This is a genomic window from Massilia sp. HP4, from assembly GCF_005222695.1.
Taxonomy (GTDB): Bacteria; Pseudomonadota; Gammaproteobacteria; order Burkholderiales; family Burkholderiaceae_D; genus Telluria.
The window spans coordinates 1-226,835 of record NZ_STGG01000048.1; the positions used below are offsets into that span (position 1 = coordinate 1).

Genomic DNA, 226,835 nt, shown 5'->3' on the forward strand with positions numbered 1-226,835 from the left:
AACCATCACCGCGTCGGCGGCGCAGCCGCCAACCCTACTAGTGAACACCTCTTGCATACTGCGTGAAGTGTTCCGCGCTCAGTGCGCACTGGTAAAGAAACCCCTGGTAGATATGGCAGCCGGCATCCGACAAGAACTGCCGCTGCCCCATGGTCTCCACCCCTTCGGCAATCACCTGCAGTCCCAGGCTGTCGCCCAGCGCGATGATCGAGCGCACGATCGAGGCGTCGTTGTGGTCGGTCAGCACGTCGCGCATGAAGGAGTGGTCGATCTTGAGCTGGTCGAGCGGCAGCTTGCGCAGGGTGGCCAGCGACGAGTAGCCGGTGCCGAAATCGTCCAGCGAGAAGCTCAGCCCGCGCCGCTTGAGCGTGGTCATGGTGTGTGCGGTCTGGGTGAAATCGGTGATCACCAGGCTTTCGGTCAGTTCCAGTTTCAGGCCCGATGGCTGCACCCCGCTGTGCTCGAAGATCGCCTGCAGCATGGACACGAAATCGGCTTCGATGAACTGGCGCGCGCTGACGTTGACCGACAGCGTCAGGCCGGCCATCTCGGGCATGCGCTGCCAGCGCGCCAGCTCGGCGCAGGCAGTGCGCAACACCCAGCTGCCGATGTCGATGATGATCCCGCTCTCTTCAGCGACGGCGATGAACTCGGCCGGGTACAGCACGCGTCCATTGGGCAGGCGCCAGCGCAGCAGGGCCTCGGCGCCGATCACGCGGCCCGAGCGGTCGAGCTGGGGCTGGTAGTGCAGCACGAATTCGTCATGCTGCAAGGCGCGCCGCAGGCCGCCTTCGAGTTCGGCGCGCGCCGACCACGCGGCCTGCACCGCCGGATCGTGGAAGCGGAAGGTGTTGCGGCCCGCGGCCTTGGCCTGGTACATCGCGGCATCGGCCTGGCGCAGGGCCGACTCGACCGTGTCGTGGGTGCCGCACAGGGTGACCACGCCGATGCTGACCGATACCGAGTAATTGAGCTCGCCCAGCTGGAACGGCGCGGCCAGCGCCGCGACCACCTTGGCGGCCACGGTCTCGGCCTGGCTCGCGGCCAGTTCGCGACTGTCCTCGACCGGCTGGATCAGCACCACGAATTCGTCGCCGCCCAGGCGCGCCACCATGTCGGCCTCGCGCACGCAGTGTTCGAGGCGGCGCGCCACCGCCTGCAGCAGTTCGTCGCCGGTCGCATGGCCCCAGCTGTCGTTGAGGAACTTGAAGTTATCGAGGTCGCAGAACATCAACGCCCCGAACTTGCGCGTGCGCGCGCTGCCGAGCAAGGCGCGGCGCAGGTGGTCGAGCAGGTTGGCGCGGTTCGGCAACTCGGTCAGGTGGTCGAAGTAGGCAAGGCGGAAGATCCTCGATTCGTTCAGCTTGCGTTCGCTGATATCGGTGCCGATCACCAGGATCTTCTGGCAGGCGCCCAGCGTATTGTCTGGCCCCAGCAGCGTCCAGCTGGTGTCGGTTTCCACGGTCGAGCCGTCGCGCCGCACGTGGGATAGTTCGCCCGACCATTCACTGTTCTGGAGCGTATGCCGGAAGGCCTCTTCGTAGAGGGCAGGCTTGTCGCATAACAGGTCGCAGAACCGCCTGCCGAGCGCTTCCGGCGCGCTCCAGCCGTATAGCCGCTCGGCCCCTTGGTTCCAGTAGGTGATGGTGGAGTACATGTCCATTGCGATAATGGCGTCTCGCGCGCGTTGCAGGAATGAGGCCTGTTCGAGCATCTTGAGGTCGGCCAGCTTGAGGCGCGTGAAATCGGACAGGAAGCCTTCGAGCATGCCTGGCCGCCCGTTCGTCAGGTTGAGCGCGCCCTGCTCGCAGACCCAGCGAATTTCGCCGCCCGCAGTGCGTATCCGGTAGGTCATCTGGTAGGCGCGGCCCTGGGCCAGCGCCAGCGCGACCGCACTGTCCACCGACGCGCGGTCTTCGGGCAGGATGATGGAGCCGAAGGCCATGCCGGGCCGCGCGGTGAAGGCCGCCGCCGAATAGCCAGTCAGCTTCTCGACGCCCTCGCTGATGAACTCGATCGTCCAGTCGCGGTCGTTATGGCAGCGGTAGACGGCGCCCGGCAGATTGCGAAGCAGCAACGTCAGTGACAAGGGCCCGGCCTGGCCGGGCAGGGATGGATCCAGCATGGGCTGCATCGCACTCATCTGTTCTCACTCTCTTGAAGCGGGAGGCCAATACGATCGGCATGCGTTGTGCATCGATGGTAGCGTAATTACAGGTGCGCACAAGGTGGCGCGACGCTTGGTAGCGCTAAAGATTGTCAGATGAGAACGCCATACCACGGACTGTGACATGGATGAAAGTCTCTTTCACAGTTGTAATTCATGGTGCATGGAATGGTTGTCCTATTTTCTTTTTAACAACCTGCGTGCTAGACTGCCCAGCCTTTTCCCGAGCAAGGCCAAGTCCGTGAACCAGCGCCGATTTTCCCTGTTCTTCTCCGTCCTCCTGGTTGCCGGCGCAGCGCATGCGTCAAGCGAGCGCGACGGCTTGCGCGCACTGCGCATCGACGCCGCCGACGCACCCGCCATCGACGGCGTGCTCGACGAGGGGGCATGGCAGCGCGCCCCGCTGTACGACGACTTCCACAAGCACCAGCCGCGCGATGGCCAGCCGGCCGCCGGCGGCCTGCGCACCAGCGTGCAGCTGGTGGTCGACGACGGCGCGCTGGTATTCGGCATCCGTGCCTGGGACCCGGCGCCCGAGCGGCGCCGCGGCCTGCTGGCGCGGCGCGACAAGGTGGCCATGGAACAGGATTTCATCGGCATCTGGATCGACCCCGCCGGCCACGGCCGCTCGGCCCAGTTCGTGCGCATCAATACCCTGGGCGTGGTCAGCGACGGCATCCACCGCGCCGACGACGACACCTCCGACCTGGGCCCGGACTTCCCGGTCGAGACCGCCGTCAAGATCCTGCCCGACGGCTACAGCATGGAAGTGCGCTGGCCGCTGTCGAACCTGCGCTTCCCGTACGCGGACGGCCGCAACTGGCGCGTGATGGTCGAGCGCAGCGTGCCGCATGCGGACGGCGCCCTGCTGGTGACGGCGCCGTTCCGGATCGATGCATTGAGCCACCTGAGCTTCCTGCAGGAGATCGCCGGCATGGACGCCACCGTGGAAACGGTGCGCGACCGCCGCTTCGTCGAGCTGCGCCCCGAACTGACGGTGCGCGGCGCACGCGCCACGAGTCCGGGACAGCGCCTGCGCGGCAGCCAGGCCGAGCTGGGCCTGGAGATCAACGCCCGCCCGCGCGCCGACTGGGTGTTCAACGCCACCATCAATCCCGATTTCTCGCAGGTCGAGATCGACGAGCCGCTGTCGCAGGGCGCCAGCAACGTCGCGCTCAGCCTGCCCGAGAAGCGCGGCTTCTTCCTGGAAAGCGCCGACGTGCTGGGCCTGCCGCTGCCGGCCTTCTATTCGCGCACCATCAACGATCCGGAATACGGCCTGCGCGCGACCTGGCGCGGCGCGCACATTGACGCCACCGCGATGAGCCTGCGCGACGAACCGAGCGGCTTGGTGCTGCGCGGCCGGCCGTATGAAACGCTCGAGTATGCGCAGACCCGGCGCACCGTCGCCAGCATGGCGCGGGCGCGCTGGCACCAAGAGGGCCTGCTGCTGGGCGCGTTTGCCTCGCAGCGCGACTACCACCGCTTCGGGACCAACGACGTGCTGGGCGTCGATGCGCAATGGCGCGGCGCGACCGATGGCGGCGTCCAGCACCAGCTGTCGGGCGTGGCGATGGCCTCGCGCACCACGGCCGGCTTCGCCGAGGACGGCGTGCCCGCCAGGGTGGGTGGCGAGTCGGGCGGCTACCTGTGGGGCAAGTACCTGCACAAGAGCGCGCGCTGGTGGCACGAGGCCGAGGTGGAAGCGATCGCGCCCGGTTTCGTCAACGACAATGGCTTCGTGCCGCAGGCCGGCATTGCCCGCCTCACGGGATCGATGAACCGCATCCTGGGGCCGCAAGCGCTGGGTTCACTGGAATTGTACGAATTCGAGACCTATCTGATCGTGCACGAGATGCGCACGCTGGCCGACAGCGCGAACCGCCAGCGCGGCGGCGAGACCGTCGAGAGAAAGCTGCGTCCCGGCGTGTGGATGGCGGCGCCGCTGCAGACCGGCGTGTGGGTCGAGCTGGGCTTCGACCGCCAGCGCGCCGGGCCGGGCGGGCGCCTGCACGATACGCGGGTGGTCAACTTCGGCGTCGAAACCACGCCGGCGCCGTGGATCTCGAAGATCGCATTCGAGGCGGCGCTCGGGCGCCAGCTCGACGTCGATGCCGATCGGGTGGGGCCGGGCGGGAACGTGATCCTGGACTTGGGGCTGCGCTTTCCCCTCGGTTCGCCTTACACGCGCGGCTGGTCGCTGGAACTGGACCATCATGTGAACCGGGCCTGGGTGCAGGGCACCCTGGGCCAGCCGGCGTTTTCGGACACCGCCTGGCGCTGGCTGGCGATGCTGCATTTCAGCTCGCGCGATTCGCTGCGCCTGCTGGCCCAGAACACCTGGGCCGCGCGGCGCGACGATGGCGTGACCCAGCTCGAGGCATGGAACGACCGCCAGATCCACCGTTCGCTGCTGTATCGCTACCAGTGGCGAGTGGGCCGGACGGTGTCGTTCGGGGTGGTCGACGACAAGCTGCCGCTGGCCGACGAGCGGAGCCGGTCGCTGACCTTCAAGCTGCAGTGGGAAGTGTAGGCGCTGCAAGGCGGCTTCGCCAGGAGGCAGCGAACAGCGCGACGACTACCTGCACAATCGCGCAGCTTTCGCAAGTAACACTTGTTTGCATAAAGGCTTACTTTAATGATATTCATCGGATAGACTGCATTTTCACTCTTGAGTCTTCAAAAAGATGAATACTGGCAAGCCACTCGCTCTTGCAGCCAACCAGACGCCCGCACGAGCGGTACCCAGCGGTCTGGCTTTCCCCGTAGTGGGGATCGGGGCGTCGGCCGGCGGTTTGCCGGCCTTGCTGCGTCTGTTCGGCGCGATGCCGGCCCAGCACGGCATGGCCTTCGTCGTCATCCTGCACCTGGCGCCAGAGCACGACAGCGCCGCGGGCGCCATCCTGCAGCGGGTGACGCAGATGCCCGTGCACCAGGTAAGCGAGCGGCAACCTATCCAGCCCGGCCAAGTCTACGTGATCGCGCCGAACCAGCAATTGTCGATGGACGATGGCCACCTCGATGTCACAGCGCTCGAGCGGCCGCGCGGCAAGCACACCGCGATCGATCTCTTCTTCCGCACGCTGGCCGAGGCGCACGAGCGCTGCGCCGTGGCCGTCGTCTTGTCCGGCACCGGCTCGGACGGTGCGGTCGGCCTGGGGCGGGTGAAGGAGCTAGGCGGTGTCACGCTGGCGCAGGATCCGGCCGATTGCGACCATGAGGGCATGCCGGTTGCCGCCATCGCCACCGGCGTCGTCGATTTCGTGCTTCCTGCCCATGAGATGGCAGCGAAACTGGTCGACCTGTGGAAGACTTCGCGCGACATGCAACTCCCCCTGGTTGCCGTCGAATCCGAACAGGAACCCGTCCGGGGAGCTGCGATCGGCGATAGCGCCAACGGCCGCGACGAGGAAGCCCTGCAGCGCGTCATCACGATGCTGTGCGCCGATACCGGTCACGACTTTCGCCATTACAAGCGCGCCACGGTGTTGCGCCGCATCGAGCGGCGCCTGCTGGTCAAGGGCGTGACCACGCTGTCCGACTACGCCGAACTGCTCGAACGGGAACCGATCGAATTCCAGCTGCTGCTGAAAGACCTCCTGATCAGCGTGACGGCGTTCTTCCGCGACCGGGAGGCGTTCGAGGTGCTGGAGCGGACGGTCGTCCCCGACCTGTTCCGCAACAAGCCGTCGGGCCAGCAGATCCGCGTCTGGGTTGCCGCATGCGCCACCGGCCAGGAGGCGTATTCGATTGCCATGATGCTGGCCGAACACGCGGCGACCTTGCCCAAGCCGGCGGAACTCCAGGTCTTCGCCTCGGATATCGACGAGCATGCGATCTCGGTCGCCCGCGCTGGCACTTATCCCACCGCAATTGCCATGGATGTGCCAGCGATCAAGCTCCGCCAGTTCTTCACGAAAGAAGAAGGGCGCTACTGCATCCGCAAGTCGGTGCGCGACCGCATCCTGTTCGCATCCCACAATCTGTTGCGCGACCCGCCGTTCTCGCGGCTGGACATGATCTCGTGCCGTAACGTGCTGATCTACCTGAACCGCGAAGCACAGTTGCGGGTGCTGGAAAAGTTCCACGCGGCCCTGAATCCGGATGGCTTCCTGTTCCTCGGCTCGTCGGAATCGGCGGATGCGGCGTCGGAGTATTTCGTACCGTTCGACAAGAAAAACCGGATCTATCGCGCCCGCACCCTGTCCCGCACGGCGCGCTACCTGCCCACGCTGGCAAGTCCTGTGCCGCACCGCACTCCAGAACCGCTGCTGGCCGGCGTGGCGCCGCGTCCCCAGTTTTCCTTCGGCGAGGTGCACCAGCGCGCGCTGTCGAAATTCGCGCCGCCGAGCCTGATCGTCGACCGCGATTCGGACATCGTGCACATGTCCGATACCGCCGGCCGCTTCCTGCGCCATATCGGTGGCGAACCGTCGCGCAATGTGATGGCGCTGGTGCTGCCCGAGCTGCGGCTCGAATTGCGCATGGCCCTGTACCAGGCGCTCCAGAGCGGCAACAGTGTCGAAGCGCACCGGGTCATGATCAAGCGCGAGAGCGCGACCTTCTTCGTCAACATGATCGTCCGGCCATTTACCGACGAGGTCGCCAATACCGGTTTCGTCCTGATCCTGTTCGAGGAAATCGAAAGGACGATGAACCCCCAGCCGGGCGAGAGCGTCGTCGAGCCGAAGGACCTGGTGCTGAACCAGCTCGAAGCCGAGCTGCAGCGCAGCAAGCACAAATTGCAAGAGACGATCGAGCATGCCGAGGTCTCCAACGAGGAGCATCGCGCCTCCAACGAGGAGCTGCAGGCCATCAACGAAGAGCTGCGCTCGGCGACCGAGGAACTCGAAACCAGCAAGGAAGAACTGCAGTCGGTGAACGAGGAACTGGTCACCGTCAACTACGAGCTGAAAGTGAAGGTCGAAGAAACCGGCAAGGCGAACGACGACCTGAACAACCTGATCGCGTCCACCGACATCGCCACGATCTTCGTCGACCGGGCGGTGTGCATCAAGCGCTTCACGCCGCGGGCGGCCGACATCTTCTCGATCATCGCGACCGATATCGGCCGCTCGCTGCTCGATATCACGCACCGGCTCGAGTACGGCCAGCTGGCCGACGACGTGGCCAGCACCTTCGATACCCTGCACCCCGTCGAGCGCGAGTTGCGCAGCAACGATGGCCGCTACTACCTGATGCGCCTGCTGCCCTATCGCACGACGGAAGACAAGATCGAAGGCGCCGTGATGACCTTTATCGACATCAGCCGCCGGCGCGAGGCCGAAGCCAAGGCCCGCATCGGCGAGGAGTGGATGCGGCTGGTGGCCGACAGCTCCGACGATTACGCGATCATCACCACCGACAGGCAAGGCCTGGTCACGGCCTGGAACAAGGGGGCCGAACGCAACTTCGGCTATTCCGAACAGGACATGCTGGGCGCCAGCCTGGACCGCCTGTACCTGCCCGAAGACCGCGTGGCGGGCGTGCCCGACAGCGAGCGCCGCGGCGTGCGCGCCAACGGCCGCGCCGAGGACGAGCGCTGGTACCTGCGCAAGGACGGCAGCCGCTTCTTCTGCGCCGGGGTCACCACGATACTGCACAAGGGCGACTTCGAAGGCTATGCCAAGATCATGCGCGACCAGACCTCGCGCGTCCACCACGACGAACAGCGCGAAGTGGCGCTGTCGCGCGAGCAGACCGGCCGTTCGCATGCCGAGTCGGCAAATGCACTGAAGGACCAATTCCTGGCCGTGATGTCGCATGAACTGCGGCACCCGCTCAACATCATCTATATCAATGCCGAGCTGCTGGGGCGCCTGCCGGCGGTGCGCGAGTCGGCGCCGGCGCTGCGCTCGGCCGCCATCATCCGCGAATCGGTGACGGCCCAGGCCAAGATCATCGAAGACCTGATGGACGTTTCGCGCGTCGCCACCGGCAAGCTGACGCTCGCGATCCAGGAGGTCGACCTGGCGACCGTCGCGGGCAAGCTGGTCGATGCGATGCGCACCGACCCGGCGGTCGACAACCTGCAGCTCGAATTCGTCCCCTACACCCAACCGGTGATGGTGGCGGTCGACCCGGTGCGGATCGAGCAGGTGATCCTCAACCTGCTGAGCAATGCCGTCAAGTTCACCCCGGCCGGCGGCACGGTGCGTGTCGTCCTGGGCGTCGAGCACGACCAGGCGCGCCTGGAAGTGAGCGACACCGGGGCCGGCATTTCCGAAGAAGCCCTGCCGCGCGTGTTCGACATGTTCGGACAGGGGACGGCGACGGTGGTGCGCAACAAGACGGGCCTGGGGATCGGCCTGGCACTGGTGCGCCAGATTACCGAGCTGCATGGCGGCAAGGTCGAAGTCCGTTCGCCCGGCATCGGCCAGGGCAGCACGTTTACCTTGTGCCTGCCCCTGTCGCAGACGGCGCAGGCTGTCGGCGAGGACGCCAGCGGTGCTGGCCTGCCGAGCATCGCCGGTCGCCGGCTGTTGCTGGTCGACGATTCGGAGGACACCGCCTCGGTATTCCAGATGCTGCTGGAACTCGAGGGCGCCGAGGTCCGGGTAGCGTCGACCGCCCGGCAGGGCCTGGACCTGCTCGGACAAGGGACATTCGACGCCGTCATTTCAGACATTTCCATGCCGGATATGGACGGGTACGAGTTCATCGCGGCGATTCGGAAGATGCCGGGCCTGGAGCGCTTGCCCGTGATCGCGGCAAGCGGGCTGGGCCAGGAGCAGGGGGGCAAGCGCGCCATCGATGCGGGCTTCTCGGCCTGGCTGACCAAGCCGGTGTCGGTCGAGGTGTTGTGCGAAACCGTATCTGCGCTGAGCGAAGCCAGGAGCGAGTGATCTGCAGCTTGAACTATATGTGCGCCTGTGCGCCAGCGCACCGACTTCAGCCTGAACACGGATCATTGTCGGGAGATGAAAACGCCCCCGATTCCCGCCCGCGATATCGTTGTCATCGGCACTTCCACCGGAGGGGTGGAAGCGCTGCGCCTTTTGGTCGCCGGCCTGCCGTCGGGCTTTACGCCCGCCGTGCTGGTCGTAATGCACATCGGCACGCATGAGAGCATCCTGCCCTCGCTGCTGGCGCGCACCTCGGTGCTGCCGGTGCGACAAGCCCGCCATGGCGACCTGGTGGAGGCAGGCCGGATCCTGGTGGCGCCGCCAGATTTCCACCTGACCATGGTCCGCTCGGGCGCCCAATGCAAGGTGGTGCTGGCCAGGACGGCCAGGGAAAACCACACCCGGCCGGCGATCGATCCCTTGTTCCGCGCCGCCGCTGCGGCCTTCGGCGCGCGCGCCACCGGCGTGATCCTGACCGGGGCGCTGGACGACGGAACGGCCGGCCTGGCGGCCATCAAGGCCTGTGGCGGCACTGCCGTGGTGCAGGATCCCGCCGAAGCGATGGTGCCCGACATGCCTGCCAGCGCCATCGATCACGTCGACGTCGACCATGTGCTCAAGCTCGAAGAGATCCCGCAGGCCTTGCTGCGGCTGGCCGAGGCGAATGCGCAGGGGGGAGCGGCGCCCGGCACTGCACCTGACATACCGCAGTGGGTGGAACTGGAGAACAGATTCGGCATGGAGGGAGTGGAAATGCACCGTCTGGAAGAGCTCGCTCAGCCTTCGACTTTTACCTGTCCCGACTGTCATGGAACCCTGTGGGAGCTGAAGGACCAGCAGCCGCGGCGCTTCCGCTGCCATACCGGTCACGCCTATACCGAGCGCAATCTCGTCGCGCTGCAGGGCGACCTGGTCGAGGACTCGATCTGGAGTGCAATGCGCGCGCTCCAGGAAAAAGAAATGCTGCTGCGCCGGATGTCGGACGACGCCTTGCGCAACAAGCAGATCGCGGCCTCGCTCGACTACAGCGCCCAGGCCAGGCAGGCCCAGCGCTGTGCCGAGGTGCTACGCGGCCTGATCGTGTCGAAAGCCGATGAAAGCGCCTGATACGCAGGGCGAGCGGTCGACCCGGGCTGCGCGTGGCGGCGCCACGCGCGCGCTGGTGATATGCTTCATCCCATGACCACCGATTCCGATATTGAACTGTCCGGCGCCTTCCAGGCCAGGGACGCACAGGGCCGTACCCTCGACGTCAAGAACATCACGATCTTCGACGAGGGCTACGGAATCATCGACGTATATGTGAAATTCGCGGCCAAGCTCGAACCGGGCGCCTACAAGGACACGGTGCTGGTGCGCCAGATCATCGACCGCCTGCGCGCGGTCGGCTACCAGGGGCCCGATTTCAGCCACAGCGACCCCGGCCTGCAAGAAAGCCGCCTGATCGTGCTCGAAGCGCCCGAGGAATTCGCGGCCTTCGCCAAGAGCCGTGGCTGGAAGAACCTGGCCGAAGACTTCGACGAATAAGCGGCACCATACAATGGGGCCGGGATCGACAGCGATCCCGGCCCCATTCACATCGGCGCGGCGCTCAGGCTCATGCGCCCAGGCGCAGCTGCAGTCCCGTCGCGGTGTAGGTCGGCGTCACCGTGAAGCCTTCGACGGTGATGGTGTCGAACTTGCCTTTCAGGCTGCCCGCCGTGATCACCGTCAGCGTTGCGCCGGCGACCGGCTTGTAGCCGTCGTGGAACTTGATGCGCAAGGTGCCGCCGCCGATGGTCACCGCGCCGGCGACGCTCAGGTGGCCGTGGGTGACGGCGCCGACGCGCATTTCCAGCGTGGCGTCCTTGAGCTGGGTGTACTGCCTGGCCAGGGCCAGGGTGCCGGCCGTGTTGTTGACCACCGTGGCGCCGCCGGCGACGTAGACGTCGCCGGTGCCGAAGGCAACCATCGACAGGGCTTCCAGCGTGCCGCCTTCGAGCTGGATGCCACCGCTGAAGTTGCTGCGGCCGCCGAGTTTCAGGGTCCCCGAGCCTTGCTTGACCAGCTTGCCGCTGCCCGAGATGTCGTTGCGCCAGCGGTCGATGGCGTGGAAGCCACCTTTGCTGGCATCCATGTTCACGACCACATTGCCGGTGAAGGCGCCGTAGCCGTCGGCGGCGGCAAACAGATTAAGGCGGCCCCAGCCTTCAGGATCGTCCAACACCGGATAGCCGGATGCGATCGCGGTGGTCTTGAGCACGACCCGGCGCTGCGCGTCGCTCAGGTAGGGCAGGCGGGTCTCCAGCATGACTTCGGCGCCTTTCGGCACCACCGCCGGCGCGGTGGCCGGGCCGATCTGCGGCAGGCCGTAGGTCATGCGGCGCAGGTAGTTGGCCTTGCTGGTCGCATAGTCGGCGAAGCGGTCGTTGGCCGGCGTGCCCGAAACGGCATAGGCCGCAAAGGTGCCGGCGTTGGTATCGGTCAGCTTCATCAGCGTTGCCTGTGCCTGGTCGCGGGCGGCGGCGCGGGTGGTGGCGCCGGCGGCGATCAGGTTGGCGGCGGCGATCGCTTGTGCCTGCACGCGGCCGCTGATGACGTCCAGCGGCGAGTGCATGCCGGCGAAGATGCGGCTCTCGCCCAGCTCGAGGCCACGGCCGACCAGTTCCTGGAAGCGCTCCGGCACCACATAGGCCATGGCGACCGCGTTGCGGGTCGCTTCCGCCGAGTGGCCGCTGGTAAAGCCGCCGTCGGTGCCAGGCGTGGTGCTCTTGGCCGGTTCCAGTTGCGGCACCACCTGGACCGCGCTGCTCCAGCGGTATGGGCGCGCGTATTTGTAGAAGCGCTTGGCCGGTTCGGTCGAGCCGTTGGCGCCCATCGCATTGACCAGGTCGATCACCTTGCCGAATTCGGGGTTGGCGGCGCCGCCGACGCCGTTGTTGTTGCCGCCGTCTTCATATTTGACGGTGACGGCGTCCTGCGGCATGTCATTGATGGTGGTGGTCTGGCGCGAAGCGGCACGCCACGCGGCGGTCAATGGCCCCATGCCGCTGGCGGTGCTGTAGCCCTTGCCGCGGCGGTCGTCCAGGTAGGCCAGCAGCGTCTGCTCGGGCGTGCGGCCGGCGGTGGCCCTGACCACGTAGTCGATGTTCGCGTTGTGGACTTGCGCGTTGACGACCGTGCCGCCTGGCGTGCCATCGTTCGGCAAGCCGGTCCAGCTGGAGGCGACGACGGCGGGGAAGCTTTCAACGGCAGGGGCGGTCTGGCCGGCGTCGACGATGTCGGTGAGCGGCTTCCAGATGTCGAGCATGCCTCCCAGCACACGCACGCCGGCGTTCGTCGCCAGGGTGGCGTAGCGCGCGTCGCCGCGCTGGTTGGTGGCGACGGTGTCGACGAAGGCCGTGACGGCCGGGACCGGCGCCGTATCGGCCGCGCCCTGTTCGGCAGGCGCCGGTGGCATCACGACGACGATGTCGGCATCGTCGTGATGGCCGGAGCCGCCGCAAGCGCTCAGGGCAAGGACGGCGCCGATGGCGATGGCAAGCGGAAGACGGCGCAACGGACTGGCGTGATGCATGTGAACCCTTCAATGAATTGTGAGACGCAAAAATTGAAGGGATGATATGAATAGGCCGTGACGTCTTCATGACGTGCCATGTCATTACAGGGAGATGGACGATGTTCGGTGCGGTTCGGGACTTGATGCAGCCGCCTGCGGGCATGGCCTTCGATTTCAGCCAGCCCGCCGGGGAACCGGCGCTGGCGCCGCATGACGGGATCGCGTGGCGGGTATTCGCCAACCCGGTGTCGCTGTTCGTGGGCGGGGTCACGGCGGTGCTGCTCGAACTGGCCGAACCGTCGGTGCGCTCGGGCGTATGGGACCACAGCAGCTTCCAGCGCGATCCGGGCACGCGCCTGCGCCGCACCGGTGCGGCGGCGATGATGACGGTGTACGGACCGCGCTCGCAGGCCGAGAAAATGATCGCGCACGTGGTGCGCATGCATGGGCGGGTCAAGGGCAGCACGCCCGACGGCGTGGCCTATCATGCCAACGATCCGCGCCTGCTCGACTGGGTGCAGGCGACCGCCTCGTTCGGGTTCACCGAGGCCTATCACCGTTACGTCCGCTCCTTGAGCGCGGTCGACAAGGATCGAGCCTTTGCCGAAGCCGAACCGGCCGCGCGCCTGTATGGCGCGACCGGCGCCCCGCGCTCATGGAAGGAATGGGAAGCGATGCTGGCGGACACTGCGCCCGGACTGGAGGGCTCGACCATCCTCGCGGACTTCATGCGGATCATGGCCGGGGCGCCCATCGTGCCGGCGCCATTGCGGCCCTTGCAGCGCCTGCTGGTGCGCGCCGCCGTCGAGATCACGCCCGAGCCGGTGCGCTCCCTGCCGCAGCTGCGCGGACGCGGCCTGCGCGTCGGCGAAGCGGCGCTGGTGCGTGCGCTGGCGCGCGGCGCCATGCTGGTACCGCTGGGCGATACGCCGCAGTCCCAGGCCGCGCGGCGTGTCGCCCGTTGATCAGAACGCGGCGATGCCGGTCTGGGCGCGGCCCAGGATCAGGGCGTGGATGTCGTGCGTGCCCTCATAGGTGTTGACCACCTCGAGGTTGACCATGTGGCGGATGATGCCGAACTCGTCCGAGATGCCGTTACCGCCCAGCATGTCGCGCGCGACGCGGGCGATGTCGAGCGACTTGCCGCAGGAGTTGCGCTTCATGATCGAGGTGATCTCGACCGCCGCCGTGCCTTCGTCCTTCATGCGTCCCAGGCGCAGGCACCCTTGCAGGCCGAGGGTGATCTCGGTCTGCATGTCGGCCAGCTTCTTTTGCACCAGCTGGTTCGCCGCCAGGGGTTTACCGAACTGGGTGCGGTCCATGGTGTACTGGCGCGCCGTATGCCAGCAGTCTTCGGCGGCGCCCAGCGCGCCCCAGGCGATGCCGTAGCGCGCCGAGTTCAGGCAGGTGAACGGGCCCTTCAGGCCGCGTACCTCGGGGAAGGCGTTTTCTTCGGGGCAGAACACATTGTCCATGACGATTTCGCCGGTCACCGAGGCGCGCAGGCCAAACTTGCCGTGGATCGCCGGGGCGGACAGGCCCTTCCAGCCTTTTTCGAGCACGAAGCCGCGGATCGCGCCTTCATCGTCCTTGGCCCAGACCACGAACACATCGGCCACCGGAGAATTGGTGATCCACATCTTGCTGCCGGTTAGCTGATAGCCGCCATCGACCTTGCGTGCGCGGGTTACCATCGAGGCCGGGTCGGAGCCGTGGTTCGGCTCGGTCAGGCCGAAGCAGCCGATCCATTCGCCGGTGGCCAGCTTGGGCAGGTATTTCTGGCGCGTGGCTTCATTGCCGAATTCATGGATCGGCACCATCACCAGCGAGGATTGCACGCTCATCATCGAGCGGTAGCCGGAGTCGACGCGCTCGACTTCACGCGCGATCAGGCCGTAGGCGACGTAGTTCAGGCCCGGGCCGCCGTATTGCTCGGGAATGGTCGGGCCCAGGAGGCCCAGGTCGCCCATTTCGCGAAAGATCGAGACGTCCATCGACTCGTGGCGGAAGGCCTCGAGGACGCGCGGCTGCAGCTTGTCCTGGCAATAGGCGGCGGCCGCATCGCGCACCATGCGCTCGTCGTCAGTCAGCTGGCTGTTCAGCAGCAGCGGGTCATCCCAGTGGAAGGAGGCTCGGGCCGCGAAAGGCTTTTTGGACGAGTCGGTACGGGTCATGGCAAATCCTGTCTCAGTTCTAGTTCGGTCGGCGCCGCGGGGCGGCATGCCTGGACATTATAGAAACGTACCGTACTCGTATCTTTTGAAACTGCGACAGGAATTTCTATTTTTGGCCAGCCGTGCTGCCGAATTTGCCGCCGTGGAAGATCAGGGCGGGCTGCGGATGGACCTGACATTGCTCGACCTCGCCGACGAAGATGACGTGGTCGCCTTCCGGGTAGCGGCTGCGGTTGTGGCATTCGAACCACGCCGACACGCCTTTCAGGATCGGCAGGCCGGTGCGCGACAATTCGTAGTCGACGTCCGCCCACGGGTTCTCGGTGCGGCGCGAGAAGCGCAGCGCCAGTTCTTCCTGGCCGGCCGACAAGACATTGATGACGTAGTGCGAGTTGCCGCTGAAGATGGGCAGGCTGTTGGCGCCGGCGCCCAGGCTCCACAAGACCAGCGGTGGATCGAGCGAGACCGAGTTGAAGGAGCTGGCGGTGAGGCCGCGGAAACTGCCGTCGGCAAGGCGCGTGGTAATGACGGTCACGCCGGTCGCGAATTGCGACAAGGCGTGGCGAAAATGCGTTGTGTCGAAGCCGCGCGTCGTGGCGCGGGCGGAAAGTGTATTCATGCGGTTCCTGAGCGTTGGCGCTCATTATGCCATCGTCGGGCGCGTCCCTGCCGCAACGGGCCGTGACCGGGACGACTATCCTGGGAGTTCAATGCAGAAAGGGACGCTTTGCGCTACATTAAACGATATCCCATCATACAAATGCCAAGGTGAACTATGAGTGAGCAAAAAGCAACCGAAGTGGCCATCCTGGGCGGCGGATGCTTCTGGTGCCTCGAGGCCGTGTATCTCGAGGCGCGTGGCATCACCCGTGTGGAATCGGGCTATATGGGCGGCCAGGTCGACAATCCGAGTTACGAGGCGGTGTGCAGCGGCACGACCGGCCACGCCGAGGTGGTGCGGCTCGAATTCGATCCCGCCGTGATCGCCTACCGCGACATCCTCGAGATCTTCTTCACCATCCACGACCCGACCACCCTGAACCGCCAGGGCAACGACGTCGGCACCCAGTATCGCTCGGTGATCTTCACCACCTCGCCCGGGCAGGCCGAGTTCGCGCACAAGGTGATCGGCGAGATGGGCCTGGTGTGGGATGCGCCGATCGTCACCGAAGTGCTGCCGCAGGAAACCTGGTACAAGGCCGAGGACTACCACCAGAATTACTTTGCCCAGCATCCGCTGCAGGGTTATTGCGCCTTCGTGGTGGCGCCGAAGGTGGCCAAGTTTCGCAAGACCTTCACGGATCGGCTGAAGGGGTAACCCAATGCCGGTATGCCGCATCACGCATACATATATTTCCTCGACCACGGCAACTGCCCCACATCGCTCCCCGCCTTGCCGCACACGATCTGGTACAGGCTGATCCGGTCGTGCGCAAAGGCATAGGCGCAGCCGGCCAGGTACACATGCCAGATGCGAAAGCGCCTGGGGTCCGTCAGGGTGCGGATATGGGCCGCATTGTTCTCGAAATTGTCGGTCCAGAGCGCGCAGGTGTGGGCATAGTGGCGGCGCAGGTTTTCCACGTCGCGCACTTCGAGGCCGCCTTGTTGCATGGCCCGTACCACGGTCGCCAGGTGCGCCAGTTCTCCCTGCGGGAACACATATTCGTCGATGAACTGGCCGCCGCCGTAGGGCGTCGCGCCATTGTCGGCGTCGGTCGTGGTGATCCCGTGGTTCATCGCCACGCCGCCCGGCGCCAGCAGGCGCGCCACCTGGGTAAAATACGCCGTCAGGTGCTGCACGCCGACGTGCTCGAACATGCCGACGCTGGTGATGCGCTCGAAGCGGCCGTCGACGTCGCGATAGTCTTGCAGCCGGATCTCGATCCGGTCTTGCAGCCCGGCTTTTTTTACGCGTTCACGCGCCAGTGCGGCCTGGTTGTCGGACAGCGTGATGCCCACGCAGCGCGCGCCGAACTTCTCGGCCGCGCGCAGCACCAGCGCCCCCCAGCCGCAGCCGATGTCGAGCAGGGTCTGGCCGGGACGCAGGTCGATCTTGCGCAGGATATGGTCGATCTTCTGCGTCTGCGCAGTGGCCAGGTCTTCGTCGCCGCGTTCGAAATAAGCGCAGGAATACACCATGCCGGGATCGAGCCAGGCGGCATAGAATGCGTTGGAGACGTCGTAGTGGTAGCGGATCGCGTCACGGTCGGTTTCGCGCGTGTGATTGGTGCGCGAGCGCAGCGCATCGGCCAGGCGGTTGCGCTTGTTGCCGGCGCCGTCGGTCGCGCCGGACGCCGCCAGCGCATTGCCGACCGCGATGATGTCGGCCGCGCGGCCCATCACCTCGATCGCACCTTCGACATAGGCGCGGCCCAGGCTGTACAGGGAAGGGGAGCGCAGGTAGCGCAGCGCGGCAGGGCCGGGGAGGCGGATCGTGACCCGGGGCGGGTCTGGGGACAGGTCGATGCGTTCCCCGTTCCACAGTTCCACACGCAATGGCACTGATAACTTCGACGGCAGCAATTTGCCGCGCAGGCCCGACTGCCAGGCCGACAGCTTGATCTGATCGAACACGGTCCACCCCTTATCAAGGTGCAACCGGCCGCGGCTCGAAGCCTGAAGCGCCGCTTACGGTTGCAAACGCTGGCGCTGCCAGCTGCCGTCTTCCTGCCGCTCGTAGACGATGCGGTCGTGGAAGCGCGAGCGCCGGCCTTGCCAGAATTCGATGCGATCGGGGATCAGGCGATAGCCGCCCCAGTTGTCGGGACGCGCCGGATCCTCGCCGGCCCCCTGCGCCACGACGTCATAGTTTTCTTCGAGCTGCGCGCGGCTGGCAATCGGGCTGCTCTGCTGCGAGGCGATCGCCGACAGCCGGCTCTTGAGAGGGCGGCTGCGGAAATAACGGTCGCTCTCGTCCGGCGCGGCACGCTCCACACGTCCTTCGATGCGCACCTGACGTTCGAGTTCGCTCCAGAAGAACAGCAATGCGGCATGGCTGTTATCGCGCAAATCCGACCCCTTCTTGCTGTCGTAATTCGTGTACCAGGTAAAGCCGCGCGGATCGAATTGCTTGACCAGCACGATGCGCGAGCTTGGCCGGCCGTCGGCGGCGACAGTCGACAGCGACATCGCATTGGGCTCGTTGACCTCGGCCTTCAGGGCCTGCTCGAACCAGGCCGTGAACTGGTCGATCGGATCATCGAGTACGTCGGCCTCGTCCAGGCTGGCCTGGCCATAGTCCTTGCGCAGGTCGGCCACCGCCTGGCCCAGCGCCGGCGACAGCGGAGCCGTCGGTACGGCGATGCCGCGCCGCAGTTGCATGGCCTGGCCCAGGCGCGCCATCTGTTCCGCCGAGAACAGGCGCATCGCCATCGGCGCCATCGTGCCTTCCTCGCGCTCCATATGTGAGGTGTAGCTGGCCACGAAGCGGCGCACCTGGCTTTCGGACAGGGCCGAATCCGTGCCTTCGGCAACAGCGGTCAGCTGCTCGTGCAGATCTTGCCAGAGAGCATCCATATCCTTGTGGTCTTGCAGGATGGTCGGCGCCAGCGCCCGCAGGGTGGCGGCGTCCTCGCCCTGGGCGGTGGCATACAGCATCGGAATCAGGTCCTGTTCTTCGTCGTCATGGTGCAGGTGGGCCGCCTTGTCGAAGTAGCGCAGCACCGCAGTCGCTGCCTGGCGCGCCTGCTCGTCGGCGCCGTGCTGCGGCAGGTGCGCGATCAGTTTTTCCAGGGTCGCGAGCTGCTTGCGGATGCGGCCGTGGCAATGTTTCAGCACGGCGATCGGCTGGTCGAAGTCGGGAGCGGTGTCGGGCAGGAGGGAGTTCATGGCGTTCTCGTGTCGTGTTAGCGACGCGCAAAAATATTTGATTATCCAAGAGTTATTTTAGTGCAGATGCGAAAGGCCTGTCCGCTACAATATCGGGATGAACCAGATCAACTCTCAGCTCTTTTCGGCAACTTTGGAAGAAGAAGTCGACTTTGCACGCCGTTTTGGCGGCATCGCCCGCTTGTACGGCGAGCGTGCGCTGGAACGTTTCCGTGCGGCGCACGTCTGCGTGATCGGCGTCGGCGGCGTCGGCTCATGGGTGGTCGAGGCGCTGGCGCGCAGCGCCATCGGCCACCTGACCCTGATCGACCTCGACAATGTGGCAGAGTCGAACATCAACCGCCAGATCCAGGCGCTGTCGTCGACCGTCGGCATGGCCAAGATCGAGGCATTGAAACAACGTATCGCCCAGATCAATCCCTTCTGCCAGGTCACACTGGTCGAGGATTTTATCGATGTCGAGAATATCCCGGCAATGATCGCGGATAAGAATTTCGACTACGTCGTCGACGCCATCGACAGCGTGAAGCCGAAGGCGGCCCTGATCGCCTGGTGCAGCGCCAACAAGATGCCGCTGGTGGTGGTGGGCGGCGCGGGCGGGCAGATCGATCCGACCAAGGTCGAGATCCGCGACCTGGCCCGTACCGAGCAAGAGCCGCTGCTCAAGAAAGTGCGCAAGATCCTGCGCGCGCAATACGGTTTTTCGCGCGGCGAGAAGCAGAAATACCACATCGACGCCGTATTCTCGATGGAGCCGCTGCGTTATCCCGATGCGGGCGATGCCTGCGCGGTCGATCCGAACAGCATCACGGGCCTGAATTGCGCCGGCTTCGGCTCCAGCATGGTCGTCACCGCCACCTTCGGCATGGTCACGGCCGGCCAGGTGCTGCGCCGCCTGGCCGAAGCCGCGAATGCCGAAGCGGCCGCCGAGGCAAGCAGCGCCCCGGCCGGGCAAACTGTGCAAGCCGAAGCGGCCTTGTTATCATAAGATGGTCGCAACTCCGGTTGCCCATTTTGGAAGAGCACACATGATTCGTCGATCCGCATTCATTGCCCTGCTGTTGGCCGCCGCGAGCGTCCAGGCGCAGGAAGGCGCGCAGGATTCCAGCAAGCCGACCACCCAGCCGCCGCCGGACGTACAGCAGTCGGGCACGCCGCCAGTCGCGCCGCCTGAGAACCAGGTCCCGGCGCCGGTGGCCGAAGCCCCTGCGCCCCAGGTCGAGATCGTGGACCGCGTGGTCGGCCAGGGCAAGGAAGCTTCCATCGGCAACCATGTCGTGGTCAACTACACCGGCTGGTTCCACAAGCCGCTGGCCAAGCAGCAGCGCGGCCGCAAGTTCGACTCGTCGCTCGACGCCGGCCGCGAGCCGATCGATTTCCAGCTCGGCGCGGGCCGCGTCATCAAGGGCTGGGAGCAGGGCGTGGCCGGCATGAAGGTCGGCGGCAAGCGCACCCTGATCATCCCAAGCGCGCTGGCCTACGGCAAGCGCGGCGCACCGGGCGGCGCGATTCCTCCGGATTCCGACCTGATCTTCGACGTGGAACTGCTGGACGTCAAATAACGCTGTTTGTTCGACAACGGGAGGCGGCATGAGAATCGCGAACGATGTCACTGAACTGATCGGCAATACCCCGCTGGTGCGCATCCGCAAGCTGGCGCGGGGCAGCGGCGCCGACCTGGTCGGCAAGCTGGAATTCCACAACCCGGCGCACAGCGTCAAGGACCGCATCGGCCTGGCCATGATCGAGGCCGCCGAGGCGGCCGGTCTCATCACGCTTGACACCACCATCGTCGAGCCCACCAGCGGCAATACCGGCATCGCGCTGGCGATGGTGTGCGCGGCGCGCGGCTACCGGTGCAAGCTGGTGATGCCCGAAACCATGAGCAGCGAGCGGCGCATGCTGTTGCGCGCCTATGGCGCCGAGCTGGTGCTCACGCCCGGCAGCGAAGGCATGGTCGGCGCGATCCGGCGCGCCGAAGAGATCGTGGCGAACGATCCGCGCGCCTTCATGCCGCAGCAATTCAACAATCCGGCCAACCCCGAGGTGCACCGCCGCACCACGGCCGAGGAGATCTGGCGCGACACCGACGGCAAGATCGACATCCTGGTCGCGGGCGTGGGCACCGGCGGCACCATCACCGGCGTCAGCGACGTCATCCGGCCGCGGCGGCCGGGATTGCAAGTCATCGCGGTCGAGCCCGAAGCCTCGCCCATGCTGTCGAAGGGAACCAAGGGGCCGCACCCGATCCAGGGCATCGGCGCCGGCTTCGTGCCGCAGGTGCTCGACACCTCGTCCTACGACGAAGTGATCTGCGTGAAGAACGAGGATGCCTTCGAGACGGCGCGCGCCGCCGCCCGCGAAGAAGGGCTGCTGGTCGGCATTTCATCTGGCGCGGCGCTGTGGGCCGCGATCCAGGTGGCGCGCCGGCCGGAGAATGCGGGCAAGCTGATCGTCACCATCATTCCGTCGTTCGGCGAACGCTATCTCAGCACGGCCTTGTACGCCAACCTGGCCGGCTAATTCGTTTCAATGCGCATGGCCCTGCAGCGTGCAGTGGTGATGGATCGTTCCCTGTTCCACCTGCAGCGTGCAATGGTGGATCGCATGCTCCTTGCGCAGCGTGCGCTCGATCGCGTCGAGCGTCGCATCTCCGGGGTAACCGCCCGGGATCACCAGGTGGGCGGTCAGCGCGGTCTCGGTCGTGCTCATGGCCCAGATGTGCAGGTCATGGACTTCGGTCACGCCCGGCTGGCGGGCCAGGAAGGCCTGCACCTTGCCCGCGTCCACATTGGGCGGCACGGCCGCCATCGACAGCTGCACCGATTCGCGCAGCAGCGACCAGGTGCCGATCACGATCACCACCACGATCACCAGGCTCACCACCGGATCGATCCAGGTCCAGCCCGAGAACATGATCGCCAGGCCTGAAATGACCACTCCCAGCGACAGCGCGGCGTCGGCCGCCATGTGCAGGTAGGCGCCGCGGATATTCAGGTCGCCCTTGCTGCCGGCCAGGAACAACCAGGCCGAGAAGCCGTTGATGACGACGCCGATGGCGGCCACGATCGACACCGTGGCGCCGGCCACCGGGGCCGGCTCGGCGATGCGCTGCACCGCTTCCCAGGCGATGGCGCCGCAGGCCACCATCAGCAGCAGGCCATTGCCCAGCGCCGCCAGGATCGACGAGCCACGCAAGCCATAGGTGTAGCGGCCCTTGGGCGCGCGCTTGGCCAGCAGGGCGGCGCCCCAGGCCAGCATCAGGCCCAGCACGTCGGACAGGTTGTGGCCGGCGTCGGCCATCAGTGCGGTGGAATGCGCGATGAAGCCGTAGGTGAACTCGACGATGACGAAGGCCAGGTTCAGGCCGATCGCCAGCGCGAACGCGCGGCCATGGCCGTCGGGCGAGGGCAGGTGATGGTGGTGGTGGCCGAAGCCATGTGAGTGGCCGTGATCGTGGTGGCCGTGATCGTGGTGGTCGTGACCGTGGTGATCATGGTCGTGCGCGTGCTGGTGATCGTGTGCGTGGCTCATGCGTCCATTCCGTTGGCGGGTTCCGCGATGTGTTCGAACATGGTGGAGAGCAGGCTGCTGATGTGGGCGTCGGCAGCCGAATAGAAAACTTGCTTGCCCTGGCGCTCGGCCTTGACGATGCGGGCCGCGCGCAGCAGGCGCAGGTGATGGCTGACCAGGGAACTGGACAGCGCCAGGCCGGCCGCGATCTCGCCCACCGCCGTCGGCTGGGCCAGGCAGGCCAGCACGATGCGCAGCCGGGTCGGGTCGCCCAGCAAGTGGAACAGGTCGGCCAGCTGGCCGATGGCTTCCTCGGGCGGCGGGGCGATGGGCTGGGCCGCTGGATGGGCGTGGGCGTGGTCGATGGTCGAATTCACTGGCAAGGCTCGAAACTAACATATGAATAAGTGTTCACATGTTAGGTGAAAATCCCGCGTTGGGCAAGGTGATCGTGTCGAACACGGTATTTCTGGCAACCGTCCTAGAATGGCCTCCATCAACCAGGAACCCATGCCAATGAAAGACTTGCCGCCACCCATGACCACGACCGCCCGCGCCTGCCAGGTGGTGCGCATGCGCGCCGACGTCCTCACCCGGGTCGAGGACATGGTGGCCGACGAAACGCCGGTGGCGCTGGTCTACAACGGCATCTCGCATGCGGTGATGATGGCCACGCCGGCCGGGCTCGAAGAATTCGCGCTCGGCTTTTCGCTCAGCGAAGGCATCATCGCCCGCGCCGCCGACTGCCATGGCATCGAGGTGGAAGAGAGTGAGGAAGGCATCGCCGTGCATCTCGAGATCGCCGGCGCGGCCTTCATGGCGCTCAAGGAGCGCCGGCGCAGCATGGCCGGCCGCACCGGCTGCGGGCTATGCGGCGTGGACAGCCTGCGCCAGGTGCGCCGCAGCCTGCCGGCCCTGGTGCCGGCGCGCGGCCTGCATGCCGACGGCGTACGCCGCGCGCTGGCCGCTATCGGCGCCAGGCAGCACCTGACCCATCTGACCGGCGCCGCCCATGCCGCGGCCTGGTGCGGGATGGACGGACAGTTGCGCCTGGTGCGCGAGGACATTGGCCGCCACAATGCGCTGGACAAGGCGATCGGCGCGATGGCGCAAGCCCAGGTCCAGCCTGCCGAAGGATTCCTGCTGATCACGAGCCGGGTCAGTTTCGAGATGGCGCAGAAGGCGATCATGGCCGGCGTGCCAGCGCTGGTCGGCATGTCGGCGCCGACGACCGCGGCGATCGCCCTGGCCGAACAGGCCGGCATGACCTTGCTGGCCTTCGCGCGCGGCCGGGATTTCGTGTGCTATGCCCATCCCGCGGCGATGGACATGACCGACCAGGCCGAGCGCCTGGCCTGTCCGGTCGCCTAAGGTTTCTTGCTTTTGGTCGGCGGCTGCAACTGGCCGTCGTCGTCGCGCAGCTCCGGCTGGCCCAGGCCGAGCTTTTGCAGCTGCGGCAGGATCTTGCGCCGCTCGCCGACAGCGACCACGATCATCTTGTCCGGATCGAGATAGCGCCGCGCCACGTCCTGCACGTCTTGTACGCCAACTTCGGCCAGCCGGCGCGCCAGCTGGTCGTAGTAGTCCGGCGCCAGGCCGTAAACGAATAATTCGGTCAGGCTGGCGCCGATGTCGGCATTGGTCTCGAACTGGCCGGGCAGCGACAGCAATTGGGCGTTGCGCGCAGCCGTGAGTTCTGCGTCCGACAAGGGCTGCTCGCGCATGGCCGCGATCTCGCGCAGGATCTCGCGCACCGATTCGCCGGTGGCGTCCTGCTGCACGCTGGCCTCGACCGAGAACGGCGCCGGGGCGCGGTCGTAGTCGAAGTGCGAGTAGATGCCGTAGGTATAACCCCTGGTCTCGCGCAGGTTGTTATTGAGCCGGCTCGAGAACATGCCGCCCAATGCGCCGTTCATCACTTGCAGGGCGGGGAAATCGGGTGTATCGCGGCTCGGCCCCATGCAGGCCACTTGCAGCGCCGTCTGGGACGCGTCCGGCTGGTCGACGATGACCAGGCGCGCCTGTGTCGGGCGCGCCTCGCCCGGCGCCAGCGCGGGCGCATCGAACGCCGGCCAGGCGCCGAACTGCGCCTGGGCCAGCGCTTCCAGCTCGGCGCGCGTGATGTCGCCGGTGACCACCAGCGCCGCATTGGACGGCACGTAATGGCGTTGCCAGAAGCCGGCGATGTCCTCGCGCGTGGTGGCGCGGATCGCCGGCTCCAGGCCCAGCTGGCCGTAGGCCTTCGGATGCGCGCTGCCGAACAGGGCGCCGGCCGCCGCCAGCGCCGCCACCGTTTCCGGATCGTCGCGCTGCTGGGTCAGGGAGCCCAGGCGGTCCGCCCGCTGGCGCTCGATCTCGGCGGCCGGGAAGGAAGGGTGCTGGACGATGTCGGCCACCACCTCCAGCGCGCGGGCAAAGGTCGAACGCAGGGAGAGCAGCGAGACGGTCGAGACGTCGTCGCTGCTGCCGGTGTCCATGAAGGCGCCCAGCTGCGCGATCTCGTCCGCGATCTGCGGCGCGCTGCGTGTGGCGGTGCCTTCTTCCAGCATCTGGGCGGTGAAGCCGGCAAGACCTGGCAGGCTGGCCGGATTCGCCGCGCCGCCGCTCTTGATCACGAGCTGGCTCGAGACCAGCGGCAGGGCCGGATTGTGGTGGTGGATCACGGTCAGGCCGTTGGCGAGCTTGAAGGTTTCCCCGCGCGGCAGCACTACCTTCGGCGTGGGGCCGGCCACGGGCGGCGTCGCGCGCCACGGTTCGGCCTCGTTGAGCGCAATGTGTGTGTTCGGCGCCGGCGCAGGCTTGGACGGCTTGGGCGCGCGCGGATCGTCGACCTTCGGCTTGCCGGGAACGCCGGTCACCACGGCGCGTGCCTCCGGCTTGAGCCAGGCCTGCACGGCGCGCTGCACGGCGGCCGCGTCGATGCGGCGCAGGCGCGCCAGGTCTTGCGCCAGGTAGCCGGGGTCGCCCGTGTACAGGTTGTAGTGGTTGAGCTGCTCGGCCAGGCCGTCGCCGCCCAGTTTCTCGAGCGACGCCAGCAGGGCGGTCTCGAGGCTGTTGCGGGCGCGTTCGACTTCGCGCTCGGTCGGGCCGTCCTGGCGCAGCCGTTCCAGCTCGGCGTCGATCGCCGCTTCCAGTTCCTGCGGCGTGTGGCCGGCGCGCGCGGTGACGTCGACCACGAAGGTCGAGCTCAAGGCCAGCGAGGTCTGGGTGCTCGATACGTCCTGCGCGATCTGGCGTTCGTACACCAGCGATTTGTACAGGCGGCTCGATTTGCCGCCGCCGAGGATGGTGGCGGCCACCGCCAGCTCGGCGTCGCCCGGCTGGTAGGCGGCCGGCGTCAGCCAGCCCATGAACACGCGCGGCAGCTCGACCCGGTCGCGCACCACGACCCGGCGCTCGGCCGTGATCGGCGGCGTCACGACCTGGGGCCGCACTACATCGGGCCCGCGCCGAAGCTTGCCGAAATAGCGCGTGACCAGCTCGCGCGTCTTGGCCTTGTCGATGTCGCCGGCGATCACCAGGCTGGCATTGTTGGGGCCATAGTAATCGGTGAAGAAGGTGCGTACGTCTTCCAGCCGCGCGCCCTGGATGTCGGCGTGCGAGCCGATGATCGAGGCCGCGTACGGATGGCCCTTGGGGAACAGCGTCTGCAGCAGCGCTTCCTCGACGATGCCATACGGCTCGCCCTCGACCGTCTGGCGCCGTTCGTTGCGCACCACGTCCTGCTGGTTGGTCAGCGCCTGCTGGTCGAGCACGTCCAGCAGGTAGCCCATGCGGTCGGCATGTACCCACAGCGCCAGTTCAAGCTGGTTGCCGGGCACCGTGTCGTAGTAGCTGGTGCTGTCGAAGCCGGTGCCGCCATTGCTGTCGGTCGCGCCCGCGCCTTCGAGCAGGCGGTCGGCCTCGCCGCGCGGGATGTGGCGGGTGGCGGCGAACATCATGTGCTCGAACAGGTGGGCGAAGCCGGTCAGGCCCGGGGCCTCGTTGGCCGGGCCCACGTGGTACCACAGGTTGACGGCCACGATCGGCAGGCGCTTGTCCTCGACCAGGATCAGCTGCAGGCCGTTGGGTAGCACGGTTTTTTCAAAGGCGATCGACGGGACTGGCGCCGATGCGGGCGCGGGGGGCTGGTCCTGGGCCTGGCCGGGCGCCGGCGCCGTAGCGGGAGCAGCGGCCAGCATCAGGGGGACCATCAGGGTGGGGATGTTCAACTATTCTGCTCCGTAATTCAATGACAAGCGCCTGGGCGGCTTGCGTACACCCCGCTATTATCGTGGATACGGAGGAAAGCCGCCCGCTGGCGGGCGGCATGGTGGCTTTTATTCCACGAAGCGCAGGATGCCGCGCAGCGCGTGGGCGATCGACTGCTCGCGCACGGCCTGGCGGTCGCCCTGGAAGACCAGGCGCTCGGTATGCACATGGTCGCCGCGCGCCCAGCCGAAGCACACGGTGCCGATCGGCTTGCCGGGAACGGCGCCGGTCGGGCCGGCGATGCCGGTGGTCGAGACGCCGATATCGGCATTGCTGTTGGCCACGGCGCCCGAGGCCATGGCCGCCGCCACTTCTTCGCTGACCGCGCCAAATTGGGCGATCACGGCGTCGGGCACGTCCAGCATCTCGTTCTTGGCGGTGTTCGAATTGGTCACGAAGCCGCAGTCGAACCAGTCGCCCGAGCCGGGGATTTCGGTGAGCGTGTACGCGATGCCGCCGCCGGTGCAGGATTCGGCGGTGGCCAGCATCAGGTTTTTTGGCCCGAGAGTGTCGCTGACCTTCTGGGCAAGTTCGGTAAGTTCGTTCGTCACGTGGGTCTCCTTTGCAAGCCGCCGGCCGCGGCGGATGCCGCGTCGGGAAAACCGGCCGGGCTTGTCCGCGTACGACCCATTCTAGCGCGCCATGTGGCCGCACGACATGCCAGCGTTTCAAAAATTGCTACCCAAACAGCAGGGGAACGTTTACAGTGCCTGCCGCGTTGTCGTCCTTGCATGATCCCCGCTGGCGACCTGAAAATGTTCCGTGCGACACACTTTGCAAGCGTGCTGCTATGCTGGGATGCCCGATTTCTTGTTTTTGTCAGAATTTTTACATGCCGCGCATGCATGAGCGGTCCGTGGAGGAAGCATGAGCCGCCAGCGCTCTATCCGCAAGAAGCTGGTGGCGGTGGTGATGACGACGACGTTCGTCGCGCTGCTGGTCTCGATCGCCATCGTGATCGCGTATGACCTGCGCAGCTACCACCGCGCCCTGGTGAACGACCTCTCGACCCAGGCCGAACTGGTCGGCCACATGACGTCCGCCGCCCTGAGCTTCGACGACCCGCGCCTGGCCAACGAGAACCTGGCGCTGCTGCGCACCAGCCCCCTGGTGCGCGCCGCTGCCATCTACGACGCAAAAGGGGTGCTGTTCGCGTCCTACGCCGCCGCCGGCGAACCGCGGCCCGGCCCTGCCCACCAGCTTCCCGAGCGCCTGGACCCAGCCAGCCTGTCGCGCGACAGCGGCGACGACAACGACCTGGTGGTGCGCCAGCCCATCGTCGAGAACGGCGACACGGTCGGCACCGTCGTGCTGCGCGCCGAGAACCGCCTGCTGGCGCGCACCATCGACTATCTCGCGATCGCCGCCGGGGTGACCCTGCTGGCGATGGCGATCGCCTACCTGATGATGTGGCGCCTGGGACGCGGCATCACGGAACCGATCACGGCGATCAGCGAAATCGCGCGCGAGGTGGTGGCCACGCGCGACTACTCGCGCCGCGCGCCGCGCATCGGCGACGACGAGGCGGCCGAGCTGGCCGATTCGTTCAATGCCATGCTGACCGAGATCGAGGGCCGCACCCGTGAGCTCGAGGATTCGCACAGCACGACCTTGCGCGAGGCGCAGCAGCGTTCGCGCGCGCAGCAGGAAGTGATGCGCCTGAACGAACAGCTCGAGCAGCGTGTCGATGAACGTACCCTGCAGCTGGCGCTGGCCAACGCCGAACTGGCCAACGCCAACGAAGAGGCCAAGAGCGCCAACCAGGCCAAGTCGGCCTTCTTGTCCTCGATGAGCCACGAGCTGCGCACGCCACTGAACGCGATCCTCGGCTTCGCCCAGATTTTGACGTCCGACACGCTGCCCTCGACCCTGGAGCAGAAGAAGGAATTCGCCAACCACATCCTCAAGTCGGGCCGCCACCTGCTCACGCTGATCAACGAGATCCTCGACCTGGCCAAGGTAGAATCGGGCACCGTGTCGCTGTCGATGGAACCGGTGGCGCTGGCCGACATCCTGCTCGAGGTGCGCACCATGATCGAGCCGATCGCCGCCACCCGCAAGGTGCGCGCCCTGTTCCCGCTGGTGGACGGGGCGGTGGTGATGGCCGACCGCACGCGCCTGAAGCAGGTGCTGCTCAACCTGCTGTCGAACGCCGTCAAGTACAACCGCGAAGAGGGCGCGGTGGTCGTCACCTGCGAGCAGCCGGCAGAGGGGCGCCTGCGACTGTCGGTGCAGGACACCGGCCACGGGCTGAATCCGGAGCAGGTGGCCAGCCTGTTCCAGCCCTTCAACCGCCTGGGCCAGGAAGCCGGCGCCCAGGAAGGCACCGGCATCGGCCTGGTGGTGACCAAGCGCCTGGTGGAACTGATGGGAGGCCAGATCGGCGTGACCAGCAGCCCCGGCGTGGGCAGCGTGTTCTGGATCGAGCTGGCCAGCACCGCTCCGCTGGCGTCGGCGCTGCCCGAGCGCGCTCCCGATGCCGAGAGCGTCCCGGCGGCCGTGCCCGAGGAAGGCGAGCCGCACCTGGTGCTGTATGTCGAGGACAATCCCGCCAACCTGCGCCTGGTCGAAGAGATCGTGGCCTTCCGGCGCGACCTGCGCCTGCTGTCGGCCCCCGACGGCCACCTTGGCCTGCAGCTGGCCAAGGCGCACCGCCCCGAGGTCATCCTGATGGACCTGAACCTGCCCGGCATGAGCGGCATCGAGGTGCTGCGCCAGTTGCGCGCCGATCCCGAGACGACCTGGATTCCGGTGATCGCGCTGACGGCCAACGCCATGCCGCGCGATATCGAGCGCGGCATGGCGGCGGGCTTCCACCGCTATCTCACCAAGCCGATCGAGATCGACAAATTCACTGAAGCGATTAACAGTACGTTGAGTACGTTGAGTACGTTGAGTACGCTGGCCCAGCAGCCCGGGAAGGGCGCGCCGGCGGAAAGGAAGGACCGATGATTTCCCTGTCCGACATCCGGCGCGCGCGCATCCTCGTCGTCGACGACGAGCCGGTGAACGTGCAGCTGCTCGAATACCTCCTCAAGACCACCGGCTACGAGAACGTCAGCTCCACCAACGATCCGCGCCAGGTGGTGGCGCTGCACCTCAAGCACCGCTTCGACCTGATCATCCTCGACCTGCACATGCCGGGCATGAATGGCTTTGACGTGATGGAGGCCTTGAAGCCGCTGGAAAGCGATTCGTGGCTGCCGGTGCTGGTGGTGACGGCCGAACCGGATAAAAAACTGGCGGCGCTCGAGGCGGGCGCGCGCGACTTCATCGGCAAGCCCATCGACACGGTCGAGGTGATGACCCGCATCCGCAACCTGCTCGAGGTGCGCCTGCTGCACCGCGAGTCGCGCGACCACGGCACCGAGCTCGAACGCCAGGTGCGCGAACGCACCGCCGAACTGGCGCGTTTTCGCGGCGCGATGGACGCCACGCCGGATGCCCTGTTCCTGATCGACACCGCCAGCATGGCGATGGTCGACGTCTCGGAGGGGGCCTGCCGCATGCTGGGCTTCTCGCGCGACGCGCTGCTGCGCATCGACCCGGTGGCGCTGGGCCTGGCCACGCGCACCCAGCTCGAGCGCCTGCTGGGCGGCGGCGGCGCCCACGACGGCGACTCCGAGGCCGACATCGTCCAGACCGACTTGCTGCGCGCCGGCGGCGAAGGCTCGGTGGCGGTCGAGATCAGCTGGAAGCTGCACGAGCAGGACCCGGCGCATAGCGGCCAGCGCATGCTGATCGCGGTCGCGCGCGACATCAGCGAACGCCTCCAGGCCGAGGAAACGCTGCGCCATGCGGCCAGCTACGACGCCCTGACCGGCCTGCCCAACCGCAGCCTGTTCTTCGACAACCTGCGCGACACGATCGAGCTGGCCCAGGACAAGAACTGGCGGGTGGCGGTGCTGTGCATCACGCTCGACCGCTTCAAGGTGATCAACGACACCCTCGGCACGCGCGGCGGCGACGAGCTGCTGCGCCAGTTCAGCACGCGCCTGGTGCGCTGCGTGAAGGTGCGCGACGCGGTCGGGCGCCTGGGCGGCGACGAGTTCGCGCTGATCCTGACCATGCCGCGCGAGCAGCAGGACGCGGTCAACATGGCGAACGACGTGCGCGATTCCCTGCGACTGCCGTTCGACCTGCACGGCCAGCAGGCGGCGCTGACGGCCAGCATCGGCATCGCGATGTACCCGGACGACACGGTCGAGCCGGGCGCGCTGGTCAAGTATGCCGACACCGCCATGGTGCGCGCCAAGGAGGCCGGCCGCGACGGCTACCGCTTCTTCACTGCCGGCATGAATGTGCAGGTGCTGGCGCGCCTGGACCTGGAACTGGCGCTGCGCGGGGCGCTCGAAGATTCGCAGTTCGTGCTGCACTACCAGCCCAAGATGGAACTGAACACCGGCCGCATCGCCGGCACCGAGGCGCTGCTGCGCTGGCACCGGCCCGGCTTCGGCCTGGTGTATCCGGCCGAATTCGTGCCGATCATGGAAGAAACCGGCCTGGTGGTGCGGGTCGGCGACTGGATCATCGACGAGGCCTGCCGCCAGATCGCGGCCTGGAATGCGGCCGAGGTGCGCGACGTGCGGGTGGCGGTGAACGTGTCGAGCCGCCAGTTCGTCGAGGGCGACCTCGAGGGGGTGGTCAAGGATGCGCTGGCGCGCCACGGCGTCGAGCCGGGTCTGCTCGAGCTGGAGCTGACCGAGAGCGCGCTGATGCAGAACGCCGAGCACACCACCGAAGTGCTCACGCGCCTGAAGGCGCTGGGGATCCGGATCTCGATCGACGATTTCGGCACCGGCTACTCGAGCCTGGCCTACCTCAAGCGCTTCCCGATCGACAAGCTCAAGATCGATATCGCCTTCGTGCGCGACATCGTCAACAACCCGGACGACGCCGCCATCGCGCTGGCCATCATCAGCATGGCGCACAGCCTGCACATGCAGGTGATCGCCGAAGGCGTCGAGACGCGCGCCCAGATGGCCTACCTGCGCCGCCACCGCTGCGACCAGATCCAGGGCTTTTATTTCTCGCGCGCGCTGCCGGCCGACCAGCTGGCCGAGATGGTGGTGTCCAATCGCGCCAAGCCAGAAGAAAAACAGGCCGCCGACGACAAGGTGCAGACCCTGCTCATCGTCGACGACGACCCGAACGTGCTGACCGCGCTGCACCGATTGTTCAGGCGCGACGGCTACCGCGTGCTGACGGCATCCTCGCCGGCCGAGGGCTTCGAGCTGCTGGCGCTGTATCGGGTGCACGTGATCCTGTGCGACCAGCGCATGCCGGTGATGAGCGGGACCGAATTCCTCAGCAAGGTCAAGGAGATGTATCCCGAGACCATCCGCATCATCCTGTCGGGCTATACCGGCGTGGACTCGGTGCTCGATTCGATCAACCGCGGCGCGATCTACCGCTTCTACACCAAGCCGTGGGACGACCAGCAGCTGCGCGACAATGTCCGACTCGCGTTCCGGCATTACTGGATGACGTATGGGCCGTATGACGATCGCAAGGCGCCGCGTGAAGAGGATGCGCAGGGGGAGGCGGCGTAGTGTCTTGAATAGAAGATGCGCCGTCGCACATGCGCGCAGGGCTCCAGCCAGATCGGACTAGCGATTCCAGGCGCGCCACTCCCTGCTGCCGAGCACCTCGCTCGAACGATTCTTTAGCATCCACAAGAAATTGTTTGCGTTGTCGAACTCGCCGGTCAGACAGCCGGCGGTAAATTGATGGCAGTTGTCCAAGATGACACTGTATTTTCGCGACTGACCGATCATGGACACGGCGCGGCGTCCCACCTCTTCATCGCCGACCGCATGGCCGTTGCGCGACGAAACGTAAATGGTCATGGCCATGTTCCAGCCATTCAGGCGACACAAGAATTCTTCCGGGGTGACCGCCTCGATGCGCCCGCTCCCGTCCAGGTGAACGATACGGCCGGGACCGACATAGATGCCCGAGTGCTCGACATTGTTATTCAGCAGCCCGCAATATACGACGCTGCCAGGACAGGGCGTCACCGTGTCGCGAACGACGTTGTCGACGAAAGACTCGGCAAGCTCGCCGGCGACGCCATACAGACCGAAGGGATTAAAGATGCTGATCATGGTTAGGATATTTTCCGCGTGGAAACTACATCCTAACCAGTTCTTATCGCAATTGTAAAGAATCGTGCGCATACCCAGCGGACGTCCAATCCGGCGCAAGCTCCCGATGGGCTACCGTTGCATGGCTCGGTATCAACACCAGCTCGGCAAACCGCTCCCCAATGCGCCGATGGCTCGCGTCATCCAGATGCAATTCATCGCGCAGCGCCAGCCGCGCGCTGTCGGCCAAGCCAAACAGCCGCCGCCCATCCAGATAATGCAGATCGGGATCGACCGCCGCCCGCTCGCGCACGATCGCTTCCAGCTCCTGCCGTATGACACCCAGCGTCAGCTTGCCCTGCGCAATCTCGTTCACGTCGCCGGCGGCCCGGTACAGCACGCGGCCCGCAGCGAGGGCATCGGTCTCGAACTTGGTCGGCCCCGGCACGTCTTCGTGGATCGGAGAGCAGAGCGGCGAAACGACGAACAGCGGCGTGGCCGGATGGCCGTCGCGGATCGTGTCGAGGAAGCCATGCACGGCCGGGCCGAAGGCGCGCAGGCGCATCAGGTCGGTGTTGACGAGGTCGATGCCGATCTTGAGGCTGATCAGGTCGGCGTCCTGGGCGCGGATGGTGCGGGCCAGGAAAGGGTCGAGCAGGGCGTTGCCGCTCAGGCCCAGGTTGAGCAGGTCGACCCCGCCGCGCAGGGCGGCGACGGCGGGCCATGTGCCGGTGGGATGGGCGGCGTTGGCGCCCTGGCTGATCGCGCCGCCGTGATGCAGCCACCGGCGTTTTTTTGACATGATCAGCGGCGCCACCGGTGCCGGCGAGCGCAGGGCCACGAGCTCGATCGCCTGGTCGTGCGGCAGCCAGATCTCGACCGTCTTGCGTGCGCCGGACAGGTCGCCGAAGCGCAGCACCTGCATCTGCGCGCCGACCGGCGTGCTCATGCCGGACACGACGTCGCTCTTCAGCGGCCGCGCGCTGCGCACGCTGGCCTGGCGCGCCAGGCGGCCGTCGACCAGCAGGTCGTAGACGCCATCCGGGCCGACCGCGGGCCAGGGCGCGCGAACCACGAGATCAAGCCAGCGCGAGGCGGTCTGGAAAGCCAGCCGCACGCCCGCGCCTTGCGCTGCGGCCAGGGCCAGCCGCGGATCGCGCGAGCGGGCCCGGGCCCAGGCCGGCAGCCGGTGCGGCAGGAGGCCGGCCCGGGTCTGCTCGATCTCGACCGCGCCGTGGATGAAGCGCGCATCGAGCGGCGTGACCAGTGGATGCGATGCCAGCGCCATGCGCTAGCCGGCCCTGAGGCGGCGCGGGCGGAACTGCAGCAGCAGCGCCGACACCAGGAAGTAGAAGGCGCCGAAACCCGCGTAGCCGGCGACCGTGGCGATCGTGGGTTCGGCCGGCATGCGCGCCTGGCCGATGAACACGGCGCCGGCCAGCGCCGATTGCGCGCCGCTCAAGACCATCGCCCACTGGGCGCCATACGACTTCCAGCGGCGCACGGCGGTGCCCAGCTGCAGGAGTCCCGACAGGATGGCCCAGGCGCCGAACACCGCCAGCACGCGGTGCATGTCGGGTAGCGAGACGGCCAGCGCCAGCGCGACCGCCAGGCTCGCGACGACGTTCAGGAACTGGGTGCGGTTGGCCGCCAGCCCGCCGCTGCGGCGGCCGTCGACCACGTTGGCCAGGGCATCCCAGGCGGGGTAGGCGACCAGCAGCACCGCGCTGGCCACGGGCGAACCCTGGGCGACCGTCAGCACCGCCACTACCCAGCAGATCGAAAAGACCGCGCGCACGAAGTAGTAGCGCTTGAGCCAGCCCTCATTGGCGGCGTGATTGGTCGGTAAAGTGTGTTTGTTCATGATGTCCTCCGTCGGTTGATTAGATGCCGGCATACCACTCGTAGCCGCGGTCTTCCCAGAAGCCGCCATTGCCGCCCCACAGGTCGCTGAAGCTCTCCACCAGCTCGATCCGCATCAGGTACTTGGCCTGCTTGTAGCCCAGCTGGCGCTCGACGCGCAGCCGCAGCGGCGCGCCATGGCCGACGCCCAGGTCGGCGCCGTTCATGCCATATGCGAGGATCGTCTGCGGGTGGAAGGCGTCGACCATGTCGATACTTTCGTAGTAGCGGCCGCTGCCGTCGAGCGTCTGTTCCAGCTCGTCGGCGCAGTGGAATACCGCGTAGCGCGCGGATGGCATGACCCCGACCGCGCCAAGCAAGAATCCGAGCGGCACCCCGGTCCACTTGCCGATGGCGCTCCAGCCTTCCACGCAATCGTGGCGCGTGATCTGGGTGCGCGACGGCAGGAGCTTCAACTGGGCCAGCGAGAACGACTGCGGCCGCGCGACCAGGCCGTCGATCTGCAGCCGCCAGTCGGCGAAGCCGTTATCGAGCAGGGCGGTGTAGGTGTCGCTGTCGGGCATGCTGGTGCCGTTGACACGAAAGCGCGGCGAGATGTCGGCCTCGGTATATTCGCGCGCCAGGGCGGTACGGCCCTGGAGGTTGCGCTGCGACGCCATCGTCAGGCCTTCGGCCAGGCGCAGTATTTCGCCAGAGCTGGCGCCGGCGCCGGTCGACGGCCCGCCCAGGTCGCAGCCGGCCAGGGCCAGGGCGCCGGCGCCTGCCAGGAAGCGGCGCCGGCCGGCTTGGAAATCAGTCATGGGAGCCTCCTTGTTGTATCGCATACCGTCCCGACACCATCGAACGCAGGTTGTTCCACGGGCCGGACAGCAGCACCATGGCCAGGTGGACGACGACGAACAGGACCAGCAGCGCGGCGCTGATGAAGTGCAGGGTGCGCGCCGACTGTCGCCCGCCGAACAGGTCGAGCAGCCAGGGGGCGACGGCATTCATCCCCGGCGACATCGTCAGTCCGGTCAGCACCATCAGCGGCAGCAGCAGGCCGATGACGGCGAGGTAGCTGAGTTTTTGCAGCGCGTTGTAATGGCGGGCGCGCTCGTCGTGGGCGAAACGCAGGCGGGCATGCTCGACCACTTCGTGCCAGAGATGGCGCGGGGCCAGCTCGCGGCGGCGCGGCAGCAGGTGGCGCCTGATATGCCCGCTCAGCAGGCCATAGGCCAGGTAGGCCGCGCCGTTGAAGACGAAGCACCAGGCGAAGAACAGGTGCCAGCGCCGGCCGGCGGCCAGGTCTTGCGCCGAGGGCAAGGTGAGCCAGGCGGGGAAGGCGCCAAGCTCGAGCACGGCCTGCATGCTGTCGGCTCCGGCATGGCCCCAGTACAGCTGCGGCCATGCGTTAAAGATCTGCATGCCGCTGGCCGCCAGTACGCAGAAGAAGACGGCGTTGAGCCAGTGGGTGAGCCGCGTGACGACGGCGTGACGCTGGAACATGACGACGCGCGGCGCCGCCTTCGTTTCCTGGACTGCCTGGGGGATGTGCATGGGGACCTCCGTTTGCCTACTAACCGCTTACATCGGCGGCACGATGCCGTTATTGCCGACCACGACCTGCTGCGTCACCAGCTTGCCCTTGGCATCCCTCATCGCCGGGATGAAGACGACCGCGTTTGGCTTGAGGTCGTCGGCGGTGGCGGCGCCGAGCGTCACGATCGGGGTGCCTTCGGGGATGGCGATCTTCTTTTCCTTGCCGTGATAGGTCACGGTGACCGTATGGCCGTCGACGCCCTGGACCGCATTGGCCACGGTCGCATTGGTCATATTGCTCTTCGGCTTGAGGTCCCAGGCGTAGCTGCCTTCGCCGAGGCCCTTCATCGCGGGCGGGAACACCAGCACTTCGAGCGCGCCGTCGCCGCCATCGGCCTTCGGCAGGGAAGCGATGCCGACGAAGCTGCCCGGCTTGATATCGCCCATACTGGCGCGGGCAACGCCGGCCACCTTGTAGCCCTCGGCCAGGGCGACGGTCACGGTATTGCCTTCGCGGCTCTTCACCTGCAGGGTATTGGCGGAAAAACTGACGATCTTGCCACGCACATTGACGCGATCCTGGGCATTGCCGGCCGCCATGGCCGGGTTGGAAACGACGGCGCCCACGGCGAGCGTCGAGGCGACGGCCAGCATGGGAATGAAACGGCGGATAGTAATATTGTTCATAAGCATACCTACTAGTTGGTAGAGTTGTGGCGCAAAAAAATGCCGGTCCACGGCGCGCCTGGTATCGCGGGACCGGGTTCGATCCGGGCGTCCTCGGCGAGGACGCCCGGCTTGATTCATCATGCCGGCACGGCGAGACGCTCCAGCTGGGTCGTCGTGATGGCGCCGAACACCTTCGCATCGCCATAGGCGCGCGCCGACAGCATCGCGCCGTGCACCGTGGCCATGAAGACTTCGGCTTCGACCGCGGGCGATTGCGTCAGCCGGATCGTGCCCTGCTGTACACCCTGCTCGAGGAGCGATGCCATCCAGCCCGACAGGAAGCGGAAGTAGGAACGCACCTCGACCGCCACCTCGGCCGGCAGGATCGGCAGTTCGCCGGCCAGCAGGGCGCACACGCAGAACGGCGCGCTCAGGTCGGCGATGCACTTTTCCCAGTACGCGATATAGGCGCGTAACAGTCCCAGCGGTTCGGGGATTGCCTGCTGCAGGTGGGCAACGCCGTTGGCCGTGGCCGCGCGGTGCTGCACCACGATGGTCTTGACCAGGTCGACCTTGTTCGGAAAGTGATGGTGGATGCTGGCTTTGCGGATGCCGACCACGTCGGCGATGTCCGCATAGCTGAAGCCGTTGTAGCCACCGGCCACGATCAGGGCGCGGGCGCAGGTCAGGATATCTTCCGAGGTGTTGGACAGTTTCTTCATGCAGCCATCCTACCTGTTGGTAGGTGAACTCGTCAAGCGCTCATTTCCTGTCGGCGCGCTCGCCCGTTCAGCCGTCGGTCGAGCAGGTCACGGTTTCCCATGCGTCGATGTCGGCCAGCCGCTGGGCGAGGGCGGTGCGCACCAGGCCCAGTGCATCGCTGCCGAGCAACAGGTGGGCGGGCGGCTTGTCGCTCTCGACCAGGCGCAGGATGGCCTGCGCCGCGCGCGCCGGGTCGCCGGGCTGCCTGCCGTTCTTTTCCAGGCGCGCCTGGCGCACCGGTGCGAAGCTGGCGTCGTAGTCGTCGATCGCGCGCGGGCTGCGCACCATCGAGCGGCCAGCCCAGTCGGTGCGGAAGGATCCCGGCGCGACGGCGGTGACCGCGATGCCGAACGGGGCCAGTTCCTGGCTCAGGGTGTCCGAGATGCCCTCCAGGGCGAACTTGCTGCCGCAGTAATAGGCGATGCCCGGCATGGTGATGGTGCCGCCCATCGAAGTGATGTTGACGATATGGCCCCGGCGGCGCCGGCGCATGGCCAGCAGCACGGCCTTGATCATGGCCACCGCGCCGAACACATTGACCTCGAACTGGTCGCGCATCTCTTGCAGCGGCGATTCTTCCAGCACGCCCTCATGACCATAGCCGGCGTTATTGACCAGCACGTCGATCGGGCCCAGTGTGCGTTCGACCCGGGCCACGACTGCGTCGATGGCGGCGGTATCGGTCACGTCCAGCAGCTGTGGATGTGCGCGCGCCGCATCGAGGGCCGCGAAGTCGGCGGCCTGCCCTGCGCTGCGCACCGTGCCGGCCACCTGGTGTCCCGCATCGACGGCCGCCTGGGCCAGCGCCCGGCCGAAACCGCTGCTGACGCCGGTGATGAAGAATAGCTTGCTCATGGTTCCTCCTTGTTTGCGATGACTGGCATGATATTCTCCGAACTTGCACCCTTGATGCCTGAAATAGCAGATTTCTAGCCCAATCCTATGAGTGATCGTGAACAAACCGTCGCCCTGCTGCAGTCGCTGTGCGCGCTGGAGGGCTATAACCTGACGCCGTTGCCGGATGTACGGCTGCTGCGCTCCGACCGCCCGCTGGCGCGCACGCCGGTGCTGTACGACCCGGGCATCGTGATCGTCTGCCAGGGCAGCAAGCAGGGTTATTTCGGCGGCGAGGTGTATCGCTACGACGCCCAGCACTACTTGGCGGTGGCGGTGCCGGTGCCGTTCACGATGGAGACCCAGGCCAGCGCGGCCGAGCCGCTGCTGGCCATCTACCTGCACCTGGATTTCGAACTGGCGGCCGACGTGCTGCTCCAGATCCAGCAGCATGGCAGGCTGGCAGAGGCGGGTGCGCAAAGCATGGTCTCGACGCCGGTCGATGCGGCTTTTGCGGCGACCGTGCTGCGCCTGGTGCAGGCGCTGGCCGACCCCTTGGCGGCGGCGGTGCTGGGCCGCGGATTGTTGCGCGAGCTGTATTACCGCGTGCTGACCGGGGAGCAGGGCGGCGCCATGCGCGCTGCGTTGGCGCAGCAGGGCCGCTTCGGCAAGATCTTCAAGACCCTGCGCCGCATCCACGCGGCCTACCGCGAGCCGCTGACGGTGGAACAGCTGGCGCTGGACGCCGCCATGAGCGTGCCCACCTACCACCACCATTTCAAGGCGGTGACCGGCACCACGCCGATCCAGTATCTAAAATCGACCCGGCTGCACCAGGCGCGCCTGCTCATGGTGCGCAACGAGCGCAGCGCGGCGGTCGCGGCGTCGGAAGTGGGTTATGAGAGCGCCTCGCAGTTCGGACGCGAGTTCAAGCGCCTGTTTGGCCTGACCCCGGCGCAGGAAGCCAGGCGCATGCGCGCCAGCTTCGCCCTGCCGCCGCAGGCCAATCCGGTATTCGTGTCGTCGCATTGAGACTGCCTACGTTCCGCTGAAGTGGTCCCAGCCTGTCAGCCCCAGGTCGAGCGGCGCGCCGTGCGCGTCGACCAGGCGCAGGCCGGGCGCGGCCTCGATCGTGCCGACCCGGGTGACCGGTGTCGCGGCCTGCACCGCGGCCGCCAGCACTGCATCGCGTTGCCCCTCTGGCACCGTGAAGCACAGTTCGTAGTCGTCGCCGCCGGCCGTCGTGAAGCGGCGCCGCAGGTCGCGGCCTTGCCGCGCCAGCACCGGGCCGGCCGGCAGTGCGTCGACGTCGAGCGTGGCGCCGACGCTTGATGCCGCCAGGATGTGCCCGAGGTCGCCGATCAAACCATCCGAGATGTCGAGCGCCGCATGGGCGCATGGGGCCGCGGCCAGCGCCAGGCCCAGCGCCACGCGCGGCGTGGGCATGTGCAGCCTCGATGCGGCCTGCGCCTGCAGTGACGGGAAGAGCTCGACCTCTTTCCAATAGCCGGCCAGCGCCAGGCGCGCATCGCCCAGCGTGCCCGAGATCCAGATATCGTCGCCGGGGCGGGCCGCCGAGCGCCGGAGCGCGTGGCCGGGCGCAAGTTCACCGAACACGGTGATGCAGATATTGAGCGGGCCCTTGGTCGTGTCGCCGCCGATCAGTTCGCACTCATGCGCGTCGGCCAGCGCGAACAGGCCTTGCGAGAATCCTTCGAGCCACGCCGGGTCGGCCTGCGGCAGCGCCAGCGACAAGGTAAAAGCCACGGGCCGGGCGCCCATCGCGGCCAGGTCCGAGAGATTCACGGCCAGCGCCTTGTGGCCCAGCATGACAGGATCGGCGCCGGCGAAGAAATGCCGGTCTTCGACCAGCATGTCGGTCGAGATCGCGAGCTGGCGGTTGGGTGCGGGCGTGAGCAGTGCGCAGTCGTCGCCAATGCCGAGCGTGGCGCGTCCCTGGCGGTCGCGCTTGAAGTAGCGTTTGATGAGGTCGAATTCGGAAAGCATGGCGGCGATTGTACATGGGCGAGAAATGCTGCAACCGCACATAGAAATGGCAGGTCGAATGGTAAAAATACGTAGCCATTGACAACATGCTGTCTGATAGAATCGAAAGCCCCGATTTGTTCCAGGAAGGCTGCCCAGCATGGATTCGTCATCTGACAAAAAAGAAGAATTACGTCAGCAACTGCGTCAAGCAGCGCTCGAGTATCACCAGTTTCCCCGTCCCGGCAAGATCAGCGTGGCGCCGACCAAGGGCCTGCTGAACCAGCGCGACCTCGCGCTGGCCTATTCGCCGGGCGTGGCCGCGCCATGCGAAGAGATCGTCAAGGACCCGGCCAATGCCTACAAGTACACCGCGCGCGGCAACCTGGTCGCCGTGATTTCCAACGGCACCGCCGTGCTGGGCCTGGGCAATATCGGCCCGCTGGCGTCGAAGCCGGTCATGGAAGGCAAGGGCGTGCTGTTCAAGAAGTTCGCCGCGATCGACGTGTTCGACATCGAGATCAACGAGACCGACCCCGATAAACTGGTCGACATCATCGCCGCGCTCGAACCGACCTTCGGCGGCGTGAACCTCGAAGACATCAAGGCGCCCGAGTGCTTCGACATCGAGCGCCGGCTGCGCGAGCGCATGAAGATCCCGGTCTTCCACGACGACCAGCACGGCACCGCGATCATCGTCGGCGCCGCCATCCTGAACGGCCTGAAGGTCGTCAACAAGAATCTCAAGGAATGCAAGCTGGTGGTCTCGGGCGCCGGCGCGGCCGCGCTGGCCTGCCTCGACCTGATCGTCGACCTGGGCTTCCCGATCGAGAACATCTTCGTCACCGACCTGGCCGGCGTGGTCTATAAAGGCCGCGTCGAATTGATGGACCCGGATAAGGAACGCTTCGCGCAAGACACGCCGCACCGTTCGCTGGCTGACGTCATTCCCGGCGCCGACATCTTCCTGGGCCTGTCCGCCGGCGGCGTGCTCAAGCAGGACATGGTCGCCCAGATGGCCCCGAGCCCGCTGATCCTGGCGCTGGCCAACCCGAACCCCGAGATCCTGCCCGAAGACGCGAAAGCGGTGCGCGGCGACGCCATCATCGCCACCGGCCGTTCGGACTACCCGAACCAGGTCAACAACGTCCTGTGCTTCCCGTATATGTTCCGCGGCGCGCTGGACTGCGGCGCGACCACCATCACGCGCGAAATGGAAATCGCCGTGGTGCATGCTATCGCCGACCTGGCCCACGCCGAGCAGTCGGACATCGTGGCCTCGGCCTACGGCATCTCGAACCTGTCCTTCGGTCCGGAATACCTGATCCCGATGCCGTTCGATCCGCGCCTGTTGACGCATATCGCGCCGGCCGTGGCCAAGGCCGCGATGGACGGCGGCGTCGCCACCCGTCCGATCGAAGACCTGGAAGCCTACGCCGAGACCCTGCAGCAGTTCGTGTACCGCAGCGGCACCTTCATGAAGCCGCTGTTCACCGTGGCCAAGGCGGCGCCGAATGAACTGAAACGCATCGTCTACGCCGAGGGCGAGGACGAGCGCGTGCTGCGCGCGGTGCAGGTGGTGGTCGACGAAAAGCTGGCGCGCCCGATCCTGGTCGGCCGTCCGGCGGTGCTGGAGCAGCGCATCGAGAAATTCGGCCTGCGCCTCAAGCTGGGCGTGCACTTCGACGTGATCAATCCCGACTTCGACGAGCGCTATCGCGACTACTGGACCACCTATCACCAGATGGTGATGCGCAAGGGCGTGACCCCGGACCTGGCCAAGCTGGCCATGCGCCGCCGCCACACCCTGATCGGCGCCATGATGATCCACAAGGGCGAAGCCGACGGCATGATTTGCGGCACCTACGGCACCACCCAGATGCACCTGGACTTCATCGACCAGGTGCTGGGCAAGCGCCCCGGCGCCAATGTGTACGCGGCGATGAACTTCATCATCACGCCGGAACGCCAGCTGGCGATGGTCGACACGCATGTGAACGAGAACCCGAACGCCGAGCAGCTGGCCGAGATCACGATCATGGCGGCCGAGGAGATGGAACGCTTCGGCATCGTGCCGCGCGCGGCCCTGCTGTCGCACTCGAACTTTGGCAGCGCCAATTCGGAATCGGCGCAAAAGATGCGCGCCGCCCTGGCCCTGGTGCAGCAGCAGAAGCCCGAGCTGGAAATCGACGGCGAGATGCACGGCGACGCCGCGCTCGACGTCAAGATGCGCGCCAAGATCATGCCGGAATCGACCCTGAAGGGCGAAGCCAACCTGCTGGTGCTGCCGAATATCGACGCCGCCAATATCTCGTACAACCTGGTCAAGACGGCGGCCGGCAACGGCATCGCCATCGGCCCGGTCCTGCTCGGCTGCGCGCGCGCCGTCCATATCCTGACCCCTTCGGCCACGGTGCGCAGGATCGTCAATATGACAGCCCTGGCCGTGGTGGATGCAGTTTCCCAGCGGTAAGTTTTGAACGGCTGAGTTTGCCACGCCTGGCCTGGCGCTCTTGCGCGAGGTCAGGCGTTTTTGTATCCACCTGTCGCTGTTTGTCATCCTGCAAAGACACTGGTAACAAACCGTAAGCGACCGGCGCGGCGCGTCATTTTCGGGTCATAATGTTCAGATAAGTGTTGCCCTAATTGCACTGATTTCTGTCGCGCAATCCGGCAAACCAACCTCCTCTGTTACAATCCTTGCTTGGCCGGGCTCGTCAGCTACCGCGTGGCGCCCGCAAGACCACCTTCTTATCCATCCAAGAACATGCAAAACAAACGAGCCCTCATCACCGGTATCACCGGCCAGGATGGCGCCTATTTGGCCCAGTTGCTCCTGGAAAAAGGCTATCACGTCACCGGCACCTACCGTCGTTCGAGCTCGGTCAATTTCTGGCGCATCGATGAACTCGGCATCACCTCGCACCCGAACCTGTCGCTGGTCGAATACGACCTGACCGACCTGGCTTCGAGCCTGCGCCTGATCGAATCGGCGCAGCCGAGCGAGGTATACAACCTGGCGGCCCAGAGCTTCGTCGGCGTGTCCTTCGACCAGCCGGTGACCACCGCCTCGATTACCGGCCTGGGGGCCGTCAACCTGCTCGAAGCCATCCGCATCGTCAACCCCAGGATTCGCTTCTACCAGGCGTCGACGTCCGAAATGTTCGGCAAGGTGCAGGCCATCCCGCAGAAAGAAGATACCCCGTTCTATCCGCGCAGCCCGTATGGCGTGGCCAAGCTGTACGCGCATTGGATGACCATCAATTACCGCGAATCGTATGACATCTTCGGTTCCTCGGGCATCCTGTTCAACCACGAGTCGCCACTGCGCGGCCGCGAGTTCGTGACGCGCAAGATCACCGATTCGGTGGCCAAGATCGTGCAGGGCAAGCTGGAGCTGCTCGAGCTGGGCAATATGGACGCCAAGCGCGACTGGGGCTTCGCCAAGGAATATGTCGAAGGCATGTGGCGCATGCTGCAGGCCGACAAGCCCGACACCTATGTGCTGGCGACCAACCGCACCGAGACCGTGCGCGATTTCGTCACCATGGCCTTCAAGGCCGCCGACGTCACGCTCGACTGGAGCGGCAGCGGCGAGCAAGAGGTTGCCCATTGCAGCAAGAGCGGCAAGCAGCTGGTGGGCGTGTCGCCCAAATTCTACCGTCCGGCCGAAGTCGAGCTGCTGATCGGCGACCCAGAGAAAGCCAGGCGCGAGCTGGGCTGGGAACCGAAGACCACGCTCGAAGAGCTGTGCCAGATGATGGTCGACGCCGACCTGCGCCGCAACGAACAGGGTTTCTCGTTCTGATATGACGCGCCTGGCCACGGATGACGTTTCCGCTCTCGCGCCTCGGGCGACGGAACGCGAAGGGGAGGGCCGCCGCGCCCTGATCACGGGCCTGCGCGGCTTCACCGGCCATTACCTGGCGCAAGAGCTTACGGCCGCAGGCTACCGTGTGTTCGGCACCGCGATGCCGGGCGACGAGCTCGGACCAGATATGTTCGCGGTCGACCTGTGCGACCGCGACGCGGTGGCCGCCATGGTCGCCGAAGCCAGGCCCGATGTCGTGGCCCACCTGGCCGGCATCGCCTTCGTGGGCCATGCCAACGTCGAGGCGATCTACCGCGTCAACGTGGTCGGCACCCGCAACCTGCTCGAAGCGCTGAGCGCGGGGTCGCATCGTCCGACCAGCGTGCTGTTGGCCTCGTCGGCCAATATCTATGGCAACGCCAATGTGCCCGTCATCGACGAAAGCGTGCCGCCGGCCCCGGCCAACGACTATGCGGTCAGCAAGCTGGCGATGGAATACATGGCGCGCCTGTGGATGGACAAGCTGCCGATCACGATCGCGCGGCCATTCAACTATACGGGCGTGGGCCAGGCAGAGAATTTCTTGCTGCCCAAGATCGTCAATCACTTCCGCCGCAACGAGAAACGCATCGAGCTGGGCAACCTCGCCATCGCCCGCGATTTCTCGGACGTGCGCATGGTGGCGCGCAGCTATCGCCGCCTGCTGGCGGCGGCGCCTGCGGGCGAAGCCTTCAATGTCTGCTCCGGGACCCCGCACTCGTTATCGAGCGTGATCGAGACGATGGGCGAGATCGCCGGCTATCGTATCGACGTGCAAGTCAACCCCGCCTTCGTGCGCGCCAACGACGTGCTGCAGCTGACCGGCAGCAATCGCAAGCTGGCCGCCGCGATCGGAGAATTGGCGCCGACCCCGCTGCATGAGACGCTGGATTGGATGTACAGGGCGTGAAACCCGCAGTCATCAAGGTCGGGCTGGGGACCACCATGGTCGAGCCTGGCCTGACGGGCGGCCGGCTGGACGGCATCGGTGTCTATACCCGGGCCTTGATGCAGCACCTGCCGGCCACCGGCTGCAAGGTGGCGCCGTATTCCTGGCCGCGTCCGCGCCAGGGCCAGGCCGGCATCTCGATCGGCCAGGCTTTTCCCACATCGTTCGAAGCCGCGAGCCTGGTAGAGCTGGTGACGCCGGGTGCGCACCGGGTCCACATGCCGCTGGATATCTTCCACGCGACTGATTATCGCGTGGTGCGCATGGATTGTCCGGTGGTGGCAACCCTGCACGACGCGCTGCCGATCAAGCACCCCGAATGGTGCAACCCGCGCCTGCGCAAGCTGAAGAACTGGCTACAGGTCAAGGCGGCGCGCAAGGCCGACCACGTGATCGCGGTGTCCCGGTTCGCGGTCGCGGAACTGGTCGAATGCTTCGGCATCGACGAGCGGCGCATCTCGGTCGTTCCCAATGGTGTCGACGAAGCGTGGCTGGCGGCGCCCGATCCACAAGCGGTCAGCGGTACCCTGGCGGCCTACGGCCTGCAGCCGGGTTATTTCCTTTTTGTTGGGACGCTGCAACCGCGCAAGAACCTCGAGCGCGTGCTCGAGGCCTACCTGGCGCTGCCTGCGCCGCTGCGCGCCGAGCGCGGCCTGGTCGTCGTCGGCGCTCCCGGCGCCCGCAGCGACAGCCTGGCGGCGGCGCTCAGGGCGGCGCGGGCCGCGGGCGAGAACGTGGCCTGGCTCGATCGCCTGACCGACGATGCGCAATTGCGCCACCTGTATGCCGGCGCCGGCGTGTTCGTCTTTCCATCCCTGTATGAAGGCTATGGCATTCCGGTACTGGAAGCCTTTGCCTCGAACGTGCCGGTGGTGACGTCGACGGTGACCTCGCTGCCCGAGGTGGCGGGCGAGGCGGCCTTGCTGGTCGACCCGCTGTCGCGTGGCGCCATCGGTGACGCCATGCGCATCCTGGCCACCGACCCTGTTGCGCGCGCGCGCTGTATCGGCGCCGGACGCGCCCGCGCCGAACAACTGACATGGCAAAACACCGCACGCCTGACGGCAGAGGTGTACCGTGCCGTCCTTTCGCAGTAAGCTGAGCTGATTATGCGTGTCCTTCATTTCTACAAGACCTACCACCCCGATTCCGTGGGCGGGGTCGAACAGGTGATCCGCCAGATGTGCGTGGGCACCGGCCGCCTCGGCGTGACCAATACCGTGCTGTCGCTGTCGCGCCACGACAACCTGGTCCCGTTCGAGTTCGAAGGCCATATGGTGCACCGCGTGCCGCTCAATGCCGAAATCGCCTCCAACGCCATCTCGGTGCAGTCGATCGGCGCGCTGGCGCGCCTGGCGAAGCAGGCCGATGTCGTGCACTACCACTTCCCGTGGCCGTTCATGGACCTGGCCCACTTCATGGCCCGGGTCGACAAGCCGACGGTGGTCACTTACCACTCCGACATCGTGCGCCAGCGCCACCTGCTGCGCCTGTACCAGCCGCTCAAGCACCGCTTCCTGAGAAGCGTCGATGCGATCGTCGCGACCTCGCCCAACTACCTGGGCTCGTCGACCGTGCTGGCGCGCTATCCTGCGAAGACCACGGTCATTCCCTTCGGCCTGGATCGCGACACCTATCCCCAGCCCGACCCGGCCCGCCTGGCGCACTGGCGCGAGCGGGTGGGCCCCAAATTCTTCCTGTTCGTGGGCGTGCTGCGCTACTACAAGGGCCTGCACATTCTGCTCGAGGCCGCGAAAGGCACCGACTATCCGATCGTGATCGTCGGCGCCGGCCCCATCGAGCAAGAGCTCAAGGAGCAGGCTGCGCGCCTGGGCCTGTCGAACGTGATGTTCGTCGGCGCGATCGATGAACCCGACAAGGTCGCGCTGCTGACCCTGAGCTATGCCGTCGCCTTCCCGTCGCACCTGCGCTCGGAAGCCTTCGGCATCTCGCTGCTCGAGGGCGCGATGTACGGCAAGCCCATGATCTCGAGCGAGATCGGCACCGGCACCACCTATATCAACGTCGATGGCGACACCGGCCTGGTGGTGCCGCCGTCCGACGCCACGGCGCTGCGCGCCGCGATGCGCACCTTGTGGGAAAACCCGGACATGGCGCGCGCCATGGGCCGGCGCGCTGAGCAGCGCTATGAAGAGTTGTTCACGTCCGAGAAGATGGCGGCCAATTACACGGCGCTGTACCACGAGCTGGTGGCAAGGCGCGCCGTCAAACCAAGCGACGCGGTCGCGGAAGATAAGGATGCCGAGGCCGTAGGGTCGGCGGCTCCGCCGCCGACGCGGTGATCGTTAACCACAAGATCATCCGGCGCGAAAATGGAGCCGCCAACCATCACCGCGTCGGCGGCATAGCCGCCAACCCTACGATCATCGAGAGGCCGGTCAGGCCGTCTCGGCCCAGCGCAGCCTGATCTCGCGAATCGCCGGCATCTGGTCGGCGAACAGGTCCACCAATTGCGGATCGAAGTGGCGGCCCTTCTGCTCGCGCAGGAAATTCACCGCATCTTCCTCGGTCCAGGCTTTCTTGTAGGGCCGCACCGAGGTCAGCGCGTCGAACACGTCGGCGATCGCCACGATCCTGCCCACCAGCGGAATATCCTCGCCGGCCAGCCCGTGCGGGTAGCCGCTGCCATCGTATTTCTCGTGATGGGTCAGTGCGATCTGGCGCGCCAGCGCCAGCATGCCGCCATCGTGCTCGCCGATGATCTCGGCGCCGATCGTCACGTGGCCCTGCATGATCTTCCATTCGTCCGGATCGAGCGGCCCCGGTTTTTGCAGGATGCGGTCGGGGATGCCGATCTTGCCGACGTCGTGCATCGGCGCCGCATGCAGCAGGTCGTCGGCTTCGATCTCGGTCATGCCGGCGGCGATGCCGAGGATGCGCGAGAAGTGGCTCATGCGGATCACGTGCAGGCCGGTCTCGTTGTCCTTGTACTCGGCCGCCAGGCCCAGGCGCTGCACGATCTCCAGGCGGCTGGCGCGCAGCTCTTCCATGCGCACCAGCGACAGGTGGGTGCGCACCCGGGCGCGCACCACGGGCGGGCTGACCGGCTTGGTGATGTAGTCGACCGCGCCGGCCTCGAAGCCTTCGACTTCGTCGGCGGTCTCGGTCAGGGCGGTGACGAAGATCACCGGCACCGAGGCGGTGGCGGGATGCGCCTTGAGGGCGGCGCACACTTCGTAGCCCGACATCCCGGGCATCATCACGTCCAGCAGCACCAGGTCGGGCTGCTCCTGGCGCGCCAGTTCGAGCGCGCGCGCGCCGTCCTTGGCAAACAGCAGGCGATAGTGGTCCTGCAGGATCTGGCGCAGCAACTGCAGGTTGCTGGCTTCGTCGTCGACCGCGAGGATCAGCGGGCGGGTATTCGGTTGGCTCATGCTGCGGATTGGCTGGAAGCGTCGTCAAGTGCCCCATCACCCAAGAGCTCCATGACGGTCTCCAGGTGCCCGAGGGCGAGGTCGAAGTCGAAGTCGGCGATCGCCGACTGGACCTGGGTCACGCGGGTGGCGGCCGGATGCGCCGCCAGCGCCGCGGCCAGGCTGGCCATGGCGCCGTCGTTCAGGGCGCCGCGCCGCAGCGCCTCGAGCAGCACGCCGCCGGCGCGCTGCGCGCGCGCCAGGTCGACCCGGTTGCCCGGGGCCGCCGGCGCCGGCGTCGCGGCCACCGCGCGCAGCGCGGCGAGCGCCGCATCCAGCGCATTGTTGGCGACCACCAGCGTGTTGGCGACCTGGCGCGCGTCGGTCGGCACCGTATTGGTGGCTTGCTCGAGCGCGGCCAGCGCGTCGGCCAGCAGCTCGAGGCCGATATTGGCGGCCGCGCCGCGCACCTTGTGCGCCAGCATGCGCAGCTTCAGGTGCTCGCCGCCGGCCGCGTGCAGGCGCAGCGCCTGGCCCAGGTCGGCGTACTGGCGGCCGAAGTGCTCGAGCGCCTCGGCATAGGCGTCTTCGCGGTTGCTCCAGCGGTGCAGGCCGGCGCGCCGGTTCAGCACCTCGCGCGGGGCAGTGCCGGCGCCGGAAGTGTCCGGCGCGCTGCCGGGCAGGCCGAGTACGCGCGCGATCTCGTGCGACAGCGCGAACCAGTCGACCGGCTTGCTGGCGAAACCGTCCATGCCGGCGTCGACGCTGGCCTTGCGGTGTTCCTGCAGCACGCTGGCGGTCATCGCGATCACCGGCAGGCGCTGGCGGCCGCTCGCCGCCTCTTGATCGCGAATGGCGCGGGTGGCGGCCAGGCCGTCCATGGTCGGCATCTGGAAGTCCATCAGGGCCAGGTCGTATTCGCCGCTGGCGGCCAGTTCGACCACCGCCGCACCGTCGCGCACCGCGGTCATGGTGTGGCCGCGGCGGGTCATCAACAGCTGCATCAGTTCCAGGTTCTGCGGCACGTCGTCGGCCACCAGCACCCGCAGCGGCGGCAGCACGGCGGCGCTGCGCACGCGCGGCGCCTGGCTCGCGAAGCGCGCCAGCACCAGCGGCGCCCGCACGTGGAAGGTGGTGCCGCGTCCGAGCTCACTCTCGGCCCAGATCCGCCCGCCCATCAGCTCGACCAGCTGCTTGCTGATCGTGGTGCCCAGGCCCGTGCCGCCGAAGCGGCGCGTCATCGAGGCGTCGGCCTGGGTGAAGGGATCGAAGATGGCGGCCAGGCGTTCGGGCGCGATGCCGATCCCGGTATCGACCACCGCGATGCACAGCTGGTCGCCCTCGGCGCCGACCTTGAGCGTCACGCTGCCGCTGGCGGTGAACTTGATCGCATTGTCGAGCAGGTTGGTCAGCACCTGGCGCATGCGCAACTCGTCGCCGCGCAGGCCCGTCGGCAGCGCCGGGTCGTACTGGATGTCCAGGTGAAGGCCCTTGGCGCGCGCGTTCGCGGCCAGGGTCGAGGACAGTTCGTCGATCAGCGACAGCAGGTTGTAGTCGTTCTGTTCCAGCTCGACCGCGCCTTTTTCGAGCTTGGCGGTGTCGAGGATCTCGTTGAGCAGGCGCAGCAGGGCGCGGCCGGCGCTGCGGATGGTGTCGAGGTGGCGCCGCTGTTCCACGTTCAGTTCGCCGTCCAGCAGCACGTCGGTGAAGCCGAGGATCGAATTCATCGGGGTGCGGATCTCGTGGCTCATATTGGCCACGAAGGTCGCGCGCGCCGCTGCCGCCTGCTCGGCGGCCTCCTTGGCGTCGCGCAGTGCCTGTTCCATCACGCGGCGTTCGGTGATGTCGAGGATGACCCCGTCGAGCCACTGGATGTCGCCCGCGTCGTTGCGCGCCGCCGTGCCGTTTTCCCACAGCCAGCGCACGCTGCCGTCGGCATGCAACAGGCGGTATTCGATCAGGAACGGCCGGTCTTCGCGCAAGGCGAGGCCGATCTCCTTGGCGACCCGGACCCGGTCCTCGGCGTGGATCAGGGCGCCGAATACGCGGCGCGGAGGCGCGCCCACGAAGTCGGTCGCCGGGTAGCCGGTCACGCGCTCGACGGCATCGCTGATGAAAATCATGGGCCAGTCATTGCCCAGCATGCTGCGATAGCCGATGCCGGGAATATTGCCGATCAGGGAACGGAACTGCTGTTCGCTGGTCTGCAGTGCCTGCTCCATGGCGCGCCGCTCGCTGATGTCGGTCACGAAGCAGACGAACAGGTCTTGCTCGCCCATCTGGGCGTGGCCGAGGGCGCCGCGTACCGGCACCTGGCTGCCATCCTTGCGCACACCAAAGGTTTCCATGCTGGCGTTGACGCCTTCCAGGCTCCCCCTGGCCAGCACGTGCAGCAGGCCACGCTCGGCCTGGTGATCCTTTTCATTGAGCAGCAGGGAGATATTCCGGCCGACGATCTCGTCGCGGCGCCATCCGAAGATGCGTTCGGCCGAGGCATTGAATTCGGTGACGGTGCCGTCGCGTCCGACCGTGATGACGCCATCGACCGTCGTCGTGAGCAGGGCGCGCATCCAGGCTTCGCTGCGCGCCAGGTCGAGGTACATCGCGCGGTAGCGCAGCAGGCCGTTGGCGGCGACCACGCCCAGCGACAGCGCGACCGTGATAACCGTGATCGACAGCGCCAGGAAGTCGCTGTTCGATCCGGACAGGCCCATCGGATCGGCTTCGCCGGCGAAGCGCGCGGCCGCCATGCCGGTGTAGTGCATGCCGGCGATCGCGCAGCCCATCACCACTGCCGCCACCAGCAGGCGGCGCGCATCGGTCATCGACTCGAAGCGCGACAGGCCGTGGCGCACGCCCAGCGCCAGTGTAGCGAGCACCACCGCGACCACGATCGACAGCGCGAACATGGCCGGGTCGTAGTAGAGGTCGAGGCGCATGCGCATGCCGGCCATGCCGGCATAGTGCATGGCGCCGATCCCGGCGCCGACCAGCACCCCGCCCACCAGCAGGTGGGGCAGGCGCAGCGCTGGGCGCGAGATCAGGTTCAGCGCGACCCACGACGCGCCGATGCTGGGCAGGGCCGACAGCAGCGTGGTCCAGTGGTCGTAGTGAACCGGCGTGCACAGGTTGAAGGCGAGCATGCCGATGAAGTGCATCGACCACACGCCGGCGCCCAGCGCCAGGCTGCCGGTGCCGAGCACGATGGCGCGGTGCGCTGCATTCGTGCTGGCGCGGCCCGTGATCTGCAAGCCCATCCAGGATGAAAAGATCGCCACCAGCACCGACAGCACGACCAGGCGTGGTTCGTACACGCCATAGGTCAGCATCGAAGGGTCGGTCGGGGCGCTAAAGAGCTGCAACATGAGTTCGGGGGGCCAGTCAGACAGCGAAACAATTGGTGAGAAATGACTGCGAAGTATGGCATTTTCCCAGATGGAAATGTTGTTGGCGACCGGAATTGTCAGATGATTGGCGAGGTTTTGTAGCGCGGGAGCGACCATTTCAGTGCATTCGTTGTTCGGAAATCATGCCCGCTGGTATGCTGGACCCACTGGGGACGCCGCCAGCCGCGTCCGCCACGGCCACAAGAGGAGGTCGCATGTCGATATGGCAAGCCTGCGTTGCCGCTGTCATCCTGGCCGCCTGTCCGGGCGCGGCGCGCAGTGCGCCACAGCCGCGCCTTTACCTCACTACTGAAACCTCGGCGCCGTCCAGCATGCTTGTAAATGGCCGCGTGGTCGGCATCGCCACGGACAAGCTCAGGAGTGCGCTGGCGCGTACCGGCGTGGCCTACGAGATCGCGTTGCTGCCCTGGAAGCGCGCCTATACGGCCGCCCTGCAGCGACCCGACACCTGCGTGTACTCCACCACCCGCACGCCAGAACGCGAAGCGTTGTTCAAGTGGATCGGGCCGCTCGATGCGGCGCAATGGGTGCTGATGGGGCGCGCCGACCGCAAGCTGGCGCTGACCAGCCTGGAACAGGCGCGCGGCCTGCGCATCGGCACCTATCACGGCGATGCGCGCGACGCCTACCTGCGCGGCCGCGGCTTCGTCACCGACGCCGCCCCGAACGACTTCCTGAATGCCCAGAAACTACTGCAGGGCCGGATCGACCTGTGGGCCGCCAGTTGGCGCCGGGGCAGCACCGTGCTGCAGCAGCATGGGTGGGACAAGCACATCGTGCCGGTGCTGGCCTTCCACCAGATCGAGGTCTACCTGGCCTGCAACCGGTCGGTGCCGGACACGCTGGTTGCACGCCTGAACGCCGAACTCGGCGCGATGGCGCGCGACGGCACGGCGCAGCGGATCGAACGTGCCTATGACTGAGAAGGCGGGGCCGGCGGCAGCGGGGTCTCGAAGCTTTCCGGCGGCAGGCCCTGGCACCAGCGCCGCCACATCAGCCGCAGCGCATGCTCGACGCCATCGGCGACCCGGACCATGGTGTCCGACTGGGGCAGCATGAAGTATCCGCGCAGCCCGGCGCGGATGGCGGCCAGCGCCTGCAGGTCGGCGCAGATGGCCGTGCCCCTGCCAACGAAATCCCCGGCATCGCTGGCGATGAAGTGCGCCAGCCCGCTGTGCTCGAGGAAGCTGGCGCTCTGCCGTCCCGGCACCGTGCCGCCGGCCAGGGTCAGGGTCGGCACGCCCATCCAGCCGGCGTGCATGGTCGTGGTGCCGCCCGAGTAGGGGAAGGTGTCGAGCGCCAGGTCGACCTGGTTGTGCAGCGTGAGGTACTCGACCATGCCGGCGCGGCCATGAAAGTCGAGGCGCTGCGGGGCAATGCCTTCTTCTTCCAGCCACGACAGCAACTGACCGCGGCCATCGCCCGCGGGCATCCCGGCCACCAGCAGTCGCGCATCGGGCACGGCGCGCAGCAGCGCCGCCCAGGCTCCGACGACCTGGCGATTGATCTTGCTGAGCCGGTTGAAGCTGCCGAAGGTGATGTGGCCGTTTTCCAGGGCCGGCAGCGGCACGACGTCGGGCGCGTGGGCATGGGGCACGAACGGTACCGACAACGGCAATTGCACCAGTTTTTCCGTGAACAGGTGGTCGAACCGCCCGTGCGGCAGGAACTTGCGGTCGGCCAGCACATAATCCATCGCCGACACGCCGGTCGTGCCGGGATAGCCCATCCACGACACCTGCAGCGGCGCCATCCTGCGCGCGAAGGCGGGCAGGCGGTTGAAGGAGGTATGGCCGGAAAGGTCGAACAGGATGTCGATGCCGTCGGCGCGCACCAGCTGTTCCAGCCCCGCATCGTCGAGCATGGACACGCCGCGCCAATGGTCGAGGTGGCCGCGCAGGCGCTCGCTGGTGGCGTCGTTCAGGGTATGGGTGTAGTAGGCGTACAGCTCCACGCCAGGACGCCCGGCGAAGTGCTCGAAGACCGGCTCGATGAACGTCGCCACCGCATGGTTGCGCAGGTCGCCAGAGACGAAGCCGACGCGCAGGCGGCGCTCGGGATCGGGCGTGTTGTCAAAAGGGGCGGGCGGTGCGACGTTGCGCGCGACCTGCCGGCCGTAGTGCAGATGTTCGGCGAACAGTTCTTCTGGCGTGATCCCGCTCACCTCGCTCAGGCAGAACAGCAGGTTGCTGTGGGCGTCGGTATTGTCGGGACTACGTTCCAGCAAGGCGCGATAGGCGGCCACGGCCTCGGTGAGCCGGCTCTGGGTTTGCAGGACCAAGGCGTAGGTGATGCTGGACCGTTCATGGTGCGGCGCGATCGCCAGCGCCGCACAGACGCTGGCTTGCGCCTCAAGCAGCCGGCCCAGCTCCGCCAGGGTGATGGCCAGGTGGTTATGGGCGTCCGCGTTGTCCGGCTGTTGGTCGATCGCCCGCCGCAGGGTGATTTCCGCTTCATCCAGCCGGTTGGCGCGCATCAGCAGCAGGCCCAGGTTGCTGAGCGCCTCGCCGTCGTCAGGGTCGAACCGGGCCGCCATCGCCATGCCGTGCAGGGCCTGTTCCGCCGCCCCACGCCGGTGCGCCACGCCGCCCATCAGCTTCCAGCCGAACGGATGCTGGGGAAAGCGCTCGACGAGCGACCGCGCGGCCGCCTCCGCTTCATCGAGCCGGCCTTGCGCGAACAGCGTGGCGGCGGCGTCGATCTCGGCGGCATCGGGCGCGCTGGCGCCCGCGAGCAGTCGTTCGATGTCGTCGAGCGCCGGGTCTTGCAGGCCATTGGACCGGCCCAATGCGAGCAGTTCGGCTGCGGCGGAGAACTGGCGTGCCTCGACCAGCGCCGCAAGGTAGTCGAGCCAGTGGGCCGCGGTCGCCGGGTCGCCCTCGAGGGCGGCGGCGTAATGCGGGATCGCCGCGGCCAGGTCGCCGGTCTGGCGCGTCAGCGCCGCCAGCGCATGGTGGGCGCCGGCATGGCCAGGCTGGAGTTCGAATACCGCCCGGTAGAGGGCGAGCGCCTGGTCCAGGTTGCCGGCTGCGGTCTCGTGGCGGGCGGCTTGCATGGCCTGGTCGACGATCTGGCGGATTTCGTCGGTGGGGGGGGAGGTGGTCATGGCGCTACATTAGGGCATGGCGCCGGGGAGGGTCAAGGATGTTGCAAGCAGGGGGAAAGAAGCGGAAGCGCGGAAAGCAAAAAGCCCGCGGTTCCTGTAAGGATGCGGGCTTCGCGCTGGGTACGACAATTTGATGCGGGTGGTGCCTCCGGCCGGAATCGAACCGGCACGCCTTACGGCGCTTGATTTTGAGTCAAGTGCGTCTACCAATTCCGCCACAGAGGCCCAATAGCAGGCGCGCATCTTAGCACATGGTGCATACAACTGACCAGTGCGAACAAGAAATTGACATCGCCGGGGGGGAATGGGCCAGTATGGCCGTCCGCCAGCCCTGCCTGTCCGCTCAGCGCGCAATCCGATGCTGCAACAGCCTTAAGCTCCCCACCGGCCCGACAATCTCCAGCACATGCTCACGCACCGCGACATTGATCGCGCCCTCTTGCCGCCTTAACCACGGCCGTGGGCGGAAGTAGCGGATGCTGGTGCTGTCGACAGCAAGGCGCCGGTAGCCCAGCGTGCCGAGCGTTTCGTCGAGCGTGCTGATCATGTAGTGGGCGTCGAAGCGGGTGCGCATCTCGAAGCGGCCCGGGCCGAGCATGAAGACCGGCAGCAGGCCGCCCACGATGGCCGGCAGCACCACATAGGGCAGCGGCGCGTCGGGGTCGATCAGGTGCAGCACCAGCACCAGCAGCGGCAGGCCGCCCAGCAAGGTCAGCGCCCAGGGCAGCGACTGGCGCCAGGTATCGGTGCGGCGCAGGAAGCCGGGGCGCTCCCGGATGCGCACGATCTCTGAAAACGTCACACTCTTCATGGTGATCTCTCCCTCACAGCATCTTGTGCAACGGTCGGGCACCAATAAATTGAACTGGCGCAACATCCATTCAACCCGGGTTTTGATCCTCATCGACTAAATCATTGTGACGAGCGGCTCCGGGCTGGTGCTTGACTCTACGCAAACACGCATCCTTTACGAACAGGTTCTCATATTGGCAACACTTGCCGCGCACAGGTGAATATCGTTGCTCGCGAAACGCATAAAAAACAAGCCGCACGAGCGTGCGGCTTGCCGGAAGTGGATGCTCACTTGTTCCTGCGGAACAGCCTGAAGCGCTCGTCGCGGTCCGAGGCGCGCCGGCCTTCCCACAGCGGGACCGTGTTGCGCACGCCCCATTTGCGCAGCAGCGCGCGGTCGTTGCGGTTGCGCAGGCTGTCCTGCAGCAGCACATACTCGCACTTGCCGCCGGCCAGGCTGACGAAGGGCAGGCGGCCATAGAAGGCCAGCGAAGCGCGCTGGGCCGGGCCGACATTGGTGTCGATGCAGTCGATGTCGGCCGGCAGGCGCGCCGCGATCTGCTGGGCCACGCCGGCGTAGCTCTTGCCGTAGTTCAGGTCGGGCAGGAACAGCGTCATCAACAGCACCCACAGCAGGATCAGGCCGCCGGACGACAGCACCACGGCGCGCCACAGCACCGATGGCTGGCGCGACAGGCGCCAGTGCACCAGCATCACCCAGCCGACGCTGGCGGCGGCGGCTACGGTGAAGGTGACGATGCCGATCTCGGGCGTGAAGCCGGGCACCAGCTTGAGCGCGTTCTTGGCCAGCTGGGCCGGCCAGCCGGTCAGCTTGGCGATCCAGAACAACCAGATGGTGGCGCCCAGCATGGTCAGCACCATCACCGAGAACCAGTCGATGGCGTTGATCGCGCCGCGCTTCATGGTCGGCAGGCCGAAGGCGGCCATCAGGGCCAGCGGCGGCAGCATCTTGAGGAAGTCGCTGTTCTCGGGCACCGGGTCGCACAGCAGTTGCAGCACCAGGGCCAGGAAGAAGAACACCGGCAGCACGATGTGCAGCATCTGCTGCTGGCGGCGCCAGGCCCAGATCGCCCACAGGGCGAACGGCCAGGCCGGCCAGAAGAACCAGATGCCGATCCGGAAGAAGGTCTTGACCGCGATCCAGCCCGGCAGGCCGAACTGCTCGCCGTTCCAGGCCAGCCAGTCGGCAACCGGCGACAGGCCATAGGGTTGCACGGCGATGGCGGGCAGGATCCACACCAGGGTCAGCCCGAAGCCGACGCCGGCCGCAACCGCCAGGTCGCGCAGCGCCTGGCCTGCCGGCATGTCCAGGTAGCGGGTGCAGGCGAACAGGGCCAGGATCAGCACCAGCGGCGGCAAGAAGCCTTGCGTCAGCGTCAGGGCGCCCAGGGCCAGGCCGACCAGCACCGCGTTGCGGATGCTGGTGTGCTCCACGTAGCGCACGGCGCGGTACAGGAAGTAGGCGAGCAGCGCGCCCTGCAGGGTCGCGGCCAGGGTCAGGTGGCTTTGCAGCAGCAGGCCCAGGCTGCCGAGGTAGATCAGGACGGCGGTGTCGCCCAGCGTGCGGCCGTAGTCGTTGGGCTCGGGCTGGCCGCCGAAGGCCAGGCGCAGCGGCTGCGCCTCGGCCCGTCGGCCGAGGTGGAAGGCGGTGTACCACAGCGACATCGTGCCCAGCACGAAGATGGCGATGGTCGAGACGCGCGCGGCCAGCACGTCGCCCAGGATCCAGCCGAACAGCTTGATGCAGATGGCGCCCAGCCAGAAGGCCAGGGGGCCTTCGTCGACGCTGGCCAGGCCGGCGATGTTCGGGTACAGCCAGTCATCCAGGCCGCCGTGCGCCATGGTCCACATGATGCCGAAGCTGCCGGCGTCTTCCTTCCACAGGTCGCGGCCGATGATGCCCGGCAGGATGTACAGCATGCCCAGCGCGAGCAGGGCCCAGCGGGGCAGCGCCAGGGTGGCGGCGGCGGGAAGACGGACTGGTTTCATCGGCAAATCTGATGGATAAAATAACTGCGTAGTATAGCTGCGAAAAAAAAAGAAGCCGCGGAGGCGGCTTCTTTCGCGAAGCCCGTGGGCTTCGAAGATTCTACTGCGGCAATTAGCCGTTGGCGACCGAGGTCTTCGAGCCGACTGCGCCGAACTTTTGGCGGAACTTCTCGACGCGACCGGCGGTGTCGACGATCTTGTGCTTGCCGGTGAAGAACGGGTGCGACTCAGCCGACACCTCGATCTTGACCAGTGGGTAATCTTTACCTTCGTGGTTGATCGTTTCGCGGGTGTTGATGGTCGAACGGGTGATGAATTTGAAGTCGCACGACAGGTCGTGGAAGACGACTTCGCGGTAATCTGGATGGGTATCGGTCTTCATGGTTCTGCTTTCTATTGAGTTGGTAGCCAAACAGCACTTCGTCGGTCAGACAGCTTCTTGACCCGATTGCCGATCACTTGCCAGGGATGGACTGAACCGGAGATTATAAAGCGGTTTTCGGCGTCAGGCAATGCCAAACAAAAAGGCCAAACAAAAAGGCAGCCCGAAGGCTGCCTTTGCGTGCGTCAAGCGTTGCGTGGCGTATCAGCCGCCGCGGCGCATCATGTCGAAGAACTCGACATTGTTCTTGGTCGCGCGCATCTTGTCGAGGATGAACTCCATCGCCTCGATCTCGTCCATCGAGTACAGCAGCTTGCGCAGGATCCAGATTTTCTGCAGCTGGTCGGGCTTGATCAGCAGTTCTTCGCGGCGGGTGCCCGATTTGTTCAGGTTGATCGCCGGATAGACGCGTTTTTCGGCCAGGCGGCGCTCCAGGTGCACCTCCATATTGCCGGTACCCTTGAATTCTTCGTAGATCACGTCGTCCATGCGCGAGCCGGTCTCGATCAGCGCGGTCGCGACGATGGTCAGCGAGCCGCCTTCCTCGACGTTGCGGGCGGCGCCGAAGAAACGCTTCGGACGCTGCAGCGCATTGGCGTCGACACCGCCGGTCAGCACCTTGCCCGAGGCCGGGATCACGGTGTTGTAGGCGCGCGCCAGGCGGGTGATCGAGTCCAGCAGGATGACCACGTCCTTCTTCATCTCGACCAGGCGCTTGGCTTTCTCGAGCACCATCTCGGCGACCTGTACGTGGCGGGTGGCCGGTTCGTCGAAGGTCGAGGCGACGACTTCGCCGCGCACCGAACGCTGCATCTCGGTCACTTCTTCAGGACGTTCGTCGATCAGCAGGACGATCAGGGTCACGTCCGGGTGGTTCGCCGTGATTGCGTGCGCGATGTGCTGCAGCATGACCGACTTGCCCGACTTTGGCGACGCCACCAGCAGGCCGCGCTGGCCCTTGCCGATCGGCGAGATCAGGTCGACGATGCGGCCGGTGATGTTCTCGGCGCCGTTCATGTCGCGCTCCAGGCGCAGCGGCTCGTTCGGGTGCAGCGGCGTCAGGTTTTCGAACAGGATGCGGTGCTTTGAAGCCTCTGGCGATTCGCCGTTGACCTTGTCGACCTTGACCAGCGCGAAATAGCGCTCGCCATCCTTTGGCGTACGCACTTCGCCTTCGATCGAGTCACCCGTATGCAAGTTGAAACGACGGATCTGCGACGGCGAGATATAGATGTCGTCGGTCGAAGCCATATAGCTCGCGTCCGGCGAGCGCAGGAAACCGAAACCGTCCGGCAGCACTTCGAGGGCGCCGTCGCCGAAGATCTGTTCGCCCTGTTTCGCGCGCTTCTTCAGGATCGCGAACATCAGTTCCTGTTTGCGCAGGCGGGCTGCGTTGTCGATGTCGAGGCCGATTGCCATTTCCAGCAGCGCGGAAACGTGCATCGCCTTCAGTTCAGATAAATGCATTATGTGGGTGACCCGTGACGGGTGAATGTGGTAGGGGAGGGGACTGCGTGGGTTAATGGAGGCGGGAGGGTGGCTCCCGGCCAATCTAGGTAAAGCGTGGCGATGACGCGGGCGCGTCGTCGCCGCTATCTTATATCAGATATTGCTGTCGATGAAAGCGGTCAGCTGGCCTTTTGCCAGTGCGCCGACTTTCTGGGCTGCGACCTGGCCGTTCTTGAACAGGATCAGGGTCGGGATGCCGCGGATACCGAACTGGGCCGGCACGGCCTGGTTCGCGTCGACGTCCATCTTGGCGATCGTGATCTTGCCGGCGTATTCCTTGGCCACTTCTTCCAGGATCGGGGCAATCATCTTGCAAGGGCCGCACCACTCGGCCCAGAAATCGACCAGCACCGGCTGCTCGGATTTGAGCACGTCGGCTTCGAAGGATGCATCGCTGATGTGTTTGATGTTTTCGCTCATGGTTTCCTCAATGTGAGGTAAGAATCGTTATTAACGCCTTGAGACAAGTCATGCGGAACGTCTCGACCGGCTACCGTGTTTACTTACTTGCCAAATATTGCAGCTACACAATGGTGGAGGCACTGTGTGCGAATTTCAATATTGGAAGAACGGCTAGAGGGTGTCAGGCGGGGAATGAGGCGAATAATACCCCATTTTTTAAAAAGTGTTCGGCGGTTTGTACAAAATCTCAACATTCCAGCGCCTGGCGCAATTGCTCTGGCGCGAGCGGCTTGCGGAAGGAACCCGCCACCCGCAATCCGAGGGCGCGCACCAGTTCTTCGGCCGCTTCGCGCACCTCGTCTTCGAGGGCCGACAGCAGGATTACCTTGCCGGTGTAGCCGTGGCTCGCCGCGGCCTGCAGGAACTCGATGCCATCCATCTCGGGCAGCACCAGGTCGCAGATCATCACGTCGGGCATCGCCTCGCCGAGCCGGGCCAGGGCCTGGCGCGCATCGAGTTCCAGGACGATCTCGCAAGGCCCGCAGGACGCCAGCATCTCGCGCATCACCTCGAGCAAGAGTTGGTCGTCGTCGAGCACCAGCACGCGCAGTAGCGCAAAACGGGGTGCGGCGGCATCGGGCGGCATATGCGTGATTATCCGGAACGGGTAAGGGCGGGGCGAGGGCCATTATGGCGAATAACCGGCACGACGGGTTGTCCGATTCCGTATTTATTTATCAGACACTGCCCGTGAAGCGCGCCAGGTGGCCCGGATGCCACATCGTGGCCACCGACGCCACCCGGCCGGCCGAGGTGGTGCGCCGGTGCAGTACCAGGCACGGGGCGCCGGGTTCGATCGCCAGCAGGCGTGCCTCTTCCATTGGCGCCGGCTGGGCCTCTATCGTATAGAAGGCGCCCTGCAGCGGCGCGACTGCCATCAGGTGCTCGTTGGGCGTGATGCGCGCGAAATCCTGTTCCAGGTAGGCTGGCGCGCAGCCCGGGTTGACCCAGCGGTCCTCGAGCTGGACCGGCACCTCGTTCTCGAAGTGGACGATCAGCGAATGGAACAAGGGCACGCCCGGCTCGAGCCCGAACTCGGCCGCCAGCGCGTCGTCGGCGGCCCTGGCCTGCAGCGCCAGCACGCGGCTGGCGTGCAGCTTGCCGCGCGCGCGGATCTCGTCGGCGATATTGCGGATCTCGACCAGGGTGGCCTGGTACTTTTGCGGGGCGACAAAGGTGCCCGAGCCCTGGCGCCGCACCAGCACCTGCTCGGCGGTGAGTTCGCGTACGGCGCGGTTGACGGTCATGCGCGACACGCCGAACTGGCGCACCAGCGCCTGCTCGGACGGCACCAGCTCGCCCTCTTTCCAGCGGCCGGAGGCGATCTCGCTCACCAGGTAATCCTTGATCTGCTGGAAAATGGGCGACTTTTCCTGCATGCTGTCTTGCGCGGTCTGTGCTTCCAAACTCAATCTCCGAATGCCTGGCCTCTGGGGCCACGCCCGATTCTAGCATCGGGGATTCGAAAGCAAGACCCGGAGTGCGGCCTGGCGGCGGCAGCTTCAGGATGTCGCTATTGCTGAAGGAGGACATCATCATGACAACAACGGATTGGGACGACATCGACAATATGCGCTGGGACGCCGTACAGCGGCGCGATGCCGGCGCCGATGGCAGTTTTTATTATTCGGTGCGCACCACCGGCGTCTACTGCCGGCCCTCGTGCCCGTCGCGCGGCGCCAAGCGCGCCAACGTCGCTTTCCACGCCAGCAGCCAGGAAGCCGAGGCGGCGGGCTTCCGGCCCTGCCTGCGCTGCGCGCCGCACCTGCCGCCGCTGGCCGAACGCCAGCGCGAGGCGGTGGCGCGCGCCTGCCGCCTGATCGAGGAGTCGGATGAGGAGCCCGACCTCGATACCCTGGCCCAGGCCGCCGGCATGAGCCGCTTCCACTTCCACCGCGTGTTCAAGGCCCGCACCGGGATCACGCCCAAGGCCTACGCGGCGGCCAGGCGCGGCGCCCGGGTGCGCCAGGAACTGGAAGGAGGCGCCTCGGTCACCGAAGCGCTGTACGGCGCCGGCTACGGCTCCAGCGGCCGCTTCTATGCGGCGTCGAACCAGGTGCTGGGCATGCAGCCGTCGAACTACCGCGCCGGCGGCCACGGCGAAACGATCCGCTTCGCCGTGGCCGAATGCTCGCTGGGCGCCATCCTGGTCGCGGCCACCGAACGCGGCATCTGCGCGATCCTGATCGGCGACCAGCCGGAACCACTGGTGGACGACCTGCAGGCGCGTTTCCCCAGGGCCGAGCTGCGCGGCGCGGAAGAAGGCTTCGAGCGCACGGTGGCGCTGGTGATCGGCCTGGTCGAGGAACCGCGCATCGGCCCCGACCTGGATCTGCCGCTCGACGTGCGCGGCACCGCCTTCCAGCAGCGCGTGTGGCAGGCGCTGCGCGCGATTCCGTCGGGCCAGACTGTCACCTACGCCGAATTGGCCGAACTGGTCGGCCTGGCTGGTGGGGCGCGCGCCGTGGCCGGGGCCTGCGCCGCCAATCCGGTGGCGGTCGCGATTCCCTGCCACCGCGTGGTGCGCACCGGCGGCGCGCTGTCCGGCTACCGCTGGGGCATCGAGCGCAAGCGTGCGCTGCTCGAGCGCGAGGCGGAGCAGTCATGATCGATTGGGATGACGTCGCTGCCCAGCTCGACGATGCCGGCTGCGCCGTGATTCCGGGCCTGCTCGATGCGCGCCATTGTGCGCGTTTCATTGCCGCCTACGACGAGCCGCAGCGCTTTCGCAGCCGGGTGGTAATGGAGCGCCACGGCTTCGGCCGCGGCGAATACCAGTATTTCGGGTATCCGCTGCCCGAACCGCTGGCCGAACTGCGCACCAGCCTGTATCCGCCGCTGGCGCGCATCGCCAACCGCTGGCAGGCGGCGCTCGGGCTGGAGCTCCGCTTTCCGGCGGAGCACGCGGATTTTCTCGCCACTTGCCACGCGGCCGGCCAGCTGCGCCCGACCCCGCTGCTGCTGCGCTACCGCGCCGGCGACTACAACTGCCTGCACCAGGACCTGTATGGCGAGCAGGTGTTCCCGCTGCAGGTGGCGGTGCTGCTGTCGCAGCCCGGCGAAGACTTTGATGGCGGCCAATTCGTGCTCACCGAACAGCGCCCGCGCATGCAGTCGCGCGCCGAAGTGGTGGGTCTCGAGCAGGGCGATGCCGTCGTGTTTGCGGTTAACCAGCGGCCGGTGCAGGGCACGCGCGGCGTGTACCGGGTGGCGATGCGGCATGGCGTCAGCCGGGTGCGGAGCGGCCTGCGCCATACCCTGGGGATCATCTTCCACGACGCCACCTGAAGGGCGCTCGGCCTCTCATGCAGTACACTCTTCGAACCGTGCCCACGAGGCGCGGACAACTCATTATCGGAGAGAAGAAAAAGCATGCGCGCGCGCCCCTTATCCCTGCACTGCTCCCTGTTCGTCCTGGCTGCCCTGGGCAGCCTGCCGGCCCACGCCGACACCCTGGTCGACAACGCCAACGGCTATACCCTGAACGGGAAGGGTGAGCTGGTCCAGTTCACCACGATCGCCTTCGACGACAAGGGCCGCATCATCGCGCTCGGCGCCAGTGCCGACGTCGCTGCGAAGGCGCCGAACGCGAAGCGCATCGATATGCAGGGACGCACCCTGCTGCCGGGCCTGATAGACGCCCACGGCCACGTGTTCGGCCTGGGCCAGCAACTGACCCAGCTCGACCTGTTCCACAGCACCTCGCTCGACGGCGCCCTGAAGTCGATCGGCGACTACGCGCGCGCCAATGCCGATCATGCATGGATCCGCGGCCGCGGCTGGAACCAGGAGAACTGGAAGCTGGGGCGCTTCCCGACGGCGCAGGAACTCGACGGCGTTATCAAGGACCGCCCGGTATGGCTGGAACGGGTCGACGGCCACGCCGGCTGGACCAATAGCCGCGGGCTGGCGCTGGCCGGCATCACGAAATCGACGCCAGACCCGGTCGGCGGCAAGATCGTGCGCGACGCCAATGGCGACGCGACCGGCGTGCTGGTCGACACCGCCCAGGAATTGCTGACCCGCGTGCTGCCGCAGCAGACCGAGGCCGAAGGGCGCCTGATGCTCGACCGTGCCCTCGGTGAACTGGCGCGCGTGGGCCTGACCAGCGTGCACGACGCCGGCGTCGACGTGGCCCAGGACCGCCTGTACCGCGCCTATGCCGATCAGGGCAAGCTGACCACCCGCGTGTACGGCATGATCGCCGGCACCGACAAGGACTTCGACCAGCTGGCAGCGAACGGCCCCGTGAGCAATTACGGCAACGGCATGTATGCGCTGCGCGCCGTCAAGCTGTACTCGGACGGCGCCCTGGGCAGCCGCGGCGCCGCCCTGATCAAGCCGTACAGCGACGAATCGCACTCGCACGGCCTGCTGTTCCATAAAACCGCGCAGATGGATGCGATGATGGCCAAGGCCATGCGCCGCGGCTACCAGGTCAACGTCCACGCGATCGGCGACGCCGGCAACAAGCAGATCCTCGACATCTACCAGAAGGAGTTGAAGGCGACGAACAGCGCGGCCCAGCGCCACCGCATCGAACACGCCCAGGTGGTGCTGCCTGCCGACATCCCGCGCTTCAAGACGCTGGACATCATCCCGTCGATGCAGCCGACCCATGCCACGTCCGACAAGAACATGGCCGAGACCCGCATCGGGCCGGATCGCATCAAGGGCGCCTATGCCTGGCGCAGCTTCCTGCACCAGGGTTCGCGCATCGCCTGCGGTTCGGACTTCCCGGTCGAGTCGCCGAACCCGTTCTTCGGCATCCACGCCGCCGTCACGCGCCAGGATGCGCAAGGGCAGCCGGTGGCCGGCTGGTATCCGAACCAGGCGATGTCGCTCAAGGAGGCCTTCCGCTGCTTCACCCTGGACGCGGCCTGGGCCGGGCATCAGGAAAAAGACCTCGGTTCGCTGGAGCCGGGCAAGCAGGCCGACTTCATCGTGATCGACCAGGACCTGTTCCGCATGCCGACCTACGACATCCACAAGACCGGCGTGCTGGAGACCTGGGTGGCCGGCCGCCAGGTCTTCAAAAAATGAATTGACGAGGTTGTATAGACAACCTAGACTTCAGAGCAGCTTTACGGCGCGCGCCGCTGGCGTGCGCCGTGTCACCGACCGAAGGAGCCGCCATGACCACCGATTCGCCCCGCCTCGACGATCCACGCTACGACCCCTCGCGCATCATCCAGGCCCCGCGCGGCAGCCAGCTCAGCTGCAAGAGCTGGCTGACCGAAGCCGCCTACCGCATGATCCAGAACAATCTCGACGCCGAGGTCGCCGAAAACCCGCAGCGCCTGGTGGTCTATGGCGGCATCGGCCGCGCCGCCCGCAACTGGGAATGCTACGACCAGATCCTGGCCTCGCTGCGCACCCTGGAAGACGACCAGACCCTGCTGATCCAGTCCGGCAAGCCGGTCGGCGTGTTCCAGACCCACCCGGATGCGCCGCGCGTGCTGCTGGCGAACTCGAACCTGGTGCCGAAGTGGGCCGACTGGGAACACTTCAACGAACTCGATCGCAAGGGCCTGTTCATGTACGGCCAGATGACGGCCGGCAGCTGGATCTATATCGGCACCCAGGGCATCGTGCAGGGCACCTATGAAACCTTCGCCGAGGCGGGGCGCCAGCACTTCGGCGGTGACATGGCGGGCCGCTGGGTGCTGACGGCGGGCCTGGGCGGCATGGGTGGCGCCCAGCCGCTGGCCGCCACCTTCGCCGGCGCGGTGTCGCTCACCGTCGAATGCCAGCAGAGCAGCATCGACTTCCGCCTGCGCACCCGCTACCTCGACAAGCAGGCGCGCGACATCGACGACGCCCTGGCCATGATCCGCCAGCACAAGGATGCGCGCGAAGCCGTCTCGATCGGCCTGCTCGGCAATGCGGCCGAGGTGCTGCCCGAACTCGTGCGCCGCGCGCAAGAGGGTGGCCTGGTGCCCGACCTGGTCACCGACCAGACCTCGGCCCATGACCTGATCAACGGCTACCTGCCGATCGGCTGGACGGTCGAAGAGTGGAAGGCGGCGCAGCAAGACCCGAGCCAGCATGCGCGCCTGAAGAAAGACGCTGCGCAGGCCTGCGCGATCCACGTGCGCGCCATCCTCGACTTCAAGGCCATGGGTTCGTATGCCGTCGACTATGGCAACAATATCCGCCAGGTAGCCAAGGACGAGGGCGTGCAGGATGCCTTCGACTTCCCGGGCTTCGTGCCGGCCTATATCCGGCCGCAGTTCTGCGAGGGCCGCGGCCCGTTCCGCTGGGTGGCGCTGTCGGGCGATCCGGAAGATATCTACAAGACCGACGCCAAGATCAAGGAACTGTTCCCGCACGACGCGCGGGTGCACCGCTGGCTCGACATGGCGCGCGACCGGATCGCCTTCCAGGGCCTGCCGGCGCGCATCTGCTGGCTCGGCCTGGGCGAGCGCCACCTGGCCGGCCTGGCGTTCAACGAGATGGTGCGCACGGGCGAGCTGAAGGCGCCGGTGGTGATCGGCCGCGATCACCTCGACACCGGCTCGGTGGCGAGCCCCAACCGCGAGACCGAGGCCATGCGCGACGGCACCGATGCGGTCTCCGACTGGCCGCTGCTGAACGCCCTCTTGAACACGGCCGGCGGCGCCACCTGGGTCTCGCTGCACCATGGCGGCGGCGTGGGCATGGGTTACTCGCAGCATTCCGGCGTGGTGATCGTGGCCGACGGCACCGAAGCCGCAGCCAAGCGCCTGGCGCGGGTGCTGGTGAACGACAGCGCCTCGGGCGTGATGCGCCACGCCGACGCCGGCTATGACAGCGCCATCGATTGCGCCAGGCGCAATGGCCTGAATCTCCCAATGATCAAGTAAAGAATCTTGCAACCATGAACGATACCAAGAACTTCACCCTGCAACCGGGCCAGATGACGCTCGTCGACCTGCGCGCGGTATGGGCCGAGCGCCAGCCATTGAGCCTGGCCGCCGATGCCTGGGACGCGATCGCGGCGTCCTGCGCCACGGTCGACGCCATCGTCGCCAAGGGCGACCCGGCGTATGGCATCAACACCGGCTTCGGCATCCTGGCCAAGGCCCATATTCCCAACGACCAGCTGGCCACCCTGCAGCGCAACCTGATCCTGTCGCATGCGGTCGGTACCGGCGAACTGCTGTCGGATACGATCGTGCGCCTGATCCTCTTGACCAAGATCGGCAGCCTGGCGCGCGGTTATTCGGGCGTGCGTCCGGTGATCGTCGAGACCTTGATCGCGCTGTACAACGCCAACATCATGCCGGCGATTCCTTGCCAGGGCTCGGTCGGCGCCTCGGGCGACCTGGCGCCGCTGGCCCATATGACGCTGGCGATGCTGGGCGTGGGGCCGGTGCGCCACAACGGCGCGCTGGTCGATGCCGGCGACGCCTTGCGCGCGGCCGGCATCGAACCGGTGACATTGGCGGCGAAAGAAGGCCTGGCCCTGATCAACGGCACGCAGGTCTCGACCGCGCTGGCGCTGCACGGCCTGTTCATGGCCGAACGCCTGCTCGAAGCCGCGATGGTCACCGGCGCGCTGTCGGTGGATGCGGCGCGCGGCAGCGACGCGCCGTTCGATCCACGCATCCACGCGGTGCGCGGCCAGCCGGGCCAGATCGCGGCGGCCCGGATCTACCGCGAACTGGTGGCCGGCAGCGCGATCCGCGCTTCGCACCTGGTGGGCGACGAGCGCGTGCAAGACCCGTACAGCCTGCGCTGCCAGCCGCAGGTGATGGGCGCGGTGATGGACCTGATCGCGAATGCCGGCCGCACCCTGCTGATCGAGGCGAATGCCGTGACCGACAATCCGCTTCTGTTTATTGGGGAAAATGCGGGCGGCGAAATCATCTCTGGCGGCAACTTCCACGCCGAGCCGGTAGCCTTCGCGGCCGATACGCTGGCGCTGGCGATCGCCGAGATCGGAGCGCTGGCCGAGCGCCGCATCGCGCTGCTGATCGACGCCAACCTGTCCGGCCTGCCGGCCTTCCTGGTGCGCGAACCGGGCCTCAATTCGGGCTTCATGATCGCCCACGTGACCGCCGCCGCGCTGGCGTCCGAGAACAAGTCGCTGGCCCATCCGGCCAGCGTCGACAGCCTGCCGACGTCGGCCAACCAGGAAGACCACGTGAGCATGGCGACCTTCGCTGCGCGCCGTCTCGACCAGATGGCGCACAATACGGCGGTCATTGTCGGGATCGAACTGCTGGCGGCCAGCCAGGGGATCGAGTTCCACCGCCCGCTGCAAAGTTCCGAGACCCTGGAATCGGTGCATGCGCAGTTGCGCCAGCAGGTCGCTCCCTACGATGCCGACCGCTTCTTCGCGCCCGATATCGAGGCCGCGCGCAAGCTGGTGGTCGACGGCGCGCTGTCGGCGTCGTGCAAGGAGTTGTTCACCGTGCTGCACCCGTAAATAGTTACTACAGGAGTCGCGATGGAGTTCCGGTTCAAGGCAGGCAGGCTTCCCATGCTGGTATCGATGCCGCATGCGGGCACTGACATTCCCGACGAGGTGGCGGACACGCTGGCGCCGTGCGCGCAGGCGCGCGCCGACACCGACTGGCACTTGCCGGAACTGTACGGCTTCCTGGAAGAGATGGGTATCTCGACCATCTCGGCGCGCTGGTCGCGCTACCTGATCGACCTGAATCGCCCGCCCGAGGACACCAACCTGTACCCGGGCCTGGACACGACCGGCCTGTGCCCGCTCGACACCTTCGGGCGCGAGCGTCTGTACCACGAGGGCATGGAGCCCGACGGGGCCGAGGTGCAGCGACGCCTGGAGCGCTACTGGCGGCCCTACCACGAACAGCTGCAGTCCGAGCTCGGGCGCCTGAAGGCCGAACATGGCCGCGTGGTGCTGTGGGAAGCGCATTCGATCGCCTCGATCGTACCGCGCTTCTTCGAGGGCAAGCTGCCTGACCTGAACTTCGGCACCGCCGAAGGCAAGTCCTGCGCACCGGGCCTGGAGCAGGCCATCCTCGGCGTGGCGCGTGCCCAGCAGCGCTATTCCATCGCCCTGAATGGCCGCTTCAAGGGCGGCCACATCACGCGCCACTACGGCCAGCCGTCGAACGGCGTGCACGCGATCCAGCTCGAGAAATGCCAGTGCCTGTACATGAACGAGGCGCCGCCGTTCGACTATCGCCCCGACGTTGCGGCCGGCCTGCAACCGCTGCTGCTCGACATGATAGGCGCCGCGGTGGAGTGGGTGCGCGCATGAGCGCCCTGTTTGCCTGCCACGCATTGCTGGCGCAGGGCTGGCAGCGCGATGTGCTGCTCGAATGGGACGCGCACGGCGACCTGACCCGGGTGTCGCCCGGCGCGCCGGCTTCGCCCGACGCAAGGCGCGCCGAATACGTCTTGCCCGGCATGGTCAACCTGCACTCGCATGCCTTCCAGCGTGCGCTCGGCGGACTGACCGAGCGCGCCGGCGACGGGCCGGACAGCTTCTGGACCTGGCGCGACCTGATGTACCGCTTCGCCGCCCGCATCACCCCCGAACAGATCGAGGCCATCGCGGCCCAGCTGTTCGCCGAATGCCTGCGCCACGGGTATACCTCGCTGTGCGAGTTCCACTACCTGCAGCGCGATGTCGACGGCGCCAGCTATGCGCGGCCGGCCGAGACGGCCGCGCGCGTGGCGGCGGCGGGGCAGGTGGCCGGCATGGGCTTGACCCTGCTGCCGGTGCTGTACAGCCACGCCGGTTTCGGCGAACAGCCGCTGGCGCCGGCGCAGGCGCGCTTTCGCACGAACGTGGACGACGTGCTCGGCATCGTCGAGGCCCTGGCGCCGCTGCGCAGCGGCCAGCTGGAGGTCGGCGCCGCCCCGCACTCGCTGCGCGCGGCCACGATCGATCAGATCAGGGCGCTGGCCAGCGGCCTGCCGCAGGGACGTCCGCTGCACATCCACATCGCCGAGCAGCAGGGCGAGGTGGCGCAGTGCCTGGCGCATGCGGGGCGGCGGCCGGTCGAGTACCTGATGGACCACGTCGCGCTCGATGCGCGCTGGTGCCTGGTGCATGCCACCCATGTGAACGAGACCGAAGTGGCGGCGCTGGCCAGGAGCGGCGCCGTGGCCGGCCTGTGCCCGACCACCGAGGCCAACCTGGGCGACGGCCTGTTCCCGCTGGCGCCCTTCATCGAAGCGGGCGGGCGCTTCGGCATCGGCAGCGACAGCCATGTGTCGCAAAGCCCGGTCGAGGAATTGCGCTGGCTCGAATACGGCCAGCGCCTGCTGCACCAGAAGCGCAATGTGGCGCACACGCGCCAGCAGCGCCAGGTCGGCGACTATCTGTGGCAGGCGGCGCTGGCAGGCGGCGCCGATGCGAGCGGCCGCCGCGTCGGCCGGCTCGAGGCCGGCAAGCGCGCCGATCTGCTGGTGCTCGACAACGATCATCCGAACCTGGATGGCGTGAATGAGGCCGAAGTGCTCGGACGTGTTGTATTCTGTGGCAACGACAACCTGGTGCGCGACGTGCTGTGCGGTGGCCGCTGGGTCGTGGAAAACGGGCGCCACGTGGCGCAGGAGGCGATTGCCGGGCGTTACCGCCAGGCGATCAGGGATTTGCGCGCAGAGACCCAATAGGTGGCGAAATGACTGTCTTGATTCCGTTTGCAGGTTTGTCCCCGGTGCCGTGGAAGAACGGCGGCGGCAGCACGATCGAGATCGCGATCGGCCCGAATGACGCCAACTTCGACGATTTCGACTGGCGCGTCAGCATGGCGACCATCGCCGAGGACGGCGCCTTTTCGCAGTTCCCGGGCGTGGACCGCACCTTGGCGCTGGTCGACGGTCATGGCATGACCTTGCAGATCGATGGCGAGCCGGCCCTGATCAGCCAGGCCGAGCCGGTGGTCGCCTTCGACGGCAGCTCCGAGGTGCAGGCCCGGCTCAACCGCGGGCCGACGCTCGATTTCAACGTCATGTCGCGCAGCGAGCGCTGCTGGCACCAGTTCGGCCGGCGGCGCCTGAGCGGCGACTCGACCTTCGTCGCGCGCGCCGAAGTCACCGTGCTGTTCCTGGCCGAGGGCGACAGCCTGCAACTGGCCAGCGACGACGAGCGCGTCGGCCTGGTGCGCTACGACGCCGTGATCCTCGACCAGGGCACCGTGTGGTCGCTCGAAGCGGGGCAGGCCACGATCTACATCGTCGACGTCCACTATTACTCGGAAGACGATGACGACGAAATGTATGACTGACCTGCTGTTTACCAACGTCCACCTGGCGACGATGGAAGACGGCTACGGCGAGTTGGCCGATGCCGCGCTGGCGGTGAAGGATGGCCGCATCGCCTGGATCGGCGCCCGCGCCGACGCGCCGCCAGCGAAGCAGGTGCACGACTGCGGCGGCGCCTGGATGACGCCGGGCCTGGTCGACTGCCACACCCACGTGGTCCACGCCGGCAACCGCAGCAACGAATGGGAAGCGCGCCTGAACGGCGCCACCTACGAAGACATCGCGCGCCAGGGCGGCGGCATCATGTCGACGGTGCGCGCGACCAGGCAGGCCAGTGTCGATGCCCTCGTGGAGGCGAGCCTGCCGCGCGTGCGCGCGCTGCTGGCCGAGGGCGTGACCACGCTCGAGATCAAGTCGGGCTATGGCCTCGAACGCGGGGCCGAGGAGCGCATGCTGCGCGCCGCGCGCCGCATCGGCGAGCTGCTGCCGGTGCGGGTGGCGACCACCTTCCTCGGCGCGCACGCGCTGCCGCCCGAATTCGCCGGCCGCCAGGACGATTACGTGACCGAGGTTTGCGACCGCATGCTGCCGGCGCTGGCCGGGCTGGGCCTGGTCGACGCGGTGGATGCCTTCTGCGAACGGATCGGTTTTACCGGTGCCCAGACCGAGCGCGTATTCGAGGCGGCGCGCAAGCTCGACCTGCCGCTCAAGCTGCACGCCGAACAATTGTCTGACCAGGGCGGGGCGGAACTCGTGGCGCGCTATGAGGGCCTGTCGGCCGACCACCTGGAACACCTGAGTCCACAAGGCATCGCCGCGATGGCGCGCGCGGGCACCGTGGCCGTGCTGCTGCCCGGGGCCTATTACTTTTTACGTGAGACGGTCATGCCGCCGATCGCCGCCTTGCGCGAAGCCGGCGTGCCGATGGCGGTGGCCACCGACTGCAATCCCGGCACCTCGCCCATGACGTCGCTGCTGCTGGCGATAAATATGGCCTGCACCCTGTGGCGCCTGACGCCGCAAGAAGCCCTGCTTGGCGCGACCGCCTATGGCGCGCTGGCCCTGGGCCTGCAGGCCGAGATCGGCACGCTGACGGTCGGCAAGCGCGCCGACCTGGCCTTGTGGAAGATCGCGCGGCCCGCCGACCTGGCGTATGCGATCGGTTTCAATCCCTGCCAGGCCGTGGTCAATGGCGGCGTGTTGCGCTCACCGCATCTTCCTGGCTGATCAAACGACGCTTGTCTTTCGGGCGCAACACCCTTCAGGCGCATTGGGTAGGTGCTTGATCGCCCTCAAGCCAGGCTTTCGCTCCTGGCCGATGATGGAAAAAACGCGCACACATCGAGACAAGTAATTACAGCGGTAAGCAAATGTAAGGCTTAATGGATCCATAAGAATGGCCGACTATAGTCATTCATGTGATTCCCATCTCCCCTCCCCATTTGCCAAAATGGGTTTGCCCACGACGCTAACGCCTCGTGGGCTTTTCTTTTGTCTGACGCTTTTCTTCGTCCTCTTAGCCGCGCTGCGCCAGCGATGCCAGGCTGTCGCCGGTAACGCGGCAAATGCGCCAATCCGGCATCACATCGGCGCCCATGGCCTTATAGAACTGGATTGCCGGCTCGTTCCAGTCGAGCACAGACCATTCGAAACGCCCGCAACCGCGTTCGACCGCCAGCTGCGCCAGGCGTTGCAGCATCTGCGTGCCATAGCCCTTGCCGCGGTGCGACTGCTTCACGTACAGGTCTTCGAGGTACAAACCCTTCTTGGTGAGGAAGGTCGAGAAATTGTGGAAGAACAGGGCGAAGGTGACGACTTCGCCGTTTTCCTCGCCGACGATCGCCTCGCAAGATGGCAGCGCGCCGAACAGGCCTTCGTGCAGCAGGGCTTCGGTGGCGACCACCATGTGTTCGAGTTTCTCGAACACGGCCAGCTCCACGATCATGGCGTGGATGTGGGCGATGTCTTGCGGCTGGGCAGGGCGGATGGAGAAGGCGGTATTAACACTCATGGCGATTCGATGGCATTGTTCAGGTTAGCGGATTGCACGCTCTTGACGGCAGGCGCGCGCACGGCCCAGGCGACGCTGGCCAGGCACAGCACCATGCCCAGGAATTCGAGCAGGCCGGGACGGTAGTCTTCAAGCAGGACCGACAGCAGCACCGACAGCACCGGCGTGACCACGCCGATGTAGACGGCCTTGTTGGCGCCGATGCGGCCGATCAGGGTGAAGTAGGCGAAGAAGGCGATGACCGAGCCGAAGATCGACAGGTAGAACAGGCCGGCCCAATAGCTGGCGCTGTCCGGGAGAATGACTGCATCGCCATTGGCGAGCGACCACACTGCTACCATCGAGGCGCCCCACAGCATCGACCAGGCCATCGTCAGGGGCAGATTGGAACATTGTTCCTTGACCTTGTTGACCACGATGCTGCCGGCGGAAGCGGCCATCGTCGCTGCCAGCGCGAGTACCACGCCAGACAGGAAGTGGCCGTCACCGCCGCCTTGCAGTTCTTTCCAGGCATCGCCGATCGAGTGCCAGAACAGCAGGGCCACGCCGACGGTGGCGACTGCCCCGCAGGCCCAGGTACGGCCACTGATCGCCGTGCCAAAGAAGATGCGGCTCCAGATCGGGGTCCAGAACACCATCAACGCGAACATCACCGCCACCAGGCCGGAGACGATGTGCTGCTCCGATTCATAGGTGCAGATATACGAGATGCCGAAGGTCAGCGCCCCTTGCAGCGCCATCCAGCGATGGGTGCGCCATGGCAGCACCAGGCTGTCGCGGCGCACGAGGCAGATGACGAACAGGGCCGCTGCAGCGAGGAAGAACCGGTAGGCCACCGAGACGGCGGGAGCGGCGTGTCCCAGCTGTAACGTGATGGCCCAGAAGGTCGAGCCCCAAATCAATGAGGCGATGATGAAGAGGACGGGAGAGGACATCGCGGGAGTATAGTTCGCCCGCATCATTCTTGCCGGCATCTTTTAAGACGGCGGAAGGCGATGATGTATCAAAAGCGCAACACCACCATTACCTCGTCAATAGGCCAGCCGCATTCGACGATACAAGAAGCTCAGCACGAACAACGGCCCGATCAACAAGAACCTCAGATCATCGAAAAACGACGGCTTCTTGCCCTCGATATGGTGCCCGATGAACTGCCCGATCCAGGCCAGCACGAACACCCCGATCGAGGTCACCAGCACGGTGCCATCGGGCAGCATGTTCAGCAGCCCCAGCATCACGGCCGCCATCGCCGCCATCCCCAGGGCGAAGGGCCTGGACAGCTTGACGTAATAGACCAGCGCCGCAGCCACGACCAGCAGGGCAACGACCGGATGGACCGCCCACAGGATGCCCAGCAGGCTGAACACGATGGCCGGGATGCAGACGAAATGGATCAGTTCATTGACGGGATTGCGGTGGCTCTCGGCATAGCGGGCCAGCAAGACATCGATATCGCGCGGCGTAGAGGAAAATTCCATGGCGGGCGTCTCCGGTTGTTGTAGCGGTAATTTTACGCCCGCTCAGTCTCCCTGTCCCATCTGGCGCACCCCCGACGGCAGCGCCGGCGCCGGCGCCGCGGTATCGGCCGGTTGCAGGCGCAAATTGGGATGGTTGGCGAACAATTCCGAGATCCATTCGACAAACACCCGCACCTTGGCCGACAGGTGGCGGTTGTGCGGATACACGACGTGCACCGGCAGCGGATCGCAGCGCCATTCGGAGAGCAGGCGCACCATCTTGCCGGTGGCCAGGTACTCGTTGAGCAGGTAGTCGGTCATATTGATCACGCCCAGGCCCGACAATCCCGCCTGAACATAGGCGCTCGAATCGTTCAGGGCGATGACGCCGGGCAGGGTCATTTCGATCCGTTCGCCATCGCGGCTATAGTCCCAGTTGATGATCTTGCCATTCCTGGCCGAGAAATAATTGACGCAGCGGTGGCGCTCCAGGTCGCGCGGGTGCATCGGCATGCCATAGCGTTCCACATAGGCGGGTGCGGCGGCGGTCACGAAGTTGATCACGCCGACACGGCGCGCGATCAGGTTGGTGTCCAATAGTTCTCCACCGCGCACGGCGCAATCGACGCCTTCCTCGATCAGGTCGACCGGACGGTCGGTGGTGCCAAGCTCGAGCGTGATGTCCGGATAGCGCTCGAAGAAGTCGGGCAGGGCGGGAATCAGGATCTCGGACGTCAAACCGGTCGGTGTATCGACCCGCAGGCGCCCGCTGGGGCTGAAACGGTGGCGCGACAGCGATTCTTCGGCATCGCGCACATCCGACAGGATGCGCACGCAGCGCTCATAATAGGCGGCGCCATCGGACGTCACCGACACATGGCGCGTCGTGCGATGCAATAGCTTGGAGGCAAGCGAGGATTCCAGCGACTGGATCAGCGTCGATACCGTTGCCTTGGGCAATTGCAGGGTTTCGGCGGCACGCGTAAAGCTGCCGGCGTCGACCACCTGCACGAAAACTTCCATGGCCTGGAGCTTGTTCATCTCTCGTCAGAATAAAAAATAAGAGGATTGTTCAGCAATCCGAACAATCAATTCGGTATTGCCATCTTTATCTGATTGTAGATGAAGACTATTATGTGTGCATCGCAACAAAGTATTTATCAAGAGAAGACGGAGCAGGACCATGAGCCATCGGAACATTCAGAACGGAATTTTTACCACGGTAGCAGTCGCCCTGAGCGGTGTCGCACTGGCGGGCCTGCTCTGCACCGATGCCTATTCGCGCGCCGCCGGCGCCGAAGCACGTGGCTTCCACGCCCTGTCCCTTGAGATGCAGATGAGCTGCGCCGGCGACTGCGCCGAAGTCGACGAGCGCATCGTCCAGCTCCAGAAACAAGAGGCGGCCCGATGAGCGCCGTGCTCGAAGCCGTCGACCGCACCCTGAACGTGCGCGAACTCGAGGTCGGCGGCGCCACCGGCCCGCTGGCCGCACGGCTGTATGCCGCCGGCCCGGCCGCCAAGCGCGACATGCTGGTGGTGTATTTCCATGGCGGCGGTTTCGATAGCGGCGACCTGGACGAGTGCGACGACTTCCTGCGCAGCCTGGCCGAATGCGACCACCTGCCGCTGGTGCTGGCCACCACCTATACGCTGGCGACCGTGAGCCCGTTCCCGGCCGCGGTCGAGGATGCCCACGCGGTGCTGCAGTGGGCCAAGAAGAACAAGACCAAGCTGGGCTGGAATGGCAAGCAGTTGGTAACAGCCGGCATCGAAGCCGGCGCCAACCTGGCGGCGGTGTGCGCGCTGATGTCGCGCGACCGCGGCGGCCCGGCCCTGGCCGGCCAGATCCTGGTGATGCCGATGCTCGACCCGGCGCTGTCCACCGGTTCGATGCGCCAAATGACTTATTGCGCCGATCGCGAGAAGGCGGCCACCGTATGCGCGGCCGCCTACCGCGGCTACCTGCCGCACGCGGCCGACCGCTCGCATCCGTATGCGGCGCCGCTGCACTCGAGCCGCCTCAAGAACCTCGCGCCGGCGCTGATCCTGTCGGCCGAAGACGATCCATTACGCGACGAGGCTGAACAATACGGCGCCAAACTGATCAACGCCGGCATTTGCACCACCGTGCGCCGCATGGCCGCACCCGACCTGCAGGATCCGAACGGGCGCAACGAGTGCGCCTGCAAGGTGCAGGCAATGCTTGAAATTTCCAGCTTCCTCGCGCGGCTGGAAGGGCGCGGGGGCGCCTGACCGCTCAGCACCAGTCACCTGAAGCCTGGCCGAGCCAGCCGGGCAAATCATCGCATCGCAAGACACCGTGCCAAAGGCACTGGTGGGGGAACCGTTGTAACTGCGTATTACGCATCTAAAGCGGGTAAGCAAGAGTAAATCTGAAAAGGAGGGTCGCCATGAATCACAACGAGCAGGCACGGGGCCGGCGGTTGCAAGCAGCGCGCGACTGTCCACGGGCCTGAGCCCGGCGCCGCCGGCATGAACTGACCGGCCGCGCTTCATCCATTTCCTGAAATTTTTTCCGCGCCAAGGCGTGGAAGGGGCTTCTTTTCGCCAGCGTTTCGCTCGACACGACAAGTCGGCGACGCCGGACGGGGTTTTATTGTCTTTTCAATCGTCGTGAATAAGAAAGGTTAATCATGAATAACCATCCAGAACTGGGCAAAACAAAAGGTCTGTTGCAGGGCAAGCTGCGCGTGATCGTCGCCGCGCTGGCGCTCGCCGGCGTGGTCGGCGCCGGTGTGACCGGCTGCGCCGACGCCAACAGCAACGATGCACCGGCAGCGCCCGCCGCGCCGCCGGTCTCGGCCGCCGTGGTGCTGCAAAAACCCGTCCTCGAGACCCAGGAATTCTCGGGTCGCCTGGAAGCGATCGATGTGGTCGAGATCCGTTCGCGGGTGTCGGGCTACATCACCGCCGTCAATTTCAAGCCGGGCGCCGAAGTCAAACGGGGCGAAGTTCTCTTTGTGATCGACCCGCGTCCCTACCAGGCCGAATCCGATCGTACCCAGGCCGCCGCCGCCGCCGCCCGTGCCCGCGCCGACCTGGCGCGCCTGGAACTGCAGCGCGCCGAGCGCCTGCTGGCCGATAAAGCCATCGCCCAGCGCGAGTTCGACGAACGCGACGCCAGCCAGAAGGAACTCGACGCCAGTGCCCGCGCCGCCACCGCCGAGCACGAGGCCGCGCGCCTGAACCTGGCCTATACCCGCGTCACCGCCCCGATCGACGGCCGCGTGTCGAAAGCCGAGATCACCCTCGGCAACCTGGTCGACGCCAGCGCCGTGCTGACCTCGGTCGTGTCGCTGGACCGCATCTACGCCAGCTTCGACGGCGACGAAAGCACCTATCTGCGCGTGAGCCGCCGCACCCACGCCGGCCAGCCGGTCGACGTGAAGGTCGGCCTGGCCGGCGAGGAAGGCTTCCCGCACAGCGGCAAGCTGGAATTCGTCGACAACCAGCTCGACAGCCGCAGCGGCAGCGTGCGCATGCGCGCCACCCTGGCCAACGCCGACCGCCAGCTGGCGCCGGGCCTGTTCGCCCGCGTCCAGATCGCCGGCGGCGCGCCGAGCCAGCAGATCCTGATCCAGGACCGCGCCATCAACACCGACCAGGACCGCAAATTCGTCTATGTGGTCGATAAAGAAGGCAAGGCCGAGTACCGTGCCGTCAAGCTTGGACCGCTGGACGACGGCCTGCGCGTGGTGCGCGACGGCCTGAAACCAGGCGAGAAGATCGTCGTCAACGGCCTGCAGCGCGTGCGTCCCGGTGCGCCGATCGCCGCGCAGATCGTGCCGATGGTGGCGCCTGCAGCGCCCGCAGCACCTGCCCCAGCGGCCAAGGATGCCACCGTGGCGCTGGCCGACGTCAAGGAGTAATCGAACATGAACTTTTCCAGATTCTTTGTCGACAAGCCGATCTTCGCGGCGGTGCTGTCGGTGATCATCTTCGTCGGCGGCCTGATTTCGATCTTCCAGCTGCCGATCTCCGAGTACCCTGAGGTGGTGCCGCCATCGGTGGTGGTGCGCGCCCAGTATCCGGGCGCGAACCCGAAAGTGATCGCCGAAACCGTGGCCACGCCACTGGAAGAACAGATCAACGGTGTCGAGGACATGCTGTACATGTCCTCGCAAAACACCTCGGACGGCGCGCTGATGCTGACCGTGACCTTCAAGATCGGCACCAATGTCGAGCAGGCCGAGACCGCGGTGCAGAACCGGGTCCAGCGCGCCTTGCCGCGGCTGCCGGAAGAGGTGCGCCAGATCGGCGTGACCACGGTGAAATCGTCGCCCAATATCACGATGGTGGTGCACCTGAATTCGCCCAATGGCCAATACGATGACCTGTACCTGCGCAACTACGCGGTGCTGAACGTCAAGGACCAGCTGGCCCGCATCAACGGCATGGGCGAGGTGCAGCTGTTCGGTTCCGGCGAATACGCGATGCGGGTCTGGCTCGATCCGCAGAAGGTGGCTGCGCGTAACCTGACCGCGGGCGACGTGGTCGAGGCGATCCGCGAACAGAACGTGCAGGTCGCGGCCGGCGTGATCGGCCAGGGTCCGGCCAAGAACGCCGACTTCCAGCTGACCGTCAACACCGTGGGCCGCCTGCAGAGCGTCGAACAGTTCGGCGACATCGTCCTCAAGACCAACGCCGACGGCGGCACGACCCTGCTCAAGGACGTGGCGCGCCTGGAACTCGGTTCCAGCTCGTATGCGCTGCGCTCGCTGCTGAACAACAAGTCGGCGGTGGCGATTCCGATCTTTGCCGCCCCTGGCGCCAATGACTTGCAGTTGTCGGCCGACGTGCGCGCCACGATGGATACGCTGGCGCAGGACTTCCCGCAGGGCGTCGAGTATTCGATCGTGTATGACCCGACCCAGTTCGTGCGCGAATCGATCGACTCGGTGGTCAAGACCCTGCTCGAAGCCGTGGTGCTGGTGGCGCTGGTCGTCATCATCTTCCTGCAAACCTGGCGCGCCTCGATCATCCCGCTGCTGGCGGTGCCGGTCTCGGTGGTCGGTACCTTCGCCGTGATGCTGGCTTTCGGCTTCTCGATCAACACCTTGTCGCTGTTCGGCCTGGTGCTGGCGATCGGCATCGTGGTCGACGATGCGATCGTGGTGGTGGAAAACGTCGAACGGAATATCGCGAATGGCCTCACGCCGCATGATGCGACCATCCAGGCCATGAAAGAAGTGTCTGGCCCGATCATCGCGATCGCGCTGGTGCTGTGCGCCGTGTTCGTGCCGATCGCCTTTGTGGCGGGTCTCACCGGCCAGTTCTATCGCCAGTTCGCCCTGACCATCGCGATTTCGACCGTGATCTCGGCCTTCGTGTCGCTGACCCTGGCGCCGGCCCTGTCGGCCTCTATCCTGCAGCCGCATCACGCGCCGAAGGATCGCCTGACGCGCATGATCGATGCCGTGTTCGGCCGTTTCTTTGCCGTGTTCAACCGCTTCTTCGCCCGTTCGTCCGAGAAGTACGAGCATGGTGTGAAAGGTGTCCTGCGCCGCAAGACCGCCGCCATCGGCGTCTACCTGGCGCTGGCCGTGGCTGCGGTGTTCATGTTCAAGGCAGTGCCGCCGGGCTTCGTGCCGCAGCAGGATAAGGCCTACCTGATCGGCTTCGCCCAGCTGCCGGACGCCGCGTCGCTCGACCGCACCGAAGCCGTGATCCGCCAGATGTCGTCCATTGCCAAGGAAATCCCGGGCGTGGAATCGTCGATCGCCTTCCCCGGCCTGTCGATCAATGGCTTCACCAATGCGCCGAACGCCGGCATCGTGTTCACCAGCCTGAAGCCGTTCAAGGATCGCAAGGGCAAGGACATGAGCGCCGACGCCATCGCGGCCGAGATCAACAAGCGCATGGGCGCCGTCGAAGACGCCTTCGTGCTGGTGCTGTCGCCGCCGCCGGTGAACGGCCTGGGCACGACCGGCGGCTTCAAGATGATGATCGAAGACCGCGGCAACGTCGGCTACGACGAGTTGAACAAGGCAGTGCAGGCGCTGCAGGGCCGCGCCTGGCAGACCCCGGAGCTGGCTGGCGTGTTCTCGGGCTTCCAGATCAACGTGCCGCAGCTGTTCGCCGACATCGACCGCGTGAAAGCCAAGCAGCTGGGCGTGCCGCTGTCCGCGATCAACCAGACCCTGCAAGTCAACCTGGGTTCGGTGTACGTGAACGACTTCAACCAGTTCGGCCGTACCTACCAGGTGCGCGTGCAGGCCGACGCCGAGTTCCGTTCGCACCGCGAGCAGATCGATCACCTGAAGGTGCGCAGCAATAGCGGCGAGATGATTCCGCTGTCGTCGGTGATGCGCGTGAAGGACACCTATGGTCCGGACCGCGTGACGCGCTACAACGGTTACGTTGCAGCCGAGATGAACGGCGGCGCCGCCCCTGGCGTGTCGTCGGGCCAGGCCCAGGCCATCATGGAACAGATCGCGAAAGAGACGCTGCCGAAGGGCGTGGCGTACGAATGGACCGAGCTGACCTACCAGGACATCCTGTCGGGTAACACCATGATCTATGTGTTCCCGCTGTGCGTGCTGCTGGTGTTCCTGGTGCTGGCCGCCCAGTACGAAAGCTGGACCCTGCCGCTGTCGGTGATCCTGATCGTGCCGATGTCGATCCTGTGCGCACTGGCCGGCGTCAAGCTGTCGGGTGGCGATAACAACGTCTTCACCCAGATCGCGCTGTTCGTGCTGGTGGGGTTGGCCTCGAAGAACGCGATCCTGATCGTGGAATTCGCCCGCGAACTCGAAGACCATGGTCGCAGCGTAATCGACGCCGCGCTGGAAGCCTCCCGCCTGCGTCTGCGTCCGATCCTGATGACGTCGATCGCCTTCATCGCCGGCGTGGTGCCGCTGGTGTTCTCGAGCGGCGCCGGCGCCGAGATGCGCCACGCGATCGGTATCGCCGTGTTCTGGGGCATGCTGGGCGTGACCTTCTTCGGCCTGTTCCTGACGCCGCTGTTCTACGTGCTGCTGCGCATGCTGGCCAAGCGTTTTGAAAAACCTGCGAAGGCGCCCGCCGTGGCGCACAGCACGGAAGGAGTACATTGAGATGAATAATCCATTCATTCGACGCGGCGTCGCGCCGCTGCTGGCGGCCCTGCTGCTCGCCGCTTGCGCTACCCCTGATTTCGTCCAGCCGCACGTCGCCACCCCGACCGCCTTCCGCGAGTCGCAGGCGCCGAAAGCGGCCGACCTGGAAGTGGCGGGTGTCGACGGTTCGCGCTGGAAGCCGGCGCAGCCGGCCGAAGCCCAGCCGCGCGGCCAGTGGTGGCTGGCGTTCAACGACCCTGCCTTGAGCTCGCTGATCGAAGAAGCCGCCGCCAACAACGCCAACCTGTCGGTCGCGGCCAGCCGCGTCAAGCAGGCGCGGGCCATCGCCGGCATCGCCGAAGCCGACCGCATCCCGCAAGTGGGGATCGGCATCGGCGCCCAGCGTGCACGCCTGTCGCCGCTGGAGTCGAACCTGCCGCAAGGCACCGACACCGAAGCGCGCAACAGCTATACGGCGCGCCTGTCGGCCAGCTACGAGGTCGACCTGTTCGGCCGCGTGGCGGCCGGCGTGTCGGCGGCGCGCGGCGACGCGGCCACCTCGGAAGCGAACTTCCGCTCGGTGCTGCTGGCGCTGCAGGCCGACGTGGCGCAGACCTATTTCAGGCTGCGCGCGCTCGACGCCGAACTGGAAACGGTGGACCAGACCGTGCGCCTGCGCGAAGAAAGCGTGGGCGTGACCCAGCGCCGCTTCGACCTGGGCGACATCGGCGAATTCGACCTGTCGCGCGCCCGCACCGAGCTGGCCACGGCGCGCGCCGAAGCGATCGGCGTGCAGCGCCAGCGCGCCACGACCGAGCATGCGCTGGCGGTCTTGCTGGGCAAACCGGCGGCCGACTACGTGGCCGGCCCCAGCCCGCTGCTCGACTCGAGCCTGATGCCGGCGATCCCGGCAGGCCTGCCATCGACCCTGCTCGAGCGCCGTCCCGACATCGTCGCCGCCCAGCGCGCGATGGAAGCGTCCAATGCCCGCATCGGCGTGGCGCGCGGCGCCATGTTCCCGGCCCTGACCATCAGCGCCGACGGCGGCGGCGTGGGCGGCGTGTTCTCCGAAGTCTTCAAATGGAGCAGCCGTTCGTGGGTGGTCGGGGCGCTGGCCTCGATGCCCCTGATCGACGGTGGCCGTAACCGCAACAACGTGGTGCGCAGCGAAGCGGCGCTCGAAGAATCGGTCGGCACCTATCGCCAGAGCGTGCTGGTGGCGTTCGCCGAAGTCGAGGACAACCTGTCGGGCCTGCGCATCCTGGCCGGCCAGTCGGCGCAGATCGACGCTGCAGTGGTCTCGGCGCGCCGTTCGGCCGACCTGGCGCAGAAGCTGTATGACGCTGGCCGGTCGAGCTACCTCGAACTGCTCGATGCGCAGCGCAACCTGGCGGCGGTGGAACGCAGCGCGGTGCAGCTGCGTGGCGACCGCGCGCTGACGACCGTGGCGTTGATTCGTTCGCTGGGCGGTGGTTGGGATGCGCCGCAGGCGGGAGCGGCTACGCTGGCGCAGCGCTGATTTAACGTTTTATCCCTGGCAGATTGTTTGCCCTTTGCGGCGGTGCGTGCGAGCGTATCGCCGCTTTTTTATGCAGTTTGCGTTACTGCGACTGAGCACTATCCGTAAAAACCGACCTCGCGCTGGTGTCGGATGGCGAGAATCAGGACGGCATCCTGCTCCGCTTCATAGCTGTAGAGGGCGATATATCCGGTTTTCGCATGCGAAATGACGAGTTCACGCAGATCGTGTTCTGCCAGGCGACCGATGAGTGGGTGCCGGACGAGCACCTGCACCGCCTCGTCAATCAAATCGAGTGTCTCAAGCTGTGCGTTGACGCCTTCGGGCGCAAGAAAATCACCGATCCGTTCAAGGTCAGCCAGCGCACGACTGGAATAGCTTATTCTCGCCATGGCTTCTTGGCGGGCCTGCCAACTTGACCATCCTGCAGACGCTGGCGAAGGTAGGTCCGTACCTCCTCGGCCGGATGGCCTTCGCCATTTTCCAGCATCTCTGTTCTTGCTTGGCGCGCCTGCGCAACGAAGGTCGCGCGCTGCTCAACAGCGTGGGAAGCCTGGCGGATTGCGTCCACCATGAATGCGTGGGGACTGATTCCGAGCTCTTGAGCAGCGTTGGCTGCGCGCTTTTTGAGTTCATCGGGGAGCTTGAGTGATGTTGTCGACATGGTAGGCGTCATTTTTATGTGGTGCTACTAAGGTAGCACCTTCGTGGCCGGGTTTCAAGACGTTAGGCAAGACCGTCGCTACAATGTCGTCATGCAGATTGCAACTCCCGCCACTCTCATCGGCTTGGCGCCGGTACTCGACGCCGGCGTACGCATCCTCGTGCTGGGTAGCTTTCCTGGCGCCGCTTCACTAGCCGCAGGACAGTATTACGCCCATCCGCGTAACCAGTTCTGGCGCCTAATTTCCAGCGTCGTGGACGAGGATCTGGCAGCGCTGCCTTACGCCGAACGCTTGTCTCGACTGCTGGAGCATGGTGTCGGCCTGTGGGACGTGCTGGGAGAATGTGAGCGTGTTGGCAGCCTGGATTCGGCAATTCGAAAGCCGGCTGCCAATGACTTTGACCGCCTGCGTGAGTTATGCCCCATTCTGGACACGGTTGGCTTCAATGGTCAGGCATCCGGGAAGTTTGCGCCTCAGTTTGCCGCTGCCGGATATCGCACCGTTGTCCTACCATCAAGCTCGCCCGCGCACATGGCAATGTCGTTCGAGCAAAAATATGAAATCTGGCGCAGGCTGCACAGCGATGAATAGCACACATAGGGAACCTCTAACCGTGATTTGATCTTGCAGTAGCCAATTCATGCGTCCGAAATTGCAAAGACAAAAGAATATGTACAAACTAATGTTTTTTGCAAATGGAGAGGCCATGTATATATTGGACGAAGGTCGTGCTGCGTTCCTGGATTTTCTGCGTAATCTGACGCCGCAAGTGTTGCTGCTCTCCTTAGCCTTGGTTATTGGAGCCAAGTTGAATTTCGATAAAGTCGATGTGGGAAATTGGCTTCACACACTCATTTTCCTGTCGATCGTCATCACTGCAGTGTTAGCCGGATGTGCCAATACGACGCTCTTTATAAGCAAATTCGCTCCGTTGCAACAATTGCGCCATGACACGCATTTTGTTGGACCACGTTATCCCGAGAGCTTGAAAACGTTCAGAGCCTATGTTTGGAGCAGAAAAAAAGATTTACTGGAATTAGTATTTATCGTGCTGCTAGTGGAATTAAGCATCGTCGCAATCTTCATTCATTCTATATTTGCGGCATCCAAGATGTCGCTGTAGTGAAGGTGCAGGTGTGTTGGCAGAGCGATTCATTGCAGCCGCGTCCCCGTCGTGGCCACCTTTCGCAAATACGCCAGCTTGGCCGAATACACCTCGCGCATATCCCCGCGCGTGCTGTGATCGACCGCCAGCGCGATCTGCTCGCGCGCATCGCCCAGGTGCCCGAGCTTGAGATGCGCGATCCCCAGCCAGAATCTGAACTCGTCGTTGTACGGCGCCCGTTTCACCTCGCGCGCGAAGTGCGTCACGGCCTGGTCGAAATCGCCGGCCTTGAGCGCCACCATGCCCTGGTCGAAGTAGTGATAGGGCGGCGTCGGCTCGATCGCCGCGATCCGTTTGGCCAGTGCCTGCGCCTCTTGCGGCCGGCCCAGCGCGAGCAATAGCGGCTCGAGGTTGCGCAGCACCGCCAGGTTTTCCGGCTCTTGCACGAGTGCGGCCTGGAAGGTGCGTTCGGCCAGCGCCAGCTCGCCGCGGCGCTGGTAGATCACAGCCAGGGTGTTGAGCGTGCCTGCCTTTCCCGGCCGGGCCTCGACCGAGGCCCGCGCCCACCAGTAGGCATCGTCGACGCTGCCCAGCACCAGCGCTTCGGCCGCGCGGTTGTTCAGGTACAGGGCGACGATGTCCTGTTCGTCCAGCTCGCGGGTGCGGAACTTCGCTGCGTCCTCGCGCGGGATGAAATCGACGACCAGCATTCGCTCGGGGCTATAGCCACCTAGGGTATCCGTGAGGCGCTGTCCCAGGCCGATATTGATGTGGGCACTGGCCAGGTAGAGCCCCGCGGTTCGGCTCCAGCTGCTGTCGACGTCCACGCTCTGGAAGTGCACCGGCATGCCGAGCTCCTTGGCGAAGGCGGCGGTCATGATCACCAGTGACAGGCAGTTGCCCATGCGCGCGGCGTAGGTCTCGCTGGCCGTGCGCGTGATCCGGGATTCGTATTCGAGCTTGAGGTCGGTCTTGCTGTAGAGCGCCTCGACCAGGCCGTGGCGCATGCCCTTGGCGCGCAGCAGGTGGCGGAAGGACGGACTCCCGAGATAGGCGCGCATCTCGGGCGTGAGCGTAAACAGTTCACTGGCGCCGACCGGTTCGGATGGCGGCGCGAAGCGCTCATCGGCGAACAGCGCAGGTGGTGGCGCAGGGGAGGGAGCGGTGCTGGCGCAACCGCCCAGCAGCAAGGACAGCGACAGCCATCCGATGGCGAGGGTTTTCATGTCTCCTCCCTGTACGCGCGGGTATTTACATCCCAGTATCCGCTTGCGTCAGGCAGAAGTAAAGCGCGTCAATCCTCGTGGAAGGCTTCCAGCAATTCGTCCAGGATCTCGGCGGTTTCTTCGTCCGACAAACCGAGATAGGCGCAGGCCGCAGCGCCGCCCTTGTTCCACTCGTTCGACTCGGCGTGGCCCTGGTAGCGGCAGATCGCGTTCTCGGCCAGCAGCGACAGCGCCACCAGCGAGCGCACCGGCGCGGCGGTGGATGCGTCGTCGATCACGGCGTAGTCGTGGTGGTGCAGGATGGCCCAGGAGACGTGGTCCGACAGGCCCCAGTTACGCGCCAGCAGGCAGCCGACGGCGGCGTGGCTGGTGTCGTGGCGCTCGACTTCGAGCGCCGTGAAGGGGCGGACGGCTTCGAGCGAGGCCGCGCCATAGGTGACGTTGTAATCCTTGAAACGCTCCATCAAGAGCGGCACGCCGGTGTCGCAGAACAGGCCGAAGGTGTGGGCCACATCCGTCTCGCCCATGCGCAGGCGGCGCGACAGGAACACCATTGCCTGCGCGCGGCGGGTGGAGATGTCCCAGAAGCTGGCCAGGGTCGCGCTATTGGCGGGAATCGCCTGGCGCGCCAGCAGGCCGGTCATCATCGCGGCGACCTGGTTAATGCCCAGGAACAGGATGGCCTGCTCGACCGACTTGGCCTTGCGCCGGCCGCCGTAGATAGCCGAATTGGCAAGTTTCAGGAGCGCGCCGGACATGCCGACGTCGCTCGCGACGATCTTGCCGATCGCGTCCAGCGAGGGATCTTCCGCTGAGAGTTCGCGCTGCAGGTCGGCGAGCAGGCTGGGCCGCGGCGGGATGCGGATCGACTTGATCAGGGCATCGACCTGGTCAATCTGCTGGATGGGCTCGACGACGGTGTTCATGGAAGTTGGAGGCGCGAATATGCTTCGCGGAAATGCGGAGGACCTTGCCACTATACCCGAGTCATTTCGATATTGCAGCATGGCAATGCCATTATCACTCTGTCCTTGTATCAATTTCACCAAAACGGCGGGTCGCGCTGTCCCGCGCTAGAATCGGCGCATGGTGATTTCTACAATTGCAGGGATCGATTTCTCGCAGCCGGCGGAGATCGTCGCGCAGGGGCTGATCGGCGTCACGGTGCTGGTGGACGGTGTCGGCGGGCGTATCGTCGAGACCGAAGCCTACGACCATGAAGACCCGGCCTCGCATGCCTATTCCGGGCCGACCGAGCGCAATGCGTCGATGTTCGGACCGCCCGCGCATGCCTATGTGTACAGGTCGTATGGCATTCACTGGTGCCTGAACTTCGTGTGCCAGGAGGCTGGTCACGGCGCCGGGGTGTTGATCCGTGCGCTGGAGCCGGTGGCGGGGCTGGATGTCATGCGCGTGCGGCGCGACGCGCAGGATGAGCGGCTGTTGTGCTCCGGGCCGGGCAAGCTGTGCCAGGCGCTCGGTGTCACGCGCGCCCATAACGGCATGGCGTTGTCGGAATCGCCATTCGAGCTGCTGCCGGCCGCACCGGGGTTGACGCTCGTGGCGGGGCCGCGCATCGGCATCTCGAAGGCGGTCGACGTGCCGTGGCGCTTCGGGCTGGCCGGCTCGAAGTTCGTGAGCCGGCCGTTCCGCTAGCCGGCAGCAGTTCAGGCGCGGCGCCGCGCAGGTGCTGCGGGCAGGGCGCGCACCGGGCCGCCCCGCATCGCGCTGCCCGCTACGCGCCGTTCTCCCACGCCCTGGAAGCCGGCGTCCGGCGCTTCCTGCGCCACCGCTTCGTGCTGCGCCTCGTCGCTCGAAGCGTCGCCATCGAGGCCGGGCGCGATGCGGAAGATCGCCACCGCTCTGGCCAGGTTGACGGTCTGCTCGTGCAGGCTCTCGGCCGCCGCCGCGGCCTGCTCGACCAGGGCCGCGTTCTGCTGGGTCATGCCGTCCATCTGCCCGACCGCGCGATTGACCTCGGCAATGCCGTCGGCCTGCTCGGTGCTGGCAATGCTGATGCGGCCGATGATATCGTTCACCTGGCGCACCGAGGACACGATGTCGCCCATGCTGGCGCCGGCCTCGCTGACCGAGGCGTTGCCGCGCTCGATGATGCTTACCGAGTCGGCGATCAGGCCCTTGATCTCCTTGGCCGCCGCCGCCGAGCGCTGGGCCAGCGTGCGCACTTCGGACGCCACGACCGCGAAACCGCGACCCTGTTCGCCGGCGCGCGCCGCCTCCACCGCCGCGTTCAGGGCCAGGATATTGGTCTGGAACGAGATGCCGTCGATGACGCCGATGATCTCGACGATCTTGCGCGAGCTGGCCTGGATCGATTCCATCGTCGTCACCGCCTGCTGCACCGCCTGGCCGCCGCGCGAGGCCAGTTGCGCCGCTTCTGCCGCCAGCTCGGAGGCCTGGCGCGCATTGCTGGCATTGTCCTTGACGGCCGTGGTCAGGGTCTCCATGGTGCTGGCGGTCTGCTCGAGCGAGCCGGCCTGCATCTCGGTGCGGGTCGACAGGTCGAGGTTGCCGCTGGCGATTTCCTGCGACGCCGTGTCGATCGAGCGCACCGCATTCATTACGCTGTGCAGGGCGGCGTTCAGGCGTGCGATGGTGTGGTCGAGCGCGCGCGCGGTGTCGTCGATCTCGTCGCGGCCTTTGGCCTGCAAGGGCGGCGCGTCCAGGCGCCCCTCGGCCAGTTCGCCGACCGTGTGCGCGATCGCGTTGATCCCGCCCAGCATCGAGCGGCGCACCAGCATCGTCACCACCAGCGACAGCCCGATCGACAGCAGCACCAGGCCGGCCATGGTCCAGCCCAGGCTGCGAAATTCTACCTTGGCGGCGGCGTGGGCATCCTCGCTCATCTTTTTCTCGAGCTGGGCCAGGCGGGTCAACTCGGCGTCGAGCGCCACGAACTGCTGCTCGGCCGTCTGCATCGAGTTGGTGGCGATCGACTGGTCGACCGATGCCATTTCGATGGTCTCGCCGACCGCCTTGCGGTAGCGCGCCAGCGCCGCCTGCGAGGCTTCGATCGGCGCGCGTTCATTCGCCTCTGCTCCTAGCGCGAACTTGCCCAGCTTGTCGCCGATGGCGGCGTGCTTGCGCCCGATGTCCGCGGTCAGGGCGGTCAGCCGGTTCTGGGCGAAGCTGCCGTTGACCCAGGCCAGCAGCTGGTAGGCGTTGGCGTGCGCGAAGCGCGCCTCGCCGGCGACGTCGGCCACCGCCTGCAGGCGCGCGGCGCGCACCTGCACCATGTGTTCGAGCGAAGCGTTCTGGCGCACCATGCCGTAGTAGGCGGCCGCCGAGAGCAGGGTCAGCAGGACGAGCACGAGTCCCGGGGCCAGCAGCAGTTTCTGGCCGATCCGCAGTTTGTTCAGCATGGGAATCACTCCGCAAGAATGGGCCGCCAGCGCGGCATGCGCGATGGCGGCAGGGCAGGGCTTATTTCTTGTAGATGCCGGCTTCGAGCACCACGTCGTCGACCAGCAGGATATACGTGGTCTTCGGCTCGATCTTGCCGGTGGTCGGATTCTTGTACTGGTAATCGACCCAGCCCTTGCCCTTGGCCGCGGCCAGTTCGATGATTTCGCGCCGGTATTTCTTGCCGTTCGCATCCGGCACGTCGGTCAGGTCCTTGCCGACGATCGATGGGTTGTAGGGGTGGGCGAGCACGATGCCGGTCTTGACGTCGCGCAGGTCGACATACAGCGCGCCCTGGACGAAACTCGGGTCCTTGGCGTTAATAAGCCTCATCATCTCGGCCTTGCCCTTGGCCTTGATCACGGCGGCGCCGCGCTCGGCCATCGCGATGGCGTCCTTCTCGGTCGGCTCGTTGGCCAGGGCGTTGGTGGAGGCCAGCCCCAGGCACAGGGCGGCGGCGGTGGCGATCATCTTCATGGGTGGCTTCCTTTCGTGTAAATGCAAGTAGGATATTTCTCAAGCGCACGCACTAATGTACCGAGCCGTGACCACGCCGGATTGCGTTCGCACAACGGCAGAGGTCGAGGAGCGACCGCGTTGTGTCCATGCCTCATTTATTCCTACCGCGCCAGAGGTTTGTCCTAAACAGGTCACGAGCCAGCAGTCGGATTGATTGATGGCAATTCCTGTTGCATACGGGATCCCTAAGATAGGTGCTTCCCGGCAACTCGCTGCCGGTTCCCCGTCATCTTCCTGGAGAATTCTCGTGACCACGACTGCACCGACGCCCTCCAAGTTCAAGCCGCATACGCGCCAGACCATCGTCACCGCGCGCCAATGGGAATGGCTCACGCCCGAGCTGCAGGAAGCCGTGCAGGTGGTATCCCACGTGCTGCCGTTTCGCACCAATGCCTATGTGATGGATGAGCTGATCGACTGGAAGCGCGTGCCCGACGATCCGATCTACCGCCTGACCTTCCCGCACCGCGACATGCTGCCGGCCCAGGAATACGAGCAGTTGCGCGAACTGGTGCTGGTCAGGAAAGACGACGCCGCGATCGCGCGCCTGGTGCACGACATCCGCATGCGCATGAACCCGCACCCGGCCGGCCAGATGACGCACAATGTGCCGCGCGTGAACGATGCGCCGCTCAGGGGCTTGCAGCACAAGTACAAGGAGACCGTGCTGTTCTTCCCCAGCGCCGGCCAGACCTGCCACGCCTACTGCACCTTCTGCTTCCGCTGGCCGCAGTTCGTCGGCATGGACGACATGAAGTTCGATGCGCGCGAGTGCGGCGAATTGGTGGCTTACCTCAAGATGCATCCGGACGTGACCGATGTCCTGATCACCGGCGGCGATCCGATGATCATGAATACGCGCTCGCTTGCCGAATTCCTCGAGCCGCTGCTGGCGCCAGAACTCGCCCACATCCAGAACATCCGCATCGGCACCAAGTCGGTGGCGTATTGGCCGCAGCGCTTCGTGTCGGACAAGGACAGCGACGACTTGCTGCGGCTGTTCGAGAAGGTGGTCGCGAGCGGGAAGAACCTGGCCATCATGGGCCACTACAACCACGCGGTCGAGATCCGCCAGCCGATCGCCCAGCAGGCGGTCAAGCGCATCGTCGGCACCGGCGCCACCTTGCGCATGCAGGGCCCGCTGATCCGCCACATCAACGAAGACCCGAAGAGCTGGGCCGAGCTGTGGACCACCGGCGTGCGCCTGGGCGCCATTCCCTATTACATGTTCGTCGAGCGCGACACCGGCCCGCGCGACTACTTCGCGCTGCCGCTGGCGCGCGCCCACGAGATCTTCCAGGAGGCGTATTCGATGGTCTCGGGCCTGTCGCGCACCGTGCGCGGGCCGTCGATGAGCGCCTTCCCGGGCAAGGTCGTGATCGACGGCGTGGTGACGATCAACGGCGAAAAGCTGTTCGCGCTGCAGTTCCTGCAGGCGCGCAATCCCGATTGGGTGCGCCGGCCCTTCTTCGCCAAGTTCGACGCCAATGCAACCTGGCTCGATCACCTGAAACCCGCTTTCGGGCGCGACCGCTTCTTCTTCGAGCTGGAAAGCGGCGGCCCGCTGCGCGGCCCCGGCGGCAGGGTGATCCCGCTGGTGCCGGTCGGCCAGCGCGGCGAAGCCCAGGCCGACGCGGCCTGACGCGCCGGCCCGGGTCCGGCGATGCAGCCCGCTAGCGCCATGGCGGCGCCTGGACCCCTGCGCCTGTCCGGCGTGAGGGTATTCTTCTACGTGTTCCTGCCGTTCGCGCTGGGGCACTACCTGTCTTCGCTGCTGCGCAACGTGAACGCGGTGCTGGCCTCGCACCTGGTGGGCGCGCTGGCGCTCACGCCGGGCCAGCTCGGGCTGCTCACCAGCGCCTTCTTCTTCGCCTTCGCCCTGGTCCAGCTGCCGGTCGGGATGGCGCTCGACCGCTACGGTCCGCGCCGGGTGCAGGTGGCGATGCTGCTGCTGGCGTCCGGCGGCGCGCTGCTGTTCGCGCACTGCAGCAGCTTTGCTGGCCTGCTGGCGGCGCGCGCCGTGATGGGCTTCGGCCTGGGGGGCTGCTTCATGGCAGCGGTCAAGGCGATCTCCACCTGGATCGCGCCGAACCGGCTGCCGTCGGTGCACGGCTACCTGATCGCGGTCGGCGGCCTGGGCGCGGCCAGCGCCACCATGCCGGTGCGCGCCGTGCTCGAATACACCGATTGGCGCGGCCTGTTTTGCCTGCTGGCGGCGCTGGTGGCCTGTACCGGCCTGTTGATCGCGCTGCTATACCCGAAGGCCGACGGCCCGGCCGCGCGGCGCGGCGCGCTGCTGCCGGCCCTGCGCGAAGTGTGGGGCGCGCCGAGCTTTCGCGCGGTTGCTTCGCTGGTGCTGATCCCGCATGCGGTGTTCTTTGGCGTGCAGGGCTTGTGGATCGGCCGTTGGTTGTCGGACGTGGGCCGCTTTTCCGAGCCCGCCGTCGCCTATCTGCTCTACCTGGGCATGGCGGCGGTGGTGTTCGGCGCGATCGCGGTCGGCATGGCCACCGAATGGGCGGGGCGGCGCGGCATGCCGCCGCTCGACGTGGCGGCCGCCGGCATCACCTTTTTCGTGCTGGTGCAGGCGGCCATGGTGGTCGGCCATCGGCCGAGCTTCGCGATGCTGTCGGTGATGTTCACGCTGGTAGGCACGATCACCGGCATCGAATACGCGATCGTGGCGCAATCGATGCCGCGCGAGTTGACGGGCCGCGCCGCTACTTTTCTCAACCTGTTGATCTTCATCGGCGCCTTCGTGGTGCAGGCCGGCTTCGGGCTGGTGATCGGGCTGTGGACCCCGGATCTGCTTGGCCGCGCGCCGCCCGAAGCCTACCGCGCCGCGTTTGCCCTGCTGGTGCTGATCCAGCTGCCCGGGCTGTGGCGTTTCGCGCGCCGGCGCACGGCGCCGGATTCGGCAGGGCTTGCTCAGCCGTAACGTGTGAGGCCGCATCCGTTGTCAGATACACTTCTTCCATTCTGTATTCTTGGGGAAAGTCATGCGCCAACCACTTCCGGCCCTGTGCGCAGGCGCCGCCATGCTCGTCTTGGCGGCCTGCGGCGACAAATCGACCTTGCCGATGGGTGCCGACGTCGGTTCGCAGCCGACCTTGAAGGCGCCCAACGAGACCCTGATCCCGACCGTGAACATCGCGCCGGCCAGGGGCTGGCCGTCGAACATGACGCCGACCCCGGCGCCGGGCCTGGCGGTCAATGCCTTCGGCACCGCGCTCGACCATCCGCGCTGGATCTATGTGCTGCCCAACGGCGACGTGCTGGTGGCCGAGTCGAATGCGCCGGAGCGCCCCGCCAAGAAGGGCATCGGCAACTGGGTAACGAGCAAGGTCATGGAGCGCGCCGGCGCCGGCGTGCCGAGCGCGAACCGCATCAGCCTCTTGCGCGACGCGGATGGCGACGGCGTGGCCGAGTTGAAAAGCGTGTTCCTCAAGGACCTGCATTCGCCATTCGGCATGGCGCTGGTGGGCGACTCGCTGTACGTGGCCAATACCGATGCGGTGGTGCGCTTTCCGTACAAGGAAGGCGCGACCGAGATCCTCGACAAGCCGCAGCAGGTGGCGCCGCTACCGGGCGGCCCATTGAACCACCACTGGACCAAGAACATCATCGCCAGCAAGGACGGCAGCAAGTTGTACGCCACCGCGGGCTCGAACAGTAACGTCGCCGAGAACGGCATGGACCAGGAAAAGGACCGCGCCGCGATCCTCGAGATCGATATCGCGAGCGGAAAAACGCGCGTGTTCGCCTCGGGCCTGCGCAATCCCAACGGCATGGCCTGGAATCCGGAAACGGGCGCCTTGTGGACGGTGGTGAACGAGCGCGACCTGATCGGCAGCGACCTGGTGCCCGACTACCTGACCTCGGTGAAGGATGGCGGCTTCTATGGCTGGCCGTACAGCTACTTCGGCAAGAACGTCGACACCCGCGTCAAGCCGCCGCGGCCCGACCTGGTGGAGCAGGCGATCGTGCCGGACTACGCGCTGGGCGCCCACGTGGCGGCGCTGGGCCTGGCCTTCTACGAAGGATCGCTGCTGCCGGCGCATTACAGGAACGGCGCCATCATCGGCAACCACGGTTCCTGGAACCGCAAGCCGCGTTCGGGCTATAACGTGGTGTTCGTGCCGTTCAAGGATGGCCGGCCTGCGGGCAAGCCAGTCGACATGCTGACCGACTTCGTCAACAAGGATGGCGAGGCCCATGGCCGTCCGGTCGGCGTCGCGATCGACCGGAAAGGGGCGGTGCTGGTGGCCGACGACGTCGGCAACGTGATCTGGCGCGTGGTGCCGGATCCCGGCTGATGCGCCGTCAGGCGCAGCCCCTCACCAGCAGGACCGGCATCCCGGTCCATGCGATCGCCACGAAGGCCAGCACCGCGCTGGCCGCCGCCACATAATCCACGAACTCGGTCGACCCTTGCCGCAGGCGCTTGCCGGCGGCGGCGCCGGTCCACGCGCAGGCCAGCATGGCCAGCAGCGTGACGCCGCCCAGCAGCCACGGGTTCGGCCCTTCGGGCCGCCACGCGCCCGGTGTGCACTGGGCGGCCGCCACGATGTAGCTGAAACCGAAGTGCGCGGCCCAGATCAGGAAGGGAAGCGAGGCGCGCGTGGCGCGCCGGAAGAATTGGTCGTCCATGTTCAATCCATCACCAGCAGCAGGCCGCGGATCACCACCATGGCGGTGAGGCCCTGCAGGGTCACGTAATGCCAGATCAGCGCGATATTGTCGCGCGTGGCGCGGTTGTCCGGCTTGACCAGGCCGCGCCAGGCGCGCACGCACAGGTAGGGTGCGGCCAGCAGCAGCACCAACAGCATCACGCCCTGGAAGCCGAGCATGATCGAGATCGACGCATTCCACGCATCGCGGGTAGAGTCCAGGTGCACCAGGCGCCAGCTGTGCACGTCCAGCAGGAAAGCGGCCGTGGTGCAGGCCAGCGCTGCCAGCGTGGTCCAGGCCATGCCGTGGCCCTTCAGGCGCCCGCTGAACCAGACCAGGGCGGAGCCAAGCAGCAGCAGGATGGCCGCGCCGATGGTGTACATTCCGTCCGGCAGCGAGGCGCCCGGCGGCGGGCAGATCTCGAGCCGCATCGAGGTATGGATATAGGTGTAGGCAAAGGACCAGAAGATCCCGTAGATCACGATCAGCATGATGAAGGTGCCCCACCACGAATGCGAGGCCATGCCGCGCGCCCCGATGGGCAGCTCGATGCCGCCGCCGATCGGCGCTTTCACCATATTGACGCTGCGGTCCGATTCCCACAGCCAGCCGATGATGGACGCGATCGCGATGAAGCCGCAGATGAACGCCAGCAGCATCGCCTTCACGGTCAGCAGCAGGAAGAACCCGGCCGTGCCGGCGGCGCCGATCACGGTCAGCCAGCTGTCTCCCGGCAGGATCATCAGGTAGGCCGGGCGGGCAGCGACCGGGCTGGTGGCGATGGTCTCGCGGCGGCCGGTGACGGTATTGGGCAGGTAGTGGCGGCCTTCTTCGACTTCCTTCGACAGGGTCGGCTGGTCCCATAGCGGGTCATCCGAGGTGACGATCGGGATGCTGCGGTTGCCGTAATCCTCGGACGGCAGCCATTCGAGGGTCGCCGCATTCCATGGATTGCCGACCTCCTTCGTTGGGCGGCGCAGGGTGCGGGTGGCGTCGACGATCATCAGCAGGATGCCGAGCGCGAACATGAAGGCGCCGACGGTCGAGACCATATTGAGCCAGTCCCAGCCCATCTCGTGCGAATAGGTATAGACCCGGCGCGGCATGCCGTACAGCCCCGTGAAGTGCATCGGGAAGAAGGTGATGTTGAAACCGCCGAACAGCAGCCAGAAGATCGGCTTGGCCCAGCGCTCCGACATCTGGTTGCCGTTGACGAGCGGCATCCAGTAATAGATCGCGGCGAACACCGGGAACACCATGCCGCCGATCAGCACATAGTGCAGGTGGGCCACGATGAAATAGGTGTCGTGCGCCTGCCAGTCGAACGGGATCACGGCCACCATCACGCCGGTCAGGCCGCCGAGCACGAAGATGAACATGAAGCCGAGCATGAACAGCGTAGGAGCATTCAGCTTGATGCGGCCACTCCATAATGTGGCGATCCAGCCGAACACCTGGATGCCGGTCGGGATCGCGACCGCCATGCTGGCCGCCGAGATCAGGCTCATCTCGAGCACGCCCAGGCCGGCGGTGAACATGTGGTGGGCCCACAGGCCGAAGCTGAAGATGCCCACGCCCACCAGCGCCACCACGATCACGCGCCGTCCCACCAGGCGGTTCTGGGCGATGGTCGGGATCATGGTCGAGATCATGCCGGCCGCCGGCAAGAAGATGATGTAGACCTCGGGGTGGCCGAAGAACCAGAACAGGTGCTGCCAGATCAGCGGATCGCCGCCGCGTTCCGGGTCGAAGATCGGCATATTGAAGGCACGCTCGAGCTCGAGCAAGGCGGTGCCGGCGATCACGGCCGGGAAGGCGATGATGATCATCACGCCCACCACCAGCATCGCCCACGCATACACCGGCATGCGGCGCAGGGTCATGCCCGGCGCACGGGTGAACAGGATGCCGACGATCAGTTCGATCGCGCCGGCGATGGCCGAGATCTCGATGAAGCCGATCCCCAGCAGCCAGAAGTCGGCGTTCAGGCCGGGCGAATACTTCATGCCGGTCAGCGGCGGGTACATGAACCAGCCGCCGTCAGGCGCCAGGCCCCAGAACAGCGTGCAGAAGAAGGCCAGGCCGCCGAAGGCGTAGGCCCAGAAGGCATACGCCGACAGGCGCGGGAAAGGTAGATCGCGCGCGCCGAGCATGTTCGGCAGCAGGTAGACCGCGATCGCCTCGACGATGGGGATCGCGAACAGGAACATCATCACGGTGCCGTGCATCGTGAAGATCTGGTTATAGGTGCTGGCCGCCACCAGGTCGTTGTCCGGCACCGCCAGCTGTACCCGCATGATCAGGGCCAGGATGCCGGCCAGGATGAAGAACAGGATCGCGGTGCCGATGTACAGCAGGCCGATATTGGTGTTGTTGACCGACTTGAAGAAACGCCAGCCGCGCGGGGTTTCCCAGATCTCTTCGAGGCGGGTCAGCTCCAGCGGCGGCCGGGGCAGGGAGTTAGGCAACTCATCGGGTGAATGAGCGTTCAGGGTCGTGTCGCGCGTCGTCATTTCAGGTGCTCGAGGTAGGTGGCCAGCGCGCGCAGGGTTTCGCCGTCCAGGTCTTGTGAAGGCGGCATGAACACGCCCGGCTTGATGGCTTGCGGGTCGGCGATCCAGCCGGCCAGCGTGCCGCGGTGATTGCGCAGGGTGCCGGCCGCGATCTCGCGACGGCTGCCGACGTGGGTCAGGTCGGGACCCAGGCGCGAGGTGTCGGCGATCCTTGCCTGCTCGGAGAATGGCGGTACGTCGGTCACGCCGCGGATTGTATGGCAGGCCTGGCATTGCTGGTCCAGGAAGGCGTCGCGGCCGCGCTGCAGCACCGTGGTGTCGGCCGGCAGCGCGGGCCGGGCCTGGCGCGCCAGCCAGGCGTCGAACTCGGCGCGCGGCAGGGCGATCACGTGGAAGGCCATGCGCGCATGCTGCTCGCCACAGTATTCGGCGCACTGGCCGCGGTAGACGCCCGGCTTGTCGGCGCGCAGGGTCAGGCCGGTGACGCGGCCCGGGATCATGTCGCGCTTGCCGGCCAGGGCCGGCACCCACAGGCTGTGGATCACGTCGGACGCCGTCATGCCGAGGTAGACCGATTCGCCGACCGGGATGTGGATCTCGTTGGCGGTAATGATTTCACGGTTGGTAGTTGGATCGCGGTAGCGCACTTCCCACCACCACATCTTGCCGGTGACCGAGATGGTCAGCGCATCGTGCGAGGTCTGGGGCGCGAGCTGTGCGCTGCGCCAGGTGCTCCAGGCCAGAAGAGCGGTGAGCACCACGACCGGGAAGGCGATGCCGGCGCCAAAGATCCAGATGGCCGGCCGGATCGGCCGCGCCTGGCGCCGCATGGCCAGGGCCAGCAGGGCCATCACGAAGACAAAGATCAGCGTGCCGCCGACGAACAGCACCCAGGTGAACTGGTGGATGATGGCGGCGTCGGCGCCGGCCGGGTGGAGGACGGATTGCAGGTCTTTCATTGGAGCGTGTACATGAAAGCGGCCATATGACGTGCCTCTTCTTCGGAAATGCCGAGCGCCGGCATCAGCGTGCCGGGCTTGACCGCGGGCGGATTGCGCAGGAATCGGATCATGTTCTCGGGCTGGTTCGGGATGCTGCCGGCGATATAGCTCAGGCGGCCCATGTACTGCAGCGAGGGGCCGGCGTCACCGTTCGTGCCCTGCACCTCGGGAATGAAATGGCAGGCAGCGCACTGGTATTGCTGGGTCAGCAGGCGGCCGCGCTCCGGATCGCCGCCGTCGACGCGGGTCGGTTTCTCCTGGCTGCTACAGGCGCTCGCCAGCACCGCGCACAGCAGCATGGCGCTGGCGCGCCATGCAACAGGCAGGCGATCGTAAAGACAGATATTCATGCGCACGGTTGATTTTTCGTGAAAAAGCTGTGGCTTTTATAATACAAGAAATTCGATGTCATTTTTTTAACTGAACGCCCTAGGCCATGCTATCCAATCGCGCACGACTTATTGTCAAGACCATGGTGCTGACCCTGCTGGGGGCAGGGCTGATCGGCGCCGTCATCGGCCTGATCGTGCTGCGCGGCGGCTTCTACAATATCGCCGCCACCCAGCAGCACTACCCGCTGATCTACACCGTCTTCGAGGAAGGCTTGCAGTACTCGGTACAGAACCATGCGCGCCATATCCAGGTGCCTGAGGGACTGGGCACGCGCGAGCAGGTGCTGCGCGGCGCCGCCGTCTACAAGGCCAACTGCATCGGGTGCCATGGCGGGCCGGGCGTGGCACCACTCAAGCAGGGCATGAGCATGCAGCCGGTGCCGGGGCCGCTGGTCGACGCCGACGTCAACTGGGAAACCCGCGAGCTGTACTGGATCACCCGCAACGGCATCAAGATGAGCGGCATGCCGGCCTGGGAATACCACCTGAGCGATAGCGACATCTGGGCCGTCGTCGCCTTCGTGGCGACCATGCCGGACATGACGCCGGAGGATTTTCGCCGCCTGACCTCGGCCCAGGACGCCGCGGCAAACGCAACGCAAGGAGAGCAGCCATGAGCGCAGCACGCATCCCGGCGATGATGGCGCTGGCCGTGCTGGTGGCGGCCTGCGGGCCGACGCGGCCGGCGCCCGGCATCCAGGGCGACCCCGAACGCGGCAAGATCGCGCTGACCCAGTATGCCTGCCATTCCTGCCACGCCGTGCCGACCGTCGCCGGCTCGAAAGTCTTTGTCGGCCGTCCGCTCGAGGACATGGCCGAGCGCCGCTACATCGCCGGCAAGGTGCCCAATACCCAGGCCAACCTGGTGCGCTGGATCATGGATCCGCAGGCGATCGACCCGGGCAACGCGATGCCGGCCATGGGCGTGAGCGAGCGCGATGCGATCGACATCAGCGCTTATCTGCTAAGCCAGTAGCCGATCCTTGGTATCATCGCCGGTTTGACGCGGGCCGCCACGGCCTGCGCGTTCACGACCGAGGAAGAATCATGAGATTGGTGCGCTATGGCCGCCCTGGCAAAGAGAAGCCGGGCCTGTTCGACGAAGAGGGCCGCCTGCGCGACCTGTCCGGGATCATCGACGACATCGATCCTTCGCAGCTTTCCAGCAAGGCGCTGCGCAAGCTGGCGAAAGTCGACCAGAAAACCCTGCCGCTGGTGCGCGGCAACCCGCGCCTGGGCGTGCCGGTCAAGGGCGTCGGCAAGTTCATCGGCATCGGCATGAACTATGCCGACCACGTTGCCGAGACCAAGTCCGCGATGCCGAGCGAGCCGGTGTTCTTCACCAAGGCGATCAGCTCCCTGAACGGCCCGGACGATGTTATCCAGCTGCCGAAAGGCGCGAAGAAAACCGACTGGGAAGTCGAGCTGGGCGTGATCATCGGCGAGCGCGCGCAGTATGTGAGCGAAGAAGAGGCGCTGAAGTACGTGGCCGGCTACTGCGTGGTCAACGATGTCTCGGAGCGCGCCTTCCAGTTCGAGATGGGTTCGCAGTGGGACAAAGGCAAAGGCTGCGACACCTTCGGCCCGGTCGGCCCCTTCCTGGTCACGCGCGACGAAATCCATGACGTGCAAGACCTCGACCTCTACCTGGAGCTGAACGGCAAGCGCATGCAGACCGGGAATACGTCGAGCATGATCTTCAGCGTGGCGCAGATCGTCAGCTACGTGTCGCGCTTCATGACCCTGGAACCGGGCGACATCATCACCACCGGCACCCCGCCGGGCGTGGGCATGGGCCGTTCGCCGCAGCGCTTCCTGAAAAAAGGCGACCAGCTGCGCCTGGGGATCGCGGGGCTGGGCGAGCAGCAGGCCGAAGTCGTCGCGTTTCCAAAGTAAGACTTAGAGCCTATCCCGGTAGGTGGGGGGAAGCTCATGGCGATGCACACGCTTGCCAGGCGCGCCAGGAGCGACTCCCACCTATCGGGATAGGCTCCTAATCCGGCATGCGCCAGTCGCCCTCTTCGGGCACGCTGGTGCGCGCCGTATTCATCACCATGGCCAGGAAGGTGTAATAGCCGTTGATCCCGATGAGATCGACCACGCCGTGCTCGCCGAACAGCGCGAGCGCATCGGCATACACCGGGTCCGACACCGCCTTGTGCTCGTGCAGCTCGATGCAGAAGTCGTGCACCACCGCCTCGTCCACCAGCATGTCGCGCGGCCGCTCGCGCGCCGCGATGGCCGCGATGACCGACGACGGAATCCCCACCTGGGCCGCGATCGGCGCGTGGATCGCCCACTCCACCTGCTGGTCCCACTGGCGCGCCGTGACCAGGATCGCCAGCTCCGACAACCGTGCCCCGATCGCGCTGCGGTAGCGCAGGTATTCGCCCATGCGCTGCGCATGGCTCATCAGCTCGGGACTGCGCAGCAGCGGCACGAAGGGCCCGTAGACCGCTCCGCGCGGGCCGGCGGCGATTTCCCGTGCGGCGGCGCGCTGGGCGTCGGTCAGTTCGTGCTCAAGGATGGGGCCCAGACGCTCGCCCATATGCTCGCTCATGTGTTGTCCGTTAGTGATCCCAGGAAAATATTCGCACGGCCTGCGCTAAAAATCAAAAGAAGCCGTCGTCTGCGCGCTTATCGTCAAGTGTCGTCCCTACTGGAGGAGAGCCTGTCATGAGCCACATCATCCACCGCAGCCTGCGCCAGGTGCCGCCCCTCGCGGCCGGCGGCGAGGGCATCCTGCTACGCGACAGCAATGGCAAGACCTATATCGACGCCAGCAGCGGCGCCGCCGTATCTTCGCTGGGCCACGGCCACCCGGACGTGATCGCCGCCATGCACCGCCAGATCGACCGCTGCGCCTACGCCCACACGGCTTTCTTCACCACCGACGTGGCCGAGCAGCTGGCAGCGCGTCTGGTCGAGGGCGGGCCGCCGGACATGGGCGGCGTGTACTTCGTCTCGGGCGGGTCCGAGGCGATGGAGACCGCGCTCAAGCTGGCGCGCCAGTACTGGGTCGAGACGGGCGAGCCGCAGCGCACGCGCTTTTTGGCGCGCCGCCAGAGCTACCACGGCAACACCCTCGGCGCGTTGGGCGTGGGCGGCAACGAGTGGCGAAGGCAGCCCTTTGCGCCGCTGTTGAAGGACGCGCTGCGGGTCTCGGCCTGCTACGAGTATCGCGGCCGCGCGGCCCACCTGAGCGTGCACGACTACACCGCGGGCCTGCTCGACGAGCTCGAGACGACCATCCTGCGCGCGGGCGCCGAGAACATCATCGCCTTCGTGGCCGAACCGGTGGTCGGCGCGACCGGCGGCGCGATCCCGCCCACGCCGGGGTACTTCCAGGGCGTGCGCGAGATATGCGACCGCCATCGCATCCTGTTCATCGCCGACGAAGTCATGTGCGGCATGGGCCGCACCGGCACCATGTACGCGATCGAGCAGGACGGCGTGGCGCCCGACATCGTGGCCGTGGCCAAGGGCCTGGGCGCCGGCTACCAGCCGATCGGCGCGGTGCTGGCGCACAAGGCGATCGTTGACTGCCTGCGCAGCCGCAGCGGCATGTTCCAGCATGGGCACACCTATATCGGCCATCCGGTGGCCGCCGCGGCGGCACTGGCGGTGCAGCAGGTGATCGAGCGCGACGACCTGCTGGCGCGGGTGCGCAGCCGCGGCGCGGTCTTGCGCCGCATGCTGGGAGACGTGTTCGGGGTGCACGACCACGTGGGCGACATCCGCGGCCGCGGGCTGCTGCTGGCGCTGGAATTCGTGAAGGACCGCGAGACGAAGGAGCCGTTCGCGCCCGAGCGCAAGCTGCACGCGGCGCTCAAGGCCGAGGCGATGGCGCGCGGCCTGCTGGTCTATCCGATGGGGGGAACGATCGATGGGCAGCATGGCGACCATGTGCTGCTGGCGCCGCCGTTCATTGCGACCCCGGCCGACCTGTCGGAGATCGTGTCGCGCCTGGGCGATGCGGTGGAGGCGGCGCTGTCGACGTGACCGCGCCGCCAATGGGTGGCGACGTTTTGCGACGAGTTAGGCGACGACCTTGCGAATCCACTTCGCCATATCTTGCACCTCTTCCAGGCACAGCGTGTGCTGCATCTGGTAGGCATGCCACTCGACCTGGTAGCCGAGCGATTCGAGCACCTTGCGCGAATCTTCGGCGCGCGCGAACGGCACCACCGGATCCTGCACGCCATGCGCCATGAAGATCGGCGTGGCGAGGCTGGCCTCATGGCGCTCGGCGCCGGCGACGCCCGCCAGCGGCAGGTAGCCCGACAGGCACATCATGCCGGCCAGCGGTTCCGGGTGGCGCAGGCCCGTCTGCAAGGTCATCGCGCAGCCCTGCGAGAAGCCGGCCAGGATGATGCGCGAGGCCGGGATGCCGCGCTCCTTCTCGCGCGCGATCAGTGCTTCGACCTGCAGCTGCGAGGCGCGCAGGCCGGCTTCGTCTTCGCGCCGCACCAGGTCGGTGGCGACGATGTCGTACCACGAGCGCATCACATAGCCGCCGTTGATCGTCACGGGCATCGTGTTCGCATGCGGGAACACGAAGCGGATGCCGGGCAGGCCGGACAGGTCCAATTCGCGCACCATCGGCACGAAGTCGTTGCCGTCGGCGCCCAGGCCATGCAGCCAGACGATGGCAATGGACGGATTCGGCGCGGTTTCGATCTCGATGTTTTCAAGCAGCTGGGTCATGGCTCTCTTTTGTTAGGCGACGGGCGGGCGCAAGGCCGATTTGGGGCGGAAGGTCTTGCTCACCGCCGGATTGGTTTCCATATACGGGCCGCCGATCAGGTCGATGCAATAGGGGACGGCTGCGAAGATGCCGCCGACGACGGTGTTGCCGGCGTCGTCCTTCAGCCCCTCGAGGGTTTCCTTGATCGACTTCGGCTGGCCTGGCAGGTTCATGATCAGGGCAGCATGAGCGTCGGTCTCCCGAATGACGGCGGTCTGGCGCGACAGGATCGCGGTCGGCACGAAGCGCAGGCTGATCTGGCGCATCTGCTCGCCGAAGCCGGGCATCTCCTTGGTGGCGACGGCCAGCGTGGCCTCGGGCGTGACGTCGCGCCGCGCCGGACCGGTGCCGCCGGTGGTCAGCACCAGGTGGCAGCGTGCCGTATCGACCAGTTCGACCAGGGTCGCTTCGATATTGGCGCGGTCGTCGGGGATCAAGCGCGTTTCGACACGGAAGGGCGTGGTGATCGCCCCCGCCAGCCATTCGTTCAGGGCCGGAATGCCCTTGTCTTCGTAGACGCCACCGCTGGCGCGGTCGGAGACCGACACCAGGCCGATCACCAGTTCCTGGTTATTCGCGCTGTTACTCGGATTCTGACTCGTCATCGTTGCCTTCTTCTTCAGCGTCGGCGTCGGTTTTCTTCTTCTTGCCCAGGTCCTTCAGGATCTGGAAGATCTCGCGATAAGCCTTCGGTGGCTTGGACTCGGCGACTTCCTTGCGCGCATTGCGGATCAGGGTGCGCAGGTGCTGGACGTCGAGTTCCGGGTTTTCTTCGAGCAGGGTGGTCAGCGCCTTGTCGTCGGCCAGCAGCTTTTCGCGGCGGCGCTCGAGCGCGTGCAGGGCGGCCGTCTCGGCCTTCGAGGCGCCTTTCCAGCTGTCGATGGTGCGCTGGATGACGGCGATTTCTTCCTCGTCCAGGGTACGCATCTTCTTGCCCACGAACTGCAGGGCGCGGCGGCGGCCTTCGTGGTTGGTGATGGTCTGGGTCTCGAGGATGATGTCGCGAATATCGTCCGGCATCGGCACGCGCTTGACGCGGTCGCGCGGGGCTTCGACGAGCTGTTCGCCGAGCTTTTGCAACTCGTTCGACTGGCGCTTGAGTTCCGATTTGGATGGGCGGTCGTATTCGGGTTCGAATTCGTTCGACTGGAAGCCGACCGAGCCGCGATTTGGATTAGGCATGATATGAATGGATTTGATTGGCGCAGGGCCGATCAGTGAAAACTGTAAACGGCTGCTATGATAACTGTTTTAGGGCCTGCCACGAAAAACACCTATGAACGACACCGCTTTTACCCACACCCAGGATCAGCTCAAACAGCTGGCGCGCGACGTGCTTGCGTTTGCCCGCGAGCAGGGCGCGACCGACGCCTCGGTCGAGATCAGCGAGGGGAGCGGTTTGTCGGTTTCTGTGCGTAAAGGCAACATCGAGACGATCGAGCAAAACAAGGACAAAGGCCTTGGCGTGACCGTCTACGTGGGCCAGCGCCGCGGCAATGCCAGCACCTCCGATTTCTCGACCACCTCGCTCAAGGCGACCGTCGAGGCGGCCGCCAATATCGCCCGCTTCACCGCCGAGGACGATTGCGCCGGCCTGCCGGATGCCGATCTGCTCGAAACGAACCCGCGCGATCTGCGCCTGTTCTACCCATGGCAGATCGACACCGAACAAGCCGTCGAGCTGGCCAAGCGCTGCGAAAACGCCGCTTTCGAGGTCGACAAGCGCATCACGAATAGCGAAGGCGCCAGCGTCTACGTGCAGCAGTCGCATTTCGTCGGCGCCAACTCGCGCGGCTTCATCGGCGGCTACCCGTTCTCGCGCCACACGATCTCGGTGGCGCCGATCGCCGGCAAGGGCAATGGGATGCAGCGCGACGACTGGTATACCTCGTCGCGCAATCCGAAAGAGCTGGCCAGGCCCGAGAAAGTCGGCCGCTACGCCGCCGAGCGCGCACTGGCCCGCCTGAACGCACGCAAACTCAATACCCGCACCTGCCCGGTGCTGTTCGAAGCACCGCTGGCCGCGGGCCTCCTGGGCGCCTTCGTGCAAGCCGTGTCGGGCGGCGCGCTGTACCGCAAGTCGACCTTCCTGCTCGACACGCTCGGCAAGCAGGTCTTCCCATCGCATATCCAGGTCGTCGAAGACCCGCACCTGATCGGCGCGGTCGGCTCGGCGCCGTTCGACGAAGAGGGCGTCAAGACCGTGCGCCGCAAGGTCATCCAGGATGGCGTGCTGCAGGGGTACTTTTTGTCTTCTTACTCGGCGCGCAAGCTGGGCATGCAGACCACCGGCAATGCCGGCGGCTCGCACAATCTCGAGATCGTCTCGAAGGACACGCGCCGCAGCGACGATTTCGAAGGCATGCTGCGCAAACTCGGCACGGGCCTGCTGGTGACCGAACTGATGGGCCAGGGCGTCAATTACGTGACCGGGGACTATTCGCGCGGCGCTTCCGGCTACTGGGTCGAGAACGGCATCATCCAGTATCCGGTCGAAGAAATCACCATCGCCGGCAATATGCGTGAGATGTTCCAGCAGATCGTTGCTGTTGGTAACGACACCCTCGTGCGCGGCAACAAGACCACCGGCTCGATCCTGATCGAGAAGATGGTCATCGCCGGCAACTAAAGGAAGAGTGCCATGGGCCGATTCGTCCGTATCGACAAGGAAAGCAGCCCCAAGACGGTGCTGCTCAATCTCGACCTGGTGGCCACGGTCGAGCTGGCCCCGCAATCCGACCTGCTCAGCTCGGGCGGCGCGGACAGCCGCAAGGTGTACGCCACCTTTCTCGCGCCGGATAAAACCGCGATCGCGAGCCTGCATTTCGATAGCAGCGACGATGCGAACGCGTGGGTGCAGTCGCACCTCGGCGTGGCGCTCTAGTCCGGCGCCACCCCTGCGCCAAAGCGCTCCGCATACAGGCTGCCTACCCAGTCGATGAACACCCGCACCCGCGGCGACAGCTGGCGGTGGAAGGGATACAGCGCGCACACCGGCAAGTCGGGACATGGCCACTCTGCCAGTACCTGGACCAGGCGCCCGGTCTTCAAATGTTCTTCCAGCCTGAAACGTGGCACCTGGATCAGGCCGCAACCGGCCAGCGCAGCGCCCGTATAGCACTCGGCGTCGCTCACCGACAGCCAGCCATTGGCCGCAAACTGCGTCACCTGGCCATCCACCATGAGCGTGAACGGAAACTGGTTGGGATTACCTCGTGAAAAAAATCCGATTCCGCGATGCTGCGCCAGGTCGCGCGGATGGCGCGGCACGCCATGCCGGGCCAGGTAATCCGGGCTCGCGCAGATCATCTCGGGCAGGTCGGCCAGCTTGCGGGCAACCAGCGTGGAATCGCGCGGATGCCCGGCGCGGACCACGCAATCGATGCCTTCCCCGACCAGGTCCACCAGGCGGTCGCCGCTGCTGAGCACCACGTCGATGTGGGGATAGCGGTCGTGGAATTCGCCGATGCGCGGCAGGATGATCATGGTCGCATGCGCGCCGTGCAGGTCCAGGCGCAGCGACCCGCGTGGATCGGCGATGTGGGTGCTGAGCGACGCTTCGGCATCTTCCAGTTCGGCCAGCACACGCTTGCTGCGTTCATAGAAGGCCTGGCCATCCAGGGTCGGCCTGACCTGGCGCGTGGTGCGTTCGAGCAGGCGCGCGCCGAGCCGTTTTTCGAGCTCCTTGATGGCGTGGGTCGCGGTCGCACGCGGCATGCCAAGCACCTGGGCCGCCTCGGTGAAGCTTTCCCGTTCCACGATCCGAATGAAGAGCTTTAATGCATCGAAACGGTCCATTGTTGAGAAATGATGGATTAATTAGCCAATTTCAGCATCTTTATCCAAGCGGCGTCAACCGGCAAGATGGGCAACCGATCACGACACCAAGGATGAACGATGAATACGCGCCACCACGACACCGGCCCGGCTGCAGCGCACGAACGCCTGCTGGTTCCACAGCTGGAGAGCGTCTACCGGCACGCCGAACCCGTCCTGTATGCCCTGTTGCGCCTGGTCTTCGGCATCGTCATGCTGACTCATGGGCTTCCCAAGGCGCTGGGCGTTTCGCATGGATCGATGGCCGATCCGATGGCGGGATCGACCCGGCTGATCCAGGATGTGATGGGGTTGCCGTTCGCGCCGCAGCTGGCTTTCCTTGTCATGCTGCTGGAAACGGGCGGCGCGCTGATGCTGGCGCTGGGATTCTGGGCGCGGCCGGTCGGCCTCCTGATCGCCCTGCAGATGGCGGGCATCTGCTACGCGCTCGGCCCCACCTGGCCCTGGATCGACCGTGGCATCGAATTTCCCTTCCTGATGGGTTTTCTTGCGCTGTACATCGCGGTGCGCGGCAGCGGCCGCTTCGCGCTGGATCGGCGGCTCGGGATGTCGATCTGACGCGGGCGCACGATGAAAAACGCTCCGGCTTGCGGAGCGTTTTTCATCGGTAGAGCGTTTATTTGACCGCGCGGATCGCGTTCAGCACCGGCTGCAGCACCGCCGCGCCCAGGCGCGCGCTGCGTGCGCCGTCCCAGCCGACTTGCGGATCCGGGTCGTTCGCATTGTCCTTGAACGGCAGTTCCAGCGTCAGCGACAGGCAGCCGAAGGCGTGGGTGATGTGCGACGAACCCATGGTCAGGGTCTCGTCGGTGTAGGGCGTGGCGCCGTAGCCGTGCACGTCCTGGAAGTCCGGGCTGGCGATCTTGAAGTCGGCGATGAAGCGGTCTTGTGCTTCGCCCTGTTCCTTGGTGAAGTTCGGGAGCGATTCGCTGCCGGCCACGAACACATAGGGCAGGCCTTCGTCGCCGTGCACGTCCAGGCACAGGTCGACGCCGGTCTCGTGCATCTTCTTGAGCACCAGGAACACCTCGGGGCTGCGCTCCATGCTCGGATTGAGCCATTCGCGATTCAGGTTGGCGCCGGCGGCATTGGTGCGCAGGTTGCCGCGCACCGAGCCGTCCGGGTTCATGTTCGGCACCACGTAGAACACCGATTCCTTCAGCAGCTGGCGGCCGAACGGGTGGGCCGGGTCGAGCAGCGCGTCGAGCATGCCTTCGACGAACCATTCGGCCATCGTCTCGCCAGGGTGCTGGCGTGCGATGACCCACACCTTCTTTTTACCTTCGGCAGGCTCGCCGATCACCAGCAGGTTCAGGTCGCGGCCGTCGACGGTCGAACCCAGGTCGAGCATGCGCACGTTCTCGGCCATCTGGGCGCGGTCGAGCAGCTCCAGGTGGCGTTCCCACGAGTACGGCTCGAAATAGGCGTAATACACGCTGTCCATGCCCGGGGTGTGCTCGATGGTGAGCACCTGGCCATCGAACGCGGTCGGCACGCGGAACCAGTTCACGCGGTCGTAGCTCGCCATCGCCTGGTAGCCTTCCCAGCCGGCCGGATAGGCGGCGTTGCCGGCGTTGAGCAGGCGGATGCTGCAGGCTTCGCCTTGCGCGCCCTGCAGGCGGAAGTAGAACCACTGGATGATGTCGGCGTGCGAGTCCTTGCGGATGTTCAGGTCGATGGCGTTGGCGCTCGTGGCGTTCACGACTTCGATGGCGCCAGCGTCGAATTGGCTGCTGATCTTGATAGACATGGTGTTGTCCTGTGTTGGGAAAGGCGTCGAAGCGGAAATGATACCCGCTTTTGGGCGTGGTCTCGTGGTCCGCTTGTCAATCCCGCAATCCGCCGAAGCGGCCGTGATAGGCAGCGTCGGCGCCTGGCGTTGCCGGGTCTTCCTTGCGCAGCATGACCAGCACGTGCTCCTCGGCGCGCGCATGGCACAGGCGGTAGATTTCACGTGCCAATGCATGGGCGTCGGTCCCCGGCCACGGCTGTGGCAGCAGGGCCAGCGGCAGCATCGGATCGTGCAGCTGCACCCGGCGGTAGGCGTGGATCAACAGGGTACGGATCGCGAACGCCTGCTCGGGACTGAAGTCTCCCGTCGCCAATAGCGCTGGCAGCGGCGCGAAGCTGTCGATGAAGCCGCGATAGGCGGCCACCACGGCGTCGAGATTCCAGCAGTCGCCGACCAGCTCGGGCAAGGGGCGCGAGGCCATGCCCGGCAGTTCGTCCACCTGGCACACGAACACCTTGTCGGTGGCATCGGCGCGTGCCAGGATCTCGCGCAGCGTGTCGCGCTCGGGGGCAGGATGCGCCATCACGCCTGTCGCCAGCATCGCAAAACCTTCCCACTCGAGTTCCTTGCGCAGCAAGGTGCGCAATTCGCTGTCGATGCTGCCGCTTTTTCCATGCGGCGCCAGTACAAAAGTCCAGCGGCCGTCCCAGTCCAGGCCGGGCGCCGAATAGATGCGGCGGTTGGCGCGTTCGAAGCGGGGCAGCGCCTTCGGCTCGATTGCATAGCGGCTGCGGCGGCCTTCGCGACTGGCCGTCAGCCAGCCTTCCTGCACCAGGCGAAACACGCTGGTGCGCACCAGCCGGTCGCCCACGCCCAGCGGCGCCAGCAACTCGATCATGCTCCCCAGCCAGAAACCCCCGCCGTGCTGCGCGATCGTGTCGCCGCACACGGTCACCACCAGCGACTTGTGGCGCGGCGGATCGGTGGCCAGGCTGTGGGCGATCCACTCAGTGCAAGACAGTCGTTTCATGATGGCAATCAAGTTTTCGTGCAGTGATATGATTCAAAATTATTGTGTACATCAAGTTTTTTGTATCGTATTATGATTCGGACGGGTTTGCAATTGTAGAGAACCACGGAGACGAGCTATGTACGCACAAATGGTGGAGACCGGCCTCAAGAAAGTCCGCACAGAACAGGACATGAGCGCCGAAGAGCAGGCGTTCCAGGCGCGCATCGACGCCGGGATCAAGATCGAACCGAAGGACTGGATGCCGGAAGCGTACCGCAAGACGCTGATCCGCCAGATCTCGCAGCACGCGCATTCCGAGATCGTCGGCCAGCTCCCTGAGGGCAACTGGGTGACGCGCGCGCCGACCCTGCAGCGCAAGTCGGTCCTGCTGGCCAAGATCCAGGACGAGGCCGGCCACGGCCTCTACCTGTACAGCGCCGCCGAGACGCTGGGCGTGTCGCGCGACGAACTGCTGCAGGCCCTGCATGCCGGCAAGGCCAAGTATTCGAGCATCTTCAATTATCCAACCCTGAGCTGGGCCGACATGGGTGCGATCGGCTGGCTGGTCGACGGCTCGGCCATCATCAACCAGATCCCGCTGTGCCGCTGCTCGTATGGGCCGTACGCCCGCGCCATGGTCCGCGTCTGCAAGGAAGAATCCTTCCATGCGCGCCAGGGCTACGACATCATGATGGCGCTGGCCAGGGGCACGCCCGAGCAGAAGGCAATGGCCCAGGATGCGCTCAACCGCTGGTGGTGGCCTTCGCTGATGATGTTCGGTCCGTCCGATGCCGAATCGGTCAACAGCGCGCAATCGACGGCCTGGCGCATCAAGCTGTTCTCGAACGACGAGCTGCGCCAGCGCATGGTCGACCAGACCGTGCCGCAGGCTGAATACCTGGGCCTGACGGTGCCTGACCCCGACCTCAAGTGGAATGCCGAACGCGGCTCCTACGATTTCGGCGAGATCGACTGGTCCGAGTTCCACAACGTCCTGAAGGGCAACGGCCCCTGCAACCGCGAGCGCCTGCGTACGCGCGTAAAAGCCTGGGACGACGGCGAATGGTTCCGCGACGCCCTCGTCGCCCACGCCGACAAGCAAGCCGCCAAACAAGCCGCCGCGTAGGGTTGGCGGCTTCGCCGCCGACGCGTTCAACCTATGTTCGCGCTATCTGTACGCATCACGGAGACACATCATGAGCAAAGAATGGCCCCTGTGGGAAGTCTTCATCCGCAGCCAGCACGGCCTCGCCCACAAGCACGTCGGCAGCCTGCACGCCCCTGACGCCGAAATGGCGGTCAACAACGCACGCGACGTCTACACCCGCCGCAACGAGGGCGTCTCGATCTGGGTCGTGCGCGCCGCCGACATCGTCGCCAGCAGCCCGTCCGACAAGGAATCGCTGTTCGAGCCGGCCAACAGCAAGGTCTACCGCCACCCGACCTTCTTCCCGATGCCGGAAGAAGTGAAAAACCTGTGAGTGCGCAGATGGACGCCAAATTCCAGTACCTGCTGCGCCAGGGCGACAATGCCCTGATCCTGTCGCAGCAACTGTGCCAGCTGGTCGGCAAGGGCCCCGCGCTCGAGGAAGACATGGCGCTGTCCAATGTCGCCCTCGACCTCCTGGGCCAGACCCGCATGTGGCTGGCGTATGCCGGCGAACTCGAAGGAAAAGGCCGCGACGAAGACCGCCTCGCTTTCCTGCGCGACGCTCACGATTACCGCAACTGCCTGCTGGTCGAGCAGCCCAACGGCAGCTACGCCGACACCTTGACCCGCCAGTTCCTGTTCGATACCTGGCACTACTTCCTGATGGACGGCCTGACCCGCTCGAGCGATGAACGCATCCGCGAGATCGCCGCCAAGTCGATCAAGGAAGTAACTTACCACCTGCGCCGCAGCGGCGACCTGGTGGTGCGCCTGGGCGACGGCACTGACAAGAGCCGCGCCATGATGCAGGCCGCGCTCGACGAGCTGTGGATGTATAGCGGCGAGATGTTCATCTACGACGAGATCGACAACGCGATGGTAGGGCAGGGCGTCGCTCCGCCGGTCGATGCGATCCACAAGCAGTGCCTCGACCACATGGCCGAGGTGTTTGCGGACGCCACGCTGACCATGCCGTCGCCCGAGGCCTGGATGCAGCGCGGCGGCAAGCAGGGCCGCCACAGCGAACGCCTCGGCTTCATCCTGGCCGAGATGCAGTTCCTGCAGCGCGCCTATCCGGGATCGAGCTGGTAATGACTGCCCAGGACGTCAGCGTCGAACAGGTCTGGAGCTGGCTCGGCGACGTCGCCGACCCGGAGATCCCGGTCATCTCGGTGGTCGATCTCGGCATCGTGCGCGACGTGCGCCTGGAAGACGACGCCTGCGTGGTCACGATCACGCCAACGTATTCCGGCTGCCCGGCGATGGGAGTGATCTCGGATTCGGTCAGCGAAGCCCTGCACGCGCACGGCATCGGGAACGTCCGCATCGAAAGCCGCCTGTCGCCGGCCTGGACCACCGACTGGATGAGCGACGCCGGCAAGGCGGCATTGAAAGGCTACGGCATCGCGCCGCCGGTGCAACAGGCGATCGACATCAGCGGCCTGCACGCCGGCATCCGCCGCCGCGCGGCGCCCGACGTCAGCTGCCCGCACTGCGGTTCGCCCCATACCCAACTGACCAGCGAATTCGGCTCGACCCCGTGCAAGGCGCTGTACAAGTGCCTCGACTGCCGCGAGCCGTTCGACTACTTCAAATGCCACTGAGGCCAGCATGAGCAAGTTCTATCCACTGACCGTCTCGAAAGTGAAGCACGAGACGCGCGACGCCATCGCCGTCACCTTCGACGTCCCGCCCGAGCTGAAGGACACCTTCGCCTACCGCCAGGGCCAGTACCTGACCCTGCGCACCACGATCGATGGCGAGGACGTGCGCCGCTCCTATTCGATCTGCTCGGCCGTGCAGGACGCGCAGCTGCGGGTGGCGATCAAGCGCTGCAGCGGCGGCCTGTTCTCGGGCTGGGCCAACGAGCACCTCCAGCCCGGCATCACCCTGGACGTGATGCCGCCGAGCGGCAACTTCAACGTGCCGCTCGACGCGACCAGCAGCCGTCACTACCTGGCCTTTGCCGCCGGCAGCGGCATCACGCCGATCCTGTCGATCGTGAAGACCACGCTGCAGGCCGAACCGGAAAGCCGCTTCACCATCGTGTACGGCAACCGCGCCTCGTCGAGCGTGATCTTCCGCGACGAACTGACCGACCTGAAAGACCAGTACATGGGCCGCCTGCGCCTGGTGTACGTGATGAGCCGCGAACAGCAGGACATCGAACTGTTCAACGGCCGCATCACCGAAGAAAAATGCGGCCAGTTCCTGCGCCACTGGATCGACATCAAGGACATCGACATCGCCTTCATCTGCGGCCCCGAAGACATGATGCACGGCGTCTCGCGCTCGCTGCAGGGAGCCGGCCTGGCCAAGGAACAGATCCGCATCGAGCTGTTCGCCGCCAGCGCACCGACGCGCGAGCGCAAGCCGCGCGCCGTGGCGTCGGAGGCACGAAACCTGACCGAAGTGACCGTGATCATGGACGGCAACGCCGCCAGCTTCACAATGGACAAGGACAAGGAATCGCTGCTGGACGCCGGCCTGCGCGCCGGGCTGGACATGCGCTACTCGTGCAAGGGCGGCGTGTGCTCGACCTGCCGCTGCAAGGTGCTCGATGGCGAAGTCGAGATGGACGTGAACTACGCGCTCGAGGACTACGAAGTCGCCCGCGGTTTCGTGCTGAGCTGCCAGAGCTTCCCCGTCACCGACAAGGTCGTCGTCGACTTCGACATCCACGAATAACAGCTGCGACGTCATGAAACCAAACACGGAGACCGGCATGACTTACGAAAGTATCCAGTTCAAGATCGAGAACGGCATCGCGCTCCTGACCCTGAGCCGCCCCGACCGCCTGAACAGCTTCACCCAGGCCATGCACCTCGAAGTGCGCGACGCCCTCACGCGTGTGCAGGCCGACAGATCGGTCCGCGTGCTGGTGCTGACCGGCGCCGGCCGCGGCTTCTGCGCCGGCCAGGACCTGTCCGACCGCGCCGTCGACCCGGGCGCGCCGAGCGTCGACCTGGGCGAATCGGTCGAAAAGTACTACGCCCCGCTGGTGCTCACCCTGAAGAACCTGCCGCTGCCGGTCATCTGCGCCGTCAATGGCGTGGCCGCAGGCGCCGGCGCCAACCTGGCGCTGGCCTGCGACATCGTGCTGGCCGCGAAATCGGCCAGCTTCATCGAAGCCTTCAGTAAACTCGGCCTGATCCCCGACACCGGCGGCACCTGGCACCTGCCGCGCCTGATCGGCCATGCGCGCGCCATGGGCCTGGCCATGCTGGGCGAAAAGCTCAGCGCCGAAAAGGCCGAGGAATGGGGCCTGATCTGGCGCTGCGTGCCCGACGAAGCGCTAATGGACGAAGCCATGGCCATGGCCGAACACTTCGCCGCGGCGCCGACAAAGGGTCTCGCCTTCACCAAGAAAGCATTCCAGGCCAGCTACGCCAACTCGCTCGAAGACCAGTTGCAGCTCGAGGCGAACATGATGCGCGAACTCGGCTACAGCCACGACTACCGCGAAGGCGTGGCCGCCTTCATCGCCAAGCGCACGCCGCATTTCAAGGGAGAGTGAAGATGCACGCCATCCCTCCAGGCAGCACGGTCGCCGTGATCGGCAGCGGCGCCATGGGCGCCGGCATCGCCCAGGTGGCGGCCACCGCCGGCCACCAGGTGCTGCTGTTCGATACCCGCGCCGATGCCGCCGACAAGGCCATCGCCGGCATCGGCCAGACCTATGCAAAACTGGTCGAGAAGGGCCGCATGGGCGCGGTCGAATCCGACCTGGCGCGCGAGCGCCTCAAGCGCATCGCGTCGCTGCATGAAGCATCCGGCGCCGTCCTCGTGATCGAGGCCATCGTCGAGAACCTGGACGCCAAGCGCGCCCTGTTCGCCGAGCTTGAAAGCATCGTCGGCGAGCGCTGCATCCTGGCCACCAATACCTCGTCGATCTCGGTCACGGCCATCGGCGCGCAACTCAAGTACCCGGAACGCCTGGTCGGCATGCACTTCTTCAATCCGGTGCCGCTGATGGCGCTGGTCGAAGTGATCAGTGGCCTGGCCACCGACCGTGAAGTCGCGAACGTCGTCCACGCCACCGCCGAAAGCTGGGGCAAGAGCCCGGTGCACGCCAAATCGACGCCCGGCTTCATCGTCAACCGCGTGGCCCGGCCATATTACGCCGAGGCCCTGCGCCTGCTGCTGGAGCAGGCCGCCGACGTGGCGACGCTCGACGCCGTGATGCGCGACTGCGGCGGTTTCCGCATGGGTCCCTTCGAGCTGATGGACCTGATCGGCCACGACGTCAACTTCTCGGTCACGAACTCGGTGTTTGCCGCCTATTACAACGACCCGCGCTTCACGCCATCGATCCTGCAGCAGGAGCTGGTCAGCGCCGGCTTCCTGGGCCGCAAGACGGGCCGCGGCTTCTATCGCTATGGCGACGATGTCGCCAAGCCGGCGCCGCAGACCGAAGCGGCAGGCAGCAAGCCGTCGACAGTGCGCTATGCGGGTGCTCCTGGCATGATCGACGCGCTCGCCGGGCGCCTGCGCGGCGCAGGCCTCGAGCCGGTCGCCATCGAGGCCGCGCCCGGCCTGTATTGCGAGGGCGCCGCAATCCACCTCACCGATGGTCGCAGCGCCACCGAACGCGCCGAGATGGACGGCCACCGCGACACGATCCTGTTCGACCTGCTGCTCGATGCCGCCGGCGCCACCCGCATCGCGCTGGCCCGCGCCGACCAGTGCAGCGACGGCGCCTGGCAAGCCGCGGTCGGCCTGTTCCAGGCTGCGGGTTTTGCCGTGACGCGCCTGGACGATGTGCCCGGCATGGCCGTGATGCGCACCGTGGCGATGCTGGCCAACGAGGCCGCAGATGCGGTGAACCAGGGTGTGTGCAGCGCCCGCGCCGTCGACATCGCGATGCAGAAGGGCGTCAACTATCCGCGTGGCCCGCTGGCCTGGGCGGATAATATCGGCCTGCGCCAGGTCGTGGCCGTGCTGTCGAACCTGGCCGCGACCTATGGCGAAGACCGTTATCGCGTGGCGCCGCTGCTGCGCCGCAAGCTGGCGGCCGATCCCCAAGGAGCACGCTTTCATGCAGCTTGATGCACAACGGCTGGCCGAACTGGCCGGCCGCACGATGTTCGAACGCGATCCGACCAGCCGCAGCCTGGGCATGACACTCGACGAGATCCGCCCCGGCTATGCGCGCATGTCGATGAAGGTGCGCGACGACATGCTCAACGGGCACGCCACCTGCCATGGCGGCTACATCTTCATGCTGGCCGACAGCGCCTTTGCCTTCGCCTGCAATTCGCACAACTTCAACACCGTCGGCGCCGGCTGCACGATCGACTACCTGGCGCCCGGCCGGCCAGGTGACGTGCTGGTGGCCGAGGCGGTCGAGCAGGCCTTGCAGGGCAAGACCGGCGTCTACGACATCGCCGTGACCGACCAGGACGGGCGCACCATCGCGCTGTTCCGGGGCAAGTCGCACCGCATCAACGGCACCCTGGTGCCGATGGATGCGTGAATCAAAAACCGAAGAGGAGATCGAGATGGTCCAACGTATTCCTGCTGACGGCGAGCTGGAACCGATCGAGCGCGCCAGCCGCGACGAGTTGCAGGCGCTCCAGCTGCAACGCCTGCAGTGGACGCTGCAGCACGCCTATGACAACGTGCCGCACTACCGCGCGGCCTTCATTGAGGCCGGCGTGCACCCGAGCGACCTGAAGACGCTGGCCGACCTGGCGAAGTTTCCGTTCACCGAGAAGAAGACGCTGCGCGACAATTACCCGTTCGGCCTTTTCGCCGTGCCGCGCGAAGAGGTGGTGCGCGTGCATGCGTCGTCCGGCACCACCGGCAAGCCGACCGTGGTCGGCTACACGCAAAACGATATCGATACCTGGGCCAGCGTCGTGGCGCGCTCGATCCGCGCCGCGGGCGGGCGCAAGGGCGACCTGGTGCACATCTCCTACGGCTACGGCCTGTTCACCGGCGGCCTGGGCGCCCATTACGGCGCCGAGCGCCTGGGCTGCACCGTGATCCCGATGTCGGGCGGCCAGACCGAGAAGCAGGTGCAGCTGATCTGCGACTTCAAGCCATCGATCATCATGGTCACGCCCTCGTACATGCTCAATATCGTCGAGGAGTTCACGCGCCAGGGGCTCGATCCGGCGCAATCGTCGCTCAAGGTCGGCATCTTCGGCGCCGAGCCGTGGACCGATGCGATGCGGCGCGAGATCGAGACCCGCGCCGGCATCGACGCGGTCGACATCTACGGCCTGTCCGAAGTGATGGGCCCCGGCGTGGCCAGCGAATGCATCGAGAGCAAGGACGGCCCCGTGATCTGGGAAGACCATTTCTACCCCGAGATCATCGACCCCGATACCGGTGAAGTACTGCCGGATGGCGAAGAGGGCGAGCTGGTGTTCACCTCGCTCACCAAGGAGGCGCTGCCGATCATCCGCTACCGCACGCGCGACCTGACCCGTTTGCTGCCGCCGACTTCGCGCTCGATGCGCCGCATGGGCCGCATCACGGGCCGCTCGGACGATATGTTGATCATCCGCGGCGTGAACGTGTTCCCGAGCCAGATCGAGGAACTGATCCTCAAGATGCCGGCGCTGGCGCCGCAATACCAGCTGGTGGTGGCGCGCGACGGCCATCTCGACACGCTCGAGGTTTTGTGCGAGTTGCGCGAAGGTGAAAACAACTGCGCCCTGCCATCCGAATCGGTGGACGCGCTATGCCGCGACCTGCAGCACTGCATCAAGACCTATGTCGGCGTGACCACCCGCGTGACCCTGATGCCGCCGCAAGGCATCGAGCGCACCCTGACCGGCAAGGCCCGGCGCGTGGTCGACCGCCGTCCCAAACCATAACCGGAGAGATTCATGACCGACGCCTTCATCGTCGATGCCGTTCGCACCCCCTTCGGCCGCTACGGCGGCGCCTTGTCCAGCATCCGCGCCGACGACCTGGCCGCGCTGCCGATCGCGGCGCTGATGGCCCGCAACAAGGATGTCGACTGGACTGCGGTCGACGACCTGTTCTACGGCTGCGCCAACCAGGCCGGCGAAGACAACCGCAACGTCGGCCGCATGGCCGCGCTGCTGGCCGGCCTTCCGCAAGACGTGCCGGGCAATACGATCAACCGCCTGTGCGGCTCGGGCATGGACGCCGTGGGCACCGCCGCGCGCGCCATCAAGGCCGGCGAAGCGCAACTCGTGATCGCGGGCGGCGTCGAAAGCATGACCCGCGCGCCGTTCGTGATGGGCAAGGCCGACAGCGCGTTTTCTCGCGCCGCCAAGGTCGAGGACACGACCCTCGGCTGGCGTTTCGTGAATCCCGCGATGAAGGCGAAGTATGGCATCGACTCGATGCCCGAGACCGCCGAGAATGTGGCGCGCGAGTTCGGCATCGCCCGCGCCGACCAGGATGCATTCGCGCTGCGCAGCCAGCAGCGCTGGGCGCGCGCCCACGAGGAAGGTTTTTTCAAGGACGAGATCGTGCCGGTGACGGTGCATCTCAAGAAGGGTGAGTCGCGTGTCGTGGACACCGACGAGCAGCCGCGCCCCGACACCAGCATCGAAGCATTGGCCAGGCTGAAGGGCGTGGTCACGCCGGATGGCTCGGTCAGCGCCGGAAACGCCTCGAGCCTGAACGACGGCGCCTGTGCGCTGCTGCTGGCCTCCGGCGAAGCCGTCGCCCGCTACGGCCTGGCGCCGCGCGCCCGCGTGGTCGGCATGGCCACCGCCGGCCTGGCGCCGCGCATCATGGGCTTCGGCCCGGCGCCGGCCGTGAAGAAACTGCTGGCCCAGGCCGGCCTCACGCTCGACCAGATGGACGTGATCGAACTGAACGAAGCCTTCGCCGCCCAGGGCCTGGCCGTCACGCGCGACCTCGGCCTGGCGGACGACGACGCCCGCGTCAACCCGAACGGCGGCGCGATCGCCATCGGCCACCCGCTCGGCGCCTCCGGCGCGCGCCTGGTGACGACGGCTGTGAACCAGCTGCACCGCACGGGTGGTCGCTACGCCCTGTGCACGATGTGCATCGGCGTCGGCCAGGGCATCGCCCTGATCGTGGAGCGCGTGTAAAAGCCATGGTCAAGGTCTACGAGATCGACGGCGTGCGGCCGGTGGTGCATCCGAGCGCTTACGTGCACCCGTCGGCGGTACTGATCGGCGACGTGATCGTCGGCCCGCGCTGCTATATCGGCCCGTGCGCGAGCCTGCGCGGCGATTTCGGCCGCCTGATCCTTGAAGAAGGCGCCAACCTGCAGGACACCTGCGTGATGCACGGCTTTCCCGGCGAGGATACCGTGGTCGAAGTCGACGGCCATATCGGCCACGGCGCCGTGCTGCACGGCTGCCGCGTCAAGCGCAATGCCATGGTCGGCATGAATGCGGTCGTCATGGACAAGGCGGTCGTCGGCGAGGAATCGATCGTGGCCGCGATGAGTTTCGTGAAGGCGGGGATGGTGATCCCGCCGCGCTCGATGGTGATGGGCACGCCGGCCAGGGTCATACGCGAACTGACCGACCAGGACGTGCAATGGAAAAGCTTTGGCACCCGCCAGTACCAGGAGCTGGCCGTGCGCTCGCTGCAAACCATGCGCGAGGTCGAGGCGGATACCGAAGTGGAGCCGGACAGACAACGCATCGCATTCGACGCCGACGGCATGCACAAGCCGAAAGCCTGAAGAGACATTGAGGAGACAAGACATGGGTAACATCCCGACACTGCAAAGCCTGATCGCCGGCCGCTGGCACGGCCAGGAATCGCACACCGCGCTGCACGGCGCCCTGGACAATGCGCTGATCTATCACACGCATGCCGAGAAGATCGATTTCGACGAAGCCCTGACCTACGCCCGCAAGACCGGCATCAAGAGCCTGATGCGCCAGGACTTCCAGAAGCGCGCGCAATGCCTGAAGGCGCTGGCGCTGTATCTCATGGAGCGCAAGGAAGAACTGTACGAGATCTCGCACCTGACCGGCGCCACGCGCCAGGACAGCTGGGTCGACGTCGAGGGCGGCATCGGCACGCTGTTCGCCTACGCCAGCATGGCTTCGCGCGAGCTGCCGTCGTCGAACGTGCTGCACGAAGGCCCGGCCATGGCGCTGGGCAAGCGCGGCGGCTTCGCCGGCACCCATATCCTGGTGCCGCGCGGCGGCGTGGCGGTGCACATCAATGCCTTTAACTTCCCGATCTGGGGCCTGCTCGAGAAATTCGCGCCGAGCTTCCTGGCCGCCATGCCCTGCATCGCCAAGCCGGCCACCGCCACCAGCTACCTGACCCACGCCGTCGTCAAGATGATGATGGAGTCGAACCTGCTGCCACCCGGCGCGCTGCAGCTCGTGATCGGCAGCACCGGCGACCTGCTCGACCGCCTGGGTGGCTTCGACGCCGTCACCTTCACCGGCTCGGCCGATACTGCCGCCAGGCTGCGCGTCAACCCCAACCTGATCCGCGAATCGGTGCCGTTCACGGCCGAAGCCGACTCGCTCAACTGCGCGATCCTGGCGCCCGATGTCACGCCCGACGATCCCGAGTTCGACCTGTTCGTCAAGGAGGTGGCGCGCGAGATGACCGGCAAGGCCGGCCAGAAATGCACCGCGATCCGCCGCGTGATCGTGCCGGAAACGCTGGTCGACGCGGTCGGCGAGCGTCTGCGCGAACGCCTGGCCAAGATCACGGTCGGCAATCCGAAAGTCGAGGGGGTGCGCATGGGCGCGCTGGCCTCGATGGACCAGCACCGCGACGTGAGCGAACGCGTGGAACTGCTCGCGCGCGGCAACGAAGTGCTGTTCAGCGCGCGCGACGGTTTCAATCCGGTCGGTGACAACGTGGCCAGCGGCGCCTTCTTCGCGCCGACCCTGCTGCTGTGCCGTAACGCCATGGACAACGCGGCCGTGCACGACGTGGAAGCCTTCGGCCCGGTCAGCACCCTGATGACGTACCGCGACATCGACGAGGCCTTGGAACTGGCCGCGCGCGGCAAGGGCAGCCTGGTGACCACCTTCGCCACCAGGGATCCGGCGCTGGCCGCCTACGCCGTGCCGGTGGCCGCGGCCTCGCACGGCCGCGTGCTGATCCTGGACGCCGAAGCGGCGGTCGACAGCACCGGCCATGGCTCGCCGCTGCCGCAACTCAAGCACGGCGGCCCGGGCCGCGCCGGCGGCGGCGAAGAGCTGGGCGGCATCCGCGCCGTCAAGCACTTCCTGCAGCGCGCCGCGGTGCAGGGTTCGCCGACCATGCTGGGCGCCGTCACCGGCGAATACGTGCGCGGCGGCGCCGTCAAGGAAAGCGAGATCCACCCGTTCCGCCGCTACTTCGAAGACCTGGAGACGGGCCATTCCCTGCTGACGCACCGGCGCACGGTGAGCGAAGCCGACATCGTCAATTTTGGTGGTGTCTCGGGCGACTACTTCTACATGCACTTCGACGAGATCGCGGCCAGGGACACGCAATTCGGCCAGCGTATCGCGCACGGCTATTTCGTGCTGTCGGCGGCGGCCGGCCTGTTCGTGTCGCCGGCGCCCGGGCCAGTGCTGGCCAACTATGGCCTGGACAACCTGCGCTTCGTGGCGCCGGTGGCGATCGGCGACACCATCCGCGCGCGCCTGACCTGCAAGCGCAAGGTCGACCGCAACCGGGCCGACGAGCAGGGCCGGGGGCAGGGCGTGGTGGCGTGGGATGTGCAGGTGACCAACCAGCGCGATGAGCTGGTGGCGAGCTATGACATCCTGACGCTGGTATTGAAGCGAAACTGATTCTGCCCGAAGCCAGGAACTTATCTTCATGTGACCAGTCTAAATATGCTCTTGACGGAATAGTCTCTGGAGGGAATAATGTCCGGACGGTGGGAAGTAGAATACACCGATGAGCTAGGAGTATGGTGGGGAGGCCTGACGGAGTCCGAGCAGGAATCCGTCGATGTATCGGTGCGGCTTCTCGAGGAGAGAGGACCAAACCTTGGCTTCCCTCATACTTCCGGAATCCAGGGTTCCCGTCATTCGCATATGCGCGAGCTTCGAGTGCAGCATGAAGGACGTCCATACCGGATTTTGTATGCGTTTGATCCTCGCAGATACGCCATTCTTTTAATTGGCGGTGACAAGACGGGCGATAACCGTTGGTATGAAGTCCATGTGCCGTTGGCAGACAGGCTGTACGACACGCATATCGCGTTTCTTAAGAAGGAAGGGCAAGGCGATGGCTAAAAAATTCAATGAATTGCGTGCCGGGATGTCGCCTGAAGCGCAGGCGCGATCTGCTGCACGCGCAGAAGCGATGCTGGTCGAGATGCAGCTTCAGGAATTGCGTAAAGCCAGGAATGTGACGCAAGTTGAAGTTGCCCGGGCAATGAGTGTTGAGCAGGCAGCGGTCTCGAAGTTGGAACGTCGGGACGACATGTACGTCAGCACGCTGCGTGGTTACGTCAAAGCGCTTGGCGGAGAATTAAAGCTGGTCGCGTCGTTCCCTGATGCCGAGATTCAGCTTCACTCTTTCGAGCCTGCTCGCTGAGGCCTTAATCAATTCAATTTGCGCGCATAGCGATCGCGCACATGCTGGCTGATATAGGTCGACAGCCCGCGACCGCTCTCCGCCAGCTCGCGCATCCGTGCAATATGGACCGCGCCCGCGCTGTCTTGGGTGTACAGGTAGCGATCGCCGCCAGTGAACTTGACGGTGATTGAGTCGGCCCCAAGTTCGTAGGCAAGCACGCCGGAATGGCCGCTTCGGTTGGCGTAACGCTGCATGGAGCCTTCCCCTGATCAATGCATCTCAGGACCGCGTGCGCTGCAGCCGCAGCAGCCCTTCCGGCGTGCGGATTGCGCGCAGGTCGTCGTAGTCCGGCACGCCGCTCACGCGGGTGTCGAGCGGCTGGTGGTGGGTGGCGGTGACGACGATGCTGTCCATCCCCGCCGCCTCGGCCGACTGCAGCCCGGCCAGCGTATCCTCGAACACCAGGCAATCCTGCGGGCGCATGCCCAGCTTCTCGGCGCCCAGCAGGAATGGATCCGGCGCCGGCTTGCCGCGCTGGACGTCTTCGGCCGCCACCATCACCGGCGGCGTTGGCAGCCCGGCCGCGGCGATGCGTGCCTCGGCCAGCGCGCGCGGGGCCGAGGTCACGATGGCCCAGCGGTCAAGCGGCAGGGTCGCCAGGAAGGCCGCCACGCCGGCGATCGCCTCGATGCCTTCGACATCCTCGATCTCGGCCTGCGTGATGCGCTGCGCTTCGGCTTCGGCGTCGATATCGGGCAGGCCGACACCGCGCACCGTGTCGATGCTGCGCTTGCCGTGGATGGTCGGCAGGAAGACGTCGACGTCCAGGCCATGGCTGCGCGCCCAGTTGGCCCACACGCGCTCGGCGGCGATGATCGAAGTGAGGATGGTGCCATCCATGTCGAACAGGAAGGCGGCGTAGTCGCGTGCGGGCAGGGCGGTCATTGATTCGTCAGTCGATAGTGGAAATGAAAAGCGGGCCGGGACGCGAGAAGCGCCGGCCCGCTGCAATAGGACTAGCTTACCCGGCCAGCTGCTGGCGCACGCGCACGATTGCCGCGCGCACCTGGTTCGGCGCGGTGCCGCCCACGTGGTCGCGCGCCGCCACCGAACCCTCGAGGGTCAGCACCTCGAACACGTCCTGCCCGACCAGCGGCGAGAAGCCCTGCAGCGTCTCGAGCGACATCTCGGACAGGTCGCAACCCGCCTGGTCGCAGGCGCGCACGGCATGCGCCACGGCTTCGTGGGCGTCGCGGAACGGCAGGCCCTTCTTGACCAGGTAGTCGGCCAGGTCGGTCGCGGTGGCATAGCCCTGCAACGCCGCGGCGCGCATGTTCTCGGCCTTGACCGTGATGCCCGAGGCCATGTCGGTGAAAATGCGCAGGGTGTCGGTGACGGTGTCGATGGTATCGAACAGCGGTTCCTTGTCTTCCTGATTGTCCTTGTTGTAGGCCAGCGGCTGGCCCTTCATCAGGGTCAAGAGGCCCGTCAGGTGGCCATACACACGGCCGGTCTTGCCGCGCGCCAGTTCCGGCACGTCCGGGTTCTTCTTTTGCGGCATGATCGACGAGCCGGTGCAGAAGCGGTCGGCGATGTCGATGAAGCCGATGCGTGGGCTGATCCACATCACCAGCTCTTCCGAGAAGCGCGAGACGTGCATCATCAGGATCGACGCCGCCGCGGTGAATTCAATGGCGAAGTCGCGGTCGGACACGGCGTCCAGCGAGTTGTGGCAAACGTCGTCGAAGCCCAGGGTCCTGGCCACGCGCAGGCGGTCTACGGGGAAGGTGGTGCCGGCCAGGGCGGCCGCGCCCAGCGGCAGGCGGTTGACGCGGCGGCGCGCATCCTGCATGCGCTCGGCGTCGCGGCCGAACATTTCGACATACGCCAGCATATGGTGGCCGAAGGTGATCGGCTGCGCCACCTGCAGGTGGGTAAAGCCCGGCATGATGGTGTCGGCATGGCGCTCGGCCAGGTCGGTCAGGGCGCCGCGCAGGCCGGCCAGCAGGGCCAGGATGTCGTCGATCGCGGCCCGCACGTACAGGCGGATGTCGGTGGCGACCTGGTCGTTGCGCGAGCGGCCGGTGTGCAGGCGCTTGCCGGCGTCGCCGACCAGCTCGGTCAGGCGCTTTTCGATGTTCAGGTGCACGTCTTCCAGGTCGAGCAGCCATTCGAAGCTGCCGGCCTCGATCTCGGACCGGATTTGCGTCATGCCGCGCTCGATCTCGGCACGATCGTGCTCGCTGATGATGCCCTGGGCCGCCAGCATCTCGGCGTGCGCCAGCGAGCCCTGGATGTCATATTGGGCCAGGCGCTTGTCGAAGAACACGGAAGCGGTGTAGCGCTTGACGAGATCGGACACGGGTTCGGAGAAGCGGGCCGACCAGGCTTCGGCTTTTTTGGAGAATTGTTCGGTCATGGTGGAATTCCGGTTGGGGATCCGACGATTATAAACTGCGTCGCCGCTATGCCATCTCGCGGGCAGATTACTCAGGGAAACCAAGCGAAAAAAAGCTGCGTAAAGGCCCAATCGAAGCCATATGACGGTCAAACGGCGCTAGAATGGTTTTTTTGCCAGCATTGCAAGCCCATGATTACGAACGATTCCAGCTTCCAGGTCAGTACCGACCAGTCCGGGCTCGACATCCCGATGATCTACCGCTTCCTCAGCGAGCAATCGACGTGGGCGGTGGGCATTTCCCGTCCGATCGTCGAGCGCGCCATCGAGAATTCGCTGTGCTTCGGCGGCTACCTCGACGGCCGCCAGATCGCGTTCGCGCGCGTGATCACCGATTACGCCACCTTCGCCAACCTGGTGGATGTCTTCGTCCTGCCCGAATACCGGGGAAATGGCTATGGCAAGCAATTGGTCGGCGCGGTGCTGCGCCACCCCAGCCTGCAAAAACTGCGCCGCTTCACGCTGGCCACCAAGGACTCGCACGGCTTGTACGAACGCTTCGGTTTTACCGCCCCGTTGTATCCAGAGACATTGATGGAGCGTTACTTTCCCAACATCTATTTATCCTGAGCGCACTCAACATGGCGACGTGAATCTGGAATCAGGCTTACGCTGATGACTCATCAGGGGAAGTCCTATGTTCCGATTCGTCGTCCATGCCCTGGTCGCGTTGGCGTTGCTGGCCAGTAGTGCCAGCCATGCCGCCGACAAGGAAGCCGTACCACCGAAAGGCTCGCTCGTCATCATCGGTGGCGCCCTGCGCGCCGACAACGATGCCGTGTGGGAGCGCATCGTCCAGCTCGCAGGCGGAAAAGGCGCACGCATCGCCGTGTTCGCCTCTGCTTCGGCCAGCCCCGAGCGTGCCGGCAGCTATCTCGTAGAACGCCTGAACCGCCATGGCGCCGATGCCTTCTTCGTCCCGGTTGCCCAGCACCTGCAGGGCGCCGACGTGCGCGCCGCGGCCGACGATCCCAAGCTGGCCGAAGCGGTGCGCACCGCCGGCGGCGCCTATTTCTCGGGCGGCGACCAGGGCCGCATCACCGGCGTCCTGCGCCGGCCCGACGGCAGCAATACGCAAGTGCTCGACGCCCTGTGGGACATGTACCGGCGCGGCGGCGTGATCGCCGGCTCGAGCGCCGGCGCCGCCATCATGAGCAGCACCATGTTCGGCCATCCGCGTTCGATCCTGTCGACCCTGCAGCATGGCGTCGACGACGGCCGCCAGATCACGCGCGGCCTGGGTTTCATCGGCGACGACGTCTTCATCGACCAGCACCTGCTGGTGCGCGGGCGCTTCGCGCGCATGCTGCCGGCCATGCTGGCCAAGGGCTACAAGATCGGCCTGGGGATCGACGAGAACACGGCGATGGTGGTGGGGCCGAAGCGCGACGTCGAGGTGATCGGCTACCGCGGCGCGCTGCTGGTCGACCTGAGCGAAGCCGCCACCCGCGACGGCAGCTTCAACCTGGCCAACGGACGCCTGAGTTACCTCGACAACGGCGACCGCTTCAACCTGGTCACCAAGGCCTTCACCCCGGCGCCCGAGAAGGCGCACGGCAAGGTCGACGCCAAGAAGCCGTACTGGCGCGGACCGCTGTTCTCGGCCGACATCCTTGGCAACGGTACGGTGGTCGACCTGATGGCCAAGCTGATCGACAGCGACCAGGCCGATGCGATCGGGCTGTCGCTGGACAGTCCCAATGCCGAGCGGCCCGACCTGGGCTTCGAGTTCAAGCTCAGTCGGGTCGGCGAGAGCGTGGGCTACCAGTCGGCGTTCAGCGAAGCGTATTCGGTGTATAACGTGCGGCTCGACATCCGGCCGATCGTGGTGCAAAGACCGCTGTATCAGTATCGATGAGTCAGTACCGATGAGTCAGTACCGATGAGCTTAGAATAGCGCGATCTCTTATTGCCGAGGAATCGCGATGCGCCGTCTCCTGATCCAGTCTCTTACCGCGCTGCTGCTGGCCATGACGTTCATGCCTGCGGTACAGGCCGCCCAACCGGCCACGGTCCGTCTCGACTACACCCATAGCGGCAACGCGCTGCAGGATGCGTATGCGATCGAGCGCGTGGTGATCGAGCCGCTGCCCTGGCCGGGCAGCATGGCGCGCAACCTCGACGAGACCAATCGCGGCCAGAACCGGGTCGAGGTGGTCGACGCCAAAACTGGCGACCTGCTGTACTCGCGCGGCTTCTCGACCGTGTTCGGCGAATGGCGCACCACCGAGGAAGCGAACCGGATCAGCCGCTCGTTCCAGGAATCGGTGCGCTTTCCGCAGTTCGGGCAGCCGGTGCGGGTGCGCATCCTCAAGCGCGACGAGCGCAACCAGTTCTCGGTGGCCTGGAGCATCGAGGTCGATCCGAATGCGCAAGACGTCGTCAGGCGCCAGCCGCCGGCATTGGCGAAACCGATCGCGATCCACACGAGCGGGCCGTCGCCCGACAAGGTCGACCTGCTGATCCTTGGTGACGGCTATACGCAGATGGACATCAAGAAGTTCGAGCAGGACGCACGCCGCCTGACCAAGCACCTGTTCTCGGTGTCGCCATTTCGCGAACGTGCCAAGGATTTCAATGTGTGGGCGATGGCGGTGCCGACCGAGAAATCCGGCATCAGCCGTCCGTCGACCGGCGTGCACAACCCATCGGCGCTGGGCACGCGCTACGACATCTTCGGCAGCGAACGCTATGTGCTCACGCTCGACAACCGCGCGCTGCGCGACATCGCCCAGCATGCGCCGTATGAATTCATCGAGATCCTGGTGAACAACGAGACCTATGGCGGGGGCGGCATCTTCGGCCAGTTCAGCACCGCGGCAGCCAGCAACGACTGGGCCGACTACCTGTTCGTGCACGAATTCGGCCACCACTTCGCGGGCCTGGCCGACGAGTACTACACCTCGCCGGTGGCTTACCAGCCGGCCAGCGGCCGCATGGAGCCGTGGGAGCCGAACGTCACCGCGCTACGCGACCCCGCCAAGCTCAAATGGAAGCGTCATGTGAAGGACGGCACGCCGTTGCCGACGCCATGGCCCAAGACCGAGTACGAAGACGAGTCGCGCGCCTACCAGAAGAAACGCGCCGCGCTGCGCGCCGAAAACCGTCCTGAATCCGAAATGAGCGCCCTGTTCCATGAAGACCTGAAGCGCACCAACGCACTGTTTGCGGGGCAGCCGCACCGGCACACGATCGGCGCCTTCGAAGGCGCAAACTACGAGGCCAGCGGCTACTACCGGCCGGCAATGCAATGCCTGATGTTCGACCGCAGCGAGGCGTTCTGCCCGGTGTGCCAGGACGGCATCGGCGACATCATCGACCTGTATGCGGGGACTGCTCATCAGTAATCTTTGCTTACAACTCTGACAATTTGACTGTGGGCTGCCTAACAGACCCGGCGATGCGATGGGCTTATTCTGGAATCACTGAAGAACAACAACGACTGCACAGGCAACCCCGCGCTGTGCAGACCACCAGAAAGGAACACATCATGAACAAACTGATCGCTACCCTCATCGCCGGCCTGATGGCTACCGCTGCCCACGCACAGACCACCGCACCGGCAACCACCGCCGCCGATAATCGCCTGGTCAAGGCAGAAGCCAATGCCGAGACAGACGTGATCAACGCAGAGCGGAAAGAAATCAAGACCGCCGTCAAGGCCGACGAAAAAGTGAACAAGACCATGGCCAAGGCCGCCGAGACCAAGTCGAAGGCCCACGCCAACCTGGTCGAGTCGCACACCGACGCGGCGGCGAAAGTGGCCAAGGCCGATCCGGAAGACCGCGCCAAGGAAATGGCCAAGGCCGAAGGGAAAGTGGCTGACGCCAATCTGAAAGCCGAGAAGAAAATGATCAAGGCCGACGAGAAAGTGCTGAAGGCACAAGTTGATGCGGCAGCCGACAAGGCGACCGCTGCGGCCAAGACCGAGCAGGTGCGTGCTGAAGCGCAAGCTGACGTGCACAAGGCTGCTGCCCGTAACTAAGCGGTACCCTGACACGCGCCTTCGGGCGCATCAAGCCCCAAAGCCGGATGACGGTTTTGGGGCTTTTTTAATGGGGCAGTGTTTTGTTGGAAGGCATGCGGCAGCGCAAATCATCGGTGCCGGAGTGGGTATCCAATCGGGTGTCCGATGCCTCGGGGGAACTGCCATGCTTGCAAAGGCCACATCGTTATTCCAGCACTTTACGCAATCGCGCCGGCTGCTGCGGTTGCACACGCCCCTGGGGCCAGACGTGTTGCTGGCCGAATGCGTGCGTGGCGACGAGGCACTCGGCGAAAACTATGCATTCACCATCAGCGCCTTGTCCGAGGACTCCAACGTTTCTCTGCGGCGATTGCTTGGCCAGCCGGCACTGCTCGAGCTGGAGACAACGAGCAGCGGGCCGAGGCATTTTCATGGTCATCTGACGTCGGTCGACATCAATGGCGCGAATGGCGGCATGGCGCGCTATACCCTGGTGCTGCAGCCATGGTGCGCTTTCCTGGAGCTCGGGCGGGACAGCCGGATATTCCAGGACAAGAACGTGTTCGACATCCTCGATGCCGTGTTTCGTGCCTGGCTAGGCCGCGGAACGCTCGCGCCCGCGTGGCGCTTCGATATCGCGGACAGGAGCATCTATCCCGTTCGCAGCCTGAGCACGCAATACCAGGAGAGCGACTGGGCGTTTGCGCAGCGCCTGATGAGCGAGGAAGGGCTGTTCTATTATTTCGAGCACCAGGGCGACGCGGCCAGCCGCGGCCTGGGCAGCCATCAACTGGTGATCGCGGACCATAACGGCGCGTTCAAGACGAATTCCCAGGCCGAAATCCGGTTCACCCGGCCGGGCGCTGCCATGCGCGAGGACAGCATGGATCGCTGGCGCCATGAGGCGCGCCTGCTCGCCACCGGCGTCGCCATGCAGAGCTGGGATTATCGTTCCGGCGGCAAGCGTCTGGTCTCGTCGGAAGGGACGCAAGCAGGCCCGGTCAGCATGGTCAGCAGCGATGCACCCGGGCAGTATGCCTATCCGGGCCGCGACCGCGGACAGCGCATCGCCGATAACCAGATGGAGGCGCTGGAAACCCGCAGCGAATGCTTCATCGGCGCCGGGACCGTGCGCACGATGGCGCCGGGAATGGTGTTTACCTTGAACGGTCACGCCGGCCACGACAACGAAACGGGGCGCAACGCGTGCCGCTTCATCGTGACGCGGGTGCGTCATCTGATGCATAACAACCTGACGGCGCAGATGCAGGCCGGGGTCAATCAGGCGGTCGGCAATTCCCGGCTGGCCGACACCATCGCCGCCGAGCAGAAAGACAGCCTGCACGCGGTCGGACAGCATATCGGCGAGCGCCCGGTCTACCGGAATCGCATCGATGCGATCCGGGTGCAGGTGGCCTATCGGACCAGCCGCAGCGACGGGCAGGGGCTGTTGCTGCATCCCCGTCCCACGATCCAGGGGCAGCAGACCGCCATCGTGGTCGGGCCACGCGGCAGCGTCGTTCATACGGATCGGGATCATCGGGTCAGGATCCAGTTTCATTGGCAGCGCGGCAAGGCCGGTCAGCCGAGCCACAGCCGGCTCGCGCATCCAGTTGTCGATGGCCACGTCGGCGCGCCGGGAGACGATACGGCTGGCACCTGGGTCCGCGTCCTTGCCGGGCTGGCGACGGTGGCTGGGCCCAATTGGGGCGGTCATGCCGTGCCACGCGTGGGGCAGGAGGTGCTGGTCGATTTCCTGGATGGCGATATCGACCGGCCGGTCATCGTGGGCGCGCTGTACAACGGGCGCGGGACCGTGGACGCCCAGCATAACCAGGCCATGGTCGGGCCGGGCGCCTCGACGGGGAATGCGCCGGCCTGGTTCGCTGGCGAGGAGGGCACGCATGCTCATCCTGCCGTGTTGTCCGGTTTTAAAGGCCAGGCGATGGGGGCGAGCCAGGAAGGACAGGCAGCCTACAGCCAACTGGTGTTCGACGACAGTGCCGCGCAAGCGAGACTGAGCTTGCAGCGGCATGCGGCGGGCCATCGCGACAGCGATGAACTCAGCCTGGGGCATCTGCGGCACCAGACCGATAACCAGCGATTGCAGGCTGTGGGGCTAGGGTGCGAACTGAAGACCGGGCATGCGGCGGCATTGCGTGCCGGAGCCGGGATGTTGTTGTCGACGGAGGGCGCGCGAACGGCACAGATGGATTCCGCTGCGGCGTTGGCGCAGGTGAGAGAAAGCGAGAGCCTGCAGCGGGCGTTGGCGTCGACTGCTCAGCAGCATCTCGCGGTGCTCAAAGGGGCAGGTGCGGAAGCCCAGGCTGGGGAGGGGGACTTGCCGGCGATCGCGCAGCTTGCGCATACGGTTGAAGTTCTCAGCGGCTTGGCCGGTGATGAGTCGGGGCGTGGACAGGCCACGGCTTATCAGGAGCCGCATCTGCAGCTATCGAGTCCAAAAGGAATCGTCGCTGCGACACCCGCGAATGCGGTGTTTTGTGCAGGGCTTACGTCGAACGTCAGTGCCGGGCAGGACATCAATTTTGCTGCGCAGGGCGCGTGGCATCACATCACGGCCAGCGGCATCAGCCTGTTCACGTACGGGAAGGCGAGCAATGGCAGCAAGCCCAATCAGGAGACCGGGATCAAGCTGCATGCTGCGAGCGGCAAGGTGAGTAGCCGGAGTCTGTCGGATGTGACGCGGATTACGGCTGACAAGGCGATTACCGTTGCTAGCGTTACGAAAACGGTGTCGGCGTCGGCGAAGGCGCACTTGTTGATGACGGCGCAGGGGGCAATGGTCAAGCTGGAAGGGGGTGACATCATGCTGCATGCGCCTGGCAAGGTGGAGTTCAAGGCTGGCAAGAAAGAGCTGGGCGGCCCGGTCAGCGTTCCAAGCAAGGAGATTGCTAACAAGATTAGCGAGTTGAATATCAAGCGCGATCTCGCCATCGAGTATGTGGATGCCGATGGCAATGCGCTTACAGATGAACCAATCACCCTTCACTTTAATGATCAACCGGTCAAGGCTGTCAGTCTGGATGGTAGTGGCAGAGCAGTCATCAACAATGCGCCGCTGGGCCCCTTCCGTGCTGACCAACCACGGCGCAAAGGGGACACCCGATGACTACCACGAACGATCGAACAAGGGCTATCCAGCCACAGGAGCAGTGTATCGACCTGCCTGGCCAGGCTGTCAGATGCTGGCGCTCTAGTGACAACCTCAAGGTGATTCTCAGGAAACATCGGGATGTCTTTTTCGACATCAATCTCAAGCCTGGAGCGATCTACACAGTCAGGGCCATGTCTGACTTCTATTGTCCTCTAAGTAAAAAGCTGGTGCGGACCGTCAATTTCAAGGATGGTGAGCGCCTGCACCTGTGGGTTGGTCGGGAGTTCGTCGGGGACCTGGTCTTGACGCGCGGGTCGTCTGTCATCGGAAATTTCACTGTTTCCACACTCGATGCTGAAAGATACAGCCCTGATCCCAAGATAAAGCCTGAGCCTTTGATGGTGATTTTGGGTAAGCGTGAAATGTCGCTTTCCATTATCCCGAACAAGAATGATCCCTACGATGTGCGGAAATTTCAGGATGTGTTCAATCCATATTATGACCCGAAGGTTGCGCTTCTGAGTGCGCATGGGGCAAAGCAGGAATATAGCTGTAGCCGGGGTAGTGCCGATATTCAGGAATATGTTTGCGTTACCGAGGCAGTTGTCAGCGACTTACAGCCGGATGTACTCAAGAAACTAGATGCAGGTATTGCGGTCGAGGCACCGGTTAGTCAAATTTTCAAGGTGCCGGAAAAAGGAAACGAGCCATCAGGCCTGTATTCTGCACTTGCTACTACAGTTGCTAACATTTCGAGAAATGATGTACTCACATCGATCTGGTTTAAGGAAGGCGCTGGCTATCTTCAGGAAGATTGGAGGATGCTTGATAAGATATTGATGAAGGTAAGGATAGAGGCGAGGAAGAAGGGGAAGTACAAAGTCGTTTTCAAGGGGCGCCTGTTGAGCGATCTTGTCAAGCATGGCACAAGCGGCGCATTGGCGAGCACGGCGCATAGATCCGCGGCGCTGGGAAGTAGTGGCAGCGCTTTCATCGGAGCAAGCTTTGCCAAGGACGGAAAATCCGGGTACGGCGGATTTAGAAGAGTGATTATGACAGTGGCGGAAGATTATCGAGGCGGCGTCAAGGTTCAAGCAATAGGAACGGTGATCGACATCATTGTCGACGTGCATGACGTTTACCTGAAAGAGGAGGGAAGCCGTGATCTTTCAGAGTTTCTTGGAAGAGCAGGCGTGTCACTTGTAAAAGCCGGGGCCACTGCTGCGTTGGCAAGCGTACTGTCTACAGTGGCTTTCGCTAGCGTAGCCGCTGTGATACCCGGGGGGTTATTCGTGGTTGTGGGCGTGGTGATTGCCGTCGTCGGACTACTTGCTGCGGCATATGTTATCGATAAAATCGACGAAAAACTTGGAGCGAAAAACGCAGTTGCGGAGTGGGCACGATGATCCGCAACATATCTATTCGATTGTTGGGCATATTCTTTCTTGTTTTGATGGCCGGAACGGTCTTTGGTTGGCTGATGGTTGAAGATTTTGCTGGTGAAAAGGTTGGCAAGATCTTCCTGGGATCTGGTTTAAGCATTGCATTGTTGATTTTCTCTATTCAATCAGCGCTGTTTTTTTGGGCGGGAAGCCGCCTCTATCGACAGTTGATATTTTTGACCGCGGGAGTCTTTTCCATTACTTGGTTTATGTTCTGTTTTTTCGTTCCATTGTTATTGACTGATTATATAAGGATCGAGATCAGAGTGGTGATGGTGGTCGCGCTGCTATACCTGTCGGCGTCGAATGTACTTGAGGCTCATAGAAAATTTAGCCAGAAATGGAAAAATCTGGAAAAACTGGATCGATATATAAAACGCGAAGACGATGTGGGAAAGGGGTTTATTGATTGGGATCGGTTGATTAAATCCATGGATCTATCGATCGAAATTTATATCCCTGGAGTGCCATCGAATATTGCAGCAGCGATTTCTGTCGCCATGGTGATATTCATGCTCCTTGGTTTTTTTCTGAAGAGCATATTCCCGATGTTTAGTGCTTTCGCTTGGGGAATCCCGTCTGCCTCGATCGTCGCATATTTCTTTCAGGTTGTTGGTTACAATGCCGCCCAGGCGATGAAAGTGAAATCTCTTGAGCGAAAATTCAATATGAAATTTCGGAGCAATATAGAGCCAAGTCGTCGACGTCGAATAAGTAGAGGGGGCTGATGACTATGCTGGAACGATGAGAGGAAATGAAAACGCCGGCATCAGCCGGCGTCTTAATTAAAACAACAACAAAATCATGGTTCTCTGACTTAACCTTCAGCCGCCCGCATCGCCAAATCCGCCGCCTTCAACCTCGCCGACAACGCCTTGCCCTTGCGCGCACGCTTGCCAAAGTGCGGCTCCAGCCCCGATGCAAACAACTCCACCGTACGTGCCTTGTCCCCAGCCCAGGTGCCAACCACATTCACACCCTTCTGCGTAATCGGCTGCGCCGCCAGCATCGTCTCTTTCGGCTCCAGCTCCATCAGGATCACACCCCGGCCGCCATTGGTCAGCACTTTCATCTCGTCGATGCCAAACACCAGCACGCGACCCTTCTCCGACAGGCAGGCAATCGCGCCGGCAGTATCGGTAACGACCCGCGGCGGCAGCGGCGCGGCGCCTTCGTTCAAGGTGATGAACGACTTGCCACCCTTGAGGCGGCTGACCATATCCCCAGCCTTGGTAATGAAGCCAAACGCATCCGACGTCGAAATCAACAGGCGCGTGTCCGGATTACCTGCAAAGTAATGCAGCAGACGTACAGGCTTACCTTGCACACCGCCCGACAAATCGACCAGGGTGGTAATCGGCACACCATCCCCACGCGATCCAGGCAGCGCATTCACCGGCACCGAATACACCTTGCCGTTGTCGCCGATGCCCAGCAAATGATCGACCGTGCGGCATTCAAACGCCTTGTACAGCGAATCGCCGGCCTTGAAAGTGAACTGCGCCGTATCGTGCCCGATGCCGGTACGCGCGCGCACCCAGCCTTTTTCCGACACGATCACGGTCACCGGCTCGTCGATGACCTTCTGCTCGGCCACCGCGCGCTGGGCTTCCTCGATGATGGTGCGGCGGTCGTCGCCGAACTGCTTGGCGTCGGCTTCGATTTCGCGAATGATCAGGCGCTTCATCGACGACGGGTTCTCGAGAATGTCTTCCAGCTTTTCCTTGTCGCTGCGCAGCTCGGCCAGCTCTTGCTGGATCTTGATCGCTTCCAGGCGCGCCAGCTGGCGCAGGCGGATCTCGAGGATGTCCTCGGCCTGGCGTTCGCTCAGGCGGAATTCCTCGATCAGCGCCGCCTTCGGTTCATCCGAATTGCGGATGATGGCGATCACCTTGTCGATGTTCAGCAAGACCGTCTCGCGGCCTTCCAGGATGTGGATGCGGTCGTTGACCTTGCCCAGCTTGAACTCGGTGCGGCGGCGCACGGTCACGAAGCGATAATCGATCCACTCCTGGATGATCGTGCCCAGGCCCTTCTGGCGCGGACGTCCATCGCCGCCGATCATCACCATATTGATCGGGGCCGAGCTCTCGAGCGAGGTATGCGCGAGCAGCATCAGCATGAATTCGTTCTGGTCGACGTTCTTCGACTTGGGCTCGAACACCAGGCGCACCGCGGCTTCGCGGCCCGATTCGTCGCGCACCGCATCGAGCGCGCCCAGGATCGTGTTCTTCAGCGCCAGCTGTTCCGGCAGCAGCGCTTTCTTGCCGGTCTTGACCTTCGGATTGGTCAGTTCCTCGATTTCTTCCAGCACGCGCTGCGACGAGCAGCCCGGCGGCAGTTCATGGACCACCGCCTGCCACTGGCCGCGCGCCAGCTCTTCGATCTTCCAGCGCGCGCGCACCTTCATCGAGCCGCGGCCGACCGCGTACATGTCGGCGATTTGCGAGGCCGGAGTGATGATCTGGCCGCCGCCCGGGAAGTCCGGACCGGGGATCAGGGTCATCAGCTCGGCGTGGGTCATCTTGGGGTTGCGGATCAGCGCCACCGCTGCTGCCGCGACTTCGCGCAGATTGTGCGACGGGATCTCGGTGGCCAGGCCGACCGCGATGCCCGAGGCGCCGTTGAGCAGCACCATCGGCAGGCGTGCCGGCAGGGTGCGCGGCTCGGTGGTCGAGCCGTCGTAGTTCGGTTGCGAGTCGACCGTGCCCATGTCGATCTCGTCCATCAGCAGGCGCGAGATCGGGGTCAGGCGGGCTTCGGTATACCGCATTGCCGCGGCGCCGTCGCCGTCGCGCGAGCCGAAGTTGCCCTGGCCGTCGATCAGCGGGTAGCGCAGCGAGAAGTCCTGCGCCATGCGCACCAGCGCGTCGTACACCGACTGGTCGCCATGCGGGTGCAGTTTGCCGAGCACGTCGCCGACCACGGCGGCCGACTTGCGCGGCTTGGCGGTCGGGCCCAGGCCCAGTTCGTTCATCGCATACAGGATGCGGCGCTGGACCGGCTTCTGGCCGTCCGACACGTCCGGCAGCGCGCGGCCCTTGACCACCGAGACGGCGTAGTCGAGGTAGGCGCGCTCGGCGAAGGTGGACAGGGTGAGCGTCTCGACGTCCGAGGGCTCGTGTTGCTGTTCAAAGAGACTTGGTTGATTCGTCATGATGTGTGTTCGGTTGCTCGCGTGGGCGGACGATCAGATATCCGCCTCGGTCTCGTTACCGTGTTCCTCGATCCAGGCGCGGCGCGCCGCGGCTTCGCCTTTGCCCATCAGCATATTGAAGCGCGATGCCGACTCGGCCAGGTCGTACTGGCCGAACGATACCGGCAGCAGGCGGCGGGTGTCCGGGTTCATCGTCGTTTCCCACAGCTGCTCGGCGTTCATCTCGCCCAGGCCCTTGAAGCGCGAGATGCTCCACACGCCTTCCTTCAGGCCTTCTTTTTTCAGCTTGTCCTCGATCGCCAGCAGCTCGCCGTCGTCCAGCGCATACAGCTTCTGGATCGGCTTCTTGGCGCGCGCGGGCACATCGACGCGGTACAACGGCGGACGCGCGATGCAGATATTCCCGTTGCGGAACAGGGCAGGGAAGTGCTTGAAGAACAGCGTCAGCAGCAGCACCTGGATGTGCGAGCCGTCGACGTCCGCATCCGACAGGATGCAGATTTTCCCGTAGCGCAGGCTGGCCAGGTCGGGCGAATCGTTCGGTCCGTGCGGATCGACGCCGATCGCCACCGAGATATCGTGGATCTCGTTGTTGGCGAACAGGCGGTCGCGGTCGGTTTCCCACGAATTGAGCACTTTGCCGCGCAGCGGCAGGATGGCCTGGAATTCCTTGTCGCGGCCCATCTTGGCCGAGCCGCCGGCCGAGTCGCCCTCGACCAGGAACAGCTCATTGCGGGTGATGTCGCTCGACTCGCAATCGGTCAGCTTGCCCGGCAACACAGCCACGCCAGACGATTTTTTCTTCTCGACTTTTTGCAGCGAACGCAGGCGCGACTGGGCCTGCTTGATGACGAGTTCCGCGAGCTTCTTGCCGTATTCGACGTGCTGGTTCAGCCACAATTCGAGCGGCGGCTTGGTGAAGGTCGAGACCAGCTTGAGCGCATCGCGCGAGTTCAGGCGTTCCTTGGTCTGGCCCTGGAATTGCGGATCCAGCACCTTGGCCGACAACACGAACGAGACGCGCGCGAACACGTCCTCGGGCAGCAGCTTGACGCCTTTCGGCAGCAGGCCATGCAGCTCGACGAAGTTCTTGACGGCGCCGAACAGGCCGTCGCGCAGGCCCGCTTCGTGGGTGCCGCCGCTCACGGTCGGGATCAGGTTGACGTAGGACTCGCGCACCACGCCGCCTTCTTCGGTCCAGGCCACGACCCAGTCCGCGCCTTCGCCTTCGGCAAAGCTGTCGTCGCCGGCGGCGGCGAACTGCGCGCCTTCGAACAGCGGGATCAGGGTCTCGCCGTTGGAGCTTTGCGCCAGCGCTTCGTTCAGGTAGCCGCGCAGGCCCTCGTCGTAGCGCCAGGTCTGGACGTCGCCGGTCTTGCCGTTGGTGAGCGTGACGGTCACGCCCGGCAGCAGCACCGCCTTCGAGCGCAGCAGGCGCTGCAGGTCGCCCAGCGGGATATTCGGGGAATCGAAATACTTACCGTCCGGCCAGGCGGTGACGCGGGTGCCGTTCTTCTTGCCGCCTCGTTCGGCCGGTGAAGAGGTCAGCGGCTCGATCACGTCGCCATTGGCGAATACCAGCTTGTGCTGGCCGTTGCCCTGGTCGTCCTTGCGCCACACCTCGATTTCGAGGCGCTTCGACAGCGCATTGGTGACCGAGACGCCGACGCCGTGCAGGCCGCCCGAGAAGGCATAGGCGCCGCCCGAGCCCTTGTCGAACTTGCCGCCGGCGTGCAGGCGGGTGAACACGATCTCGACCGTGGACACGCCTTCTTCCGGGTGGATGCCGACCGGGATGCCGCGGCCGTCATCCTCGACCGTGATCGAACCGTCGGGGTTCAGGGTCACGCCGATGTTCTTGCAGTGACCGCCCAGCGCTTCGTCGGAGGCGTTGTCGATCACTTCCTGGATGATGTGGAGCGGATTCTCCGTCCGGGTATACATGCCCGGACGCTGTTTCACAGGTTCGAGTCCTTTAAGGACGCGGATGGATGATTCGCTGTAGTCTGGAGCGGGTTTCTTGGAGGCCATCTTGAAGATTGTTTGTCGAATGCTCCGGCATTCTAACTTGTCGGGAGGAAAAGGTTAGGCTTTTTTACTGTGCAAATATACAGTAGTTCGCGCTGTGACGTGCTTTTCGCTTCGCACGTTTGTGCTAGATTAAGCTGGATTTCCACGGCAATGCCAGGGAGGCGCGTTACCGATGCACTTGTCCAGCTATCCGTTCACCGTCCGCCTGATTGGATTCACGCCAGGCGAAACCGCGCAGCTCGAAGCCCTGCTGGCGCAGGCGCCGGGCATGGGGCCGGGCGCGGGGCCGTCGTATTCTTGCCTGCATGACGATAGTTTGCAAGAGCCGGACCTGTATATCGCCAATGGCGACAGTCCGACCGCGCTGACCCGGCTCGGCTGCCTGCCGCCCGGATCGCTGCAGCCGGCGCTCGTGATCGGCAACCCGGTCGGTGGCCCATGGTGCACCCTGGCGCGGCCGGTCCAGCCCCCGCAACTGCATGAAGCCCTCGCCGACCTGCTCGATACCCGGGTCCAGGTGCTGGTACAGCAAAGCACCCGCGCCCGACGCGTGCTGGCCGAGCGGCGCCGCCGTCCGCGCCTGGCGCCAGATTGCGAGACGACCGCATTCTACACGCGCCAGCGCCGTGGCCCGGTAAATGGGGCGGTTTTGATCGTGGACAAGGAGTGCCAGCTGCGCAACCAGGTAGCGCGCGTGCTGGGGCCGCGCCGGGTATCGGTGGAATGGACCGACAGCCTGTGCGCCGCGGTGCGCCTGTGCGACGAAACGCCGGTATCGCTGGTGCTGATCAATACCGCGGCGACCGGCATCGAACCGTACGACTTGTGCAGCTCGATCAAATCGCAGGATGGCGCGCAGCGTACGCCGGTGGTGTTCCTGGTCGAGCAATCGTTTCACTACGATAGCGTGCGCGCGCGCCGCGCCGGGGCGCGCGGCCTGCTCACGACGCCGGTCGCCGGCCGCCACTGGATGCTGACCTTCCAGAAGCTGCTCGACCTTCCCGTGTAAGCGGCCGGTGTAGGGAGTACGCGACGTTTTGTAACAACTTTATATCGTGCGCTGCAGTGGCGAAGTTATATTAATAGCCATGGCCGAAGACGATCAAACCAAGCGCAGCGAGGGCGAACCCTCCCTCGATCCGTCCCTTGATGAACGCAAGGAAACCCGGGTGCGGGTGCCCGACCGGCGCGCAGGCGGGCAGGGCCGCATCCCTCGCTACCTGCGCGATGGCGACAATGCGCTGGCCCTGGCCGGCCGCGTCTTCACTTCGCGCTTTCGCTCGCTGCGCGACCGCTTCAACCGCGATTTCATGCAGCGCACGCTGCACATCGGCGTCTCGGCCCGCATCTTCCATCCTGCCGCCGGGGCCAAGGGGCTGCTCAGCAAGAACCTGCAGTATCTCGAGGAGTCGATCGCCCAGTGGGTGATGTCGCGCGACGTGCTGGTGTTCATGATCCCGACCGTGAATACCAACGGCTTGCTCCACCCCAGCAACATCACCTTGCGCCACTATGCGCGCCATCTCGACGGCCTGGTGCTGCAGGGCGGGGCCGACGTGGCGCCGCAAACCTATTCCGAAACCCCGACCCGGCCCGAATGGAGCGGCGACCGCGCGCGCGACGTCTACGAACTCGAGCTGCTGCACGAATTCGTCGACGCCGGTAAACCCGTGCTGGGCGTCTGCCGCGGTTGCCAGCTGATCAATGTCGCCTTCGGCGGCACCCTGCACCAGGACGTCGCCACCGACATGCCCCAGGCGCTGGCCCACGTCCACGATATGTATGACGCGCACCGCCACGCCATCATGTTTCCCAAGGGCTCGTCATTGGGCCGCATGTTCCCCAAGGTCGAGCAGGCGATGGTGAACTCGATCCACCACCAGGCGGTCAAGGACCTCGGGCGCGACATCCGCATCGAGGCCGTGTCAGAACCTGACGGCATCATCGAGGCGATCCGCTACCTGCGCGCCAACTTTGTCATGGGCCTGCAGTGGCACCCCGAATTCCACCGCGCCGGCGGCGTCGACCTGCTCGATTGCACGCCGGTGCTCGACGAATTCCTGCGCGCCGCGCGCGAAACCCGGCTGTAGATTTCCGCTTTAGTTGCTGCGAAGAATCGACTGTCGTATGTCTTCGATGACACCTCGATTCGCTTGCCGAAATCGCTTGCTTTCGCCGCCCGACGCGTGAATAATGAAATGAGAATCATTCGCATCTCGTTACCATTCACGCTGGACCGTTGCGGACCGCAACTGCTTTAAGGGAGACGCTTGCATGACCATTTCCACCGCAGACACGACGTCGTCGGAACCGCGCAGCCAGGACGCGCTGCTGGTCGCTTCGCTATTGCACCTGATGTCGAACTACACCACGCGCGGCGACGGCGAACAGCCTTGCGTAAAGCTGGCCTCGGTGATCGAGCGCCACCTGTGTGCGCTGTCGCGCCTGCCGAACATCGATCCGGTGCTGCGCGCCACTTGCGAGCAACTGGCCGACCAGTGGGCAGTCGTGGTCGACGCCAAGCTGCCGCCCCCGGCGCCGACCCGCCAGCCCCTGCTGGCGCGCTTCATGAAAGGCAGTTGGGCCGGCAAGGCCGCGCCGCTGGCCGGCTGAGCTTTGTCTAGGTCGTGCGACCGCCCCGGAAGTGCTGGATGGCCGCGTTGACCATGCCCTCGACGCTGCCTTCGCGCTCCACGTGGCGGCGCAGGATGGCGGCGTCGCTGCCGTCGTGCACCGCCGCCGCCAGGTGGCGCAGGGCGTCCACGCTGCCCAGCGCCTCGGCGTGCGGCAGCATTTTTTCGAGCGTGGCCAGGATGTCTTCGCGCATCGGCACATTCTCGTAGGTCTTCGGATGCGTGATGCTGCCGTCCAGGCCGAAGCGGCAGGCCTGGAAGCGGTTGTAGTTGTAGACCAGGTAATCGTCCTCTACTGGCATGTCTTCCACCGGCGCTTCCTCTTTCCGTTCCAGCAGGTGCCGGCACAGCGCCTGCAGGTAGCCGGCCAGCGCCGCCGCCCGTTCCACCGTCAGCGGCGTGTCGCACACGCGCAGCTCGATGGTGCCGTACTCCGGTTTCGGCCTCAGGTCCCAATAAAAATCCTTCATGCTCTTAATGATATTGGTGCGTTCCATCTTGGCGAAGTAGACGTCGGTGAACTCCTGCCAGGTGAGCGTGAACGGCGCGCGGCCGCTCATCGGGAAGGCGAACACGGAATTCAGGCGCGCCGATTCGAACAGGCTGTCGTGGCCCTGCACATAGGGCGACGATGCCGACAGCGCGATAAAGTGCGGCAGGTAGCGGTTCAGTGCATGCAGCAGGTACAGCGCATCGTCGCCGTTGGCGCAGCCGATGTGCACGTGCTGGCCGAATACCGTGAACTGCTTGGCCAGGTAGCCGTACAGCTGCGACAGGTATTCGTAGCGCGGCTTGGCCGAGATGCGCTGGTCGGACCAGTGCTGGAACGGGTGCGTGCCGCCGCCGGCGATGCCGATATTGAGCACGTCGCTGGCCGCCACCAGGGTGTCGCGGATCTCGGTGAGTTCGGCCAGCAGCGGCCCGTACCCGGTGTGCACGCTCGAGTTAATCTCGATCATGCTTTCGGTGATCTCGGGCGTGACGTTGCCCGGGAAGGGCTTGCGCGTCAACAGGTGCATCAGGTCGGGGCTGGCCGCGGTCAGGTTGAAATCCGACAGGCTGACCAGTTGCAGTTCCAGCTCGACCCCGAAGGTCAGCGGTTGCGAGGGGTTGAAGGCTTCAAGCGGCATGGTTCGACTCCGGTGCTTCGCGCGCCCAGATCAGCGCGCGCTGGATGATGATCGGGCCGAAGACTTCGAGCAGCATCGTCACGGCCGCCATCGCATACAGTTCTTCGACCACTTTCAGGCCGGCATAGCGCGCATGCTCGAGCAGCAGGATCACGAACACGGCCAGCGGGGCCAGCCCGAGGCCGGTGAGCGCGCCCTTGCGCCAGGTAACACCCGACAAGTGGGAAAACGCCGTCACGCCCGCCACCTTGGCGAACATGCGCACCAGCACCACGCTGATGGCAAGCAGCGTGCCGGCGGTGACCAGGCGCCAGTCGAGGGTCGAGGCGGCGTACACGAACAGCAGCACGGTCAGCACCTCGCCCAGCGCGCCGAAATTGCGCTGGGTCTGGGTAAAGGCCACGCGCCGGTAGCGCACCGTCAGGCCGAAGGCCAGCGCCGCCACCACCGGCGACATGCCGGAAATATCGCAGACCGACACCAGCAAGATGACTGCCAGGGCAAACGCGACGGTGGCGTCCTGTTGCGGATTGCGGATCGCGCGCAGCAGGGCCGGCACCACCACGCCGAAGATGGCGCCGACCAGGATCGAGCCGGCCAGCATCACCAGGCTTTGCCACAGTGCCTCACCGACGGCGTCGTAGGTGCGGAACAGCCAGATGCCGATGATGGCATTGAAGGCGAACACCGACAGCACACAGTTCTGGGCCGACAGGTGCAGCACGCGTTCGGTCATCTGGCCCGAGCTTTTCTGTTCATTGACGACCCGTACGACGGTGGCGGGCGAGGTGGCCATCGACAGCGCCGCCATCAGGAGGGCGGTCAATTGGCCGGTGCCGAAGGCGCTGGCGACGAAATAGACCAGGATGAAGGTCAGCCCGGCCTCGACCAGGCCGGCCACGCCGATCCAGGGATTGTTGACCAGCCAGCGCAGGTTGATGCGGTTACCGAGCTCGAACAGGATCAGGCCGAAGGCGACATTGGCCAGCAGCGAGACCGGCCCCATGTCGGGGGCGGGCAGCGCGCCGACCTGGGTGCTGCCGAGGGCGAAGCCGACCAGGCCATAGAAGCTGATGCGCGGCAGGCCGGTCCAGCGCTGGCCGAATTCGCCGGCCAGCCAGGCGAGCGCAATCGCCAGCGGCCACGCGAGACTTGTCAACAAGGACAGCAGGTCTGGCATTCGTTTCCCCTCGAGTCTTATAGTCGGTGCGCGCTTGTCGTCCGATGTACACGGAGTCTACAAGCCGGCGGGGCGCGCACGTTTGTCCTGGTTCGCCCGTCCACGCGCCTTGTGTTGAAGCACGGCGAGCGGCGGGCGAGTGGCTCGATCATAGCGATTCCAGCGCGGCCGTCCGTGTCCGCACTAACACAGTGCGTAAAGACATTATTTGCCAAGGGGAAACGTAAGGTTGGCCGGGGCGCGCAGCCGGCTCTGCCGCCGACGCGTCGATTGTTATCGGTTCCGATGCCGTGCCGGATGATCTCGCGGCGAACCATCACCGCGTCGGCAGCGTAGCCGCCGACCCTACGTTATTTGCTGAGCAATCGCATCGCCCGTTCCAGCCCCTCGAGCGTGATCGGAAACATGCGGTTGTTCATGATCTGGCGGATCAGGGCAATCGATTGCCGGTATTGCCATAAATGTTCCGGCTCCGGATTGAGCCAGGCAAACTTGGGAAACGTCGACACGAAGCGCGCCAGCCAGGCCGCGCCCGGTTCTTCGTTGTTGTACTCGACCGAGCCGCCCGGCGCCATCACCTCGTAGGGACTCATGGTGGCGTCGCCGACAAAGATCACGCGGGTGTCGGCTGGATACTTGCGCAGCACGTCCCAGGTCGGGAAGCGTTCGCTATGGCGGCGCCGGTTGTTCTTCCACAGGTAGTCATACACGCAGTTGTGGAAGTAATAGAACTCCATATTCTTGAATTCGCTGCTGGCGGCCGAGAACAGTTCTTCGGTGCGCTCGATGTGGTCGTCCATCGAGCCGCCCACGTCCAGCAGCATCACCACCTTGATCCGGTTCTTGCGCTCGGGCCGCATGCGGATGTCGAGCCAGCCGGCATTGCTGGCGGTGGCGCGGATGGTGTCGTCCAGCGCCAGCTCGTCGGCCGCGCCCTGGCGCGCGAAGCGGCGTAGGCGGCGCAGCGCCACCTTCAGGTTACGGGTGCCCAGTTCGCGCTCGTCGTCGTAGTCGCGGAAAGTGCGCTGTTCCCACACCTTGACCGCGCTGCGGTTGCGGCTGGTTCCCCCGATGCGGATGCCTTCCGGGTTGGTGCCGCCGTGGCCGAAGGGCGAGGTGCCGCCGGTGCCGATCCACTTGCTGCCGCCGGCGTGGCGCTCCTTCTGCTCCTTGAGCAGCTCTTGCAGCCGCTGTTGCAGCTTGTCGTAGCCGAATTTTTCGAGCTGCGCTTTTTGTTCAGGCGTGAGCTCGCGCTCGAAGCGCTTGATCAGCCAGTCCAACGGAAGGTCGGGAAACTGCGCGGCCTGCTCGTCGAACACCGCATCGACGCCCTTGAACCAGAGGCCGAACACGCGATCGAACTTGTCGAAATGGGCTTCATCCTTCACCAGCGTCAGGCGCGCGAGGTAATAGAACTCGTCGAGCGAGGGCCGGATTACCTGGCGCTGCAGGGCTTCGAGCAGCGTCAGGAATTCGCGGATCGAGACCGGCACTTTGGCCTCGCGCAGCGCGCGGAAGAAGTCGATCAACATGGTCAGGCCTTTGCGTGATGCGCCAGGCGCGCCTCCAGCTGCGCTTGCACTTGCGGCCATTCGGCACGCAGGATGCTGTACATGACGGTGTCGCGCACGCTGCCGTCGCGGCGCGCGAAGTGATGGCGCAGCACGCCGTCCTTGTGCGCGCCGAGCCGCTCGATGGCCGCCTGCGACGCAAAGTTCTGGCCGTCGGTGCGCAGGCCGACCACGGCGCAGCCCAGGGTGTCGAAGGCATGCCGCATGAGCATCAGCTTGCAGCTGGTATTGACGTGGCTGCGCTGCGCGCTTTTTGCATACCAGGTGAAGCCGATCTCGACGCGGTCGATCTCGGGCACGATGTCGTGGTAGCTGGTGCTGCCGACGACGGCGCCGGATGCCGCGTCGATCACGGCCCAGGCCTGGCGGTTGGCCATTGACAGCGCGGTGTCGACGTAGGCCTCGGCTTCTTCCCGGGGGGGTACATAGGTCACCCGCAGATTCCACAACTGGCCGTCGCTCGCGGCCGCGCGCAAGCCGTCGGCGTGATGCGGCGCCAGCGGCTCCAGGCGCACGCCGTTGAATGCCAGCGTAACAGGAACGACGTCGATCATCGCCGGTTCCTCGCCATGGCCATCAGGCGGTCGAACAGGGCGATGTCCTGTTCGTTCTTGAGCAGTGCGCCGTGCAGCGGCGGCGCCGCATTCTCGGCGCGCAGCGCTTCGGCCGGCACGTCCTCGGCCAGCAGCAGCTTGAGCCAGTCCAGGAATTCCGAGGTCGACGGCTTCTTCTTGATGCCGGGGACGTCGCGCAGCGCATAGAAGCTTTGCAGCGCGGCTGCCAGCAGGTCTTGCTTCAGGCGCGGGAAATGCACGCCCACGATGTCGGCCATCGTCTCGCGATCCGGGAACTGGATGTAATGGAAGAAGCAGCGGCGCAGGAATGCGTCGGGCAGCTCTTTTTCGTTGTTCGAGGTGATGATCACCAGCGGGCGGTGCCTGGCCACCACCATCTCGCGCGTCTCGTAGACATAGAATTCCATGCGATCGAGTTCGCGCAGCAGGTCGTTCGGGAACTCGATGTCGGCCTTGTCGACTTCGTCGATCAGGAGCACCACCGGCTCGGGCGAGGTAAACGCCTGCCACAGCACGCCCTTGACGATGTAGTTCTGGATGTCGCGCACGCGCTCGTCGCCCAGCTGCGAATCGCGCAGGCGCGAGACGGCGTCGTATTCGTACAGGCCCTGCTGGGCCTTGGTGGTCGACTTCACGTGCCATTGCAGCAGCGGCATGTTCAGCGCCGCTGCGACTTCTTCGGCCAGCATGGTCTTGCCGGTGCCCGGCTCGCCCTTGATCAGGAGCGGGCGGCCCAGGGTCAGGGCCGCATTGACGGCCAGTTTCAGGTCGGGGGTGGCGACGTAATTGTCGCTGCCTTCGAAGCGCGGAGATGCATGCATGGCGGGTGACGGGAAAAAAGCGAAAGAGGATTTGGCGAGTATATGACAAAAAGTTGGCCCACCCGCGGCCCGGGCGCGCGCCGCCGGTTTGTAGACTGGTGTCAAGTCTTCAGATAGAATCGGCCCGTTGGTAAGCCTTTGCTAAGTTTTTGTGCGGTTGCGATTTTCGACATATAACTAACGAGACGCCCATGAAAAAAACTCTGGTACCACTGGCGCTGGCGCTTCTTGCCGGCGCCGCCGGCAGCGCCTGCGCCGCGGAAGTGGTCGGTAATCCCCAGGCGGCCACCGCCAAGATCGAGATGTGCATCGGCTGCCATGCCATCCCGGGCGGCTATAAAACGGCATTCCCCGAGGTCTACCGCGTGCCAATGATCGGCGGCCAGTCGGCCAAGTACATCGAATCGGCACTCAAGGCGTATCGCAAGGGCGACCGCAAGCACCCTTCCATGACCGGCATCGCGCGCTCCATGAGCGACCAGGACATCGCCGACGTGGCGGCCTATTATGCCCAGCAAACGTCGAACCAGACGACCGCCCAGCGATGAGGACCGCCATGAAGAACACGATGCTCCTGCTGGCGCTCGGCGCCATCTCCTTCGGCGCGGCCGCCAACGACGTCAAACGTGGCGAGGCCCTGGCCGAGAAATACAACTGCGCCTCTTGCCATGGCGCCGACTACAACAAGGCGATCGACCCGACCTATCCGAAGCTGGCCGGCCAGCACGCCGACTATCTCACGCATGCGCTGCGTGCCTACAAGCGCGGGGCCGGCGCCAATGGCCGGGTCAACCCGATCATGGCCGGCATCGTGCAGCCGCTGTCCAATCAGGACATGGCCGACCTCGGGGCGTATCTCTCCAGCCTGCCGTCGCAACTGGTGGTCAAGAGGTAGGGCTGCCGGTACAGCGGCGCGCCGCAACTGGTAACATGCGATCCCCGCCGCCGGCGCTGCCGGCCGGCGGGCATTCTGTTTTACCGCCTGCCTACCGCCTGCTGGAGCCGCCGTGCCGTCGCTTACCCCCGCTTACCTGAAGATCAACCTGCTGGCCGGCCTCACCGTCGCGCTGGCCCTGGTGCCCGAGGCGATCGCCTTCGCCCTGGTCGCCCACCTGTCCCCGCTCACCGGCCTGTACGCCGCCGTGATCGTCGCCTTCATCACCTCGGCCTGTGGCGGCCGGCCGGGCATGATCTCGGCCGCCGCCGGTTCGCTGGCGGTGGTGATGGTGGCGCTGGTGGTGCAGCACGGCGCGCAATACCTGCTGGCGGCCGTGGTGCTGATGGGCGTACTGCAACTGCTGTTCGCCGCCGCCCGCCTGGGCAAATTCATCCGCATGGTGCCGCATCCGGTGATGCTGGGCTTCGTCAACGGCCTGGCGCTGGTGATCTTCCTGGCCCAGTTCAACCACTTCAAGGAGCCGGACCCTGGCGGCGCGGCGCAGTGGATGCCGGGCCCGGAACTGGCGGTCATGGGCGGCATCATCGCGGTCACGATGGCGGTGATCTACCTGACTCCGCGCCTCACGAAAGCGGTGCCGTCCACCCTGGTCGGCATCCTGGTGGCAAGCGTCGGCTGCGCGCTGCTCGGCATCGAGACCAGGACCGTGGGCGACCTGGGCTCGATCGCCGGCGGCCTGCCGGCCTTCGCGCTGCCCGCCGTGCCGTGGAACCTGGAGACGCTGCGCATCGTGTTTCCGTATGCCCTGGTGATGGCCGGCGTCGGCCTGATCGAGTCGCTGCTGACGCTCACCCTGATCGACGAGATCACCGACACCCGCGGCCAGCCGAACCGTGAATCGCTGGCGCTGGGCGCGGCCAATGTCGTGAGCGGCCTGTTCGGCGGCATGGGCGGCTGCGCGCTGATCGGCCAGAGCATGATCAATGTGAACAGCGGCGCCACCGGCCGCCTGTCCGGCATCGCGGCCGCGCTGTTCCTGCTGGCCTTCATCCTGTTCGGTTCGGCCTGGATCGAAGCGATCCCGCTGGCGGCCCTGGTCGGCGTGATGTTCGTGGTGTGCGAGAAGACCTTCGAGTGGGGCACCTTCCGCCTGGTAGGAAAAGTGCCGCGCGCCGACCTGTTCGTGATCGTGCTGGTGGCCGGCATCACCCTGGTGTTCGACCTGGCCGTGGCGGTGATCGCCGGCGTGATCGTGTCGGCGCTGGTATTCGCCTGGCAGCACGCCAAGCGGGTGACAGCCGCGGTGTCGACCGACGAACAGGGGTGGAAAGTCTATGCGCTCGAAGGCACGCTGTTCTTCGCCTCGGTGACGCCGTTCCAGTGGTTGTTCACGCCGAAGGACGATCCGCAGGACGTGGTCATCGATTTCATGCAGGCGCGGGTGGTCGACCATTCGGCGATCCAGGCGATCGACGCGCTGGCCGAGCGCTATCGCCTGCAGGGCAAGCGCCTGCACCTGCGCCACCTGAGCCCGGACTGCCGCGAGCTGCTGCAAAAGGCGCAGGGCATGGTGGAGGTGAATGTGCTGGAAGACCCGCGCTACCGGGTCGCGGACGACAAGCTGGCCTGATTCAGTCCTGCATCACGCGAACGCGCGCCGGCGCACGCAGTCGATATACGCCTCGGTATCCGGCGGCACGCCGTTGCGTTGCGAGGCCCAGATCATCTCGCCCAGGCATTCCATGATCTCGTGGTGGGCGTCGTGCTCGCCGCGCCGCGCGACCAGGGCGTCGTGGGCGGCGCGGATGCCGCGCGGCTGGTCGATCGAAATCTGTTCGGCGATCGACAGGTGCATCGACAGGTGCAGGAAGGGATTCGCCTTGCCGCCCTCGACCGAGTAATCGGCCGCGATCGCCGCCTCGATGTCCTCGAACTGCTCGTGGTATTCAGGATGCTGGACGATCCAGTCGGCCGCGATCGCGTCCATCGGGGTCAGGAGCTCGCCATTGCGGTGCTTGCGATAGGCTTCGCAGAAAAAGCGGCGCACGTCGTGCGATGACGGAGTGAACATGGCGGGGCAGGGGAAGCAAGAAGAGGAAGCCGGCATTGTAGCGCGATGCCGGGCGCGGCGTCATTCGCTCTCCCGGCATTGCGTCACGCGCTCGGTGAACTGCGCCGCGCGCGCCGCGTCCCCCGCGGCCAGGTGGTATCTGCCGACAAAGAACAGCGCCTGGCAGGCGCGCCCCTCGGCCAGGCCGTTATTGGCGCGCGAGCGCTCGAGCAGCGCCTCCTCGCCCAGCTTGCCAAGATAGAAATCCGCGATCGGCGCCGGCCACCTGGTGGGATACGGTTTGAACGCCGCCGCCAGGCCGCCCTGCGCCAGCGCGGCGTCGCCCCCATGCATGCGCGCCAGGTAGAGCCACAGCGCGGCATAGCGGTCTTCGGGCATCCGGTCGAGGATGGCCTGCATCCGGCGTGCGGCGTCGGCATGGTCGCCCCCGTCGATCAGCTCGCGCACGATCTGGATATTGGCATCCGCATTCCCGCCGTCGGCAGCCTTCCTGATCAAGGCCCTGGCCCGGTCCTGGTCGGCCGGCACGCCCTGGCCGCGCTGATACATCCAGGCCAGCGTCAGCTGGGCGTCGCCATTGCCGGCGTCGGCCTCGTGCTGCATCCAGGGTTCGATGCGGCGCCGCTGGCCGAGCGGTTCGCCGCCCACGTACGTGAAATACAGCTTGCGCTGGTTCATGGCGAACAACACCCGGTGCGAGCGCAGGAAATCGGCGCCGAGCAGCACGTCGACCCCCAGGTGGGCGCTGTCGATTACGCCGACTTCGGCATTGCGGATAGTCTCGCGGCCGATCTGCAGCCGGTCCAGCGTGGTACTCCATGCCGGTACCGAGTGCCTGCCGACGCCGACCATATCGTCGATGCGTTCGACGCCCGGCGCGTCGAGCTTGAGCCCGGCCTGCTCGGCCGCCTTGCGCGTGATGACCGTGGTGTCGGCGCCGGTGTCGATGACGGCCGTGACTTCCTTCCCGTTGAGCAGTACCTTGAACTCCGGATTCGGATCGCGCCAGTCGCTGGCCGTGAACGGAATCTCGATCGGATCCTGGCTCCAGTAGGCCAGCATCGCATTCTTGCAACCGTCCGGCTTGAAGAACCGGATTTCCCTGGTCGCCAGCGAGATCTCGAGATCGGTCTGCAGCAGGAAAGGTGCGCCAACGATGGCGTCATGGGACGGCGGGCGGCCGGTCTGGCCGAGTACGCGCAGGTACTCGTTGGCCGTGACGGTCGGCCCGGCCCTGAATTCCTTGACCCATGCCGTGTACATCTGCGTCTCGCCGCCGATGCCGGTCCACGTCTCGTGGCTCAGGTGCCGCTCCAGCTTGCGACGCTCGACGCCGGTCCGGGTCAGCATGCTGCCCTGGGCGCCGGTATCGACCAGCATCTGGGCCGGCGTGCCGTTGATCTGCCCTTCGATCGTCAGGCTCAGGGAAGGGCCGGTATAGTGCACCGGCAGCGTGGCCAGCAGCTGGTACTGGCATCCCTTTGGCGCGGGAGCGGCCAGGGCCGATATGGCGGCAAGTAACGCGGCAATCGGCAGCAGGAAGCGCGGGGCGAGGGAGTTCATGCTGCATTGTAATACGCGGTATTTACACACTGAGCATGCGAGGAGCATGAAATGACGCGCGGGCAGGGAAGTTACGGAAACGGCGGCCCGCGCCGCCGTTTCCATTAATACAAGACTACTTGTTCGGCGCCAGCACCAGCGATTCCGGTCCGGCCGGACCTGGCTGGTTTGCCGCGGCCACCATGTCCGGGCCCGGCTTGGCGCCCTGCGAGCGGCCGTGCGGCTGGCGCAGGTAGCGCGCGCTGTGGCGCCGTTCGCCGTGCTGGCCCTTGGCTGGCCAGGTGACGAAGCGCGACAACTCTTGCAGGGCGCGCTGGTAGACATCGCGCTTGAACTCGATCACGACGTCCAGCGGCACCCAGTAATCGTGCCAGCGCCAGGCATCGAATTCAGGGTGGTCGGTCAGGCGCAGATTGACTTCGTTGTCGCGCGCAACCATGCGCAGCAGGAACCAGATCTGCTTCTGGCCGCGGTAGTGGCCGCGGATCTCGCGCTTGATGAAGTGGTCGGGCACCTCGTAGCGCAGCCAGTCGCGGGTTCGCCCCATGATCTTGACGTGCTCCTGGCGCAGGCCGATTTCTTCCTCGAGCTCGCGGTACATTGCCTGTTCTGGCGTCTCTCCGTACTTGATACCCCCTTGCGGGAATTGCCATGAGTGCTCGCGCACCCGCTTGCCCCACCAAACCTCGTTGTTAGCGTTCAGCAAGATGATGCCGACGTTGGGCCGAAACCCTTCACGGTCGAGCATAAGTGCACCTCGATACTTTCTGCCGGCGGACGTTCGCTTGTGTTTTTACCTACAAATTCTTTGTGTCCGTGGGGTTTCCGCACCGCTTGCGCGGTAGATGCTGCTGGTTGCGGCCCCAGTTTGTAGAAAGTTTGGACGCATCAGCCGGCTAATCCTTTAAAATTAGGTCGATTATAACCCTCTCTTTTTAAAAAGAATTCATTGATATGCGCGCCTCACGATTTTTTATTTCAACTCTTAAAGAAGCGCCTTCCGATGCCGAGATCGTCAGCCACAAGCTGATGATGCGCGCCGGGATGATCAAGCGCCTGGGTTCCGGCATCTACACCTATATGCCGGTCGGGTTGCGCGTCATCCGCAAGGTCGAGGCGATCGTCCGTGAAGAAATGAACCGTGCGGGCGCGATCGAACTCCTGATGCCGCTGGTGCAGCCGGCCGAACTGTGGCAAGAAACCGGGCGCTGGGACAAGATGGGCGATGAATTGATGCGCGTCAAAGACCGTCACGGCCGCGATTTCGCGATCCAGCCGACGTCCGAAGAAGTAGTTACCGACGTCGTGCGCAGCGAGATCAAGTCGTACCGCCAGTTGCCGGTCAACTTCTATCACATCCAGACCAAGTTCCGCGACGAGCGCCGTCCGCGTTTCGGCCTGATGCGCGGCCGCGAATTCACGATGAAGGATGCGTATTCCTTCGACCGCGACCTCGAAGGCATGCAGAAGTCCTACCAGACCATGTTCGACGCCTACACCCGGATCTTCAACCGCTTCGGCCTGAAGTTCCGCGCGGTGGCGGCCGACAACGGCGCCATCGGCGGCACCGGCTCGCATGAATTCCACGTCATCGCCAGCACCGGCGAAGACGCGCTGGTGTACTGCCCCGATTCCGACTACGCGGCCAATATGGAAGCGGCCGAAGCGGTCGCCACCGGCACCCGCGGCGCGGCGAGCCAGGCGCTGGCCAAGACCCCGACCCCGGGCAAGACCAAGTGCGAAAGCGTGGCCGAGTTCCTGAAGCTGCCGCTGTCGCAGACCGTCAAGACCATCGCCCTGACCGTCGAGAGCGAAGAAGGCAAGAAGAGCTTCTGGGTGCTGCTGCTGCGCGGCGACCATGAACTCAACGAGATCAAGGTATCGAAAGTGGCCGGCCTGAAGGACTTCCGTTTCTCGACCGAAGCCGAAATCCTCGAGGTGTTCGGCACCGTGCCGGGCTACCTGGGTCCGATCGATACCAAATTGCCGGTCAACGTGGTTGCCGACCGCACTGTCGCCAATATGGCCGATTTCGTGTGCGGCGCCAACGAGCTTGATGCCCACTACACCGGCGCCAACTGGGGCCGGGATTTGCCAGAACCAACGGTTGCCGACCTGCGCAATGTGGTCGAGGGCGACGCCTCGCCAGACGGCAAGGGCGTGCTGGCGATCGAGCGCGGCATCGAAGTGGGCCACGTGTTCCAGCTCGGCACCGCGTATTCCGAAGCGATGGGCGCGACCTTCCTCGACGAAGGCGGCCGTCCCGCACCGCTGCAGATGGGTTGCTACGGCATCGGCGTGACCCGCATCCTGGGTGCTGCGATCGAACAGAACTTCGACGACAAGGGCATCGTGTGGCCCGATTCGATCGCGCCGTTCGAGCTGGTGCTGTGCCCGATGGGCCTGGACCGCAGCGAGATGGTGAAAGAAGCCACCGAAAGGCTGTACGCCGACATGCAGGCGGCCGGCATCGACGTCATCGTCGACGACCGCGGCCTGCGTCCGGGTGCGATGTTCGCCGACTGGGAACTGATCGGCGTGCCGCACCGCGTCGTGATCGGCGAGCGCGGCCTGAAAGAAGGCAACCTTGAATATCAAGGCCGCCGCGACGAAGCGGCAAGCGCCGTCGCTGTGGCGGACATGGTCGCCTTCATCAAGGGCAAGCTGGGCAAGTGATGCGGATGCGCCTGGCCTCCCTGCTAGGAGGCGCCGTGCTCGCGTGCGCCTTCGGCCTGGGTGGGGGCGAGGCGTTCGCCGGCAACCAGAAAGAAGAAGCGCTGTCGGATTCGGTGCGCCTGGCCCTGGCCAACGCCATCGCCGACGCGCGTCCGCCGCGGCCGACCTTTCGCAACGAGGCGGCGCGGGTGCGCTATCACGGCTGGCTCGACGCCATGTCGGGCCGGCTCGTCAAGCGCATGCCCGACGTCCAGACCCGCACCGAGTTCCTCGAGACGGTCTGGTACGAATCGACCCGCGCCGGCCTCGATCCGGGGCTGGTGCTGGGCCTGATCCAGGTCGAATCGGCCTATCGCAAGTATGCGATCTCGATCGCGGGTGCGCGCGGCTATATGCAGGTGATGCCGTTCTGGACCAAGGTCATCGGCGACGGCGACCGCCGCCGCCTGTTCCATATGCAGACCAATCTGCGCTACGGCTGCGCGATCCTGCGCATGTATATCGACATGGAGCGCGGCGACCTGTACCTGGCGCTGGGCCGCTACAACGGCAGCCGCGGCAAGCCGAAGTACCCGAACGCGGTGCTGGCGGCGTGGAAGAAATGGGAATACAAGCACGGCATCTAACCCAAGCCTGCTGTACAAAACCCCAACATTTCAGTTCACCAACATGTCACGTTGACAGTGTAGACTTTCCGCTTTCCCAAGCAGAGGACTGCATGCGACCGACCACTCTTGCCTTCGCCGCACTGCTGGCGGCACTCGCCGGCTGCGCGACGCCGCCACCCGCGTCAAACCCATCCACCGCCGCCGCGCAAGGCGTCAACGCTGTCGACCAGCGCGCGAAGAACGTCATCTTCTTCCTGGGCGACGGCATGGGGATCAACACCCTGACCGCGGCGCGCATCTTCGCCGCCGGCGAAGACGGCGAGCTGGCGATCGACAAGCTGCCCGAGTCGGCCTTCGTAAAAACCTTCTCGAACGATGCGCAAGTGACCGACAGCGCGGCCTCGATGGCCGCCTACATGACCGGCGTGAAGCACAATAACGGCGTGGTCTCGATGTCCTTCGGCACCCGCTCGGTCGCGCCGGGCAAGGACGCCAACGGCAATGCCCTGGTCAGCCGCTGCGAAGGTGGTCACCAAGGCGGTACGGCCGCAGTCACCCTGCTCGAACTGGCCAGGCGCCGCGGCATGGCGGTCGGCGTGGTCACCAACACCAGCGTCACCGACGCCACCCCGGCCGCGACCTATGCCCACGCCTGCCACCGCAAGCTGGAAACCGATATCGCCGCCAGCCTGGTGCCGGGCGGCGCCGGCTACAACAAGGCGCTCGGCGAGCGTGGCCTGGACGTGCTGTTCGGCGGCGGCGCCCAGCACTTCACGCCATTCGCGAAGGGCGGCAAGCGCTTTGATAACCGCGACCTGCTGGCCGAGCTGCAGGCCAGGGGCTTGCGCGTGGTGAACGACACCGCGCAATTTGCGGCCCTGACCCCGGGCCAGCCGGCGGTCGGCCTGTTCGCCGCCAATCACATGGACTACGACGCCACCCGCGATCCGGCGCGCCAGCCGGCCCTGCCGGCGATGGCAGCCAAGGCGATCGAGCTGCTGGCGCCGAACAAGAACGGCTTCTTCCTGATGGTCGAGGGCGGCCTGATCGACCACGCCCTGCACGCCACCCTCGGCAAGCGTGCATTGCAAGAGACGGTCGTGTTCAACGCCGCGCTGCAGGCGGCGATCGAGCGCATGGAAGCGCTCGACCCGGGCTTGAAGAACACCCTGATCGTCGCCACCGCCGACCACGACCACACCCTGATCCTGAACGGCTACGCGGCCCGCACCGGCAAGACCACGCCGACCAATCCGGGCGTGCTCGGCCTGGTGCGCAACGCCGACGGCACCCCTAGCCTGGACGGCAAGGGCCAGCCCTACACCATCATCGGCTTCGGCACCGGCGAGCAGCGCCACGCGGGCGACCGCAGCGTGCACCTGACCGACGACGTCGTGACGCGCGACGACTACCACCAGGAAGCCGTGGTGCGCACCCGTACCGGCGCCGAGACCCATGGCGGCAGCGACGTCTACCTGGGTGCGACCGGCGCCAACGCCGAACTGTTCCGCGGAACCATCGACAACACCCGCGTGTTCAACCTGATCAAGACCGCCGCCGGCCTGTAGGCCGCGACCAGGAGCCACCATGACTTTCAAACGTTTTACCCCGCTGCTGCTGGCTGCTTGCTGCGCCGCTGCATTCACCACCCCCGCCGCCGCCCAGCAAAAAGCGAAGAACATCATCTTCTTCCTGGGCGACGGCATGGGCCCGACCGTGATCACCGCCGCCCGCATCCATCGCGGCGGCGAAGACAGCCTGCTGCACTTCGAGCGCCTGATGGAGCGCACCGCGCGCGTCAAGACCTATTCGCTCGACTACCAGACCACCGACAGCGCACCGTCGATGGGCGCCTACATGACCGGCGTGAAGATGAACAACGACGTCATCTCGCAAGCCGGCGCGCGGCCGATCGACCCGACGAAAGAGGGCGTCGACCAGTGCGGCCCGAACAACGGCACGCCGGCCGTGACGATCCTGGAGCTGGCCAAGGCCCAGGGCAAGGCCACCGGCGCCATCACCACCACCGAGCTGACCCACGCCACGCCGGCGTCGACCTTCGCGCATACCTGCAGCCGCGACGCGGTGTACACGATCGCGCAGCAGATCGTGCCCGGCGGCGCCGGCTACAATCCGGCACTGGGCGATGGCGTCGACGTGCTGATGGGCGGCGGGCGCAATCACTTCACCCCGCGTGACGCCGCCACCAATCCGAAGGGCCGCCCCGACGGGCGCGACCTGATGGCCGAATTCGCCGGCGCCGGCTACTATGTGGCCGGCACCCGCGCAGGCATGATGTCGGCCAGGGAAGGCCGCAAATTCGTCGGCATCTTCAGCGCCACCAGCCACCTCGACTACGCCTACCAGCGCCGTCCCGAGCAGCCGACCCTGGCCGAGATGACCGGCAAGGCGATCGACCTGCTGTCGAAGAACCCGAACGGCTTCTTCCTGATGGTCGAAGGCGGCAAGATCGACCACGCCCTGCACGACACCCGCGCCAAGCACGCGCTGGAAGAGACGGTGGCCTTCGACGACGCCCTGCAGCTGGCGATCGAGCGCATGCGCGTCATCGATCCGGGCTTGCAGAACACGCTGATCGTGCTGACAGCCGACCATGACCACACGATGCAGATCAACGGCTATCCGAAGCGCGGCAACCCGATCACGGACATCGTGCGCGACTATGCGTCGGGCGAGCCGAAGAAGGATGCGGACGGCAAGACCTTCACCACCCTGGTGTTCGGCAACGGCCCGAACCGTCCTGACGCGCGAACCGATGTCGACAGCGTGGTGGCGCAGAGCGACGACTACCACCAGGAAACCGGCGTGCACAAATCGTCGGAAACCCATGGCGGCGGCGACGTCAAGCTGTATGCGACCGGGGCTGGATCGGCGCCATTCAAGGGAACGATCGAGAATATCGGGGTATTTCACCTGATGAAAGCGGCCGCCGGTTTGTAACGGATCCGGATCGGAGTGCAGCTTCGATCCGAAAGGTCATTAACCAGTTGCCACTATTATTTACAGCTGAATAACAAAAAGCCCCGGGTTTGAAACCGGGGCTTTTTTTTAAGCTTGAAGCTTATTGAAATAGAGCCGTGGCTTATTTCAGGTGATCCGAAATGAGCTTGGTCATTTCGAACATCGAGACTTGTGCCTTGCCGCCGAAAACTGCTTTCAGCTTGTCGTCGGCATTGATCATGCGGCGATTCGCTGCGTCTTGCAGGTCTTTCGACTTGATGTAATCCCAGACCTTCTTGGTCACTTCAGTACGCGGCAGCGGCTTGTCGCCGACGACGGCGGCCAGCGTGGCGGACGGGGTCATGGCTTTCATGAAAGCAGCATTTGGCTTGCGCGCCGCTGCCGGCTTGTCGGCCGACTTAGCTGCTGGTGCTGCCTTTTTTGCTGCCGGCTTGGCCGCTGCAGCAGGCTTGGCAGCGGCTTTTTTTGCTGGCGCTGCAGTGGTTTTTTTGGCTGTTGCCATCTTCGAGCCTCCTAAAACGAACACGTGGAAAAGTGCGTAATTTATCGCACGCCTATATTGGTAGCGTTTTACAGTTCGTGCAAGCCTTTTTCAAAACTTTTTCACTCGTAAAACCCCTCGAATGGGCGTTATCGCACACAACAACGCATGAGAACGAAAATTCGCTGACACGAAACGAAAAAAAACCGCGCAAAGCGAAACTTTGCGCGGTCTCTATCGATCGACATGCAGATTAACGCATGCCCGGCATCATGCCCTTCATCCCGCGCATCATCTTCATCAGGCCGCCGCCTTTGAGTTTTTTCATCATGGTCTGCATCTGGTCGTACTGGTTCAGCATGCGGTTAACTTCTTGCACCTGGACGCCGGCGCCGGCCGCGATGCGGCGCTTGCGGTTGGCCTTGATCAGCTCGGGTTTGGCGCGTTCGAGCGGGGTCATCGAATCGATGATGCCCACCATGCGCTGCACCGATTTTTCGGCCTGGCCCATATTGGCGCCGGCCGCCGCCTGCTGGAACTGGGCCGGCAGTTTGTCCATCAGGCCGGCCATGCCGCCCATTTTCTTCATTTGCGTGAGCTGGGCCTTGAAGTCGTTCATGTCGAAACGACCGCCGACCTTGATCTTGTTGGCCAGTTCGGCCGCCGCCTCGGCATCGACGCCCTTGCGCGCTTCTTCGACCAGCGCCAGGATGTCGCCCATGCCCAGCACGCGGTTGGCCATGCGGGCAGGATCGAAGGCTTCCAGGCCGTCGAGTTTTTCGGACACGCCGGCGAACTTGATCGGCTTGCCGGTCACATGGCGCACCGACAGCGCCGCACCGCCGCGCGAATCGCCATCGAGCTTGGTCAGCACGATGCCGGTCAGGGGCAGGGCGTCGTTGAAGGCCTTGGCGGTATTGATCGCATCCTGGCCCAGCATGGCGTCGACCACGAACAGGGTTTCGACCGGATTCACGGCGCCGTGCACGGCGGCGATCTCTTGCATCATCGCCTCGTCGATGCCCAGCCGGCCGGCGGTGTCGATGATCAGGACGTCGTGGTAGTGCTTCTTGGCCCAGTCGAGCGCGTTGCGGGCGATGTCGACCGGCTTGTCGCTGGCGGTACTAGGGAAGAAGTCGGCGCCGACCTGCCTGGTGACGGATTCGAGCTGGGCGATCGCGGCGGGACGATAGACGTCGGCCGAGACGGTCAGGACCTTTTTCTTTTTCTGTTCCTTGAGGTACTTGGCGAGCTTGCCGGTGGTGGTGGTCTTGCCCACCCCCTGCAGGCCGGCCATCAGGATGATCGCGGGCGGCTGCTGGGCGAAGGAGAGTTGGGTTGCCTCGGGGCCGAGGTCGGCGCCCATCAGGGCGGCCAGCTCTTTCTGCACCACGCCGACCAGGGCCTGGCCGGGCGACAGCGAGCCGACGACTTCTTCGCCCAGGGCTTTTTCCTTGACCTTGGCGATGAATTCGCGCACCGCCGGCAGCGCCACGTCGGCCTCGAGCAGGGCCATGCGCACTTCGCGCAGCATTTCCGCGGTGTTCGCCTCGGTCAGGCGGGCCTCGCCGCGCATGGTCTTGACGACCTTGGCAAGGCGTTGGGTGAGGTTATCTAGCATGTCTACCTAATAGAAATAAGCGCAATTCAGGCTTGGCGCAGGTCGCCAACGCATCATTTTACCTTGCAGCGCCGTCCCGCTGCATACCCCATCGCGCCGAACCCGGCCTGTCCCATCCATTTTTCGCCAACGCTGTCGCCTTTTGGCATACCGCAAACACGAGCCGCCCCCGCCATGGTGTATTGCCTACTCGCCTTTCCCGCGAGCATTAATCCTAACAATCGAGCCAGGAGAAATAGTTATGAGGCAGGTGTTTGGCAAGACATTGGTCGCGCTCACGCTCGTGACGGTGGGCGGTACTTCCGCAGCCCAGGACGTCGTGCGCCTGGGGAATCTCAAACTGGCCCACTTCGGCGCGGTGTCCTATATCAAGGAAATCGCGCCGGGCTGCGGCATCCGGGTCGAGGAAAAGATGTTCGCCAAGGGCCTGGACATCATGCAGGCCATCATCGCCGGCGAACTCGACGTGGGCGCTACCGCATCCGAAGCCGCGATCCAGGGCCGCGCCGGCGGCGCCCAGGTCGTGGTGGTGGCCGGCTTCGCGCGCGGCGGGGCGCGGCTGGTGGCGCGGCCCGACTTGCGCATCTCGTCCATCCTCCAGCTCAAGGGCAAAAGGGTAGGTGTCACCCGCGGCGGCATCCAGGAAGTGCTGCTGATGGCCGAGCTGGCGCGCAATCGCCTGAGCGCCGACACCACCGGCCGCAAGGACGTGCAACTGGTCTACCTGTCCTATCCCGAGCTGAACCAGGCGCTGCTGGGCCGGCACATCGACGCCATGATGCAGTCCGAGCCGCAATCGTCGCAGGCGATCAATATGGGCTTCGGGATGGAAGTCATGAAGCCCTACGGGACGCCGATCGGCGAACCGGTGCGGACCATGGTCATGACCTAGAAGTTCTACCGCGAGCGCCGGCCGGTGGCCGAGAAGTTCATGCGCTGCTTCGTCCAGGCCACGCGCACCTTCATCGACCGCCCCGACATCGCCGAGCACTACGTGCGCCAGTCGATGTTCCGGGGCCAGATCACGGTCGCGGACTTTCGCGCCGCGATGGCCAACTCGCCGTATTCCTACGACATCACGCCCCAGCATATCCAGGTCACCACCGACGTCATGGCGCAGACCGGGGTAGGGCGGATGGCGCGTCCGCCGCTGGCCAGCGACTGGGTCCGCACCGACCTGCTGGCCGCGGCCAAGAAAAGCCTGAACATCCAATGAGGGACAATGACCATGGAACGCATTGAACGACGCAAGACGCCGCGCCGCAAAGCCATCCGGTGGAACGATGCGGCCACCGGCCTGGTGGTGCCGGTGCTGGCCATCGCCCTCTGGCAATGGGTGGCGGCCAGCGGCCTGGTCGACCGCCAGGTGCTGCCGGCGCCGCTGGACGTGTGGCGCAAATGGGTCGCCTACCTGCTGCCGCTCGAGCCGTTCGCCCAGTATGGCGATGGCGGCTGGATCAAGTGGGCATTGTCCGGCGAGCTGCCGCTTGACATCGTCGCCAGCCTGTACCGGGTGGTGGTGGGCTTCGCCATCGGCGCCGGGCTGGCGCTGCCGCTCGGGCTGGCGATGGGGGCCAGCGGGCGCGTCCACGCCTGGATGAATCCCCTGGTGCAGGTGCTGCGGCCGATCCCGCCGATCGCCTACATCCCGCTGGCGATGCTGTGGTTCGGGCTGGGCAATCCGCCGGCGGTGTTCCTGATCGCGATCGGCGCCTTCTTTCCAGTCTTGATGAACACCATCGCCGGCGTGCGCCAGGTCGACGGCATCTACCTGCGTGCGGCCCACAACCTGGGGGCCGGCAAGCTGACGATCTTCATGCGCGTGATCCTGCCGGCGGCGGTGCCCTACATCCTGTCCGGCGTGCGGATCGGGATCGGCACCGCCTTCATCGTCGTGATCGTGGCCGAGATGATCGCCGTGAACAGCGGCCTGGGGTTCCGCATCTCGGAGGCACGCGAGTACTTCTGGTCCGACAAGGTCATCGCCGGGATGATCAGCATCGGCGTGCTGGGGCTGGTGATCGACATCGGCGTGAATCGGTTGAACAATTATTTGCTGCGCTGGCACCGCGGCCTGGAGCACTGACATGAGCGACATCCATATCCGTATCGAAGGCGTCAATAAAGTGTTCGGCGGCGAGGGCCGCGAAGTGGTGGCCCTGCAGGGCATCGACCTGGCGCTCGAGCGCGGGCAGTTCACCTGCCTGCTCGGGCCGTCCGGCTGCGGCAAATCGACCCTGCTCAACGCGGTGGCCGGCTTCGCGCCGCCGTCCAGCGGGGCGATCCTGGTCGATGGCCGCCCGGTGACCGGGCCGGGGCCGCAGCGCGGCATGGTGTTCCAGGAATACGCGCTGTTTCCCTGGATGACGGTCGAGCAGAACATCCGCTTCGGCCTCGAGATCAAGCGCATGCGCGGGCCGGAGATCGACCGCCGGGTCGACGAGCTGCTGCGGCTGCTGTCGCTGGCCGATTTCCGCGCCCGCTACCCGAAAGACCTGTCCGGCGGCATGCGCCAGCGGGTGGCGATCGCGCGCGTGCTGGCGCTCGATTCGCCGATCCTGTTGATGGACGAACCGTTCGGCGCGCTCGACGCGCTCACCCGGCGCAACCTGCAAGACGAACTGCTGCGCCTGTGGGCCGAGCTCGAGAAGACGATCCTGTTCGTCACCCACAGCATCGAAGAAGCGATCTATCTCGCCGACCGCATCGTCGTGATGACCTACCGGCCGGGGACGATCAAGCGCGATGTGGTGCTCGAGCTCGAGCGTCCGCGCGATCCGGCCGCGCCTGGATTCAACCTGCTCAAGCGTGAGCTCGGGTTGATGGTGATGGAAGAGCAGGAGCGGCATCACAACGATGAGTTGCGGATGGCGGCGGTCGATTGAACATCCGACATATATATATGTTCGTCGGACGTGGCCATCGGCGGGGTGGGGGCTTCCCCCCGGCTCGCGCCGATGGTGTAGACTCTTATTATGCAGAATTCCCTCTTCCTTGCCGCTGCCTTCCTGTACGCGGTATGCGCCCTGCTGCCATCGCGGCTGGGTGCCGTCATCTCGGGCGTGACCGCCGGGGCCTGGGCCCTGCATGGCGTCGCGCTGGGCATGGACGTGATGGTGCCGGGACGGCTGCGGGTCGGTTTCGCCATCATGATTTCCAGCGCCTTGTGGGTGTCGGTGGCCGCCTACTGGGCCGAGAACCGTAACTTTGCCCTCGACAGCCTGCGCCGCCTGGTGATGCCGTTCGCGGCGGCGGCCACCCTGCTGCCGCTGCTGTTCCCGGGCACCCTGACGCCGCTGGCCGGCAAGAGCGCCGCCTTCGGCTGGCATATCGCGGTCGCGGTGCTGGCCTACAGCACCCTGACCATCGCCGCGTTCCACGCCGTGCTGATGGCACTGCAAGAGACGCGGCTGCACACCCGCACCGCCGGTGGCGGCTGGTTTGGCTCCGCGCTCGACCAGCTCCCGGCGTTGCTCACCATGGAAAAACTGTTGTTCCGTGTGATCTGGATCGGCTTCGTCTTGCTCAGCCTGACGGTATTGTCGGGCTTCGTGTTCTCCGAACAGGTGTTCGGCCGGCCGCTGCTGCTCGACCACAAGAGCGTGTTCGCGCTGCTCTCGTGGGCGCTGTTCGCGGCGCTGCTGGCCGGGCGCAGGTGGCAGGGCTGGCGCGGCAAGACCGCGCTGCGCTTCACGCTGGCAGGCTTCGCCACCCTGGCGCTGGCCTACGTCGGCAGCCGCTTCGTGCTCGAAGTCGTCCTGCACCGGGGAGTCTACTGATATGCGTATCTTGTTCTGGATTGCCCTCATCGTCCTCATCGTCTTCGCCGCGCGCAGCAAGCTGCGCGCGATGGTCAAGAAGCATGGGGTTCCGCCCAACGCCGCACGTGGTCCTGCCGCCCCGGCCGCCCAGATCGAGGCCATGGCCCAGTGCGCGCACTGCGGCATGTACTTCCCGGCGTCCGAATCGGTGAAGGCCGACGGCCTCGATTACTGCTCGCCAGGCCACGTACGCCTGCCGCCACCCAAGGCGTGACGACGGCTTCCAGGGGCCTCTCGATGGGAGCGCGGGTCACCTTGTGGCGTTCGCTCCAGACCTTCACCGTCACCCGCATCGTCATCGCGCTGGTGCTGCTGCTGTACCTGGGCGTCGACCTGGAAAGCGGGCAGTTGCGGCCCGACCCGGTCAATACTGAGACCTGCGTCTTCTATGTGGTGGCGGCGGCGCTGTTCGCGCTGGCGGCGCGCTGGCAGCGCCGCTTCCTGATCCAGCTCGGGGTGCAGATCGCGGTCGACCTGCTGGTGATCTCGCTCTTGTACCTGGCGGCGGGCGGCATGCGCAGCGGCCTGGGCATCCTGTACCTGTTCCCGCTGGCCGGCGCCGCGATCCTGGCGCCGCTGGTGCTGGCGCTGTTCTCGGCGGCGGTCGCGACCCTGTTCCTGCTCGGCCTGAACCTCTGGCAACTGGTGGTCGAGGGTCGCGACCCGCCGCTGATGCAGGCCGGCCTGTTCGGCGCCGCCTTCTTCGCCGGCGTGCTGATGGTCAATCGCCTCGCGGCGCGCCTGCTCAAGCAAGAAGAACTGGCGGCCCAGCGCGGCGCCGACCTGCGCATCCAGCAGGCGATCAATGAGATCGTGATCGCCGACGTCGGCGACGGCATCCTGGTGGTGGGGGAGGACGGCGCCGTCTTCACCGGCAACCCGGCCGCGCGCCGCATGCTGGGCCTGCAGGCTGACGCCGGTTTCCTGCTGCACGCCGTGCCGGCCTTCGAGCCGGTGGCGCTGGCCTTCGACGCCTGGCGCACCGCACCCGACAACGACAAGGGATTCGTCACCCTCAAGCCCTACCGCGAAGGCGATGGCGCTGGCGATGGCGACGCTGAAATTCGCGGCCGGCGCGACCAGCCGGTGCACCTCAAATTGCGCTTCGCGCGGGTGGCCGATGGCAGCGAAGCCGCCGGCCGCAGCGTGATCTTCATGCAGGACGTGAGCGCCATCGAGAACCAGGCGCAGCAACTCAAGCTGGCTTCGATGGGCCGCCTGACCGCCAGCATCGCGCACGAGGTGCGTAACCCGCTGTCGGCGATCGGCCACGCGACGGCGCTGCTGGCCGAAGACCTGCACGGCCCGGCCGAGGTGCGCCTGCTGAAGATCGTGGGCGACAACGTCACGCGCGTGAACCGCATGGTCGAAGACATCCTGCAGCTGTCGCGCAAGGCCCAACCGAACGGCGAACCGGTGGCGCTGGCCGCCTTTCTCGATGAGCTCAAGGCCGAGTTCTGCGAAATCCACGGTCTGGCCAGTGATATAGTCTATATGGGCGATCCGGGCGGCAGCGCGGTGCGCTTCGACCCGCTGCACCTGCACGAGGTGCTGCTCAACCTGCTGAACAACGCGGTGCGCTATGCCAGCCGCCAGCCGGCCAGCATCCGCATCTTCCCGGCGCGCGACGCCGCCGGGCGGCGCGAGCTGCACGTGCAGGACGACGGCCCCGGCATCACGCCAGAAGTGCGCGACCACCTGTTCGAGCCCTTCTATACTACGTCGAGCAAGGGAACCGGCCTGGGACTCTACCTGGCGCGCGAACTGTGCCTGAACAACGATGCGAAACTCGATTATGAATACCGGTTCGATCCGTCCGCGCTGGGGCCGCGCAAGGCCAGCGGCCGCTTTGTCATCACCTTCGCGCTCGAGTAAGCCATGAGCGCGCCCCGCATCCTGGTGCTCGACGACGAAGCCGACCTGCGCGAGCTGCTCGAGATCACCCTGCTCAAGATGGGCCTGGACGTCGACAGCGCGGCCACCCTGCGCCAGGCGCGCAGCCTGTTTGAACAGCATGACTACGCCCTGGTGCTGACCGATATGCGCCTGCCGGACGGCCTGGGGCTGGAGCTGGTGCGCGAGATCGCCGCCTCGGGCAAGGGCACGCCGGTGGCGGTGATCACCGCCTACGGCAGCGCCGAGAACGCGGTGGTGGCGCTCAAGGCCGGCGCTTTCGATTACATCGCCAAGCCGGTGGCGCTCGATGCGCTGCGCGTGATGGTGCGCTCGGCCTTGAAACTGTCCGAAAATGGAGGCGGAGCGGCTGATGGTGGGGCAATTGCGTCGCGCATGATCGGCCATTCGCCGGCGATGCAGTCGCTGCGCGCGCAGATCGCGCGCCTGGCGCGCTCGATGGCGCCCATCTCGATCACGGGCGAATCCGGCAGCGGCAAGGAACTGGCCGCGCGCGAGATCCATGCCCAGAGTTCGCGCGCTTCGAAACCGTTCGTGGCGGTGAACTGCGGCGCGATCCCCGAAACCCTGATGGAGGCCGAGTTCTTCGGCTACCGCAAGGGCGCCTTTACCGGCGCCGCCGAGGAGCGCGACGGCTTCTTCCAGGCCGCCAATGGCGGCACCCTGATGCTGGACGAAGTGGCGGACTTGCCGCTGGCGATGCAGGTCAAGCTGCTGCGCGCGATCCAGGAGCGGCGCGTGCGCAAGATTGGCGCCACGGGCGAGGAACCGGTCGACGTGCGCATCATCAGCGCCACCCACCAGGACCTGGCGCGCTGCGTCGAAACCGGCAAGTTCAGGCAGGACCTGTTCTATCGCCTGAACGTGATCGAGCTGGCGCTGCCGCCGCTGCGCGAGCGGCTGGACGACCTGGCCCTGCTGGCGAACGGCATCCTGGACCGGCTGGCCGGGCCTGGCCAGGCCTCGCTCGGGCCGGGCGTGCTGGACGCCCTGAAGGCATATTCCTTCCCCGGCAATGTGCGCGAGCTGGAGAACGTGCTTGAGCGGGCGCTGGCGTTTGCCAACGATGGCGTGATCCAGGTCGGCGATTTGTCGCTCAAGGCGGCGCGGCCGGTGGAAGCAGGGCGGAGCGAGACGATGACGCCTGCCGCGGCGCCGGCGCCGGTCCCGCCACCGGTGGAAGTGGTGCAGACGCCGCCGCCCAGGCCGATGGCCGCCCCGGTCGCCCTCGGCCCCGCCGAACTGCCGAGCAACCTGCCCGAATACCTGGAGCAGGTCGAACGCGACATCATCGGACGCGCGCTGCAGCAGACCCAGTTCAACCGCACCCAGGCGGCGAGCCTGCTCGGGATCAGCGTGCGCCAGCTGCGCTACCAGATGCAGAAATTGGACATCTGCGCGCCGGACGATTGAGCGTCCACCGGCACAATCGGTTGCCAATTCATGTTACTTTGCGGTAATTATTTTGGTGCATAATGCGCCTTGGCGGAGCATGGTTGCCCTCTTTTGACTAGCGCGTAAGCAGCCGATTTGGTGCAGATTTTTCTGATGTTAGTGTTCGCTCACCGCGTGCCCCCCTTCTTTTGTGCGGCGTGGAAATGTCAAGACTGCGCACGCCAAAAAACAAAAAAAATGGCCATTTATTAGCTTGCCTCGATCGCAAGCGAGGTACTACAATTAGTCTCATATCAAAGCTCGGCACTAGATGTAGTGGTAGTGGATCGAAAGACACTAGGTTTCTGGCCAGCGGCGAGTTGTCCGCATGTTGTCCACAAGTTGCCCACAAATTTGTTCAGCGACTTGTCTATTAAGCAGCTGCTGACAAGCTTTATTTAATTATTCTTACCCTGCTTCTCTGGTTTGCCAGCATCGGCCACCGGCTGGCGGGGATTTGTTTTGCTTTAATTTTTGTTGACGGACCATGGCGCCAGCCGCCACCCGGTCCTCGTGTACAAAGGCGGTCCGACCGCTCATCCTGGAGGCTCAATGCAAACAGCACAGAACATCTCGATCAACCAACACGTCACCCCAGGATCGGCGTCGACGGGCCAAACCCCGGCCGAGATCGTCGCGCGCGGCGATTACCGCGTCATCCGCCGCAACGGCGCCGTCGTCGCTTTCGAGCCGAACAAGATCTCGGTCGCGATGACCAAGGCCTTCCTGGCGATCGCCGGCGGCCAGGGCGCGGTCTCGGCGCGCATCCGCGAACTGGTGGAACAGCTGACCGGTAACGTCGTGGCCGCGCTGGTGCGCCGCCAGCCAAACGGCGGCACCTTCCACATCGAAGACGTGCAGGACCAGGTCGAGCTGTCGCTGATGCGTTCGGGCGAACACGACGTCGCCCGTGAATACGTGCTGTACCGCGCCAAGCGCATGGACGAGCGCCGCGCCGCCAAGGAAGCGCAAGGTGGCGCCCCGGTCGCCGCGCCGCAGATCCACGTGGTCGACGGCGGCGCGCGCCGCCTGCTGGACATCAATGACGTCCACGCCCTGGTCAATGCCGCCTGCTCGGGCCTGGAAAAGCACGTCGACGCCGACGCGATCGTCGCCGAGACCCTGAAAAACCTGTACGACGGCGTGCCGGTCGAAGAGCTGTACAAGTCCGCCATCCTGGCTGCCCGCGCGCTGATGGAAAAGGACCCGGCCTACAGCCAGGTGACCGCCCGCATCCTGCTGCATACCATCCGCAAGGAAGTCTTCGAACACGAAGTGCCGCAAGCCGGCGCCGCCGCCGAATACCTGACCTACTTCCCGCAATACATCGCCAAGGGCATCAAGAACGAGCTGCTGGACGAAGAGCTGGGCAAGTACGACCTCGAGCGCCTGGCCAAGGCCATCGTCGCCGACCGCGACCTGCAGTTCGGCTACATCGGCCTGCAGACCCTGTACGACCGCTACTTCCTGCACGTGCGCGACGTGCGCATCGAAATGCCGCAGGCCTTCTACATGCGTGTCGCGATGGGCCTGGCCCTGCGCGAAGACGACCGCGAAGCGCGCGCCATCGAGTTCTACAACCTGCTGTCGTCGTTCGACTTCATGAGCTCGACCCCGACCCTGTTCAACTCGGGCACCCGCCGCTCGCAGCTGTCGTCGTGCTACCTGACCACCGTCGGCGACGACCTGGAAGGCATCTACGACGCCATCAAGGAAAACGCACTGCTGTCGAAGTTCGCCGGTGGCCTGGGCAATGACTGGACGCCAGTGCGCGCGCTGGGTTCGCGCATCAAGGGCACCAACGGCCGTTCGCAGGGCGTGGTCCCGTTCCTGAAAGTGGTCAACGACACCGCCGTGGCGGTGAACCAGGGCGGCAAGCGCAAGGGCGCGGTCTGCGCCTACCTGGAAACCTGGCACCTGGACATCGAAGAATTCCTGGACCTGCGCAAGAACACCGGCGACGACCGCCGCCGCACCCACGACATGAACACCGCGAACTGGATTCCCGACCTGTTCATGAAGCGCGTGATGGAAAAGGGCGCCTGGACCCTGTTCTCGCCATCCGAGACGCCAGACCTGCACGACCTGACCGGCAAGGCCTTCGAAAAAGCCTATCTGGCCTATGAAGCCAAGGCGGCCAACGGCGAAATGGCGGTCTTCAAGAAGATCGAAGCCATGGACCTGTGGCGCAAGATGCTGTCGATGCTGTTCGAGACCGGCCACCCATGGATCACCTTCAAGGACCCATGCAATATCCGTTCGCCGCAGCAGCACGTGGGCGTGGTGCACTCGTCGAACCTGTGCACCGAGATCACCCTGAACACCAGCGCCGACGAAATCGCCGTCTGCAACCTGGGCTCGGTGAACCTGCCGCAGCACATGAAGGGCGATGGCCTGGACCACGTCAAGCTGCAAAAGACCATCCGCACCGCGATGCGCATGCTGGACAACGTCATCGACATCAACTACTACGCCGTCGATAAAGCGCGCAATTCGAACCTGCGCCACCGTCCGGTGGGCATGGGCGTCATGGGCCACCAGGACTGCCTGCACATGATGCGCATCCCGTTCGCGTCGGAGCAAGCCGTCAAGTTCGCCGACACCTCGATGGAAGCGGTCTGCTACTACGCCTACCTGGCCTCGACCGAGCTGGCCGAAGAGCGCGGCCGCTACGACACCTACACCGGTTCGCTGTGGGACCGCGGCATCCTGCCGCAGGATTCGATCAAGCTGCTGGCCGAAGAACGCGGCGGCTACCTGGAGCAGGACACCAGCGAATCGATGGACTGGACCCCGGTGCGCGAGCGCATCAAGCAGTTCGGCATGCGTAACTCGAACTGCGTGGCGATCGCTCCGACCGCGACCATCTCGAACATCATCGGCGTGTCGGCCTGCATCGAGCCGACCTTCCAGAACCTGTACGTGAAGTCGAACCTGTCGGGCGAATTCACCGAGATCAACGCCTACCTGGTGCGCGACCTGAAGGCACGCGACCTGTGGGACGAAGTCATGATCGCCGACCTGAAGTACTTCGACGGTTCGCTGTCCAAGATCGACCGCGTGCCGCAAGACCTGCGCGACATCTACGCAACTGCCTTCGAAGTCGAGCCGAAGTGGCTGGTGGAAGCCGCCTCGCGCCGCCAGAAGTGGATCGACCAGGCCCAATCGCTGAACATCTACATGGCCGGCGCCTCGGGCAAGAAACTGGACGAGACCTATAAACTGGCATGGCTGCGTGGCCTGAAGACCACCTACTACCTGCGCACCATCGCCGCGACCCACCTGGAGAAGTCGACCACCCGTACCGGCGCCCTGAACGCCGTGCCGGTCTCGGGCGGCCTGCAGGCAGGTCATGCAGCACCGGCCGCCGCCGCGCCAGTCGCAGCAGCAGCAGCAGCGGCAGCAGCGACCGCTGCGGAAGCCGACGGCGCCGCCTGCTACCTGCGTCCGGGCGACGACGGTTTCGAGGAATGCGAAGCCTGCCAGTAATGCTGTAACCGGGTGCGGGCCGACCAGAAGGTCGGCCCGCACCATCCATCATCGATATCAACACACCATGTGACCTCACCGCGCCAGCGCGCGCCAGGTCACGACAGAAGGAAATCACCATGCTCTCCTGGGACGACGAACCAACCAGCGCCCCGCGCGCACCACAAGCCACCAATCTCGACGGCGCTCCTGCGCTTGACGTGGCAAAGCGCGTCAACGCCGACGACAAGCGCATCATCAACGGCTCGACCGACGTCAACCAGCTGGTGCCGTTCAAGTACAAATGGGCATGGGACAAATACCTGGCCGGCTGCGCCAACCACTGGATGCCGCAAGAAGTGAATATGCAGCGCGACATCGAACTGTGGAAAAGCCCGAACGGCCTGTCGGAAGACGAGCGCCGCCTGGTCAAGCGTAACCTGGGCTTCTTCGTGACCGCCGACTCGCTGGCCGCGAACAACATCGTGCTGGGCACCTACCGCCACATCACCGCCCCCGAGTGCCGCCAGTACCTGCTGCGCCAGGCCTTCGAAGAGGCGATCCACACCCACGCCTATCAGTACATCGTCGAATCGCTGGGCCTGGACGAAGGCGAGATCTTCAACGCCTACAACGAGATCGAATCGATCCACGACAAGGACCAGTTCCTGATCCCGTTCATCGACGTCCTGACCAACCCCGAGTTCACGACCGGCACCATCGAAAACGACCAGAAGCTGCTGAAGTCGATCATCGTCTTCGCCTGCCTGATGGAAGGCCTGTTCTTCTACGTCGGCTTCACCCAGATCCTGGCGCTCGGTCGTCAAAATAAAATGACCGGCGCGGCCGAGCAGTACCAGTACATCCTGCGCGACGAGTCGATGCACGTGAACTTCGGCATCGACCTGATCAACACGATCAAGATGGAAAACCCGCAGCTGTGGACCCCGGAATTCCGCGAAGAGATCAAGGCCCTGTTCCTGGAAGCGGTCGACCTGGAATATCGCTACGCCGAAGACACCATGCCACGCGGCGTGCTGGGCCTGAACGCTCCCATGTTCAAGGGTTACCTGCGCTTTATTGCCAACCGTCGCGCGGTGCAGATCGGCCTGGAGCCGCTGTTCCCGAACGAAGAGAATCCGTTCCCTTGGATGAGCGAGATGATTGACTTGAAGAAGGAGCGTAACTTCTTCGAGACGCGCGTGACCGAGTATCAGACCGGTGGTACGCTGAGCTGGGATTAAGTCATACAGTTCAAAAAAATGAACCCCGTGCAAGCGGGGTTCATTTTTAAGCTAGGGTCAGGTCTGACGTTCCGAATGTCAGACCTGACCCCGATATTGGCGCTGACGCCGATATCGGCATGACCCCGATGTTCGCGCTGCGCTAGCTCGCCGCCGTATAGCTTGATGCGCCTCGCCCGGCCGATTCGCCCACTGGTGACCAAGCCATAGCCGCTCAGCGATGCACAAGCGCCGCTACTTAGGCTTCGGTGCACAGGTCGTGGCGACCGTCGGCGATCAGTTCTGCGTGCGTGGTCATGGTCAGAACTGGTAATGGTGGTAATGGACGCCGGCCAGCAGGCTGCGGCCGTTGCCAGGCAAGAAGACGCTGTCGTTGATGCCCGAGCGGTTGCGGATCGCATAACTGCTGATGTAGCGGCGGTCGGTCGCATTGTCCAGCTGTACGTAGGCGCGCCAGCGGTCCAGCGTGTAATGAAATACATCTTTCTTTCGGCAGGGACGGCGCGCCTGCGCGTCGCCAGCCCTACGCTGGACGCTGCGGCACCTGCCCCCATTTTCGATCCGCCGCCCACACTGCGAACGCGATGAACAAGGCATGCTGCGCGCGCTGCGCCGCGGGATCCGGATCGCCCATATGCCCTGCGTGCGTCAAGGTTCGCGACAGGATCGGATTGCCGGCCGTGGTCAGGCTGCGCGCCTTGACCGCGAACTTGAGCGGTTCCCAGAACGCCACCATATCGTCGTTCACGCTGCCCAGCGCCAGCAGGGCGGGATACGGCGCCGGGCGCAGGCGATCGTAAGGCGAGTAGCTGGCCATGTAAGCGTGTTCCTCGGGCACGCGCGGATCGCCCCAGTAGGGGAATGGCGTCGTGCCCAGCGGATGATCCTCGTAATGCTCGATCGAGGTCAGCACGTCCACGAACGGCACCTGCGCGATCGCGCCGGCCCACAGTTCGGGGCGCATATTGCAGACCGCGCCCACCAGCAGGCCGCCGGCCGACATCCCATAGGCCACGATGCGTCCCTGCCTGGTGTAGCGCTCGGCGATCAGGTGTTCGGCGCAGGCGATGAAGTCGGTGAAGGTCTTCTTCTTGCCCTGCTTGAGCGCGGCACGCGACCACTGCGTGCCGCGCTCGGCGCCGCCGCGCACATGGGCGATGACGTGGATGAAGCCTTGCTCCACCAGGGCGATCACGGCGGGATGGAAGGCGGCGTCGATCGAGATGCCATAGGCGCCGTAGGCGTTCATCAGGAGCGGCGCGCTGCCGTCGAGTTGCTGGCCCTTGCGCAGCGTGACCGTGAGCGGCACCAGCGCGCCATCCTCGGCCCTGGCGCACAAGCGCCGCACCTCGTAGCGCTCGCGGTCAAAGGCGGCGGATGCGAGCGGCGGGCCGGCCGGCGCGCACCTGGCGCTGGCCAGGTCCAGCGTGAAGGCGGCGCGCGGCGAACGTGGCGACTGGTAGTCGAAGGCCATGGCCGGCGCGTCCCAGTCCTGCCTGGCCGGCACGCCGATCGTGTAGGCGGCTTCCGCGAACGCGACCTCGCGCTCCGTTCCATCGGGCGCCATTACCACCAGCCGCGGCAGCGCGTCGCGCATTTCCTCGCGCACAAGGTAGCCGGCGAAGGGATGCACTGCCGTGATGAAGCGGCCCGCCTCGTGCGCCACCAGCGGTGTCCAGTGCGCGCGGCCGGGAGCCGCAGCGCAGGCCGTCATCAGCTTGAAGTCGAGCGCGCCGTCGGCGTCGGTCAGCACCAGCAGCCGGCCATTCCATTCGTCGACGTCGTAGTGCAGGCCCGGCGTGCGCGGCTCGACCAGCAGCGGGGCGGCGGTCGGGCGGTCCATCGGCACCAGGCGCAGCTCGGTCATGTCGTCGCTTGCCATCCTGATGACGAGGTAGCCGCCGGCGGCCGTGGTACGCAGGCCGATGGACAGGGCTGGGTCGTTTTCTTCATGGATCAGGGTGTCGCCCGGCTTGCCGATCTCGCGCCGCAAGACCGTCAATGGACCGTCCTTGCCGCTGCGGCCGGTCCAGTACAGATAGCGGCCGTCAGGCGAGGAGACGCTCTCGCCGAACCTGGGATTGTCGATGGGCGCGCCGGCGATGGCATCGAGCTGGGCGATGCGCGCGATGAGTGCCTCTTGCAGTGGCGCGGATGGGGCCAGCATCGCGTCCGTGTAGGCGTTCTCCAGTTCTATCGCCGCCTTGATCGGCGCATCCAGCGCATCGGGCGCGCGCAGCACGGCATGCCAGTCGCGCGGCTGGAACCAGGAATAGTCGTCCATCCGGTGGTAACCGAGCCCGCCGACGTCGCGCGGCACGCGCCGGTGTTGCGGCGGCAGTGGCCAGGGCCGTGGCCGGGTGCCGGCCGCCAGGGCTGGCGCGAGGGCGCCGGCGGCCAGCGCAGCGGCGGAAACGAGAAGGTGACGGCGCTTGATCATATGGCTTTTTGCGAGCTTGTTTTCCGGGACGGACGATAGCAACCTCGCCCTTGGGCGGGCAATACGTCTTTGGACGTGCATCCAGCACGGATAAATGCGTGCGCGCCGAAGACTTGTCCTATGATGGCGACTTTTCAAGCCTGACCAGGAGACAACCTTGCAAGCCAAATCCCTGACGCTGCATGCCCTCATGCTCGCCAGCCTGGCGACGGTATCCGTCGCCCAAGCCGCCTCCGCGCCCCAAGTCACCATTGGCCGCACCATCTTCCAGAACAACTGCGCAAGCTGCCACACGGTCGACTCCAGGCTGTCGCCGCTGGCCGGTCCCGGCGTGTTCGGCGTCGTCGGCCGCAAGGCCGCCGGCGTCCCCGGCTTCAATTACTCGGGCGCGCTCGCCAAGGCCGGCGCGGCGGGCACGGTCTGGACCCGCGAGGAACTCGATGTGTTCCTGGCCGATCCATCCAAACGCGTGCCCGGCACCACGATGCCGGTCGGCCTGCCGGACCGGAAGATGCGCACGGCGCTGATCGACTACCTGGCCAGCCTGCAAGGCCCTGCCGGCGCCACCGCAGCGACGATTCCAGCGCCGGCCGCCGCCAAGCCGGCCGAGCGCGCCGGTTCCTGGGACGACACCCAGCCCGGCAAGGTCTTCCACTTCAAGCCGGACGACCTGGCCAAGCCGTTCGCCACCGAGAGCGCCGGCAACGGCCCGCGCGTGCAGGCGCGTCCGAACGGCTCGATCCCGAGCGTGATGCCCGGCTTCGAGGTCAGTGTGTTCGCCCAGGACGACGACAAGCCGCGCGTGGCCTTGCGCGCGCCGAACGGCGACCTGTTCCTGGCCGCGACCGGCGCCGGCGACGTCAAGGCGCTGCGCTCGAAGGACGGCGCCAAGGCCGATACCGCCGCGGTGTTCGCCAGCGGCCTGTCGCGTCCCTACGGCATGGCGTTCTGGCCCTCGGGCGCCGATCCGCAATACCTGTACGTGGCGGGCGTCAATTCGGTGGTACGCATCCCGTATCGCAACGGCGACCTGAAGGCGCGCGCCGCGGCCGAGGTGGTGATCCCAGAGCTGTCCGAGACCAGCGGCGGCCACACCACCCGCACCCTGGCGTTTTCAAAGGACGACAAGACGCTGCTGCTGTCGATCGGCTCGGCCACCAACGTCGCCGCCGACATCGGACCGAAGCCGCCGCTGCCGCTGCCCGAATGGGAAAAGCGCCATGGCGTAGGCGCCGCCTGGGGCGTCGAGACCGACCGCGCCACCGTGATGGCCTTCGACCCGGACGGCAAGAACCGCCGCACGTGGGCGACCGGCCTGCGCAACTGCGTCGGCATGCTGGTCTATCCGTCGACCGGCGACGTGATGTGCAATGTGAACGAGCGCGATGCGCTGGGCGACAACCTGCCGCCGGACTACCTCACCCGCGTCAAGCAGGGCGGCTTCTATGGCTGGCCGTGGTACTACATCGGCGACAACGAAGACCCGCGCCTGAAAGGCATCCGTCCCGACCTGAGGGGCAAGACGATCACCCCGGACGTGCTGCTGCAGGCCCATTCGGCGCCGCTGGGCATGGTGGTGTACCACGCGCCGAAGGGCGCCAGGCACGCTTTCCCGAAAGAGTACGAGGGCGAGATCTTCGTCGCGCTGCACGGCTCCTGGAACCGCGGCGTACGCACCGGCTACAAGGTGGCGCGCGTATTCATGAAGGATGGCGCGCCGACCGGGCAGTACCAGGACTTCATGAGCGGCATGGTGATCAGCGACCGCGATGTCTGGGGCCGTCCGGCCGCGGTCGAAGTCGCGGCCGATGGCGCCTTGCTGGTGGTGGACGATGCCGGCGGCATAGTGTGGCGGGTCGTGCCCAAGGCCGTCCCGAAACGCTAGATCGGCGAGCGCGCTTGCGCTAAGATGGATCGACGCGGCGCTCGCCGTATCGATCCCCGGAGGACAGCATGCGTGAACGGACCGCCTCATCTGCTTGCGGACACGTCGCCATCCTGGCGGCATTGGTCCTTAGTGCCTGCGCCGCCAGGAAGCCCGAGCCGGTAATCCAGCCGCCGCTGGTGCTGGGCGAGCGTGCGAAGACGCCGCCCGGCCAAGCCTGCGACAGCCTGATCGGGCAGGCCGTGGAGCGCGATGTCAAGGGCGGCTTCAAGCTGACCGGCATGCTCAACACGAACACCTATCCCAAACCTGGGCAGTCGCAGGTGCGGGCCTCGCCGGACTCGCCGCTGGTCCCCTACGGCAGCCATCCGGCTGGCGCCCGCAGCCCGCAACTCGATGGCACCTTCCGCTCGCTCTTTGTTAACTGCGAGACGCGCCAGGCCTATGTTGCCAAGCGTGGCGGCGTCATCGACATCACTTACTGGTACGGCCCGTTCGGTCTCTGACTGCTTATGCGGCCAGCGGCTGGGCCTTGCGGCCCACGGCCGCGTCCAGGCTCCAGGCGCCGGCGCCGAAGGCCACCACCTGCAGCAGGCCGCCGGCCATCGCGATGTTCTTCAGCAGGTGGATCAGCTGGTTCTGGTCGCCGATCGCGTTGTGGAAGGCGAAGGCCGTGATCACCGAGAACGCCGCCAGGCCGGCCGCAGCCAGGCGGGTCTTGTAGCCGAGGGCGAGCAGGACGCCGCCGCCGATCTCGATGGCGATCGCGCCGGCCAGCGCAAGCCAGGGGAAGGGCAGGCCGGCCGACTGGATATAGCCCAGGGTCGCCTCGGGCGCCAGCGCTTTCCCGACGCCGCTGAAGACGAAGATCGTGGCCATCAGGATGCGGCCGATGGCCGGGACGATGGATTGGCTGGTCTGGGTGGCGTTGGCATACATGGTCGTTCCTTTCGAATGGTTATCGTTGTCGATGCCACTTCATGTGCGGCATCCATGAACAGCATCTTAGGCGGGCTTGATCGATCCAAGAAGCCTATATAATTCGATATCAACTATCGATGGAGTAGATGGATGCTCGACGGGATGTCCATGGACCAGCTGCGCACTTTTATCGCCGCAGCCGACGAAGGCAGCTTCTCCGCCGCCGGCCGCAAGCTGCGGCGCGCGCAATCGGTAGTCAGCCACACGCTGGCCAATCTCGAGCAGCAGGTCGGCTTCGCGCTGTTCGATCGCACGGGACGCTATCCGCAGCTGACCGAGGCCGGACGCGCGCTGCTCGAAGAAGCGCGCCGCGCGGCCGACGGCATGGATGCGTTCAAGGCGCGGGCGCGCACCCTGGCCGAAGGCCAGGAGCCGGAGCTGTCGGTCGCGGTCGACGTGATGTATCCGATCGCGAAGCTCACCGAGGCGGTGCAGGCCTTTCACCAGGAGTTTCCCTCGACGCCGCTGCGCCTGTATGTCGAGGCGCTCGGCGCCGTGGTGCAGCCGCTGCTCGATGGCCAGTGCCGCATCGCGGTGATCGGCTCCTTCCCCGATGTGCCATCGGCCTGCGCCTCGGAATACCTGCTCGGCGTAGAGGCGGCGACGGTGGTCGCGCCCGGCCATCCGCTGGCGGGCAGCCGGGGCACGGTCATGCGCGCGGACGCGGCGCGCCACGTGCAGCTGGTGCTGACCGATCGTTCGACCCTGACCCGGGGGCGCGACTTCGGCGTGCTGTCTTCGCGCATCTGGCGTTTGGCAGATCTGGGGGCCAAGCACGCTTTCCTGCGCGCGGGCCTGGGTTGGGGAAACATGCCGCTGCATATGGTCGAGCATGACCTGGCAAGCGGCGCGCTGGTGCGCATCGAACTCGAAACGCATCCGGTGCTGGGCTCGGGTTTTTCGATGCACGCGATTTTCATGAAAGACCAGCCGCCTGGACCGGCGGGACGCTGGTTCATCGATCGCCTGAAATGCGATCGCTGAAAAAAAAAGCGGCGCGACCAGCATGCCGCCGAGTTCCCGATCGGTGCGCGGTATAACGACGACTTGAAATCCGATAAGACAAACGCCTTCGCGGGCAGCAAGCCTGATGGCAATTGGTGCGCTTTGTGTATTCACTGTCCAAATCGCGCGACTTTCGATCCGATTCGCGGTTGCGAGCGCACAAAGAATGCGCGTACTTTACGTGATTGAATTTGTCAAATCGAGAAGATGTGATATTGTCGCGGGCATCGGGCAAAATCGATCGAATAATAGGACGCTGAACCAAACAGTATGCACGGAAGCGACGCGAAAAGAACAAGCCGGCTTGTCTGACCAATTGCTCAGGCAAGGCGGCTTTTTCTTTTCGCACCCGCAAGGGTAGCGATGTGAAACGCTGGAACGGTGTCCTGTCGACGTTGGCTGAAGCGCTGCAACTGTGAGGAGTTGCAGCAGTTCAGCCGGTGCCGGATTCATTGGCCTAAATCGACGCTTGCTTTGGTCCGATGAATAATTCGCCGGGTTGGTTTGATCCGGCGGGTTTTAAACCCTGGGCGTATTTCTCATCGCAGATGAAGGAGAACAAGAATGGCAACCGCTAAGAAACCAGCAGCAAAGGCAGCAGCAAAGAGCGCGCCTTCGTCCACGACGAAGTCGACCGCAAAAACTGCAGCAGAGAAACCAGTCGCTAAAAAGGCAGCGACTAAGACCACCGCCACCAAGGCAACCGCCAAGGCGGTAGCCAAGCCGGCAGCCAAGGCAGTGAGCAAGCCGGCAGCAAAAACTGCCGCTAAACCTGTTGCAAAGAAAGCTACTGCAAGCAAGACCGCCGCGACCAAAACCGCCGCCACCAAGGCAACGGCCAAAACCGCGACCAAATCGGCAGCCAAGCCGGCAGCAAAGCCTGCAGTGAAGAAAGCCGCCGCCAAACCGGCAGCAAAATCGGCAAGCAAGCCAGCAGTGAAGAAGGCCGCCGCTAAACCGGCAGCGAAATCGGCAGCCAAGCCGGCCGCTAAATCGACCGCTAAATCGGCGACCAAGCCGGCAGCAAAGAAAGCCGCCGCCAAGCCGGTAGCGAAAAAGGCCGCCGCTAAACCAGCCGCCAAGTCGACCGCTAAAACCGCGACCAAATCCGCCGCTAAACCGGCCGCCAAAAAAGCGACCGCAAGCAAGGCAGCCGCCAAACCGGCAGCGAAGAAACCGGTAGCGAAGAAAGCAACCGCCACCAAGGCAGCCGCTAAACCAGCCGCCAAGAAAGCGACCGTGACCAAAGCCGCCGCCAAACCAGCCGCCAAGAAAGCAAGCGCAAGCAAAGCCGCTGCAAAACCGGCCGCCAAGAAAGCGACTGCAAGCAAAGCCGCTGCAAAACCGGCCGCCAAGAAAGCGACTGCAAGCAAAGCCGCCGCAAAACCGGCAGCCAAAAAAGCGACCGCCACCAAAACCGCCGCCAAACCGGCAGCTAAAAAGGCAAGCGCCACCAAAGCCGCCGCAAAACCGGCAGCCAAAAAGGCGACCGCGACCAAAACCGCTGCAAAACCGGTAGCGAAAAAAGCCGCTCCTGCCGCTAAAAAGGCCGCTCCAGCCGCTAAAAAAGCTGCGCCAGCCGCCAAAAAAGCTACTCCAGTGAAAGCCGCCGCTAGCAAGACCGCTGCCAAGCCAGCTGCGACCAAGGTTGCCGCCAAGCCAGCCGCTACCAAGACCGCTGCCAAGCCAGCTGCAAGCAAGCCAGCCGCTAAACCAGCTGCCACCAAGCCTGCTGCTGCCAAGTCGGAAGCGAAAGCCGACGCCAAGCCAGAAGTGAAGACCGAAGCGAAAGCCGACGCCAAGCCTGCAGCGGCCAAGCCAGCGGCCAAGAAACCGGCCGCCAGGAAGCCAGCTGCCAAGCCGGCAGCGACGACCGCCGCGCAACCGGCAGACGCTCCTGCAGCGCCGTCGGCAGCTCCAGCGGCAGCACCAAACGCCGCCGCACCTGCGAAGACCGTGCTGGCGCCGACCGCATGGCCGTTCCCGACCAGCAGCCGTCCTTAATACCGGACGTGCCCCGACCTGCCGCGCACCATGTGCGCATGGCAAGTCGGGTCTGCTTCAGGCACAATGCCGCTGTGTGATTGTTCGCACAGCGGTTTTTTTTTGAGGAGAGTCCGTGCTGTCCATTCTTCAGTTTATCGTCGATATCGTCGCAGGCCTGCTGGGTGGGGTGTTGCTGCTGCGTTTCTGGACGAACGCCATCCGTGTGCGCCTGCCCGACCAGATCCGCCAGTTCGTGCACACCATCACCGACTGGCTGGTGATGCCGTTGCGGCGGGTGGTGCCGGGCACCCGGGGCTACGACTGGGCGAGCCTGATCGGCGCCTTCCTGGTGGTGCTGGTGGCCAGCACGTTCCTGCTGCTGCGCGGCGGTAGTGGCGAGATGGTGCTGCTGTATGCGCTGCACCGCTTCCTGACCTGGATCCTGTACGGCTTCATGGCGCTCCTGATCATCGAGGCGATCTTCAGCTGGGTCAATCCGAATGCGCCGCTGGCGCCGTTCGTGCACGCCCTCAACCAGCCGGTGCTGCGTCCGATCCGGCGCGTGGTCCCGCCGATCGGCGGCATCGACCTGTCGGTGCTGGTGGCGCTGGTGCTGATCCAGATCCTGCTGTTCGCGCTGCGGCAGGTGTTCGGCTTCTAGCCGCCGTCGCTGCTTCACATGAAAATGGCCCTGCATCGCAGGGCCATTTTTTATCGGGCGACGCCTTGCGTTATCAGCGGAAGGTGAAGCCGAAGGCTGCCTCGAACTGCTGGTCGAATTCCTGCGCCGTGAAGCTGTGGTTCTGGGCGCCCTGCGAGGCGATCTTGATCGCACCCAGCAGGCTGGCAATGCGGCCGCTGGTGGGCCAGTCCAGGTCGTTGGTGATGCCGAACAGCAGGCCTGCGCGGTAGGCGTCGCCGCAGCCGGTCGGGTCGACCACGTTCGCCGCCTGCACCGCCGGGATCCGATAGTGCTCGCCGCCGGCGTGGATGTCCGAGCCTTCGGCGCCGCGCGTGACGATCAGCGCGTCCAGGCGCGCCGCGATGTCGGCCTGGGAGAAGCCGGTGCGGTCCATCACCATCTCGAATTCATAGTCGTTGCACGCCAGGTAGCTGGCCTGGCCGATGAAGGCGATCAGCTCTTCGCCCGAGAACATCGGCAGCTGCTGGCCCGGATCGAAGATGAACGGGATCTTTTGCTCGGCGCAGTCGCGCGCGTGCTTGATCATGCCGTCGCGGCCGTCCGGCGAGATGATCGCCACTGCCAGCAGCCCCTGGTCAGCGACGTTGTTCTGATGCGAGAACTGCATCGCGCCCGGGTGGAAGGCGTTGATCTGGTTATTGTCCTGGTCGGCGGTGACGAAGCATTGCGCGGTATAGGCGTCGGCGATGGTGCGGATGCCGCGCGTCTCGAGTCCCTGCTCTTGCATGCGCTTCAGGTAGTCGGCGCCGTCCTGGCCCAGCGTGCCCATCATCAGCGGTTCGCCGCCCAGCAGCTTGAGGTTGTAGGCGATATTGGCCGCGCAGCCGCCGTACTCGGTGCGCAGGGTCGGCACCAGGAACGACACGTTCACGCGGTGCAGCTGGTCTGCCAGCAGGGTGTCGCCGAAGCGGCCGTGGTATTGCATGATCTTGTCGAATGCGAGCGAGCCGCAGATCAGGGCGGTTTTGGTCATGGGTTCAGCCTTCAGGGGTAGAAAACGGCAATGTGGTAGCCGGAAGGTTCGAGCCCTTCCAGCCTGAAATGGATCTTGACCGGCTGCTCGGCGCGCGCGCCGAAACCGGCGAAGTGGCTATCCGATGCGTTGGCCAGCTGGGGCGCGTAGTCGCGCGGGCCGAACACGCGCCGCACCAGCGGCTTGTCGTCGGCATCGTTCAGGGTCAGCTCGATGCTGGGCCAGGCCAGCGCCAGGTCGCCGCCGTTACGCAGCACGGTGCTCAGGGTATAGGCGTTGCCGCCCAGGGTGATGAGCTCTCCGGTCTCGATCGCCAGCGCATCCGGGCGCGCCGGCAGCGACACCGTGCAGCCGAACATGGCGCAGGTCGAGGCCAGCGCCGGTCGCAAGGCCGGATAGCGCGCCGCCAGCACGTCGCGGAAGCTCACCATCGACTGCAGGACCAGCGCCAGCAGCAGCAGCACGCTGCCGGCGATCATCGCGATGCGCACCGTCTTGCCCGACTGCTCGCGCTGGCGCCCGCGGCGCACGAACTCGGGTTCGTCGATCTCGGGCACGCGCAGCTTGGGCGTCTCTTCGATCCGGGTCGGCGTCAGCTTGGAACGGCGCGAACGGGCTTCGGCGGCGCGTGTACGCGGGGATTTTTGCGGCAGCGGCAGGGCCGGCGAGACGACCGGCGGCGAGCCGCCCGCGGATTCGCGCAGCAGCAGCGGCGGCGCGTCGTGCGCCGGCTGGCGCACCGCGGGTTCAGGTTCAGGCTCCGGCCCAGGCTCGTCGTGGCCATCGTCCGGCGGCGGGGCAGCCACGATCTCTTCGTCGACCCGCATCCCGGCCACGGCGGTGGCCGTTTCCGGCGCGGGGTCGACCTTGGCCGGATCCTCGCCCGACGCATGCGGCAGGATCCCGAATGGCGACAGCGCACGGTCGAATTCGAGCGTGTAGATCGGTTGTTCGGTATCGTCGGCAGCGTCGGTCGCGGCCGCGTCTTGCGTGACGGCCGCTTCGGTGACCGCAGGAGAAGGAGGAGGGGAAGACGGCGGGGCGTTCAGGTCGACCAGCCCCGTATTGCCGTCAAAGACTTGCTGGCACGCGCCACAGCGGACGATGCCCCCACGCAGCTTGAGCTGGTCCGCGGCGACGCGGAACAGCGTGCCGCAGTGGGGGCATTGGGTGGCGAGCGCCATGCGGCTAGCCGCCAGAGCGGGGCGGCGGCGCGCTGTCGTGGCCGAGCGTGCCGTGAAGGGCAACCCAGCCGTCCTGCTCGGCCCAGACGCCCAGCTTGATGAAAGGTGCGTAGGCGGCGGCCACTTCTTCGGCCTGGCGCGCGAGCACGCCCGACAGGATCAGGGAACCGCCCGGCGCCACGCGGCCGGACAGCATCGGCGCCATCAGCTTCAATGGGCTCGACAGGATGTTGGCCACCACGATGTCGAACTTGCCGCCTGCATGACGCTCGTTGCCCGAGGCAGCGAAGGTGTCGGGCAGGTAGTAGTCGATCGCGACCTTGTTACGCTCCGCGTTGGCGCGCGCCGATTCGATCGCCTGCGGATCGATGTCGACGCCGGCCACGTCTTGCGCGCCGAGCTTCTTGGCCACCATCGCCAGGATGCCCGAGCCGCAGCCGTAGTCCAGCACCGACTTGCCGGGCGCCGGATGCGCTTCGAGCCACTCCATGCACAGGCGGGTGGTCGGATGGCTGCCGGTGCCGAAGGCCAGGCCCGGATCGAGCTCGAGGATGAGGCCGGACGGATCGGGCGCCTCGTGCCAGCTCGGCACGACCCAGATGTTCTTGCCGATGTGGATGGGCTCGAACTGCGATTGGGTCAGGCGCACCCAGTCGGCGTCTTCGACCTTGCGGGTGGTGAAGGCCGGGACGACGGGCAGCCTGACCGCCTGCGCGGCCTCGGTGACGATTGCCAGCTGGTCGGCGTCGGTATCGGTGAGTGCGACGACGCGGCTGTGGTCCCATGCCGCTTCAAGCGGTTCCATGCCCGGCTCGCCGAACAACGGTTTTTCGTCCTCGGTGCCTTCGTCGGCGTCCTCGACGGACACCGACAGCGCGCCAGCTTCCATCAGGGCGTCGGACAATGCTTCTGCATGGTCGCGGGCGATCTCGATGACGACTTCAGTCCAGCTCATTCTTGTACCTTGGCTTCCGATTTGGCGCCGAGCGCCGTTTCCTTCGGCAGGTCGGGCTTGGCGGCCAGTTTCTGCTCCAGGTAGTGGATATTGGTGCCGCCTTCGATGAAGCGGGCGTCGACCATCAGTTCGCGATGCAGCGGAATATTGGTGAGGATACCTTCGACCACCATTTCGGAGAGCGCGATTTGCATGCGGCGGATCGCTTGCTCACGGGTCGCACCGTAAGAAATTACCTTGCCGATCATCGAGTCGTAATGAGGTGGCACATAGTAGCCCGCATACGAGTGCGAATCGACACGGATGCCAGGGCCGCCGGGCGGGTGCCAGCCGGTGATGCGGCCTGGCGACGGGGTGAACTTGAACGGATCCTCGGCATTGATGCGGCACTCGATCGAGTGGCCCGACAACATGATGTCGCGCTGGCGGAAACGGAGTTTCTCGCCGCAGGCGATGCGGATCTGCTCTTGCACGATGTCGATCCCGGTGATCATCTCGGTGACCGGGTGCTCGACCTGGACCCGGGTATTCATCTCGATGAAGTAGAACTCGCCGTTCTCGTACAGGAATTCGAAGGTGCCGGCGCCGCGGTAGCCGATCTTGCGGCAGGCTTCGGCGCAGCGGTCGCCGATCTTCTCGATCAGTTTGCGCGGAATGCCCGGCGCCGGCGCTTCTTCGATCACCTTCTGGTGGCGGCGCTGCATCGAGCAGTCGCGTTCGCCCAGCCAGACGGCGTTCTTGTGTTCGTCGGCGAGGATCTGGATTTCCACGTGGCGCGGATTTTCCAGGAACTTCTCCATATAGACTTCAGGATTGCCGAAGGCGGTGCCGGCTTCGGTCTTGGTCATCTGCACGGCATTGAGCAGCGCCGCTTCGGTATGCACCACGCGCATGCCGCGGCCACCGCCGCCGCCGGCGGCCTTGATGATGACCGGATAGCCGACGCGGCGCGCGGTCTGCACGATCTCTTTCGGATCGTCCGGCAGGGCGCCGTCCGAACCCGGCACGCAAGGCACGCCGGCGCGGATCATGGCCTGCTTGGCCGACACCTTGTCGCCCATCAGGCGGATCGAATCGGAACGCGGGCCGATGAAGACGAAGCCCGATTTCTCGACGCGCTCGGCGAAGTCGGCGTTCTCGGACAGGAAGCCGTAGCCCGGGTGGATCGCTTCGGCGTCGGTCACTTCGGCCGCGCTGATGATCGCGGGCATGTTCAGGTAGGACAGGCTCGATTGCGCCGGTCCGATGCAGACCGATTCGTCCGCCAGTTTCACGTACTTGGCGTCCTTGTCGGCCTCGGAGTGCACGACGACCGTCTTGATGCCCAGCTCGCGGCAAGCGCGCTGGATACGCAGCGCGATTTCACCACGGTTGGCGATGAGGATTTTTTCAAACATGGTAGGTCCGGTATTCAGTGAAAACCGGCGCGGCCGAAAGAACAGGCGGCGCCGGACACGTCATGGAGGTAGCCGGCGGCGCGTCATGCGCGGCCGGCTTGGAGAAGCTGATCAGCCGATCACGAACAGTGGCTGGCCGAATTCGACCGGCTGGCCGTTTTCCACGAGGATCTTGGTGACGGTGCCGGAAACGTCGGCATCGATTTCGTTCAGGAGCTTCATCGCTTCGATGATGCACAGGGTATCGCCTTCCTTGATGCTCTGGCCGACTTCGACGAAGGCGGCGGCGCCAGGGGCGGACGAGCGATAGAAGGTGCCGACCATCGGCGACTTGACCACATGGCCGGTCGGCTCGGCGGCGACGGCCGGTGCGGCCGCCGGGGCAGGGGCCGCCGCAGGCGCTTGCGCAGGCGCCGAGTATTGCTGCACGCCCTGGTGCGGCAGCATGACCATCTGGTTCTGCGGGATTGCGGACGACTTGACGATGCGAACCTTGCTTTCGCCTTCGGTCACTTCGAGTTCGGCGATGTCCGATTCAGCGACCAGATCGATCAAGGTCTTGAGTTTTCGTAGATCCATGTGAAACCCCTTGGAATTATTCGTTTTAGAGAGCAGGCCGTTGCGCCAGGATGCGTCGAGCGGCCGCTGTTACATGAAGTTGACGTAGATTAACGCTATTTAAGTGCGAAGTCGATGGCAAACCGATATCCGTCCGCTCCCAGCCCGCAGATCACGCCGCGCGCGATGCCGGACAAATAGGAGTGGTGCCGGAAGGACTCCCGTTGGTGGACATTTGAAATATGCACCTCCACGAAGGGAATGGCCACCGAAGCGAACGCATCGCGCAGGGCTACGCTGGTATGGGTCAGGCCGCCAGGGTTGATGACGATGAAATCCACGCCCTCGGCACGAGCGGCATGGATGCGGTCGATCAACGCTCCCTCATGGTTGCTCTGGAAGTAATCCAGTGCCGCGCCGGCTTGATTTGCCTGCGCAACTGCCGCTTGTTCGATGTCGGCCAACGTGGTCGTGCCGTACACCGCCGGTTCCCGCGTCCCCAATAAATTGAGGTTGGGACCGTTCAGCAGCAGTAGCTTTTTCGCCATATTGAGAGTCTGATTGCCCGAAAGTCAGGCATTGTGCCGCCTAGCTCAGCTATTGGCAAGCGGTAAAATAACCGGTCGATAGGTGGAATTGGCAGCAGTATTAATCGTACGACCGTTCGCAACTTGCCCGTTCAAGATCCCGGTTCAGCTACCCAACTTCGCCAGGTCGGCGCGCAATTCGTCGAACTTCAGTTCGCCGAGATAGGTCTTGATCACCTCCCCGTCGGCGCCGATCAGCACGGTGTAGGGCAATCCTCCGTTCGTGTTTCCAAATCCGCGCGACAGCTCGGTGCCGCCCATGCCGCCCACGTACAGCGGATAGGTAATATCCATCTTGGCGGCGAATTCGCTCATATTGGTCGGCGAATCGATGCCGATGCCGATCACGTTGAAGCGCTTGCCGCCATCCTCGCCCGCCAGGTGGGACAGCTCGGGCATCTCGCGCACGCAGGGGCCGCACCAGGTGGCCCAGAAATTGACCAGCAGGGGCTTGCCCTTCCACTGGGCCAGCGGCTGCGGCTTGCCTTCGAGGTCGTTGAGCGACTGTGCATACAGCTTGGTCACTGGATTGGTGACCTGGCCTTCGCTGGCAACCGTTGCTGGCGAGGTTTGCACACTTGGCGCCGGTTTCTTGTACACCGCCACCATGGCGCCCATCACGCCGAACAGTACGGCGACCACCGCGTAGGCGGCCAGATGTTTCTTGTTCATTCGTCAGCTTTCACTCGGTGTCAGTCTTGTCGTGGGCCGCGATCAAGGCCCGCAGCGCGGCAATGTCGATGCGCTGCGGGCGGCCGTCGGCACGCGGCTTGAGTGCGCCGCGCAAGTCCTGGTATTCATACAGTTCGGCATGCACCGTTTCTTTCATCCACGGGAAACTTACGGTCTCGACCGGTGCATGGCGGGGCCCCTTGAAATGCGGGGTTTCCGCAATGTCGATATTAACATTACGGTTGAGCAAGTAGATCTCTACCTCTTTGGCACTGTCGGCGAATAACTGAAGATGGATGTCGTCGTGCTCGCCCGCGGTGCCGCTCAGCACGGCGCCGGTGAGATAGGGGTTGAAGTCGCCCAGCGCTTCCATCACCTGCAGCGCGGTCGCGCGCAAGTGCGCCAGGCGTTCGGTGCGGGCGGCGCCGCCGAACAGGGCCAGGTAGTTGCGCACCTCGTCTTCGATCTGCGCGTCGTCGGGCAGCATATTCGGCTTGGGTGGGGTCACGCCCAGCACCTGGCGGGCGGCCTTGCGGCGTGCGGTATCGAGATCGGCGCCATCCTGCGCAATCATGCGCGCAGCAGCCAGGGCGATCTCGTTACGCAGCTGGAGGAGATCGGTGTTCAAGTTCGGCATCATGCCTGGGATCATACTCTTGAACGGAAAATGACAGCGGCTCGGGTAGAATCGCGTATTCGTCCTTTCACTCCTGGCTAGATATTCTCTCCATGCACATTCATATCCTCGGCATCTGCGGCACCTTCATGGGCGGCCTGGCCGTCCTGGCCAAGGAGGCGGGCCACCGCGTGACCGGTTGCGACGCCAACGTCTATCCTCCGATGAGCACCCAGCTCGAAAGCCAGGGGATCGAATTGATCCAGGGTTATGGCCCGGAACAGGTGGCGCTGAATCCCGACCTGTATGTCATCGGCAATGTCATGACGCGCGGTAATCCGCTGATCGAAGAGATCCTGAACCGCAGCCTGCCGTATGTATCGGGCCCGCAGTGGATAGGCGAGCATATCTTGCGCGAAAAATGGGTGCTGGCCGTGGCCGGCACGCACGGCAAGACCACGACCACCTCGATGCTGGCCTGGATCCTGGAAGACGCGGGCTATGCGCCGGGCTTCCTGATTGGCGGCGTGCCGATGAACTTCGGCGTCTCGGCGCGACTGCATGGCGACAAGCCGTCGGATTTCTTCGTGATCGAGGCCGACGAGTACGACACCGCTTTCTTCGACAAGCGCAGCAAGTTCGTGCACTACCACGCGAAAACGGCGGTGCTGAACAACCTGGAATACGACCACGCCGACATCTTCCCCGACATCGGCGCCATCGAGACCCAGTTCCACCACCTGGTGCGCACCGTGCCGGGCGTGGGGCGGCTGGTCGTCAATGGCGACGAAGCCTCGATCGGGCGCGTACTGAAACGCGGCTGCTGGAGCGACAAGGAAAGCTTCGGTTCGGCCGATGGCGTCGACTGGAATATGGTCGAGCATCCGGGCGGCGCCAGTTTCGACGTGCTGTTCAAGGGTGAGGCCCAGGGCACCGTGCACTGGGACCTCTCCGGCAAGCACAACCGCTCGAACGCGCTGGCCGCGATCGCCGCCGCGCGCCATGTCGGCGTGCCGGTGGCGCAATCGATCGACTCGCTGTCGCGCTTCCAGAACGTCAAGCGGCGCATGGAAGTGCGCGGCGTCGTCAATGACATTACCGTGGTCGACGATTTCGCCCACCATCCCACGGCGATCGCCACCACGGTCGGCGGCCTGCGTCAAAAGCTTGGCACGGGCGGGCGCATCCTGGCCGTGCTCGAGCCGCGTTCGAACACGATGAAGCTGGGCGCGATGAAGGATGCCCTGCCTGGCAGCCTGAAGGATGCCGACCTGGTGTTCGGCTTCGGCAGCCAGCAGGCGCTGGGCTGGTCGCTGGCCGATGCCTTGAAACCCCTGGGCAAGATCGCGCACAGCTTCGACCAGATCGACTATATGGTGCAAGCCATCGTGCAAGAGGCGCAGCCGGGCGACCACATCCTGGTGATGAGCAATGGCGGCTTTGGCGGCGTGCACCAGAAACTGCTGGACGCGCTGGCGCCATGAGTCCTGCTCCTTATTTGCTGTACCTGCACGGTTTCCGCTCGTCGCCGCGCTCGTTCAAGGCACGCGTGGTGCAGGAAAAGCTGGAGACGGCCGGTCTGGGCGAACGCTTTATCTGTCCGCAGCTGCCGGCATCGCCGAAGGCGGCGATGGCGCTCGCCCTGGAACTGGTGGAACGCCATGCACCAGATAATTTGAGCATCATCGGCTCGTCGCTGGGCGGTTTTTATGCCACCTGGCTGGCGGAACGCCTGGGCGTGCGCGCGGCCGTCATCAATCCGTCGGTCGATCCGACCCGCAACCTGTCGAAGCACGTCGGCGTGACCACTTCCTGGCATTCGGATGAGCCGTTCGAGTTTCGCCAGGAATATGTCGACGAACTGAACACCCTGCGCACGGCGCACATCACGCGGCCCGAGCGTTACTTCCTGCTGGCCGCGACCGGCGACGAAGTGCTGGACTACCGCGATATGGTGGCCCACTATGCAGGAGCTCGCCAGCACGTGATCGAGGGCAGCGACCATGCGATCCCGGAATTCGCGCAGTATGTGGACGAGGTATTGGCATTCTGCGGCTTTGGCCCGGCGGACGCGGCGCAGTGAGGGGCGGGTCGTTACGGCTGGCTGCCTGGCAGCCGCATGCGCGCGCGGTGCGCGCGCCGCAGGGCATGCACGACTGGCTGGTCACGCCCGGTTCGCTGACGGCGCGCCTGGTGGCCAGTAGCGAGGCGTTTCGGGTGCGCCGCCTGCACCAGTGCAGCGCGCCATGCCTGGCGGATGAAGCCGCGGCGATCGGCTTGCCTCGTGCGCAGCGGGCGTGGGAACGCGAAGTGCTGCTCGAGTGTGATGGCACTCCGGTGGTGTTCGGCCACACGGTGGTGCCGATGGATTGCGATGCCAGCCACTGGCCGCTGTTTTCGGCGCTGGGCGAGCGCTCGCTGGGAACGACCCTGTTCTACGATCCGCTTGTGCGGCGTGGACAACTGGAATTTGCACGCCTGTCGGCCGAGCATCCGCTGGTGCGCCGTGCGCACGCGGCGCTCGGCCGGCAGGGTCAGGCAACGAATAGGAACAACAACATTTATTACGCACGGCGCTGCGTCTATCGCCGCCGTCAAGGCCTGCTCCTGGTCACCGAGGTATTCTTGCCGGCGGTACTGGAACTGGGAGCGGCCGCAACCATGAAGAACATACTGTAAATATGAACGTATTTTTTGAGGAATCGGGCGACTTCAAGGTCGGCGCCATCCTGTCGCAAGCGGGCGAGGCCTACCAGGTGGAGATGCCGAGCGGTAAGCGCACCAAGGTCAAGACGCGCGATGTGCTGCTGCAGTTCGAGAAGCCCGATCCGCAAGCCCTGCTGGACGCGGCCAAGGCGATCGTCGCGGAAGTCGATCTCGATTTCTTGTGGGAAGTCGCGGGCGAAGAAGAATTCGGTTTCGCCGAACTCGGCGCCGAGTACTTCGGCCACGCGCCGCTGCCTCATGAGGCCGCCGGCCTGGTGCTGGCGCTGCATGGCTCGCCTGTCTATTTCTACAAGAAGGGCCGTGGCCGCTACAAGGCGGCGCCCGAACAGTCGCTGAAGGCGGCGCTGGCCGGCATCGAAAAGAAAAAGCAGCAAGCCATCGTGCAGGCCGGCTACGTGGACGAACTGAAATCAGGCAAGCTGCCACAATCGATGCAGCCGATCGTGTACCAGCTGCTGTTCAAGCCGGACAAGAACACCATCGAATATAAAGCCTTCGAGACGGCGGCCAGCGAGCTGCAGACCAGCCCGCAGCGCCTGATGCTGGACGTGGGCGGCCTGGCGTCGCCGAAAGAGCTGCACATGGGCCGCTTCCTGTTCGAGAACTTCCCGCGCGGCGCCGGTTTCGCGCCGGTGGAGATTCCGACCGCCCCGGCCGACCTGCCGCTGGCCGATGTCGCCGCCTTCTCGATCGACGACGTCACCACCACCGAGATCGACGATGCCTTCTCGGTCGTGCGGCTGGACGACGGCACGATCCAGGTCGGCATCCACATCGCGGCGCCGGGCCTGGGCATCCGTCCGGACGACGCGATCGACAAGATCGCCCGTGCCCGCATGTCGACCGTGTATATGCCGGGCGACAAGATCACCATGCTGCCGGACGAGGTGGTCAACGCCTTCACCCTGGCGGAAGGCAACGATTGCCCGGCGCTGTCGCTGTATGCCGTGCTCGATCCGGGCGACTGGAGCGTCAAGTCGACCACTACCCGCGCCGAGCGGGTGCCGGTCAAGAGCAATCTGCGCCACAACGACCTGGATGACGTGGTCAATGAAGAAACGCTCAATAGCGGCGAAGGCGACTATCCGCACAAGGACGAGCTGGGCCTGATCTGGCAATGGGCCTTGCAGCTGGAAGCGGGCCGCATGAAGAAGCGCGAAGCCTTCGGCCTCAAGCCCGAGCAGGCGAACCGGGTCGACTTCAATTTCTACGTCGAGGACGACGTGGTCTCGATCGTGCGCCGCAAGCGCGGTGCGCCGCTGGACAAGATCGTGGCCGAGCTGATGATCTTCGCCAACAGCACCTGGGGCAAGCTGTTGCACGACTCGGGCGTGCCGGGCATCTACCGCTCGCAGACGCCGGGCGCCGGCGGCTGGGCCGCCAAGATGCAGGTACGCATGGTCACGCACGCGGCGCCGCACCAGGGCCTGGGCGTGGACCAGTACGCCTGGAGCACCTCGCCGCTGCGCCGGTATACCGACCTGGTCAACCAGTGGCAGATCCTGGCCTGTGCCTCCCATGGCGTGACCGCGCCGCTGGTGGCGCCGTTCAAGCACCGCGATGCGACCCTGTTCGCGATCGTTTCGAGCTTCGATGCGGCGTATTCGGCCTATAACGACTTCCAGCAGAATATGGAGCGTTACTGGTGCCTGCGCTGGCTGGGGCAAGAGAACGTCAGGCAGGCCGACGCGGTCGTGCTGAAGGAAGATCTGGTGCGCCTGGTCGACGTGCCGCTGGTGGTGCGCCTGACCGGCATGCCGCAAGTGGCCCGCGGCGCCCAGGTCAAGCTCGATATCGTGCGCTGGGACGAGGTCGAGTTGAACCTCGAAGCGCGCCTGCTCGAAGTCGCGTCGGCCGAGCCGGATGCTTCGCTCGATTACGAAGAAGAAGCCGATACCGGCGAAGCGGCGGTGGCCGAGGTGGTCGAGGCCGAAGGAGCAGTGGCGGCGGTCGATACCGGGGATGCGCCGCAGCCGGCGCCGGCGTCGGCGCAGTAAGAACCTACCGGGATAGGTTCTAAGGACCGCGGATGTGGTGGACGGTTGCTCCGTTCACCACAGCTGTTATCGAAGCAACCACGTTCCGTTACCGCACGTTTTTCGACCTCCCTCATCCGTTCGCGCCGGGTTAGAATGGATCAATTCTTTGATTCAATTGCCCCACCAGGCCACCCGTAGCGCGTGAAGTCTCTTTCCCAAAACCGTCCCCTGATGATCGCCCTGGCCGTATCGGTGGCAGCCCATGCCGGGCTGCTGGCGCTGCGTTTCGCCGCGCCGGACGCTTTCCGGCACCGGCCGGCCGATCCCGGACTCGAAGTGGTGCTGGTCAATGCCAAGCATGACCGGGCCCCGGCCAAGGCCGATGCGCTGGCCCAGGCCAACCTGGACGGCGGCGGCACGGCCGAGGCGGGCCGCGCCAAGTCGCCGCTGCCCGACCTGCGCAAGGTCGAGGATGGCGACAGCATCAAGGCCCTGCAGCGCCGCATCGCCGAACTCGAGCGGCTGCAGCAGAACGTGCTGACCCGCGCGCGGGGCGGCGGCAATTTCACCGCCCCGCCCGTCACCGAGCAGGAAAAGCCGGACCCGACCCGCACGGGTAACGACAACCTCGACACCACCCGCGCCATCTCGCGCACCAGCGCCGAGATCTTCGAGCGCATCGAGGAAGAAAACCGCCGTCCCAAGCGCACGCAAATCACGCCCAGCACGCGCCAGGTCGGCTACGCGCTCTATTACAAGGCGATGCAGAAGCGCATCGAGGAAGTCGGCACCCTGAACTTCCCGCAGCAGGCCGGCCGCAAGCTGTACGGCGACCTGGTGGTCTATATCCCCGTGTTCCAGGACGGCACCCTGTACCTGAAGGACGGCGGCCCGAGGGTCGAGCGCAGCTCGGGCAACCCGGCCCTGGACAAGGCCGCGCTCGAGATCGTGCGCCGCTCGGCGCCGTTCGGCGCCTTCCCGGCCAATATGCGCAGCCAGGGCAAGGACGACCTGTGGGAAGTGTTCACCCGTTTCCGTTTCACCCGTGAGGACAAGATGCAGGCAACCCTTGGAGAAGCCGCCAAATGAGCGACCGCTACTGCGTCATCGGCAACCCGATCGCCCACAGCAAATCCCCGCAGATCCACGCCGCCTATGCGCTGCAGACCGGCCAGGATTTGACGTATGAGCGCTGCCTGGCGCCGCTCGACGGTTTTGCGGCCACCGTCCAGGGCCTGGTCGCGCAAGGCTATCGCGGCGCCAACGTCACCTTGCCGTTCAAGCTCGAAGCAGCCAGGCTGGCGACCCGGCTGGCGCCCCGCGCCGCGGCGGCCGGCGCCGTGAATACGCTGATCTTTGCCGAGGGCGAGATCGTTGGCGACAACACCGACGGCCCCGGCCTGGTGGCCGATATCGTGCGCAATGCGGGTGTGCCGCTGGCCGGCAAGCGCATCCTGTTGCTGGGCGCCGGCGGCGCCGCGCGCGGCGCGCTGCTGCCGCTCCTGACCGAAAACCCGCGGCAGATCGTCATCGCCAACCGTACCGTGGCGACCGCGCAGCAACTGGTGGCCGATTTTGCCGCCCACGCCGATCGCCTGGCAGCGATCGGCTTTGCCGACGTGGAAGGCAGCTTCGACGTGGTCATCAACGCCACCTCGGCCAGCCTCGCGGCCGACGTGCCGCCGGTGGCGCCGTCCGTATTCGGCCCCGGCGTGCTGGCGCTGGACATGATGTATGGGAAGGAGCCGACCGTATTCATGGACTTCGCGGCCAGCCATGGCGCCAGCGTGCGCGACGGCCTGGGCATGCTGGTCGAGCAGGCGGCCGAGGCCTTCCTGCTGTGGCGCGGCGTGCGGCCCGACACGGGCGCGGTCCTGGCAACCATGCGCCAGGCCGGCTGACCATGGCCAGATCGCGCAAGGCCGCCCCCGGTGGGCGGCGCTGGATCAAGTGGATCTTTTTGGGCCCGCTGCTGCTGGTGCTGCTGGTCCAGCTGTATTTCTTCGCCATGGTGTGCTGGTATTCGCAGTTCAACCCGGGCTCGACCAGCTTCATGCGCGAGCAGCTGTCGCAGCTGCGCGAAAAGAATCCGAATGCGACCCTGAAGCACCAGTGGGTGCCTTATGACCGCATTTCGCGCCACCTGAAACGCGCGGTGGTGGCGTCGGAAGACGCCAACTTCAGCGTGCACGGCGGCGTGGACTGGGAAGCGATCGAGCGTGCCTACGAGCGCAATAACCGGCGCAGCAAGGTGGTCGGCGGTGGTTCGACGATCACCCAGCAGCTGGCCAAGAACCTGTTCCTGTCCGGCTCGCGCAGCTATGTGCGCAAGGGCCAGGAAATGGTGATTGCCTTCATGCTGGAGACGGTGATGAGCAAGGAGCGCATCCTCGAGCTGTACCTGAACGTGGTCGAGTTCGGCCGCGGCGTGTTCGGCGCCGAGGCGGCGGCGCGCTACTACTACAAAACCTCGGCCGCCAACCTGGGCCAGGCCCAGGCCGCGCGGCTGGCGGTGATGCTGCCCAATCCGCGCTACTACGACAAGCACCGCACGACCAATTACCTGCAGCGGCGCACCAATGCGATCATGCGCCAGATGCGGTTTGCCGAGGTGCCTTGATGCGAAATTGTTGTTACTGAGTTGGCTCAGTGCACGGCGAACGGTTACACTTGCGCTAATTTTCTGACCCGGCCAAGAAGTAGCGAACGAGACCCAGCGCATGATCAACGTATTTGTCCTCCAGAATGGCCGCCTGAACCAGGCAACGATCGCTTCCCGGCAAGACCTGGAGAACGTCGTGCCAGTCTGGGTCGACTTGACCGACCCGGACGAGGAAGAGCGCACCTGGGTCAAATCGAAGTATGGCGTGACCCTGCCGGGCGAGGACGAAGTCCAGGACATCGAGGCTTCGGCGCGCTACTACGAAGCCGAGAACGGCGACCTGCACCTGCGCACCGACTTCTTGCTCGAGGAAGAAGACGGCCCGTCGCGGGTGGTGACGGTGGCCTTCATCCTGTCGGGCAAAATCCTGTTCTCGGTCCATAACGACGACCTGCCCGTATTTCGCCTGGTGCGGATGCGGGCGCGTTCGCGGCCCGGCTCGATCGAAGACTATATGGACGTACTGCTCGACTTGTACGCGACCGATGCCGAATATTCGGCCGACGCGCTGGAAGGCATCTACGAAAGCCTGGAAGAAGTCTCGACCCGCGTGCTGCAGAAGGAATTCACCGACCAGGACGCGGCCGCCGCGCTGAACGCCATCGCGCACGAGGAAGACTTGAACGGCCGCATCCGCCGCAACATGATGGATACCCGGCGCGCGGTCAGCTTCCTGATGCGCGGCCGGCTGCTGAACTCGGATCAGTTCGAGGAGGCGCGCCAGATCCTGCGCGATATCGAATCGCTGGATGGCCACACGTCCTTCCTGTTCGACAAGGTGAACTTCCTGATGGACGCCACCGTCGGCTTCATCAACATCAACCAGAACAAGATCATCAAGATCTTCTCGGTGGCCTCGGTCGCCTTCCTGCCGCCGACCCTGATCGCCAGCGTCTATGGCATGAACTTCACGGTGTTCCCCGAGCTGCAGTGGCGCTTCGGCTACCCGTTCGCAGTGGCGCTGATGATTGGCTGCGGCGTGGCGCCGTTGTGGTATTTCCGCCGGCGTGGGTGGCTGAAATAAGGCGACGTCTCAAATAAAGGATATTCGATGAGTGACAAGGGAAACACTGCGACTGCAGAATTGGCATTCGAGCTTGGCAAGGTAGCGCGCCGTGCCATTGATAGTGCGAACGGCAAGATCGACCCGGTCGCGCTGGCGAAAATGGCAAATCACTTGCTCGAAGCGGGGCATGAGAAGGTCGCCAGCGACTTGCTCATGGTGTTTGTTGCCGGCTTTGAAGAAGGCGACCCGCCTGAGCGGCGTTCTGATCCGGAAAGCCGCTAGACGGATGACGCAGGAATGAGCCGGACGGCATTGCGCCGTCCCTAGTGTCCTGAATTGGAAGTTCGTTGAATAATAAATGTGGCGAAATCGGCCCGAGACAAGGAGCAAAGCACAGCAAGGCCGGGGCCTTGCGCGCATTTGCGACGCAGTATCGGGGCGATTCTCGCCGCATTTATTCAACGAATCTTCAATTCAGGACACTAGATTCTCCTCAACCAATCCGCTTGAACACCCGCCGCGCCGCCTCGATCGTCTCGTCGATCACCGCGTCATCGTGCTGGATCGACACGAAGCCCGCCTCGAACATGGCCGGCGCAAAATACACGCCTTCGTCCAGCATGCCGTGGAAGAAGCGGTTGAAGCGCTCCTTGTCGCCCGCCATCATCTCGCTGTAGCTGCCCGGGACGTCCTTCGAGAAGTACATGCCGAACATGCCGCCGACCGAGTCGCCGCAGAAGTCGATGCCGGCCTCTTGTGCGGCGGCGGTCAGCCCCGTCACCAGCCGGTCCGCGGTTGCGGTCAGCTGTTCATAGAAACCTTCTTCCTGGATCAGCTTCAGCGTGGTCATGCCGGCCGCCACCGCCACCGGATTGCCCGACAGGGTGCCGGCCTGGTACACCGGGCCGATCGGCGCCATCTTCTGCATCAGCTCGGCACGCCCGCCGAAGGCCGCCACCGGCATGCCGCCGCCGATCACCTTGCCCAGCGCGGTCAGGTCGGGCGTGATGCCGTACATGCCCTGGGCGCCTTCGAGGCCGACGCGGAAGCCGCACATCACCTCGTCGAAGATCAGTACCGCGCCGTGCTCGGTGCACAGCTCGCGCATGCGGCCCAGGAACTCGGGCGTGGCGCGGATCAGGTTCATATTGCCGGCCACCGGCTCCACGATCACGCAGGCGATGGTGTCGCCCATCGAGGCGAAGGCGTCTTCCAGCTGCGGCACGTTGTTGTAGTCGAGCACCAGGGTGTGCTTCACGAAGTCTTCCGGCACGCCGGCCGAGGTCGGGTTACCGAAGGTCAGCAGGCCGCTGCCGGCCTTGACCAGCAGCGAATCGGCGTGGCCGTGGTAGCAGCCCTCGAACTTGACGATCTTGTCGCGGCCGGTGGCGCCGCGCGCCAGGCGCAGCGCGCTCATGGTCGCCTCGGTGCCCGACGAAACTAGGCGCACCTGCTCAATCGACGGCAGCAGGCGGCAGATTTCTTCGGCGATCTCGATCTCGCCCTCGGTCGGCGCGCCGAACGACAGGCCATTCTCGGCTGCGGCCTGCACCGCCTTCACGACTTCGGGACGGGCATGGCCCAGGATGGCCGGACCCCAGGAGCCGATGTAGTCGATATAGCGCTTGCCGTCGGCATCCCAGAAATACGGGCCCTTGGCCCGTTCGATGAAGCGCGGCGTGCCGCCCACCGAGCGGAACGCGCGCACCGGCGAGTTGACGCCGCCAGGGGTCGATTGCTGGGCGCGGGCGAACAGGGTGTCGTTGCGCGAGGTGGATTGTTCAGTGGTCATGATAGCTGCTTCGTGATTGAAAAGAACCCGTCCCGGCGCACAGCGCCTAGGGACGGAAGAATTTACTGGGAATGAACTTGCCCATGCCGAAGCGCTGCGCATGCTCGAGCGCGCCGGTGGTGTATTCCTGGGCCAGCGCCAGCGCCTGCGGCGCATCCATGCCGCGCGCCATGCAGGCGGTGAAGGCGGCCGAATAGGTGTTGCCGGCGCCCAGGAAGGGGCCGGGCAGGTGTTGCCACTCGACCCGCGCGACTTCGCCGCTGGCGTCGTACAGGCGGTTCGAGCAGGCGCCGTGTTCGTCGCGGCTGCCGGTCACCAGCACATAGTGCAGGCCGCTCGAGGTGAGTTCGGCCACGTCTTCCTCGAGCGCGCCATGGTCGCCATCGGCGCCGTCGCGCCACAGCTCGGCCATGCGGCCCAGTTCGGGCTGGGACAGGATCAGGGCGGTGGCCTGCGGCGCCAGGATCGAGCGCAGCGCCGACAGCATTTCTTCGTCGCCCATGCCGGCGTCGGGCAGGGCCGACAGGAAGGGATCGAGGATCAGCGGCGCGTCTGGATAGTCGGACACGATCTCGGCGATCGCCGCCAGGTGCAGGGCCGAACCGACGGCGCCGACCTTGAAGGCGGCGATCGGCATGTCTTCGAGCAGGGTGCGCGCCTGCTCGGCCATCCAGTCGCTGTCGAGCTCGTACATATTCTCGATGCGCGCGCTGTCCGAGACCAGCAAGCCGGCGATCGCCGACAGCCCGTGGCATCCAAGGGCGGCGAAGGCGGCGCAATCGGCCTGCACGCCGATGGCGCCGACAGGATCGCAGACGCCGAAGCTCAGGATGAGTGGGAACGTTTGGTTTTGCACGTCGGGTAGATTAAGATGCCGGATTCCGATTCCATATTTTACTAGATACAAGGACCAATACTGTGAGTACCGAATCCACCGCGCCTTTCCAGACCTGGATGTGCCTGATTTGTGGCTGGGTCTATGACGAGGCTGTCGGTGCGCCCGACGACGGCATCGCCCCCGGCACGCGCTGGGCCGACGTTCCGATGAACTGGACTTGCCCGGAATGCGGTGCGCGCAAGGACGACTTCGAGATGACGGCAATATAAATAAGACAGCACTGTTTTCAGCTTGATAATGGCATCTCGTCTATAAGAGAGATGCCGTGCAAGGGGAGATGTTAACCCGTAGTTGACTCCCTGCAACACTTTGCGCACAAGAAAGATGCGCTGTGCTATCGTGGCGCTTCAAGCCGAAGTGAAACGAAAATGACGACATCGCCGCAATCCACGGCCCTGACCATCATGGTAATCGACGACAGCAGCACGATCCGCCGCTCCGCCGAGATTTTCCTGAACCAGGCCGGTTACCAGGTGGTGTTGGCCGACGACGGCTTCGACGCCCTGGCCAAGATCAACGACCATCATCCGGCGCTGGTGTTCTGCGACATCCTGATGCCGCGCCTCGACGGTTACCAGACCTGCGCCCTGATCAAGAAGAGTGCGCGTTTTCGCGCGACGCCCGTCTTGATGCTGTCGTCCAAGGATGGCCTGTTCGACCGCGCGCGTGGCGCGATGGTCGGCGCCAGCGCCTATCTCACCAAACCGTTTACAAAAGACAGCCTGCTGGCGGCCGTGCGCGAGCACGCCACGCCGCAGGCCTGACATTTCTACCTGAGCCGGAGCCGTAAGTGGCCATCAACAAGATCCTCATCGTCGACGATTCCCCGACCGAACGACTGTACCTGACCGACATCCTGGTGAAGAACGGCTTCGCCGTCAGCACCGCCGTGAATGGCGACGAAGCCATCGAGCGCATCCGCGCCGAGCGGCCCGAACTGATCCTGATGGACGTGGTCATGCCGGGCGCCAACGGCTTCCAGGTGACGCGCGCCATCGCCCGCGATCCGGAACTGTCGGCGCTGCCGGTCATTATCTGCAGCAGCAAGAACCAGGAAACCGACCGCATCTGGGGCATGCGCCAGGGCGCGAAGGACTACCTGGTCAAGCCGGTCGATCCGGAACGCCTGCTGGCCAGCATCGCGGCCCTGGCGAGCGCCGGCGGCGTGAACGCATGAGCTCCGCGGCGGCCGACGCCGGCGAGAATGAAGAAGCCGGACGCCGCGATCCCGCGGCGCGCCGCACCCGCCTGCGCCTCTACCAGGAACAGCTGCTCGAGAAGATGCAGGCCGCCAAGACCGGCGCCGGGGCCGGCGCCGGCCAGCTCGGTCTTGCCATCGGCGCCACGCGCTACCTGGTCGACCTGCTCGAGGTCGGCGAAATCGTCGCCCCGGCGCCGCTCACCGCCGTCCCGCTGACCCAGCCCTGGTACCTGGGCCTGGCCAATGTGCGCGGCAGCCTGCTGGGCGTGATCGACCTGGCGCGCTACCTGGGCGAAGAAGCACCTCTTGAGGCCGCCGCGACGCCGCGCATGGTGGTGTTCGCGCCGCATCTCGGCTTCAACTGCGCCTTGCTGGCCTCGAGCGTCTACGGACTGCGCCAGGCGGCGGCGATGGAACGCGTGGGCGACGCCTTGCGCGACGCCGACGGCAATACATGGACGCCGCTGTCGCTGGCGGCGCTGGTGCGGGAAGAGCGCTTCCTGCAGGTCGCACGCTAGAAAACAACCACACTTACAGCAGCAACAGGGAGCAGCAATGGGATTCGCTTCGAAACTGACCACGAACTTCTTCGCGAAGGGCGACGCCGCCCCGGAGCCGGCTGCCGAATCCGCGCAGGACGCGCATCCCGATGCCGGCGGCTCGGCCACCGCGGCCGCACGCCGCCTGGGCGGATTCCGCAGCCGCGGCGCCACCGAGGCCCTGGCGGCGGAAAACGCGCAAGACCTGCGGCCGACCCTGTTCGGCGCCCAGTTCCAGCCGGGCCGGTTGAACCTGCTGCTCGGCGCCTTTGTCGGCGGCGTGCTGCTGACCTTGCTGGCGGCCTGGCAGAACTCGGCCATCGATGCGCGCCTGGCCGGCCAGAGCCAGGTGACCGGCGACGCCGTGATGCACTCGCAGCGTTTCGCCAAGGCCGCCCCGATCGCGCTGCGCGGCGACGCCGCCGCCTTCGAGCAGCTCGAAGACAGCCGCACCCAGCTGGGCCGCGAACTGGACCTGCTGGCGCGCGGCGGCCAGTCGCCGACCGGCCGCATCCCGGCCGCCACCGGCAAGCGCGCCGAAGACCTGCAAAAGGCGATCGTGCTGTGGAATGCCTCGTCCAAGGCCGCCGCCAGCATCCTGGCCAACAAGCGCAACCTGCTGGCCTTCGGCGTCAGCCTGCGCCAGTACGAAGAGGTGGGTCCGGAACTGAGCGCGATCGCCGAACGCCTGCAACGGGACGAATCGACCGACACGCGGCGCCAGGTGGCCGCGCTGAGCATGCAGTCGCTGGCCCAGCGCCTGTCGGCCGGCACCCAGACCTTCACCACGCCGGGTTCGGCCCAGAACGCGGTGACCTATATCATGGGCGACATCGCCTCGCTGCAGACAATCATCGACGGCCTGCTCGATGGTGGCGGCAAACTGGGCCTGGCCCCGCTGACCGACCTCGAACAGCGCATGCGCCTGGCGCGCATCCGCGACAGCTTCCAGGAGTACGTCAAGACCGTGACCCCACTGCTGGGCAATCTCACCAACTACGCCAGCGCGCGCGCCGCCGAGCGCGTGATCTCGCGCGACAGCGAACAGCTGCGCGTCATGCTGGCGGAGTTGCACCGCGATTATCAACGCGACCAGGCCGGCACCAGCGGCTGGTTCTGGCTGACCGTGGCCGCCGCCCTGTTCACCCTGGTGGCGGCGCTGGGCATCTCGCGCGCCATGCTGGGCGACGCCGCCGAACGCGCGCGCAGCGCCGAGGAACGCCGCCGCGAAGCGGAAGCCATGCGCCAGCTGGCCCAGGCCAAGGAAGAAGAGGCCAAGGCCACCAACGACCAGAACCAGGCCGCGATCCTGCGCCTGATGAACGAGCTGCAAGAGGTGGCCGACGGCGACCTGACCGTGCAGGCCACGGTGTCGGAAGACATCACCGGCGCGATCGCCGACTCGGTCAACTACACGGTCGAGGAATTGCGCGAGCTGGTGCTGCGCGTGATTACCACCTCGGAACAGGTGGCACGCGCCTCGAACGGCGCGCAGACGGTGTCGAGCGAACTGCTGGGCGCCGCCGAGCAACAGTCGCGCGAGATCCAGGAAGCGTCGAGCACGACCCTGCGCCTGGCCGGCCTGATCACCGACGTGTCGCGCTCGGCCCTCGAATCGGCCGACGTGGCGCGCCAGTCGGTGGCGGCGGCCGAGCAGGGCGCGACCGCGGTGCAGAACGCGATTCGCGGCATGCAGGAGATCCGCGAGCAGATCCAGGAAACCTCGAAGCGCATCAAGCGCCTGGGCGAATCGTCGCAGGAGATCGGCGAGATCACCGAGCTGATCTCGGACATTACCGAGCAGACCAACGTGCTGGCGCTGAACGCCGCGATCCAGGCCGCATCGGCCGGCGAAGCGGGCCGCGGCTTCTCGGTGGTGGCCGAAGAAGTGCAGCGCCTGGCGGAACGCTCGGGCGACGCGGCGAAGCAGATCGGCGCGCTGGTGCGCACCATCCAGACCGACACCCACGACGCGGTGGCGGCCATGGAAAAATCGACCCAGGGCGTGGTCGAGGGCGCGCGCCTGTCGGACGCCGCCGGGGCCGCGCTGTCGGACATCTCGCGCGTGTCGAACCGCCTCGGTGAGCTGATCGGCGACATGTCGAGCGCCACCGGGCGCCAGGCGACCCAGGCTACCGGCGTGGCCGACAAGATGCGGCAGATCCTGTCGGTGACCGAGCACACCCAGCAGGGCACGCGCCAGACCGCGCAATCGATTCACGAACTGGCCACCCTGGCGCAGGAGCTCAAGGATTCGGTGTCGCGCTTCCGCGTGGTATCCTGAGCGGCCCATGGCTATACCGTCCCCGACCTTGAACGCGTCACTCAGTCGCTCCAGCTTCGACACCGGCCCGCTGTCCTGGGTCATCGGCGAAATCCGCGATGCCCTGGCGCGCGCGTCCACCTCCCTGCGCGAGGCCGCCGGGCGTTCGCCCGAAGCCCAGCCGACCCTGCTGCTGCACGCCAAGACCCACCTGCACCAGGCGCACGGCGCCCTGCAGATGGTCGACGTCGAGGGCGTCGGGGTGTACACCGGCGCGGCCGAGGCTGTGCTGGACCGTTTCAAGGATGGGCAGCTGCCATGCACGCCGGATAGCGTGCAGGTGGTGCTGGACGCCTTCGGCGCCCTGGGCGAATACCTGGACGAACTCCTGGCCGGCATGCCGCAGCAGCCGGCGCGCCTGTTCCCGTATTACCGCGACATGGTCGAGCGCCAGCGCGACGTGAAGGTGCACCCGTCCGACCTGCTGTCGCTCGACCTGTCGGCGCTGCCCGGATTGCCTGCGCCGGACGGCAGCGGGCAGGCCGATATCGCGGCCTGCCGAATCCGCTTTGAAAAGGCGTTGTTACCCTACCTGAAGGCCGAGGACGACGCCGGGCGCCAGGTCCACGCGGCCGACCTGGTCGCTGCCATCGCGCCGATCGCCGCCGCCCAGGATGCACCGCGCGCGCGCCTGTTCTGGCAGGCGATGCACGCCTTTGCCAGCGTGGTGGCCGACGGCCAGGTCGAGAGCGACCTGTATATCAAGCAGCTGTTCGGCCAGGTCAACCTGCAGTTGCGGCGCCTGGCCAAGGGCGAGCAGGATGCGCCCGAGGCGATGCTGCGCGACGCGCTGTTCTTCATCGCTGCCGCGCGCGAGCCCGGTCCTGAAGCGCGCGCCTTGCGCCAGGCCCTGGGCCTGGACGGTGCGGTGCCGCCCGATTATGCCGAGCGCCGCTACGGCAAGCTCGACCCGCACGCCCTGCAAGAAGCGCGCGAAGCGCTGGCGCGCACCAAGTCGGACTGGGACCGGATCGCAGGCGTTGGCAAGCCGGACGCCCAGGTCGAGCACGATTTCAATGACGCGCTGGCACGACTGGCCGGCGCCAGCGAAAAGCTGGGCGCCCCGGCGCTGGCCCAGCTGCTGCGCGAACTGGGCCGCGCGGCCAGCGATTCGGTGCAATCGGGCCGCGACGACCAGTTCGGGCTCGAGATGGCGGCCGCCATGCTGTTCGTCGAGAACGGACTGGACCAGCTGCGCCAGCTGCCGGACGATTTCTCGGAGAACGCCGAAGCCGTCGGCGCGCGCCTGTTGGCGCTGGCCGCCGGCGAGACGCCGCCCGACGCCCCGCACTGGCAGGGCGAACTGGCGCGCCAGATCCAGCAGGGCCAGACCGTGGCCGTGCTGGCGAGCGAGGTCAAGGCGGGCCTGCGCCAGATCGAGAAGCTGCTCGACGATTACTACGACGACCCGGGCAAGCGCCAGGTGCTCGACCAGGCGGCGCCGATCCTGCACCAGCTGCAGGGCGCGTTCGCCATCCTCGACCAGGACCAGGCCGTGCTGGCCGTGGACCACGTCGAAGAGGCGGTGCGGGCGCTTTCCGCCAGCGAGGCGGACGTGACCAGCCAGCATGCGTCGCTGCACAATATCGCCCAGAATATCGGCGCGCTCGGCTTCTTCGCCGACCTGCTGGCCCAGGACAGCGAGGCCGCGCGCGGCCGCTTCACCTTCGACCTCGACAAGCGCCTGCTGCGCGAACTGCCGTTCGAGTTCGTCCAGGCCAGGGCGGAGGCGCCGGTCGACACGGCGCCGACGCCGGTGGAACCGCAAGCCGACGGCGTCGACGCCGAACTGCTCGGGATCTTCATCGCCGAGGCGCAGGAAGTGCTGGCCTTCGTGGTCGAGACCCTGCCGCGTGCGGCCGACGAGCCGGGCAACCAGGAGACCTTGACCCTGTTGCGCCGCAGCTTCCACACGCTCAAGGGCAGCAGCCGCATGGTGGACCTGGAGGCCTTCGGCGCCACCGCCGCCGCCATCGAGCGCGTGATGAATGTGTGGCTGGCCGACGGCCGCGCGGCCACCGCCGACCTGCTGGCGCTGCTGGCCCATGCGTATGCCGAACTCGATGCCTGGGTGGCAGAGCTGGCCGCGGGCCGCACGCCGGATCGCGATGGCGCGGCGCTGATCGAGGCCGCCGCAAGGGTGCAGGAGGGCGGCCCGTTCGAACCATTGGCCGACGAGCCGCTGGTGCTGGACGACATCATCGAAGCGCCGGCGCTGGACGATATTCCGCTGCTCGACGAGCCGCTGGACCTGGCGGGCGATGATGGCGTCCGGCGCGTCGGCGACCTGGCCATCCCGCAGGCGCTGCACGACGTCTACCTGGGCGAAACCGACACGCTGTGCGCCAACCTGGAGCAGGCCCTCGACGCACTGCGCCGCGGCCCCGATGGCGACGCGCTGCAGGACGCGCTGACGGCGGCGCACACGCTGGCCGGCACCTCGGCCACGGTCGGCTATACCGCGCTGCGCGACCTCGCGCACGCGCTGGAAACAACGCTCGAGAAGCTGGCGGCGCCGGGTATTCAACTGGAAGACAGCCAGTTCGAGTTGTTCGATGCGACCCTGTCGCGCATGCGCACCATGCTGCAGGTATTCACCCTGGGCGAACTGGCGCCTGGCCAGCCCGACCTGGTCGGGCAACTGGCGGCCTTGCGCGAACGCCTGGCCAGCCAGCAGGCGGCAGCCTTGTATGGCCAGGCCGATCCGGCGCTGGCCAAGCAGCTCGACGCGCTGTTCGCCGCGGCCTACGAACAGCTGCTGGCCGATCCGCCCGCGTTCGAAGCGCGCCAGGCGCCGGTGCTTGAACCGAAGAAAGCGGTGACGGACGAAGTCGACGACCTGTTCGACTCCTTCCTCGACGATGCCTTCGCTGCGCCGGAACTGGATCAGGCGGTCCCGCAGGTGCAGGATGCCGGTTTCGTCGCCGTCACGCCGGATGAAGCGGTGCTGGCCGAGGCGGCGCCCGAACCGGAATCGACTCCGGAACCCGAGCCCGAGCTGGTCGGCGCCAGCCATGCCGACGAGATCGACCCGGACCTGCTGCCGGTATTCCTGGAAGAAGGTGCCGACCTGCTGCCACGCATCGGCCACGACCTGCGCCAGTGGCGCTCGGCGCCATCCAATGCCGCGATCGCGCAAGGCATGCAGCGCGACCTGCACACGGTCAAGGGCAGCGCGCGCATGGCCGGTGCGATGCGCCTGGGCCAGCACGCGCACGAGCTGGAAACCCAGATCGAGAACATGGTCCATGCCGGCACCTCGACCTTGCCGGCCACCGCCTTCGACGAGCTGCTGGCCAACTACGACGCGGCGATGCTGCTGTTCGAGCAGTTGCAGCAGCCGGCCGCCGGCGCGCCACAGTCTGCGCCGCAAGCCGAGGCGGCTGCTGCCCCGGCCGAACCGGCCCGTTCGCCGCTGGTGCGGGTGCGCGCCGACATCCTCGACCGCGTGGTGAACCAGGCGGGCGAAGTGTCGATTACGCGCTCGCGCCTGGAAAACCAGATGGGCGCGCTCAAGGGTTCGCTGGGCGACTTCTCGGACAACGTCTCGCGCCTGCGGCGCCAGCTGCGCGAGATCGAGATGCAGGCCGAGTCGCAGATCGCTTCGCGCCTGTCGATCGCCGGCGAGCGCGAATTCGATCCGCTCGAGTTCGACCGCTTCACGCGCCTGCAGGAACTGACGCGCATGCTGGCCGAGAGCGTCGACGACGTCGCCTCGTTCCAGGAAAGCCTGGCGCGCGCGGTCGATGGCGCCAACGAGGAACTGGCAAGCCAGGCGCGCATGACGCGCGACCTGCAGCGCGACCTGATGCGGGTACGGATGGTGCCGTTCGCGAGTCTCTCGGAGCGCCTGTTCCGCGTCGCGCGCCAGACCGCGAAGGAAACCGACAAGCGCGTCAACCTCGACATCCGCGGCGGCAATGTCGAGATCGACCGCGGCGTGCTGGAACAGATGGCGGCGCCGTTCGAGCACCTGCTGAGGAATGCGATCGTGCACGGCATCGAGCCGCGCGCGGCGCGCCAGCAAGCGAACAAGTCTGAGACCGGCGAGCTGCTGGTGCAGGTCAGCCAGCACGGCAACGAAGTCGTGCTCGTGTTCGGCGACGACGGCGCCGGCCTGGACCTGGAGCGCATCCGCGCCAAGGCGCTGGCGGCCGGCCTGCTGGCCGAAGCAGACGAGGTATCCGACCAGGACGTGGCCGAGCTGATCTTCGAGCCGGGCTTCTCGACGGCCGACACGCTGACCGAACTGGCCGGCCGCGGCGTCGGCATGGACGTGGTGCGCTCCGAAGCCCAGGCGCTGGGCGGCCGGGTGGCGGTGGTGTCCGAACCAGGCCAGGGCGCGCGCTTCACGATCACCCTGCCGCTGACCCTCGCGGTCGCGCAAGTCGTGCTGGTGACGGCGGGCGGGCGCACGCATGCGGTGCCGTCGACCCTGGTCGAGCGGGTAGAGCAGGTGCGCGAGCTCGACCTGGCGGCGGCGATCGAGGCCGGCAGCATCGTGCTGGGCGGAGAAACGCTGGCGCTCCATGCCTTGCCTGGCCTGCTGGGCGAGGACGGGGACGATCGTCCCGCGGCCCAGCGCTCGACGCCGGTGCTGGTGCTGAACGGCGCCAGCCGCCGCATCGCGCTGCGCGTGGACGAGGTGCTGGGCAACCGCGAAGTGGTGGTCAAGAACATCGGCCCGCAACTGTCGCGGGTGCCGGGCATTGCCGGCGCGACGGTGCTGGGTTCGGGCGAGATCGTCCTGATCCTCGATCCGCTGGCCCTGGCGCAACAGCCCGAGGCGGCGGTGCGCGTGAAAAAGGAGGTAGTGCGCCAGGTGCGGCGGCCGACCGTGATGGTGGTCGACGATTCGCTGACCGTGCGCCGCGTGACCCAGCGCCTGCTCGAGCGCGAAGGCTATCGGGTGCAGCTGGCCAAGGACGGCGTCGAGGCGCTGGAATTGATGGGGCAGGGCGCGCCCGACCTGATGCTGGTCGATATCGAGATGCCGCGCATGGATGGCTTCGACCTGACGCGCAATGTGCGTGGTAACGAGGCAATTAGGGACATCCCGATCATCATGATCACCTCGCGCACGGCCGACAAGCACCGCAACGTGGCAATGGGGCTGGGCGTGAATGCCTATTACGGCAAGCCCTACCAGGAACCGGTGCTGCTGGCGGCGATCACGGAGCTGCTGCGGTCTTCCTGACCACCGCAAACCGCTCCAGTGTGCGCCTGCGCGCCGCGTCGTGGTCCACGACCGGCGCCGGATAATCCTTCCCCAGCACCACGCCGCGCTCGGCCAGCAGCTCGGGCTTGACCTGCCACGGTGCGTGGATCTGCTTGCCGTCGAGCTGCGCCAGTTGCGGCAGATGGCGCCGGATAAACTCCCCGCGCGCATCGAAGCGCGTCGATTGCGTCACCGGATTGAAGATCCTGAACCAGGGCTGCGCATCGCAGCCGGTCGACGCCGCCCATTGCCAGCCGCCGTTGTTCGACGCCAGCTCGTAGTCGTTCAGCTTCAGCGCAAAATAGGCTTCGCCGCGGCGCCAGTCGATGCCGAGGTCCTTGGTCAGGAAACTGGCGGTCACCATGCGCAGCCGGTTGTGCATGAAGCCCGTCGTGTTCAGCTGCACCATCGCGGCGTCGACCAGCGGATACCCGGTGCGGCCCTCGCACCAGGCCGCGAACAACGCATCTGCATCGGCGCCATCGTCCCATTGCACGGCATCGAAGGCCGGCTTGAAGGAACGCTCGGCCACGTGCGGGTTCTGCGCCAGCACCATCGCATAGAAATCGCGCCAGATGAGTTCCGACAGCCACACCGCGGCGCCATTGCCGCCGGCGCCCGACAGCATCAATTGCTGCGCCGTGCGCACCAGGTGGCGGATCGAGGTGGTGCCGAAGCGCAGGTGCGTCGACAGCCGCGAGGTGCCATCCTCGGCCGGGAAATCGCGCGCGCGGCCGTAGTCGGCGATATCCATCACGAAGGCCTCGAACAGTGCTTCCGCGCCCTCCATGCCGGCCGGCAGCGGCGGCTCGCCCGCATCGAAGCCGATGTCTTCCAGCGCCGGCAAGGCCGATGGCGACGCAGGCGGCGCGAAGGCATGCGCGTACATATCGACCGGATACGCCGCCAGCGTCTCGGGCCGCGCCGCCAGCCGCTTGAGCCAGGCATTCTTGTAGGGCGTGAATACCGAGAACGGCTGCCCCGCCAGGGTCAGCACTTCATCCTTCTCGAAGATGACCTGGTCCTTGTACGCGTGGAAGGCGCGGCCCTGCGCGGCAAGCTGCGCGGCCACGTCGGCATCGCGCACGATGGCCAGCGGTTCAACATCGGTGCACACGTGCACGGCATCGACCTCCAGCGCCTTCGCCATTGCAGGCAGCGCATCCCGGGCGCTGCCATGACGCACGATCAGGTAGCCTCCCAGACGACGCAGTTCCGCATCCAGGCTGGCCAGGCTGGCGTGTATGAAGCGTAGGCGGCGGTCGTCGCGCGGCAAGCCGGCGAGGATGTCGGTGTCATACACGAAAACGCAGTACACCTGTTGCGACGACCGCAAGGCTTGATGCAGGGCGGCATGGTCGAATGCGCGCAGATCGCGTCGGAACCAGACTAAAGACTTGCTCAAATTCATCACTGTGTGCAGGGTCAAGGCGGGAGCAGATTTTACTGTCTAGGATCGGACCGTGGTGTCCCGCAGCGTCCTCGTGGTCATGCTTCCGAGGGTCCCCGGACCAAATAGGTGTAAACTAGGGAAAAGCGTAACGTTGTGCTGCAGAACCTTGGCAGTCGATCATGTTTTAACGCAAGAGTGCGCCTTTTGAGAGTATCCGTATGAAAAAAACCAAAGTTGGCAAAACTCTACCGATGCCGGGTATGCCCCGGGAACAGGACGATACGCTCGCGAAGGCGGGCCCGGCAGCATCAGGGCTCAATCTTGCGAACCACTTCCTGATCGCCATGCCATCGATCCAGGACCCGATCTTCGGCGGCACTGTCGTCTATGTCTGCGAGCATAACGACAAGGGCGTGCTGGGCGTGGTCATCAACAAGCCGACCGACATGACGATGGAAACCCTGTTCGACCGCGTCGACCTGAAGCTGGCCGAAGGCCTGCGCGCGACCGTGGTCGACGAGCCGATCATGTTCGGCGGACCGGTGCAAGACGATCGCGGCTTCGTGCTGCATTCGCCGGGCGGGCGCTATTCGTCCTCGCTCTCGGTCACCGACGACGTCGCCTTCACGACCTCGATCGACGTGTTGGAAGCCGTCGCCAGCGGCGGCGGACCGGCGCGCATGCTGGTCTCGATCGGCTATGCCGGCTGGAGCCCCGGCCAGCTCGAAGAAGAAATCTCGCGCAACGGCTGGCTGACGGTGGGCGCCGACGCGCGCGTGCTGTTCGACCTGCCGATCGAAGAACGCTATCACGCCGCCATCAAACTGCTGGGGATCGATCCTTTCATGCTTGCCACCGAAGCCGGCCATGCGTAAAACGCTGTACGTGCATGGTTGATATCGTTCTCGGCTTCGACTTCGGCGTCAAGCGGATCGGCATCGCCATGGGCAACACCCTGACCGGGCAGGCGCAGCCGCTGCGCGTCATTGCCGCGATCGACAACGCCACCCGCTTCAAGATCATCGGCGAGCTGATTGCCGAGTGGTCGCCGGCGCGCCTGGTGGTGGGCGAGCCGCGCCATCCCGACGGCGCCGAGCACGACATGACCCTGCGCAGCCGCCGCTTCGCCAACCAGCTGCATGGCCGCTTCAACCTGCCGGTCGAGCTGGTCGACGAACGTTATTCGTCGGCCGTGATCGCATCGAAGCGTGGCGATGTCATCGACGACAAGGCGGCCGCCATTATTTTGCAACAGTATTTTGACGCATTTTCTTCCACCTGATGCCTACAACTAATCCCAATCTTGACGCCGAAGCGCTGTATCGCGAGCTGCTGGCCCAGGTCCGCGCAGGCCTCGATGGCGTGCAGGATGCCGCCATCGTCGGCATCCATTCCGGCGGCGCCTGGCTCGCCGAGCGCCTGGCGCGCGACCTGGATCTCACCGCCCGCCTGGGTTCGATCGACGTCTCGTTCTACCGCGACGACTATGCACGCAAGGGCCTGCATCCCGATGTGAAACCGACCCACATCCGCTTCGCGGTCGACGGCGCGATGGTCGTGCTGGTCGACGACGTGCTGCAGACGGGCCGCACCACGCGCGCCGCGATCAATGTGCTGTTCGACTACGGTCGTCCGGCCTGCATCAAACTGGCCGCGCTGGCCGACCGCGGCGGGCGCGAGCTGCCGGTGGCGGCCGATTTCGTCGGCATCCGCGCCTCGCTCGAGGCCAACCAGTCGCTGTGCCTGCAGCGCGACGACACAGGCCAACTCTCGCTGACCATCGAAGAAGACAATGCCGATCCTGCAAAATAATCCGCAACTGAACAAGAACGGCGAGCTGCAGCACCTGCTCACCATCGAGGGACTCAAGAAGTCGCACATCGACCACATCCTCGACACCGCATCGAGCTTCGTCGGCATCTCCGACCGCGAAGTCAAGAAGGTCCCGCTCATGCGCGGCAAGAGCGTGTTCAACCTGTTCTTCGAAAACTCGACGCGCACCCGCACCACCTTCGAGATCGCCTCCAAGCGCCTGTCGGCCGACGTGATCAACCTGAACATCCAGGCCTCGTCGACCACCAAGGGCGAGTCGCTGCTCGACACGATCGACAACCTGGCCGCGATGCACGCCGATATGTTCGTGGTACGCCACTCGCAGTCGGGCGCGCCGTACATGATCGCCCAGCACCTGAACCGCACCCGCTCGGACGTGCACGTGGTGAACGCCGGCGACGGCCGCCACGCCCACCCGACCCAGGGCCTGCTGGACATGTACACGATCCGGCACTACAAGAAAGACTTTACGAACCTGCGCGTGGCCATCGTCGGCGATATCTTGCACAGCCGCGTGGCGCGCTCCGACATCCACGCCCTGACCACGCTGGGCGTGCCCGAAGTGCGCGCCATCGGCCCGCACACGCTGCTGCCGGGCGGCCTGGATCAAATGGGCGTGCGCACCTTCACGAACATGGATGAAGGCCTGAAGGACGTCGACGTCATCATCATGCTGCGCCTGCAGAACGAGCGCATGAGCGGCGCGCTGCTGCCGTCGGCGCAAGAATACTTCAAGAGCTACGGCCTGACGCCCGAGCGCCTGGCGCTGGCAAAACCGGACGCGATCGTGATGCACCCGGGCCCGATGAACCGCGGCGTCGAGATCGATTCGGCGGTGGCGGACGGCGCCCAGGCGGTGATCCTGCCGCAGGTGACCTTCGGGATCGCGGTACGGATGGCGGTGATGAGCATTTTGGCAGGAACCCACGCATGAAACTTCATATCAAGAACGGGCGAGTGATCGACCCGGCGAACGGCGTCGACGCCGCGCAAGACCTGTTCATTGTCGACGGCAAGATCGCGGCCCTTGGCACTGCGCCGCAAGGCTTCACCGCCGACCGGGCCATCGATGCCAGCGGCCTGGTGGTCGCCCCCGGCCTGGTCGACCTGTCGGCGCGCCTGCGCGAGCCCGGCTACGAATACAAGGCCACCCTGGAGTCTGAGCTGCAAGCTGCGATGCAGGGCGGCGTGACGACGCTCGTGTGCCCGCCCGACACCGATCCGGTGCTCGACGAACCGGGCCTGGTCGAGATGCTCAAGCACCGCGCGCGCATGCTCGATCAAGCCAATGTGCATCCGCTGGGCGCGTTGACCGTGGGCCTGAAAGGCCAGGCGCTGACCGAGATGGCCGAACTGACCGAAGCCGGCTGCATTGGCTTCGCCCAGGCCGAGGAACCGGTGCTGGACACGGTCGTGCTGCTGCGCGCCATGCAGTACGCCAAGACCTTCGGTTATACCGTGTGGCTGCGTCCGCAAGACGCGCACATCGGCCGCGGCGGCGTGGCCCACAGCGGCCCCCTGGCGTCGCGCCTGGGCCTGTCGGGCGTGCCGGTGATGTCCGAGACCATCGCGCTGCACACGATCTTCGAGCTGATGCGCGCCACCGGCGCGCGCGTGCACCTTTGCCGCATCTCGTCCGGCGCCGGCCTGGAGTTGATCCGCGCCGCCAAGAAAGAGGGCCTGGACGTCAGTTGCGACGTCGGTGTGCACCACCTGCACATGACCGACGCCGACATCGGCTTCTTCGATTCCAACGCGCGCCTGACCCCGCCGCTGCGCGCCCAGCGCGACCGCGACGCGATCCGCGCGGCGGTGCTCGATGGCACCGTGGATGCGGTCTGCTCCGACCATACCCCGGTCGACGACGACGAAAAGCTGCTGCCGTTCGGCGAAGCCTCGCCCGGCGCCACCGGCCTGGAACTGCTGCTGTCATTGACGCTCAAGTGGGCCGAGGACCAGCCGGATGCGGCCAAGGCGCTGCCACTGGCGATCAGCCGCATCACCCGCGACGCGGCCCGCATCGCCGGCCTGCCGGCCGGCACCCTGGGCGTCGGCGCCGCGGCCGACGTGGTGCTGTTCGATCCGAACGCGCGCTGGAAGGTCGACGGCAAGACCCTGGCCAGCCAGGGCAAGCACACGCCTTTCCTCGGCTACGAACTGGCCGGCCAGGTCAAGGCCACCATCGTGCGCGGCCGCGTGGCCTACCAGCGCTGATCCATCCTGGACGAGGGCTACCATATGGGGCCTTCGTCCTTCATGTATCCATCATCTTGAAAATCCGGCTTGCCTGGCGCCTCGCGCGCGTCGCCGTCCATCTGTGCGAGGGACTGGCGACCTGCGCACTGGTGTTTCCCTTCGCGTCGTCCAGCTTGCGCGCGCGCCTGACGCGCGGCTGGTCGCGCCGCCTGCTGCGCCTGTGCCGCGTGCAGGTCGAGCATGCCGGCGGCGTGCCGGCGCTCGAGCACTCGCTGGTGGTGGCCAACCACGTGTCCTGGCTCGACATCTTCGTCATCAACGCCCTCGATCCCTGCCGCTTCGTGGCCAAGGCCGAGATCCGGTCCTGGCCGGTGATGGGCTGGCTGGCGGCCGGCGCCGGCACGGTGTTCATCGCGCGCGGCAACCGGCGCGAGCTGCGCCATGTGTTCAAGGGCCTGGTCGAGGTGCTGCAAAAAGGGGAGCGGGTCGCCTTGTTCCCGGAAGGGACCACCGGCCTGCAGGGCCAGGTGCTGCCCTTCCACGCCAACCTGTTCGAGGCCGCGATCGACGCCGGCGTGCCGGTGCAGCCGTATGCGCTGTCGTACGTCGACGCGACCGGCGCGATCCACCCGTCGATCGAGTACGTGGGCGACACGACCTTCGTCGACAGCCTGCTGCGCATCCTGCAGGGCCCACCGGTGACGGCGCGCCTGGCCTGCCTGGCGCCGCTCGAGAGCGTCGGTGCGCACCGGCGCGAGCTGGCGCTGGCGGCGCAAGAGGCGGTGGCCGCCGCGGTGAAAATTTAACGTTTCTTGCCACCGTGTTCCCGGTACTCGGGACAATCCACCTGCAACAAGGTGCGATCGTCCAGGCACACCGCCGTCAATTTGCCGCCCCATACGCAGCCGCTATCGAGGCCGATCAGGTTCGGCCGCTGCACCAGGCCCAGCGCCGACCAGTGGCCGAACACCACGGTGACATCCTGGGTCTGGCGCCCCGGCAGGTCGAACCAGGGCAAGAGGCCGCTGCCGGCCGGGCCGGCGTCGCTTTCCTTGTGCTTGAAATCCATCGTGCCGTCCGGTGCGCACAGGCGCATGCGGGTGAGTGCGTTGACGATGCAGCGCAGGCGTTCATGGCCGACCAGGCCATCGTCCCAGCGGTCCGGCAGGTTGCCGTACATCGCGCCGAGGAAGTCGAGCCAGTCGTCGCCGCGCAGCGCGGCCTCGACTTCGCCGGCCAGCGCCATGGTCTGGCGCGCATCCCATTGCGGCGCCACGCCGGCGTGCACCAGCAGGTGGGCGTCGACGAATATCGCCAGCGGGCGTTGGCGCAGCCAGCCGACCAGCTGGTCGCGGTCGGGCGCGGCCAGGATCTCGTCGAGGGTGTCGGAGCGGCCGAGCCGCTGGGCGCCGGCCGCCACCGCGATCAGGTGCAGGTCGTGGTTGCCGAGCAGGGCTTCGATGCGGCCGCCGCTCGATTCGGACAGCGCCTTCATGCGCCGCAGCGCGGTGAGCGAATCGGGGCCGCGATTGATCAGGTCGCCGACGAACAGGATACGGGCGTCGTTGCCCGCTTCGTCGAAGATGCAGTCGAGCAGCAGCTGCGCTTCGTGTGCGCAGCCCTGCAAGTCGCCAATGGCGTAGGTTTTCATATTCTCGGATTGGCTGGGAGCCGTTGCTTTTGCGGATACTAAATGATTTTACCCGCCGCCGTCGGCCTTGCCCCGCGCTTGCCGATTCGCGCTGTGGCCGCGTGCCTGAAAAGCGCATGGAACAGGACGTGAAACCGGACGATTCTTGGCTCACTTCCAACACTGCTTGCGCGCTTAATACGTGCGCCCGGAATTGGCCTGCCATTCCGGTACAATGAATCCGGCTTTCCTCCTGGAATAGCGCGTCGTGGTCCTTCCATTCGCCGGCCGCCGCTGCCCGAGGCTCCACATACAGGCATCGAAAGAAAACAATAATGTTCTCGTTTTTTGTGAGCTTCCTTTCCTGCGCATTGCTGACGCTGCTGGTAATCAAGACCGCGCGAAAACATGGGCTGGGGCTCGATGGCGATTTCGGCGGCGTCCAGAAAGCCCATTCGCATGTGGTCGCGCGTATCGGCGGCATTCCGATTTTTCTTGCGGTGGTGGTGGCGTCCGGGATATCGATCCTGCGCGAGCCGCAAATGATGGCGTGGCTCGCCACCCTGATTACCTGCGCCGCCATCGCGCTGTCGGGCGGCATCGCCGAAGATTACACCGGCCGGGTTTCTCCGCTGCGCCGGCTGTCGTTGACGATGGCTGCGGCGGCACTCGGCTACTGGTTGCTCGATGCGCGCGTCGGCCGCATCGACCTGCCGTGGGCCGTGGTGCCGATCGAGGCGGTGTGGATCGTGCTGCCGCTGACGATGCTGGCGGTGGCCGGCATCGCCAACGCCATCAACATCATCGACGGCTTCAACGGCCTGGCCGGCGTGATCAGCATTTTCATGCTGTTGTCGCTGTCCTATGTGGCGATGCAGGTGGGCGATATGTTCGTACTGGTGGCGGCGCTGATCGTGGCCGGCGCCACGGCCGGCTTCCTGATCTGGAATTACCCGGTGGGCCTGATTTTCCTGGGTGATGGCGGCGCCTATTTCCTCGGATTCCTGCTGGGCGAGTTGGCGCTGCTGCTGGTGATGCGCAATCCCGGCGTCTCGACCTGGTATGCGGCACTGCTGCTGATTTATCCGGCTTTCGAAACGATATTCTCCGCTTATCGCCGTATGTTTGTGCGCGGTAAGTCGCCGACGATGCCCGACGGTATTCACCTGCATAGTTTGATATTCCGCCGGATCGTGCAATGGACGGTAGGGCCCCGGGAAGCACGCGCATTGATGAAGCGCAATGCACGGACCTCTCCTTATTTATGGCTCTTTTCACTCCTGGCCGTGATACCGGCAACGGTGTTCTGGAAAAACACGAGCGCCCTGATGTTCTTCTGTTTGTTGTTCATAATCAGTTACCTCTGGTTGTATGGACGTATTGTTCGATTCAAGTCCCCACGTTGGCTTTTTTTAAGCAAGAAAGACTAGGCGCAGTGTATTGTTGTATTATATTGCGACATTTAGTGAGAATTCACTAGATTCAGTAATTGCTGAATCTGCATTTAATTTTTCAAACAACGAGGAACGATGATGGATCTGTCGAATATGTCCGTAGGCGATTTGCGCAACCTGCAAGAGCAAATCAAGCAGGAGATGAAGAAGCGTGAAGTCCAGGAAGTGCAAAAAGCACGTGAGCAAATCCTGGCCATCGCCCAAAGCGTCGGCGTGCCGCTGAAAGACCTGATGGCCGCCACCGGCCGCGGTTCGAAAGGCGCCACCGTCGCCGTGCGCTATCGCCACCCAGACGATTCCAACCTGCAATGGACCGGCCGCGGTCGCCAGCCGAAGTGGGTCAAGGAATGGGTCGAAGGCGGCAAGTCGATCGACGGCCTGCGCGTCTAAGCCGTTCCCTGCCCTGGCTTGAGCCAGGGCGTGGCGCCGGGCATCGTGGAACCTCACTTCCACCGCGCCGGCGCCTGCAGCCTGCCGCCAATCCCCGGGCCGCTCTCGCAACGCCCACCACCTGCGCTCCACTCCCACGGGGCCACCGCTTGCCGGTACAATAGCAAGCAAATTTTTATCATTCCTCTAACATCCGGCGATGACCACGGTCGATCAGGCCCGCTGCATGCCGCTCAAGAATTCCAAGGAAGAACATGGTTGCTCTCTCGAAAACGATCTTCAAGGCCTATGATATTCGCGGCATCATCGACAGGACGCTGGATGCGGGCATCGCACGCCACATCGGCCGTGCCTTCGGCGCCGCCGCGCTGGCCAAGGGAGAGCGCAAGGTCGTGATCGGGCGCGACGGCCGCCTGTCGGGCCCGGAACTGACCGCCGCCCTCGCCGAAGGCTTGCGCGATGCCGGCGTCGACGTGATCGACCTGGGCATGGTCGCCACCCCGATGGTGTATTTCGGCACCAATGTGCTCGATACGCGCTCGGGCATCATGGTCACCGGCAGCCACAACCCGCCCGACTACAACGGCTTCAAGATGGTCATGGCGGGCGAGGCGATCTATGGCGACGCCATCACTGCCTTGCACGACAGCATTGCCGCCCGCATTGCTGACGACAGTGGCAAGATCGCCGACCAGCGCGGCGAGTACGGCACCCATGACATCCGCGCTGCCTACATCGAGCGCATCGTGGGCGACGTCAAGCTGGCGCGCCCGATCAAGATCGCGGTCGACTGCGGCAACGGCGTCGCCGGCGCCTTCGCGCCCGAGCTGTTTACCCGCATGGGCGCCGAAGTCGTCGAGCTGTTCTGCGAAGTGGACGGTACCTTCCCGAACCACCACCCGGATCCGGCGCATCCTGAAAACCTGCAGGATCTGATCCGCGCCCTGCAACAGACCGACGCCGAGATCGGCCTGGCCTTCGACGGCGACGGCGACCGCCTCGGCATCGTCACCAAGGATGGCCAGATCATCTTCCCGGACCGCCAGATGATGCTGTTCGCGGCCGACGTCCTGTCGCGCAATCCCGGCGCCGAGATCCTGTACGACGTCAAGTGCACGCGCCACCTGGCGCCGTATATCGAGAAGAACGGCGGCCGTCCGCTGATGTGGAAGACCGGCCACTCGCTGGTGAAAGCCAAGCTGAAGGAAACCGGCGCCCCGCTGGGCGGCGAAATGAGCGGCCATATCTTCTTCAAGGACCGCTGGTACGGCTTCGACGACGGCCTGTACGCCGGCGCGCGCATGCTCGAGATCCTCACCAAGGGCCAGAACCCGTCGGCGCTGCTCAACGGCCTGCCGATCGCCAGCAGCACCCCGGAACTGCACCTGCACCTGCAAGAAGGCGAGAACTTCGCCCTGATCGACAAGCTGCGCGCCGAGGCAACCTTCCCGACCTCGGAAAAGATCAACGACATCGACGGCCTGCGCGTCGAGTACGCGGATGGCTTCGGCCTGGCGCGTTCGTCGAACACGACGCCGGTCGTGGTGCTGCGCTTCGAGGGCGAGAATCCGGAAGCGCTGGCGCGCATCCAGGGCGAATTCAAGAGCGTCATCCTGGCCGCCAAGCCGGACGCCGAGCTGCCTTTCTAAAGGACGTTCGCTTGAAGATCCTGCTGGTTCGCGTGTCGTCGCTGGGCGACGTCCTGCACAACCTGCCGATGGTGGCCGACCTGTTGCGCCGCCATCCGGGCGCCACGGTCGACTGGGTGGTGGAAGAAGGCTACGTCAGCCTGGTGCGCCTGAATCCGCATGTGCGCAAGATCATTCCCTGGGCCCTGCGCCGCTGGCGCAAGAGCCTCGGCAAGGCCGAGACACGGGCCGAGATCCGCGGTTTCTTTCGTACCTTGCGCGAGGAAGAATACGATTACGTGTTCGACACCCAGGGCCTGCTCAAGACCGGCATCATCATGGGCGCGGCGCGTGTGCGCAAGGGTGGCAAGAAGGTCGGCCTGGCCAATGGCAGCGAAGGCTCGGGCTATGAAGGCATCTCGCGCATCTTCCACACCGACAGCATTCCGCTGAGCCCGCGCACCCACGCGGTCGCGCGCGGTCGGCTGGTGGCCGGTGCGGCGCTCGATTATCCAGTCGACACGGCGCCCGACTTCGGCCTGCCGGCGCCAGACCCGTCGGCGCGTGCGGCCTTTTTGCCGCGCGAAGACTATGCCGTGTTCTTCCACGGCACCGCGCGCGCGGCCAAGAAGTGGGCCCATGCCAACTGGATCGCGCTGGGCAATGCGCTGGCGCCGATGCCGGTGCTGCTGCCCTGGGGTTCGGAAGCCGAGCGCCTCGATGCCGAGACGCTGGCCGCCGGCATCCCGAACGCGCGCGTGCTGCCCAGGCTGTCGATGATGGACGCCGTGACCCTGGCCCAGCACGCGCGGCTCGCGGTCGGCGTCGACACGGGCCTGACCCACATCGCCGCCGCTTTCGTGCGGCCGACAATCGAGATCTATTGCGATTCGCCGAAGTGGAAGACCGAGGGCAACTGGTCCGAGCGCATCGTCAACCTGGGCGAACTTGGCACGCCGCCGTCCGTCGACGAGGTGGTGGCGGCCGCGCGCCGCCTGCTGGAAGGCCAATGAATCGCACGCTGTATTCCGGCCTGTGGTGGCTGGCCCTGCCGGTCGTGCTGGGTCGCCTGTGGTGGCGCGGACGCAAGGAGCCGGGCTACCGCGAGCACTGGGGCGAGCGCCTGGCCCTCGGCGGCCCCGCGCCGGCGGAGCGCCCGACGATCATGGTGCACGCCGTCTCGGTGGGCGAGACGCGCGCCGCCGAACCGGTGATCGACGCGCTCTTGAAGGCCTATCCAGACTGCCGCATCCTGCTGACCCATATGACGCCGACCGGGCGCGCGACCGGCAAATCCCTGTTCGCCCACCACGGCGAGCGCGTGGTGCAAAGCTATCTGCCGTACGACACGGGCAGTATGATGCGGCGCTTCCTGCGCCGCCACCGCCCGCGCGCCTGCATCCTGATGGAGACCGAGGTCTGGCCCAACCTGATCCACGCCTGCGAGCGGCAGGGCGTGCCGACCGTGCTGGCCAATGCCCGCCTGTCAGAAAAATCCCTGAAGCGGGGCCGCAAGGCGGGCAGCGTGATGCTGGAGGCGGCGCGCGGCTTTACGCTGGTCGCGGCCCAGACCGGGCGCGATGCCGAACGTATCGGCTCGCTCGGGGCGCCGAACGTGGTCGTCACCGGCAGCGTGAAGTTCGACGTGACGCCGCCCGCCGCGGCGCTTGAAAAAGGCGATTGGCTGCGCAGCCGCATCCGCTCCGGCGGCCCGGAACGGCCGGTATTCCTGTGCGCCAGCACGCGCGAGGGCGAAGAAGCGCTGATCCTCGACGCCTGGCAGCGCCTGCAAGACAAGCCGGCCGGCGCGCTGCTGGCGATCGTGCCGCGCCATCCGCAGCGTTTCGACGAGGTCGCCTCGCTGGTATCGGCGCGCGGCTTGACCCTGGCGCGCCGCTCGCAGCTCGACCTCGATCATGGCGTGGATGGCGCCGACGTGCTGCTGGGCGACTCGATGGGCGAGATGTTCGCCTACTACGCCGCTTGCGACTGCGCCTATATCGGCGGCAGCCTGCTGCCGCTGGGCGGCCAGAACCTGATCGAAGCCTGCGCGCTGGGTAAACCGGTGCTGGTGGGCGAACATACCTTCAACTTCCTCGATGCCACCAATGAGGCGGTGGGCGACGGCGCCGCGCTGCGCGTGCCGAGTGCCGACGCCCTGGTGACGACGGCCGCCGGCCTGCTGCGCGACCATTCGGCGCGGATCGCGATGGGCGAACAGGCGCTGGCTTTCGCCAACCGCCACCGCGGGGCGACCCTGCGCACTGTTGAACTCGTGCAACGGCATATCCGGTAGGTTTTGATACCATTCCAATCTGCACGGTACAAAACAAAAGGGGATGCGCCATGTTGTCGTTCAATCACCCGAGATCGGTCGGTAGTGGAAAGCCCGCGGTTTTCCCAACTGCGGTACTGGTCCCAGAACAGGCGGCAGAGGCGCTGGAGGCGATCATGACCACCGCACCGCCAACCGAGGTCTCGGCGCCGCCACGCGCATCCAGCGCGCTTCCGCTGGATGCGCTGCATTTTTTCGTGCGCTATACGCTGCGCGAGTACACCAGTTTCATGTGGCAGCACGGCGGCTTCCTGATCCGCCGCCGGCGCGTGCGCTGGCCGGCCAGCCTGTTCCTGCGCCTGAAATCCACGTTTGGCGCGGCCTTGAATTTCGTCCTGCTCGGACGTGGGCGCCGCACCTATGAATTCACCATCGACGAACACGGCATCGTGCGCACCAGCGGCGGCGTGACCCTGATCGGCTGGGACGACGTGGCCGCCGTGCGCACCTATTCGCGCGGCTTCATGATGGTGCTCAAGCGCGGCACCTTGCCGATCCCGTTCCGCTGCCTGTCCGAAGGACAGGTGGACGCCATGCGCGAGCTGGCGGCGGTGCGGCACGAGCTGGCTTTGCGCTGAATCGAGTTGGTAATGCTGGCGCGGGTTGGACGCGTCGGCAGGGAACCTGCCGACCCTACTCGAACAACACCGGCATCTCGTGCGAGCGCTTGCGTAGCGCCAGGCGTGCACCGTCGTAATCGGGATACACCTCGCCCACGGTGGCCCAGAATGCCGGGCTGTGGTTCATCTCGCGCAGGTGGGCCAGTTCGTGCGCCACCACGTAGTCGATCAAGGCCAGCGGATAGTGGATCAGCCGCCAGTTGAGGCGAATGCTGCCGCCCACCGTGCACGAACCCCAGCGCGAGCCGGCCGATGACAGGGTAAAGCTGCTGTAGCTCACACCCAGCCGCGGCGCGAAATGGTCCAACCGCTCGCGGAACAGGCGCTTGGCCTCGGCCTGGAACCAGATCTTCACCCTTTCCTTGAGCTGCCATTCCGACAGCCCCGGCACCACGCCGATCCATAGCTCATTGTTGGCCGCATCGAACTGGCAGTGGCTGCGCGCCGCTTCCTCGAGCCGCAGCACGATGTCGCCGCCCAGCCAGGGCAGGCGCGCGCCATCCTTCCATTCCACTGGCGCGCGCTGCTGGCGCTGGTCGCGCCGTTCGCCCCGTTCGAGCAGCTTGGCGACGATCCAGCGCTGCTTGGCGCGCAGCGCGTTGTCGATTTCTTCCAGGGTCACGCGGCGCGGCGCCGTCACGCGCAGGCCGTCGTCGTCGATCGTGAAGCCGATCGAGCGGCGCGAGGAGCGGCGCAGGGCGTAGTCGATCGTGTGGTGGCCGAGGATGATGCGTTTCAGGGGAGGGTCTTGCGGGCAGACGGGCGGCGAGGGAAGCTTGATGCGGGGCGGCGCCGGCGGCGCCTTGAACAAGGGCTGCGCGGGCGGCGCGGGCCTGTCGGAAGGCCTCAACGCCGCGAAGAATTCTTGCGCAAACAACTCCAGCTGATGCCCGTCGACCTTCGACGAGGCCATGGTCTGTGGCCTCGACTCACGAATCTGGGCGCTGACGTCGCTCAACCACCTTTGTAGGCGTGGGGCGAAATGACGCGCATTTCGGATTCTATCCAATTTTCTACCTCTTGCATCAGGCTGTCGGGAGTATGGCCTTCGGGCGAGATCGGCTTGCCGATCGAGACCGTGATCAATCCGGGCCGTTTGATGAACGAATTCTTGGGCCAGCACTCGCCCGAATTATGCGCGATCGGCACCACCACCGCTTGGGTTTCCACAGCCAGGCGCGTGCCGCCGCTCTTGTACTTGCCCTTCTGGCCGACCGGGATGCGGGTGCCTTCGGGGAACATGATGATCCACTGGCCATCGGCCAGGCGCCGCTTGCCGTGGCGGACTACGGAGCTGAAGGCGTTCTTGCCCTGCTTGCGGTCGATCGGGATCATGCGCAGCAAGCCCATGGCCCAGCCGAAGAAGGGGATGTACAGGATTTCCTTCTTGAAGACGTAGACCAGCGGGCGCGTGAGATTGGGCAGCAGGAAAATCGTCTCCCATGCCGACTGGTGCTTCGACAGCACGATGGCCGGCGCGTCCGGCAGGTTGTCGTAGCCCTTGAACTCGTAGTGGATGCCGCAGATGACGCGCGCACACCAGATGATGAAGACGTTCCAGCGCGAGGTGAACCAGAAGCGCTTGTTGTACGACAGCGGCGCGGCGAGGAAGCAGAGGCAGGCCCAGATAACGGTAGCAACGATCATGACGATCGTGAACAGCAGGGAACGCAGGAACAAACTGAAGTTACGCAAAGGGGCTCCGGACAAATCGATCTGGTTCTGGACTGTTTTTTATATTGATTATGCAGGCTGCGCGCCGGTTGCACCAGAGGGCTGGCTCGACGGCTTGAGGAAGGCGCTCACCATCGCCGCCAGGTCTGGGAAGACCTGGGTCCCGGGCGGCAGGCCGCCGGTGGCTTGCGTCTTCTCGCCCTTGCCGGTCAGGACCAGGTAGGGTGTGCAGCCGCGATTGAAACCTGCCTGCAGGTCGCGCAGCGAGTCGCCCACGGTCGGCACGCCCTTGAGGTTGACCTTGAAGCGCTTGCCGATCTCTTCGAACATGCCCGACTTGGGCTTGCGGCAATCGCAGCCGTCGATCGCCGCATGCGGGCAAAAGAAGATGGCGTCGATGTCGGCGCCCACCAGCTGGGCGCTGGCATGCAGCTTGGCGTGGATCGCGTTCAGGGTGGTGATGTCGAACAGCCCGCGCGCGATGCCCGACTGGTTGGTCGCGACCACGACCCGGTAACCGGCCTGGTTCAGGCGCGCGATCGCCTCGAGCGAGCCGGGGATGGCGATCCACTCGGCCGGCGACTTGATGAAGTCGGGCGAATCGTGGTTGATCACGCCATCCCGGTCGAGGATGATGAGCTTCATCGCCCGTTCTTCCTTGGCTCGCTCGTGGCCCATGTCAGGCCGCCAGCTTCGAGATGTCGGCCACGCGGTTCATCATGCCGTGCAGGACCGCCAGCAGGGCCAGGCGGTTGTTGCGCAGCTTGATGTCGTCGGCCATCACCATCACATCGTTGAAGAAGGCGTCGACCTGGTCGCGCAGCTGGGCCAGGGTCTTGAGCGTGCCGCTGAAGTCGCCGGCGGCAAACGCCGCATCGACTTCCGGCTGCACGCGGGTGACCGCGGCTGCGAGCTGTTTCTCGGCCTCGTCCTGCAGCAGGGCAGGGTTGACCGCGGCGTCCTTCGGCATCGCTTCCTCGTTCTTCTTGAGGATGTTGGTGATGCGCTTGTTGGCGGCGGCCAGCGAGGCGGCTTCGGGCATGGCCGCGAAGGCCTGCACGGCTTCCAGGCGCTGCACCACGTCGTCGACGCGGTCCGGGTTCTGGGCCAGCACCGCCTCGACCTCGTTCGGCGAGAAGCCGCGCTCGCGCAGCATGCCGCGCAGGCGGTCCAGCATGAAGGCGGTGACTTCGGCGCGCGGGTCGCGCAGTGTTCCAAAGCGGTCCGGCTCGTCGGCAAAGGTGGTGATGACATCGGCCAGCAGGTCGGCGAGCGACAGCGGCAGGCGCTTCTCGACCAGCATGCGCATGATGCCCAGCGCATGGCGGCGCAGCGCGAACGGATCCTTCTCGCCGGTCGGCTGCAGGCCGATGGCCCAGATGCCGACCAGGGTTTCCAGCTTGTCGGCCAGCGCGACCGCGAGGCCCGTGTTGGTCGCTGGCAGGGCGTCGCCGGCGAAGCGCGGCTGGTAGTGTTCCGAGGCCGCACGCGCGATCTCGTCGTGCTCGCCGTCATGGCGCGCGTAATACGTGCCCATGATGCCCTGCAGCTCGGGGAACTCGCCGACCATGTCGGTCAGGAGGTCGGCCTTGGACAGGCGCGCGCCGCGCTCGGCCAGCGCCGCATCGAAGCCCAGGCGGGTGGCGATATAGGTCGCCAGCTTGGTCACGCGCTCGCTGCGTTCGGCCTGCGAACCGAGCTTGTTGTGGTACACGACGCTGGCCAGTTGCGGCAGGCGGGACTCCAGCGTCTTCTTTTTATCCTGCTCGAAGAAGAACTTGGCGTCCGACAGGCGCGGACGCACCACGCGCTCGTTGCCGCCGACGATGGCGGTGGGGTCGTCGGTCGCGATGTTCGACACGATCAGGAAGCGCGAACGCAGCTTGCCTTCGCTATCGGTCAGCGCGAAGTATTTCTGGTTCGTTTGCATGGTGAGGATCAGGCATTCCTGCGGCACGGCCAGGAATTCTTCCTCGAAGCGGCATTCATAGACCACCGGCCATTCGACCAGGGCCGCCACTTCTTCCAGCAGCGATTCGGGCATCAGGACCTGGTCGGCGCCGGCTTTGGCCAGCAGCTGGGTGCGGATGCTTTCCTTGCGGGCTTCGGCCGACGACAGCACCTTGCCTTCGGTTTCCAGCACTTGTGCGTAGTTGTCCGCATGGTCGACCGTGATCGGGCCGCCGTGCGACAGGAAGCGGTGACCCATGGTGGTGCGGCCGGCGGCAAGGCCCAGCAGGGACAGCGGCAGCACCTGGTCGCCGTGCAGGGCGGTCAGGAGGTGCACCGGGCGCACGAACTGCACGGTGTCGCCGCTCGGGCGCTGGTAGCTCATGACTTTCGGGATCGGCAGCTTGGCCACCGTCTCGGCCAGAACATCTTGCAGGGCGCCAGAAAGAAGGCTGCCGGCAGCCGTGTAGGTGTAGAAGAAGCTCTCGGCCTTGCCGTCCTGGGCGCGCTCGAGCTGGTCGATGGAGAGGTCGGGGAAGCCCAGCGCGGCCAGTTTCTTGGCCAGCGGCGCGCTCGGATTGCCTTCCTTGTCCAGCGCCACCGACACCGGCAGCACCTTCTCGCGGATCGATTTATCGGGCGAAGTGTCGCGCACATTGGTGATCGTGACGGCCAGGCGGCGCGGGGTGGCGTGGGTGGTGACGCTGCTAGCGGCTTCCAGGAAATCGCGGGCCTTCAGGCCGCCCGAGATGCCGGCGGCAAAGGCCGCACCCAGCTTGACGAGCGCCTTCGGCGGCAGTTCTTCGGTCTGCAGTTCGACGAGGAGTGTTTGGTTCATGGTCTGTTCTGTTCTTTTCAGGCTGCGGCTTGTTCGGCCTTGGGCGCCATGGGGAAGCCGAGCTTCTCGCGCGAATCGTAATAGGCTTGCGCCACCAGGCGCGACAAGGTGCGCACGCGGCCGATATAGGCGGCGCGCTCGGTCACCGAGATCGCGCCGCGCGCGTCCAGCAGGTTGAAGCTGTGCGAGGCCTTCATGATCTGCTCGTAGGCCGGCAGGGTCAGTTGCAGCTCGACCAGGCGCTTGGCTTCGGATTCGTGGTTATTGAAAGCCTGGAACAGGATCTCGGTGTTCGAATGCTCGAAGTTGTAGGTCGACTGCTCGACCTCGTTCTGGTGGAAGACGTCGCCGTAGCTGAGCGACTTGCGCTCGCCGTTTTCTTCCCACTCGGTCCACACCAGGTCGTACACGTTCTCGACGCCCTGCAGGTACATCGCCAGGCGCTCGATGCCATAGGTGATCTCGCCCAGCACCGGCTTGCAATCGAGGCCGCCGACTTGCTGGAAATAGGTGAACTGGGTGACTTCCATGCCGTTCAGCCAGACTTCCCAACCGAGGCCCCAGGCGCCCAGGGTCGGGCTTTCCCAATCGTCTTCGACGAAGCGCACGTCATTCTTTTTCAGGTCCAGGCCCAGCGCCTCGAGGGAGCCGAGGTAGAGGTCGAGGATGTTCTCGGGCGCCGGCTTCAGGGCCACCTGGTACTGGTAGTAATGCTGCAGGCGGTTCGGATTCTCGCCATATCGGCCATCCTTCGGGCGGCGCGACGGCTGCACATAGGCGGCGCGCCACGGCTCCGGGCCGATCGCACGCAGGAAGGTGCCGGTGTGGAAGGTGCCAGCGCCGACTTCCATGTCGTAGGGCTGGAGCAGTGCGCAGCCCTGCTTGTCCCAGTAGGACTGCAGGGTAAGGATGATTTGTTGGAATGTGAGCATCTCGAATGGGACGCGGCCCTGGGGCCGCGAACGCGGTATGTTTGCCAAATGACTAATTCTACTGAATTTTTTCACCCCACTGGGAGGTGATTTGACTCAGCTATTCGATTTGGCGTGGTTAAGGCGAAAGCGCCGGCCGGCAAACCATGCGCCGAGCAGCATCGCGCCGCCCAGCATCAGGAAGGCCGCGCTGCCAAGACGGATGAACGGCGTCATGCCGGTGGCGCCGCGCACGGTCGCTGTGAGCACGCCGTCGGTAT

At 65.5% G+C, this 226,835-nt stretch carries 204 protein-coding genes, 1 tRNA gene and 1 pseudogene (1 of these 206 running past the window's edge); 118 read left to right on the forward strand and 88 right to left on the reverse strand.

What is annotated here, in order from left to right; all coding sequences use genetic code 11:
* Nucleotides 1-37: 37 nt before the first annotated feature.
* Nucleotides 38-2,125: a bifunctional diguanylate cyclase/phosphodiesterase gene (locus E8M83_RS17760; protein ID WP_229491627.1), complete on the reverse strand. Its 2,088-nt coding sequence runs from the start codon at nt 2,123-2,125 to the stop codon at nt 38-40.
* Between the two features lie 283 nt (nt 2,126-2,408).
* On the opposite strand from E8M83_RS17760, the gene E8M83_RS17765 reads away from it, so the two are divergent.
* From E8M83_RS17765 to E8M83_RS17780, 4 genes are all read left to right on the forward strand, one after another.
* Nucleotides 2,409-4,700, forward strand: coding sequence for a hypothetical protein (locus E8M83_RS17765; protein WP_137174687.1), 2,292 nt, complete (start codon nt 2,409-2,411; stop codon nt 4,698-4,700).
* A 154-nt stretch (nt 4,701-4,854) separates the two neighbouring features.
* Nucleotides 4,855-9,012, forward strand: coding sequence for a CheR family methyltransferase (locus E8M83_RS17770; RefSeq protein WP_137174688.1), 4,158 nt, complete (start codon nt 4,855-4,857; stop codon nt 9,010-9,012).
* 75 nt (nt 9,013-9,087) lie between these two features.
* A complete protein-coding gene (locus tag E8M83_RS17775; protein WP_137174689.1) occupies nt 9,088-10,119 on the forward strand; it encodes a chemotaxis protein CheB in 1,032 nt (343 codons plus the stop codon).
* A gap of 72 nt (nt 10,120-10,191) precedes the next feature.
* Nucleotides 10,192-10,539: a hypothetical protein gene (locus tag E8M83_RS17780; RefSeq protein ID WP_137174690.1), complete on the forward strand. Its 348-nt coding sequence runs from the start codon at nt 10,192-10,194 to the stop codon at nt 10,537-10,539.
* 70 nt (nt 10,540-10,609) lie between these two features.
* On the opposite strand, the gene E8M83_RS17785 is transcribed toward E8M83_RS17780, so the two are convergent.
* A complete protein-coding gene (locus tag E8M83_RS17785; RefSeq protein ID WP_137174691.1) occupies nt 10,610-12,568 on the reverse strand; it encodes a phosphatase PAP2 family protein in 1,959 nt (652 codons plus the stop codon).
* 125 nt (nt 12,569-12,693) lie between these two features.
* On the opposite strand from E8M83_RS17785, the gene E8M83_RS17790 reads away from it, so the two are divergent.
* Complete coding sequence (locus E8M83_RS17790) at nt 12,694-13,515, forward strand: oxygenase MpaB family protein (protein ID WP_229491635.1); 822 nt, start codon at nt 12,694-12,696, stop codon at nt 13,513-13,515.
* Here the strand turns inward: E8M83_RS17790 and E8M83_RS17795 are convergent, their stop codons facing one another.
* Nucleotides 13,516-14,724: an acyl-CoA dehydrogenase gene (locus E8M83_RS17795; RefSeq protein WP_137174693.1), complete on the reverse strand. Its 1,209-nt coding sequence runs from the start codon at nt 14,722-14,724 to the stop codon at nt 13,516-13,518. It lies immediately after the preceding gene.
* A 106-nt stretch (nt 14,725-14,830) separates the two neighbouring features.
* A complete protein-coding gene (locus tag E8M83_RS17800) occupies nt 14,831-15,343 on the reverse strand; it encodes a flavin reductase family protein (RefSeq protein ID WP_137174694.1) in 513 nt (170 codons plus the stop codon).
* Between the two features lie 156 nt (nt 15,344-15,499).
* Between E8M83_RS17800 and msrA the strand changes: the two genes are divergently transcribed.
* Nucleotides 15,500-16,042 carry a peptide-methionine (S)-S-oxide reductase MsrA gene (msrA, locus tag E8M83_RS17805; protein ID WP_137174695.1) on the forward strand — a complete coding sequence of 181 codons (543 nt, stop codon included), beginning with the start codon at nt 15,500-15,502 and terminating at the stop codon, nt 16,040-16,042.
* Nucleotides 16,043-16,062: 20 nt separating this feature from the next.
* Here the strand turns inward: msrA and E8M83_RS17810 are convergent, their stop codons facing one another.
* Both E8M83_RS17810 and pdxH read right to left on the reverse strand, forming a co-directional pair.
* Nucleotides 16,063-17,298 carry a cyclopropane-fatty-acyl-phospholipid synthase family protein gene (locus E8M83_RS17810; protein ID WP_137174696.1) on the reverse strand — a complete coding sequence of 412 codons (1,236 nt, stop codon included), beginning with the start codon at nt 17,296-17,298 and terminating at the stop codon, nt 16,063-16,065.
* A gap of 54 nt (nt 17,299-17,352) precedes the next feature.
* Nucleotides 17,353-18,552: a pyridoxamine 5'-phosphate oxidase gene (gene pdxH / locus E8M83_RS17815; RefSeq protein WP_137174697.1), complete on the reverse strand. Its 1,200-nt coding sequence runs from the start codon at nt 18,550-18,552 to the stop codon at nt 17,353-17,355.
* Nucleotides 18,553-18,649: 97 nt separating this feature from the next.
* Here pdxH and tcdA point away from each other — a divergent pair, with 97 nt between their 5' ends.
* The 3 genes from tcdA to cysK are packed head-to-tail and all read left to right on the forward strand — an operon-like array spanning nt 18,650 to nt 21,075.
* Entirely contained in the window at nt 18,650-19,540 is an 891-nt protein-coding gene (tcdA, locus tag E8M83_RS17820) for a tRNA cyclic N6-threonylcarbamoyladenosine(37) synthase TcdA (RefSeq protein ID WP_137174698.1), read from the forward strand.
* Nucleotides 19,541-19,580: 40 nt separating this feature from the next.
* Nucleotides 19,581-20,114, forward strand: coding sequence for an FKBP-type peptidyl-prolyl cis-trans isomerase (locus E8M83_RS17825; protein ID WP_137174699.1), 534 nt, complete (start codon nt 19,581-19,583; stop codon nt 20,112-20,114).
* Between the two features lie 28 nt (nt 20,115-20,142).
* Nucleotides 20,143-21,075: a cysteine synthase A gene (gene cysK, locus E8M83_RS17830; protein ID WP_137174700.1), complete on the forward strand. Its 933-nt coding sequence runs from the start codon at nt 20,143-20,145 to the stop codon at nt 21,073-21,075.
* A 6-nt stretch (nt 21,076-21,081) separates the two neighbouring features.
* Here cysK and E8M83_RS17835 read toward each other — a convergent pair whose 3' ends face one another.
* Nucleotides 21,082-22,086: a cation diffusion facilitator family transporter gene (locus E8M83_RS17835; protein ID WP_137174701.1), complete on the reverse strand. Its 1,005-nt coding sequence runs from the start codon at nt 22,084-22,086 to the stop codon at nt 21,082-21,084.
* Nucleotides 22,083-22,394: a helix-turn-helix transcriptional regulator gene (locus tag E8M83_RS17840; RefSeq protein WP_137174931.1), complete on the reverse strand. Its 312-nt coding sequence runs from the start codon at nt 22,392-22,394 to the stop codon at nt 22,083-22,085. Before E8M83_RS17840 ends, E8M83_RS17835 begins: the two co-directional genes overlap by 4 nt.
* Nucleotides 22,395-22,602: 208 nt before the next feature.
* On the opposite strand from E8M83_RS17840, the gene fdhD reads away from it, so the two are divergent.
* Nucleotides 22,603-23,436, forward strand: coding sequence for a formate dehydrogenase accessory sulfurtransferase FdhD (fdhD, locus tag E8M83_RS17845; protein WP_137174702.1), 834 nt, complete (start codon nt 22,603-22,605; stop codon nt 23,434-23,436).
* Here the strand turns inward: fdhD and E8M83_RS17850 are convergent.
* The gene (locus E8M83_RS17850; protein ID WP_137174703.1) at nt 23,433-26,276 is read right to left on the reverse strand and encodes a pitrilysin family protein; all 2,844 of its coding nucleotides are present in this window, start codon (nt 26,274-26,276) and stop codon (nt 23,433-23,435) included. The genes fdhD and E8M83_RS17850 overlap by 4 nt on opposite strands.
* Nucleotides 26,277-26,384: 108 nt before the next feature.
* Entirely contained in the window at nt 26,385-26,867 is a 483-nt protein-coding gene (locus E8M83_RS17855) for a CinA family protein (RefSeq protein ID WP_137174704.1), read from the reverse strand.
* Between the two features lie 316 nt (nt 26,868-27,183).
* Here E8M83_RS17855 and E8M83_RS17860 point away from each other — a divergent pair, with 316 nt between their 5' ends.
* Both E8M83_RS17860 and E8M83_RS17865 read left to right on the forward strand, forming a co-directional pair.
* Entirely contained in the window at nt 27,184-29,268 is a 2,085-nt protein-coding gene (locus E8M83_RS17860) for an ATP-binding protein (RefSeq protein WP_137174705.1), read from the forward strand.
* Complete coding sequence (locus tag E8M83_RS17865) at nt 29,265-31,868, forward strand: EAL domain-containing protein (RefSeq protein ID WP_137174706.1); 2,604 nt, start codon at nt 29,265-29,267, stop codon at nt 31,866-31,868. The genes E8M83_RS17860 and E8M83_RS17865 overlap by 4 nt, the downstream gene beginning before the upstream one ends.
* Nucleotides 31,869-31,925: 57 nt before the next feature.
* On the opposite strand, the gene E8M83_RS17870 is transcribed toward E8M83_RS17865, so the two are convergent.
* The 8 genes from E8M83_RS17870 to E8M83_RS17905 form a co-directional block, all read right to left on the reverse strand.
* A complete protein-coding gene (locus tag E8M83_RS17870; RefSeq protein WP_137174707.1) occupies nt 31,926-32,423 on the reverse strand; it encodes a lecithin retinol acyltransferase family protein in 498 nt (165 codons plus the stop codon).
* Between the two features lie 43 nt (nt 32,424-32,466).
* Nucleotides 32,467-33,690 carry an SGNH/GDSL hydrolase family protein gene (locus E8M83_RS17875; protein WP_137174708.1) on the reverse strand — a complete coding sequence of 408 codons (1,224 nt, stop codon included), beginning with the start codon at nt 33,688-33,690 and terminating at the stop codon, nt 32,467-32,469.
* A gap of 3 nt (nt 33,691-33,693) precedes the next feature.
* Nucleotides 33,694-34,266, reverse strand: a complete 573-nt coding sequence (locus tag E8M83_RS17880; protein ID WP_137174709.1) for a DUF308 domain-containing protein — start codon at nt 34,264-34,266, stop codon at nt 33,694-33,696.
* A 19-nt stretch (nt 34,267-34,285) separates the two neighbouring features.
* Nucleotides 34,286-35,065 carry a molybdopterin-binding protein gene (locus tag E8M83_RS17885; RefSeq protein WP_137174710.1) on the reverse strand — a complete coding sequence of 260 codons (780 nt, stop codon included), beginning with the start codon at nt 35,063-35,065 and terminating at the stop codon, nt 34,286-34,288.
* The gene (locus E8M83_RS17890) at nt 35,058-35,804 is read right to left on the reverse strand and encodes a cytochrome b/b6 domain-containing protein (protein ID WP_137174711.1); all 747 of its coding nucleotides are present in this window, start codon (nt 35,802-35,804) and stop codon (nt 35,058-35,060) included. Before E8M83_RS17890 ends, E8M83_RS17885 begins: the two co-directional genes overlap by 8 nt.
* Before the next feature lie 27 nt (nt 35,805-35,831).
* Entirely contained in the window at nt 35,832-36,473 is a 642-nt protein-coding gene (locus E8M83_RS17895; protein ID WP_137174712.1) for a hypothetical protein, read from the reverse strand.
* A gap of 119 nt (nt 36,474-36,592) precedes the next feature.
* Nucleotides 36,593-37,177 (reverse strand): TetR/AcrR family transcriptional regulator, encoded by a 585-nt coding sequence (locus E8M83_RS17900; protein ID WP_137174713.1) that lies wholly within the window; start codon nt 37,175-37,177, stop codon nt 36,593-36,595.
* Nucleotides 37,178-37,244: 67 nt separating this feature from the next.
* The gene (locus E8M83_RS17905; protein ID WP_137174714.1) at nt 37,245-38,072 is read right to left on the reverse strand and encodes an oxidoreductase; all 828 of its coding nucleotides are present in this window, start codon (nt 38,070-38,072) and stop codon (nt 37,245-37,247) included.
* Nucleotides 38,073-38,159: 87 nt separating this feature from the next.
* Between E8M83_RS17905 and E8M83_RS17910 the strand changes: the two genes are divergently transcribed.
* Nucleotides 38,160-39,083, forward strand: coding sequence for an AraC family transcriptional regulator (locus E8M83_RS17910; protein ID WP_137174715.1), 924 nt, complete (start codon nt 38,160-38,162; stop codon nt 39,081-39,083).
* Between the two features lie 6 nt (nt 39,084-39,089).
* Here E8M83_RS17910 and thiL read toward each other — a convergent pair whose 3' ends face one another.
* A complete protein-coding gene (gene thiL / locus E8M83_RS17915) occupies nt 39,090-40,058 on the reverse strand; it encodes a thiamine-phosphate kinase (protein WP_137174716.1) in 969 nt (322 codons plus the stop codon).
* Nucleotides 40,059-40,197: 139 nt separating this feature from the next.
* Here thiL and E8M83_RS17920 point away from each other — a divergent pair, with 139 nt between their 5' ends.
* From E8M83_RS17920 to E8M83_RS17940, 5 genes are all read left to right on the forward strand, one after another.
* On the forward strand, nt 40,198-42,510 hold the full coding sequence (locus tag E8M83_RS17920) for an NADP-dependent malic enzyme (RefSeq protein WP_137174717.1): 2,313 nt from the start codon (nt 40,198-40,200) through the stop codon (nt 42,508-42,510).
* Between the two features lie 294 nt (nt 42,511-42,804).
* Nucleotides 42,805-43,845 (forward strand): GDP-mannose 4,6-dehydratase, encoded by a 1,041-nt coding sequence (gene gmd, locus E8M83_RS17925; RefSeq protein WP_137174718.1) that lies wholly within the window; start codon nt 42,805-42,807, stop codon nt 43,843-43,845.
* Nucleotide 43,846: 1 nt separating this feature from the next.
* Nucleotides 43,847-44,797, forward strand: coding sequence for a GDP-mannose 4,6-dehydratase (locus E8M83_RS17930; protein WP_137174719.1), 951 nt, complete (start codon nt 43,847-43,849; stop codon nt 44,795-44,797).
* Nucleotides 44,794-45,933: a glycosyltransferase family 1 protein gene (locus E8M83_RS17935; protein WP_137174720.1), complete on the forward strand. Its 1,140-nt coding sequence runs from the start codon at nt 44,794-44,796 to the stop codon at nt 45,931-45,933. The genes E8M83_RS17930 and E8M83_RS17935 overlap by 4 nt, the downstream gene beginning before the upstream one ends.
* 12 nt (nt 45,934-45,945) lie before the next feature.
* Nucleotides 45,946-47,139: a glycosyltransferase family 4 protein gene (locus tag E8M83_RS17940; protein ID WP_137174721.1), complete on the forward strand. Its 1,194-nt coding sequence runs from the start codon at nt 45,946-45,948 to the stop codon at nt 47,137-47,139.
* A 96-nt stretch (nt 47,140-47,235) separates the two neighbouring features.
* On the opposite strand, the gene E8M83_RS17945 is transcribed toward E8M83_RS17940, so the two are convergent.
* Both E8M83_RS17945 and E8M83_RS17950 read right to left on the reverse strand, forming a co-directional pair.
* On the reverse strand, nt 47,236-48,231 hold the full coding sequence (locus E8M83_RS17945; RefSeq protein WP_137174722.1) for an HD domain-containing phosphohydrolase: 996 nt from the start codon (nt 48,229-48,231) through the stop codon (nt 47,236-47,238).
* Complete coding sequence (locus E8M83_RS17950) at nt 48,228-51,575, reverse strand: MHYT domain-containing protein (RefSeq protein ID WP_229491637.1); 3,348 nt, start codon at nt 51,573-51,575, stop codon at nt 48,228-48,230. Before E8M83_RS17950 ends, E8M83_RS17945 begins: the two co-directional genes overlap by 4 nt.
* Before the next feature lie 236 nt (nt 51,576-51,811).
* Between E8M83_RS17950 and E8M83_RS17955 the strand changes: the two genes are divergently transcribed.
* Complete coding sequence (locus tag E8M83_RS17955) at nt 51,812-52,540, forward strand: ABC transporter substrate-binding protein (protein WP_137174723.1); 729 nt, start codon at nt 51,812-51,814, stop codon at nt 52,538-52,540.
* On the opposite strand, the gene E8M83_RS17960 is transcribed toward E8M83_RS17955, so the two are convergent.
* From E8M83_RS17960 to hutC, 9 genes are all read right to left on the reverse strand, one after another.
* Nucleotides 52,531-54,723: a glycosyltransferase family 41 protein gene (locus E8M83_RS17960; protein WP_137174724.1), complete on the reverse strand. Its 2,193-nt coding sequence runs from the start codon at nt 54,721-54,723 to the stop codon at nt 52,531-52,533. The genes E8M83_RS17955 and E8M83_RS17960 overlap by 10 nt on opposite strands.
* Before the next feature lie 140 nt (nt 54,724-54,863).
* Nucleotides 54,864-54,948, reverse strand: a tRNA-Leu gene (locus tag E8M83_RS17965).
* 118 nt (nt 54,949-55,066) lie between these two features.
* Nucleotides 55,067-55,534, reverse strand: coding sequence for a hypothetical protein (locus E8M83_RS17970; protein ID WP_137174725.1), 468 nt, complete (start codon nt 55,532-55,534; stop codon nt 55,067-55,069).
* A gap of 269 nt (nt 55,535-55,803) precedes the next feature.
* Nucleotides 55,804-57,525, reverse strand: a complete 1,722-nt coding sequence (locus E8M83_RS17975; protein ID WP_137174726.1) for a glycosyltransferase family 39 protein — start codon at nt 57,523-57,525, stop codon at nt 55,804-55,806.
* Nucleotides 57,526-57,637: 112 nt separating this feature from the next.
* On the reverse strand, nt 57,638-57,907 hold the full coding sequence (locus tag E8M83_RS17980; protein WP_137174727.1) for a type B 50S ribosomal protein L31: 270 nt from the start codon (nt 57,905-57,907) through the stop codon (nt 57,638-57,640).
* 204 nt (nt 57,908-58,111) lie between these two features.
* Nucleotides 58,112-59,374: a transcription termination factor Rho gene (rho, locus tag E8M83_RS17985; RefSeq protein ID WP_005665081.1), complete on the reverse strand. Its 1,263-nt coding sequence runs from the start codon at nt 59,372-59,374 to the stop codon at nt 58,112-58,114.
* Between the two features lie 135 nt (nt 59,375-59,509).
* Complete coding sequence (trxA, locus tag E8M83_RS17990; RefSeq protein WP_137174728.1) at nt 59,510-59,836, reverse strand: thioredoxin TrxA; 327 nt, start codon at nt 59,834-59,836, stop codon at nt 59,510-59,512.
* A 229-nt stretch (nt 59,837-60,065) separates the two neighbouring features.
* Complete coding sequence (locus tag E8M83_RS17995) at nt 60,066-60,464, reverse strand: response regulator (RefSeq protein WP_137174729.1); 399 nt, start codon at nt 60,462-60,464, stop codon at nt 60,066-60,068.
* A 91-nt stretch (nt 60,465-60,555) separates the two neighbouring features.
* On the reverse strand, nt 60,556-61,257 hold the full coding sequence (gene hutC, locus E8M83_RS18000; protein WP_137174933.1) for a histidine utilization repressor: 702 nt from the start codon (nt 61,255-61,257) through the stop codon (nt 60,556-60,558).
* A gap of 158 nt (nt 61,258-61,415) precedes the next feature.
* Between hutC and ada the strand changes: the two genes are divergently transcribed.
* The 9 genes from ada to hutI all read left to right on the forward strand — a co-directional run bounded on the left by ada (nt 61,416) and on the right by hutI (nt 72,283).
* The gene (ada, locus tag E8M83_RS18005; RefSeq protein WP_137174730.1) at nt 61,416-62,486 is read left to right on the forward strand and encodes a bifunctional DNA-binding transcriptional regulator/O6-methylguanine-DNA methyltransferase Ada; all 1,071 of its coding nucleotides are present in this window, start codon (nt 61,416-61,418) and stop codon (nt 62,484-62,486) included.
* Complete coding sequence (locus tag E8M83_RS18010) at nt 62,483-63,166, forward strand: 2OG-Fe(II) oxygenase (RefSeq protein WP_137174731.1); 684 nt, start codon at nt 62,483-62,485, stop codon at nt 63,164-63,166. The genes ada and E8M83_RS18010 overlap by 4 nt, the downstream gene beginning before the upstream one ends.
* An 84-nt stretch (nt 63,167-63,250) precedes the next feature.
* Entirely contained in the window at nt 63,251-64,921 is a 1,671-nt protein-coding gene (locus tag E8M83_RS18015; RefSeq protein ID WP_137174732.1) for an amidohydrolase, read from the forward strand.
* A 92-nt stretch (nt 64,922-65,013) separates the two neighbouring features.
* Nucleotides 65,014-66,723: a urocanate hydratase gene (hutU, locus tag E8M83_RS18020; protein WP_137174733.1), complete on the forward strand. Its 1,710-nt coding sequence runs from the start codon at nt 65,014-65,016 to the stop codon at nt 66,721-66,723.
* A gap of 14 nt (nt 66,724-66,737) precedes the next feature.
* The gene (hutH, locus tag E8M83_RS18025; RefSeq protein ID WP_137174734.1) at nt 66,738-68,291 is read left to right on the forward strand and encodes a histidine ammonia-lyase; all 1,554 of its coding nucleotides are present in this window, start codon (nt 66,738-66,740) and stop codon (nt 68,289-68,291) included.
* Nucleotides 68,292-68,312: 21 nt separating this feature from the next.
* Nucleotides 68,313-69,101 carry an N-formylglutamate deformylase gene (gene hutG, locus E8M83_RS18030; RefSeq protein ID WP_137174735.1) on the forward strand — a complete coding sequence of 263 codons (789 nt, stop codon included), beginning with the start codon at nt 68,313-68,315 and terminating at the stop codon, nt 69,099-69,101.
* Nucleotides 69,098-70,465: a formimidoylglutamate deiminase gene (locus tag E8M83_RS18035; RefSeq protein WP_137174736.1), complete on the forward strand. Its 1,368-nt coding sequence runs from the start codon at nt 69,098-69,100 to the stop codon at nt 70,463-70,465. The genes hutG and E8M83_RS18035 overlap by 4 nt, the downstream gene beginning before the upstream one ends.
* 8 nt (nt 70,466-70,473) lie before the next feature.
* Nucleotides 70,474-71,079: a HutD family protein gene (locus E8M83_RS18040; protein WP_137174737.1), complete on the forward strand. Its 606-nt coding sequence runs from the start codon at nt 70,474-70,476 to the stop codon at nt 71,077-71,079.
* A complete protein-coding gene (hutI, locus tag E8M83_RS18045; protein ID WP_137174738.1) occupies nt 71,072-72,283 on the forward strand; it encodes an imidazolonepropionase in 1,212 nt (403 codons plus the stop codon). Before E8M83_RS18040 ends, hutI begins: the two co-directional genes overlap by 8 nt.
* A gap of 289 nt (nt 72,284-72,572) precedes the next feature.
* Here the strand turns inward: hutI and E8M83_RS18050 are convergent, their stop codons facing one another.
* From E8M83_RS18050 to E8M83_RS18065, 4 genes are all read right to left on the reverse strand, one after another.
* Nucleotides 72,573-73,067 carry a GNAT family N-acetyltransferase gene (locus tag E8M83_RS18050; RefSeq protein ID WP_137174739.1) on the reverse strand — a complete coding sequence of 165 codons (495 nt, stop codon included), beginning with the start codon at nt 73,065-73,067 and terminating at the stop codon, nt 72,573-72,575.
* Complete coding sequence (locus E8M83_RS18055; RefSeq protein WP_137174740.1) at nt 73,064-74,002, reverse strand: DMT family transporter; 939 nt, start codon at nt 74,000-74,002, stop codon at nt 73,064-73,066. The genes E8M83_RS18050 and E8M83_RS18055 overlap by 4 nt, the downstream gene beginning before the upstream one ends.
* A 96-nt stretch (nt 74,003-74,098) precedes the next feature.
* Complete coding sequence (locus E8M83_RS18060) at nt 74,099-74,545, reverse strand: DUF962 domain-containing protein (RefSeq protein WP_137174741.1); 447 nt, start codon at nt 74,543-74,545, stop codon at nt 74,099-74,101.
* A gap of 42 nt (nt 74,546-74,587) precedes the next feature.
* Nucleotides 74,588-75,565 carry a LysR family transcriptional regulator gene (locus E8M83_RS18065; RefSeq protein ID WP_137174742.1) on the reverse strand — a complete coding sequence of 326 codons (978 nt, stop codon included), beginning with the start codon at nt 75,563-75,565 and terminating at the stop codon, nt 74,588-74,590.
* A 142-nt stretch (nt 75,566-75,707) separates the two neighbouring features.
* On the opposite strand from E8M83_RS18065, the gene E8M83_RS18070 reads away from it, so the two are divergent.
* The 5 genes from E8M83_RS18070 to E8M83_RS18090 all read left to right on the forward strand — a co-directional run bounded on the left by E8M83_RS18070 (nt 75,708) and on the right by E8M83_RS18090 (nt 83,101).
* Nucleotides 75,708-75,935, forward strand: coding sequence for a hypothetical protein (locus tag E8M83_RS18070; RefSeq protein ID WP_137174743.1), 228 nt, complete (start codon nt 75,708-75,710; stop codon nt 75,933-75,935).
* Nucleotides 75,932-76,777: an alpha/beta hydrolase gene (locus tag E8M83_RS18075; protein ID WP_137174744.1), complete on the forward strand. Its 846-nt coding sequence runs from the start codon at nt 75,932-75,934 to the stop codon at nt 76,775-76,777. Before E8M83_RS18070 ends, E8M83_RS18075 begins: the two co-directional genes overlap by 4 nt.
* 401 nt (nt 76,778-77,178) lie before the next feature.
* On the forward strand, nt 77,179-78,414 hold the full coding sequence (locus E8M83_RS18080) for an efflux RND transporter periplasmic adaptor subunit (protein WP_137174745.1): 1,236 nt from the start codon (nt 77,179-77,181) through the stop codon (nt 78,412-78,414).
* A gap of 6 nt (nt 78,415-78,420) precedes the next feature.
* On the forward strand, nt 78,421-81,600 hold the full coding sequence (locus tag E8M83_RS18085; RefSeq protein ID WP_137174746.1) for an efflux RND transporter permease subunit: 3,180 nt from the start codon (nt 78,421-78,423) through the stop codon (nt 81,598-81,600).
* A gap of 1 nt (nt 81,601) precedes the next feature.
* A complete protein-coding gene (locus E8M83_RS18090; protein ID WP_137174747.1) occupies nt 81,602-83,101 on the forward strand; it encodes an efflux transporter outer membrane subunit in 1,500 nt (499 codons plus the stop codon).
* 98 nt (nt 83,102-83,199) lie between these two features.
* Here the strand turns inward: E8M83_RS18090 and E8M83_RS18095 are convergent, their stop codons facing one another.
* Together E8M83_RS18095 and E8M83_RS18100 are read right to left on the reverse strand one after the other, a co-directional pair.
* Nucleotides 83,200-83,493: a type II toxin-antitoxin system RelE/ParE family toxin gene (locus tag E8M83_RS18095; RefSeq protein WP_137174748.1), complete on the reverse strand. Its 294-nt coding sequence runs from the start codon at nt 83,491-83,493 to the stop codon at nt 83,200-83,202.
* A complete protein-coding gene (locus E8M83_RS18100) occupies nt 83,481-83,765 on the reverse strand; it encodes a CopG family ribbon-helix-helix protein (RefSeq protein ID WP_137174749.1) in 285 nt (94 codons plus the stop codon). The genes E8M83_RS18095 and E8M83_RS18100 overlap by 13 nt, the downstream gene beginning before the upstream one ends.
* A 91-nt stretch (nt 83,766-83,856) precedes the next feature.
* Between E8M83_RS18100 and E8M83_RS18105 the strand changes: the two genes are divergently transcribed.
* Nucleotides 83,857-84,357, forward strand: coding sequence for a DNA-deoxyinosine glycosylase (locus E8M83_RS18105; protein ID WP_137174750.1), 501 nt, complete (start codon nt 83,857-83,859; stop codon nt 84,355-84,357).
* A 49-nt stretch (nt 84,358-84,406) separates the two neighbouring features.
* Nucleotides 84,407-84,889: a hypothetical protein gene (locus E8M83_RS18110; RefSeq protein ID WP_137174751.1), complete on the forward strand. Its 483-nt coding sequence runs from the start codon at nt 84,407-84,409 to the stop codon at nt 84,887-84,889.
* A 29-nt stretch (nt 84,890-84,918) separates the two neighbouring features.
* Here E8M83_RS18110 and E8M83_RS18115 read toward each other — a convergent pair whose 3' ends face one another.
* Together E8M83_RS18115 and E8M83_RS18120 are read right to left on the reverse strand one after the other, a co-directional pair.
* Complete coding sequence (locus E8M83_RS18115) at nt 84,919-86,097, reverse strand: tetratricopeptide repeat protein (protein WP_137174752.1); 1,179 nt, start codon at nt 86,095-86,097, stop codon at nt 84,919-84,921.
* A 68-nt stretch (nt 86,098-86,165) separates the two neighbouring features.
* Nucleotides 86,166-87,023 carry an HDOD domain-containing protein gene (locus tag E8M83_RS18120; protein WP_137174753.1) on the reverse strand — a complete coding sequence of 286 codons (858 nt, stop codon included), beginning with the start codon at nt 87,021-87,023 and terminating at the stop codon, nt 86,166-86,168.
* 160 nt (nt 87,024-87,183) lie between these two features.
* Here E8M83_RS18120 and E8M83_RS18125 point away from each other — a divergent pair, with 160 nt between their 5' ends.
* Nucleotides 87,184-87,753 (forward strand): DNA-3-methyladenine glycosylase, encoded by a 570-nt coding sequence (locus E8M83_RS18125; RefSeq protein ID WP_137174754.1) that lies wholly within the window; start codon nt 87,184-87,186, stop codon nt 87,751-87,753.
* 11 nt (nt 87,754-87,764) lie between these two features.
* Here the strand turns inward: E8M83_RS18125 and E8M83_RS18130 are convergent, their stop codons facing one another.
* Nucleotides 87,765-89,480 (reverse strand): methyl-accepting chemotaxis protein, encoded by a 1,716-nt coding sequence (locus tag E8M83_RS18130; RefSeq protein WP_137174755.1) that lies wholly within the window; start codon nt 89,478-89,480, stop codon nt 87,765-87,767.
* A 61-nt stretch (nt 89,481-89,541) separates the two neighbouring features.
* Nucleotides 89,542-89,997 (reverse strand): cache domain-containing protein, encoded by a 456-nt coding sequence (locus E8M83_RS18135; RefSeq protein ID WP_137174756.1) that lies wholly within the window; start codon nt 89,995-89,997, stop codon nt 89,542-89,544.
* 289 nt (nt 89,998-90,286) lie between these two features.
* Here E8M83_RS18135 and E8M83_RS18140 point away from each other — a divergent pair, with 289 nt between their 5' ends.
* From E8M83_RS18140 to E8M83_RS18150, 3 genes are all read left to right on the forward strand, one after another.
* Nucleotides 90,287-91,681: a KamA family radical SAM protein gene (locus tag E8M83_RS18140; protein WP_137174757.1), complete on the forward strand. Its 1,395-nt coding sequence runs from the start codon at nt 90,287-90,289 to the stop codon at nt 91,679-91,681.
* Between the two features lie 21 nt (nt 91,682-91,702).
* Nucleotides 91,703-92,977, forward strand: a complete 1,275-nt coding sequence (locus E8M83_RS18145; RefSeq protein ID WP_137174758.1) for an MFS transporter — start codon at nt 91,703-91,705, stop codon at nt 92,975-92,977.
* Between the two features lie 61 nt (nt 92,978-93,038).
* A complete protein-coding gene (locus tag E8M83_RS18150; protein WP_137174759.1) occupies nt 93,039-94,355 on the forward strand; it encodes a sorbosone dehydrogenase family protein in 1,317 nt (438 codons plus the stop codon).
* A gap of 7 nt (nt 94,356-94,362) precedes the next feature.
* On the opposite strand, the gene E8M83_RS18155 is transcribed toward E8M83_RS18150, so the two are convergent.
* The 4 genes from E8M83_RS18155 to E8M83_RS18170 are packed head-to-tail and all read right to left on the reverse strand — an operon-like array spanning nt 94,363 to nt 98,574.
* Nucleotides 94,363-94,689, reverse strand: a complete 327-nt coding sequence (locus tag E8M83_RS18155; protein ID WP_137174760.1) for a hypothetical protein — start codon at nt 94,687-94,689, stop codon at nt 94,363-94,365.
* A gap of 2 nt (nt 94,690-94,691) precedes the next feature.
* The gene (gene ctaD / locus E8M83_RS18160) at nt 94,692-97,223 is read right to left on the reverse strand and encodes a cytochrome c oxidase subunit I (RefSeq protein WP_170976852.1); all 2,532 of its coding nucleotides are present in this window, start codon (nt 97,221-97,223) and stop codon (nt 94,692-94,694) included.
* Nucleotides 97,220-98,182 (reverse strand): cytochrome c oxidase subunit II, encoded by a 963-nt coding sequence (gene coxB, locus E8M83_RS18165; protein ID WP_137174761.1) that lies wholly within the window; start codon nt 98,180-98,182, stop codon nt 97,220-97,222. Before coxB ends, ctaD begins: the two co-directional genes overlap by 4 nt.
* Entirely contained in the window at nt 98,179-98,574 is a 396-nt protein-coding gene (locus E8M83_RS18170; RefSeq protein WP_229491639.1) for a cytochrome c family protein, read from the reverse strand. The genes coxB and E8M83_RS18170 overlap by 4 nt, the downstream gene beginning before the upstream one ends.
* Nucleotides 98,575-98,660: 86 nt before the next feature.
* Here E8M83_RS18170 and E8M83_RS18175 point away from each other — a divergent pair, with 86 nt between their 5' ends.
* The 3 genes from E8M83_RS18175 to E8M83_RS18185 all read left to right on the forward strand — a co-directional run bounded on the left by E8M83_RS18175 (nt 98,661) and on the right by E8M83_RS18185 (nt 100,512).
* A complete protein-coding gene (locus E8M83_RS18175; protein WP_137174762.1) occupies nt 98,661-99,233 on the forward strand; it encodes a cytochrome c in 573 nt (190 codons plus the stop codon).
* Nucleotides 99,230-99,592, forward strand: coding sequence for a cytochrome c family protein (locus tag E8M83_RS18180; RefSeq protein ID WP_137174763.1), 363 nt, complete (start codon nt 99,230-99,232; stop codon nt 99,590-99,592). The genes E8M83_RS18175 and E8M83_RS18180 overlap by 4 nt, the downstream gene beginning before the upstream one ends.
* Before the next feature lie 71 nt (nt 99,593-99,663).
* Complete coding sequence (locus tag E8M83_RS18185; protein ID WP_137174764.1) at nt 99,664-100,512, forward strand: fumarylacetoacetate hydrolase family protein; 849 nt, start codon at nt 99,664-99,666, stop codon at nt 100,510-100,512.
* Between the two features lie 97 nt (nt 100,513-100,609).
* On the opposite strand, the gene E8M83_RS18190 is transcribed toward E8M83_RS18185, so the two are convergent.
* A complete protein-coding gene (locus E8M83_RS18190; protein ID WP_137174936.1) occupies nt 100,610-101,164 on the reverse strand; it encodes a carboxymuconolactone decarboxylase family protein in 555 nt (184 codons plus the stop codon).
* Nucleotides 101,165-101,292: 128 nt separating this feature from the next.
* Here E8M83_RS18190 and E8M83_RS18195 point away from each other — a divergent pair, with 128 nt between their 5' ends.
* On the forward strand, nt 101,293-102,618 hold the full coding sequence (locus tag E8M83_RS18195; RefSeq protein ID WP_137174765.1) for an aspartate aminotransferase family protein: 1,326 nt from the start codon (nt 101,293-101,295) through the stop codon (nt 102,616-102,618).
* 36 nt (nt 102,619-102,654) lie between these two features.
* On the opposite strand, the gene E8M83_RS18200 is transcribed toward E8M83_RS18195, so the two are convergent.
* From E8M83_RS18200 to yjgA, 3 genes are read right to left on the reverse strand one after another with little or no spacing between them, the layout of a single operon-like run.
* Nucleotides 102,655-103,323 (reverse strand): alpha/beta hydrolase, encoded by a 669-nt coding sequence (locus E8M83_RS18200; protein WP_137174766.1) that lies wholly within the window; start codon nt 103,321-103,323, stop codon nt 102,655-102,657.
* A 12-nt stretch (nt 103,324-103,335) separates the two neighbouring features.
* Nucleotides 103,336-103,968, reverse strand: a complete 633-nt coding sequence (mog, locus tag E8M83_RS18205; RefSeq protein ID WP_137174767.1) for a molybdopterin adenylyltransferase — start codon at nt 103,966-103,968, stop codon at nt 103,336-103,338.
* Nucleotides 103,946-104,545, reverse strand: coding sequence for a ribosome biogenesis factor YjgA (gene yjgA, locus E8M83_RS18210; protein ID WP_137174768.1), 600 nt, complete (start codon nt 104,543-104,545; stop codon nt 103,946-103,948). The genes mog and yjgA overlap by 23 nt, the downstream gene beginning before the upstream one ends.
* 94 nt (nt 104,546-104,639) lie before the next feature.
* Here yjgA and pmbA point away from each other — a divergent pair, with 94 nt between their 5' ends.
* Together pmbA and E8M83_RS18220 are read left to right on the forward strand one after the other, a co-directional pair.
* Nucleotides 104,640-105,992, forward strand: a complete 1,353-nt coding sequence (pmbA, locus tag E8M83_RS18215; RefSeq protein ID WP_137174769.1) for a metalloprotease PmbA — start codon at nt 104,640-104,642, stop codon at nt 105,990-105,992.
* Nucleotides 105,993-106,004: 12 nt separating this feature from the next.
* A complete protein-coding gene (locus tag E8M83_RS18220) occupies nt 106,005-106,247 on the forward strand; it encodes a hypothetical protein (protein WP_137174770.1) in 243 nt (80 codons plus the stop codon).
* Here E8M83_RS18220 and E8M83_RS18225 read toward each other — a convergent pair.
* Nucleotides 106,244-107,161, reverse strand: a complete 918-nt coding sequence (locus tag E8M83_RS18225) for a LysR family transcriptional regulator (protein WP_137174771.1) — start codon at nt 107,159-107,161, stop codon at nt 106,244-106,246. The genes E8M83_RS18220 and E8M83_RS18225 overlap by 4 nt on opposite strands.
* Nucleotides 107,162-107,260: 99 nt before the next feature.
* On the opposite strand from E8M83_RS18225, the gene E8M83_RS18230 reads away from it, so the two are divergent.
* Nucleotides 107,261-107,758, forward strand: coding sequence for a DoxX family protein (locus E8M83_RS18230; RefSeq protein ID WP_137174772.1), 498 nt, complete (start codon nt 107,261-107,263; stop codon nt 107,756-107,758).
* Between the two features lie 58 nt (nt 107,759-107,816).
* Here E8M83_RS18230 and E8M83_RS18235 read toward each other — a convergent pair whose 3' ends face one another.
* Together E8M83_RS18235 and paaX are read right to left on the reverse strand one after the other, a co-directional pair.
* Nucleotides 107,817-108,950, reverse strand: a complete 1,134-nt coding sequence (locus tag E8M83_RS18235) for a M14-type cytosolic carboxypeptidase (protein WP_137174773.1) — start codon at nt 108,948-108,950, stop codon at nt 107,817-107,819.
* A 76-nt stretch (nt 108,951-109,026) separates the two neighbouring features.
* Nucleotides 109,027-109,962 carry a phenylacetic acid degradation operon negative regulatory protein PaaX gene (gene paaX, locus E8M83_RS18240; RefSeq protein ID WP_137174774.1) on the reverse strand — a complete coding sequence of 312 codons (936 nt, stop codon included), beginning with the start codon at nt 109,960-109,962 and terminating at the stop codon, nt 109,027-109,029.
* Nucleotides 109,963-110,080: 118 nt separating this feature from the next.
* Here paaX and paaA point away from each other — a divergent pair, with 118 nt between their 5' ends.
* The 14 genes from paaA (at nt 110,081) to E8M83_RS18310 (ending at nt 122,572) form a co-directional block, all read left to right on the forward strand.
* Nucleotides 110,081-111,070, forward strand: a complete 990-nt coding sequence (gene paaA / locus E8M83_RS18245) for a 1,2-phenylacetyl-CoA epoxidase subunit PaaA (RefSeq protein ID WP_137174775.1) — start codon at nt 110,081-110,083, stop codon at nt 111,068-111,070.
* 70 nt (nt 111,071-111,140) lie between these two features.
* Nucleotides 111,141-111,425, forward strand: coding sequence for a 1,2-phenylacetyl-CoA epoxidase subunit PaaB (paaB, locus tag E8M83_RS18250; RefSeq protein WP_137174776.1), 285 nt, complete (start codon nt 111,141-111,143; stop codon nt 111,423-111,425).
* A gap of 8 nt (nt 111,426-111,433) precedes the next feature.
* Nucleotides 111,434-112,186, forward strand: a complete 753-nt coding sequence (gene paaC / locus E8M83_RS18255; RefSeq protein ID WP_137174777.1) for a 1,2-phenylacetyl-CoA epoxidase subunit PaaC — start codon at nt 111,434-111,436, stop codon at nt 112,184-112,186.
* Nucleotides 112,186-112,698: a 1,2-phenylacetyl-CoA epoxidase subunit PaaD gene (gene paaD, locus E8M83_RS18260; protein ID WP_137174778.1), complete on the forward strand. Its 513-nt coding sequence runs from the start codon at nt 112,186-112,188 to the stop codon at nt 112,696-112,698. The genes paaC and paaD overlap by 1 nt, the downstream gene beginning before the upstream one ends.
* A 7-nt stretch (nt 112,699-112,705) precedes the next feature.
* On the forward strand, nt 112,706-113,782 hold the full coding sequence (gene paaE, locus E8M83_RS18265; protein ID WP_137174779.1) for a 1,2-phenylacetyl-CoA epoxidase subunit PaaE: 1,077 nt from the start codon (nt 112,706-112,708) through the stop codon (nt 113,780-113,782).
* Nucleotides 113,783-113,819: 37 nt separating this feature from the next.
* Nucleotides 113,820-114,611: a 2-(1,2-epoxy-1,2-dihydrophenyl)acetyl-CoA isomerase PaaG gene (paaG, locus tag E8M83_RS18270; RefSeq protein ID WP_137174780.1), complete on the forward strand. Its 792-nt coding sequence runs from the start codon at nt 113,820-113,822 to the stop codon at nt 114,609-114,611.
* A 2-nt stretch (nt 114,612-114,613) separates the two neighbouring features.
* Nucleotides 114,614-116,143 carry a 3-hydroxyacyl-CoA dehydrogenase PaaH gene (paaH, locus tag E8M83_RS18275; RefSeq protein WP_137174781.1) on the forward strand — a complete coding sequence of 510 codons (1,530 nt, stop codon included), beginning with the start codon at nt 114,614-114,616 and terminating at the stop codon, nt 116,141-116,143.
* Complete coding sequence (gene paaI, locus E8M83_RS18280) at nt 116,133-116,570, forward strand: hydroxyphenylacetyl-CoA thioesterase PaaI (RefSeq protein ID WP_137174782.1); 438 nt, start codon at nt 116,133-116,135, stop codon at nt 116,568-116,570. Before paaH ends, paaI begins: the two co-directional genes overlap by 11 nt.
* A 25-nt stretch (nt 116,571-116,595) precedes the next feature.
* Nucleotides 116,596-117,921 carry a phenylacetate--CoA ligase PaaK gene (gene paaK, locus E8M83_RS18285; RefSeq protein WP_137174937.1) on the forward strand — a complete coding sequence of 442 codons (1,326 nt, stop codon included), beginning with the start codon at nt 116,596-116,598 and terminating at the stop codon, nt 117,919-117,921.
* Nucleotides 117,922-117,933: 12 nt separating this feature from the next.
* Nucleotides 117,934-119,139: a 3-oxoadipyl-CoA thiolase gene (gene pcaF / locus E8M83_RS18290; protein WP_137174783.1), complete on the forward strand. Its 1,206-nt coding sequence runs from the start codon at nt 117,934-117,936 to the stop codon at nt 119,137-119,139.
* Nucleotides 119,140-119,144: 5 nt separating this feature from the next.
* Nucleotides 119,145-119,744, forward strand: a complete 600-nt coding sequence (paaY, locus tag E8M83_RS18295; RefSeq protein WP_137174784.1) for a phenylacetic acid degradation protein PaaY — start codon at nt 119,145-119,147, stop codon at nt 119,742-119,744.
* Between the two features lie 22 nt (nt 119,745-119,766).
* Nucleotides 119,767-121,818, forward strand: a complete 2,052-nt coding sequence (paaZ, locus tag E8M83_RS18300; RefSeq protein WP_137174785.1) for a phenylacetic acid degradation bifunctional protein PaaZ — start codon at nt 119,767-119,769, stop codon at nt 121,816-121,818.
* Between the two features lie 78 nt (nt 121,819-121,896).
* Nucleotides 121,897-122,268: a type II toxin-antitoxin system RelE/ParE family toxin gene (locus tag E8M83_RS18305; RefSeq protein WP_137174786.1), complete on the forward strand. Its 372-nt coding sequence runs from the start codon at nt 121,897-121,899 to the stop codon at nt 122,266-122,268.
* On the forward strand, nt 122,261-122,572 hold the full coding sequence (locus E8M83_RS18310; RefSeq protein ID WP_137174787.1) for an XRE family transcriptional regulator: 312 nt from the start codon (nt 122,261-122,263) through the stop codon (nt 122,570-122,572). Before E8M83_RS18305 ends, E8M83_RS18310 begins: the two co-directional genes overlap by 8 nt.
* An 8-nt stretch (nt 122,573-122,580) precedes the next feature.
* Here the strand turns inward: E8M83_RS18310 and E8M83_RS18315 are convergent, their stop codons facing one another.
* From E8M83_RS18315 to argH, 3 genes are all read right to left on the reverse strand, one after another.
* Nucleotides 122,581-122,808, reverse strand: coding sequence for a hypothetical protein (locus E8M83_RS18315; protein ID WP_137174788.1), 228 nt, complete (start codon nt 122,806-122,808; stop codon nt 122,581-122,583).
* Between the two features lie 25 nt (nt 122,809-122,833).
* On the reverse strand, nt 122,834-123,499 hold the full coding sequence (locus E8M83_RS18320; protein ID WP_137174789.1) for an HAD-IA family hydrolase: 666 nt from the start codon (nt 123,497-123,499) through the stop codon (nt 122,834-122,836).
* A gap of 76 nt (nt 123,500-123,575) precedes the next feature.
* A complete protein-coding gene (gene argH / locus E8M83_RS18325) occupies nt 123,576-124,973 on the reverse strand; it encodes an argininosuccinate lyase (RefSeq protein WP_137174790.1) in 1,398 nt (465 codons plus the stop codon).
* 171 nt (nt 124,974-125,144) lie between these two features.
* Between argH and E8M83_RS18330 the strand changes: the two genes are divergently transcribed.
* From E8M83_RS18330 to E8M83_RS18360, 7 genes are all read left to right on the forward strand, one after another.
* Complete coding sequence (locus E8M83_RS18330) at nt 125,145-125,582, forward strand: GNAT family N-acetyltransferase (protein ID WP_137174791.1); 438 nt, start codon at nt 125,145-125,147, stop codon at nt 125,580-125,582.
* A gap of 67 nt (nt 125,583-125,649) precedes the next feature.
* A complete protein-coding gene (locus E8M83_RS18335) occupies nt 125,650-126,870 on the forward strand; it encodes a cyanophycinase (protein WP_137174792.1) in 1,221 nt (406 codons plus the stop codon).
* 67 nt (nt 126,871-126,937) lie between these two features.
* Entirely contained in the window at nt 126,938-128,359 is a 1,422-nt protein-coding gene (locus tag E8M83_RS18340; RefSeq protein ID WP_137174793.1) for an IgA Peptidase M64, read from the forward strand.
* Nucleotides 128,360-128,502: 143 nt separating this feature from the next.
* Nucleotides 128,503-128,997 carry a hypothetical protein gene (locus E8M83_RS18345; protein ID WP_137174794.1) on the forward strand — a complete coding sequence of 165 codons (495 nt, stop codon included), beginning with the start codon at nt 128,503-128,505 and terminating at the stop codon, nt 128,995-128,997.
* A gap of 166 nt (nt 128,998-129,163) precedes the next feature.
* Entirely contained in the window at nt 129,164-132,109 is a 2,946-nt protein-coding gene (locus E8M83_RS18350; protein WP_137174795.1) for a type VI secretion system Vgr family protein, read from the forward strand.
* Nucleotides 132,106-133,500 (forward strand): hypothetical protein, encoded by a 1,395-nt coding sequence (locus E8M83_RS18355; protein WP_137174796.1) that lies wholly within the window; start codon nt 132,106-132,108, stop codon nt 133,498-133,500. Before E8M83_RS18350 ends, E8M83_RS18355 begins: the two co-directional genes overlap by 4 nt.
* Nucleotides 133,497-134,264, forward strand: a complete 768-nt coding sequence (locus E8M83_RS18360) for a hypothetical protein (protein WP_170976853.1) — start codon at nt 133,497-133,499, stop codon at nt 134,262-134,264. Before E8M83_RS18355 ends, E8M83_RS18360 begins: the two co-directional genes overlap by 4 nt.
* A gap of 89 nt (nt 134,265-134,353) precedes the next feature.
* Here the strand turns inward: E8M83_RS18360 and parC are convergent, their stop codons facing one another.
* Entirely contained in the window at nt 134,354-136,693 is a 2,340-nt protein-coding gene (parC, locus tag E8M83_RS18365; protein ID WP_137174798.1) for a DNA topoisomerase IV subunit A, read from the reverse strand.
* 33 nt (nt 136,694-136,726) lie between these two features.
* Entirely contained in the window at nt 136,727-138,724 is a 1,998-nt protein-coding gene (locus E8M83_RS18370) for a DNA topoisomerase IV subunit B (protein ID WP_137174799.1), read from the reverse strand.
* A 172-nt stretch (nt 138,725-138,896) separates the two neighbouring features.
* Here E8M83_RS18370 and E8M83_RS18375 point away from each other — a divergent pair, with 172 nt between their 5' ends.
* From E8M83_RS18375 to E8M83_RS18385, 3 genes are all read left to right on the forward strand, one after another.
* Nucleotides 138,897-139,733 (forward strand): two-component system response regulator, encoded by an 837-nt coding sequence (locus tag E8M83_RS18375; RefSeq protein WP_137174800.1) that lies wholly within the window; start codon nt 138,897-138,899, stop codon nt 139,731-139,733.
* A 79-nt stretch (nt 139,734-139,812) separates the two neighbouring features.
* On the forward strand, nt 139,813-140,814 hold the full coding sequence (locus E8M83_RS18380; RefSeq protein WP_137174801.1) for a gamma-glutamyl-gamma-aminobutyrate hydrolase family protein: 1,002 nt from the start codon (nt 139,813-139,815) through the stop codon (nt 140,812-140,814).
* Between the two features lie 184 nt (nt 140,815-140,998).
* Nucleotides 140,999-141,337, forward strand: a complete 339-nt coding sequence (locus tag E8M83_RS18385) for a hypothetical protein (RefSeq protein ID WP_137174802.1) — start codon at nt 140,999-141,001, stop codon at nt 141,335-141,337.
* Nucleotides 141,338-141,344: 7 nt separating this feature from the next.
* On the opposite strand, the gene E8M83_RS18390 is transcribed toward E8M83_RS18385, so the two are convergent.
* From E8M83_RS18390 to E8M83_RS18410, 5 genes are all read right to left on the reverse strand, one after another.
* On the reverse strand, nt 141,345-142,487 hold the full coding sequence (locus E8M83_RS18390) for a YbdK family carboxylate-amine ligase (RefSeq protein WP_137174803.1): 1,143 nt from the start codon (nt 142,485-142,487) through the stop codon (nt 141,345-141,347).
* Nucleotides 142,477-143,667: a cation:proton antiporter gene (locus tag E8M83_RS18395; RefSeq protein ID WP_137174804.1), complete on the reverse strand. Its 1,191-nt coding sequence runs from the start codon at nt 143,665-143,667 to the stop codon at nt 142,477-142,479. Before E8M83_RS18395 ends, E8M83_RS18390 begins: the two co-directional genes overlap by 11 nt.
* A gap of 350 nt (nt 143,668-144,017) precedes the next feature.
* On the reverse strand, nt 144,018-145,199 hold the full coding sequence (locus E8M83_RS18400; protein WP_137174805.1) for a VWA domain-containing protein: 1,182 nt from the start codon (nt 145,197-145,199) through the stop codon (nt 144,018-144,020).
* A 2-nt stretch (nt 145,200-145,201) separates the two neighbouring features.
* Nucleotides 145,202-145,792, reverse strand: coding sequence for a GNAT family N-acetyltransferase (locus E8M83_RS18405; protein WP_137174806.1), 591 nt, complete (start codon nt 145,790-145,792; stop codon nt 145,202-145,204).
* The gene (locus tag E8M83_RS18410) at nt 145,789-146,634 is read right to left on the reverse strand and encodes a MoxR family ATPase (protein ID WP_137174807.1); all 846 of its coding nucleotides are present in this window, start codon (nt 146,632-146,634) and stop codon (nt 145,789-145,791) included. The genes E8M83_RS18405 and E8M83_RS18410 overlap by 4 nt, the downstream gene beginning before the upstream one ends.
* 191 nt (nt 146,635-146,825) lie before the next feature.
* On the opposite strand from E8M83_RS18410, the gene E8M83_RS18415 reads away from it, so the two are divergent.
* The 3 genes from E8M83_RS18415 (at nt 146,826) to E8M83_RS18425 (ending at nt 149,162) form a co-directional block, all read left to right on the forward strand.
* The gene (locus E8M83_RS18415; protein WP_137174808.1) at nt 146,826-147,182 is read left to right on the forward strand and encodes a cytochrome c; all 357 of its coding nucleotides are present in this window, start codon (nt 146,826-146,828) and stop codon (nt 147,180-147,182) included.
* 8 nt (nt 147,183-147,190) lie between these two features.
* On the forward strand, nt 147,191-147,529 hold the full coding sequence (locus tag E8M83_RS18420; protein WP_137174809.1) for a cytochrome c: 339 nt from the start codon (nt 147,191-147,193) through the stop codon (nt 147,527-147,529).
* 112 nt (nt 147,530-147,641) lie between these two features.
* Entirely contained in the window at nt 147,642-149,162 is a 1,521-nt protein-coding gene (locus E8M83_RS18425) for a SulP family inorganic anion transporter (RefSeq protein ID WP_137174810.1), read from the forward strand.
* Nucleotides 149,163-149,174: 12 nt separating this feature from the next.
* On the opposite strand, the gene E8M83_RS18430 is transcribed toward E8M83_RS18425, so the two are convergent.
* The 3 genes from E8M83_RS18430 to E8M83_RS18440 form a co-directional block, all read right to left on the reverse strand.
* On the reverse strand, nt 149,175-149,603 hold the full coding sequence (locus E8M83_RS18430) for a DUF1841 family protein (protein ID WP_137174811.1): 429 nt from the start codon (nt 149,601-149,603) through the stop codon (nt 149,175-149,177).
* A 60-nt stretch (nt 149,604-149,663) separates the two neighbouring features.
* On the reverse strand, nt 149,664-151,166 hold the full coding sequence (locus tag E8M83_RS18435) for an aspartyl protease family protein (RefSeq protein ID WP_170976854.1): 1,503 nt from the start codon (nt 151,164-151,166) through the stop codon (nt 149,664-149,666).
* A gap of 115 nt (nt 151,167-151,281) precedes the next feature.
* Entirely contained in the window at nt 151,282-151,914 is a 633-nt protein-coding gene (locus E8M83_RS18440; protein WP_137174813.1) for an RNA pyrophosphohydrolase, read from the reverse strand.
* A 206-nt stretch (nt 151,915-152,120) separates the two neighbouring features.
* Between E8M83_RS18440 and E8M83_RS18445 the strand changes: the two genes are divergently transcribed.
* The 4 genes from E8M83_RS18445 (at nt 152,121) to E8M83_RS18460 (ending at nt 157,411) form a co-directional block, all read left to right on the forward strand.
* Nucleotides 152,121-153,842, forward strand: coding sequence for a proline--tRNA ligase (locus E8M83_RS18445; protein WP_137174814.1), 1,722 nt, complete (start codon nt 152,121-152,123; stop codon nt 153,840-153,842).
* A gap of 5 nt (nt 153,843-153,847) precedes the next feature.
* Nucleotides 153,848-154,468: a lytic transglycosylase domain-containing protein gene (locus E8M83_RS18450; RefSeq protein ID WP_373995061.1), complete on the forward strand. Its 621-nt coding sequence runs from the start codon at nt 153,848-153,850 to the stop codon at nt 154,466-154,468.
* A 92-nt stretch (nt 154,469-154,560) separates the two neighbouring features.
* Nucleotides 154,561-156,018, forward strand: a complete 1,458-nt coding sequence (locus tag E8M83_RS18455) for an alkaline phosphatase (protein WP_137174815.1) — start codon at nt 154,561-154,563, stop codon at nt 156,016-156,018.
* A 19-nt stretch (nt 156,019-156,037) separates the two neighbouring features.
* Nucleotides 156,038-157,411 carry an alkaline phosphatase gene (locus E8M83_RS18460; protein WP_137174816.1) on the forward strand — a complete coding sequence of 458 codons (1,374 nt, stop codon included), beginning with the start codon at nt 156,038-156,040 and terminating at the stop codon, nt 157,409-157,411.
* Between the two features lie 142 nt (nt 157,412-157,553).
* Here E8M83_RS18460 and E8M83_RS18465 read toward each other — a convergent pair whose 3' ends face one another.
* Together E8M83_RS18465 and ffh are read right to left on the reverse strand one after the other, a co-directional pair.
* Nucleotides 157,554-157,934: an SWIB/MDM2 domain-containing protein gene (locus E8M83_RS18465; protein WP_005665240.1), complete on the reverse strand. Its 381-nt coding sequence runs from the start codon at nt 157,932-157,934 to the stop codon at nt 157,554-157,556.
* A gap of 232 nt (nt 157,935-158,166) precedes the next feature.
* The gene (gene ffh / locus E8M83_RS18470; protein ID WP_137174817.1) at nt 158,167-159,534 is read right to left on the reverse strand and encodes a signal recognition particle protein; all 1,368 of its coding nucleotides are present in this window, start codon (nt 159,532-159,534) and stop codon (nt 158,167-158,169) included.
* A 241-nt stretch (nt 159,535-159,775) separates the two neighbouring features.
* Here ffh and E8M83_RS18475 point away from each other — a divergent pair.
* The 9 genes and pseudogenes from E8M83_RS18475 (at nt 159,776) to E8M83_RS18515 (ending at nt 171,415) form a co-directional block, all read left to right on the forward strand.
* Nucleotides 159,776-160,750: pseudogene (locus E8M83_RS18475) on the forward strand (ABC transporter substrate-binding protein).
* Between the two features lie 12 nt (nt 160,751-160,762).
* Nucleotides 160,763-161,620 (forward strand): ABC transporter permease, encoded by an 858-nt coding sequence (locus E8M83_RS18480; protein ID WP_170976855.1) that lies wholly within the window; start codon nt 160,763-160,765, stop codon nt 161,618-161,620.
* Between the two features lies 1 nt (nt 161,621).
* Nucleotides 161,622-162,419: an ABC transporter ATP-binding protein gene (locus E8M83_RS18485; RefSeq protein WP_137174818.1), complete on the forward strand. Its 798-nt coding sequence runs from the start codon at nt 161,622-161,624 to the stop codon at nt 162,417-162,419.
* A gap of 90 nt (nt 162,420-162,509) precedes the next feature.
* Nucleotides 162,510-163,313 carry an inner membrane protein YpjD gene (locus E8M83_RS18490; protein ID WP_137174819.1) on the forward strand — a complete coding sequence of 268 codons (804 nt, stop codon included), beginning with the start codon at nt 162,510-162,512 and terminating at the stop codon, nt 163,311-163,313.
* Nucleotide 163,314: 1 nt separating this feature from the next.
* Entirely contained in the window at nt 163,315-163,569 is a 255-nt protein-coding gene (locus E8M83_RS18495) for a PP0621 family protein (protein WP_137174820.1), read from the forward strand.
* Nucleotides 163,570-163,592: 23 nt separating this feature from the next.
* On the forward strand, nt 163,593-165,230 hold the full coding sequence (locus E8M83_RS18500) for a nitrogen regulation protein NR(II) (RefSeq protein WP_137174821.1): 1,638 nt from the start codon (nt 163,593-163,595) through the stop codon (nt 165,228-165,230).
* Nucleotides 165,231-165,233: 3 nt separating this feature from the next.
* A complete protein-coding gene (locus E8M83_RS18505) occupies nt 165,234-166,682 on the forward strand; it encodes a sigma-54 dependent transcriptional regulator (protein WP_137174822.1) in 1,449 nt (482 codons plus the stop codon).
* A gap of 573 nt (nt 166,683-167,255) precedes the next feature.
* Complete coding sequence (locus tag E8M83_RS18510; RefSeq protein ID WP_137174823.1) at nt 167,256-170,192, forward strand: ribonucleoside-diphosphate reductase subunit alpha; 2,937 nt, start codon at nt 167,256-167,258, stop codon at nt 170,190-170,192.
* A gap of 119 nt (nt 170,193-170,311) precedes the next feature.
* The gene (locus E8M83_RS18515; RefSeq protein ID WP_137174824.1) at nt 170,312-171,415 is read left to right on the forward strand and encodes a ribonucleotide-diphosphate reductase subunit beta; all 1,104 of its coding nucleotides are present in this window, start codon (nt 170,312-170,314) and stop codon (nt 171,413-171,415) included.
* A 300-nt stretch (nt 171,416-171,715) separates the two neighbouring features.
* Here E8M83_RS18515 and E8M83_RS18520 read toward each other — a convergent pair whose 3' ends face one another.
* Nucleotides 171,716-172,012, reverse strand: coding sequence for a hypothetical protein (locus E8M83_RS18520; protein WP_137174825.1), 297 nt, complete (start codon nt 172,010-172,012; stop codon nt 171,716-171,718).
* Nucleotides 171,939-173,855 (reverse strand): prolyl oligopeptidase family serine peptidase, encoded by a 1,917-nt coding sequence (locus E8M83_RS18525; RefSeq protein ID WP_170976856.1) that lies wholly within the window; start codon nt 173,853-173,855, stop codon nt 171,939-171,941. The genes E8M83_RS18520 and E8M83_RS18525 overlap by 74 nt, the downstream gene beginning before the upstream one ends.
* Before the next feature lie 157 nt (nt 173,856-174,012).
* Between E8M83_RS18525 and E8M83_RS18530 the strand changes: the two genes are divergently transcribed.
* Both E8M83_RS18530 and E8M83_RS18535 read left to right on the forward strand, forming a co-directional pair.
* On the forward strand, nt 174,013-175,740 hold the full coding sequence (locus E8M83_RS18530) for a PQQ-dependent sugar dehydrogenase (protein ID WP_137174827.1): 1,728 nt from the start codon (nt 174,013-174,015) through the stop codon (nt 175,738-175,740).
* A gap of 68 nt (nt 175,741-175,808) precedes the next feature.
* Complete coding sequence (locus E8M83_RS18535; RefSeq protein ID WP_137174828.1) at nt 175,809-176,246, forward strand: hypothetical protein; 438 nt, start codon at nt 175,809-175,811, stop codon at nt 176,244-176,246.
* Nucleotides 176,247-176,250: 4 nt separating this feature from the next.
* On the opposite strand, the gene E8M83_RS18540 is transcribed toward E8M83_RS18535, so the two are convergent.
* Nucleotides 176,251-176,679, reverse strand: coding sequence for a DoxX family protein (locus tag E8M83_RS18540; protein ID WP_137174829.1), 429 nt, complete (start codon nt 176,677-176,679; stop codon nt 176,251-176,253).
* Nucleotides 176,680-176,811: 132 nt separating this feature from the next.
* On the opposite strand from E8M83_RS18540, the gene E8M83_RS18545 reads away from it, so the two are divergent.
* Entirely contained in the window at nt 176,812-177,705 is an 894-nt protein-coding gene (locus E8M83_RS18545) for a LysR family transcriptional regulator (protein ID WP_137174830.1), read from the forward strand.
* A gap of 560 nt (nt 177,706-178,265) precedes the next feature.
* Here the strand turns inward: E8M83_RS18545 and E8M83_RS26115 are convergent.
* Nucleotides 178,266-179,312 (reverse strand): hypothetical protein, encoded by a 1,047-nt coding sequence (locus tag E8M83_RS26115; RefSeq protein ID WP_206077486.1) that lies wholly within the window; start codon nt 179,310-179,312, stop codon nt 178,266-178,268.
* A 13-nt stretch (nt 179,313-179,325) separates the two neighbouring features.
* On the opposite strand from E8M83_RS26115, the gene E8M83_RS26120 reads away from it, so the two are divergent.
* Complete coding sequence (locus tag E8M83_RS26120) at nt 179,326-179,730, forward strand: hypothetical protein (RefSeq protein ID WP_206077487.1); 405 nt, start codon at nt 179,326-179,328, stop codon at nt 179,728-179,730.
* Between the two features lie 115 nt (nt 179,731-179,845).
* The gene (locus tag E8M83_RS18555; RefSeq protein ID WP_137174832.1) at nt 179,846-180,373 is read left to right on the forward strand and encodes a YggT family protein; all 528 of its coding nucleotides are present in this window, start codon (nt 179,846-179,848) and stop codon (nt 180,371-180,373) included.
* Nucleotides 180,374-180,446: 73 nt separating this feature from the next.
* Here E8M83_RS18555 and E8M83_RS18560 read toward each other — a convergent pair whose 3' ends face one another.
* From E8M83_RS18560 to E8M83_RS18595, 8 genes are all read right to left on the reverse strand, one after another.
* Nucleotides 180,447-181,388: a carbohydrate kinase family protein gene (locus tag E8M83_RS18560; protein ID WP_137174833.1), complete on the reverse strand. Its 942-nt coding sequence runs from the start codon at nt 181,386-181,388 to the stop codon at nt 180,447-180,449.
* Nucleotides 181,389-181,399: 11 nt separating this feature from the next.
* Nucleotides 181,400-182,572: a DUF3426 domain-containing protein gene (locus tag E8M83_RS18565; RefSeq protein ID WP_137174834.1), complete on the reverse strand. Its 1,173-nt coding sequence runs from the start codon at nt 182,570-182,572 to the stop codon at nt 181,400-181,402.
* Between the two features lie 4 nt (nt 182,573-182,576).
* Nucleotides 182,577-183,527, reverse strand: a complete 951-nt coding sequence (gene prmA, locus E8M83_RS18570; protein ID WP_137174835.1) for a 50S ribosomal protein L11 methyltransferase — start codon at nt 183,525-183,527, stop codon at nt 182,577-182,579.
* On the reverse strand, nt 183,524-184,924 hold the full coding sequence (accC, locus tag E8M83_RS18575; protein WP_137174836.1) for an acetyl-CoA carboxylase biotin carboxylase subunit: 1,401 nt from the start codon (nt 184,922-184,924) through the stop codon (nt 183,524-183,526). The genes prmA and accC overlap by 4 nt, the downstream gene beginning before the upstream one ends.
* Before the next feature lie 111 nt (nt 184,925-185,035).
* Nucleotides 185,036-185,503, reverse strand: a complete 468-nt coding sequence (accB, locus tag E8M83_RS18580) for an acetyl-CoA carboxylase biotin carboxyl carrier protein (RefSeq protein ID WP_137174837.1) — start codon at nt 185,501-185,503, stop codon at nt 185,036-185,038.
* 95 nt (nt 185,504-185,598) lie between these two features.
* Nucleotides 185,599-186,030 carry a type II 3-dehydroquinate dehydratase gene (gene aroQ, locus E8M83_RS18585; RefSeq protein WP_137174838.1) on the reverse strand — a complete coding sequence of 144 codons (432 nt, stop codon included), beginning with the start codon at nt 186,028-186,030 and terminating at the stop codon, nt 185,599-185,601.
* Nucleotides 186,031-186,174: 144 nt separating this feature from the next.
* On the reverse strand, nt 186,175-186,741 hold the full coding sequence (locus tag E8M83_RS18590; RefSeq protein WP_137174839.1) for a TlpA disulfide reductase family protein: 567 nt from the start codon (nt 186,739-186,741) through the stop codon (nt 186,175-186,177).
* Between the two features lie 10 nt (nt 186,742-186,751).
* On the reverse strand, nt 186,752-187,381 hold the full coding sequence (locus tag E8M83_RS18595; RefSeq protein ID WP_137174840.1) for a hypothetical protein: 630 nt from the start codon (nt 187,379-187,381) through the stop codon (nt 186,752-186,754).
* Between the two features lie 89 nt (nt 187,382-187,470).
* Here E8M83_RS18595 and mpl point away from each other — a divergent pair, with 89 nt between their 5' ends.
* From mpl to E8M83_RS18640, 9 genes are all read left to right on the forward strand, one after another.
* The gene (gene mpl, locus E8M83_RS18600) at nt 187,471-188,841 is read left to right on the forward strand and encodes a UDP-N-acetylmuramate:L-alanyl-gamma-D-glutamyl-meso-diaminopimelate ligase (protein WP_137174841.1); all 1,371 of its coding nucleotides are present in this window, start codon (nt 187,471-187,473) and stop codon (nt 188,839-188,841) included.
* Entirely contained in the window at nt 188,838-189,440 is a 603-nt protein-coding gene (locus E8M83_RS18605; RefSeq protein WP_137174842.1) for a YqiA/YcfP family alpha/beta fold hydrolase, read from the forward strand. Before mpl ends, E8M83_RS18605 begins: the two co-directional genes overlap by 4 nt.
* Nucleotides 189,437-190,036 (forward strand): chorismate lyase, encoded by a 600-nt coding sequence (locus E8M83_RS18610; protein ID WP_137174843.1) that lies wholly within the window; start codon nt 189,437-189,439, stop codon nt 190,034-190,036. Before E8M83_RS18605 ends, E8M83_RS18610 begins: the two co-directional genes overlap by 4 nt.
* A 2-nt stretch (nt 190,037-190,038) precedes the next feature.
* On the forward strand, nt 190,039-192,081 hold the full coding sequence (locus tag E8M83_RS18615; protein ID WP_137174844.1) for a ribonuclease catalytic domain-containing protein: 2,043 nt from the start codon (nt 190,039-190,041) through the stop codon (nt 192,079-192,081).
* Nucleotides 192,082-192,294: 213 nt separating this feature from the next.
* The gene (locus E8M83_RS18620) at nt 192,295-193,152 is read left to right on the forward strand and encodes a TonB C-terminal domain-containing protein (RefSeq protein WP_137174940.1); all 858 of its coding nucleotides are present in this window, start codon (nt 192,295-192,297) and stop codon (nt 193,150-193,152) included.
* The gene (aroE, locus tag E8M83_RS18625; RefSeq protein ID WP_137174845.1) at nt 193,149-193,964 is read left to right on the forward strand and encodes a shikimate dehydrogenase; all 816 of its coding nucleotides are present in this window, start codon (nt 193,149-193,151) and stop codon (nt 193,962-193,964) included. Before E8M83_RS18620 ends, aroE begins: the two co-directional genes overlap by 4 nt.
* Before the next feature lie 2 nt (nt 193,965-193,966).
* Complete coding sequence (mtgA, locus tag E8M83_RS18630; RefSeq protein WP_137174846.1) at nt 193,967-194,683, forward strand: monofunctional biosynthetic peptidoglycan transglycosylase; 717 nt, start codon at nt 193,967-193,969, stop codon at nt 194,681-194,683.
* A gap of 100 nt (nt 194,684-194,783) precedes the next feature.
* A complete protein-coding gene (corA, locus tag E8M83_RS18635) occupies nt 194,784-195,749 on the forward strand; it encodes a magnesium/cobalt transporter CorA (protein WP_137174847.1) in 966 nt (321 codons plus the stop codon).
* Between the two features lie 27 nt (nt 195,750-195,776).
* Nucleotides 195,777-196,013, forward strand: coding sequence for a hypothetical protein (locus E8M83_RS18640; protein WP_137174848.1), 237 nt, complete (start codon nt 195,777-195,779; stop codon nt 196,011-196,013).
* Nucleotides 196,014-196,224: 211 nt separating this feature from the next.
* Here E8M83_RS18640 and hemL read toward each other — a convergent pair whose 3' ends face one another.
* Nucleotides 196,225-197,523 carry a glutamate-1-semialdehyde 2,1-aminomutase gene (gene hemL / locus E8M83_RS18645; protein WP_137174849.1) on the reverse strand — a complete coding sequence of 433 codons (1,299 nt, stop codon included), beginning with the start codon at nt 197,521-197,523 and terminating at the stop codon, nt 196,225-196,227.
* A 46-nt stretch (nt 197,524-197,569) separates the two neighbouring features.
* Complete coding sequence (locus E8M83_RS18650) at nt 197,570-198,379, reverse strand: hydroxymethylpyrimidine/phosphomethylpyrimidine kinase (RefSeq protein WP_137174850.1); 810 nt, start codon at nt 198,377-198,379, stop codon at nt 197,570-197,572.
* Nucleotides 198,380-198,477: 98 nt separating this feature from the next.
* Between E8M83_RS18650 and E8M83_RS18655 the strand changes: the two genes are divergently transcribed.
* From E8M83_RS18655 to E8M83_RS18680, 6 genes are all read left to right on the forward strand, one after another.
* Nucleotides 198,478-198,630 carry a rubredoxin gene (locus tag E8M83_RS18655; RefSeq protein WP_040775196.1) on the forward strand — a complete coding sequence of 51 codons (153 nt, stop codon included), beginning with the start codon at nt 198,478-198,480 and terminating at the stop codon, nt 198,628-198,630.
* Nucleotides 198,631-198,789: 159 nt separating this feature from the next.
* A complete protein-coding gene (locus E8M83_RS18660; protein WP_137174851.1) occupies nt 198,790-199,185 on the forward strand; it encodes a PleD family two-component system response regulator in 396 nt (131 codons plus the stop codon).
* A gap of 26 nt (nt 199,186-199,211) precedes the next feature.
* Nucleotides 199,212-199,598 carry a PleD family two-component system response regulator gene (locus E8M83_RS18665; RefSeq protein WP_137174852.1) on the forward strand — a complete coding sequence of 129 codons (387 nt, stop codon included), beginning with the start codon at nt 199,212-199,214 and terminating at the stop codon, nt 199,596-199,598.
* A complete protein-coding gene (locus tag E8M83_RS18670) occupies nt 199,595-200,140 on the forward strand; it encodes a chemotaxis protein CheW (protein ID WP_137174853.1) in 546 nt (181 codons plus the stop codon). Before E8M83_RS18665 ends, E8M83_RS18670 begins: the two co-directional genes overlap by 4 nt.
* Before the next feature lie 37 nt (nt 200,141-200,177).
* Nucleotides 200,178-202,445, forward strand: a complete 2,268-nt coding sequence (locus tag E8M83_RS18675) for a methyl-accepting chemotaxis protein (protein WP_137174854.1) — start codon at nt 200,178-200,180, stop codon at nt 202,443-202,445.
* 7 nt (nt 202,446-202,452) lie between these two features.
* A complete protein-coding gene (locus E8M83_RS18680) occupies nt 202,453-207,681 on the forward strand; it encodes an Hpt domain-containing protein (RefSeq protein ID WP_137174855.1) in 5,229 nt (1,742 codons plus the stop codon).
* Here E8M83_RS18680 and E8M83_RS18685 read toward each other — a convergent pair.
* The gene (locus tag E8M83_RS18685) at nt 207,656-209,113 is read right to left on the reverse strand and encodes a deoxyribodipyrimidine photo-lyase (RefSeq protein WP_137174856.1); all 1,458 of its coding nucleotides are present in this window, start codon (nt 209,111-209,113) and stop codon (nt 207,656-207,658) included. The genes E8M83_RS18680 and E8M83_RS18685 overlap by 26 nt on opposite strands.
* Before the next feature lie 242 nt (nt 209,114-209,355).
* On the opposite strand from E8M83_RS18685, the gene E8M83_RS18690 reads away from it, so the two are divergent.
* Genes E8M83_RS18690 through E8M83_RS18715 form a run of 6 tightly spaced genes read left to right on the forward strand, consistent with a single transcriptional unit; the run spans nt 209,356 to nt 213,930 of the window.
* Nucleotides 209,356-209,970: a YqgE/AlgH family protein gene (locus E8M83_RS18690; RefSeq protein ID WP_137174857.1), complete on the forward strand. Its 615-nt coding sequence runs from the start codon at nt 209,356-209,358 to the stop codon at nt 209,968-209,970.
* 14 nt (nt 209,971-209,984) lie between these two features.
* Nucleotides 209,985-210,377, forward strand: coding sequence for a Holliday junction resolvase RuvX (gene ruvX / locus E8M83_RS18695; RefSeq protein WP_137174858.1), 393 nt, complete (start codon nt 209,985-209,987; stop codon nt 210,375-210,377).
* Nucleotides 210,377-210,907 (forward strand): bifunctional pyr operon transcriptional regulator/uracil phosphoribosyltransferase PyrR, encoded by a 531-nt coding sequence (pyrR, locus tag E8M83_RS18700; RefSeq protein ID WP_137174859.1) that lies wholly within the window; start codon nt 210,377-210,379, stop codon nt 210,905-210,907. The genes ruvX and pyrR overlap by 1 nt, the downstream gene beginning before the upstream one ends.
* Nucleotides 210,888-211,862: an aspartate carbamoyltransferase catalytic subunit gene (locus E8M83_RS18705; protein ID WP_137174860.1), complete on the forward strand. Its 975-nt coding sequence runs from the start codon at nt 210,888-210,890 to the stop codon at nt 211,860-211,862. Before pyrR ends, E8M83_RS18705 begins: the two co-directional genes overlap by 20 nt.
* Nucleotides 211,859-213,142 (forward strand): dihydroorotase, encoded by a 1,284-nt coding sequence (locus tag E8M83_RS18710; protein WP_137174861.1) that lies wholly within the window; start codon nt 211,859-211,861, stop codon nt 213,140-213,142. Before E8M83_RS18705 ends, E8M83_RS18710 begins: the two co-directional genes overlap by 4 nt.
* Nucleotides 213,143-213,198: 56 nt before the next feature.
* Complete coding sequence (locus tag E8M83_RS18715; RefSeq protein WP_137174862.1) at nt 213,199-213,930, forward strand: 1-acyl-sn-glycerol-3-phosphate acyltransferase; 732 nt, start codon at nt 213,199-213,201, stop codon at nt 213,928-213,930.
* On the opposite strand, the gene E8M83_RS18720 is transcribed toward E8M83_RS18715, so the two are convergent.
* Nucleotides 213,927-214,775: a symmetrical bis(5'-nucleosyl)-tetraphosphatase gene (locus E8M83_RS18720; RefSeq protein WP_137174863.1), complete on the reverse strand. Its 849-nt coding sequence runs from the start codon at nt 214,773-214,775 to the stop codon at nt 213,927-213,929. The genes E8M83_RS18715 and E8M83_RS18720 overlap by 4 nt on opposite strands.
* A gap of 314 nt (nt 214,776-215,089) precedes the next feature.
* Here E8M83_RS18720 and E8M83_RS18725 point away from each other — a divergent pair, with 314 nt between their 5' ends.
* The 6 genes from E8M83_RS18725 (at nt 215,090) to E8M83_RS18750 (ending at nt 221,139) form a co-directional block, all read left to right on the forward strand.
* Entirely contained in the window at nt 215,090-216,184 is a 1,095-nt protein-coding gene (locus E8M83_RS18725; RefSeq protein ID WP_137174864.1) for a glycosyltransferase, read from the forward strand.
* A gap of 102 nt (nt 216,185-216,286) precedes the next feature.
* On the forward strand, nt 216,287-216,598 hold the full coding sequence (locus E8M83_RS18730; RefSeq protein WP_137174941.1) for an H-NS family nucleoid-associated regulatory protein: 312 nt from the start codon (nt 216,287-216,289) through the stop codon (nt 216,596-216,598).
* A gap of 254 nt (nt 216,599-216,852) precedes the next feature.
* The gene (locus E8M83_RS18735) at nt 216,853-218,247 is read left to right on the forward strand and encodes a phosphomannomutase/phosphoglucomutase (RefSeq protein ID WP_137174865.1); all 1,395 of its coding nucleotides are present in this window, start codon (nt 216,853-216,855) and stop codon (nt 218,245-218,247) included.
* A gap of 11 nt (nt 218,248-218,258) precedes the next feature.
* On the forward strand, nt 218,259-219,239 hold the full coding sequence (gene waaC, locus E8M83_RS18740; RefSeq protein WP_137174866.1) for a lipopolysaccharide heptosyltransferase I: 981 nt from the start codon (nt 218,259-218,261) through the stop codon (nt 219,237-219,239).
* A complete protein-coding gene (gene waaA / locus E8M83_RS18745; protein WP_137174867.1) occupies nt 219,236-220,522 on the forward strand; it encodes a lipid IV(A) 3-deoxy-D-manno-octulosonic acid transferase in 1,287 nt (428 codons plus the stop codon). The genes waaC and waaA overlap by 4 nt, the downstream gene beginning before the upstream one ends.
* A 155-nt stretch (nt 220,523-220,677) precedes the next feature.
* Complete coding sequence (locus E8M83_RS18750; RefSeq protein ID WP_229491642.1) at nt 220,678-221,139, forward strand: YcxB family protein; 462 nt, start codon at nt 220,678-220,680, stop codon at nt 221,137-221,139.
* A 55-nt stretch (nt 221,140-221,194) separates the two neighbouring features.
* Here E8M83_RS18750 and E8M83_RS18755 read toward each other — a convergent pair whose 3' ends face one another.
* The 6 genes from E8M83_RS18755 to lnt form a co-directional block, all read right to left on the reverse strand.
* A complete protein-coding gene (locus tag E8M83_RS18755; RefSeq protein WP_137174869.1) occupies nt 221,195-222,094 on the reverse strand; it encodes a M48 family metallopeptidase in 900 nt (299 codons plus the stop codon).
* A 41-nt stretch (nt 222,095-222,135) separates the two neighbouring features.
* On the reverse strand, nt 222,136-222,876 hold the full coding sequence (locus tag E8M83_RS18760) for a 1-acyl-sn-glycerol-3-phosphate acyltransferase (protein WP_137174870.1): 741 nt from the start codon (nt 222,874-222,876) through the stop codon (nt 222,136-222,138).
* A 48-nt stretch (nt 222,877-222,924) separates the two neighbouring features.
* Complete coding sequence (gene gmhB / locus E8M83_RS18765) at nt 222,925-223,500, reverse strand: D-glycero-beta-D-manno-heptose 1,7-bisphosphate 7-phosphatase (protein ID WP_137174871.1); 576 nt, start codon at nt 223,498-223,500, stop codon at nt 222,925-222,927.
* Nucleotides 223,501-223,534: 34 nt separating this feature from the next.
* The gene (glyS, locus tag E8M83_RS18770) at nt 223,535-225,643 is read right to left on the reverse strand and encodes a glycine--tRNA ligase subunit beta (RefSeq protein ID WP_137174872.1); all 2,109 of its coding nucleotides are present in this window, start codon (nt 225,641-225,643) and stop codon (nt 223,535-223,537) included.
* 17 nt (nt 225,644-225,660) lie between these two features.
* Complete coding sequence (gene glyQ, locus E8M83_RS18775) at nt 225,661-226,575, reverse strand: glycine--tRNA ligase subunit alpha (protein WP_137174873.1); 915 nt, start codon at nt 226,573-226,575, stop codon at nt 225,661-225,663.
* A gap of 96 nt (nt 226,576-226,671) precedes the next feature.
* Nucleotides 226,672-226,835, reverse strand: the final stretch of a protein-coding gene (gene lnt / locus E8M83_RS18780; RefSeq protein WP_137174874.1) for an apolipoprotein N-acyltransferase. The gene runs 1,423 nt beyond the window's last position; 164 of the gene's 1,587 nt are visible here — the last part of the coding sequence; its start codon lies off the right edge, out of view; the stop codon is at nt 226,672-226,674.

Excerpts from the sequence above, each read along its gene's own strand:
- E8M83_RS18680 (WP_137174855.1), top strand. The coding sequence starts at position 202,453 with ATGGCTATACCGTCCCCGACCTTGAACGCGTCACTCAGTCGCTCCAGC.
- argH (WP_137174790.1), bottom strand. The coding sequence starts at position 124,973 with ATGACCGAACAATTCTCCAAAAAAGCCGAAGCCTGGTCGGCCCGCTTC.
- E8M83_RS18370 (WP_137174799.1), bottom strand. The coding sequence starts at position 138,724 with ATGGCCTCCAAGAAACCCGCTCCAGACTACAGCGAATCATCCATCCGC.
- E8M83_RS18685 (WP_137174856.1), bottom strand. The coding sequence starts at position 209,113 with ATGAATTTGAGCAAGTCTTTAGTCTGGTTCCGACGCGATCTGCGCGCA.
- E8M83_RS18615 (WP_137174844.1), top strand. The coding sequence starts at position 190,039 with ATGAACGTATTTTTTGAGGAATCGGGCGACTTCAAGGTCGGCGCCATC.
- hutI (WP_137174738.1), top strand. The coding sequence starts at position 71,072 with ATGACTGACCTGCTGTTTACCAACGTCCACCTGGCGACGATGGAAGAC.
- E8M83_RS18450 (WP_373995061.1), top strand. The coding sequence starts at position 153,848 with ATGCGCCTGGCCTCCCTGCTAGGAGGCGCCGTGCTCGCGTGCGCCTTC.
- E8M83_RS18510 (WP_137174823.1), top strand. The coding sequence starts at position 167,256 with ATGCAAACAGCACAGAACATCTCGATCAACCAACACGTCACCCCAGGA.
- E8M83_RS18220 (WP_137174770.1), top strand. The coding sequence starts at position 106,005 with ATGGGCCGATTCGTCCGTATCGACAAGGAAAGCAGCCCCAAGACGGTG.
- thiL (WP_137174716.1), bottom strand. The coding sequence starts at position 40,058 with ATGCTTTCCGAATTCGACCTCATCAAACGCTACTTCAAGCGCGACCGC.
- E8M83_RS18040 (WP_137174737.1), top strand. The coding sequence starts at position 70,474 with ATGACTGTCTTGATTCCGTTTGCAGGTTTGTCCCCGGTGCCGTGGAAG.
- E8M83_RS18675 (WP_137174854.1), top strand. The coding sequence starts at position 200,178 with ATGGGATTCGCTTCGAAACTGACCACGAACTTCTTCGCGAAGGGCGAC.
- E8M83_RS18730 (WP_137174941.1), top strand. The coding sequence starts at position 216,287 with ATGGATCTGTCGAATATGTCCGTAGGCGATTTGCGCAACCTGCAAGAG.
- E8M83_RS18430 (WP_137174811.1), bottom strand. The coding sequence starts at position 149,603 with ATGTTCACTCCGTCATCGCACGACGTGCGCCGCTTTTTCTGCGAAGCC.
- pdxH (WP_137174697.1), bottom strand. The coding sequence starts at position 18,552 with ATGAACTCCCTCCTGCCCGACACCGCTCCCGACTTCGACCAGCCGATC.
- paaH (WP_137174781.1), top strand. The coding sequence starts at position 114,614 with ATGCACGCCATCCCTCCAGGCAGCACGGTCGCCGTGATCGGCAGCGGC.
- E8M83_RS17780 (WP_137174690.1), top strand. The coding sequence starts at position 10,192 with ATGACCACCGATTCCGATATTGAACTGTCCGGCGCCTTCCAGGCCAGG.
- E8M83_RS18705 (WP_137174860.1), top strand. The coding sequence starts at position 210,888 with ATGCCGATCCTGCAAAATAATCCGCAACTGAACAAGAACGGCGAGCTG.
- E8M83_RS18390 (WP_137174803.1), bottom strand. The coding sequence starts at position 142,487 with ATGCCGCTTGAAGCCTTCAACCCCTCGCAACCGCTGACCTTCGGGGTC.
- ffh (WP_137174817.1), bottom strand. The coding sequence starts at position 159,534 with ATGCTAGATAACCTCACCCAACGCCTTGCCAAGGTCGTCAAGACCATG.
- E8M83_RS18060 (WP_137174741.1), bottom strand. The coding sequence starts at position 74,545 with ATGGAATTTTCCTCTACGCCGCGCGATATCGATGTCTTGCTGGCCCGC.
- E8M83_RS18340 (WP_137174793.1), top strand. The coding sequence starts at position 126,938 with ATGCGCCGTCTCCTGATCCAGTCTCTTACCGCGCTGCTGCTGGCCATG.
- E8M83_RS17775 (WP_137174689.1), top strand. The coding sequence starts at position 9,088 with ATGAAAACGCCCCCGATTCCCGCCCGCGATATCGTTGTCATCGGCACT.
- E8M83_RS18520 (WP_137174825.1), bottom strand. The coding sequence starts at position 172,012 with ATGCCTTGTTCATCGCGTTCGCAGTGTGGGCGGCGGATCGAAAATGGG.
- E8M83_RS18405 (WP_137174806.1), bottom strand. The coding sequence starts at position 145,792 with ATGATCGACGTCGTTCCTGTTACGCTGGCATTCAACGGCGTGCGCCTG.
- pmbA (WP_137174769.1), top strand. The coding sequence starts at position 104,640 with ATGAACGACACCGCTTTTACCCACACCCAGGATCAGCTCAAACAGCTG.
- tcdA (WP_137174698.1), top strand. The coding sequence starts at position 18,650 with ATGAACCAGATCAACTCTCAGCTCTTTTCGGCAACTTTGGAAGAAGAA.
- paaZ (WP_137174785.1), top strand. The coding sequence starts at position 119,767 with ATGGGTAACATCCCGACACTGCAAAGCCTGATCGCCGGCCGCTGGCAC.
- E8M83_RS18480 (WP_170976855.1), top strand. The coding sequence starts at position 160,763 with ATGGAACGCATTGAACGACGCAAGACGCCGCGCCGCAAAGCCATCCGG.
- hutU (WP_137174733.1), top strand. The coding sequence starts at position 65,014 with ATGACCACCGATTCGCCCCGCCTCGACGATCCACGCTACGACCCCTCG.
- E8M83_RS18150 (WP_137174759.1), top strand. The coding sequence starts at position 93,039 with ATGCGCCAACCACTTCCGGCCCTGTGCGCAGGCGCCGCCATGCTCGTC.
- E8M83_RS18085 (WP_137174746.1), top strand. The coding sequence starts at position 78,421 with ATGAACTTTTCCAGATTCTTTGTCGACAAGCCGATCTTCGCGGCGGTG.
- E8M83_RS18545 (WP_137174830.1), top strand. The coding sequence starts at position 176,812 with ATGCTCGACGGGATGTCCATGGACCAGCTGCGCACTTTTATCGCCGCA.
- E8M83_RS18420 (WP_137174809.1), top strand. The coding sequence starts at position 147,191 with ATGAAGAACACGATGCTCCTGCTGGCGCTCGGCGCCATCTCCTTCGGC.
- E8M83_RS17995 (WP_137174729.1), bottom strand. The coding sequence starts at position 60,464 with ATGCCGCCCGATGCCGCCGCACCCCGTTTTGCGCTACTGCGCGTGCTG.
- glyQ (WP_137174873.1), bottom strand. The coding sequence starts at position 226,575 with ATGCTCACATTCCAACAAATCATCCTTACCCTGCAGTCCTACTGGGAC.
- E8M83_RS18155 (WP_137174760.1), bottom strand. The coding sequence starts at position 94,689 with ATGGACGACCAATTCTTCCGGCGCGCCACGCGCGCCTCGCTTCCCTTC.
- E8M83_RS17880 (WP_137174709.1), bottom strand. The coding sequence starts at position 34,266 with ATGAACAAACACACTTTACCGACCAATCACGCCGCCAATGAGGGCTGG.
- E8M83_RS18135 (WP_137174756.1), bottom strand. The coding sequence starts at position 89,997 with ATGAAGATGATCGCCACCGCCGCCGCCCTGTGCCTGGGGCTGGCCTCC.
- E8M83_RS18465 (WP_005665240.1), bottom strand. The coding sequence starts at position 157,934 with ATGGCAACAGCCAAAAAAACCACTGCAGCGCCAGCAAAAAAAGCCGCT.
- msrA (WP_137174695.1), top strand. The coding sequence starts at position 15,500 with ATGAGTGAGCAAAAAGCAACCGAAGTGGCCATCCTGGGCGGCGGATGC.
- E8M83_RS18195 (WP_137174765.1), top strand. The coding sequence starts at position 101,293 with ATGAGCCACATCATCCACCGCAGCCTGCGCCAGGTGCCGCCCCTCGCG.
- E8M83_RS18015 (WP_137174732.1), top strand. The coding sequence starts at position 63,251 with ATGCGCGCGCGCCCCTTATCCCTGCACTGCTCCCTGTTCGTCCTGGCT.
- gmhB (WP_137174871.1), bottom strand. The coding sequence starts at position 223,500 with ATGAAGCTCATCATCCTCGACCGGGATGGCGTGATCAACCACGATTCG.
- E8M83_RS18170 (WP_229491639.1), bottom strand. The coding sequence starts at position 98,574 with ATGAATATCTGTCTTTACGATCGCCTGCCTGTTGCATGGCGCGCCAGC.
- E8M83_RS18690 (WP_137174857.1), top strand. The coding sequence starts at position 209,356 with ATGCCCCGGGAACAGGACGATACGCTCGCGAAGGCGGGCCCGGCAGCA.
- ada (WP_137174730.1), top strand. The coding sequence starts at position 61,416 with ATGACAACAACGGATTGGGACGACATCGACAATATGCGCTGGGACGCC.
- trxA (WP_137174728.1), bottom strand. The coding sequence starts at position 59,836 with ATGAGCGAAAACATCAAACACATCAGCGATGCATCCTTCGAAGCCGAC.
- yjgA (WP_137174768.1), bottom strand. The coding sequence starts at position 104,545 with ATGCCTAATCCAAATCGCGGCTCGGTCGGCTTCCAGTCGAACGAATTC.
- E8M83_RS18175 (WP_137174762.1), top strand. The coding sequence starts at position 98,661 with ATGCTATCCAATCGCGCACGACTTATTGTCAAGACCATGGTGCTGACC.
- glyS (WP_137174872.1), bottom strand. The coding sequence starts at position 225,643 with ATGAACCAAACACTCCTCGTCGAACTGCAGACCGAAGAACTGCCGCCG.
- E8M83_RS18505 (WP_137174822.1), top strand. The coding sequence starts at position 165,234 with ATGAGCGCGCCCCGCATCCTGGTGCTCGACGACGAAGCCGACCTGCGC.
- E8M83_RS18180 (WP_137174763.1), top strand. The coding sequence starts at position 99,230 with ATGAGCGCAGCACGCATCCCGGCGATGATGGCGCTGGCCGTGCTGGTG.
- E8M83_RS17930 (WP_137174719.1), top strand. The coding sequence starts at position 43,847 with ATGACGCGCCTGGCCACGGATGACGTTTCCGCTCTCGCGCCTCGGGCG.
- E8M83_RS18090 (WP_137174747.1), top strand. The coding sequence starts at position 81,602 with ATGAATAATCCATTCATTCGACGCGGCGTCGCGCCGCTGCTGGCGGCC.
- E8M83_RS17790 (WP_229491635.1), top strand. The coding sequence starts at position 12,694 with ATGCAGCCGCCTGCGGGCATGGCCTTCGATTTCAGCCAGCCCGCCGGG.
- E8M83_RS18660 (WP_137174851.1), top strand. The coding sequence starts at position 198,790 with ATGACGACATCGCCGCAATCCACGGCCCTGACCATCATGGTAATCGAC.
- fdhD (WP_137174702.1), top strand. The coding sequence starts at position 22,603 with ATGACCACGACCGCCCGCGCCTGCCAGGTGGTGCGCATGCGCGCCGAC.
- coxB (WP_137174761.1), bottom strand. The coding sequence starts at position 98,182 with ATGAAAGACCTGCAATCCGTCCTCCACCCGGCCGGCGCCGACGCCGCC.
- E8M83_RS18230 (WP_137174772.1), top strand. The coding sequence starts at position 107,261 with ATGAATACGCGCCACCACGACACCGGCCCGGCTGCAGCGCACGAACGC.
- E8M83_RS18330 (WP_137174791.1), top strand. The coding sequence starts at position 125,145 with ATGATTACGAACGATTCCAGCTTCCAGGTCAGTACCGACCAGTCCGGG.
- E8M83_RS17870 (WP_137174707.1), bottom strand. The coding sequence starts at position 32,423 with ATGATCAGCATCTTTAATCCCTTCGGTCTGTATGGCGTCGCCGGCGAG.
- E8M83_RS18455 (WP_137174815.1), top strand. The coding sequence starts at position 154,561 with ATGCGACCGACCACTCTTGCCTTCGCCGCACTGCTGGCGGCACTCGCC.
- accB (WP_137174837.1), bottom strand. The coding sequence starts at position 185,503 with ATGGATCTACGAAAACTCAAGACCTTGATCGATCTGGTCGCTGAATCG.
- E8M83_RS18495 (WP_137174820.1), top strand. The coding sequence starts at position 163,315 with ATGCGTATCTTGTTCTGGATTGCCCTCATCGTCCTCATCGTCTTCGCC.
- E8M83_RS18725 (WP_137174864.1), top strand. The coding sequence starts at position 215,090 with ATGTTCTCGTTTTTTGTGAGCTTCCTTTCCTGCGCATTGCTGACGCTG.
- E8M83_RS18410 (WP_137174807.1), bottom strand. The coding sequence starts at position 146,634 with ATGCATGCATCTCCGCGCTTCGAAGGCAGCGACAATTACGTCGCCACC.
- E8M83_RS18200 (WP_137174766.1), bottom strand. The coding sequence starts at position 103,323 with ATGACCCAGCTGCTTGAAAACATCGAGATCGAAACCGCGCCGAATCCG.
- E8M83_RS18445 (WP_137174814.1), top strand. The coding sequence starts at position 152,121 with ATGCGCGCCTCACGATTTTTTATTTCAACTCTTAAAGAAGCGCCTTCC.
- mpl (WP_137174841.1), top strand. The coding sequence starts at position 187,471 with ATGCACATTCATATCCTCGGCATCTGCGGCACCTTCATGGGCGGCCTG.
- E8M83_RS18490 (WP_137174819.1), top strand. The coding sequence starts at position 162,510 with ATGCAGAATTCCCTCTTCCTTGCCGCTGCCTTCCTGTACGCGGTATGC.
- E8M83_RS18345 (WP_137174794.1), top strand. The coding sequence starts at position 128,503 with ATGAACAAACTGATCGCTACCCTCATCGCCGGCCTGATGGCTACCGCT.
- paaI (WP_137174782.1), top strand. The coding sequence starts at position 116,133 with ATGCAGCTTGATGCACAACGGCTGGCCGAACTGGCCGGCCGCACGATG.
- E8M83_RS17975 (WP_137174726.1), bottom strand. The coding sequence starts at position 57,525 with ATGAAACCAGTCCGTCTTCCCGCCGCCGCCACCCTGGCGCTGCCCCGC.
- E8M83_RS18355 (WP_137174796.1), top strand. The coding sequence starts at position 132,106 with ATGACTACCACGAACGATCGAACAAGGGCTATCCAGCCACAGGAGCAG.
- E8M83_RS18415 (WP_137174808.1), top strand. The coding sequence starts at position 146,826 with ATGAAAAAAACTCTGGTACCACTGGCGCTGGCGCTTCTTGCCGGCGCC.
- E8M83_RS18400 (WP_137174805.1), bottom strand. The coding sequence starts at position 145,199 with ATGTTGATCGACTTCTTCCGCGCGCTGCGCGAGGCCAAAGTGCCGGTC.
- E8M83_RS18710 (WP_137174861.1), top strand. The coding sequence starts at position 211,859 with ATGAAACTTCATATCAAGAACGGGCGAGTGATCGACCCGGCGAACGGC.
- E8M83_RS17950 (WP_229491637.1), bottom strand. The coding sequence starts at position 51,575 with ATGTTGCAGCTCTTTAGCGCCCCGACCGACCCTTCGATGCTGACCTAT.
- E8M83_RS17945 (WP_137174722.1), bottom strand. The coding sequence starts at position 48,231 with ATGAGCCAACCGAATACCCGCCCGCTGATCCTCGCGGTCGACGACGAA.
- E8M83_RS18115 (WP_137174752.1), bottom strand. The coding sequence starts at position 86,097 with ATGAAAACCCTCGCCATCGGATGGCTGTCGCTGTCCTTGCTGCTGGGC.
- E8M83_RS17785 (WP_137174691.1), bottom strand. The coding sequence starts at position 12,568 with ATGCATCACGCCAGTCCGTTGCGCCGTCTTCCGCTTGCCATCGCCATC.
- E8M83_RS17865 (WP_137174706.1), top strand. The coding sequence starts at position 29,265 with ATGATTTCCCTGTCCGACATCCGGCGCGCGCGCATCCTCGTCGTCGAC.
- E8M83_RS18720 (WP_137174863.1), bottom strand. The coding sequence starts at position 214,775 with ATGAAAACCTACGCCATTGGCGACTTGCAGGGCTGCGCACACGAAGCG.
- aroQ (WP_137174838.1), bottom strand. The coding sequence starts at position 186,030 with ATGGCGAAAAAGCTACTGCTGCTGAACGGTCCCAACCTCAATTTATTG.
- E8M83_RS18435 (WP_170976854.1), bottom strand. The coding sequence starts at position 151,166 with ATGAACTCCCTCGCCCCGCGCTTCCTGCTGCCGATTGCCGCGTTACTT.
- ctaD (WP_170976852.1), bottom strand. The coding sequence starts at position 97,223 with ATGACGACGCGCGACACGACCCTGAACGCTCATTCACCCGATGAGTTG.
- mtgA (WP_137174846.1), top strand. The coding sequence starts at position 193,967 with ATGGCCAGATCGCGCAAGGCCGCCCCCGGTGGGCGGCGCTGGATCAAG.
- E8M83_RS18755 (WP_137174869.1), bottom strand. The coding sequence starts at position 222,094 with ATGGCCTCGTCGAAGGTCGACGGGCATCAGCTGGAGTTGTTTGCGCAA.
- E8M83_RS17955 (WP_137174723.1), top strand. The coding sequence starts at position 51,812 with ATGTCGATATGGCAAGCCTGCGTTGCCGCTGTCATCCTGGCCGCCTGT.
- E8M83_RS18070 (WP_137174743.1), top strand. The coding sequence starts at position 75,708 with ATGAGCCATCGGAACATTCAGAACGGAATTTTTACCACGGTAGCAGTC.
- E8M83_RS18655 (WP_040775196.1), top strand. The coding sequence starts at position 198,478 with ATGTGCCTGATTTGTGGCTGGGTCTATGACGAGGCTGTCGGTGCGCCC.
- E8M83_RS17875 (WP_137174708.1), bottom strand. The coding sequence starts at position 33,690 with ATGGCGCTGGCATCGCATCCACTGGTCACGCCGCTCGATGCGCGCTTC.
- E8M83_RS18110 (WP_137174751.1), top strand. The coding sequence starts at position 84,407 with ATGCGTCCGAAATTGCAAAGACAAAAGAATATGTACAAACTAATGTTT.
- E8M83_RS18315 (WP_137174788.1), bottom strand. The coding sequence starts at position 122,808 with ATGCAGCGTTACGCCAACCGAAGCGGCCATTCCGGCGTGCTTGCCTAC.
- E8M83_RS18105 (WP_137174750.1), top strand. The coding sequence starts at position 83,857 with ATGCAGATTGCAACTCCCGCCACTCTCATCGGCTTGGCGCCGGTACTC.
- E8M83_RS17905 (WP_137174714.1), bottom strand. The coding sequence starts at position 38,072 with ATGAGCAAGCTATTCTTCATCACCGGCGTCAGCAGCGGTTTCGGCCGG.
- paaX (WP_137174774.1), bottom strand. The coding sequence starts at position 109,962 with ATGAAACGACTGTCTTGCACTGAGTGGATCGCCCACAGCCTGGCCACC.
- E8M83_RS18595 (WP_137174840.1), bottom strand. The coding sequence starts at position 187,381 with ATGATGCCGAACTTGAACACCGATCTCCTCCAGCTGCGTAACGAGATC.
- E8M83_RS18750 (WP_229491642.1), top strand. The coding sequence starts at position 220,678 with ATGACCACCGCACCGCCAACCGAGGTCTCGGCGCCGCCACGCGCATCC.
- E8M83_RS18305 (WP_137174786.1), top strand. The coding sequence starts at position 121,897 with ATGTCCGGACGGTGGGAAGTAGAATACACCGATGAGCTAGGAGTATGG.
- E8M83_RS18565 (WP_137174834.1), bottom strand. The coding sequence starts at position 182,572 with ATGGCGCTCGCCACCCAATGCCCCCACTGCGGCACGCTGTTCCGCGTC.
- paaD (WP_137174778.1), top strand. The coding sequence starts at position 112,186 with ATGACTGCCCAGGACGTCAGCGTCGAACAGGTCTGGAGCTGGCTCGGC.
- E8M83_RS18540 (WP_137174829.1), bottom strand. The coding sequence starts at position 176,679 with ATGTATGCCAACGCCACCCAGACCAGCCAATCCATCGTCCCGGCCATC.
- E8M83_RS17860 (WP_137174705.1), top strand. The coding sequence starts at position 27,184 with ATGAGCCGCCAGCGCTCTATCCGCAAGAAGCTGGTGGCGGTGGTGATG.
- corA (WP_137174847.1), top strand. The coding sequence starts at position 194,784 with ATGATCAACGTATTTGTCCTCCAGAATGGCCGCCTGAACCAGGCAACG.
- E8M83_RS17885 (WP_137174710.1), bottom strand. The coding sequence starts at position 35,065 with ATGACTGATTTCCAAGCCGGCCGGCGCCGCTTCCTGGCAGGCGCCGGC.
- E8M83_RS18145 (WP_137174758.1), top strand. The coding sequence starts at position 91,703 with ATGCAGCCCGCTAGCGCCATGGCGGCGCCTGGACCCCTGCGCCTGTCC.
- E8M83_RS18395 (WP_137174804.1), bottom strand. The coding sequence starts at position 143,667 with ATGCCAGACCTGCTGTCCTTGTTGACAAGTCTCGCGTGGCCGCTGGCG.
- E8M83_RS18460 (WP_137174816.1), top strand. The coding sequence starts at position 156,038 with ATGACTTTCAAACGTTTTACCCCGCTGCTGCTGGCTGCTTGCTGCGCC.
- E8M83_RS18225 (WP_137174771.1), bottom strand. The coding sequence starts at position 107,161 with ATGGACCGTTTCGATGCATTAAAGCTCTTCATTCGGATCGTGGAACGG.
- E8M83_RS18535 (WP_137174828.1), top strand. The coding sequence starts at position 175,809 with ATGCGTGAACGGACCGCCTCATCTGCTTGCGGACACGTCGCCATCCTG.
- cysK (WP_137174700.1), top strand. The coding sequence starts at position 20,143 with ATGAGAATCGCGAACGATGTCACTGAACTGATCGGCAATACCCCGCTG.
- E8M83_RS17795 (WP_137174693.1), bottom strand. The coding sequence starts at position 14,724 with ATGACCCGTACCGACTCGTCCAAAAAGCCTTTCGCGGCCCGAGCCTCC.
- parC (WP_137174798.1), bottom strand. The coding sequence starts at position 136,693 with ATGACGAATCAACCAAGTCTCTTTGAACAGCAACACGAGCCCTCGGAC.
- E8M83_RS18670 (WP_137174853.1), top strand. The coding sequence starts at position 199,595 with ATGAGCTCCGCGGCGGCCGACGCCGGCGAGAATGAAGAAGCCGGACGC.
- pcaF (WP_137174783.1), top strand. The coding sequence starts at position 117,934 with ATGACCGACGCCTTCATCGTCGATGCCGTTCGCACCCCCTTCGGCCGC.
- E8M83_RS18120 (WP_137174753.1), bottom strand. The coding sequence starts at position 87,023 with ATGAACACCGTCGTCGAGCCCATCCAGCAGATTGACCAGGTCGATGCC.
- E8M83_RS18065 (WP_137174742.1), bottom strand. The coding sequence starts at position 75,565 with ATGAACAAGCTCCAGGCCATGGAAGTTTTCGTGCAGGTGGTCGACGCC.
- E8M83_RS17960 (WP_137174724.1), bottom strand. The coding sequence starts at position 54,723 with ATGACCACCTCCCCCCCCACCGACGAAATCCGCCAGATCGTCGACCAG.
- E8M83_RS18350 (WP_137174795.1), top strand. The coding sequence starts at position 129,164 with ATGCTTGCAAAGGCCACATCGTTATTCCAGCACTTTACGCAATCGCGC.
- E8M83_RS18130 (WP_137174755.1), bottom strand. The coding sequence starts at position 89,480 with ATGCTGAACAAACTGCGGATCGGCCAGAAACTGCTGCTGGCCCCGGGA.
- E8M83_RS17970 (WP_137174725.1), bottom strand. The coding sequence starts at position 55,534 with ATGAAGAGTGTGACGTTTTCAGAGATCGTGCGCATCCGGGAGCGCCCC.
- E8M83_RS17900 (WP_137174713.1), bottom strand. The coding sequence starts at position 37,177 with ATGAAGAAACTGTCCAACACCTCGGAAGATATCCTGACCTGCGCCCGC.
- aroE (WP_137174845.1), top strand. The coding sequence starts at position 193,149 with ATGAGCGACCGCTACTGCGTCATCGGCAACCCGATCGCCCACAGCAAA.
- hutC (WP_137174933.1), bottom strand. The coding sequence starts at position 61,257 with ATGCAGGAAAAGTCGCCCATTTTCCAGCAGATCAAGGATTACCTGGTG.
- waaA (WP_137174867.1), top strand. The coding sequence starts at position 219,236 with ATGAATCGCACGCTGTATTCCGGCCTGTGGTGGCTGGCCCTGCCGGTC.
- ruvX (WP_137174858.1), top strand. The coding sequence starts at position 209,985 with ATGGTTGATATCGTTCTCGGCTTCGACTTCGGCGTCAAGCGGATCGGC.
- paaK (WP_137174937.1), top strand. The coding sequence starts at position 116,596 with ATGGTCCAACGTATTCCTGCTGACGGCGAGCTGGAACCGATCGAGCGC.
- E8M83_RS18620 (WP_137174940.1), top strand. The coding sequence starts at position 192,295 with ATGATCGCCCTGGCCGTATCGGTGGCAGCCCATGCCGGGCTGCTGGCG.
- E8M83_RS17835 (WP_137174701.1), bottom strand. The coding sequence starts at position 22,086 with ATGAGCCACGCACACGATCACCAGCACGCGCACGACCATGATCACCAC.
- hutG (WP_137174735.1), top strand. The coding sequence starts at position 68,313 with ATGGAGTTCCGGTTCAAGGCAGGCAGGCTTCCCATGCTGGTATCGATG.
- E8M83_RS18485 (WP_137174818.1), top strand. The coding sequence starts at position 161,622 with ATGAGCGACATCCATATCCGTATCGAAGGCGTCAATAAAGTGTTCGGC.
- E8M83_RS18055 (WP_137174740.1), bottom strand. The coding sequence starts at position 74,002 with ATGTCCTCTCCCGTCCTCTTCATCATCGCCTCATTGATTTGGGGCTCG.
- E8M83_RS18035 (WP_137174736.1), top strand. The coding sequence starts at position 69,098 with ATGAGCGCCCTGTTTGCCTGCCACGCATTGCTGGCGCAGGGCTGGCAG.
- E8M83_RS17770 (WP_137174688.1), top strand. The coding sequence starts at position 4,855 with ATGAATACTGGCAAGCCACTCGCTCTTGCAGCCAACCAGACGCCCGCA.
- E8M83_RS18075 (WP_137174744.1), top strand. The coding sequence starts at position 75,932 with ATGAGCGCCGTGCTCGAAGCCGTCGACCGCACCCTGAACGTGCGCGAA.
- paaE (WP_137174779.1), top strand. The coding sequence starts at position 112,706 with ATGAGCAAGTTCTATCCACTGACCGTCTCGAAAGTGAAGCACGAGACG.
- rho (WP_005665081.1), bottom strand. The coding sequence starts at position 59,374 with ATGCATTTATCTGAACTGAAGGCGATGCACGTTTCCGCGCTGCTGGAA.
- E8M83_RS18100 (WP_137174749.1), bottom strand. The coding sequence starts at position 83,765 with ATGTCGACAACATCACTCAAGCTCCCCGATGAACTCAAAAAGCGCGCA.
- prmA (WP_137174835.1), bottom strand. The coding sequence starts at position 183,527 with ATGAGCTGGACTGAAGTCGTCATCGAGATCGCCCGCGACCATGCAGAA.
- E8M83_RS18095 (WP_137174748.1), bottom strand. The coding sequence starts at position 83,493 with ATGGCGAGAATAAGCTATTCCAGTCGTGCGCTGGCTGACCTTGAACGG.
- E8M83_RS18640 (WP_137174848.1), top strand. The coding sequence starts at position 195,777 with ATGAGTGACAAGGGAAACACTGCGACTGCAGAATTGGCATTCGAGCTT.
- hemL (WP_137174849.1), bottom strand. The coding sequence starts at position 197,523 with ATGACCACTGAACAATCCACCTCGCGCAACGACACCCTGTTCGCCCGC.
- E8M83_RS18560 (WP_137174833.1), bottom strand. The coding sequence starts at position 181,388 with ATGACCAAAACCGCCCTGATCTGCGGCTCGCTCGCATTCGACAAGATC.
- E8M83_RS17800 (WP_137174694.1), bottom strand. The coding sequence starts at position 15,343 with ATGAATACACTTTCCGCCCGCGCCACGACGCGCGGCTTCGACACAACG.
- E8M83_RS18050 (WP_137174739.1), bottom strand. The coding sequence starts at position 73,067 with ATGAGTGTTAATACCGCCTTCTCCATCCGCCCTGCCCAGCCGCAAGAC.
- E8M83_RS18360 (WP_170976853.1), top strand. The coding sequence starts at position 133,497 with ATGATCCGCAACATATCTATTCGATTGTTGGGCATATTCTTTCTTGTT.
- E8M83_RS18500 (WP_137174821.1), top strand. The coding sequence starts at position 163,593 with ATGGGAGCGCGGGTCACCTTGTGGCGTTCGCTCCAGACCTTCACCGTC.
- E8M83_RS18385 (WP_137174802.1), top strand. The coding sequence starts at position 140,999 with ATGACCATTTCCACCGCAGACACGACGTCGTCGGAACCGCGCAGCCAG.
- paaA (WP_137174775.1), top strand. The coding sequence starts at position 110,081 with ATGTACGCACAAATGGTGGAGACCGGCCTCAAGAAAGTCCGCACAGAA.
- E8M83_RS18605 (WP_137174842.1), top strand. The coding sequence starts at position 188,838 with ATGAGTCCTGCTCCTTATTTGCTGTACCTGCACGGTTTCCGCTCGTCG.
- E8M83_RS17980 (WP_137174727.1), bottom strand. The coding sequence starts at position 57,907 with ATGAAGACCGATACCCATCCAGATTACCGCGAAGTCGTCTTCCACGAC.
- paaY (WP_137174784.1), top strand. The coding sequence starts at position 119,145 with ATGGTCAAGGTCTACGAGATCGACGGCGTGCGGCCGGTGGTGCATCCG.
- accC (WP_137174836.1), bottom strand. The coding sequence starts at position 184,924 with ATGTTTGAAAAAATCCTCATCGCCAACCGTGGTGAAATCGCGCTGCGT.
- paaC (WP_137174777.1), top strand. The coding sequence starts at position 111,434 with ATGGACGCCAAATTCCAGTACCTGCTGCGCCAGGGCGACAATGCCCTG.
- E8M83_RS17895 (WP_137174712.1), bottom strand. The coding sequence starts at position 36,473 with ATGAACAATATTACTATCCGCCGTTTCATTCCCATGCTGGCCGTCGCC.
- gmd (WP_137174718.1), top strand. The coding sequence starts at position 42,805 with ATGCAAAACAAACGAGCCCTCATCACCGGTATCACCGGCCAGGATGGC.
- paaB (WP_137174776.1), top strand. The coding sequence starts at position 111,141 with ATGAGCAAAGAATGGCCCCTGTGGGAAGTCTTCATCCGCAGCCAGCAC.
- E8M83_RS18185 (WP_137174764.1), top strand. The coding sequence starts at position 99,664 with ATGAGATTGGTGCGCTATGGCCGCCCTGGCAAAGAGAAGCCGGGCCTG.
- E8M83_RS18190 (WP_137174936.1), bottom strand. The coding sequence starts at position 101,164 with ATGGGCGAGCGTCTGGGCCCCATCCTTGAGCACGAACTGACCGACGCC.
- E8M83_RS18440 (WP_137174813.1), bottom strand. The coding sequence starts at position 151,914 with ATGCTCGACCGTGAAGGGTTTCGGCCCAACGTCGGCATCATCTTGCTG.
- E8M83_RS17890 (WP_137174711.1), bottom strand. The coding sequence starts at position 35,804 with ATGCACATCCCCCAGGCAGTCCAGGAAACGAAGGCGGCGCCGCGCGTC.
- E8M83_RS18380 (WP_137174801.1), top strand. The coding sequence starts at position 139,813 with ATGGCCGAAGACGATCAAACCAAGCGCAGCGAGGGCGAACCCTCCCTC.
- pyrR (WP_137174859.1), top strand. The coding sequence starts at position 210,377 with ATGCCTACAACTAATCCCAATCTTGACGCCGAAGCGCTGTATCGCGAG.
- mog (WP_137174767.1), bottom strand. The coding sequence starts at position 103,968 with ATGACGAGTCAGAATCCGAGTAACAGCGCGAATAACCAGGAACTGGTG.
- E8M83_RS18590 (WP_137174839.1), bottom strand. The coding sequence starts at position 186,741 with ATGAACAAGAAACATCTGGCCGCCTACGCGGTGGTCGCCGTACTGTTC.
- E8M83_RS18375 (WP_137174800.1), top strand. The coding sequence starts at position 138,897 with ATGCACTTGTCCAGCTATCCGTTCACCGTCCGCCTGATTGGATTCACG.
- E8M83_RS18515 (WP_137174824.1), top strand. The coding sequence starts at position 170,312 with ATGCTCTCCTGGGACGACGAACCAACCAGCGCCCCGCGCGCACCACAA.
- E8M83_RS18735 (WP_137174865.1), top strand. The coding sequence starts at position 216,853 with ATGGTTGCTCTCTCGAAAACGATCTTCAAGGCCTATGATATTCGCGGC.
- E8M83_RS17940 (WP_137174721.1), top strand. The coding sequence starts at position 45,946 with ATGCGTGTCCTTCATTTCTACAAGACCTACCACCCCGATTCCGTGGGC.
- E8M83_RS17760 (WP_229491627.1), bottom strand. The coding sequence starts at position 2,125 with ATGCTGGATCCATCCCTGCCCGGCCAGGCCGGGCCCTTGTCACTGACG.
- E8M83_RS17920 (WP_137174717.1), top strand. The coding sequence starts at position 40,198 with ATGGATTCGTCATCTGACAAAAAAGAAGAATTACGTCAGCAACTGCGT.
- E8M83_RS18080 (WP_137174745.1), top strand. The coding sequence starts at position 77,179 with ATGAATAACCATCCAGAACTGGGCAAAACAAAAGGTCTGTTGCAGGGC.
- E8M83_RS18310 (WP_137174787.1), top strand. The coding sequence starts at position 122,261 with ATGGCTAAAAAATTCAATGAATTGCGTGCCGGGATGTCGCCTGAAGCG.
- E8M83_RS18125 (WP_137174754.1), top strand. The coding sequence starts at position 87,184 with ATGGTGATTTCTACAATTGCAGGGATCGATTTCTCGCAGCCGGCGGAG.
- E8M83_RS18010 (WP_137174731.1), top strand. The coding sequence starts at position 62,483 with ATGATCGATTGGGATGACGTCGCTGCCCAGCTCGACGATGCCGGCTGC.
- hutH (WP_137174734.1), top strand. The coding sequence starts at position 66,738 with ATGAACGATACCAAGAACTTCACCCTGCAACCGGGCCAGATGACGCTC.
- E8M83_RS18320 (WP_137174789.1), bottom strand. The coding sequence starts at position 123,499 with ATGACCGCCCTGCCCGCACGCGACTACGCCGCCTTCCTGTTCGACATG.
- E8M83_RS18525 (WP_170976856.1), bottom strand. The coding sequence starts at position 173,855 with ATGATCAAGCGCCGTCACCTTCTCGTTTCCGCCGCTGCGCTGGCCGCC.
- E8M83_RS17910 (WP_137174715.1), top strand. The coding sequence starts at position 38,160 with ATGAGTGATCGTGAACAAACCGTCGCCCTGCTGCAGTCGCTGTGCGCG.
- E8M83_RS17825 (WP_137174699.1), top strand. The coding sequence starts at position 19,581 with ATGATTCGTCGATCCGCATTCATTGCCCTGCTGTTGGCCGCCGCGAGC.
- paaG (WP_137174780.1), top strand. The coding sequence starts at position 113,820 with ATGACTTACGAAAGTATCCAGTTCAAGATCGAGAACGGCATCGCGCTC.
- E8M83_RS18235 (WP_137174773.1), bottom strand. The coding sequence starts at position 108,950 with ATGTCTATCAAGATCAGCAGCCAATTCGACGCTGGCGCCATCGAAGTC.
- E8M83_RS18335 (WP_137174792.1), top strand. The coding sequence starts at position 125,650 with ATGTTCCGATTCGTCGTCCATGCCCTGGTCGCGTTGGCGTTGCTGGCC.